The 230,686-nt window shown below is 37.0% G+C and carries 218 protein-coding genes, 2 tRNA genes and 1 pseudogene (2 of these 221 running past the window's edge); 111 read left to right on the top strand and 110 right to left on the bottom strand.

What is annotated here, in order from left to right; translation table 11 throughout:
• The 5 genes in view from asnB to LK994_RS05565 are tightly spaced (at most 41 nt apart) and all read left to right on the top strand, a layout consistent with a single transcriptional unit that may run on beyond the window.
• On the top strand, nucleotides 1-193 hold the 3' end of the coding sequence (gene asnB, locus LK994_RS05585; protein WP_229761907.1) for an asparagine synthase (glutamine-hydrolyzing). It extends 1,691 nt beyond the left edge of the window; only the last 193 of its 1,884 coding nucleotides appear in the window; the start codon falls outside the window, past its left edge; its stop codon occupies nucleotides 191-193.
• A gap of 29 nt (nucleotides 194-222) precedes the next feature.
• Complete coding sequence (locus LK994_RS05580) at nucleotides 223-1,362, top strand: cystathionine gamma-synthase (protein WP_229761906.1); 1,140 nt, start codon at nucleotides 223-225, stop codon at nucleotides 1,360-1,362.
• A gap of 41 nt (nucleotides 1,363-1,403) precedes the next feature.
• Nucleotides 1,404-2,183 (top strand): hypothetical protein, encoded by a 780-nt coding sequence (locus LK994_RS05575; protein ID WP_229761905.1) that lies wholly within the window; start codon nucleotides 1,404-1,406, stop codon nucleotides 2,181-2,183.
• Complete coding sequence (locus LK994_RS05570) at nucleotides 2,183-2,953, top strand: TIGR02757 family protein (RefSeq protein WP_229761904.1); 771 nt, start codon at nucleotides 2,183-2,185, stop codon at nucleotides 2,951-2,953. The genes LK994_RS05575 and LK994_RS05570 overlap by 1 nt, the downstream gene beginning before the upstream one ends.
• The gene (locus tag LK994_RS05565; RefSeq protein ID WP_229761903.1) at nucleotides 2,953-3,270 is read left to right on the top strand and encodes a hypothetical protein; all 318 of its coding nucleotides are present in this window, start codon (nucleotides 2,953-2,955) and stop codon (nucleotides 3,268-3,270) included. The genes LK994_RS05570 and LK994_RS05565 overlap by 1 nt, the downstream gene beginning before the upstream one ends.
• A gap of 3 nt (nucleotides 3,271-3,273) precedes the next feature.
• Here the strand turns inward: LK994_RS05565 and LK994_RS05560 are convergent, their stop codons facing one another.
• A complete protein-coding gene (locus LK994_RS05560; protein ID WP_229761902.1) occupies nucleotides 3,274-3,933 on the bottom strand; it encodes a sterol desaturase family protein in 660 nt (219 codons plus the stop codon).
• A gap of 106 nt (nucleotides 3,934-4,039) precedes the next feature.
• Here LK994_RS05560 and LK994_RS05555 point away from each other — a divergent pair, with 106 nt between their 5' ends.
• Nucleotides 4,040-4,297: a hypothetical protein gene (locus LK994_RS05555; protein ID WP_229761901.1), complete on the top strand. Its 258-nt coding sequence runs from the start codon at nucleotides 4,040-4,042 to the stop codon at nucleotides 4,295-4,297.
• Here the strand turns inward: LK994_RS05555 and LK994_RS05550 are convergent.
• Entirely contained in the window at nucleotides 4,287-4,991 is a 705-nt protein-coding gene (locus LK994_RS05550) for a DUF4197 domain-containing protein (RefSeq protein ID WP_229761900.1), read from the bottom strand. The genes LK994_RS05555 and LK994_RS05550 overlap by 11 nt on opposite strands.
• 124 nt (nucleotides 4,992-5,115) lie before the next feature.
• On the opposite strand from LK994_RS05550, the gene lysS reads away from it, so the two are divergent.
• The gene (lysS, locus tag LK994_RS05545) at nucleotides 5,116-6,642 is read left to right on the top strand and encodes a lysine--tRNA ligase (RefSeq protein ID WP_229761899.1); all 1,527 of its coding nucleotides are present in this window, start codon (nucleotides 5,116-5,118) and stop codon (nucleotides 6,640-6,642) included.
• A gap of 10 nt (nucleotides 6,643-6,652) precedes the next feature.
• On the opposite strand, the gene LK994_RS05540 is transcribed toward lysS, so the two are convergent.
• The 3 genes from LK994_RS05540 to LK994_RS05530 all read right to left on the bottom strand — a co-directional run bounded on the left by LK994_RS05540 (nucleotide 6,653) and on the right by LK994_RS05530 (nucleotide 10,999).
• Nucleotides 6,653-9,148, bottom strand: coding sequence for a DUF5916 domain-containing protein (locus LK994_RS05540; RefSeq protein ID WP_229761898.1), 2,496 nt, complete (start codon nucleotides 9,146-9,148; stop codon nucleotides 6,653-6,655).
• A 133-nt stretch (nucleotides 9,149-9,281) separates the two neighbouring features.
• Nucleotides 9,282-10,100, bottom strand: a complete 819-nt coding sequence (locus tag LK994_RS05535) for an SDR family oxidoreductase (protein WP_229761897.1) — start codon at nucleotides 10,098-10,100, stop codon at nucleotides 9,282-9,284.
• Between the two features lie 56 nt (nucleotides 10,101-10,156).
• Nucleotides 10,157-10,999: an oxidoreductase gene (locus LK994_RS05530; RefSeq protein WP_229761896.1), complete on the bottom strand. Its 843-nt coding sequence runs from the start codon at nucleotides 10,997-10,999 to the stop codon at nucleotides 10,157-10,159.
• A 142-nt stretch (nucleotides 11,000-11,141) separates the two neighbouring features.
• Here LK994_RS05530 and LK994_RS05525 point away from each other — a divergent pair, with 142 nt between their 5' ends.
• From LK994_RS05525 to LK994_RS05510, 4 genes are all read left to right on the top strand, one after another.
• Nucleotides 11,142-11,771 (top strand): TetR/AcrR family transcriptional regulator, encoded by a 630-nt coding sequence (locus LK994_RS05525; protein ID WP_229761895.1) that lies wholly within the window; start codon nucleotides 11,142-11,144, stop codon nucleotides 11,769-11,771.
• Complete coding sequence (locus tag LK994_RS05520; RefSeq protein WP_229761894.1) at nucleotides 11,761-13,077, top strand: TolC family protein; 1,317 nt, start codon at nucleotides 11,761-11,763, stop codon at nucleotides 13,075-13,077. Before LK994_RS05525 ends, LK994_RS05520 begins: the two co-directional genes overlap by 11 nt.
• Before the next feature lie 32 nt (nucleotides 13,078-13,109).
• Nucleotides 13,110-14,228 (top strand): HlyD family secretion protein, encoded by a 1,119-nt coding sequence (locus tag LK994_RS05515; protein WP_229761893.1) that lies wholly within the window; start codon nucleotides 13,110-13,112, stop codon nucleotides 14,226-14,228.
• A 217-nt stretch (nucleotides 14,229-14,445) separates the two neighbouring features.
• A complete protein-coding gene (locus LK994_RS05510) occupies nucleotides 14,446-16,026 on the top strand; it encodes a DHA2 family efflux MFS transporter permease subunit (RefSeq protein WP_229761892.1) in 1,581 nt (526 codons plus the stop codon).
• Between the two features lie 48 nt (nucleotides 16,027-16,074).
• Here the strand turns inward: LK994_RS05510 and LK994_RS05505 are convergent, their stop codons facing one another.
• The 8 genes from LK994_RS05505 to LK994_RS05470 all read right to left on the bottom strand — a co-directional run bounded on the left by LK994_RS05505 (nucleotide 16,075) and on the right by LK994_RS05470 (nucleotide 22,032).
• The gene (locus tag LK994_RS05505; RefSeq protein ID WP_229761891.1) at nucleotides 16,075-16,485 is read right to left on the bottom strand and encodes an OsmC family protein; all 411 of its coding nucleotides are present in this window, start codon (nucleotides 16,483-16,485) and stop codon (nucleotides 16,075-16,077) included.
• A 45-nt stretch (nucleotides 16,486-16,530) separates the two neighbouring features.
• Nucleotides 16,531-16,887, bottom strand: coding sequence for an arsenate reductase (locus LK994_RS05500; protein WP_229761890.1), 357 nt, complete (start codon nucleotides 16,885-16,887; stop codon nucleotides 16,531-16,533).
• Nucleotide 16,888: 1 nt separating this feature from the next.
• Nucleotides 16,889-17,878, bottom strand: coding sequence for an aldo/keto reductase (locus LK994_RS05495; RefSeq protein WP_229761889.1), 990 nt, complete (start codon nucleotides 17,876-17,878; stop codon nucleotides 16,889-16,891).
• A gap of 70 nt (nucleotides 17,879-17,948) precedes the next feature.
• Nucleotides 17,949-18,527, bottom strand: a complete 579-nt coding sequence (gene lptC, locus LK994_RS05490) for an LPS export ABC transporter periplasmic protein LptC (RefSeq protein WP_229761888.1) — start codon at nucleotides 18,525-18,527, stop codon at nucleotides 17,949-17,951.
• A 9-nt stretch (nucleotides 18,528-18,536) separates the two neighbouring features.
• Nucleotides 18,537-19,841: a hypothetical protein gene (locus tag LK994_RS05485; protein WP_229761887.1), complete on the bottom strand. Its 1,305-nt coding sequence runs from the start codon at nucleotides 19,839-19,841 to the stop codon at nucleotides 18,537-18,539.
• Nucleotides 19,834-20,565: a type III pantothenate kinase gene (locus tag LK994_RS05480; protein ID WP_229761886.1), complete on the bottom strand. Its 732-nt coding sequence runs from the start codon at nucleotides 20,563-20,565 to the stop codon at nucleotides 19,834-19,836. Before LK994_RS05480 ends, LK994_RS05485 begins: the two co-directional genes overlap by 8 nt.
• Nucleotides 20,566-20,627: 62 nt before the next feature.
• Nucleotides 20,628-21,263, bottom strand: coding sequence for an LON peptidase substrate-binding domain-containing protein (locus tag LK994_RS05475; protein ID WP_229761885.1), 636 nt, complete (start codon nucleotides 21,261-21,263; stop codon nucleotides 20,628-20,630).
• Nucleotides 21,264-21,267: 4 nt separating this feature from the next.
• Nucleotides 21,268-22,032, bottom strand: coding sequence for a glycosyltransferase family 2 protein (locus LK994_RS05470; protein ID WP_229761884.1), 765 nt, complete (start codon nucleotides 22,030-22,032; stop codon nucleotides 21,268-21,270).
• Nucleotides 22,033-22,204: 172 nt separating this feature from the next.
• Here LK994_RS05470 and LK994_RS05465 point away from each other — a divergent pair, with 172 nt between their 5' ends.
• Together LK994_RS05465 and meaB are read left to right on the top strand one after the other, a co-directional pair.
• Nucleotides 22,205-24,007, top strand: a complete 1,803-nt coding sequence (locus LK994_RS05465; protein WP_229761883.1) for an ABC transporter ATP-binding protein — start codon at nucleotides 22,205-22,207, stop codon at nucleotides 24,005-24,007.
• A gap of 6 nt (nucleotides 24,008-24,013) precedes the next feature.
• Complete coding sequence (gene meaB / locus LK994_RS05460) at nucleotides 24,014-24,910, top strand: methylmalonyl Co-A mutase-associated GTPase MeaB (RefSeq protein WP_229761882.1); 897 nt, start codon at nucleotides 24,014-24,016, stop codon at nucleotides 24,908-24,910.
• Between the two features lie 11 nt (nucleotides 24,911-24,921).
• On the opposite strand, the gene LK994_RS05455 is transcribed toward meaB, so the two are convergent.
• From LK994_RS05455 to LK994_RS05445, 3 genes are all read right to left on the bottom strand, one after another.
• Nucleotides 24,922-25,128 (bottom strand): hypothetical protein, encoded by a 207-nt coding sequence (locus LK994_RS05455; RefSeq protein WP_229761881.1) that lies wholly within the window; start codon nucleotides 25,126-25,128, stop codon nucleotides 24,922-24,924.
• Nucleotides 25,129-25,194: 66 nt separating this feature from the next.
• The gene (locus tag LK994_RS05450) at nucleotides 25,195-25,986 is read right to left on the bottom strand and encodes a glycosyltransferase family 25 protein (protein ID WP_229761880.1); all 792 of its coding nucleotides are present in this window, start codon (nucleotides 25,984-25,986) and stop codon (nucleotides 25,195-25,197) included.
• Nucleotides 25,970-26,716, bottom strand: coding sequence for an FkbM family methyltransferase (locus tag LK994_RS05445; RefSeq protein ID WP_229761879.1), 747 nt, complete (start codon nucleotides 26,714-26,716; stop codon nucleotides 25,970-25,972). Before LK994_RS05445 ends, LK994_RS05450 begins: the two co-directional genes overlap by 17 nt.
• Nucleotides 26,717-26,784: 68 nt before the next feature.
• On the opposite strand from LK994_RS05445, the gene LK994_RS05440 reads away from it, so the two are divergent.
• Complete coding sequence (locus LK994_RS05440) at nucleotides 26,785-27,492, top strand: class I SAM-dependent methyltransferase (RefSeq protein WP_229761878.1); 708 nt, start codon at nucleotides 26,785-26,787, stop codon at nucleotides 27,490-27,492.
• On the top strand, nucleotides 27,492-28,613 hold the full coding sequence (locus LK994_RS05435) for a glycosyltransferase family 4 protein (protein WP_229761877.1): 1,122 nt from the start codon (nucleotides 27,492-27,494) through the stop codon (nucleotides 28,611-28,613). The genes LK994_RS05440 and LK994_RS05435 overlap by 1 nt, the downstream gene beginning before the upstream one ends.
• Nucleotides 28,614-28,661: 48 nt before the next feature.
• Here the strand turns inward: LK994_RS05435 and typA are convergent, their stop codons facing one another.
• A complete protein-coding gene (gene typA / locus LK994_RS05430; protein ID WP_229761876.1) occupies nucleotides 28,662-30,473 on the bottom strand; it encodes a translational GTPase TypA in 1,812 nt (603 codons plus the stop codon).
• 226 nt (nucleotides 30,474-30,699) lie between these two features.
• Here typA and LK994_RS05425 point away from each other — a divergent pair, with 226 nt between their 5' ends.
• The 7 genes from LK994_RS05425 (at nucleotide 30,700) to LK994_RS05395 (ending at nucleotide 38,836) form a co-directional block, all read left to right on the top strand.
• On the top strand, nucleotides 30,700-31,155 hold the full coding sequence (locus LK994_RS05425; RefSeq protein ID WP_229761875.1) for a methylglyoxal synthase: 456 nt from the start codon (nucleotides 30,700-30,702) through the stop codon (nucleotides 31,153-31,155).
• Nucleotides 31,152-31,448, top strand: a complete 297-nt coding sequence (locus tag LK994_RS05420) for a hypothetical protein (RefSeq protein ID WP_229761874.1) — start codon at nucleotides 31,152-31,154, stop codon at nucleotides 31,446-31,448. The genes LK994_RS05425 and LK994_RS05420 overlap by 4 nt, the downstream gene beginning before the upstream one ends.
• 79 nt (nucleotides 31,449-31,527) lie before the next feature.
• The gene (gene uvrB, locus LK994_RS05415) at nucleotides 31,528-33,567 is read left to right on the top strand and encodes an excinuclease ABC subunit UvrB (RefSeq protein ID WP_317206745.1); all 2,040 of its coding nucleotides are present in this window, start codon (nucleotides 31,528-31,530) and stop codon (nucleotides 33,565-33,567) included.
• A 48-nt stretch (nucleotides 33,568-33,615) separates the two neighbouring features.
• Nucleotides 33,616-34,356, top strand: coding sequence for a ParA family protein (locus LK994_RS05410; protein ID WP_229761873.1), 741 nt, complete (start codon nucleotides 33,616-33,618; stop codon nucleotides 34,354-34,356).
• 116 nt (nucleotides 34,357-34,472) lie between these two features.
• Nucleotides 34,473-35,204, top strand: a complete 732-nt coding sequence (locus tag LK994_RS05405; protein ID WP_229761872.1) for an esterase family protein — start codon at nucleotides 34,473-34,475, stop codon at nucleotides 35,202-35,204.
• Between the two features lie 99 nt (nucleotides 35,205-35,303).
• Nucleotides 35,304-38,162 (top strand): DNA polymerase I, encoded by a 2,859-nt coding sequence (gene polA / locus LK994_RS05400; RefSeq protein WP_229761871.1) that lies wholly within the window; start codon nucleotides 35,304-35,306, stop codon nucleotides 38,160-38,162.
• Between the two features lie 26 nt (nucleotides 38,163-38,188).
• Nucleotides 38,189-38,836, top strand: a complete 648-nt coding sequence (locus LK994_RS05395) for a DsbA family protein (RefSeq protein ID WP_229761870.1) — start codon at nucleotides 38,189-38,191, stop codon at nucleotides 38,834-38,836.
• Nucleotides 38,837-38,871: 35 nt separating this feature from the next.
• Here the strand turns inward: LK994_RS05395 and LK994_RS05390 are convergent, their stop codons facing one another.
• The gene (locus LK994_RS05390; protein WP_229761869.1) at nucleotides 38,872-39,327 is read right to left on the bottom strand and encodes an iron chaperone; all 456 of its coding nucleotides are present in this window, start codon (nucleotides 39,325-39,327) and stop codon (nucleotides 38,872-38,874) included.
• Between the two features lie 59 nt (nucleotides 39,328-39,386).
• Between LK994_RS05390 and obgE the strand changes: the two genes are divergently transcribed.
• From obgE to LK994_RS05370, 4 genes are all read left to right on the top strand, one after another.
• A complete protein-coding gene (gene obgE / locus LK994_RS05385) occupies nucleotides 39,387-40,394 on the top strand; it encodes a GTPase ObgE (protein WP_229761868.1) in 1,008 nt (335 codons plus the stop codon).
• Nucleotides 40,395-40,460: 66 nt separating this feature from the next.
• Nucleotides 40,461-41,291, top strand: coding sequence for a hypothetical protein (locus tag LK994_RS05380; RefSeq protein WP_229761867.1), 831 nt, complete (start codon nucleotides 40,461-40,463; stop codon nucleotides 41,289-41,291).
• Nucleotides 41,292-41,645: 354 nt separating this feature from the next.
• The gene (locus tag LK994_RS05375) at nucleotides 41,646-42,188 is read left to right on the top strand and encodes a hypothetical protein (protein WP_229761866.1); all 543 of its coding nucleotides are present in this window, start codon (nucleotides 41,646-41,648) and stop codon (nucleotides 42,186-42,188) included.
• Between the two features lie 7 nt (nucleotides 42,189-42,195).
• Complete coding sequence (locus LK994_RS05370; protein WP_229761865.1) at nucleotides 42,196-43,098, top strand: diacylglycerol/lipid kinase family protein; 903 nt, start codon at nucleotides 42,196-42,198, stop codon at nucleotides 43,096-43,098.
• 16 nt (nucleotides 43,099-43,114) lie between these two features.
• Here LK994_RS05370 and LK994_RS05365 read toward each other — a convergent pair whose 3' ends face one another.
• Both LK994_RS05365 and LK994_RS05360 read right to left on the bottom strand, forming a co-directional pair.
• Nucleotides 43,115-45,334 (bottom strand): hypothetical protein, encoded by a 2,220-nt coding sequence (locus LK994_RS05365; protein WP_229761864.1) that lies wholly within the window; start codon nucleotides 45,332-45,334, stop codon nucleotides 43,115-43,117.
• Nucleotides 45,335-45,395: 61 nt separating this feature from the next.
• A complete protein-coding gene (locus LK994_RS05360) occupies nucleotides 45,396-46,463 on the bottom strand; it encodes a COX15/CtaA family protein (RefSeq protein WP_229761863.1) in 1,068 nt (355 codons plus the stop codon).
• 85 nt (nucleotides 46,464-46,548) lie between these two features.
• Here LK994_RS05360 and LK994_RS05355 point away from each other — a divergent pair, with 85 nt between their 5' ends.
• Both LK994_RS05355 and LK994_RS05350 read left to right on the top strand, forming a co-directional pair.
• The gene (locus LK994_RS05355) at nucleotides 46,549-47,145 is read left to right on the top strand and encodes a ribonuclease HII (RefSeq protein ID WP_229761862.1); all 597 of its coding nucleotides are present in this window, start codon (nucleotides 46,549-46,551) and stop codon (nucleotides 47,143-47,145) included.
• Nucleotides 47,146-47,226: 81 nt separating this feature from the next.
• Complete coding sequence (locus LK994_RS05350) at nucleotides 47,227-47,526, top strand: hypothetical protein (protein ID WP_229761861.1); 300 nt, start codon at nucleotides 47,227-47,229, stop codon at nucleotides 47,524-47,526.
• Between the two features lie 97 nt (nucleotides 47,527-47,623).
• On the opposite strand, the gene LK994_RS05345 is transcribed toward LK994_RS05350, so the two are convergent.
• Nucleotides 47,624-48,325: an L-threonylcarbamoyladenylate synthase gene (locus LK994_RS05345; protein ID WP_229761860.1), complete on the bottom strand. Its 702-nt coding sequence runs from the start codon at nucleotides 48,323-48,325 to the stop codon at nucleotides 47,624-47,626.
• A 100-nt stretch (nucleotides 48,326-48,425) separates the two neighbouring features.
• Here LK994_RS05345 and LK994_RS05340 point away from each other — a divergent pair, with 100 nt between their 5' ends.
• Together LK994_RS05340 and LK994_RS05335 are read left to right on the top strand one after the other, a co-directional pair.
• Nucleotides 48,426-49,349 (top strand): PfkB family carbohydrate kinase, encoded by a 924-nt coding sequence (locus LK994_RS05340; protein WP_229761859.1) that lies wholly within the window; start codon nucleotides 48,426-48,428, stop codon nucleotides 49,347-49,349.
• A 91-nt stretch (nucleotides 49,350-49,440) separates the two neighbouring features.
• The gene (locus LK994_RS05335) at nucleotides 49,441-50,190 is read left to right on the top strand and encodes a YdcF family protein (RefSeq protein WP_229761858.1); all 750 of its coding nucleotides are present in this window, start codon (nucleotides 49,441-49,443) and stop codon (nucleotides 50,188-50,190) included.
• A 72-nt stretch (nucleotides 50,191-50,262) separates the two neighbouring features.
• Here LK994_RS05335 and LK994_RS05330 read toward each other — a convergent pair whose 3' ends face one another.
• Nucleotides 50,263-50,502 (bottom strand): hypothetical protein, encoded by a 240-nt coding sequence (locus LK994_RS05330; protein WP_229761857.1) that lies wholly within the window; start codon nucleotides 50,500-50,502, stop codon nucleotides 50,263-50,265.
• A gap of 39 nt (nucleotides 50,503-50,541) precedes the next feature.
• Here LK994_RS05330 and LK994_RS05325 point away from each other — a divergent pair, with 39 nt between their 5' ends.
• Nucleotides 50,542-51,882, top strand: a complete 1,341-nt coding sequence (locus tag LK994_RS05325) for a M23 family metallopeptidase (protein WP_229761856.1) — start codon at nucleotides 50,542-50,544, stop codon at nucleotides 51,880-51,882.
• Between the two features lie 282 nt (nucleotides 51,883-52,164).
• Nucleotides 52,165-52,338 carry a hypothetical protein gene (locus LK994_RS05320; protein WP_229761855.1) on the top strand — a complete coding sequence of 58 codons (174 nt, stop codon included), beginning with the start codon at nucleotides 52,165-52,167 and terminating at the stop codon, nucleotides 52,336-52,338.
• 192 nt (nucleotides 52,339-52,530) lie between these two features.
• Here LK994_RS05320 and LK994_RS05315 read toward each other — a convergent pair whose 3' ends face one another.
• From LK994_RS05315 to LK994_RS05225, 20 genes are all read right to left on the bottom strand, one after another.
• Nucleotides 52,531-52,764 (bottom strand): hypothetical protein, encoded by a 234-nt coding sequence (locus LK994_RS05315; protein WP_229761854.1) that lies wholly within the window; start codon nucleotides 52,762-52,764, stop codon nucleotides 52,531-52,533.
• A 120-nt stretch (nucleotides 52,765-52,884) separates the two neighbouring features.
• A complete protein-coding gene (locus LK994_RS05310) occupies nucleotides 52,885-53,400 on the bottom strand; it encodes a DUF4468 domain-containing protein (RefSeq protein ID WP_229761853.1) in 516 nt (171 codons plus the stop codon).
• A 199-nt stretch (nucleotides 53,401-53,599) separates the two neighbouring features.
• Entirely contained in the window at nucleotides 53,600-54,817 is a 1,218-nt protein-coding gene (locus tag LK994_RS05305; RefSeq protein WP_229761852.1) for an ice-binding family protein, read from the bottom strand.
• Between the two features lie 260 nt (nucleotides 54,818-55,077).
• Nucleotides 55,078-55,263: a CsbD family protein gene (locus LK994_RS05300; RefSeq protein ID WP_229761851.1), complete on the bottom strand. Its 186-nt coding sequence runs from the start codon at nucleotides 55,261-55,263 to the stop codon at nucleotides 55,078-55,080.
• Between the two features lie 147 nt (nucleotides 55,264-55,410).
• Entirely contained in the window at nucleotides 55,411-56,472 is a 1,062-nt protein-coding gene (locus tag LK994_RS05295; protein WP_229761850.1) for an OmpA family protein, read from the bottom strand.
• Between the two features lie 44 nt (nucleotides 56,473-56,516).
• Nucleotides 56,517-56,702, bottom strand: a complete 186-nt coding sequence (locus LK994_RS14595; protein ID WP_394799437.1) for a Thivi_2564 family membrane protein — start codon at nucleotides 56,700-56,702, stop codon at nucleotides 56,517-56,519.
• A gap of 106 nt (nucleotides 56,703-56,808) precedes the next feature.
• Nucleotides 56,809-59,097 (bottom strand): translocation and assembly module lipoprotein TamL, encoded by a 2,289-nt coding sequence (gene tamL / locus LK994_RS05290; RefSeq protein WP_229761849.1) that lies wholly within the window; start codon nucleotides 59,095-59,097, stop codon nucleotides 56,809-56,811.
• Entirely contained in the window at nucleotides 59,094-64,340 is a 5,247-nt protein-coding gene (locus LK994_RS05285) for a translocation/assembly module TamB domain-containing protein (RefSeq protein ID WP_229761848.1), read from the bottom strand. The genes tamL and LK994_RS05285 overlap by 4 nt, the downstream gene beginning before the upstream one ends.
• 126 nt (nucleotides 64,341-64,466) lie before the next feature.
• The gene (locus tag LK994_RS05280) at nucleotides 64,467-65,345 is read right to left on the bottom strand and encodes an MlaD family protein (RefSeq protein ID WP_229761847.1); all 879 of its coding nucleotides are present in this window, start codon (nucleotides 65,343-65,345) and stop codon (nucleotides 64,467-64,469) included.
• 21 nt (nucleotides 65,346-65,366) lie between these two features.
• Nucleotides 65,367-66,146: an ABC transporter ATP-binding protein gene (locus LK994_RS05275; RefSeq protein ID WP_229761846.1), complete on the bottom strand. Its 780-nt coding sequence runs from the start codon at nucleotides 66,144-66,146 to the stop codon at nucleotides 65,367-65,369.
• A gap of 4 nt (nucleotides 66,147-66,150) precedes the next feature.
• Nucleotides 66,151-66,909 (bottom strand): MlaE family ABC transporter permease, encoded by a 759-nt coding sequence (locus LK994_RS05270; RefSeq protein ID WP_229761845.1) that lies wholly within the window; start codon nucleotides 66,907-66,909, stop codon nucleotides 66,151-66,153.
• 56 nt (nucleotides 66,910-66,965) lie between these two features.
• Nucleotides 66,966-67,547, bottom strand: a complete 582-nt coding sequence (locus LK994_RS05265; RefSeq protein WP_229761844.1) for a porin family protein — start codon at nucleotides 67,545-67,547, stop codon at nucleotides 66,966-66,968.
• Nucleotides 67,548-67,585: 38 nt separating this feature from the next.
• The gene (locus LK994_RS05260; protein ID WP_229761843.1) at nucleotides 67,586-67,951 is read right to left on the bottom strand and encodes a hypothetical protein; all 366 of its coding nucleotides are present in this window, start codon (nucleotides 67,949-67,951) and stop codon (nucleotides 67,586-67,588) included.
• 158 nt (nucleotides 67,952-68,109) lie between these two features.
• A complete protein-coding gene (locus LK994_RS05255; RefSeq protein ID WP_229761842.1) occupies nucleotides 68,110-68,544 on the bottom strand; it encodes a response regulator in 435 nt (144 codons plus the stop codon).
• Entirely contained in the window at nucleotides 68,534-71,029 is a 2,496-nt protein-coding gene (locus LK994_RS05250) for a PAS domain-containing hybrid sensor histidine kinase/response regulator (protein ID WP_229761841.1), read from the bottom strand. Before LK994_RS05250 ends, LK994_RS05255 begins: the two co-directional genes overlap by 11 nt.
• Before the next feature lie 24 nt (nucleotides 71,030-71,053).
• Nucleotides 71,054-71,614, bottom strand: coding sequence for a helix-turn-helix domain-containing protein (locus LK994_RS05245; protein WP_229761840.1), 561 nt, complete (start codon nucleotides 71,612-71,614; stop codon nucleotides 71,054-71,056).
• A 78-nt stretch (nucleotides 71,615-71,692) separates the two neighbouring features.
• Nucleotides 71,693-72,253, bottom strand: a complete 561-nt coding sequence (locus LK994_RS05240; RefSeq protein ID WP_229761839.1) for a helix-turn-helix domain-containing protein — start codon at nucleotides 72,251-72,253, stop codon at nucleotides 71,693-71,695.
• A gap of 150 nt (nucleotides 72,254-72,403) precedes the next feature.
• Nucleotides 72,404-74,443: an outer membrane beta-barrel protein gene (locus LK994_RS05235; protein WP_229761838.1), complete on the bottom strand. Its 2,040-nt coding sequence runs from the start codon at nucleotides 74,441-74,443 to the stop codon at nucleotides 72,404-72,406.
• Between the two features lie 10 nt (nucleotides 74,444-74,453).
• Complete coding sequence (locus LK994_RS05230) at nucleotides 74,454-76,775, bottom strand: Ig-like domain-containing protein (protein WP_229761837.1); 2,322 nt, start codon at nucleotides 76,773-76,775, stop codon at nucleotides 74,454-74,456.
• A 223-nt stretch (nucleotides 76,776-76,998) separates the two neighbouring features.
• The gene (locus LK994_RS05225) at nucleotides 76,999-77,868 is read right to left on the bottom strand and encodes a carbohydrate-binding protein (protein ID WP_229761836.1); all 870 of its coding nucleotides are present in this window, start codon (nucleotides 77,866-77,868) and stop codon (nucleotides 76,999-77,001) included.
• Nucleotides 77,869-78,280: 412 nt separating this feature from the next.
• Here LK994_RS05225 and LK994_RS14590 point away from each other — a divergent pair.
• The 10 genes and pseudogenes from LK994_RS14590 to LK994_RS05180 all read left to right on the top strand — a co-directional run.
• A pseudogene (locus tag LK994_RS14590) lies at nucleotides 78,281-78,508 on the top strand (Arm DNA-binding domain-containing protein); the annotation flags it as partial.
• Nucleotides 78,509-78,541: 33 nt separating this feature from the next.
• On the top strand, nucleotides 78,542-79,498 hold the full coding sequence (locus LK994_RS05220; RefSeq protein WP_229761835.1) for a tyrosine-type recombinase/integrase: 957 nt from the start codon (nucleotides 78,542-78,544) through the stop codon (nucleotides 79,496-79,498).
• A gap of 30 nt (nucleotides 79,499-79,528) precedes the next feature.
• Entirely contained in the window at nucleotides 79,529-81,214 is a 1,686-nt protein-coding gene (locus LK994_RS05215) for a hypothetical protein (protein ID WP_229761834.1), read from the top strand.
• A gap of 114 nt (nucleotides 81,215-81,328) precedes the next feature.
• Nucleotides 81,329-81,673: a helix-turn-helix domain-containing protein gene (locus LK994_RS05210; RefSeq protein ID WP_229761833.1), complete on the top strand. Its 345-nt coding sequence runs from the start codon at nucleotides 81,329-81,331 to the stop codon at nucleotides 81,671-81,673.
• Nucleotides 81,666-81,950: a hypothetical protein gene (locus LK994_RS05205; RefSeq protein ID WP_229761832.1), complete on the top strand. Its 285-nt coding sequence runs from the start codon at nucleotides 81,666-81,668 to the stop codon at nucleotides 81,948-81,950. The genes LK994_RS05210 and LK994_RS05205 overlap by 8 nt, the downstream gene beginning before the upstream one ends.
• 1 nt (nucleotide 81,951) lies before the next feature.
• Nucleotides 81,952-83,505, top strand: a complete 1,554-nt coding sequence (locus tag LK994_RS05200) for a DNA primase family protein (RefSeq protein ID WP_229761831.1) — start codon at nucleotides 81,952-81,954, stop codon at nucleotides 83,503-83,505.
• Nucleotides 83,506-83,554: 49 nt separating this feature from the next.
• Nucleotides 83,555-84,949: a DUF6965 family protein gene (locus LK994_RS05195; RefSeq protein WP_229761830.1), complete on the top strand. Its 1,395-nt coding sequence runs from the start codon at nucleotides 83,555-83,557 to the stop codon at nucleotides 84,947-84,949.
• 1 nt (nucleotide 84,950) lies between these two features.
• The gene (locus LK994_RS05190) at nucleotides 84,951-85,628 is read left to right on the top strand and encodes a hypothetical protein (protein ID WP_229761829.1); all 678 of its coding nucleotides are present in this window, start codon (nucleotides 84,951-84,953) and stop codon (nucleotides 85,626-85,628) included.
• 59 nt (nucleotides 85,629-85,687) lie between these two features.
• Nucleotides 85,688-86,491: an SOS response-associated peptidase gene (locus LK994_RS05185; RefSeq protein ID WP_229761828.1), complete on the top strand. Its 804-nt coding sequence runs from the start codon at nucleotides 85,688-85,690 to the stop codon at nucleotides 86,489-86,491.
• A complete protein-coding gene (locus LK994_RS05180; RefSeq protein ID WP_229761827.1) occupies nucleotides 86,488-86,817 on the top strand; it encodes a hypothetical protein in 330 nt (109 codons plus the stop codon). The genes LK994_RS05185 and LK994_RS05180 overlap by 4 nt, the downstream gene beginning before the upstream one ends.
• A gap of 114 nt (nucleotides 86,818-86,931) precedes the next feature.
• Here the strand turns inward: LK994_RS05180 and LK994_RS05175 are convergent.
• The 6 genes from LK994_RS05175 to LK994_RS05150 all read right to left on the bottom strand — a co-directional run bounded on the left by LK994_RS05175 (nucleotide 86,932) and on the right by LK994_RS05150 (nucleotide 94,710).
• Nucleotides 86,932-87,005 (bottom strand) — tRNA-Asn (locus LK994_RS05175).
• 113 nt (nucleotides 87,006-87,118) lie between these two features.
• Nucleotides 87,119-88,312 carry a GTPase HflX gene (gene hflX, locus LK994_RS05170; protein ID WP_229761826.1) on the bottom strand — a complete coding sequence of 398 codons (1,194 nt, stop codon included), beginning with the start codon at nucleotides 88,310-88,312 and terminating at the stop codon, nucleotides 87,119-87,121.
• 118 nt (nucleotides 88,313-88,430) lie between these two features.
• Nucleotides 88,431-89,795: a peptidylprolyl isomerase gene (locus LK994_RS05165; protein ID WP_229761825.1), complete on the bottom strand. Its 1,365-nt coding sequence runs from the start codon at nucleotides 89,793-89,795 to the stop codon at nucleotides 88,431-88,433.
• Nucleotides 89,796-89,961: 166 nt separating this feature from the next.
• Nucleotides 89,962-92,835 (bottom strand): translation initiation factor IF-2, encoded by a 2,874-nt coding sequence (infB, locus tag LK994_RS05160; protein ID WP_229761824.1) that lies wholly within the window; start codon nucleotides 92,833-92,835, stop codon nucleotides 89,962-89,964.
• 90 nt (nucleotides 92,836-92,925) lie between these two features.
• The gene (gene nusA / locus LK994_RS05155) at nucleotides 92,926-94,176 is read right to left on the bottom strand and encodes a transcription termination factor NusA (protein ID WP_229761823.1); all 1,251 of its coding nucleotides are present in this window, start codon (nucleotides 94,174-94,176) and stop codon (nucleotides 92,926-92,928) included.
• Nucleotides 94,177-94,233: 57 nt separating this feature from the next.
• Complete coding sequence (locus tag LK994_RS05150; RefSeq protein WP_229761822.1) at nucleotides 94,234-94,710, bottom strand: LSm family protein; 477 nt, start codon at nucleotides 94,708-94,710, stop codon at nucleotides 94,234-94,236.
• 350 nt (nucleotides 94,711-95,060) lie between these two features.
• Between LK994_RS05150 and LK994_RS05145 the strand changes: the two genes are divergently transcribed.
• From LK994_RS05145 to LK994_RS05125, 5 genes are all read left to right on the top strand, one after another.
• The gene (locus LK994_RS05145) at nucleotides 95,061-95,456 is read left to right on the top strand and encodes an OsmC family protein (RefSeq protein WP_229761821.1); all 396 of its coding nucleotides are present in this window, start codon (nucleotides 95,061-95,063) and stop codon (nucleotides 95,454-95,456) included.
• 217 nt (nucleotides 95,457-95,673) lie between these two features.
• On the top strand, nucleotides 95,674-96,249 hold the full coding sequence (locus tag LK994_RS05140) for a hypothetical protein (protein ID WP_229761820.1): 576 nt from the start codon (nucleotides 95,674-95,676) through the stop codon (nucleotides 96,247-96,249).
• An 18-nt stretch (nucleotides 96,250-96,267) separates the two neighbouring features.
• Nucleotides 96,268-96,717, top strand: a complete 450-nt coding sequence (locus tag LK994_RS05135; RefSeq protein ID WP_229761819.1) for an SRPBCC family protein — start codon at nucleotides 96,268-96,270, stop codon at nucleotides 96,715-96,717.
• A gap of 61 nt (nucleotides 96,718-96,778) precedes the next feature.
• A complete protein-coding gene (locus LK994_RS05130) occupies nucleotides 96,779-97,123 on the top strand; it encodes a hypothetical protein (RefSeq protein ID WP_229761818.1) in 345 nt (114 codons plus the stop codon).
• A gap of 116 nt (nucleotides 97,124-97,239) precedes the next feature.
• Nucleotides 97,240-97,488: a hypothetical protein gene (locus LK994_RS05125; RefSeq protein ID WP_229761817.1), complete on the top strand. Its 249-nt coding sequence runs from the start codon at nucleotides 97,240-97,242 to the stop codon at nucleotides 97,486-97,488.
• A gap of 25 nt (nucleotides 97,489-97,513) precedes the next feature.
• Here the strand turns inward: LK994_RS05125 and LK994_RS05120 are convergent, their stop codons facing one another.
• Nucleotides 97,514-98,131: an HAD family hydrolase gene (locus LK994_RS05120; RefSeq protein WP_229761816.1), complete on the bottom strand. Its 618-nt coding sequence runs from the start codon at nucleotides 98,129-98,131 to the stop codon at nucleotides 97,514-97,516.
• Between the two features lie 70 nt (nucleotides 98,132-98,201).
• On the opposite strand from LK994_RS05120, the gene LK994_RS05115 reads away from it, so the two are divergent.
• The 4 genes from LK994_RS05115 (at nucleotide 98,202) to LK994_RS05100 (ending at nucleotide 101,635) form a co-directional block, all read left to right on the top strand.
• A tRNA-Ile gene (locus LK994_RS05115) sits at nucleotides 98,202-98,275 on the top strand.
• A gap of 98 nt (nucleotides 98,276-98,373) precedes the next feature.
• On the top strand, nucleotides 98,374-99,090 hold the full coding sequence (locus LK994_RS05110; protein ID WP_229761815.1) for an outer membrane beta-barrel protein: 717 nt from the start codon (nucleotides 98,374-98,376) through the stop codon (nucleotides 99,088-99,090).
• A 98-nt stretch (nucleotides 99,091-99,188) separates the two neighbouring features.
• On the top strand, nucleotides 99,189-101,036 hold the full coding sequence (locus LK994_RS05105; RefSeq protein WP_229761814.1) for an amidophosphoribosyltransferase: 1,848 nt from the start codon (nucleotides 99,189-99,191) through the stop codon (nucleotides 101,034-101,036).
• 104 nt (nucleotides 101,037-101,140) lie between these two features.
• A complete protein-coding gene (locus LK994_RS05100; RefSeq protein WP_229761813.1) occupies nucleotides 101,141-101,635 on the top strand; it encodes a SixA phosphatase family protein in 495 nt (164 codons plus the stop codon).
• Here LK994_RS05100 and LK994_RS05095 read toward each other — a convergent pair.
• A complete protein-coding gene (locus LK994_RS05095) occupies nucleotides 101,630-102,730 on the bottom strand; it encodes a glycosyltransferase (RefSeq protein ID WP_229761812.1) in 1,101 nt (366 codons plus the stop codon). The two genes, LK994_RS05100 and LK994_RS05095, sit on opposite strands and share 6 nt — an antisense overlap.
• 216 nt (nucleotides 102,731-102,946) lie before the next feature.
• Between LK994_RS05095 and LK994_RS05090 the strand changes: the two genes are divergently transcribed.
• Nucleotides 102,947-103,195, top strand: a complete 249-nt coding sequence (locus LK994_RS05090; protein ID WP_229761811.1) for a hypothetical protein — start codon at nucleotides 102,947-102,949, stop codon at nucleotides 103,193-103,195.
• A 5-nt stretch (nucleotides 103,196-103,200) separates the two neighbouring features.
• Here the strand turns inward: LK994_RS05090 and msrB are convergent, their stop codons facing one another.
• Entirely contained in the window at nucleotides 103,201-103,644 is a 444-nt protein-coding gene (gene msrB, locus LK994_RS05085; RefSeq protein WP_229761810.1) for a peptide-methionine (R)-S-oxide reductase MsrB, read from the bottom strand.
• Between the two features lie 231 nt (nucleotides 103,645-103,875).
• Here msrB and LK994_RS05080 point away from each other — a divergent pair, with 231 nt between their 5' ends.
• Both LK994_RS05080 and LK994_RS05075 read left to right on the top strand, forming a co-directional pair.
• Nucleotides 103,876-104,451: an adenylate kinase gene (locus LK994_RS05080; protein ID WP_229761809.1), complete on the top strand. Its 576-nt coding sequence runs from the start codon at nucleotides 103,876-103,878 to the stop codon at nucleotides 104,449-104,451.
• A gap of 143 nt (nucleotides 104,452-104,594) precedes the next feature.
• Complete coding sequence (locus LK994_RS05075) at nucleotides 104,595-105,365, top strand: enoyl-CoA hydratase/isomerase family protein (RefSeq protein ID WP_229761808.1); 771 nt, start codon at nucleotides 104,595-104,597, stop codon at nucleotides 105,363-105,365.
• Between the two features lie 33 nt (nucleotides 105,366-105,398).
• On the opposite strand, the gene LK994_RS05070 is transcribed toward LK994_RS05075, so the two are convergent.
• The 6 genes from LK994_RS05070 to lptB form a co-directional block, all read right to left on the bottom strand.
• Nucleotides 105,399-106,034, bottom strand: coding sequence for a carbonic anhydrase (locus tag LK994_RS05070; RefSeq protein ID WP_229761807.1), 636 nt, complete (start codon nucleotides 106,032-106,034; stop codon nucleotides 105,399-105,401).
• Nucleotides 106,031-107,605, bottom strand: a complete 1,575-nt coding sequence (locus LK994_RS05065; protein WP_229761806.1) for a SulP family inorganic anion transporter — start codon at nucleotides 107,603-107,605, stop codon at nucleotides 106,031-106,033. Before LK994_RS05065 ends, LK994_RS05070 begins: the two co-directional genes overlap by 4 nt.
• Nucleotides 107,606-107,736: 131 nt before the next feature.
• Nucleotides 107,737-108,000, bottom strand: a complete 264-nt coding sequence (locus LK994_RS05060) for a hypothetical protein (protein ID WP_229761805.1) — start codon at nucleotides 107,998-108,000, stop codon at nucleotides 107,737-107,739.
• Between the two features lie 119 nt (nucleotides 108,001-108,119).
• The gene (gene fabG / locus LK994_RS05055; RefSeq protein ID WP_229761804.1) at nucleotides 108,120-108,875 is read right to left on the bottom strand and encodes a 3-oxoacyl-[acyl-carrier-protein] reductase; all 756 of its coding nucleotides are present in this window, start codon (nucleotides 108,873-108,875) and stop codon (nucleotides 108,120-108,122) included.
• A gap of 49 nt (nucleotides 108,876-108,924) precedes the next feature.
• Entirely contained in the window at nucleotides 108,925-110,439 is a 1,515-nt protein-coding gene (locus LK994_RS05050) for a GH3 auxin-responsive promoter family protein (protein ID WP_229761803.1), read from the bottom strand.
• A gap of 21 nt (nucleotides 110,440-110,460) precedes the next feature.
• Entirely contained in the window at nucleotides 110,461-111,222 is a 762-nt protein-coding gene (gene lptB / locus LK994_RS05045) for an LPS export ABC transporter ATP-binding protein (protein ID WP_229761802.1), read from the bottom strand.
• 118 nt (nucleotides 111,223-111,340) lie between these two features.
• Between lptB and metF the strand changes: the two genes are divergently transcribed.
• Complete coding sequence (metF, locus tag LK994_RS05040) at nucleotides 111,341-112,294, top strand: methylenetetrahydrofolate reductase [NAD(P)H] (protein ID WP_229761801.1); 954 nt, start codon at nucleotides 111,341-111,343, stop codon at nucleotides 112,292-112,294.
• 69 nt (nucleotides 112,295-112,363) lie between these two features.
• Here the strand turns inward: metF and LK994_RS05035 are convergent, their stop codons facing one another.
• Nucleotides 112,364-114,289: a peptidylprolyl isomerase gene (locus LK994_RS05035; protein ID WP_229761800.1), complete on the bottom strand. Its 1,926-nt coding sequence runs from the start codon at nucleotides 114,287-114,289 to the stop codon at nucleotides 112,364-112,366.
• A gap of 16 nt (nucleotides 114,290-114,305) precedes the next feature.
• A complete protein-coding gene (locus tag LK994_RS05030; RefSeq protein ID WP_229761799.1) occupies nucleotides 114,306-115,748 on the bottom strand; it encodes a TlpA family protein disulfide reductase in 1,443 nt (480 codons plus the stop codon).
• 130 nt (nucleotides 115,749-115,878) lie between these two features.
• Between LK994_RS05030 and rlmD the strand changes: the two genes are divergently transcribed.
• The 6 genes from rlmD (at nucleotide 115,879) to LK994_RS05000 (ending at nucleotide 122,266) form a co-directional block, all read left to right on the top strand.
• A complete protein-coding gene (rlmD, locus tag LK994_RS05025; protein WP_229761798.1) occupies nucleotides 115,879-117,279 on the top strand; it encodes a 23S rRNA (uracil(1939)-C(5))-methyltransferase RlmD in 1,401 nt (466 codons plus the stop codon).
• A gap of 21 nt (nucleotides 117,280-117,300) precedes the next feature.
• The gene (locus LK994_RS05020; protein WP_229761797.1) at nucleotides 117,301-117,921 is read left to right on the top strand and encodes a rhomboid family intramembrane serine protease; all 621 of its coding nucleotides are present in this window, start codon (nucleotides 117,301-117,303) and stop codon (nucleotides 117,919-117,921) included.
• A gap of 46 nt (nucleotides 117,922-117,967) precedes the next feature.
• A complete protein-coding gene (locus tag LK994_RS05015; protein WP_229761796.1) occupies nucleotides 117,968-118,900 on the top strand; it encodes a rhomboid family intramembrane serine protease in 933 nt (310 codons plus the stop codon).
• A gap of 50 nt (nucleotides 118,901-118,950) precedes the next feature.
• Entirely contained in the window at nucleotides 118,951-120,084 is a 1,134-nt protein-coding gene (locus LK994_RS05010; protein WP_229761795.1) for an endonuclease/exonuclease/phosphatase family protein, read from the top strand.
• A 75-nt stretch (nucleotides 120,085-120,159) separates the two neighbouring features.
• On the top strand, nucleotides 120,160-121,650 hold the full coding sequence (gene cysS, locus LK994_RS05005; protein WP_229761794.1) for a cysteine--tRNA ligase: 1,491 nt from the start codon (nucleotides 120,160-120,162) through the stop codon (nucleotides 121,648-121,650).
• Nucleotides 121,651-121,657: 7 nt separating this feature from the next.
• Nucleotides 121,658-122,266 carry a DNA-3-methyladenine glycosylase family protein gene (locus tag LK994_RS05000; protein WP_229761793.1) on the top strand — a complete coding sequence of 203 codons (609 nt, stop codon included), beginning with the start codon at nucleotides 121,658-121,660 and terminating at the stop codon, nucleotides 122,264-122,266.
• On the opposite strand, the gene LK994_RS04995 is transcribed toward LK994_RS05000, so the two are convergent.
• Nucleotides 122,256-122,729 carry a GAF domain-containing protein gene (locus LK994_RS04995; protein WP_229761792.1) on the bottom strand — a complete coding sequence of 158 codons (474 nt, stop codon included), beginning with the start codon at nucleotides 122,727-122,729 and terminating at the stop codon, nucleotides 122,256-122,258. The genes LK994_RS05000 and LK994_RS04995 overlap by 11 nt on opposite strands.
• Before the next feature lie 95 nt (nucleotides 122,730-122,824).
• On the opposite strand from LK994_RS04995, the gene LK994_RS04990 reads away from it, so the two are divergent.
• Complete coding sequence (locus LK994_RS04990; RefSeq protein WP_229761791.1) at nucleotides 122,825-123,604, top strand: amidohydrolase; 780 nt, start codon at nucleotides 122,825-122,827, stop codon at nucleotides 123,602-123,604.
• 81 nt (nucleotides 123,605-123,685) lie between these two features.
• Here LK994_RS04990 and LK994_RS04985 read toward each other — a convergent pair whose 3' ends face one another.
• The 4 genes from LK994_RS04985 to LK994_RS04970 form a co-directional block, all read right to left on the bottom strand.
• Nucleotides 123,686-125,176 (bottom strand): S41 family peptidase, encoded by a 1,491-nt coding sequence (locus LK994_RS04985; protein WP_229761790.1) that lies wholly within the window; start codon nucleotides 125,174-125,176, stop codon nucleotides 123,686-123,688.
• Between the two features lie 12 nt (nucleotides 125,177-125,188).
• Nucleotides 125,189-126,211, bottom strand: a complete 1,023-nt coding sequence (gene thiL / locus LK994_RS04980; RefSeq protein WP_229761789.1) for a thiamine-phosphate kinase — start codon at nucleotides 126,209-126,211, stop codon at nucleotides 125,189-125,191.
• A 62-nt stretch (nucleotides 126,212-126,273) separates the two neighbouring features.
• Nucleotides 126,274-126,624 carry a four helix bundle protein gene (locus LK994_RS04975; RefSeq protein WP_229761788.1) on the bottom strand — a complete coding sequence of 117 codons (351 nt, stop codon included), beginning with the start codon at nucleotides 126,622-126,624 and terminating at the stop codon, nucleotides 126,274-126,276.
• A 143-nt stretch (nucleotides 126,625-126,767) separates the two neighbouring features.
• Nucleotides 126,768-127,544, bottom strand: coding sequence for an inositol monophosphatase family protein (locus tag LK994_RS04970; RefSeq protein ID WP_229761787.1), 777 nt, complete (start codon nucleotides 127,542-127,544; stop codon nucleotides 126,768-126,770).
• A 119-nt stretch (nucleotides 127,545-127,663) separates the two neighbouring features.
• Between LK994_RS04970 and LK994_RS04965 the strand changes: the two genes are divergently transcribed.
• Nucleotides 127,664-129,094: an FAD-binding oxidoreductase gene (locus LK994_RS04965; protein ID WP_229761786.1), complete on the top strand. Its 1,431-nt coding sequence runs from the start codon at nucleotides 127,664-127,666 to the stop codon at nucleotides 129,092-129,094.
• A 283-nt stretch (nucleotides 129,095-129,377) separates the two neighbouring features.
• The gene (locus LK994_RS04960; protein WP_229761785.1) at nucleotides 129,378-130,259 is read left to right on the top strand and encodes a glycosyltransferase family 2 protein; all 882 of its coding nucleotides are present in this window, start codon (nucleotides 129,378-129,380) and stop codon (nucleotides 130,257-130,259) included.
• Nucleotides 130,260-130,318: 59 nt separating this feature from the next.
• Here the strand turns inward: LK994_RS04960 and recA are convergent, their stop codons facing one another.
• The gene (recA, locus tag LK994_RS04955; protein WP_229761784.1) at nucleotides 130,319-131,338 is read right to left on the bottom strand and encodes a recombinase RecA; all 1,020 of its coding nucleotides are present in this window, start codon (nucleotides 131,336-131,338) and stop codon (nucleotides 130,319-130,321) included.
• A gap of 299 nt (nucleotides 131,339-131,637) precedes the next feature.
• On the opposite strand from recA, the gene LK994_RS04950 reads away from it, so the two are divergent.
• Nucleotides 131,638-132,135 carry a hypothetical protein gene (locus LK994_RS04950; RefSeq protein ID WP_229761783.1) on the top strand — a complete coding sequence of 166 codons (498 nt, stop codon included), beginning with the start codon at nucleotides 131,638-131,640 and terminating at the stop codon, nucleotides 132,133-132,135.
• 18 nt (nucleotides 132,136-132,153) lie between these two features.
• On the opposite strand, the gene LK994_RS04945 is transcribed toward LK994_RS04950, so the two are convergent.
• Together LK994_RS04945 and LK994_RS04940 are read right to left on the bottom strand one after the other, a co-directional pair.
• Nucleotides 132,154-133,512: a PQQ-dependent sugar dehydrogenase gene (locus LK994_RS04945; RefSeq protein WP_229761782.1), complete on the bottom strand. Its 1,359-nt coding sequence runs from the start codon at nucleotides 133,510-133,512 to the stop codon at nucleotides 132,154-132,156.
• 76 nt (nucleotides 133,513-133,588) lie between these two features.
• Nucleotides 133,589-134,362: an SGNH/GDSL hydrolase family protein gene (locus tag LK994_RS04940; protein ID WP_229761781.1), complete on the bottom strand. Its 774-nt coding sequence runs from the start codon at nucleotides 134,360-134,362 to the stop codon at nucleotides 133,589-133,591.
• 70 nt (nucleotides 134,363-134,432) lie between these two features.
• Between LK994_RS04940 and LK994_RS04935 the strand changes: the two genes are divergently transcribed.
• Nucleotides 134,433-136,760 carry an ATP-dependent helicase gene (locus LK994_RS04935; protein ID WP_229761780.1) on the top strand — a complete coding sequence of 776 codons (2,328 nt, stop codon included), beginning with the start codon at nucleotides 134,433-134,435 and terminating at the stop codon, nucleotides 136,758-136,760.
• 155 nt (nucleotides 136,761-136,915) lie between these two features.
• On the opposite strand, the gene LK994_RS04930 is transcribed toward LK994_RS04935, so the two are convergent.
• Nucleotides 136,916-137,713 (bottom strand): hypothetical protein, encoded by a 798-nt coding sequence (locus LK994_RS04930; protein WP_229761779.1) that lies wholly within the window; start codon nucleotides 137,711-137,713, stop codon nucleotides 136,916-136,918.
• A 165-nt stretch (nucleotides 137,714-137,878) separates the two neighbouring features.
• Here LK994_RS04930 and LK994_RS04925 point away from each other — a divergent pair, with 165 nt between their 5' ends.
• From LK994_RS04925 to LK994_RS04905, 5 genes are all read left to right on the top strand, one after another.
• Complete coding sequence (locus tag LK994_RS04925) at nucleotides 137,879-138,478, top strand: NifU family protein (RefSeq protein WP_229761778.1); 600 nt, start codon at nucleotides 137,879-137,881, stop codon at nucleotides 138,476-138,478.
• An 87-nt stretch (nucleotides 138,479-138,565) separates the two neighbouring features.
• The gene (locus LK994_RS04920) at nucleotides 138,566-138,730 is read left to right on the top strand and encodes a DUF2891 domain-containing protein (protein WP_229761777.1); all 165 of its coding nucleotides are present in this window, start codon (nucleotides 138,566-138,568) and stop codon (nucleotides 138,728-138,730) included.
• A gap of 3 nt (nucleotides 138,731-138,733) precedes the next feature.
• Complete coding sequence (gene pnuC, locus LK994_RS04915; protein ID WP_229761776.1) at nucleotides 138,734-139,366, top strand: nicotinamide riboside transporter PnuC; 633 nt, start codon at nucleotides 138,734-138,736, stop codon at nucleotides 139,364-139,366.
• Nucleotides 139,367-139,377: 11 nt separating this feature from the next.
• Entirely contained in the window at nucleotides 139,378-139,929 is a 552-nt protein-coding gene (locus LK994_RS04910; protein ID WP_229761775.1) for a DNA-3-methyladenine glycosylase I, read from the top strand.
• Between the two features lie 2 nt (nucleotides 139,930-139,931).
• Nucleotides 139,932-140,486 carry an AAA family ATPase gene (locus tag LK994_RS04905; protein WP_229761774.1) on the top strand — a complete coding sequence of 185 codons (555 nt, stop codon included), beginning with the start codon at nucleotides 139,932-139,934 and terminating at the stop codon, nucleotides 140,484-140,486.
• Nucleotides 140,487-140,511: 25 nt separating this feature from the next.
• Here the strand turns inward: LK994_RS04905 and corA are convergent, their stop codons facing one another.
• The 5 genes from corA to gcvT all read right to left on the bottom strand — a co-directional run bounded on the left by corA (nucleotide 140,512) and on the right by gcvT (nucleotide 148,028).
• Complete coding sequence (gene corA / locus LK994_RS04900; protein ID WP_229761773.1) at nucleotides 140,512-141,603, bottom strand: magnesium/cobalt transporter CorA; 1,092 nt, start codon at nucleotides 141,601-141,603, stop codon at nucleotides 140,512-140,514.
• A gap of 91 nt (nucleotides 141,604-141,694) precedes the next feature.
• Complete coding sequence (locus tag LK994_RS04895; protein ID WP_229761772.1) at nucleotides 141,695-145,450, bottom strand: DEAD/DEAH box helicase; 3,756 nt, start codon at nucleotides 145,448-145,450, stop codon at nucleotides 141,695-141,697.
• A 250-nt stretch (nucleotides 145,451-145,700) separates the two neighbouring features.
• Complete coding sequence (locus LK994_RS04890) at nucleotides 145,701-146,432, bottom strand: 2-phosphosulfolactate phosphatase (RefSeq protein ID WP_229761771.1); 732 nt, start codon at nucleotides 146,430-146,432, stop codon at nucleotides 145,701-145,703.
• 22 nt (nucleotides 146,433-146,454) lie between these two features.
• Entirely contained in the window at nucleotides 146,455-146,928 is a 474-nt protein-coding gene (locus tag LK994_RS04885; RefSeq protein WP_229761770.1) for an SRPBCC family protein, read from the bottom strand.
• A 14-nt stretch (nucleotides 146,929-146,942) separates the two neighbouring features.
• Entirely contained in the window at nucleotides 146,943-148,028 is a 1,086-nt protein-coding gene (gene gcvT, locus LK994_RS04880) for a glycine cleavage system aminomethyltransferase GcvT (RefSeq protein WP_229761769.1), read from the bottom strand.
• Nucleotides 148,029-148,159: 131 nt separating this feature from the next.
• On the opposite strand from gcvT, the gene LK994_RS04875 reads away from it, so the two are divergent.
• Nucleotides 148,160-148,915, top strand: a complete 756-nt coding sequence (locus tag LK994_RS04875; protein WP_229761768.1) for a M90 family metallopeptidase — start codon at nucleotides 148,160-148,162, stop codon at nucleotides 148,913-148,915.
• Nucleotides 148,916-148,938: 23 nt separating this feature from the next.
• Here LK994_RS04875 and LK994_RS04870 read toward each other — a convergent pair whose 3' ends face one another.
• The 3 genes from LK994_RS04870 to LK994_RS04860 form a co-directional block, all read right to left on the bottom strand.
• On the bottom strand, nucleotides 148,939-149,784 hold the full coding sequence (locus tag LK994_RS04870; protein ID WP_229761767.1) for a transglutaminase-like domain-containing protein: 846 nt from the start codon (nucleotides 149,782-149,784) through the stop codon (nucleotides 148,939-148,941).
• A 157-nt stretch (nucleotides 149,785-149,941) separates the two neighbouring features.
• Nucleotides 149,942-152,131 (bottom strand): PspC domain-containing protein, encoded by a 2,190-nt coding sequence (locus tag LK994_RS04865; protein ID WP_229761766.1) that lies wholly within the window; start codon nucleotides 152,129-152,131, stop codon nucleotides 149,942-149,944.
• A 54-nt stretch (nucleotides 152,132-152,185) separates the two neighbouring features.
• A complete protein-coding gene (locus tag LK994_RS04860; protein ID WP_229761765.1) occupies nucleotides 152,186-152,551 on the bottom strand; it encodes a PadR family transcriptional regulator in 366 nt (121 codons plus the stop codon).
• 329 nt (nucleotides 152,552-152,880) lie between these two features.
• On the opposite strand from LK994_RS04860, the gene LK994_RS04855 reads away from it, so the two are divergent.
• Nucleotides 152,881-153,360: an SRPBCC family protein gene (locus LK994_RS04855; RefSeq protein ID WP_229761764.1), complete on the top strand. Its 480-nt coding sequence runs from the start codon at nucleotides 152,881-152,883 to the stop codon at nucleotides 153,358-153,360.
• 26 nt (nucleotides 153,361-153,386) lie between these two features.
• Here the strand turns inward: LK994_RS04855 and feoB are convergent, their stop codons facing one another.
• Nucleotides 153,387-155,504 carry a ferrous iron transport protein B gene (feoB, locus tag LK994_RS04850; RefSeq protein ID WP_229761763.1) on the bottom strand — a complete coding sequence of 706 codons (2,118 nt, stop codon included), beginning with the start codon at nucleotides 155,502-155,504 and terminating at the stop codon, nucleotides 153,387-153,389.
• A gap of 100 nt (nucleotides 155,505-155,604) precedes the next feature.
• Here feoB and LK994_RS04845 point away from each other — a divergent pair, with 100 nt between their 5' ends.
• Both LK994_RS04845 and LK994_RS04840 read left to right on the top strand, forming a co-directional pair.
• Nucleotides 155,605-156,036, top strand: a complete 432-nt coding sequence (locus tag LK994_RS04845) for an IPExxxVDY family protein (RefSeq protein ID WP_229761762.1) — start codon at nucleotides 155,605-155,607, stop codon at nucleotides 156,034-156,036.
• The gene (locus LK994_RS04840; RefSeq protein WP_317206751.1) at nucleotides 156,030-156,287 is read left to right on the top strand and encodes a 4a-hydroxytetrahydrobiopterin dehydratase; all 258 of its coding nucleotides are present in this window, start codon (nucleotides 156,030-156,032) and stop codon (nucleotides 156,285-156,287) included. Before LK994_RS04845 ends, LK994_RS04840 begins: the two co-directional genes overlap by 7 nt.
• Nucleotides 156,288-156,294: 7 nt before the next feature.
• Here the strand turns inward: LK994_RS04840 and LK994_RS04835 are convergent, their stop codons facing one another.
• From LK994_RS04835 to LK994_RS04825, 3 genes are all read right to left on the bottom strand, one after another.
• On the bottom strand, nucleotides 156,295-157,317 hold the full coding sequence (locus tag LK994_RS04835; protein ID WP_229761760.1) for a hypothetical protein: 1,023 nt from the start codon (nucleotides 157,315-157,317) through the stop codon (nucleotides 156,295-156,297).
• 202 nt (nucleotides 157,318-157,519) lie between these two features.
• Complete coding sequence (gene rho / locus LK994_RS04830) at nucleotides 157,520-159,142, bottom strand: transcription termination factor Rho (protein WP_262907882.1); 1,623 nt, start codon at nucleotides 159,140-159,142, stop codon at nucleotides 157,520-157,522.
• A 273-nt stretch (nucleotides 159,143-159,415) separates the two neighbouring features.
• A complete protein-coding gene (locus LK994_RS04825) occupies nucleotides 159,416-160,399 on the bottom strand; it encodes a 2-hydroxyacid dehydrogenase (protein ID WP_229761759.1) in 984 nt (327 codons plus the stop codon).
• A 99-nt stretch (nucleotides 160,400-160,498) separates the two neighbouring features.
• On the opposite strand from LK994_RS04825, the gene asnS reads away from it, so the two are divergent.
• The 6 genes from asnS (at nucleotide 160,499) to LK994_RS04795 (ending at nucleotide 168,576) form a co-directional block, all read left to right on the top strand.
• Nucleotides 160,499-161,941: an asparagine--tRNA ligase gene (gene asnS / locus LK994_RS04820; protein WP_229761758.1), complete on the top strand. Its 1,443-nt coding sequence runs from the start codon at nucleotides 160,499-160,501 to the stop codon at nucleotides 161,939-161,941.
• A gap of 187 nt (nucleotides 161,942-162,128) precedes the next feature.
• Nucleotides 162,129-164,447: a T9SS type B sorting domain-containing protein gene (locus LK994_RS04815; RefSeq protein WP_229761757.1), complete on the top strand. Its 2,319-nt coding sequence runs from the start codon at nucleotides 162,129-162,131 to the stop codon at nucleotides 164,445-164,447.
• Between the two features lie 38 nt (nucleotides 164,448-164,485).
• On the top strand, nucleotides 164,486-164,728 hold the full coding sequence (locus LK994_RS04810) for a DUF3820 family protein (RefSeq protein ID WP_229761756.1): 243 nt from the start codon (nucleotides 164,486-164,488) through the stop codon (nucleotides 164,726-164,728).
• 106 nt (nucleotides 164,729-164,834) lie between these two features.
• Nucleotides 164,835-167,267 carry a phosphoenolpyruvate synthase gene (gene ppsA / locus LK994_RS04805; protein ID WP_229761755.1) on the top strand — a complete coding sequence of 811 codons (2,433 nt, stop codon included), beginning with the start codon at nucleotides 164,835-164,837 and terminating at the stop codon, nucleotides 167,265-167,267.
• Complete coding sequence (locus LK994_RS04800; protein WP_229761754.1) at nucleotides 167,255-168,007, top strand: SDR family NAD(P)-dependent oxidoreductase; 753 nt, start codon at nucleotides 167,255-167,257, stop codon at nucleotides 168,005-168,007. Before ppsA ends, LK994_RS04800 begins: the two co-directional genes overlap by 13 nt.
• Nucleotides 168,008-168,075: 68 nt before the next feature.
• On the top strand, nucleotides 168,076-168,576 hold the full coding sequence (locus tag LK994_RS04795; RefSeq protein ID WP_229761753.1) for a cupin domain-containing protein: 501 nt from the start codon (nucleotides 168,076-168,078) through the stop codon (nucleotides 168,574-168,576).
• A gap of 9 nt (nucleotides 168,577-168,585) precedes the next feature.
• On the opposite strand, the gene LK994_RS04790 is transcribed toward LK994_RS04795, so the two are convergent.
• Nucleotides 168,586-169,299, bottom strand: coding sequence for a potassium channel family protein (locus tag LK994_RS04790; RefSeq protein ID WP_229761752.1), 714 nt, complete (start codon nucleotides 169,297-169,299; stop codon nucleotides 168,586-168,588).
• A 130-nt stretch (nucleotides 169,300-169,429) separates the two neighbouring features.
• Between LK994_RS04790 and LK994_RS04785 the strand changes: the two genes are divergently transcribed.
• From LK994_RS04785 to LK994_RS04775, 3 genes are all read left to right on the top strand, one after another.
• Nucleotides 169,430-170,359, top strand: a complete 930-nt coding sequence (locus LK994_RS04785; protein ID WP_229761751.1) for a 1-phosphofructokinase family hexose kinase — start codon at nucleotides 169,430-169,432, stop codon at nucleotides 170,357-170,359.
• Nucleotides 170,360-170,422: 63 nt separating this feature from the next.
• Entirely contained in the window at nucleotides 170,423-172,399 is a 1,977-nt protein-coding gene (gene pulA / locus LK994_RS04780; RefSeq protein WP_229761750.1) for a type I pullulanase, read from the top strand.
• A 55-nt stretch (nucleotides 172,400-172,454) separates the two neighbouring features.
• On the top strand, nucleotides 172,455-172,757 hold the full coding sequence (locus tag LK994_RS04775) for a hypothetical protein (RefSeq protein ID WP_229761749.1): 303 nt from the start codon (nucleotides 172,455-172,457) through the stop codon (nucleotides 172,755-172,757).
• A 3-nt stretch (nucleotides 172,758-172,760) separates the two neighbouring features.
• On the opposite strand, the gene LK994_RS04770 is transcribed toward LK994_RS04775, so the two are convergent.
• Nucleotides 172,761-173,273 carry a DUF4251 domain-containing protein gene (locus LK994_RS04770; RefSeq protein WP_229761748.1) on the bottom strand — a complete coding sequence of 171 codons (513 nt, stop codon included), beginning with the start codon at nucleotides 173,271-173,273 and terminating at the stop codon, nucleotides 172,761-172,763.
• Between the two features lie 164 nt (nucleotides 173,274-173,437).
• Between LK994_RS04770 and LK994_RS04765 the strand changes: the two genes are divergently transcribed.
• From LK994_RS04765 to ald, 3 genes are all read left to right on the top strand, one after another.
• A complete protein-coding gene (locus LK994_RS04765) occupies nucleotides 173,438-174,178 on the top strand; it encodes a hypothetical protein (protein WP_229761747.1) in 741 nt (246 codons plus the stop codon).
• A gap of 41 nt (nucleotides 174,179-174,219) precedes the next feature.
• Nucleotides 174,220-175,842, top strand: a complete 1,623-nt coding sequence (locus tag LK994_RS04760; protein WP_229761746.1) for a hypothetical protein — start codon at nucleotides 174,220-174,222, stop codon at nucleotides 175,840-175,842.
• 216 nt (nucleotides 175,843-176,058) lie between these two features.
• The gene (gene ald / locus LK994_RS04755) at nucleotides 176,059-177,174 is read left to right on the top strand and encodes an alanine dehydrogenase (RefSeq protein ID WP_229761745.1); all 1,116 of its coding nucleotides are present in this window, start codon (nucleotides 176,059-176,061) and stop codon (nucleotides 177,172-177,174) included.
• A 280-nt stretch (nucleotides 177,175-177,454) separates the two neighbouring features.
• Here ald and LK994_RS04750 read toward each other — a convergent pair whose 3' ends face one another.
• From LK994_RS04750 to LK994_RS04740, 3 genes are all read right to left on the bottom strand, one after another.
• On the bottom strand, nucleotides 177,455-177,805 hold the full coding sequence (locus tag LK994_RS04750) for a DUF2200 domain-containing protein (RefSeq protein WP_229761744.1): 351 nt from the start codon (nucleotides 177,803-177,805) through the stop codon (nucleotides 177,455-177,457).
• A gap of 2 nt (nucleotides 177,806-177,807) precedes the next feature.
• Nucleotides 177,808-178,386, bottom strand: a complete 579-nt coding sequence (gene nudK, locus LK994_RS04745) for a GDP-mannose pyrophosphatase NudK (protein ID WP_229761743.1) — start codon at nucleotides 178,384-178,386, stop codon at nucleotides 177,808-177,810.
• A 372-nt stretch (nucleotides 178,387-178,758) separates the two neighbouring features.
• The gene (locus LK994_RS04740) at nucleotides 178,759-179,112 is read right to left on the bottom strand and encodes a helix-turn-helix domain-containing protein (RefSeq protein ID WP_229761742.1); all 354 of its coding nucleotides are present in this window, start codon (nucleotides 179,110-179,112) and stop codon (nucleotides 178,759-178,761) included.
• Nucleotides 179,113-179,142: 30 nt separating this feature from the next.
• Between LK994_RS04740 and LK994_RS04735 the strand changes: the two genes are divergently transcribed.
• A complete protein-coding gene (locus tag LK994_RS04735) occupies nucleotides 179,143-179,337 on the top strand; it encodes a hypothetical protein (RefSeq protein WP_229761741.1) in 195 nt (64 codons plus the stop codon).
• A gap of 117 nt (nucleotides 179,338-179,454) precedes the next feature.
• Here the strand turns inward: LK994_RS04735 and LK994_RS04730 are convergent, their stop codons facing one another.
• From LK994_RS04730 to LK994_RS04700, 7 genes are all read right to left on the bottom strand, one after another.
• Nucleotides 179,455-181,788, bottom strand: a complete 2,334-nt coding sequence (locus LK994_RS04730; protein ID WP_229761740.1) for a hypothetical protein — start codon at nucleotides 181,786-181,788, stop codon at nucleotides 179,455-179,457.
• A 196-nt stretch (nucleotides 181,789-181,984) separates the two neighbouring features.
• Complete coding sequence (locus tag LK994_RS04725) at nucleotides 181,985-182,245, bottom strand: energy transducer TonB (RefSeq protein ID WP_229761739.1); 261 nt, start codon at nucleotides 182,243-182,245, stop codon at nucleotides 181,985-181,987.
• Nucleotides 182,246-182,248: 3 nt separating this feature from the next.
• The gene (locus LK994_RS04720) at nucleotides 182,249-182,710 is read right to left on the bottom strand and encodes a hypothetical protein (RefSeq protein ID WP_229761738.1); all 462 of its coding nucleotides are present in this window, start codon (nucleotides 182,708-182,710) and stop codon (nucleotides 182,249-182,251) included.
• A gap of 108 nt (nucleotides 182,711-182,818) precedes the next feature.
• On the bottom strand, nucleotides 182,819-183,493 hold the full coding sequence (locus tag LK994_RS04715) for a hypothetical protein (protein WP_229761737.1): 675 nt from the start codon (nucleotides 183,491-183,493) through the stop codon (nucleotides 182,819-182,821).
• A 48-nt stretch (nucleotides 183,494-183,541) separates the two neighbouring features.
• Nucleotides 183,542-184,066 carry a hypothetical protein gene (locus tag LK994_RS04710; RefSeq protein WP_229761736.1) on the bottom strand — a complete coding sequence of 175 codons (525 nt, stop codon included), beginning with the start codon at nucleotides 184,064-184,066 and terminating at the stop codon, nucleotides 183,542-183,544.
• A 240-nt stretch (nucleotides 184,067-184,306) separates the two neighbouring features.
• On the bottom strand, nucleotides 184,307-184,573 hold the full coding sequence (locus LK994_RS04705; protein ID WP_229761735.1) for a hypothetical protein: 267 nt from the start codon (nucleotides 184,571-184,573) through the stop codon (nucleotides 184,307-184,309).
• Between the two features lie 87 nt (nucleotides 184,574-184,660).
• Nucleotides 184,661-186,712: an alpha-ketoacid dehydrogenase subunit alpha/beta gene (locus LK994_RS04700; protein ID WP_229761734.1), complete on the bottom strand. Its 2,052-nt coding sequence runs from the start codon at nucleotides 186,710-186,712 to the stop codon at nucleotides 184,661-184,663.
• Nucleotides 186,713-187,098: 386 nt separating this feature from the next.
• Here LK994_RS04700 and LK994_RS14540 point away from each other — a divergent pair, with 386 nt between their 5' ends.
• Entirely contained in the window at nucleotides 187,099-187,230 is a 132-nt protein-coding gene (locus tag LK994_RS14540; protein ID WP_262907880.1) for a hypothetical protein, read from the top strand.
• A gap of 216 nt (nucleotides 187,231-187,446) precedes the next feature.
• On the opposite strand, the gene LK994_RS04695 is transcribed toward LK994_RS14540, so the two are convergent.
• Complete coding sequence (locus LK994_RS04695) at nucleotides 187,447-187,809, bottom strand: phage holin family protein (protein ID WP_229761733.1); 363 nt, start codon at nucleotides 187,807-187,809, stop codon at nucleotides 187,447-187,449.
• A 3-nt stretch (nucleotides 187,810-187,812) separates the two neighbouring features.
• Nucleotides 187,813-189,093 (bottom strand): M16 family metallopeptidase, encoded by a 1,281-nt coding sequence (locus tag LK994_RS04690; protein WP_229761732.1) that lies wholly within the window; start codon nucleotides 189,091-189,093, stop codon nucleotides 187,813-187,815.
• 228 nt (nucleotides 189,094-189,321) lie between these two features.
• Here LK994_RS04690 and LK994_RS04685 point away from each other — a divergent pair, with 228 nt between their 5' ends.
• The 7 genes from LK994_RS04685 (at nucleotide 189,322) to LK994_RS04655 (ending at nucleotide 196,323) form a co-directional block, all read left to right on the top strand.
• Nucleotides 189,322-190,551: a Glu/Leu/Phe/Val dehydrogenase dimerization domain-containing protein gene (locus tag LK994_RS04685; RefSeq protein ID WP_229761731.1), complete on the top strand. Its 1,230-nt coding sequence runs from the start codon at nucleotides 189,322-189,324 to the stop codon at nucleotides 190,549-190,551.
• 74 nt (nucleotides 190,552-190,625) lie between these two features.
• Complete coding sequence (locus LK994_RS04680) at nucleotides 190,626-191,783, top strand: homogentisate 1,2-dioxygenase (protein ID WP_229761730.1); 1,158 nt, start codon at nucleotides 190,626-190,628, stop codon at nucleotides 191,781-191,783.
• Nucleotides 191,784-191,814: 31 nt separating this feature from the next.
• Nucleotides 191,815-192,969: a 4-hydroxyphenylpyruvate dioxygenase gene (gene hppD, locus LK994_RS04675; protein WP_229761729.1), complete on the top strand. Its 1,155-nt coding sequence runs from the start codon at nucleotides 191,815-191,817 to the stop codon at nucleotides 192,967-192,969.
• A gap of 41 nt (nucleotides 192,970-193,010) precedes the next feature.
• A complete protein-coding gene (locus LK994_RS04670; protein ID WP_229761728.1) occupies nucleotides 193,011-193,430 on the top strand; it encodes a MarR family winged helix-turn-helix transcriptional regulator in 420 nt (139 codons plus the stop codon).
• A gap of 13 nt (nucleotides 193,431-193,443) precedes the next feature.
• A complete protein-coding gene (gene fahA, locus LK994_RS04665; protein WP_229761727.1) occupies nucleotides 193,444-194,661 on the top strand; it encodes a fumarylacetoacetase in 1,218 nt (405 codons plus the stop codon).
• A gap of 10 nt (nucleotides 194,662-194,671) precedes the next feature.
• Nucleotides 194,672-195,448, top strand: a complete 777-nt coding sequence (phhA, locus tag LK994_RS04660; protein WP_229761726.1) for a phenylalanine 4-monooxygenase — start codon at nucleotides 194,672-194,674, stop codon at nucleotides 195,446-195,448.
• A gap of 11 nt (nucleotides 195,449-195,459) precedes the next feature.
• Complete coding sequence (locus LK994_RS04655; RefSeq protein ID WP_229761725.1) at nucleotides 195,460-196,323, top strand: flavin reductase family protein; 864 nt, start codon at nucleotides 195,460-195,462, stop codon at nucleotides 196,321-196,323.
• Here LK994_RS04655 and LK994_RS04650 read toward each other — a convergent pair.
• The gene (locus LK994_RS04650; protein ID WP_229761724.1) at nucleotides 196,320-197,558 is read right to left on the bottom strand and encodes a M16 family metallopeptidase; all 1,239 of its coding nucleotides are present in this window, start codon (nucleotides 197,556-197,558) and stop codon (nucleotides 196,320-196,322) included. The genes LK994_RS04655 and LK994_RS04650 overlap by 4 nt on opposite strands.
• Before the next feature lie 61 nt (nucleotides 197,559-197,619).
• A complete protein-coding gene (locus LK994_RS04645) occupies nucleotides 197,620-198,819 on the bottom strand; it encodes an aspartyl protease family protein (protein WP_229761723.1) in 1,200 nt (399 codons plus the stop codon).
• A 66-nt stretch (nucleotides 198,820-198,885) separates the two neighbouring features.
• Between LK994_RS04645 and mqnC the strand changes: the two genes are divergently transcribed.
• On the top strand, nucleotides 198,886-200,010 hold the full coding sequence (mqnC, locus tag LK994_RS04640; RefSeq protein ID WP_229761722.1) for a cyclic dehypoxanthinyl futalosine synthase: 1,125 nt from the start codon (nucleotides 198,886-198,888) through the stop codon (nucleotides 200,008-200,010).
• Between the two features lie 95 nt (nucleotides 200,011-200,105).
• Here the strand turns inward: mqnC and LK994_RS04635 are convergent, their stop codons facing one another.
• Nucleotides 200,106-200,744, bottom strand: coding sequence for a YgjV family protein (locus LK994_RS04635; RefSeq protein WP_229761721.1), 639 nt, complete (start codon nucleotides 200,742-200,744; stop codon nucleotides 200,106-200,108).
• Nucleotides 200,745-200,870: 126 nt separating this feature from the next.
• Entirely contained in the window at nucleotides 200,871-203,030 is a 2,160-nt protein-coding gene (locus tag LK994_RS04630; RefSeq protein WP_229761720.1) for a S46 family peptidase, read from the bottom strand.
• 108 nt (nucleotides 203,031-203,138) lie between these two features.
• Here LK994_RS04630 and LK994_RS04625 point away from each other — a divergent pair, with 108 nt between their 5' ends.
• Nucleotides 203,139-204,704, top strand: a complete 1,566-nt coding sequence (locus LK994_RS04625) for a GH3 family domain-containing protein (protein ID WP_229761719.1) — start codon at nucleotides 203,139-203,141, stop codon at nucleotides 204,702-204,704.
• Here the strand turns inward: LK994_RS04625 and kdsB are convergent.
• Nucleotides 204,701-205,420, bottom strand: coding sequence for a 3-deoxy-manno-octulosonate cytidylyltransferase (gene kdsB, locus LK994_RS04620; RefSeq protein WP_229761718.1), 720 nt, complete (start codon nucleotides 205,418-205,420; stop codon nucleotides 204,701-204,703). The genes LK994_RS04625 and kdsB overlap by 4 nt on opposite strands.
• 121 nt (nucleotides 205,421-205,541) lie before the next feature.
• Here kdsB and LK994_RS04615 point away from each other — a divergent pair, with 121 nt between their 5' ends.
• The 4 genes from LK994_RS04615 (at nucleotide 205,542) to LK994_RS04600 (ending at nucleotide 210,470) form a co-directional block, all read left to right on the top strand.
• Nucleotides 205,542-206,990, top strand: coding sequence for a circularly permuted type 2 ATP-grasp protein (locus LK994_RS04615; protein ID WP_229761717.1), 1,449 nt, complete (start codon nucleotides 205,542-205,544; stop codon nucleotides 206,988-206,990).
• A gap of 151 nt (nucleotides 206,991-207,141) precedes the next feature.
• Entirely contained in the window at nucleotides 207,142-208,077 is a 936-nt protein-coding gene (locus LK994_RS04610; protein ID WP_229761716.1) for an alpha-E domain-containing protein, read from the top strand.
• A 119-nt stretch (nucleotides 208,078-208,196) separates the two neighbouring features.
• Nucleotides 208,197-209,177, top strand: coding sequence for a transglutaminase family protein (locus LK994_RS04605; protein ID WP_229761715.1), 981 nt, complete (start codon nucleotides 208,197-208,199; stop codon nucleotides 209,175-209,177).
• Nucleotides 209,178-209,315: 138 nt separating this feature from the next.
• The gene (locus tag LK994_RS04600) at nucleotides 209,316-210,470 is read left to right on the top strand and encodes a hypothetical protein (protein WP_229761714.1); all 1,155 of its coding nucleotides are present in this window, start codon (nucleotides 209,316-209,318) and stop codon (nucleotides 210,468-210,470) included.
• Between the two features lie 87 nt (nucleotides 210,471-210,557).
• Here LK994_RS04600 and LK994_RS04595 read toward each other — a convergent pair whose 3' ends face one another.
• Nucleotides 210,558-211,286, bottom strand: coding sequence for a YARHG domain-containing protein (locus LK994_RS04595; protein ID WP_229761713.1), 729 nt, complete (start codon nucleotides 211,284-211,286; stop codon nucleotides 210,558-210,560).
• Between the two features lie 28 nt (nucleotides 211,287-211,314).
• On the opposite strand from LK994_RS04595, the gene LK994_RS04590 reads away from it, so the two are divergent.
• Complete coding sequence (locus LK994_RS04590) at nucleotides 211,315-211,971, top strand: DUF2306 domain-containing protein (RefSeq protein WP_229761712.1); 657 nt, start codon at nucleotides 211,315-211,317, stop codon at nucleotides 211,969-211,971.
• Between the two features lie 50 nt (nucleotides 211,972-212,021).
• Here LK994_RS04590 and dnaN read toward each other — a convergent pair whose 3' ends face one another.
• Nucleotides 212,022-213,137 carry a DNA polymerase III subunit beta gene (gene dnaN, locus LK994_RS04585; RefSeq protein ID WP_229761711.1) on the bottom strand — a complete coding sequence of 372 codons (1,116 nt, stop codon included), beginning with the start codon at nucleotides 213,135-213,137 and terminating at the stop codon, nucleotides 212,022-212,024.
• Nucleotides 213,138-213,302: 165 nt separating this feature from the next.
• On the opposite strand from dnaN, the gene LK994_RS04580 reads away from it, so the two are divergent.
• Together LK994_RS04580 and LK994_RS04575 are read left to right on the top strand one after the other, a co-directional pair.
• Complete coding sequence (locus LK994_RS04580) at nucleotides 213,303-213,770, top strand: regulatory protein RecX (protein WP_229761710.1); 468 nt, start codon at nucleotides 213,303-213,305, stop codon at nucleotides 213,768-213,770.
• A gap of 69 nt (nucleotides 213,771-213,839) precedes the next feature.
• Nucleotides 213,840-216,305, top strand: coding sequence for a helix-turn-helix domain-containing protein (locus LK994_RS04575; RefSeq protein ID WP_229761709.1), 2,466 nt, complete (start codon nucleotides 213,840-213,842; stop codon nucleotides 216,303-216,305).
• Between the two features lie 4 nt (nucleotides 216,306-216,309).
• Here LK994_RS04575 and LK994_RS04570 read toward each other — a convergent pair whose 3' ends face one another.
• The 3 genes from LK994_RS04570 to ybeY form a co-directional block, all read right to left on the bottom strand.
• Complete coding sequence (locus LK994_RS04570) at nucleotides 216,310-216,819, bottom strand: cupin domain-containing protein (RefSeq protein WP_229761708.1); 510 nt, start codon at nucleotides 216,817-216,819, stop codon at nucleotides 216,310-216,312.
• 126 nt (nucleotides 216,820-216,945) lie between these two features.
• The gene (gene mnmG / locus LK994_RS04565; protein WP_229761707.1) at nucleotides 216,946-218,814 is read right to left on the bottom strand and encodes a tRNA uridine-5-carboxymethylaminomethyl(34) synthesis enzyme MnmG; all 1,869 of its coding nucleotides are present in this window, start codon (nucleotides 218,812-218,814) and stop codon (nucleotides 216,946-216,948) included.
• Between the two features lie 132 nt (nucleotides 218,815-218,946).
• Nucleotides 218,947-219,369: an rRNA maturation RNase YbeY gene (gene ybeY, locus LK994_RS04560; RefSeq protein WP_229761706.1), complete on the bottom strand. Its 423-nt coding sequence runs from the start codon at nucleotides 219,367-219,369 to the stop codon at nucleotides 218,947-218,949.
• 73 nt (nucleotides 219,370-219,442) lie between these two features.
• Between ybeY and LK994_RS04555 the strand changes: the two genes are divergently transcribed.
• Together LK994_RS04555 and nadD are read left to right on the top strand one after the other, a co-directional pair.
• Nucleotides 219,443-219,676: a FeoA family protein gene (locus tag LK994_RS04555; protein WP_229761705.1), complete on the top strand. Its 234-nt coding sequence runs from the start codon at nucleotides 219,443-219,445 to the stop codon at nucleotides 219,674-219,676.
• 13 nt (nucleotides 219,677-219,689) lie between these two features.
• On the top strand, nucleotides 219,690-220,265 hold the full coding sequence (nadD, locus tag LK994_RS04550) for a nicotinate (nicotinamide) nucleotide adenylyltransferase (RefSeq protein WP_262907878.1): 576 nt from the start codon (nucleotides 219,690-219,692) through the stop codon (nucleotides 220,263-220,265).
• Here the strand turns inward: nadD and LK994_RS04545 are convergent.
• Nucleotides 220,262-221,554 carry a chromate transporter gene (locus LK994_RS04545; RefSeq protein ID WP_262907877.1) on the bottom strand — a complete coding sequence of 431 codons (1,293 nt, stop codon included), beginning with the start codon at nucleotides 221,552-221,554 and terminating at the stop codon, nucleotides 220,262-220,264. The genes nadD and LK994_RS04545 overlap by 4 nt on opposite strands.
• 62 nt (nucleotides 221,555-221,616) lie before the next feature.
• On the opposite strand from LK994_RS04545, the gene LK994_RS04540 reads away from it, so the two are divergent.
• Nucleotides 221,617-222,624 carry a DUF3089 domain-containing protein gene (locus LK994_RS04540; RefSeq protein WP_229761702.1) on the top strand — a complete coding sequence of 336 codons (1,008 nt, stop codon included), beginning with the start codon at nucleotides 221,617-221,619 and terminating at the stop codon, nucleotides 222,622-222,624.
• Here LK994_RS04540 and LK994_RS04535 read toward each other — a convergent pair.
• From LK994_RS04535 to LK994_RS04515, 5 genes are all read right to left on the bottom strand, one after another.
• Nucleotides 222,621-223,694: an iron-containing alcohol dehydrogenase family protein gene (locus LK994_RS04535; protein ID WP_229761701.1), complete on the bottom strand. Its 1,074-nt coding sequence runs from the start codon at nucleotides 223,692-223,694 to the stop codon at nucleotides 222,621-222,623. The genes LK994_RS04540 and LK994_RS04535 overlap by 4 nt on opposite strands.
• A gap of 21 nt (nucleotides 223,695-223,715) precedes the next feature.
• Nucleotides 223,716-224,396 (bottom strand): monofunctional biosynthetic peptidoglycan transglycosylase, encoded by a 681-nt coding sequence (gene mtgA / locus LK994_RS04530; RefSeq protein ID WP_229761700.1) that lies wholly within the window; start codon nucleotides 224,394-224,396, stop codon nucleotides 223,716-223,718.
• Nucleotides 224,397-224,404: 8 nt separating this feature from the next.
• Complete coding sequence (locus LK994_RS04525) at nucleotides 224,405-225,040, bottom strand: LysE family translocator (RefSeq protein ID WP_229761699.1); 636 nt, start codon at nucleotides 225,038-225,040, stop codon at nucleotides 224,405-224,407.
• Between the two features lie 52 nt (nucleotides 225,041-225,092).
• A complete protein-coding gene (locus tag LK994_RS04520) occupies nucleotides 225,093-225,599 on the bottom strand; it encodes a DUF2480 family protein (protein WP_229761698.1) in 507 nt (168 codons plus the stop codon).
• A 117-nt stretch (nucleotides 225,600-225,716) separates the two neighbouring features.
• A complete protein-coding gene (locus tag LK994_RS04515) occupies nucleotides 225,717-227,855 on the bottom strand; it encodes a SurA N-terminal domain-containing protein (protein ID WP_229761697.1) in 2,139 nt (712 codons plus the stop codon).
• A gap of 574 nt (nucleotides 227,856-228,429) precedes the next feature.
• Here LK994_RS04515 and nadA point away from each other — a divergent pair.
• The 3 genes from nadA to LK994_RS04500 all read left to right on the top strand — a co-directional run.
• Nucleotides 228,430-229,434, top strand: a complete 1,005-nt coding sequence (nadA, locus tag LK994_RS04510) for a quinolinate synthase NadA (RefSeq protein WP_229761696.1) — start codon at nucleotides 228,430-228,432, stop codon at nucleotides 229,432-229,434.
• Nucleotides 229,435-229,448: 14 nt separating this feature from the next.
• Nucleotides 229,449-229,898 carry a DUF1569 domain-containing protein gene (locus tag LK994_RS04505; protein ID WP_229761695.1) on the top strand — a complete coding sequence of 150 codons (450 nt, stop codon included), beginning with the start codon at nucleotides 229,449-229,451 and terminating at the stop codon, nucleotides 229,896-229,898.
• Between the two features lie 64 nt (nucleotides 229,899-229,962).
• A protein-coding gene (locus tag LK994_RS04500; protein WP_229761694.1) for a polysaccharide deacetylase family protein crosses the window boundary here: on the top strand, nucleotides 229,963-230,686 show its 5' portion. Its footprint extends 116 nt past the window's final position; 724 of the gene's 840 nt are visible here — the first part of the coding sequence; it begins with the start codon at nucleotides 229,963-229,965; its stop codon lies beyond the right edge, outside the window.

Here is a 230,686-nt window from a genome sequence, read left to right as displayed (position 1 = left end):
AGGATATGAACCTCCCCAACAAGAATGGATGCATAACAAGAAGTTGATGGAGTATATACATGAGGCTAAAAAGAAACTCGTAGCTGAAAAAATTTTATCGCCTTCCGTACTCAACAATAAGATCGTTCCTATGGCAGCACATGATGCAGATAATTTTGACTGGAGATATTTGTGTGCTGCACAATTATTATAAAATGTATTTCTTTTTTTAAAATATTTACTATGAAATTAGCTACCAAGATCATTCATGCAGGCGCCGAGCCTGACCCAAGTACAGGGGCAATAATGACACCGATCTACCAAACATCTACCTACGTACAATCTGCTCCGGGGCAACATAAAGGATACGAATATGCCCGTAGCCAAAACCCTACCCGTAAGGCCTTGGAAGATGCATTGGCCATTATTGAAAATGGCAAATATGCACTGGCCTTTAGCAGCGGGGTTGCAGCCACTGACGCTGTCATTAAATTATTAAACCCGGGTGATGAAGTCATCGCAGCTAATGATATGTATGGTGGTAGCTATCGGTTATTCACGAAAGTGTGGGAACGGTACAATATAAAATTCGTTTATGTTGACACTTCTGATAGCAATAATATAAATAAAGCAATTTCTCCAAATACAAAATTGATATGGATTGAAACGCCTACCAATCCACTGATGAATATCACAGATATTGAAGCCGTAGCATCGATTGCAAAAAAAAATAATATTATTCTTTGTGTTGACAATACTTTTGCATCGCCTTACCTGCAAAATCCATTAACTCTTGGAGCTGATATTGTAATGCACTCTGCTACAAAATATTTAGGCGGCCATAGTGATGTTATACAGGGATGTTTGATGATGAACGATGCAACATTGAGAGAGAAATTATATTTCATCCAAAAAAGTTGTGGCGCTGTACCCGGGCCGCAGGATTGTTTTTTAGTATTAAGAGGCATAAAAACACTCCATGTCAGAATGCAAAGACATTGTGAGAATGGAGAAAAGATAGCACACTGGCTCCGGAAACATCCTAAAGTGGCAAGAGTTTATTGGCCGGGTTTTGAAGACAATGCAGGTTTTGCTGTTGCCAAAAAACAAATGAGAGGCTTTGGTGGAATGATAAGTTTTACGCTGAAAGATGAAAGTATTGATACAGCCAACAAAGTTTTATCAGGCACTAAAATATTTTCTCTGGCTGAAAGTTTAGGCGGAGTTGAATCGTTGATCAATCATCCAGCCAGTATGACACATGCTTCCATACCAAGAGAAGAAAGAATAAAAAATGGCTTAAGCGACGGTTTGATCAGATTGAGTGTAGGAATTGAAGATGTTGATGATTTAATAGAAGATCTGCAGCAGGCGATTGGATAATATGTAACCAATTAATCAATATAACAACATCAAGAAAAACAATGAAGAATTTTTTCTATCTGTGCCTGATCGTATTATTTGGGTCATGCAAAAGTCAGTTCCCTATTGCATACGATAGCAATAAAGCAAAAAACCCCGATTACAAAGCTTTTATAAGACCCAAAAATGGTGAACTGATTGCCGGAGACACTGTTACTACTAAAAATGAGAGAAAAATATTTAAGCCAACACTGTATGTCATCAACGGACAAGAATTTAAATCGAAAGATATTCGTGAATATCAGGATGCTTCAGGCTTATACACAAATATCGCAGGCGACCTTACTCGTGCACTAACAGGTCCAAGACTACATGTATTCAGGAAAGTTTCTACGTCACAAAGTTATGATGCAACAACAGGACGCTGGAGTACTCATTATAATACCAACTACTATATAAGAAAAGTTGGAAGCGACGACTATAGGTTAGTTGGCCTTAACAGCGTGGGTACCTTAGCAGAATGGGTGGAAGATAATAGTGATGCCTATGACCAAGCTATCATATCACAACAATATTCTAAGAAAATAAAAATGCACCGTTTGATTAGTTGGGGCGCTATTATCGGAGGTTGCATATTAATGGCCACCGACCCGGCAGTAAAAACTTCTAACCCAAATCCAAATGCAAAATTAACAACGGGTTATATTGGGGTAGCCCTTGTACCGGCAGGTTGGGTTAATCTGGGATTGAATGTATTCAGAAGAAGAGCAAAAGCCGGCAGAGCTTATGCCGCAGCAATCAATTTATACAATGCTGCTCCGGAAAAGAAAAAAAAGAGATAATGAATAACTCCCTCATAAAATTTTTAAATAGTAAGGTTGATTTATATAATCAACCTTCTTTTATTGGACAGGACCCCGTTTTAATTCCTCATCGATTTTCTGCTAAACAAGATATTGAGATCGCCGGTTTTTTTGCAGCAATATTTGCCTGGGGAAATCGAACTACCATCATTAATAAAAGCAATGAATTGCTGCAACTGATGGATAATGCTCCATATGAATTTTGTCTACACCATACCTCTACAGATCTTAAAAAATTAGAAAAATTTAAACACCGTACCTTTAATGCTACCGATGTATTGTACTTTGTTGAATTTTTCAAACAGCATTATAATCACAACAATTCTCTCGAATCTGCTTTTAGCAAAGGTGTAAAAAAGAAAGATATCACCATCGAAAACGGATTGGTCGAGTTTTATAATTATTTTTTCTCGTTAGATGATGTGCCTGACAGAACGAGAAAACACATTTCTTCCCCGGCAAAAAAATCAACCTGCAAAAGATTGAATATGTACCTGCGTTGGATGGTTCGTAATGACAATAAAGGAGTTGATCTGGGTATTTGGAATAATATTAAACCGGCTCAATTAATTTGCCCTTTAGATGTACACGTAATTAGAGTTGCTAAAAAGCTGGGGTTATTAACCAGAAAACAAAATGATTGGCAAGCAGCGCTGGAACTTACCGGCGAATTGCGTAAATTGGACAGAACTGATCCGGTAAAATACGACTTTGCTTTATTCGGACTGGGCGTAATAGAACATTATTAATGCAGCAGGAAATCATAAAAGGCATCAACAAAGACCTGGCGATAAGTTTGCCCGAACAACTCTCTTTTGAAGAATTACAAAGGTTGCTGGCAATGCATGTCAATCATCTTATAAAAACAAATTTCGAAAAACTGGTTTCTATACTTTATCGAATTGATGTAAGTGAACACAAACTAAAACAATTATTGAAAGAGAATAATGACGATGCAGGAAAAATAATTGCCAATGCAATTATTGAAAGGGAATTACAGAAAATAAAATCCCGTCAACAATTCAGCAGACGGGATAATAACATCAATGAAGACGAAAAGTGGTGACGATTATTTGTACATTAATTCCTGCACTTTTTCTTTATCATCTTTAATATTTTTCAGGTCGAACATAGTACCAAATACATGATCCCACAAAGTGCTGCTCACTCCAAAACCTTTTTGCTGTTGTTTGTAATGATGTAAGTGGTGATTGCGCCATAACCCTTTCATCCATTTGAAAGGAGGATTCCAGGCATGTATGGCATAATGCATACTTCCATATATCAAATAACCAAACATAAATCCCGGAAAAAAAGGAAATACATTTTTCCCTAACACCAAATACATTAATAAAAAAAGTACAGAAGAAATAATTAAACTTGGGGCTGCCGGCATAAATAATCTTTCCTTATCTCTTGGGTATTCATGATGATTACCATGCAGGATATAATTTATTTTCTTTCCTCTTTCGCTTTCTGCCACGTAATGAAAAACAAATCGATGCATTATATATTCAAAAAAACTCCAAAAGAACATGCCTCCCAAAAAAACCAACACCACTTTTATCCAATCAAAAGACAAACTATTGAATGAATAATATGGCAATAAAATTAATACAGGTAAATACATACCCCATATTACTAAAGGGTGAGTTTTGGTAAGGTATTCCAGGTAGTTATTTTTAAATAACTGCGCCTGACCTTTATTATGAATTTTTTGGAACTCCATTTGGTGTGTAATTGATATTAGCAAAAATAATCAAACTTTACAAAAAGTTATTATAACCTTTGTCAAAAAATCATTATTGTTTTAACGGTAACGCACAGCACAAACTATGATACCTGAAGAAATGTTGCCTCTTTCTATAAGGCAAAGTAAAATATTGACTACTAATAATTTGCAGCAATTATCTACAATCGATGATATCCCTGCGATAGATGCCGCTTTTACTGATGACCGGTTAAAACAGATCATTCAATACTACTCCATCAATCCCAACGATATGGAAACAGAAATTCATCATTATGCACATGAATTAATTGAAAACGGGAAAATTACAGAAGCCTGGCAAGTATTATTAACTACCATTTAGTTCCAAACACCTTCTTCAAAATATCTGTAGTTCTTGCTGCAAAGTTTGTGCGGATATTCAACTCTTCTTTAGCAACCAGATCAAACAGCGCATTTGTAGCCTTTTGCGTTACATAATTTGTCAGATCAGGGTTTACTTTTTTAAATGTAGTTGGAAAGCTATTGTATTTATTTACCAGGTCACCGTAATATTTCGTAGCATCCACTCTATCTAAAGACGCCTTTATTACCGGGGTAAATGCAGCAATTAATTGTGCTGTGGTTTTTTCCCTGAAAAAATGTGTGGCGCTGGTATCCCCATTTCTTACTAATCCAATCGCATCCTGTAAGGTCATATTCTTAATAGCGTCAACAAAGATGGGTTTTGCATACCCGGCCGCATCTTCTGCTCCACGGTTTATCGATAAAATCGCTTTGTCCACCAAACTGCCAAAGCCCAGATCTCTCAAAGTGTTCCCAATTTTTTGAGCATCGGGAGGCAATAAAACTTTATATACAGCATCGCCAAAAAAGCCATCCTGCTTATTCAATTGTAATACAGATTTGGTCAAACCTTGCGCCAACGCTTCTTTAATGCCTTGTCCGGCTTCATTTTCTGTTATGCCGCCTATTCCTGAGGCTGATGCTATTTGTTTTAGTTCTTCACAACTTGAAAAAATAGCTGCAAACGAGCATATCAATAATATCTTCTTCATTTTATCATGTTTTAATAATTAAATATAGGCAAGTTCCCTGCCAAAGTATAATTCTAATTACATAGATAGTAATTATGGGCAAATGGGTTGCATAAAGTATCTTTGCACACATTTTATTTAAAATATGAGTACACAGCATTTATCTGAGCAAGAAATTATCCGCAGAGAAAAATTAGAGGAACTGAAAAAATTAGGTATTGATGCATACCCAGCTGCCTTATACCCTGTTAATGCCACTTCGGTGTCTATAAAGGAAAATTATAAAGGAGAAGAAAATAAGGCAGACTTTGCAGATGTGTGTGTTGCCGGCCGTATAATGAGTGTTCGTGATATGGGCAAGGCTAATTTTGCTGTGATACAGGATGCAGTGGGTAAAATTCAATTTTATATCAAGCAAGATGATATTTGTCCGGGAGAAGATAAAACCCTTTACCAAACCGTTTGGAAAAAATTAGTGGACATTGGAGATATCGTTGGCATCAAAGGATATGTGTTCACCACAAAAACAGGCGAAACGTCAATACACGTCAGAGAATTTTCTATTCTTACAAAATCACTTCGTCCGTTGCCGATTGTAAAAGAAAAAGATGGCGAAGCATTTGACGAGGTAACTGACCCTGAATTCAGGTATCGTCAGCGCTATGCAGACCTGATAGTCAATCCGGGTGTGAAAGAAACTTTTATTAAACGTACTAAAATGGTCAATGCTATTCGTGAGTTTTTGAACGAACGGGGCGCATTGGAAGTAGATACTCCTGTTTTACAAAGCATTCCGGGAGGTGCGGCAGCAAGGCCTTTCACTACACATCACAATGCATTGGATGTGCCTATGTACATGCGTATTGCCAATGAATTGTATTTAAAAAGATTGATAGTAGGCGGTTTTGAATGGGTATATGAATTCAGTCGAAACTTCCGCAATGAAGGCATGGACCGCACACACAATCCTGAATTTACCGTACTGGAATTTTATGTAGCCTACAAAGATTATGAGTGGATGATGGACACTACAGAACTTATGCTCGAAAAAGCAGCCATTGCGACCAACGGCACATCCAAAGTATTAGTAGGAGACAAAGAAATTGATTTTAAAGCCCCATACAAAAGAATAACGATGTATGATGCTATTAAAGAACATACAGGTTTTGATATCAGTGAAATGGACGAAGCCGGTATTAGAGATGTGTGCAGACAATTACATATACATGCAGATGAAAAATGGGGTAAAGGAAAATTAATTGATGAAATATTTGGTTCTAAATGCGAAGGAAATTATATACAGCCTACATTCATTACAGACTACCCGGTAGAGATGAGTCCGCTTACAAAGAAACACCGTAGCAAAGCGGGACTGGTAGAACGTTTTGAACTAATGTGTAATGGCAAAGAAATTGCGAATGCATACAGTGAATTGAATGATCCGATCGAACAAAGAGAGCGTTTTGAAGACCAGGTAAAACTAATGGAACGTGGTGATGATGAGGCCATGTTTATCGATCATGATTTTTTACGTGCATTAGAATATGGTATGCCACCTACAAGTGGTATTGGATTTGGGATAGACAGAATTGCTATGTTGTTAACCAATCAGCATTCGATACAAGATGTATTATTCTTCCCGATGATGAGGCCTGAGAAAACAGGAGAATAGTTTAATTCTCCTACCCTTTCTTATTTTTTTGTAAAGAAAGATAATCAAGAAAATAAATAACTTTCAGGGAAAGGCTATTTAATTCATTGTTGTTATTATACCCCGGCCTGCCGATTGTTCTACCCAGATTGTGGAAATAATTTTTCTCGAATGTATTATAAAAATTTTCTGAAACATCTTTCCATACAATACTGAAGAAACTGCCCGGAGCAAACTGCCAGTTGTACACCATATCAATGCTCAAAAAATTATAATTCTGATTAACATTTTTAGTGAATGGCGTACTCGGTGTTTGTAAAATTCCATATTTGTCTAATTCATAGAATTGCAGAGGATCAACCTTACTCCAATAATGCCTCGCTCTCAATGTAAGCCACATTCTGTTATTAAAGCTGTATTTAACATTGAATATATTTTCAACGATATTCAGTTTTCTTCTTGAAAAGATCACCGTATCTAAAAGTGCAGAATTATTGGTATAGCCAGTGTAGGCCCAGCCCGGCTGATTATTATAATTCTCTATGTTTACTGTATAATCAACAGAAAACTTACTATTGAATCTTATCTTACCATACAATCCGCCATTAATACTTGTTCGTTGAAATACACTACCCGTACCTGTGAAGAAATTACCTCCCCATGATAGTTTTTTTGCTGCATTACTACTCCACCATCCACTTAGGCCAACTCTGCCCTTATTTTGGAATACTCTGCCATGAGATCTTGCCTCATAAAAATCATTGTAAGGAAGGCCAAAATCCAGTGTAGCGCCAAAAGTCCAAAGATTTTTTATTTGTGCATTGAAATTAATATTCCCTCCTGCATTCTGATACATCATTTCTCTTCTTCGTAAAAGATCGATCGGAGACACAAGCCTGCCATACCACACTTCCCAATTTAGTTTAAAGTAATTGTACCAGCCCTTTGGTTTATTCCAGTTATATGCCATCCATATACCCTGATCCATTGTATTGTTATTAGTAAAATAACCGAGATCACTTTTATCATATTTATCATTACTCAACTCTTGCCATACATTAAAATTGAACTTACCACTTGTTTTACCAAAATAAAGACCATGAGCATACCCTGTAATATCCTTACCCTCTTTACCAAAAAGATTGCTTATACTAATATTACCTCCAACATTCCAGGTATTTGTTTTATCATTAAAATTAAAAAGAGCTGAACTTACATTGGCGTCATAATCCGGGCCGCTACGCCATGTATTAGTATTCACAAAAGAAATGCTGCTATTATGTTTAAGTGTTTGATCTAAAACAAATACATTATAATTCGTCAATGGATCTGTCTCAAATTTTCTCCTGTTTTGTGTAACTGTATCTGCAATGGTTGCAAACTGTGTATTAGTAAGTGCATTCAACACGCCAATCCCCAGCCCTCTTTGTGTACGACCGCTTAATTTAGTTGCATTCAACAATTTGCTTTGTCCCGGATTTTTTACAACATTTTCATTTGCCCCCAAAGAAGTGTATGCGTCACCGTAATGTATTGGAAACGAATTACCAATTCTTCTGCTGTAAAAAAGATTCCCTTTATTAAACAACTCGGTCCCCTCTGTAAAAAATGACCTGTTTTCTGAAAACTTTTGTTCAAAAGGAGAAAGATTTAAAATACGATTATCTGTCACTACCTGCCCAAAATCCGGTATCAACGTCATATCCAAAGTGAACGCCTGATTGATCCCGTATTTTACATCCATTCCTCCGTTCAGTTGTGTCGTATTATTTTTTGTAAGCCCGTCTCTATTTACATAAGCAGAAAAATAAGGAGAGAATTGTAATCGTACCGGAGGTTTAATATTTTCCAGGTTTTTTAATAATCCTTCTTGTGATAAGAACCCATTTACTGTAGGATCAATAGGTTGCCAGAATAATTGCTGACCAGATTTTTGCCGGCGACGTACCACATTAAATCCCCAGTCCTGTTGTTGTTTTTTTCCAAAACGTATAGCTGAATATGGCAAAAACATTTCGAAGCTCCATCCGTCTTTTTGCAATTTTGCAGCACTCTTCCATACCGCATTCCAACTAAAATCCTCATTACCTCCTGACGACATTTTTGCATCCCATTGCTCGCCCAACGGAGTAATGAAATACTCAAAGCCATTCAACCTATCATAGTAAGTATCAAAAATAACTCCGACAAAATCATTGTTACCAAAACCGTCTCTTCCAGACAATTCAGCAGCTATGCTGTCTTTATTTCTTTCATGGCAATATCCACCAATATAGATCCCATCATTTTTATACAATAAATATATTTTAGTGGCATTGGCAGAATCTTCCTGCCTGAATGGTGTGGGACGTAATTCAATAAAATGAGTGGCTATTTGAGCATTGCTCCAATCTGTTTCATCTAATTCTGCATCGATTTTTATGGAATTAACTATACGAGTTATCTTCAACTCTCTCTTTACTGTCTGACCATAAACTCCGGCAGTCAGAATAGCACAAAACAATAAAGTGTATATTTTAGTAAGCATCAAATAAGTCGATTGAATTGGCAACGTCTTTTCCCGGCAGACCTTTACCCGACGAAGATAATTTTACTACAGCTTAAGTAATCGCCGTTCATCAAAAAACAGTGGATATTAGAAATTATTTAACAAGATACTGTTACACAAACAGATCTGTATACAACTGCCCTCCGGGAGTTACGCTATACTTACCGAGGTCTGTAATCCCTTCTTTTGCAAGTACTTCTTCATCAATAAAAGTATTCCCAGTACATATTGCAGATGGTTTTGATAAAATATAGTACGCAGCATCTGCAATGATATCTGGTGTACGACTCATTTTCATTAAGGCTTCTCCACCTAATAAATTCTGCACTGCGGCTGTAGCAATCGTAGTACGTGGCCACAATGCATTAGCTGCAATAGCATATTTTTTAAGTTCCGCTGCCAATCCCAACGCAATCATACTCATATTGTACTTACTTATCGTGTAGGCAAGATGGTTAGCAAACCATTTCATATCCATATTTATTGGAGGAGACAATGTAAGGATATGTGCATTCGTGCCTTTTTTTAACAATGGTATACAGGCTCTGCTTACCATAAAAGTTCCTCTTACATTAATATCATACATCAGATCATACCGCTTTGGATCCACTGTTTCAGTATTAGATAAATTAATAGCAGAGGCGTTATTAATAAGAATATCTAAACCACCGAAGGTTTCCTTTGTTTTGTCAACAACCTGCTGAATCTGGTCTTCAAAACGTATATCACATTGCACAGCCAATGCCTTCCCTCCTGCAGCTTCCATTTCTGCGGCAGCAGAAAAAATGGTGCCTCCCAATTTGGGATTTTCTTCTACACTTTTACTGGCAATTACAATATTAGCACCTTCGGCAGCAAGGCGTAAGCCAATAGCTTTGCCAATTCCACGAGAAGCTCCTGTAATTAAAACTGTTTTGTTTTTAAATGACATGGCAAGATGTTTTACCAAATCTAAACAATTTGACCGGACCAAAGGTCAGACTATTATTAGTTTTTATAATCCGCATCTGCAGACACCTTTTCCCAATCTGCCACTTCCTGTTTTATCCAATCTGCTTTTTTTCTTAAAGTCTCTACCGCAAGTTTACCTAACGCTAATCTTAGTGGAGGGTTTTCTGCAGCTACAATTTTCATGATTGAATGTGCCCCTGCTATCGGATCACCCGGTTGATTGCCACTGATACTTTGAATGTACTGCTTTAACCTTCCGGCGGTATCTGCATATGCTTCAATCGTTTTTTCGGCAAACTTCATAGATGCTCCCGCCCATTCTGTTCTGAAAGGACCAGGCTCTACCAAGGTAACTTTTATACCCAATGGCAATACTTCTTTATATAAAGCTTCGCTGAAACCTTCCAAAGCAAACTTACTGGCATTATAAATGCCCAGTCCGTGGTTGGCCGAAATTCCTGCTTGCGATGAGATCTGAACGATATGACCTGATCCTTGTTTACGCATCACAGGCAACACCGCCTGGGTAACCGCCAACGCACCAAAGAAATTTGTTTCCATTTGTGCCCTTGCCTCTTCCATGGATGTTTCTTCGATCGCTCCCATTAAACCGTATCCTGCATTATTAACCAGTACATCAATTTGTCCGAATTCATTTACTACCGCATGTATTGTTTCATTTACCTGCTGATGATCATTTACATCTAGTAAATAACCAAAGGTTTTCCCTTTTAACAGATCATTTATTCCGGCTAATTGTTCCTGCTTTCTTACAGTTCCAATAACAATATTTCCGGATTTTGCCACTTCTTCAGCCAGGTGACGGCCCAAGCCTGATGATACACCTGTAATGAACCAAACTTTATTCTGTGCTATCATAAAAAAGTATTTAAAGAATAATACAATATAAATAAACAAAATTTTACAACTGTTTATTTAAGCTGCAAGTTAAACAAAAAAATTAAACAAATGTTTGATTAATATTAAACGTTTGTTTAACTTTGTGTTTTAAACAACAACCATGGAATACAACGAAAAGCAATTACAAATCATTCAAACGGCAGAAAAGCTCTTTGCAGACAAGGGTTTTGATGGAACTTCTGTCAGAGATATTGCTGATGAAGCCAGTGTCAATGTAGCGATGATATCCTATTATTTTGGATCCAAAGAAAAATTACTGGAAGCACTGTTTACTCACCGAGCTATGGATTCAGCCAAAAAACTGGAAGACATTCTGCACAATAAAGAACTCTCAACATTAGAAAAAGTGAACGTACTCATTGATTATTATATCAATAAATTTCAAAACCAGCAATGTTTTCATAAGATCATGATGAGTGAACAGGTAACTAATAAAAGAGGCGTTACACATGAGCTGATCCATCATTTCAAAAAACAAAATCAACAGCTGGTAAAACAGCTCATACATGAAGGGCAAAAAACCGGTGAATTTGCAAAAAATATTGATGTTCCCATGCTGATGGCTGTATTGGTTGGCACTGTAACCCATATGATCGCCACCCAACGGTTTTATCGGGAAATCAATAATCTTCAGGATATGCCTGATGAACAATTTCAAAAATTGATAAAGAAAAAACTCAGCACTCAATTAAAATTCATTTTCAAAGCAACATTAACTCATGAAGCATAAATTAATAATACTCTCCATCAGTTTCCTGAGCCTGCAATCTTTGTCGGCACAGGAAACAAGAAATATCACCTTGCATGAAGCAGTTGATCTGGGTTTAAAAAACAGCAAGTTGTTAAAATTAAATGAGGCTAAAATCCGGGAAGCCGCCGCTAATGTAAAAGAAGCTGAAGAGCATCGATTACCCGAAGCAAGCGTAAGTGCATCTTATTTGTATTTACCAATCAAACCGGTCATTAATCTTAAAGGTGGTTCTGATACCAGTGGCGGGAGCGGCGGGCCAAATGTTAACCAGGCAATGTATGGTATGCTTAACGCATCGCTTCCATTATACACAGGAGGCAAATTAAAATACGGTATTCAATCAGCACAATATCTTGAGCAGGCTATTAAGTTAGATGCCGACAACGATCATGATGCGGTGGTATTTAATATTGTAAATGCCTGTATCAATCTATTTAAAGCGCACCAGGCTATTAGTTTGGTGAAGGAAAACCTGGAGCAATCTCAACAAAGAGTAAAAGATTTTACCAATCTTGAAAGAAATGGTTTGATCCCAAGAAATGATCTGCTAAAAGTTGAATTACAATCCTCGAATATTGAACTGACATTGTTGGATGCGGAAAGTAATTACAAAGTGGCGTGTGTAAACATGAACATCATGATGGGATTACCAGAGCAAACAATATTGATTCCTGACAAAACCGGATTGGAATTACCCACTACCATTAAAACCATTGATGAATATGAGCAGGATGCTATACAAAACCGTAAAGACATCAATGCTATCGCATTAAGAAAAAAAGCTGCAGACCTCGGAATTAAAATTGCTAAAAGTGACCGATACCCTTCTATTGCTTTAACCGCAGGATATGTTGCTGCAGATATTCCAAAGTTTTTAACCGTTTATAATGCTGTAAATGTCGGTGTTGGTGTTAAGTACAATATTGCATCACTATGGAAGAACAAAACAAAAATTCAACAGGCAGAAGCAAGAATAAAACAAGTAGAAGCCAACAAGGATATACTGAATGACAATATTCGTTTGCAGATCAATCAAACGTACCAAAACTACCTGGTAAGTGTAAAAAAGATCGAAGTGTACGAAAAATCAGTGTTGCAGGCTACCGAAAATTACCGCATCACCAAAAACAAATATGATAATGCATTGTCTACTACAACTGAATTGTTAGACGCAGATGTTGCATTGCTGCAAGCAAAATTAAGTGTAACCAATGCAAAAGCGGATTCGTTTTTGGCATACAACAGGTTATTGCAGGCCGCTGGAATTTTAAATGACGCAAAATAAATACTCAGAATAAAATCAATAAAAATATAATTATGGCACAGAATACTAATGAAACTAATGGGAATAACCAAAAGAACGGAGCTCCCAAAAAAAGCAACAAAACCTTTATCATAGTTTTGGCCTTGCTTGTAATTGGTGGCACCTGGTTTGGATTAACCAAATATCAGCACGCCAAACATCACGAAGAAACTGATGATGCTCAGATAGAAGCGAACATAAGCCCTGTAATTCCAAGAGTAGGTGGTTATGTAAAAGAAGTACGTGTAAAAGATAATCAGATCGTAAAAAAAGGGGATACTCTTTTAATTTTAGACGATAGAGATCTTGCCTTAAAACTACAACAGGCGGAAGCCGCATTAGCAACCGCACAAAGTAATTTAGGTGCAGCTCAAGCAACAACCAATGCGTCTAAATCAAATATTACCAGTGCACAAGCGGGTGTATACACTGTAGATGCGCAAATAGAAGCAGCCAAAGTAAATGTATGGCGTACTACACAGGACTATAACAGATATGCTAACCTGATAAAAGATCATTCTATTACTCAACAACAATTTGAACAGGCAGATGCTGCCAAACAAACTGCTGAACGTCAGTTACAGATATTGGTACAACAAAAGAACCAGGTATCGCAACAAACCAATGCAGTCGCTTCTCAAAGCAATGCCACCTCTTCTCAAATAAATGTAGCAGGAGCTGTTATTAAACAAAAAGAAGTAGAAGTTGCAGAAGCTAAATTAAATCTTTCGTATGCTGTAGTGGTTGCCCAGGAAAGTGGATTGGTATCAAAAGTAAATGTGCAGGAAGGGCAACTGGTACAACAAGGACAATCATTGTTCAGTATTGTATTGAGTAATGATGTGTGGGTAGTTGCAAATTTCAAAGAAACGCAATTCGAAAAAATGCGTATCGGTCAAAAGGTAACCGTACATGTTGATGCATTTCCGAGTCATCCTTTTGAAGCCACATTAACATCTTTTTCTCCTGCAACAGGCAGCCGCTTTGCTTTGCTACCTCCTGATAATGCCAGTGGAAATTTTGTAAAAGTAGTACAACGTTTACCTGTTAAAATAGAATTTAATAATCATACAGATTCTTTGGTAAAAGAATTAAGACCTGGTATGAATGTAGCGGTGGATGTGCATTTATAAACACCCCAGCCGCCCCCTAAAGAGGGAACCGGGAAGAATATAACACTTTGACGTTTTGATGAACATAGAAAAAATGTACAAGTCCCGAAATAAATTCGGGATGCCGATTTAACATCGGCAAATGCATGACGCCACTGAAGGGGAGTAAAGTGATGCAGTTTGGTACATAATTAAAAAAATTAAATATCCGCCACGGCGGAGATGGGGGCAATTCAATATGCAACAAATGGAATCATTGGTGGAGTATGGAGGAAGACGTGTGATCATAACGATCACGGCTATACTATGTGCTTTGCTTGAAATTGTAGATACCACTATTGTGAATGTGGCATTAAACGACATGCGTGGAACGCTGGGGGCTACACTTACAGAAGTTGGTTGGGTTATTACTGCTTATGCAATTGGTAACGTGATCATTGTTCCTATGACCAGTTGGTTATCTGTACAATTTGGACGAAGGAATTATTTCGCAGCTTCTATTATTCTTTTTACTGTCTGTTCATTTTTATGTGGTAATGCAACAGGCATCTGGGAGTTGGTGGCTTTCCGTTTTTTACAAGGTGTTGGTGGCGGAGCATTGTTAGTTACTTCACAAACAATTATCACCGAAAGCTATCCACCGGAGAAAAGAAGTATGGCCCAGGCCATCTACGGTTTAGGTGTTATTATTGGCCCTACGCTTGGCCCCCCTTTAGGTGGGTTTATTGTTGACCATGCCTCATGGCCTTATATTTTCTATATCAACATTCCTTTAGGCGTGGTAGCAACATTACTAACGCTACAGTATGTTCGCAGTCCTAAATATGGCGAAAAAAGTAAAGCAGCAGATATTGACTGGTTGGGCATTGGTTTACTAGCAATCACAGTGGGTTCTTTGCAATACGTACTAGAAAAAGGGCAGGATGACGATTGGTTTAACAGCAGTACGATCTTGTATCTGGCAGTTGCTGCAGCACTTGGATTATATTTTTTTATATGGAGAGAATTGAGATTTAAGAACCCGATAGTTGAGTTACGTGTGTTGAAAAACGGGAATCTGAGAGTTGGTACCATCCTTTCATTTATCATGGGATTTGGGTTATATGGCTCAACCTTTATCATACCATTATATACACAGTCTATTTTGGGTTGGACAGCACAGCAGGCTGGTATGTTGATGGTTCCGGCAGCGCTTACTACTGCAGTGATGATGCCGATCATTGGTAAACTATTGCAAAAAGGTGTGCCCCAACAATACCTGGTAGCTGCAGGTATGATCGCATTTTCGATATTTACTTTTTGGGGTTATTCTATTTTAACGCCTGATACAGATTCAAGTAATTTCTTTTGGATGCTGATCGTAAGAGGTGTTGGATTAGGTATGTTATTTATACCCATTACTGCTTTATCTCTGTCTACACTTAAGGGGCAGGAGATTGGACAAGGTGCAGCATTCACTGGTATGATGCGACAACTGGGAGGTTCTTTTGGTGTGGCATTGATTACTACATTCATGTCTCGTCAGAATATGGTTCATAGAAATGCGCTCATCAGTAATCTGGATGTAAATAGCCCTGCGGTACAACAAAGGATCCAGGGTATGCAGCATAATTTTATGAATAAAGGAATACCTTCAGAACAAGCGTTGAAAAGTAGTTACACTGCAATGGATCACATTGTAACTAAACAGGCGGCAGTACTTTCATACATGGATGTATTTCTTTACCTAGGTATTCTGTTTTTGATCTGTGTTCCGTTTGTGCTGGTAGTAAAAGGAAATAAAAAAGCGAAGATAGACCTGTCGGAGGCGATGCATTAAAAAAGGTTTAAAACGTTTGATGTTAAACGTTTTAAACCTTTTCAACTTTTATCCTAATACAGCTTCGTGAGTAATATTAGTATTCAATAATTTAGATATCGGACAATTTGTTTTTGCATCAGCTACTGCTGCTTCAAATTGTTCCTGATTGATACCGGGTATTTTAGCGGCTACCGTTAAATGAGAATTGGTAATGGTGCCTTCTTCCAAAGTAATGTCGCATTTTGTTTCGATTACATCAGGAGTAAAACCTGCAGCTCCCAAAACAAAACTCAATTTCATACTGAAACATCCGGCATGTGCGGCTGCTACTAATTCTTCGGGATTAGTACCTACGCCATCTGCAAAACGGGAATTGAAAGAATATTGTGTTTTGTTCAATGTGGTGCTTTGTGTGGTTAGATGACCATTGCCTTCTTTACCGGAGCCGTTCCAAACGGCAGTTGCGTTACGTTTCATTGTTTATTTTTTGACGGTTAATGTAAAATATCTCTTTAGTAAGATTTACAAAAATAGTTCATTGTATTTTATTACGTCAAATCCAACTATACTGATTTGGGTATTATTTTCAATTACCGGACGTTTTATAATACTTGTATTTGCTGCTATTAACTCTATTGCGGCTGCCTGTGTGGTGATTTTAGCCTGCTCCCCTGGCGTAAGTCCCCGCCATGTGCTGCTCTTTTTATTCAATATTGTTTCCCAGCCTACCTGCTTACACCATTGTTTCAGTTTTTCTTTTGTAATACCGGATTTTTTATAATCGTGAAACTTATATTCAACATTATGTTGTTTGAACCAATCCAATGTCTTTTTTATGGTATCGCAATTGGGAATGCCGTAGATAATAATCTGACTCATTTTAAAATTCGGGTAGTACCGGTTTTGTTTTCATAATTGTTTCTATTTTTTCCAATACGTCAGGCGTAAGCAAGGGTAATACATCTAATGCTTTTAAATTATCTAGCAGTTGCTGTTTTTTTGTTGCCCCTAAAATAGCAGTGCTTACATTCGGATTTTTAATACACCAGGCAATACTTAATGCTGCGGTACTAACTCCCATCTTAGCCGCCAGCTCACTCAGTTTTTTAACTTTTTTTAATTTATCATCTGCCACCCATCTATCCTTTAGCCAGTCAAAACCTTGTAAAGCAAACCGACTGTTTTTAGGTATGCCATCATTATACTTACCACTCAAAAGCCCTGATGCAAGCGGGCTCCAGATGGTAGTGCCTAAGCCTACGTTCTTGAATATCTGCAGAAATTCATTTTCTATTTTGTTCCGTTCAAATAAATTGTATTGCGACTGTTCCATTGTAGGACCGATCAGTCGGTAATGTTGTGCTGCGGTATGCGCTTCCATGATCTCAACGCCACTCCATTCACTGGTTCCCCAATACATTATTTTACCTTGTTGTATCAGGTGATTCATGGCCCAAACAGTTTCTTCAACAGGTGTGTTCTTGTCTGGCCTATGGCAGAAATACATATCTAAATAATCTACCTGTAAACGCTGCAGCGCCTCATCGCATGCTTCTATCAAATGTTTACGACTGCATCCCGTCTGATTGGGTTTATTTTCTTTTCCCCTCCAACCCCAAAAAGCTTTGCTACTAACGGTATAGCTTGTTCGATCCCATTTTTTCTTTTTCAACACTCTCCCCATCATTTTCTCACTTTCGCCTAAAGCGTATACCTCTGCATTATCAAAAAAATTAATGCCATTGTCGTAAGCAACACCCATTAATTCATCTGCTACCTTATCATTTATTTGTTTGCTGAAACTTACCCAACTGCCAAAAGATAATACACTTACCTGTAAGCCTGATTTCCCGAGACGACGATATTCCATAGTAAAATTTATTTAGGCAATGAAATTACATAAGATTCAAATGGCAATCCGACTATTTTGACATTTTTCCTTAATTAGGAAATTGAGAAGAAGGGACTTTTACAAATCCGGTGGATTGAACGATGTGCCACTCTGTAAAATCCTGACTGGCATCCATACCAATTCCGTTTATAAGATGGGTCCTGGTTCTGATCCTTACAGGTTTTTCTGTATAAAATTCTGTATTGGTTCTGGTTCTGTCCCAGTATAATTCATCGCAATACAGCGTATCGCCTTTTACATTAACAATCCTCACACTATCTTTTAAAAAAACAATATTCTGATTGTCTTTATACTTTGCATACCTGGCATCCAATTTACTTTCGATTACATCGGCTGCATTAAAAAAATCTACATGAATCGTTTTAGGGAACTCTATATATGATACCGTGTCCTGCACCCGGTACATCAATGGACCAACCAATACAGCTTTTCTATTGCCTGCAATAGAATAATTGATCCTTACGTCTTTTGCTACTTCTACCCCGGTTTTTTGATCACCGATATTTTTCTTTTTCAGTTTATCATTATTACAGGAATAAAAAAAAATACAGCTTGTTGCCAAAGCTGTAATAAATAATATTTTATATAATGACGATGGGCTTGTCATTGCGTATAATTAATCGTATTTAGCTCTTCTGAACCATAGATCACTCAGAGAAAAACCAAATGCCAAGCGAAAGAAATTTTCACGAAGATTAGATTTTTTATCTCCTCTGCTGCCTATTTCAGCAGAAACATTTAAAATTGAAGTTTGCGTTTCGTAGTAACTTCTGCGTAATTTAAGCGGAAACCCAGCTCCGAAAGTGAATGCATATTCCGGAATATTAGTTGTTAATTTCACATTGTCAGGACCATAATAAAACCCGGCTCTGTATTTTACAAAATTGAAATATTTTTTTAATGATGTTGCGTCTTTCGCAGGAAAATATTCTGCACCTGCTCTTATCTTCCAGTTATTATGAACGAAATCTTTTTCGTCATAAAAACGATAATCTTTCCACTGCGTCATTTCAAGATCTGCGCCAAACAACCAGTTAGGTTGTTGCAGCGTAAACCCAAAACCGTAACTCGCGGGATAGACCAAGTTCCCTTTAAGTGTATTTTCGTATACGCTATCAACTTTAGTTGAACTGCCGTCTGCATCAAATACTACTGTTTCTCTTAGCACATCTTTACTGGCTGATAAACTTTGTTTCAGATTACCATATCCGCCTAAACGAAGGAGTGTGTTTTTATTTATCTTGATTTTGTATTGGATGCCACCATTGAGAAGCAACCCTCCAAAATTTGTTTTCGTTGAAGAATTAGACTCATAATATCTTACAGTATCATTTAAGAATGTCAATTGTGTGCTATAATCTTTATTGCCAAACATATAGCCCACATTAAAACCAATGCTAAAGTTTTTTATAGTAAGACCTGCTCCTGCAGAAGCTTCATTGATTCCTCCTGATCCTTCATAAAAAGTAACCAGGCTATCAATTCCCGGAAGTCTTTCAAATTTTGCAATTTTATAATTGATCCTTGATGTAGGTTTAAGTCCAATGTTTACGCCTAAAAAAATATTCTTTTTATTGGCTCTTTTCATTTTGATTGGAAACCCAACCTGCATGTAAGAAAACAATGCATTGGTAGCAGTAAAATTTTGTGTTGGGCTGATACTTTTTAATTTTCTTGAATCTACTTCTGCACCTAGATCAAATATGGTACTCGATAAGCTAGAATAACTTGCCGGATTGGTGAAATTCAACATTTGTCCGTTTGCATAGCCTGCTGAAATGCCCCCCATTCCTCTTGTCAAAATATTATGATTTGGAACCATATCGCCTACGCCATACCTGGAATAAGGAGAGTTTTCCTGAGAAAAAGCTGAAAGCTGAAAGCTGAAAGCAAGTAAAAAAAGAGGGAAATATTTAGTCATTGTTAGTTTCGCTGAGTGCATACAGTCCTTTGTATATAAAATTAAAGTCTGCAAATATCTTGTTTTTAAGCCGTTGGGCAAAATACACTGCATCTCCGCCGGTTAAAACCACGTTAAAGTTGCCATACCTGGATGCGTAAAAGTCAATGAAACCGTCTATTTCAAAGCTAATTCCTGCCAATACACCACTTTGCAAATTAGTTTTGGTATCGTAGGCAATTACGGGGAAATTCCAGTCTTTTTCAATTAAAGGCAGTTTTGCAGTATGATCATGCATCGACTTAAAACGCATTTGTGTGCCCGGGGAAATGGCCCCTCCCAGAAACTGATTATACTGATTAATGAAGTTATACGTGATGCAACTACCCAATCCAATCACTAAATTATTCTTACCGGGATAAAAATGTGCTGCTGCCGCCACCAAAGCCAACCTGTCTGCCCCAATTGTTTCCGGTTTGCCAACGGGGGTGGTAAAATTTATTTTGGTAAGATGTGATACCTTATGAAATGAAGTTTTGGCCGATAACAAACTTTCAATCTCCGGATTATGATTAATGACTGATGATAAGATCGCTTTTTGAGGCTTATAGGTTTCGATCAGTTTCGCAATCGTTGCTGTATCATCATTGGGCAAAACAACTTCTTCCTTGAAAGAGTCATTTGTAAAAACTCCACATTTTAAACGAGAGTTTCCAAAATCAAAGCAAAGTGTTGTATAGTTCATGGTTTGTAATTTGTAGTTAATAGTTCGTAGTTAGTGAACAACTATTAACTAAGAATTGAAAACTAAAGTTCTAATCCTCCTAAATTTTTAAAATGCCCGTTTAGCTTTACTCTTTCTTTCAGCGTCTCCATTTCTGCCATTACAGGCAATACTTTTTTAAGATGACGTTTTAAATATTCCTGACGGTGAATCTCTTCCATCAAACCAAGTAACTCATACTCTTGCTCTAAAGACAAACCCATGTGATGAGCTACATCATAACTCTCGATCTCTGTATCAGGTTTTTTAAAGGTTTTTGTAACCTTCAATAATTCATGTAAATGCCTTATTCCTTCTATCACTTTCTGCATCAGTCTTCTGTTGCCGGTAAAACTATTGTCCGGGTAACTAACTATTGCTCCGCTGTATAATTTATCTGGTATCTCCTTTACTGTTTCTAAAACTCTGAAAACCTTGCTGCCTTTGGTTTTTATATCCATTTCTCCATTATCATACACCTTTGAAACTTCAACCAACTCAACCAAAGTGCCCAAATCTTTTACCTGGTTATTAATTACAGCAGGGATCCCAAATGGTTTTTTGTTGTCGATACAATATTGAATTAATTGCTTATACCTTGGTTCAAATATATGCAGGTTCAGTTCTTCGCCTGGATAAACAACAATTGCTAATGGAAATATGGGAATGAAGTTTGTCAAGAAATTATTGATTTTTTTGTTTGATAGTCATTTCTTTTAAAAACTTGTATTTTAAATACGTGTACCATGCTGTATTTTTTGCGATCAAAAATCCATACCAACCATCTAAAAAACCCAATTCGAAAATATAGTGCTTTACAAATGTAAAAAATGGCGATAAGTATAGTTTTATTATCCCGGCTTTTTTACCTTGGTTAAAATATTTTTCAGCATTCTGCTTCGCATACCGGATCGTTTTTTCAATGTGCTCATCGAAACTATTTGTTGTGTAGTGCAGGATGTTTCCTTTGAGAGTATGTTTCTTTGCTTCAACCGGAAAGATCAGGCTTTCATGCACAGCTGCATTATTCCATCGTACATATTTTCTATTAAAAAGTCTTATATGTTTATCGCCTGACCATTCTCCGAATTTTATCCATTTATTACAAAAGAAATTCTTGAACTTCACTTCATACAGATTCTTCTCTTCAGAAAAGTCTATCTGCAGAATGGCATTTTTTAGTTCTTTATCAATTACTTCATCGGCATCTATACCTAATATCCAATCATACCTGGCTGCGTCTATACCAATATTTTTAGTTTCCCCATAGCCTTTCCAATCAGTAGTAATTACATGAGCATTAAATTGTTTGCAGATATTGATTGTGTTATCAGTACTCCCATTATCTACTATCACAATATCGTCAGTAATACCTGCAAGACTTTGCAGGGTATTTGCAATAATGTGAGCCTCGTTTTTTGTAATAATTACAACCGATAATTTTACCATTTGTCTATAAATGCCATTGAAAGGCAAATCTAACAAAATATTTACAGCAACGAGGCTAAGCAGATTCTACCATTTATGTATTATATTCAATATTTACGGCATTGGGTCTACGCATGTAAATAATCGGCGTAACTTTGCACCGCTGTATTATTTGCTACAGCTATATGTAATTATGAAGAATTTTTTAAGAGTATTTAAGTACATACATATCCCAAAGGAAAAACTGGCGCTTTACATTTGTTTAACCTTGTTGGCAACAGTATTCTCGTTGTTGTCTATTGGCATGTTATCTCCGTTTTTAAATTTAATTTTTAATACAGATGTAAAAAATTCAACCATTCAATCAAATGCTATTGGCGACTTAAAAAACTATTTTCAGCAAATGATCGTGGCGCATGACAAGATTTATACGTTGGCTATCATGTGCGTAGTTATTGTAATAGCAACATTTCTTAAGAATTTATTTCTTTATCTGTCATTTTATGTGTCTACCCCTGTAAGAAACAATATCATATCAGGATTTAGAATACGCCTTTACAACAGAATAGTAAGTTTGCCTTTAGGATTTTTTTCCGAACAACGTAAGGGAGACCTGATGAGCCGTATGGTTTCCGATATTGGTGAAATATATAATTCTATCATTGGCTCATTAGAAGGGTTAATAAAAGACTCGTTCACTATCATTGGTTTTTTATGTTACATGATCTATCTAAGTCCTCAATTATCCCTCTTCTTACTTTTATTGCTCCCTGTAACTGTTTTTGTAATCGGTCGTATCAGTAAACGCTTAAAAAAAGAATCAACCAGTCTTGCTGAAACAACAGGAAGCAACCTGAGTCATGTAGAAGAGACTTTGGGTGGCATGAAAGTAATTAAAGCCTTTACTGCTGAAGAACAAATGATGGAGAAATTTAAGCATGGCAATAACAAACTGATTGACATTCTTAATAGCATGACAAGAAGAAGGGATCTGGCAAGTCCGCTTACCGAAGTATTAAGCGTAACCGTACTTTGCATTATTCTTTTTGTAGGAGGTAAATTGGTTTTTTCTCCCAGTAGCCAGTTGGCCAGTGGAGATCTGATCACATTCATTTTAAGTTTTGCCATGTTGATCAATCCTGCAAAAAATCTTGCCGGTACTATTGCCGGTATTCAAAGAGGAATGGGAGCCCTTGATCGTGTGGAAGAGATTTTAAATGCTCCTGTTACTATCGTAGAAAAACCTGATGCTATCAATTTAGAAACATTTGAACATAGTATAGAATTTAAAAATGTTAGTTTTTCTTACGGCGACAAAACTGTGCTTCATAATATTGATCTTATAATCCCCAAAGGAAAAACGATTGCATTGGTTGGATCTTCGGGGTCGGGAAAAAGTACATTGGTAGATCTCATCCCCCGTTTTCACAATGTAAGTTCAGGAGAAATTTTAGTGGATGGAAAAAATATCAATGAATACACATTAGAATCACTGCGTAAACAAATGAGTTTTGTTACTCAAGAGCCTATTTTATTTAATGATACTATTGCAAACAATATCGCTTTAGGAAAACTGGAAGCTCCGGAAGAAACGATCACACACGCTGCAAAAGTTGCTAATGCATATAATTTTATTGTTCAAAAAGAAAAAGGGTTTGAAACTAATATCGGCGACAGGGGCACAAAACTCAGTGGAGGCGAAAGACAAAGACTTACCATTGCCAGAGCTGTATTGCAAAATTCACCTATATTGATTTTGGATGAAGCCACATCTTCATTAGATACAGAAAGTGAAAGATTGGTACAGGAGGCGATCAATAATTTAATGAGAGACAGAACTTCTGTTGTAATAGCACATAGATTGAGTACGATCAGCAATGCCGATGAGATTATTGTATTACAAAACGGACGAATCATTGAAAGGGGCAATCATCAAACATTGATTGATCAGAATGGATTTTATAGTAAACTGGTTGAAATGCAGGAGATAAAATAATTTATAGTGAATCAATGGCAATCATATATTGATCTTTTACAAGCAGGTGATTTTAAAGCACTGGCCAGATGTATATCCCTGATTGAAAATGAAGCGGAGGGATATGAAGAATTGCTCCAACTTTTACCCAATAAAAACACTTCGGTAATAGGAATAACCGGTCCTCCGGGTGCAGGTAAAAGCACATTGGTTGATGGATTGATCAGCCGCATGATCACACAAAATAAAAAAGTGGCTGTTCTTTGCGTTGATCCATCTTCGCCTTTTAATTTAGGGGCATTGTTAGGCGACAGAATACGCATGAGCGAATGGTATACCAACCCAAATGTATACATCCGCTCATTAGCTACCAGAGGCTCTTTGGGCGGGTTACACCCCAAAATTATCGAGATCACTGACTTGTTGAAAGCAGCATTTTTTGATTACATTATCATAGAAACTGTTGGTGTAGGGCAAAGCGAAGTTGAAATAGCCGGACTGGCAGATACTACGATTGTTGTAGTTGTTCCTGAAGCCGGCGATGAAATACAAACTATGAAGTCAGGGTTGATGGAAATAGCTGATATGTTCGTGGTGAACAAAGCAGACAGGCCCGAAGCAGATACTTTTGTAAAAAATTTACGCTTAATGCTGGCCCCGGCGTTTCATAAAAAAACAATCCCTGTTCCTGTCATTAAAACGATCGCTTCTCAAAAAACAGGAATTGATGAATTGTTAGATGCGATTACATCCCATATTCAACATGCTACATTTAACAGTAAAAAAAGCTGGCTGATCACTGAAAAAGCATATCAGCTCATTCAGAAAAAAAGAATGAATGATGTTGATAAAAACGAATTAAAAGATAAAATTGAACAGGAAGGAAATAATTTTAATTTATACAGGTTTATTAAAAACTATTGAGCGGCTCCTCTTTACCCCCTATTACTTTTCCACCATTTGTAACCTATAAAAGCAACAATAATAAAAGGCATCATCATTAAATATAAAATCCCCTGATTGAGTCCCAAAGCTGGTTTTTCTCCTAACTGCTGGGCTGTTTTAGTACACAATGAGCACTGCGCTGCTGTTTTAAGCGCAAATAAACTAACGACAACCAAAACCGAGAGTGCTTTTTTCATGAAGAACTGCAAAGTTACAGAACTATTGCTATCTGATATAAAGCTTTAAAAGAAAAGTATTACGAATTAAGATTTTTCTGTAAACCGATCGGTTACTTCAGAAACTATACCCGTTTGGTGAAGAGATCCCTGGTCAAAAAACTTTGGTTGAGTGATAAAAGCATTCAAATCCCCTTTTAATATGGTGTAGGATAAAAGATCATCTGCCCGATAAACAATCGGCGTTTGAGCGTCCAGCAACTTTTTTGCAGCAGAAAGTGTAATGCAATAGGCATGTGTACATTCGTGAAACCCGGCAATATTAAGGTGTTTGCTATAAGGCTTAGGTAACATATTGCATACCATGGTATAAGTCCATTTCATTAACCCCATACTGCTAAGTATTTTATAAAATAACTGTTTTCGTTTTAAAACAGGTGTTACAGTCTCGTATTTCTGATAGCCTAAATACACCAGCTCCCAGTTTTGTGGCAATTCAGCAAATACTTCGGTTAACAAGGGAATATTGGAATGAATAGGGCAAACATCATCCTCAAAAATCAATACTCTTTGCCAATTATGTTTTATCATTTCTTCATACACCATTCTGTGTGATAAAGAGCAGGCTATTTCTCCAAGACTTAATGCTCTTTTCTGCCTTTGTAATTTTTTCCCTTTTACTTCATCATAAATTCCGGCAGACATTAGCTCTTCGATATCCAATTTCAATTTATCCGCTCCCCAGAAAAAATCAAAGGGCAGCCCTTTTAGCTGCTCTTGTACATACAAATGCCGCTCTGTAAATCTTGGCACAGATACAACAAATATTTTATCAAAATATTGTTGAAGATGTTGACTTATGTTAGTGTCGATTGTCAAAAGAAAGATTGGTGAAAATTATATTTTCGCCTTTAATATTAAATGAAAAATTAAATTGGCCGAATGCATGAAACACTGTTTTGGAACAACCTGGTTTTATAAAATCATGTAATTCTATAATAACCACTTTTGTTTTGGGTAACCATTCTTCAAATCCCTCTGAAAAAATTTCTTTCTCTGCTCCTTCAACATCCATTTTTACAATATCAATATGGTCCCATCCTGATTTTGCCATTAAAAACGGAATACTCACCGCTTCGATCGTATCTCCATCTGGAGAATTTTTTTCTTCAACAATAAAAGAATTATTACCTGCTGATCCGTTGGTTATTTTTAAATGAGTTTGTTTATTCCATACTCCTGCTTTTACGGCGGTGATATTTGTGTAGTGTGATATATTTTCACTCAAAACAGTAAAATTATCTGTGTCAGGCTCAATTGTAATGATATTGGCCTGAGGGAATTTTGTAGCAAAATAGCAAGCGGTAAGTCCGATATTGCCACCGCAGTCAATGATATTTTTGGGAGAAAAATCTACTGGGATATTATATGTCTCTTTTAAAATAACTTCTTCAAATGTGGCATAATCATAAGGATTATCTCTCATTTTAAAGGGATGCGACAAATTCTTTACCTTAGTGGCATCAAGTTTTTTTGTTTTCAGCTTAAAATAAACTAACACAGCAGCACTAAAACCAAGGTATTTTTTTAACGCAGGAAATTTAGACATATTATTGTTGAAAATTCTGTTTGTGTGAACGAAGCTACAATTTAAAACGTGTTTTTAAAAAATCATTTATGAGGAAAGAAATGCCACGACTTAAGGGGGTATCAATAAAGAAAAAATCGCCTGATTATATTCATTTGTATTTTTTGATGACTGATTTAAAAGAAGCAATAAACAATTTTACAAAAGGAAAGTTACTTGATCTGGGATGTGGAAACAAACCCTATAAAGAGTGGTATCAACCACTTACGACAGAATCCACAGGTTGTGATGCCACCCAAAGCACCGAGCAATTAGTTGACACTATTTGCCTGGCAACAGATCTGCCATATGAAACCAATACTTTTGATACAGTGATATCTACACAGGTTTTGGAACATGTGTACGATCATCACAGCATGATAAAAGAGGCATACCGGGTTTTAAAGCCACAGGGAAATATCATCTTAACTGTTCCATTCACCTGGGAATTACACGAAGAGCCCTACGATTTTTTCAGGATCAGTAAACATGGGTTAAAAGAATTATTTGAAGAAGCTGGTTTTGAAATTAACTACATAAAAGCCAACGGAGGCAAATGGGCAGCCATGTTTCAAATGATGCTCAACACTGTTTATTCTACCTTTAAATACAAAACAGTAAAATCAAAAATATTAAAACTACTTTTTATCGAACTTAAGCTCACCTGGCTTATTAACCATATTGCAATATGGGCTGATAAAAAATACAGAGACGATATTTGGACCATTAATTACATAGTCGTAGCAAAAAAAATATAATGAAATCTGTTTTATTTCTCTCACTAATGAATGGCAGTGCCTGGGGAGGCAGTGAGGAGATATGGTATAAAACAGCTTTGTGGATGGCAGACAATAATTATACTGTGGATGTATGCTGTTATGATTGGGATGAAAAAAAAAGTCGCTTGTCTGAACTGGAAAAAAGAGGTGGTACCGTCCACCTTCTCCCTTCAAAAAAAATATTGAAAAGTGTTTTTGGTAAATGGAAACTACAACAACGCCTAAAAAATATCCCTTTTGAAAAATATGATTTTGTTTTCATTAATCAGGGTAGCTGGAACGATGTAGTATATGGTCCGTTGAAGCACTTATATAAACGCCTCACTTCTTACGCTTTATGCAGTCATAATTATAACGTTAATGACACTTTATCAAAACATAAAACATCGATATACAGCCATTGGATCAATAACGCTTGTGTAAATATGGCGGCAACAGAAAAAGTGTTTGACACAATTAAACAAAATTTACATATTACCGTTCCTAAACAAAAAGTAATTTACAATCCGATCACATTTGCTGTTCCTCAATATATAACTCCGTATCCTGCCCTAAACAATCAGTACATATGGATAATGTTAGCCGAGTTAGATAATTACCGAAAAGCTCAGGACATACTAATTAAAACCTTGTCGACGGAAAAATGGATGCAAAGGAATTGGGTTTTACATCTATATGGAAAAGGCAAAGACGAAGCGTCCTTAAGACAATTGATAATCGATCTTGATCTGCAAAAAAAAATAATCTTAAAAGGTCATACCAATAATGTTCAGGAAGCACTCAGAAGTTGTCATTTTTTATTTCAGATAACAAGGGTAGACGCAATGCCGCTTTCTGTTGTTGAGGCAATGGCAATGGCTAGACCCTGTATTGTAAGTAACGTTGGCGAAATGCCTAAATGGGTACAAAATGGTATTACCGGATTTGTAAGTGAAGGAGCAACTATAGAAGATATTGATGCGACATTGGAAGAATGTTGGCTGCAACGGAACGACTGGAAAACATTAGGCGAAAATGCTTATACAGTTTTTACAGAAAAATATCCTCAGCCATATGAAGCAAAAATGGTTGAGCTATTAGAAAGTTATTATTCCAAATAAAAATCCCCTGTTAAATAACAGGGGATTTTTATTTTTTCTACACAGGTTTTATGCTGTTTCTGATTTCATTGATTTGGCTAATCTTGAACGTTCATTCTCATCCAATACCACTTTACGCATACGAATGCTTTTCGGTGTTACTTCAATACACTCATCTTGCTGAATATACTCCATACATTCTTCTAAGGTCATCATGATCTTTGGCGCTGCCTTACTTGCATCATCACTACCACTTGCACGGTGATTCGTTAATTTTTTAGGTTCCGTAGCATTTACGTTCAGATCTCCCGGCTTAATATGTTCAGCTATGATCTGACCAACATATACCTCTTCTCCCGGATCAACAAAGAATCTGCCTCTATCCTGTAATTTATCAATTGAATAACCGGTTGTTCTTTCTGTATTTTTTGATAATAGAACACCGTTATTACGGCCAGGTATCGTTCCTTTCCATGGACGGTATTCGATGAACCTGTGTGCCATAACCGCTTCACCTGCAGTACCTGTAAGCATAGTACTACGCAAACCGATCAACCCACGTGATGGGATTTCAAATTCCAAATGCTGCATTTCGCCTTTACTTTCCATAATGGTCATTTCACCCTTACGTTGAGTAACAAGATCAATTACTTTACCGCTGAATTCAGATGGAACATCTACCACCAAGTTTTCATACGGTTCGCATTTTTTATCATCAATATATTTAACCAACACTTGAGGATTGCCCACTGTCAACTCAAAACCTTCTCTACGCATGGTTTCTATCAAAATACCTAAATGCAAAATACCACGACCATACACTAAGAAGCTATCAGCACCATCGGTATCTTCTACACGTAATGCCAGATTTTTTTCGGTCTCTTTAAATAGTCTGTCTCTAAGATGACGTGATGTAACAAACTTACCTTCTCTACCAAAGAATGGAGAGTTGTTAATACTGAACATCATGCTCATGGTTGGTTCATCAACACTGATAACAGGTAAGGCTTCGGGGAATTCAGCATCGCAGATAGTATCTCCGATATTGAAAGTTTCCAATCCTACTACCGCACAAATATCTCCTGCAAAAACTTCTGTTGCTTTCTTTTTACCCAAAGCTTCAAAAGTATACAGTTCTTTTACTTTACTTTTTACCAATTTACCATCGGCCTGCACCATCACAATATTTTGTCCTTCTTTTACAGAACCACGGGCTACTTTACCCACCGCAATTCTTCCCAGGAAAGAAGAATAATCCAATGAAGTAATTTGCATTTGTGTAGTTCCTTCATTTGCTTTTGGCTCTGGTACATGTTCCAGGATAGCATCCATCAAAGGAAGGATATTCTCTGTAGGTGTAATGCTGGTGTTCATCCAACCTTGTTTGCTACTACCATAAATAGTAGGAAAGTTCAACTGTTCTTCAGTAGCATCCAGGTTAAAGAATAATTCAAAAACCGCATCATGCACCTCGTCAGGACGACAGTTTTCTTTATCTACTTTATTAATGACAACAATAGGATGCAAGCCTAATTGCAATGCTTTTTGTAATACAAAACGAGTTTGTGGCATCGGGCCTTCAAAAGCATCCACTAATAATAATACCCCATCTGCCATTTTCAATACTCTTTCTACCTCACCACCAAAGTCACTATGCCCGGGAGTATCTATCACATTGATCTTTACGTCTTTATAAGTTACAGATACGTTTTTACTGAAAATGGTGATTCCTCTTTCTCTTTCAAGATCGTTGTTATCCATTATCAAATCACCCGTTTCCTGATTTTCACGAAAGGTATTGGTACTGTGCAATATTTTGTCCACCAGGGTTGTTTTACCGTGATCTACGTGGGCAATGATTGCGATGTTTCTAATATTCATAAAACTGTATATATAGCCTTTGCGGCTTTTTTAAGTGTGCAAAGGTACATCAATTTTACGGGCTTTCCGCATTAAATATAAAGTAAATTAAGGGGGTGTGGGAGTACCCATTTTGCATGATTCAGTAGCCGATTTATTGCTAAAACAATCAAATACAAGGTAAACTTAACGTCAAAAACCAGCCTAATACAATAGAAATAACGTACTATTGTTAAAACGATTTTCAATGAAAGAATCCAGAACACTAGGCACCAGAAAAACGATTGCCATTGTTGCTCACGACAAAAAAAAGAAAGATGTAATCGAATGGGCCATGCATAACAAGACTGCATTGGCAAGACATGACCTGATCTCTACCGGTACTACCGGAAAGTTATTAGAAGAAAATTTAGATCGTCCTGTAAAAAAATTATTAAGTGGTCCGCTTGGAGGTGACCAGCAGATCGGGGCAATGATTGCCGAAGGTAAAATTGACATTCTTATATTTTTTTGGGACCCAATGGAAGCCCAGCCACACGATAGTGACGTAAAGGCCTTACTAAGATTAGGCGTAGCCTGGAATATCTTATTAGCCTGCGACAGAACTACTGCCGATTTTATTTTTACATCCCCGTTGATGAATACTGATTACAAGATAGATGTAACAGATTACAATAGCTATCTAAACAGAAAGGTAGAATGACAGCAAATAAGGAAAAGATATTTTTACCCAACCTCGGCCTCTGCATATTATTAGACCTGATTGGCATGTTGAGTTATCTGGTACCGGCGATGGCTGAATTTACAGATGTAGTGTGGGCACCTCTTTCCGGCTTTATCTTTTACAAATTATTTGGTGGCAGATTCGGCAAGATCGGTGGTGTATTAAATTTTTTAGAAGAAATTCTCCCCTTTACAGATATTATTCCAACTTTTACAATTGCCTGGTTCATCAGAAAAAATGAAATTGACAAAATAAAACTCCCGAACAAATAAAACGAAAAAGCGTTGTAATTTACAGTTGCATACTTGTCCCGATAATTCGTGACCTGCCAATTTGCACATTTAAATTATCATGCAGTTTAATCTTCAGTCACCATATTCACCAGCAGGCGATCAGCCGAATGCTATAAAGCAACTTACAGAAGGAATTCTGGATGGAGAACGATACCAAACATTGTTAGGTGTAACCGGCAGTGGTAAAACATTTACTATTGCCAATGTTATACAAAATATACAACGACCTACGCTTGTACTGACGCATAACAAAACACTGGTTGCTCAATTATATGGGGAGTTTAAACAATTTTTTCCGGATAATGCCGTAGGTTATTTTGTAAGCTACTACGATTACTATCAACCGGAGGCATATATGCCTACCAGTAATACATACATAGAAAAGGACCTTAGCATTAATGAGGAATTAGATAAATTAAGATTACAGGCAACAGCTCAATTATTAAGTGGCAGAAGAGATATCATTGTTGTTGCAAGTGTAAGCTGTATTTATGGTATGGGGAACCCGGTTGATTTTGAAAACGGGATCATCAGGATACAAACCGGGCAAGTTATTTCCAGACAAGCATTTTTGCATGCATTAGTAAACAGTTTATATAGCCGTACCGAAATTGAATTTACCAGAGGCACTTTCAGGGTAAAAGGTGATACAGTAGATATCAATCTTCCTTATGTAGATTTTGGGTATCGCATTACTTTTTTTGGCGATGAGATCGAAAGTATCGAAACGCTGGAACTGGCTTCTGGAAAGCGTATCGGACTGGTAGAGAATGCTGCCATCTTTCCTGCAAACCTATATCTTGCCCCAAAAGATATTTTGCAAAAAGTAATTTATGAGATACAGGATGAAACGGCAGCGCAAGCAGAATATTTCAAAAGAAGCGGGAAATTCATAGAAGCTCAACGTATTACGGAAAGAGTGAATTACGATTTAGAGATGATCCGTGAACTCGGTTATTGCAACGGTATAGAAAACTACTCCAGATTTTTTGACAGAAGAAACCCGGGTACAAGACCGTATTGCTTATTGGATTATTTTCCGAAAGATTTTATTTGTGTGATAGATGAAAGCCACCAAACCATTCCACAGGTAAGCGGTATGTATGGCGGCGACAGAAGCAGAAAACTTAATTTGGTTGATTACGGATTTCGTTTACCCAGTGCATTAGATAACCGTCCTTTGAATTTTCACGAATTTGAAAGTTTATTGAACCAAACCATTTTTGTTTCGGCTACGCCGGGAAATTTTGAACTGGAAAAAACCGGAGGCGTAGTAGTAGAGCAGGTTGTACGACCTACGGGCCTACTCGACCCTCCAATAGAAGTACGTCCATCTATTAATCAGATCGATGACCTACTAGATGAAATTGATAAACGTGTGGTAAAAGGCGACAGAGTATTGGTAACCACACTTACCAAACGTATGGCTGAGGAAATGGACAAATATCTTCATCGCATCAATATTAAAAGTAAATATATCCATAGTGAAGTTGATACATTAGAAAGAGTTGAAATTTTGCGTCAATTACGTTTGGGAGAAATTGATGTATTGGTAGGGGTAAATCTGTTAAGAGAAGGGTTAGATCTTCCGGAAGTATCGCTGGTAGCTATTTTAGATGCTGATAAAGAAGGATTCTTACGTAATGAGAAAAGTTTAACCCAAACTGCGGGCAGGGCTGCCCGTAATGTTGATGGCCTGGTTATTTTTTATGCAGATAAGATGACTGACAGCATGCAAAAAACCATTGATGAGACGACGAGAAGAAGAGAAAAACAGATCGCATATAATATCGAACACGGCATTACTCCAAAAACGATCATAAAAAGTAAAGAGCAGGTTTTTGCTCAGGGCTCGGTGCTGGATGTGAAAGGGTACGATCCGTCAAACCCTTATTCAATAGGCGCTGATGAGGAGTTAGTTAACATTGCTGCTGATGAACAGGTAATATATAACACCATTCCCCAACTTGAAAAGGCCATCAGCCAAACAAAAAAGGCGATGGAAAAAGCGGCTAAAGACCTTGATTTTATGGAAGCTGCTAAATTAAGAGATGAAATGTTCAGGATGCAGAAAGAGTTGGGAGAAATGAAAAAATAATTCAGTATCTTAGGAATCCTTTTCTAAAACACTAAATCTTAGCCGTTTATGACCACAATTGCTCTCTACAATCTTAAAGGCGGTGTTGGCAAAACTGCCAGTTGCGTAAACTTCGCTTATCTGGCGGCAGCCGATGGTTTTAAAACTTTATTGTGGGACATCGACCCACAAGGCTCCTCCTCTTTTTATTACAAAGCAAAACCTAAAGTGCACCCCGGCATCAAAAAATTAATCACTAAAGATGCTCATCTTGAAAACGGAATTCTTTCTACTGATTTTGAATTACTGGATGTCATACCTGCCGACAATTCTGCAAAAAGTTTTGATATCATGCTGGAAGAAATGAAGGGAAACAAGAACAGATTGAAGTCAGTATTAAAACAACTGGACAAAGAATATGATTTTGTATTTATTGATTGCCCTCCGGGATTTAGTGCTTTAAGTGAAAATATCTTCAATGCCGCTGATATTGTGTTAATGCCGGTTATTCCAACCACTTTATCTATCCGTACCTATCACATGGTAAAAGATTATTTCAAAGAAAAGGATTTAGATGGCAGTAAGATGATGTGCTTCTTTACCATGGCCGACCTGCGTAAAACTATGCACAATGAGATCATGGATGAATTATATAAAGACAAGCGATTCTTCCAAAACTATATTCCATATTTATCTGATGTAGAAAAAATGGGCATTCACAAAGCTCCTATTATGGAGTTTGCCAACAGTAGTTATGCGGCAAAATGTTACAGAGAACTGTGGACAGAGATCAAGGAAGGGGTGCTGTAGATTTTTTATGTAGAGAAATAAAAAGAATCATTATCTGATAAGAATCATTGAATACAATTGATTTTGCTCAGTTAACCATCATGAATACTTTGAGAACTTCGTAAAAAACCAGTAAGATGAAAAGAGAAATAACCGGTTGGTTCAGCCCTGCATTGCACAAGGATATGCCCATTGTTACCTATGGAGATTATGGCTTTGCGTTATTAATGATACCTACTGCAGGGGCAGACTATCTGGAATATGAACGTTTTCAAATGATCGACTCTTTATCGCACTGGATCAATGGCGGTAAAGTAAAAGTTTTTTCAATCGACAGTGTAAACAATGAAAGCTGGATGAATAAGGATATGCTGGGAGAACACAAAGCAATCCGTCACAACCAATGGAATGACTATGTCATTGATGAAGTAATTCCATTTATCAAAAGTAAAACATCCTGGGACACGCCTATCATTACCTGCGGAGCATCATTCGGCGCATTACACAGTATGAATTTGTTTTTAAAATATCCTGATTTCATCAATGGAGTAATTGCGATGAGTGGCGTGTATGACTTGGCTTACTATACCAATGGTTTTTGGGATGAACAGGTGTATTATAATTCTCCTATGCAATATGTTCCTAATATAACCGACCATTGGTATCTTGAAAAGATAAGAGAAAGTCGTCACATTCATATATTAAGTGGCAGAGGTAATCATGAAGACCCTAATGCTGCCGCTTCTTTTGCTGCCGAATTGTATGACAAAGGCATTCATTACGAACTGGATATCTGGGGACATGATATGCACCATGACTGGCCAACCTGGAGAGATATGTTACCGCATTATATCAACACCAGATTTTAGCCCCCGCTACCGCTTAAAGGAGGAAAACTATAGCGAAGATTACATTTTGCAGATTGCCGATTGCAAATTGCTGATTACCTTTTTTGCTATCTTTACCGCATGCAAAAAAAATTATTTCTGTTAGATGCATTTGCGCTTGTTTTTAGGGCCTACTATGCACTTATTCGTACACCACGTGTTACCAGCAAAGGCAAAAACACCAATGCACAATTTGGCTTTACCAATACATTAGTTGATCTGATTAAAAATCAAAAGCCTACACATATGGCTGTTTGTTTTGATACCAGCGCTGCCACCGAACGCCATACAGATTTTGCAGATTACAAAGCTAACAGACAAGAAACACCTGAAGATATTTCACTCGCCGTTCCTGATATCAAAAGGATCATAGAAGCATTAAACATTCCTGTAATTGCCATCGATGGTTACGAAGCCGATGATGTGATTGGCGCATTGGCAAAACAAGCAGAGAAGGCAGGCTACGAAGTTTTTATGGTTACCCCCGATAAAGATTATGGACAACTGGTAACAGAAAACATTAAAATTTACAAACCGCCTTACCAGGGCAATACACACGAAATACTTGGGCCAAAAGAGGTTTGTGAAAAATGGGATATTGAAAATGTTAGCCAGGTAATAGATATTTTAGGATTGATGGGTGATAGTGTTGATAATATCCCCGGCATTCCCGGTGTTGGCGAAAAAACGGCTGCTAAATTGTTGAAAGAGTATGGGACATTAGAAAATATTTTAGACAATGCTGCTAACATAAAAGGTAAACTCGGCGAAAAAGTTGCTGCCGGTAAAGAGCTGGCATTGATGAGTAAAAAGTTAGCTACCATCATCACCGATATTCCTGCAGCTGAATTTCATGAAGAAAATTTCAGGATAAAGGAAATGAATAAAGAGGCGCTGAAAGAAGTTTTCGGTGAACTGGAATTCAGAACATTAGGCAAAAGATTATTGGGTGAAGAAATTGGAATAGCTACGGCTGACAATGGGCAACAGGCAATAGAAAAAGCTAAAGCTGTGCCAGCTCAAATGGACCTGTTTGGAAACATAATTGAAGCACCTGCCCCAACACCATCTGCCAGTAATTCTTCTGAAAATGAATCAGAAGAAGATCACTTTGCTATAGAAAAAAATATCAACAATACTCCACACGAATATATTTTATTGAACGATGAAAATTCAATAAAACAATTCATAAAGCTGGCCGCTCAATCAACTGAAATTTGCTTTGACACCGAAACAACCGGCATAGATGCTAACGATGCAGAGTTGGTAGGATTAAGTTTTTCTCTTAAACCCGGCGAAGCATACTATGTTCCATGCCCTGCAAATCAGGCAGACTGCATTCAACTTTTAAACAACTTTCAACAACTGTTCAACAATACTGCAATAACATGGATAGGCCAAAATATCAAATATGATATGCTGCTATTGAAATGGTATGGCTTTGAATTGAAAGGAGACATTTTTGATACGATGCTGGCACATTACGTGATTGAACCTGATGGCAAAAGAAGTATGGATGCATTGAGTGAAAAATATTTAGGTTACGAAACCGTACACATCGACGAACTTATCGGAAAGAAAGGAAAGAATCAGGGTAATATGAGAGATGTGGAAGTTGAAAAGATAAAAGATTATGCCGCCGAGGATGCTGATATCACTTTACAATTAAAAAATATTTTTCTTCCCCAACTAAAAACAAAAGAAGTAGAAAAAGTTTTTTACCAGGTAGAGAACCCATTGGTGAAGGTTTTGACCGACATGGAGTTTGAGGGCATCCGAATTGATGAAAAATTTCTGAACGATTATAGCAAGGAACTCGAAAAAGAAGCGAAAGTTGCAGAAGAAAGCGTATACGCTCAGGCGGGAGTTCGTTTTAATTTGGCAAGCCCTAAACAATTAGGAGAAGTCTTATTTGATAAAATGCAAATTGATCCTAAAGCTAAAAAAACCAAAACCGGTCAATATGCAACAGGTGAAGATGTATTATTAAAATTGGCCAGCAAGAATAAAATTGTAGATGATATTTTAGCCTTCAGAGAATACACTAAATTAAAATCAACTTATGTAGATGCACTACCGTTGATGATCAATAAAAAAACCGGCAGGGTGCATACCAGTTACGCACAAGCTGTTGCTGTAACCGGCAGACTTAGCAGCAACAATCCTAATCTGCAAAATATTCCGGTACGAACTGAAAGAGGCAGAGAGATCAGAAAAGCATTTATACCAAGAGATGAAAATTTTGTTCTACTAAGTGCCGATTATTCTCAAATTGAATTACGCATCGTGGCGGCTATTAGTGGCGATGTAAATATGTGTGAAGCATTCAGAACCGGAAAAGATATTCATACCGCTACGGCTGCCAAAGTATTTAACGTAGATGAAAAAGAAGTGACCAAAGAAATGCGCTACAAAGCCAAAAGTGTAAACTTCGGCATCATCTATGGACAAGGCGCATTTGGCTTAGCAGAAAATTTAGGTATCACAAGAGCAGAAGCTAAAGAGATCATCGATAATTATAAAATGCAATTCCCCAACATCCAGAAATATATGGATGACACCATCAACTTCGCCAGGGAAACCGGCTATGTTGAAACTTTGATGGGACGTAAGCGTTGGTTGAAAGACATCAATTCTGCCAACTTTACCGTACGTGGTTTTGCAGAACGTAATGCTATCAACTCTCCTATTCAAGGCTCTGCAGCTGATATGATCAAGTTGGCCATGATAAAAATTCATGCAGCGTTCAAACAACGCAATTTTAAAAGCAAAATGCTATTGCAGGTACATGACGAATTAGTGTTTGATGCACATAAAGATGAAATAGAAATTATTAAGCCTGTTATTTTAGAATGTATGCAAACTGCATTAAAATTACCGAATGATGTTCCTACAGATGCCGAAGTAGGCGTCGGAGATAATTGGTTAGTTGCTCATTAAAAATGAAAGAATTAAAAAACGAAAAAATGAATCCAATATTAATTTATTGCTATGATGCCTACTGTGGCTGGTGCTATGGTTTTAGCCCGGTAATGGTTGAAATAGCCAAAGAATACAGAGATGCGTTTGATATAGAGGTACTCAGTGGCGGTATGATGATCGGTGAAAACATTGCCCCTATCGAAAAAATTGGGCCCTATATACAAGGTGCTTATAAACGTGTGGAGGAATTGACCGGTGTCAAATTCGGTGAAGATTTTTTATGGCATATTAACAACCCCGATAAAAGTGATTGGGTGATGAACTCAGAAAAACCGGCTATCGCATTATCCATCTTCAAGGAAATATTTCCTGAAAAACAAATTGCATTCGCCAGTGACTTGCAATATGCTTTAAATTATGAGGGAAGGGATCTGGATGATGACGAAGCTTATCGTCATCTACTTGAAAAATATGCATTAGATGCAGACACATTTTACAGCAAACTAAAAAGTAACGAATATAAAGAAAGAGCTTACTACGAATTTGCTTTGTGCAAACAATTAAGTGTAACCTCATTTCCGCAGGTACTGTTGCAGGTCAACGAATCAAAGTTTTTCTTACTAGCGCAAGGGTTTACGCCTTATGAAACATTGAAAGAAAGAATTGATGCTGCACTAAAAAACATTGAATGAAGTACGTTTTATCATACATGGAATAGTAGCTCCTATCACTTCCTCATTTTTTCTTCGTACAATTTCACCCAATCATGCACTGAGATCTTTGATACTAATTCACCTATTAACTCATAAGGAATTGTATCAGTTTTTTTAAACCGAATGCACCCTTTGCCCATATCCAATTTGCCGATATTTAAACGAGCGTATTCTTCGGCAAACCAATTGGCCAATTTTTCACTTCCGTAAATACCCAAATTATGTAGAGAAATATGATTTTTTTGTGACCCCAAATTAATAAATGGCAAGGGCAGTTTGGGATCACAGTGATACCCTTTTGGATAGGTGCTAAATGGCACTACATACCCTATCATCCCATAGCTCATCTCTTCTTTAAAACCTTTAGGTAAATTTTTTTTGATGATCGTTCTTAATTTTTTGATCACTGCCTGCCTTTCTGCCGGCAAGCCTTGTATATACTCATTTACCGTAGCCGCTTTAGATTGCATAATCTGTAAGTTTAAAATAAATTTACCAAAAAAATATATAAACTACCTTTGCAGCACTAATGGAAAAGAATTTTATAGATTATATCCGGATTTTTTGCCGGAGTGGACATGGAGGAGCTGGTAGTAAGCATTTTATGCGTACCAAGTATAATGCTATGGCAGGCCCTGATGGTGGCGATGGTGGACGTGGTGCTCACATCATTTTGCGAGGCAACTCACAATTATGGACATTACTGCATTTAAGATATTATAAAAATGTATTGGCAGAAGATGGAGAAGGAGGAAATAAAAACAATCAAACCGGCCGTTTTGGAAAAGATATTATCATAGAAGTTCCGTTAGGCACTATAGCAAGAGATGAAGAAACGGGATTAAAAGAAGTGGAGATCTTAGAAGATGGACAGGAAGTGATCTGGATAAAAGGTGGCCGTGGCGGATTGGGTAACTCCAATTTTAAGACAGCAACCAACCAGGCACCGGATTATGCTCAACCTGGCGAACCCGGTATTGAAGGATGGAAATTATTAGAATTAAAAGTGCTGGCGGATGTAGGACTTGTTGGATTCCCAAATGCAGGAAAATCTACCTTACTGTCATGCATAACTGCAGCCAAACCTAAAGTAGCGGATTATGCATTTACAACACTTACACCACAGTTAGGAATGGTTGAATACAGAGATGGTAAAAGTTTTTGTATTGCAGATCTGCCGGGTATCATAGAAGGCGCTGCTGAAGGAAAAGGCTTGGGGCATAGATTTTTACGCCATATTGAACGTAACTCTATCTTACTTTTCCTGATCCCTGCCGACAGTGACAATCATAGAAAAGAATTTGACATCCTCGTAAATGAATTGAAAGAATACAACCCGGAAATGCTTCAAAAAGATTTTGTCATTGCTGTCAGCAAAAGTGATATGCTGGATGATGAATTGAAAGCTGCTATAGAAAAAGAATTACCTGAAAAAATTCCTCATATATTTATTTCTTCAGTAGCCGGCAAAGGACTTTCAGAGCTTAAAGACCTGCTTTGGAAAACATTGAATAACTCCGAGAAAAAGGAAATATAAAAATACCCATCTATGGGTATTGCTTTTGTTGATTATTAGTTGTTAATTGCGTTCAAACCTACATGTATGAAACGTATAACCTTGCTGGTAATTGCCGGAGTATTGCTTACTTCGCTATGTTTGACTGCTCAAACAAAAAAGAATCTTAAAAAAACGCTGGAGCTTAAAATGCCTAAAACCGTTGATGATGATATGTGCGGAACAAGAGGAGCCTCTGTTGCCTGGCATCCGATGTTAAAAAAATACTATGCTTCGTTTGCCGGTAATAAAGAATACCCGTTTGGGGTTTTTGATGTAAAGGGCAAAAGACTCTCTGACGACGAGCAAAAAGCCATGGTAGATTTAAGAGGAATCTGGTACAACCCTACCTCTAAAAGTATTTCTGGAAATGGATACGATGATAATGGCTGGTTCACCTATTCGCTTGACAAGAAGGGTATTCCTGAAAATTTTGTCACTGATTTCGAAGGCCTTAATCAGCCAGATGCACAATCTGTTGGGGTTTTGCTCCCTGCTAAAAAAGCAGTAATGTTTTTATCAGGCAGAACCGTTTCTTTTTATTCAACCAGTTCCGCTACAAGTGACGAATCATTAACGATCCACTTTGGTAAAGTAAAAAAAGATATTGAAGAGGATGCAGATGCGGACCTGTATACAACTCCTGAGGACTACAACTACACATCTCTGATTTACACAGGTATTAAAAACTCAGAAATTGGTTTTTTGAACGTCACAGAAAAGCAAATTGAGCTGTATAACATCGCCGATGGCTCTCTTACGTCTGTATTAAAACTACCTGAAGATGCAACTGTAGAGTCTGCTTTTAATTTCGCTTATGCAAATGGTGTTTACTGGTTATTTAATATTGAAAAAAGAACCTGGATAGGATATAAATAGTTAATCCGTCTTCATTTATACATGTGACCTCTGCAGATTTTTCTACAGAGGTTTTTTTTGTGGGTAATGTATTCTTTTACTCAAAAATCGTTGCCTTTATAAAATTTCCATAAGAGTTTGATGGTAATATTTTTAAGTTACCTCCTGCCTACCCGGCGCTGTCGTTTTGTTTAAATTACCGCCATTGTCTTGAAAAAACATTTTTGATCAGGCATCAAATGGATAATGGAAATTGTTAACCGGGCAAGTCTGTTCTTAACAAAAAATCAGCAATAAATCAGTAACTAAAACGTTATTAACAAGTTCACATTCATCGTATTTTGTGGCAGCTAAAGAGTTAATTTTACCTACAGGATGAAAAGAACGTTACATTCAATTTCATTTATTATAGTTTCTGTTTTGCTTACGGCTTGCCCGTATTCATCTCCTTATCCTCTCGACGAATCTCCCCAGCAATCTATTGACGAATCATATTTAGGCAAATGGGCCACGATGGTTACAAAAATAATCGACGACAGACATTCAAAGATCGAACCTGTAAAAGTGATCCTTACAAAAAAAGATGATATGGAATATAATGTAGCCATTACCGGGTACATTGATGAATTTGTTAAATATAGGATTGTAACTGATGACACTATAAAGGGAACTGCATTTTTATCAACCGCTGTCAATAAACAATTCTTAAACATTGACATTGCCGGCAGAATATATCTGGCAGAAGTAAAAAAAGATGATGGCACATTTTCTATTTATCCATTGAGTGATTACTTTACCAACAAAATGATAAAAAGTACTCCAGCTCTCCGCAATGCACTTGAGTTTCATTATAAAACGAGATTAAATCCATCATATGATGAAGATTTTATGCTCAAAGATTTAAAAAGAGTAAATTAGCGCCCTGATGCAACGCAAAATAATTTACTTTATTAATCCTATCTCGGGAACGAAAAACAAAGGTCTTGTAATTGAAAAGATCAAGGAAAGAACTAAGCAACAGAATATTCCTTTCGAAATTTTACATACCAATGCTGCAGGCAATTATTTTTATCTTAAAGAAAAAATAGACACCGAAGAGATCACAGATATTGTTATTTGCGGCGGCGATGGCACAATAAATAAAATCGTTAACGCTTTATTAGATGTGGATGTAAAAGTAGGCATCATCCCAATGGGATCTGGCAACGGGCTTGCATTAGCTGCAAAGATCCCTAGGCAAATTGATAAAGCACTTGATGTGATCTTTACAGGTAAGGCTTCTTATATAGATTCCTTTTTTATCAACGATTCTTTCAGCTGTATGCTCTGCGGATTAGGATTTGATGCCCAGGTAGCGCATGATTTTGCCTCTCAGCAATCAAGGGGTTTATCTACTTATGTGAAACAAACGATCAATAACTTCCTGATTGCACAACCCTATTTATTTGAAATTACCAATGTAGGTAACTCATTTACAACCGAAGCGTATTTTATCAGCATTGCCAACAGCAATCAATTTGGCAACAATTTTACCATTGCGCCAAAAGCAAGTCTAAGCGATGGTTTACTTGATGTAGTTGTAGTAAAAAAAATGAGTAAGTTTCGTTTGTTATTGTCTATCCTGAAACATATCAGCAGAGGAGAGATCAGTGAATACAATGACAAAACTTTTCATGACAAAGATGTATTGTATTTTCAAACCGACAAACTCATCATCCGGAATTTAGATAGAGCTCCGTTACATATCGATGGAGACCCTGCAACAACAGCGGGTAAATTTTCTTTTGAGATCATACCGGATGCATTCAAGCTGATTCAGCCTGCATAAATTTCCGTATTACTATTTACTTTAAAATATTTTGCAATTCTTTCAACAATTGCTGATTGTAAGGTTTATTAAAAGACCTGATCACATCTTTCTTTTCAACTGCGGTCAAATGAAAATTAAGAGCGGCACCTTTATCCTCTTTATCTGGTACATACATAAAAGTAAGTCGATGTATAGCAGCATTTGCAGAATCTGCCAAATAACTATATTGATCTGCCTGGAAATAATCCTGCAGCTTATACCAGTTATGCTGTAGCATGGTGGCAGGCTTCACAATAATATCTGTAACCGAGCCTGTTTCAAAAGGCTGTTGCCAATTATCTTTCAACCTGTCTCGTATTTGTATAATCACTACCCCTCCTGTATTTTTATCGATCCACTCTTTAAAATTATCAATAAACCGCAGTGTAGTTTCTTGTCCGTAATTATCTCTTAGCCCTGCATCCATTGCATCAACTACCGGGTTTGTAGGCAACCACACATTGGGTAGTACATATGGAAATGTTGCATTCATCCTTAACGCAGTAGATATCCTCAAACTCAATGGATCTTGTTTTTTTAGCAGGGCGGCAAAGTCTACTGCATCCGGGCTGTAGCTTGTATCGGTTGCATAAAAGGAAGGTTTCATCATAAAGCTAAGTGGCTGTGTGGCGGCCATTAACTTACGGCCATCCCTCGTAATAACAGCATTGAAGATCATCAGTGGAATCTTAGCTTGCTTTTCATCCGCTGCATAATCACTCATTTGTTTACCCAATAGACCACCGGAATTTTCAATTAGCTTTTGTTCAAATGCATAACCCCTATCTTTTACATACCGATATGGACCGACAGAAAACCGTTGAACCGGAGAAAAAATATCACGACTGATCATTGAAGAAAAAACAGGGTTCAACAGATCCTGCGAAATGTTATCTGTATACGCCGGATCGTATAAATCAATATTCGCTCCATTAGTTTTATTTCGATACAATTCTCTGTAATAGCTTGCTGCCAGCATTCCCCCACTGGCTCCACTGATCATAAAGGTTTGTTTCATTAAAGATCCATTCAAACTGCTATCAATATGCTGTAAGGTATTCATCACAAAGGCTGCACTTCTCAATCCTCCGCCACTTACATTGATAAAAACCAAGACTGGTTTTTCAGTCGTTTGTTTTTGTTTCCAGTTTTCTAAAATAGCAAGCATATTGGCCTTATCCGCTGCAATCATATCCGGCGTACACAATTTTTGCAGTGATAGCTTATTATATGTCGGACGATCTTTAGTATTCAGATAATTAATTCCATAGGCTTTGTTTCGTGGATCAATCACTTCATTGGTATATAAAATATTTAGTCCTGCCAGCAAAACAATCACAAACAACACACTCCAACTTTGCAGAAAATAAGTAAGCGCTCCAATTACAGCTACCATTACTGCAAAAAATATTATGATACAAGATGCTGCAGGAGCCTGAAAAAATTTAATGTCTAAAAAAAATCCACAGACAATTAAAAAAATAAATGCCACAATTGTCCCTACTATTCCTGAAAAATGATGGCGTTTAAAAATAGTGTCTAAAAAAGTTTCGCTGTAATGCGACACATTTCTTGCCTTTCTTAATTTTAACCTTGTACTGAAATAGTACCCCACCTTCATCCCAAAGGCATCGCTTTGTTTGTCTTTATGCGGATCAAAATTTGCTTTAAAACTTTCAGGATTTGATATCACCGGAGTAATTGCTTTTAAAATCCGTCTGTCTGCTCCAAAAAACAAAGCAAACGAAACAGAGATCAATAAAAAGAATCCTCCCAAAAACCCAATGACCAGGCCCGTTATCTCACCGGCACTTAACAATTCTTTTGTTGAATTAAATTGAACCGACCTGATCAGATATAAGATCAAAAAAAGCAGCGGTAAAATAGCATTATTGATGCAGTATTTTAAAAAGGGTTTAGATGCGGTGGCTAAAAATTTAAACCGACGGGTATGAAGTATAAAAGTGGTGATATTCCAACTCATAAAAAAAACGCCCAATGCAATCCCCACTATAGCGGCACTTAACGCATTCACCTTTCCTAAATACTCAGGCACAAAAAAGAGTGCATCTGCTCCATAACTATGCATAAACCCGCTATTAACAGTACTTACCAGCAAAAACCAAAAAATCAATAATAGTTGATATTTTCTAAAATGTAAAATGAATAGCTGAATAGGAAAGGAATAAAAAATATCTTTCAGCAATGAACGCATAGCAAGGTTGTTTTCTAAATGTACTACAAATAAATATAAAAATCAATCCTGCAATATTCTTTTACAAAACTGAGGATCTCCTTCTGACAACAAACAATAAACATACGATCACCATCACTAATACCATGGCTGTAAACTGATGAGCAACTCCTAAAACGACCAAACGATTTGTATGCGTAGCATTTAACACAGTGAATATGCCCAACAACACCTGTAAAATAACCAATACCAAAAATGCTCCACGTAAACGACTAAACAATTTCTGTCCATGGATATTTACTGACTTAAACCACCAGGCTACGATCATTACAAAAAGCAGATACGCCAACCCACGATGAATAAAATGTATAGCAATTGGGTTGTATACAAAATTTTTTAACCCCGGCGTCTCATCATTTAAATGTTTCGGAATTAAATAGCCATTGATATCCGGCCAGGTTGGCGCAGTAACGGCCGCTCTCAAGCCTGCCATGAAACCACCGTACATTAATTGTAACACCAATACTACCAAAATAAGTATCAGCCATTTCTTTAAAACGGGATTAACCAGTTTTTGTTGTGGTGTAACCAATAAACTCAATGCAAACCACAATGTATAACAAAGTAATCCGAGTGCAGCAATAAAATGTGTTGTCAATTCAACATGACCAACAAAATATTTTTCCGGTACTAATCCGCTCTTTACCATAAACCAACCAATAGCTCCTTGTATACCACCCAAAAAGAAAAGTATCACCATCGGTAATATCATTTCTTTTTTGAACATCTTTTTTGCCAGAAAGTAAACAAACCCAATAAAAAAAACTACCCCCATCAATCTTGCCCACACACGATGAAACCACTCCCAAAAAAAAATAGATTTAAAATCTGATAAAGAAAAATTTTGATGTACATACTTGAATTGATCGGTCAAACGATATTTATCAAACTCTGCCTGCCACGCTACGTCATTCATTGGCGGAAGCGTTCCGGTAATCGGTTTCCACTCTGTGATAGAAAGGCCGGATTCTGTTAAACGGGTTATTCCTCCAAGAAGCACCTGCACCACTATCATACCCACTCCTATCAGCAGCCAAATAGCAACCGGCTTTGAAGAAGGTGAACTTTGTTGAATTGAATTATTATTCATAGCGGTTGCAAAGTTAGTACAGCAATTGTTGTTATTACCTTGTGAGTTGTTTTTTTATTCTTTTAACAGATATTTGTTAAACAGTATGCTGCTCCCTTTTTACCAAAACAAATTAATTGAGGCCGGTCTGGATGAAGCCGGTAGAGGTTGTTATGCCGGCCCTGTGTTTGCAGCCGCAGTTATTTTACCCAAAGATTTTCATCATCCATTATTAAATGACAGCAAGCAACTGAAGGAAAAGCAACGGGATCTGCTACGACCTGTTATTGAAAAAGAAAGCATTGCCTTCGCAGTAAGCCAGGTTAGTAACAGCGAAATAGACCTGATCAATATTCTGCAGGCATCTTACAAAGCAATGCATTTGAGCATCGATCAATTGTCGATAACTCCTGAATTATTATTAATTGACGGAAACCGGTTTAAGCCCTATAAAAAGATCAATCATCTCTGTATTGTTAAAGGTGATGGAAAATATACATCTATAGCGGCGGCGAGTATTTTAGCCAAGACTTATAGGGACGAATATATGCAGCAGCTGCACAAAAAATTTCCGCAATATGGTTGGGATAAAAATAAAGGTTATGGAACAGCTATTCACCGCAGGGCCATAGAAGCAAATGGCCTATGCAAATACCATCGTAAAACTTTCAACATTTTACCAAATCAACCAGAAATATTTTAATTCGTTTTAAACTTTTTATCTGTAGCCCCGTCTTTATACAGCGCCGGTCATAAAATCATTGTAAAACAAAACAGAAAAAAAATGAAAACGAAATTAATTATTGCAGCCATTGCTTTCTTAAGCATTTCTACCACCAGTGCCAATGCACAAAAAATGAAAAATCAACATCATCGAATTGCCCAAGGTGTACGCAGCGGTGAACTGACTAAAGTTGAAGCTAAAAAATTAAGAACCGATCAAAAGGAGATACACCAGGAAGTAAAAGTAGCAAAAGCTGATGGGGTAGTAACTCCTGCAGAACGCAAAGAGATCCGCAAAGATCAAAGACAAGCCAACAGAAAAATTTATCGTAAAAAACATAACGACAGAGTAAGAGGATAGTGGTATACAGGACACTGATCTGACTTATTGAACTTATGATCACTTATTTACCTGTGTAAATCAGTTCAATCTGTTTGATCGGTGTTTCACCAAAATTTTATTCTTCCCATACTCCTAATCCTTGCCTTACTACTGTCCATTCATCAGTAGTGCAATCTACAACTGTAGAAGGAATCATTCCTCCAATGCCTCCATCAATTACAAAGTCTACCAGGTGCTCAAATTTTTGATATATGATCTCGGGATCGGTATATTCCTCAACCATTTCGCCGGGCAATGAAGCGCTCAATATGGGGTTATTCAATTCTTGTAAGATATGATGACAAATAACGTTATCAGGCACACGAAGCCCGACAGTGCTTTTTTTACTTTGCAAAATCTTAGGAACTTGTTTGCTGGCAGGCAAAATAAATGTGTACGGACCTGGCAAATGATTTTTAAGCATTCTGTACAAAGGCGTATCAATGCTTTTGGTATAATCACTTAAATGGCTCAGATCATTGCATATAAAAGACAACTGTGCCTTTTGCGGATCAATATTTTTTATCTTACAAATTCGTTCTATTGCTTTTTGCTTACCAATATCGCAGCCTAATCCATAAATAGTATCAGTAGGATAAACAATCACCCCTCCGTCTTTCAGGCATTCAACCACTTGTTTGATCAATCTTGGTTGCGGATTTTCCGGATGTATTTGTATCAGCATAATAGAGTTACTACGTTTAACGCTTAAGTCATTTAAAGTTAAATAAGTTGGGTAATCCTGCTCAATTATTGAACCATCAATCATTAAACCCATAAATGACCTTATAAAAACCTGCTGCAACTTACCTAAAACACCCTATAATCCGTTACTTTTGCATCGATTTTAGCATAAATTATTAAAAAACAGATATAATATGTCAGTAATAACTGTAGGAACCATGGCTTTTGATGCCATTGAAACCCCTTTCGGAAAAGTAGATAAAATTGTAGGTGGCTCAGCTACTTATGTAGCCTATGCGGCAGGAAATTTCACTACTCCCATTCAGCAAATCTCTATTGTAGGAAATGATTTCCCACAAGAAGAAATGGATGAACTAAAACGCCGTGGTGTACAATTAGAAGGTGTGGAAATTGTTCCTGATAAAAAGTCTTTCTTCTGGAGCGGTAAATATCATATCGATATGAACAGTAGAGATACGTTGGTAACAGACCTGAATGTATTGGCAGATTTTAACCCTGTCGTTCCTGATAGTTATCAAGGCGCTGAATTTTTAATGTTGGGTAATCTTGATCCTAAAATTCAGTTAAGTGTGATCAATCAATTAAAAACACGCCCTAAATTGATTGTATTAGATACGATGAATTTCTGGATGGATATTGCTTTAGATGCATTGAAAGAAGTACTAAAAAAGATAGATGTATTACTGGTGAATGACGGTGAAGCAAGACAATTAAGCGGCGAAGTTTCATTGGTAAAAGCTGCTAAAGCGATCATGAAGATGGGGCCTAAATTTTTGATCATCAAAAAAGGAGAACACGGTGCATTATTATTTCATGAGAACCATGTTTTCTTCGCTCCTGCATTACCATTAGAAGAAGTATTTGATCCAACTGGTGCTGGTGATACCTTTGCTGGTGGCTTTATCGGTTACCTGGCTAAAACACAGGATATCAGTTTCGAAAATATGAAAACTGCTATCATCGTTGGTAGTGCTTTAGCAAGTTTCTGTGTAGAAAAATTTGGACCAAACAGATTAAAAGAAATTACCAAAGAAGATATTGATTCAAGACTAGCAGAGTTTGTACAATTGGTAAATTTTGACATAGACTTAGTATAAATAACCTTTTTGTTATATTATTTCATAACCGATAGTTATTACAGACTATCGGTTTTTTATTTACTTTTAAGTTTCTCAATCAACAAAAAAAATGCACCTAATCGCCTCTACCATTATAGGTTTTTTTATATCTCCTATCAACTGGATAATCCTGTTAACCATTTTGTCATTTTATTTAAAATCTGTCAAAGTAAAAAAGATTTGCCGGCTTACAGCTTTGGGATTGTTTTTGGTATTCAGTAATATCTGGTTACTTACTGCATATGCAAAATTTTGGCAGCCGGCCCCCAGAGATGTTAGTAAAGACAGTAGTTACAGTTGTGGTATCCTCTTAGGGGGCTTTGCAAGTCCGGATGAAAATGAGAAAGGCTACTTCAATGGGTCTTCCGATAGGTTTATTCAAACTGTAAAACTGTATAAGCTTGGGAAGATCAAACATATCTTTATCAACGGTGGTAATGGAAAAATTAATGTCAAAAATTTCAATGAAGGCGAATGGGTAAAAGGAGAGCTGAATGCAATGGGAATTCCAGACACCGCAATTTTATATGAAGACAAATCAGCTAATACAACAGAGAATGCCATCAACTCAAAAAAAATATTAGACTCTGCAAAACTGGCTCCCCCGTATTTATTGATAACCTCAGCCTTTCATGTACCAAGAGCTTCTTTATTGTTTAATAAAGCAGGTGTAAATACTGTGGCCTTTCCCTGCAGTTATGGAGCAGGTAGAGAAAATTACAGGGCATCAGGCATACTGCCTCAACCGGAAGTATTGATTAGGTGGGACTTTTACATTAAAGAAACCGTAGGTTATTTAATTTACAAAATAAAGGGATGATTTCGGCTTTGTTAAAACTGTAAATGATGCAAATTTTATAACACATTATATAACACTTATTCCGGAAAACTGTTACATCTTTGTGTTGTAATAAATAGCAACAGTTGAGATAAATAGCAGACTCAACAACGCTCTTTTAAGAACAGATAATAAAAACAACCAACTGATATCGCTATATATTATTCCTGCAATATCATCCAATATGATAATTTCATTATCCAAGAAATCGTTATGCAAAAGTGTAACGATTTTTTTGTGCCCCCTTATTAAACATACTTTCGCTTCGGCACAGGCATCAAAATCTATCAGCATAGCATCAACATTAATATTACTGTATCTTACAGATGATAAATGAAATTAAAACTAACGCTTAGTCTGATATTATTTTTGCAGTTGTTGCTGATCAAGGTATCAGCGCAGCAAACTTCAACAATCGATAATGTTGAACCCTGCATTACTACGGATCAATACGAACTGATTGAAAAGCGTTGTAATGATAATGCTGCATTATTTATTCCCACTACATTATATCGTCCATCAGCCATAGTGCTACTACAATGGCCACTGCAAGCTGCTGTTGGCTTTACCGATTGCAGCTATTATTTTATTGCCGCTCATGTTGATCATGATAATACCTCTGCCTTTAAAGATTACAACTGCGGCAACATTACTTATAATGGACATAGAGGGACCGATATAGCCATCAGCCCTTTCCCCTTTTTCAAAATGGATAATAATCAGATAGAAGTAATTGCTGCAGCGACGGGAACCATCATAGATAAACACGATGGAGAATACGATAGAAATTGTGTTGGAGCCGGTAGTAATTTGGTTGCCAATTATATTATTCTTCAACATGCAGATGGCTCACGTACATTATACTGGCACATGAAATCAGGAAAATTTACTGCCAAAGCGATCGGACAAAGCGTTGCTGCAGGAGAGTATTTAGGTATTGTAGGTAGTTCGGGCAGTTCGTCCGGACCGCATCTTCACTTTGAGGTTTGGTCGGGGAGCACCAATACTACTTATATAGATCCTTTTTCCGGCACATGCAATACCGTTAGTCTTACCAGCAAATGGCTCACACAAAAACCTTACACAGAACCGGCTGTTATAAAAGCCTCTGTACATACCACCGATTATATTGCCCCAACTTGTGGAATCACTGAAACGTTGAACGAAAGTAAAATATTTGTAACCCCTTTTCAGGGAACAGGACTATCGGCAGGCTTTGCAAAATTTTATGTATTCTTAAGAAATCAAACTAACGGTACTTCGGCCACGATGAGCATCCTTAATCCCGATGCAAGTACATATTTAACCTGGACGCAAAATTTTACCAGTACCAATAATTACAGTTATGTTCAGTATTCTAAAAAACTACCCACTACCTCCGGCGTATATACGTTTCAGGCAACTTATGGTGGCACCACCTGCTCACAAAGTTTTGAAATAAGATCTTGTGCTGACAATTATAATGCCTGGAGTGGCACCACCAATACAGACTGGGCTACTGCAAACAATTGGAGTTGCGGAACAGTGCCCACTAATACCACCAATGTGGTGATCTACTCGGGTGTACCCAACTATCCCATCATTAATTCATCGGCTGATTGCAGAAGCTTAACGGTATTTCCTTCTGCTACTGTACAGGTAAATACAGGTTTCGGACTAAAAGTTGCCCATTAATTAGATTTTTTACCCCAATTTTTAGCCATTTTCTCCTAAAAGGAAGATAATTCCCACCATTCATCCCAAATAATTACCATTCTTACAATCAGTAAAAAAAATTTTTTATTTTTTTACTTTTTCTAATTCATTCATTTTCAATCATTTTATATCTAAATCGGTATAAATTAATGAATATTACTACAACATAACTTACTACTTTGTTTTGCATAGTACTAAAATGTTTCTATCTTTGTGTTATCAAAGTAATCAAACTATTCAAAACAACTAAAACTTAAGAAAATGAACACTCAAACAATCAGCTTATTAAAAGCTACAAAAAATGCAAACACCAACAGTGTAAATGTAGAAAACCACACAACAGTTAATAACCAAAAAAAGACTTTTATTGCCGCTGAACTTTGGAACATCCAACGTCATGGCAGAACATTATTAGGAAGAAGAAGATGTGCATAGGAGGTATGAACCTGTGGTGTAAAATGGGCTATCGTCCACATACCACAGTCAACAGCGGCACCAGCTGTCACTCCTACTCCTCGGCCTCCTTCGTCGGCCTGTGGGGTATTCGTTCCATCCGGCATCCATTGGGCTATAGAATAACTATCAAGCAAATAGCCCGACAGTACCTATAGATGCCGTATAAATGTATTATTTAAAGGGAAAAGAAGCGTTTGCAAATCCCTGAGACAGGTCTTCTAAAACTTTAATTTCTTCTTGTGTGATATTGATCTCCTGGTAGGCAATGTTCTCATCAAAATCACTACCATAGCAACTCATAGAGTTGATGTGCTGGTTGTTGTTTGTGTAGGTATTCATTGTTATTGGATCTTTAGAAAATAATAACGCAAAAATTGGCGGCGATATTGTTTTGAGCGCTTTCATTTGTTTACAATCGTTACCCAAAGGTAAGATTGTTAGAGGATGAGGGGATTTAAAGGAATGTTATAATTGTACTTTATATAGACTTTTGGTCTTGAAAAAGAAAGATCTACCCTATAATCACTACCTGGTTGCCAATTCCACATTTAACTTACCCAACAAAGCATCTAAATTCTTCATTAAATACAATTTAGACAAGCCCCAGTTTTGCTCTGATCTTTCAGATGACTGCATTAAAATAACAAAGGGACTTTCAATGGCTGAGGTTACCGGTATACCACCGTTGATACAAAGATTGGAAATACTGAAACTGACATTATTGTCGGTTATTTTCATTGTCCAGATAAAATTATAATCGGTAAAATCAAAACCTGTGGTGCTGTCTTGCTTTTGCGGCACTTTATAACTTGAATAAAAAAATGCTTTTCCGGTAAGTATACCTGCTGCTTTATTATTCACTTTAATTACATCGTAACTATTATAAAATGAACGGGTAAACCACAACAGCGCTTTGTCAAACAAATCATTTTTATTTAACGAACTTTCATTGAATGGTCTGGTGTATGTCACCAACGTATCTTGTGCAAAGGTGCACTGTATGGTAAATAAAAAAATTGCTATTAGTATAAATGTTTTCATGATGATGTAAAGGTGGTTCGTTTAAGGAGAATAATTGTTATGCAATTCACTAAAATAATTGCATCATTCACACATTAGTTGACCAGTCTTATACAGACGGTTGCTATTCCTTTAACAACAATGGGTTCAGGCGTATAGTGCCCAAACCCATTATTGTATTTGTTCCCGTTAATGAACCAATATATCGATGGTGATATTTCTATCGTTGTTTATTTATTTTAACAATACGACTTCCGTTTTCATCCAGATACTTTACAAAATATACACCTGTTGTCATACTGGTCATATTTATTTCCACTCGGTTATCCTTTACCATTATTGTCTTAATTTTTCTTCCCGAAATATCAGTCATATTGATCACAGCATTTTTACCGATCGTTCCTTTAATGATCATTGTTAATGTATTGATCACCGGATTAGGATAAGCCACTACACTAAACTCAAGCGGTGCTTTCAGGATGGCCGTAACAATAGGCGAATAAGAATATTTACCTGACGCTTCTGTTAATTTCAGGCGATAATAGTTTATGCCGGTTAACGGATGTTCATCCCAAAAACTGTATGAGCTCGTTTGTGTTTCTGCCATCAGTCGATCTATTTGCACAAAGTTTTTTCCATCACTGCTTCTTTCTATTTCAAATACATCTCCTTTGTCGGCTGTTTCAGTGGCCCACTCTATCTGGTTACGAAAATTTGTATTAACAGCTTTTATACCAGCCAATTTAATTACTAACGGAGTCAACCCCGTGGTAATAAAATTACTATCCAAAATAATGTTCCCTCCAGATGACAATGCTCTTCCAAAAAGAGATGCACCTCCCGACAAATAAATATCGGTTCCAGCCAACACCGTTCCCATAAAAACTGAACTATCGCCTAAACTGAAAGAGCCCGACATTTGCCAGGATACATTCTCTAAAGAAGCCTCGTTAATAAGGATAATATTTGTGTATTTAGCAGTTGAAAAATTACCGCTGATCTTGAAAATAAATTTTGCATTTGGGTTATTCCCTGCATTTAAGATTAGATCTCCATCTAATTGAGCAGATGTTCCAACGCAATAAACACCTGGGGTAAGGATGGTATTGCTTCCAATAACGGCACCTATTGCATTGGTGCAGTTTGTCATGGTAAAATAATTGTTTGCGAATGCGATATCTGCTGCAGCTAATGCTGTTGTGGCATCTGCATTATGTGTTTGTCCTAACACTATCCCCGGAGGAAATCCGCTAATAGTGCCGGCATCTGTACCCATATTACCGGTCACAATTGTTGTTCCGGTATTCACAATATTTCCGGAAGCTGTCATCAATGCAAAACTATGTGCTGTGCCAAGCGGATTTGCTTGTGCGAAATTTATTTTGGGTGAAAAGGATAATACAATACAAGCAACTATAGTAAGTAAATTATTTTTCATGTTTTCGGTTTTAGCGTAACGGAATTATTACAACACAAAGGTTGCTTACTTGGCAATGATAAGTGTTACATAAGAATGAGAATATCTTATATCATTCACACATTACCTTATAGAACATTCGGATAGCTAAAAAGGAAAAGGCCGTTGAGAACAACAGCCTTTTCACAAATTAAAAAAACAAACCTAACCTAACCTTACATCTGTTCAAGTAACAGAACTCTTAATGATAGTCACTTTTTGCTCAATAACTATTTAAACTTCTAACTGCCTGCTATAAGGTTTGCCAGCTCTTCTTTTGTTTTGCCCAATTTTATCTGAAGTTTTCCCAGCATCTCATCTTTCTTTCCTTCTTCAAACATCAGATCATTGTCTGTAAGCTCAGCAAATTTTTGTTTAAGCTTACCCTTCTGCTCATTCCAGGTGCCTTTTATTTCTGTAGTATTCATTTTGTTTAGTTTTTAAGGGTGATGATTAACAATATAAAGTTGTGTGCTTTTTTGATAGGAACTGTTACATAGTTCCTGAAAATAATTGCATTTTTCACACTTTTCATTTCTTCAAAGAATTGAGTATTATCATCTATTAATTGATGATTATCTCAAATACAATTCAAGTTCAACTCTTCTGTTTTGTGCTCTCAACGTAGCGTTGGCATTAGAAGTTACTGGTCTTGTTTTACCATAGATAGAAGTTGTTATTCTGCTATCAGCCACACCCTTACCCAATAGATATGATTTCACTGCATCCACCCTGCTTTGAGAAAGTACATCCGGGGTTTTTTCATAAGAATCTGTATGACCTCCTATTCTCAAACTGTAATCAGGATACTCTTTCAAAATAGCTACCACTTCATCTAACATTGCATAAGATGATGCTTTTACAGATCCGCTTTTTGAATCAAAGTTTACTTTACGTATGGCAAAATTCATGCGTTTAACAACTTTTGCAGGACAACCATTATTAGATGCATCTCCTTTTACTGTAGGACATTTATCAAAAACATTCAACACACCATCGCCATCTGTATCTGCCGGGCAACCCGTTTCATCTACTTTTACTCCGGCAATCGTGTACGGACATTTATCATTAATATCTAATACTCCATCCATATCTGAATCAGCAGGACAACCTTTAAAATCTACTGTAACACCCGATTTGGTATCAGGGCATTTATCTTTGGTATCTTCTACACCATCGCCGTCTGTATCAGGACATCCCTGAAATCTGTCTAACCCTTTTGCATTGGGACATTTGTCCTTTTTATCTTCAATACCATCGCCATCACTATCCGGACAACCCATGAATCTTCCAATACCAGGCACATCAGGACATGCATCTTCAGAATCACTTACCCCATCTGCATCTTTATCCTGGCAACCATTTAATTCAGCTAAGCCGGGCAAGTCCGGACATTTATCCAAATAATCCGGCACTCCATCTTTATCAAGATCTAACGGGCAACCATACCCGTCAACAGTAACACCCGGAGGTGTGGTAAGACATTTGTCTCTTTTATTTTTCACGCCATCACCATCGCCATCTTTTTTCATAGAATATTTAGAAGGAGGCGTTGCCTGAGCCTGTGCGTATACAGGTAAAAAAATATTTGCTAAAAGCATTATTGCAAAAAGCTGAATTATTTGTAAATGTTTCATTGTATTTTAATTTATTGAATTACTGATATTGTTAATGGATATGATTATGTGTGTAGATTATTTAAAGAAGACAGAACACCAAAGGCTTTAAGTAACCATATAACAACAACGATCACCACTACAATATTGAGAATGTTTTTAATTTTTCGATCCATCGGCAAATAAGTATTTACCAACCAAAGAAGGACCCCGACAACAATCAAGACGATCAAAATAGTAAGAATAGGCATAAAAAATAGTTTAAGTGTGAAACTCAAAGATGGTCTATTTTACTGCCGATAGTGTTACACAATAGTTGAAATGATTTACATTATTCACACATTATGAGTAAGAAAACTAAAAAGGATAACCGATGGCTATATTCAATATTAAATTGCTTCTTCTCCAGTATTTATCACCAAATGAAATCTGATCAAATACCCAACGTTTGCCATCTGGCAAAAAAGGTTTCCGCAGTGGAACACCCAGGTCTAATCTTATTAAAAGCACATTGGCATCAAATCGAATACCTATGCCGGACGCCACAGCCAGTTCTTTATAAAAATCTTTTGTCAGCTGTGCCTTCGGGCCAAACAGCAGCGTATCTTTTGTCCATACATTTCCTATGTCGGCAAAAACTGCACCGGCAAAACTTCCAAATAAAGGAAAACGTATCTCACTATTCAATAACAATTTGTAATCACCGCCAATGGTTTGAAAAAAATGTATGTCATTTTTATCAGGCAAATAGGTACCGGGGCCTAATGTACGTGCAGGAAAGCCTCTGATAGAACTAGCTCCGCCAATAGTATATTGTTTAGAAAAAGGAAGTATTGCAGAATTATCATACGGTACACCAATTCCAATTTGAAAATGATTTACCCAATTTAGTTTCTCTTTTATGATTCTTTTATAAACAACCTCCGCATCTACCTTTACATATTGAGCAAAAGGTGTATTAAATATCTTTTTATCTCTTGCCTTTTTTGCACCCGTTATTAACCCGGTAATATTTCCGGAAAGATCTGCCCCTCCGGTAAAATAAAACTGATTTTTATCAGTTGGGTTCATTGTATTGTATGTAAAAGAATAGAGTGTACTAAGAATTACTTCTGAATATACACTTGATAAAATAGATGGGTTCTGTGCAGCAGCAGCACGAAAAGCATCCGTTACATGTATAGCATTCAAATAAGTGATCGCAATAGGTGATAAGGTATGTTCCTTATTGCTGCTTTGTTTCCAGGCAAATTCGTATTTGAGACGAAATATATTTTGCGTATAAAAACTTTGTTTAATAAATAATTCATACCCCAATGAAAAACTGGTACGTGGAGGATATAAATTACTTTCTTTCAAAGTAAAGAAGGGAAGTGCAAATCTCGGATAAGCGATCGACGCCTGTGCCCCTAACCGATAATTGCCACTGTTTTTTAAAGAGTCGGCCCTTGACACTTCAAAGCTACCATATACTTTTATGGCCAATTGCTCTGCTCCGTGAAAGGCATTTTTGTTCTTCCAATTCAAACTCGCCAGCGATCCGTAATATTTATTCTCTTTTGAAAACCCATCTATCTCCACCTGCAGAGATTTACTTTTTGCCGGAGTGAGGTAGTAATAGGCATTTAACAAATGCAGGCTACCTGTATCCTTTACAAGTTCAAACCGATTTTTTACAAATTTAAAAGCGCCCAAACTTATTAAACGATTCAACGAAGTGTTTTGATCTTTTCTGCTATAGGTATCCCCGGGTCTGTAAGTGATCATCCTTTTAAATAACAAAGGCTTAAACTTATGAACCGTATCTCGTATCAATAATCGATCATAATTAACCGTGCCGATCTTACTGGTATCGGGCGGAGGAAGTATTAACGTATAGTTTGGAAAGATCGTAATACGATTGATAGCAAAAGCATGTTTGGCAAGGGCAGGTGTTGTTTTTTTTACGTTCAAAAACAGATCCACTTCATGATTACCAATAGTACTATCAGCATAGGCCATGAGATAATCCGGATTAAAAAAATAATAGCCCTTTGTTTTTATCTCCAGATCTAACCTACTTCTTTCAGCTTCAATATCTTTCAGACTATAATATTTGCCGGGTTTTAAAACTGTATTTTTATTCGCTGTTTCTAATGTTCTTAATAATTCTGAGCTATCACTCACCCATACTATACTCTTTATTTTATATTGCGGCATTACATAAGCTGTATAAACAGCTCTTGTAAAATAACTTTTATTCACTGTATCTCCTTGTACTGTGCTATGAAAATAACCCAGGTTTTCTAAAGCTGCTGTCATATTTTCTGCGGTAACAGTTGCATTAACCCTGCTGCTTAGCACCGGCGCTTCTCCTAATTTTTTTCTAAGCCATGCTTTTAATCCCTTTTCTCTTTTTGGCCTGCCGATAAAATACCACCACCATACTTTATAAGGCTGGCCAAGAATAAATTTATTGGCTGTGGGTCTTACTGCAGGCTTTAATTTTTTTCTGAGTGAAGCAATAGAGTTTTTTACCCCTTCATCCTTTTTGACGTGTATCGTTGCGCCTCTATACAATTGTTCATCTTTGGGCAAATGCCTCCTTACGCTGCAACTACTTGCAGTAAACAGTATCAGCAAAAAATATAAAATATACTTACTCATCTAATTGGCGGACTTTTTTTTGTTCGTTTCTTTTTTTTATGAAACAGTTCTTTGAATTTGTCATATTCAAGAGTGATAACAAATGCTACTCCCGTTTCAACCACATACCCATCTACTGTTACTTCATATTGTTCTTTCTTGTATGCCTTTAGCATGTATTTCCCATCTCTGGACAATTTATAATTCAATGTCAGGTCAGGAAATGAGCTGGTATTTTGCTGTACGGTTTTTGCCCCTTCTCCTTTTCCTTCTATACCAAAATTCTTACCTGCAGTAACAGTCAACCTGTTATTCAAAAAGTTTTTGCTTACTGCCACATTCAAGTCTGTTTTTTGTTGTGCAGTGCCATTACTAAAATCCTGGTAACTATTTAAATTAAGATCAATATCTATTCCTTTAAAAAGATCTGCGGCTATTTGATTAAGGGCAGAAGATAAAAATTTGCTTACGCTTTGTCTTGCCACATCATCGATTGTTGCTCCATTGCCCTTAAAAAAATCTGAGCTTTGTTCTCCTACAAAGCGGCCAAGCAATAGCAACGAAAAAACTTCTTTATTTGTTGCAGCCGCATCTCCACGCATTTGAGTCAGCTTGTTTTCGATAGTGGTTCGCAAAGCATTACTGATCGGCACATTTAAACTTTCATCCGGCAATTGAATATCAAAACTGATGACAGGCTTTTTCATCTCTCCTTTCAAATACAGCACTACCCTAAAAGGAATTTTCTGGTTAAACATTGAAGCCAGTGATGCATCCATCTGTCCTACTTCATTTTCTAACAGATCTCCTGCTGCCGTATAAGCAATATATTCTGCCGTAATATCAACCTGTGCATCCATCGGTGAGCCTGAAAATGCTATGGTGCTTCCCTCCAGCAAGTTGAATTTTCTTTGTAAGAACTGATAGTTTAAAATATAATAACCGCTTTTCAATGCATAGTTTCCGGCCAATACAATATTACCTCCGGGATCTACACCTGCATTTAACTGGGCATCTCCTTGTACTTTTAATTCATCGCCACTTGAAGGATCTACTATAATGGTAAGTGCTGCATTTTTAGCAATTGTTATGTTCAGGTTGTAATTAAGAAATTCTGCAAAGCCTGATTTTTGTTCTGCTTGCGGACTGAACGCTATTTTTTCGGGTAAAGCAAAAGTGTCTCTGTCAATAAATCGTACCACTGATCTTGCTGCATTTTTATCCAGGTTCTGTTCCGGCAATACGATCGTTACATCGCTTTTATTAGTAAGAGAAACACTACCCTCAATATCAGGACTACTCATATTTCCTGACACTGTAACATTTGACGTGATAGCAGCAAAACCGTATATCTGATTATCGATGGCCTTGGGCGTATTGACAATTGTAAAATTTCTTGATTTTAGTGCCAGCGAAAAATCATAGTCAGTTAAAGATTGAGCAATGACCTTGCCATCTACTGTCATTGTATTACCTGTAGAATCTTTGATAGAAAAATTATTAAAATTAATATCGGGGTAATTAAGTGCTATTTTTTGTTGATCTATCGAATAGGCGGCACCGGTTTTGGCAATGGTAAATTTTGCAGAATCGAAATTTACTGCTCCATTCCATTTTGGTTCTTTAAAGCTCCCGGATAATTTAATATTTCCATTTAAACTACCTGAAGATCTTGTCAAGTTACCAATGGTAAATGCCTGCAAAGTAGGCATACTTAATCGACGAATATCCAGATCAGCATCAAATTGATCTGACTCATTATTCAAATAATAATTTCCTTTTGTGATCACATTATTTCCATTACCTGTCAATTCTAAAGTAGCTGCAACAGTATTTTCCGTTCTGTTGGTGGCAGAAAATTTTATATCACCTATCGGTTGCTGCATATACTGCAAACCATCCACCGTAAGATTGCCAGTGAATGCCGGAAGCTTTTTATCTAAGTCGCTCACATTTATTTTTCCGTTGATGATCCCACTTGCCAGCAGCGTGTCTCTGTTTGCTATTGAGGCAATATCTTTAATATCAAATTTTTCAATATTAATATCGATCGGGCTATTGATGATATTTTCCGGACTATTAGCTGAAATTTTTGAATGCCCATTTTCCAAAGAAAAATTATGAACCAATATCCCTTGTGGAGAATAACTGATCTTATTATCTGATGACACATTCCATTGCTGATAATTCAACAGCAGATCTTTTTGCAATGAAAACGTGTAGTTATCATTACTTGCAGTAATGGCTGCGCCAATTCCAAACTGGTCAATATTTTTTTTGTCTTTGGTTAGAGCAGAAATATTTAAGCTATCATTTATCAAATTCCCTTTTAGTGCAGTAGCATAAAAAGTATTTTTATTTACTCTTAACGTATCAAAAGTAGCTGCATAATCAATTTCGCTATTTAAAGAAGCAATATCAATTTTACCATTACTCACTGAATAGGTTTGATAAGAAAACCCCGGCACGAATGCATGTACTTTCAATGCGCTGTCTCCCCAATTAGAAGTATAACCGGCATCAAATACTATATCCTCGTAAGCCAATCCTGGTATCAGATCAGGCATCAATGGATGTTTTTTTATTTTGCCCTCAACGGTAATCTGTTGTGGAGGTAGTTGTTCAGGAAGAGTTGATACTATATTGTAGTGCTTATCTATATATTGTATAACAGATTGAGCAATCTGTTCATAGTCAAACTTCCCTTTCGCAAAAATATCAGCCAGGGGAGACCGAAATGCCACATCATTTTCACCATTCACAGCAACAGCTTTCGCAATGATCGAATCTAACAAATAGTGTTTATTATTAAGGAATAATTTAGAAGAGTCTATCAGTATATAGGCATTCAAATTCCTAGGGTCCAGATCTTCTGCAGTGATATGAGTTTTAAAAGAAGCATTGAGGGTGTCGTTATACAAATGCAATTGCTGCAACTGTATGGTATCTACTAAAAAAATCATATCCACATCAGATGGATACTTATTAGACAGATTGGCCGCTGCTGTAAATCTAACCTGCACATTTGAATCATTTACATTTCCGGCTGATGCTAATTTTCCTTTATTCAAATCAGCAACTACTGTAATGTTTTTGTAGTCATATTTTTTTACTTTCACCTGCCCAATCGTAAAGTCAAAATTGGAACGCATCGTTTTATAGTCGAGGCCTGTTCCTTTTGCCGAACCTGATAAAGTAATATTTCCGAGTACACTATCTTGTTTCAACAGTTTCCCCACTTCAAAATTCTGAGTAGTAAAATACATATCATAATTAGCGGCGGCAGTATTTTTAAAATTATGTACATACCCTTTCGCAGTAACTGTTCCGTAGGTTCCACTTATTACCAGGTCAGGTGTTACATTATTCATATCCCCCTTTAAGAGACCTTTGAATAAAATCGTCGATGGTAGTTGAATAGAAGAAGGAATAGTGTTTTGTGGAATGAATTTTTCAATGAAACTTTTTTCTACTTTACCCTCCTTGATGGAAATATCGTATTGAATTTTTTCAGGTTTATTAATGTTCTTAATATCAGCCTTTCCTTTTAATTTAAATAAAGTACTACTTATATCCAGATCGAAAATGCTCTTCGTCCTGTTCCCTTTTATGTGAGTATTCAAATTTATGTCGTTGGGTAGCTCGCCAACATATTCATTATAAGGAATAAATTTAAGTACGTCTTTTTTTAATAAATGAGAATTATAAACAGTTATATCGTATCCCATCTTTTCAGCATCGGCAATATTATATAAAATGGCTTTAGCATTTATTGAGCTGCCGGATAACCCTTTCAGCTGCAGATACGGGATGACCAATTGTTGTAAACTTCCTTTCACTTCAGAGTTAATATGTATAACATTATCATGAAATTTTTCTACCGGTAAATATTCTTTAACTGATGGCAGTATGGTGTACAGATCATTTATTGCAATAGTAGAATGAGATAACATCGCTGTTACCACACTGTTTTGGGTGTTAGATTGAAGTTTTGAAATATCGTCACAATAAAGCCGAAATGAATTTTGTAGTACACTCTGTGGGGTTTTAAGATAAAAGTCTGTAGCCACAATGCCTGTTTTGCCATACAGAAGTTGTCCATGAGCTGTATCAACAATCAGTCCGCTCTTTTCGACAAAAGCCAGTTGATGTATCATTGCCGCCATACTGTCTGGCGAATAAAAAATAGCTCCGGTACTTGCATGAATGTTTTTTGCCAATAAGTGTGATGGATCAAAACCTCCTTTTTGTATCGCTGATTGATTTTCATCAAATTGAAACTGATCATTAGATAACTGTAAAGACTTTAATGAAACGATCCAGTCATTGTTTTTACCTGAAACATTCACTAACTGATGCGGTATATTTACCGGAGCAATAAATTTTGCAGAAGAGCTGTCTACTATTACATCACCAAGCACTACTTTTTGCAACAGAAGATTGATATCCGTGCTACTGGTTGTAAGATGGTGTACGTCATTGCTGTAAAACATACCATCTGCTTCATCTTTAATAGACACCTGTATATTCTTTAGATCTGATTGATTAGCAGTAAGTCTGAAGTTATTATTTGATGTAGTAGAATATTGAGCAGGTTGTAAATTCTCCGGCTTGTACAACTTCATCGAAAAATCAACCCCGGACGTATTGAGGTTTTCGATCGCAAAAAACAATCGATCGGGTTGAAATGTATTAACTGTAGCATTCAGCTGTTTTACCGTTGTATTAAAATCATTCCCTGCATGTTCATCTTTAAATTTTAAATTAAAGTTCTCCAACGTAATCTCTTTTAAAATAATTTTTAAAGGAATCGAGTCTTTAGCTATCGGATTGATTGTGGTCGTGTCGCCTGAAAATGCTTTGACAAGAAACTGGAAATTATAATCAGTCTCATTTGCTCTTCGTGATATATTGGCGTTTATATTTTTTAGTTCAACTTTGTTGATATCTGTTTCACCCCAAAAAAGTTTAAGCATATTTAATTCAACAGATACTATTTCTCCCGCCAATAGCGTATCGTTGTCCTGATCTTCCAGGTATACATTTTTAAATATTATACTACGTGGTAAACTATAATCAACTGAACCAATAACAACTTTCGTTTTAATTTTATACCGGAGATAGGCTTGTATCTTTTCGTTGACAAGCTCTTTTGCATAATTGGTATGTAGAAATCCGACAAGTGCAATAAAAACAAAAAGCACAAAACTAAGTATGTACAGAAACATTTTTCTGACCCTTCTGAATATGTTTTTAGTGCTCATTTGATAATATCTGTTATATGCCGATCTACTTATACTACTCAACCGGACATATCGAAACAGTTAAAATAAATAACGATTCCCAATGGCTATAAGTGTATGTAGCATTTGATCTTTGAACAAAGCATTTTATTGCGCTATGCTATCTATTGGATTGATCATCTTGATCGTTAGTGTATCTTTTTTTATCAGATCATTTTTCTTTTTGGCTTCAATTGCCTTTTTGGCCTCAGCCGCTTTCTTTGCCTCTGCTTTTGCCTTTTTCTTAAAAAATCCTCTTAATAAAAAATTATGTTGTAACGCCTCCATGTTTTCATCAAGGCCTTTTGTGGCACCTTGTATGTTAGCCATAGTAGAGTCAAGTGTTTGATTAAAATTGCCATCATTCAATTTAGAAGTGAACTGTGCAAATTTGTTTGAACTGACCTGTAAATTTTTGATCGTACTTTTTATACTGTTAGATGTTTCTTCATCACTTATTAATTGCGACAATGCCCCATTGCCATTATTCATCTTAAAACTAAATGCAGCCAATTGCCCGGTAATAATTCCGGCATTATCTACACTCGTCTTTATACTGTTCATCACATCATCCATTTCTATTGCAGTTTTGGAAGCAATAAGATCATTATCCTTCACCTGGGGATTTGTTGGTGTGCCGGGAGAAATCGTTAACACTTTATCCCCCATCAATCCATCTGAACCAATGCTTGCTTTAGCATCGGTCTTAATAAACTGCTGAACTTCCTTCTTTAAGACGATATCAACTACTACTGTAGTATCAGTTGTTAATTCAATATTATCGATGGTCCCCACATTAATACCGGAGAAGCGAACATTATTACCTTCTTTTAAACCGCTGACGGTTTTGAATTTTGCCTTCAAACGAAAAGTAGAACCAAAAAGATTTTTTTGTTTACCAACAAAGTAGATCGTTACTACAAACAAGACCAATCCAATGAGTACAAACATTCCTAATTTCCAGGTAAAGCCCGATTCCTTATTCATATTTTTTATTTTATACTGTCATTAATTAAAGAACGAGCGAACCCATTCATCCTCACTTTTTTCCAATTCCTCATAAGTTCCTTCAGCATTGATCACACCATCTTTGAGAACCATTAACTTATCTGCTGTAAGTTTAGCACAAGCCATATCATGAGTAATGATGATAGAGGTTGTTTTATATTTTTTTTGAAGAGACAAAATAAGTTCGCTTATTTCCCTGGAAGTAATTGTATCCAAACCTGTTGTTGGTTCATCATATAATATTATCTCCGGATTTAAAATAAGTGTACGTGCCAATCCGATCCTTTTCCGCATACCCCCCGACAATTCGCTAGGCATTTTATCTATTGCTTCTTCGAGGCCTACATTTGCCAACGCAGCAATTATTGCCTTTTCAATTTCTTCTTCAGAAAGATCTTTGGAATGTCGCTTTAAAGGAAATCGAAGATTTTCTCTCACCGTCATAGAATCGTACAAAGCCGCATTTTGAAAAAGGAATCCAATCCTCACTCTTATTGCATTCAATTGATTATCGTCCAACAAACTGATATCAGCATTAAAAACCTTTATCAGGCCTTTGTCTGCTGCCACCAAACCAACTAAACATTTTATAGCAATTGACTTTCCTGACCCCGACTTACCCAATATCACCAGGTTCTCTCCTTTGTTTACCACAAGATTGAGCCCCTTTAAAACATCGTTGTCTTTGCCAAAAGATTTGTATAACCCTTCTATCTCTATGATAGGTGCTGCTATATTTTGCGTTGTTGTTTGTATTATATCTGTTACGGGCTGTTCCATATTGTTAGAAAAATAGATCTGTTATTTGTACTGCCAGCATATCAATAATGAATATTGATAAAGACGCCGCTACCACTGCGGAGTTAGCCGCTTTACCCACACTCTCTGTACCATTGGCAGCTGTGTATCCTTTATAGCAGCCTATCATGCCAATAAAAAATCCGAAGAAAAACGTTTTGACAGTGGCCGGAATAATATCTAAAAATTCCAACGCTTCAAACACTTGGGAAAAATACCTGAACAAACTAACATCGCTATGTATGTTAATACCTACATACCCGCCAATAATTCCAATACCATCGGCATAAACAACCAACAGTGGAATCATTAAAGTAGTAGCCATTACTCTTGTTACTACCAGATATTTATATGGATTGATCGCAGATACTTCCATTGCATCTATTTGCTCCGTTACTTTCATAGAACCCAGTTCGGCACCAATCCCTGATGCAACTTTTCCTGCACATATCAACGCAGTAATTACCGGAGCGATCTCTCTGATCAATGATAATGCCACCATGCTTGGCAACCACGATTCGGCGCCAAACTCAGCTAACGTAGGTCGTGATTGAAGCGTTAACACCAACCCCATTATAAAACCCGTAATAGTTACCAGGGGTAAGGATTTATACCCTATCACATAACATTGTTTCAAAAATTCTCTTATCTCAAACGGAGGCTTAAAGAACTCTTTGAAAAATCGGGCAATAAACTGTGTTACAATACCGGTATCAGTAAAAATATTTTTTAAATAAACAACCAAAATTTTATTCTTTTAAAAAATCGGAAGAGACGGCAAACACCATCTCTTCCGAAATATTATTTATGATTAAAAAGATAAAAAACACCTAACTGTAAACCTCTGTTAGTTGATTTTACAGCATTGTTTTCATTGATATCACTCAATCCAAGATTGTATCTGATATCTATACCAAGACCACTGGGAGGATGTACATAACCTGCGCCAAATCCAAGGCCAAAATCAACCATTTTTAAATTGTCTTTAACATCAGTATCCACATCATTTGTTTTAGATTTTGCACTTATTAAAAAACCAACTTGTGGTCCGGCTTGTAACCTGAAGCCATTGTCAAACATATACTGCAACATCAATGGCACATTAACGTAGTTCAAATTAAGTTTGGTAACTACTCCGCCTGTTGTGTATTTTGCGCCTTGGCTAGAGTACACTATTTCCGGTTGAAATGCTACCTGTTTGGCTAGATGTATATGCCCTATCAACCCCAAATGGATGCCCGGTTTGCTATCGTACTTTACTCCATTACTGTTATTGATATTATAAAGGTTGAATCCACCTTTGATACCAATGTTTACATGTTGTGCCTTGGCCTGAGTTGTCATTAAGATTGCAGCAATTGCTACGCTTGCGTAAAATTTCATAATTGTTTTTTGATTAATAATTAGGGTTAAAAAAATATTTATAGACAATAATTTATCCGGCTATCTTCAAAATATCGCTGCATTTGTTTTGTTTCAATTTTTATTTTATCAAAATCATGATTGGCCTTTAAAACATTGAAACATTCTATCTTGGCATCAGACGGACCAAACAGTAATACCTCATCATAATCTTTTATAACATCTCCTATACTTGTATAGTATTCAATTTGTTCATTCTGCTCATAATCATCCGATGCAAATCCTTCATTGGCTAATTCAATCGGCCTCAATTGGCCAGCGAATTTCGCTTTGATGTATTTTGATTCGAAAGTACCTGTAGAAAACTCTATCAGGTAGGCAATTGAATGATCCATCCAAATGCCCAATCTATTGATCGTTGACATTGTATTGCTATTAAAATTGTTAGAATTACAGTGGCAGGCAAAACTGATCATTGCCAGCAATAAAGGTGCACTTACTTGAGGATATAAGTGTTATACAATTACTTAAAAAAGTTACAACATTCACACTTTGTGAAGAAAACACAGCAAGAGGCAAATGATCACATTCGATCCATATACCACCTCAATTCTTTTTCCATTTTTTTATAGGTAAAAATTGATGTGATGATCTTTTGCAGGCGAATAAACGCTGTTTCACTTTTTACAACATAATCATAAGCTTTGTGGTGCATACAGTTAATGGCCACTTCAATTTTATCCTGAGAGGATAACATGATAACCGGTATATCCGGATTGATCGTTTTTATGGCATCTAATGCTGCTAATCCATCCATAGCCTTGGTATCGATGCCATCCAGATGATAATCTAAAATAATTACATCGGGAGCATTGGATAAACTTTGCACGCAAAGCTCTCCGGTAGCATAGGTTTCAATAATAAAATTGGCATGTTGCATAAACTCAATCTCCAATGATTTTAAAAACAAAGCATCATCATCTACTAAAAAAAGTTTGATCGGTTGTTTACTTTCCATTGGTTTGATTTTTAATTCTGTTAAACTCATGCTCCAACTCAACACAGGCCCGGCCGCAAACATCTTCTAATTGTGATACCATCGTTTCCATTTCATCTATACCTGACTGAATACCGGCGTATTCCTGAATTTTTTTTGCTATATTTTCAAAGTTTTCACCAATCCCCATTATTGAAAAAGAAGGGATCATTTTATGTACTGCAGAATGCAACATGGACCAGTCCTTATCAAGAAAACTTTGTTTGATCGTTTTGATCAAAGGCGGTGTTTGCTCTAAGTATAGCAAGATCATCTCCATCATCAATGACGGATTTGATTTTGTACGAAGATTTAAATATGACAGATCAATACACTTCTCTTTTTCGGCTTGAGTATTGTCTTTATCTTTTTCTGGAACCATGGAAGTATTTTTTTTAACTAACCCCACTATTTTGCTATATAATAATCTTTCGTCGACTGGTTTAGCTATGTAATCATTCATCCCAACAGCTTTGCATTTTGCCAGATCAACCGTAGTTACATCTGCCGTCAGTGCGATGATCGGAACAGCGGACTTCAGTGTTTTCCTTATATATTCTGTGGCCTCAAAACCATTCATTTCAGGCATTTGCAGATCCATTAAAATAACATCGTACGATTTGTCTTTCAATTTTTCAATCGCCATCTTCCCATTGGATGCGATGTCTCTTTCAAAACCAAAATCATCCAGCAATGTTTTCATGAGTAATTGATTCAATGCAATATCTTCAACAACCAGCACACTTATATTTTTGATTTCCGTATCTATTTCAAGAATATCGTTATCCGGTATTATATTTTCTTTTGTTTTTAAAAAACTCAACGTAAAGCTAAACGTAGACCCTTTATCAACTTCACTTTTTACATCAATATTGCCTCCCTGCGGCTCAACCAATTGTTTCACTATTGCCAGGCCTAACCCCGTACCTCCAAATATCCTTGACGTACCACTAGAGGCCTGCTGAAAATTTTCAAATATTGTTTCAATCTTACTTTCTACTATTCCTATCCCTGTATCCGAAACCGAAAACCCTATTGTAACTTTTTCAGCATCTTCGCTAAGCAATTTTACGCCTACTGTAATATTTCCTGCAGGTGTAAACTTAACAGCATTGCTTACCAGATTTAAAATGATCTGATGTAACCGCACCGGATCTCCAATCAACACTTCAGGGATATTCTCGTCATATATTTTAACCAGCTCTAAATTTTTTTCCTGAATTTTTGTCTCAAACAAGTGAAGCATAGCAGAAATAGATAACGATAACTTGAACGGCACCTGCTCAAAGACCATTTTGCCTGCATCTACTTTAGCCAGGTCGAGAATATCGTTGATCAATACGATCAATGCATCTCCACTCATTTTGATCGCCATTAAATATTCTTTTTGCTTTGCAGACAACTCTGTTTTCAGCATCACTTTTGTAAACCCAATGATTGCATTCATCGGCGTACGTATTTCATGGCTCATGTTAGACAAAAACTGTTGTTTTGCTTTTACCGCATCCTCTGCTTTCAACGTTGAACTTTCTGCTTTAAGTTTTGCTTCTTCTGCAATTAAAGTTGCTAACTCTGCAAAAACCCTGGCTTCAATCAGTTCCTTTTCAACTTTTTTCAAATCGGTGATATCTCTGGCTACCAATACTGCTCCAATTACTTTCCCATGATCATCTTTGTAAACCGAGCCACTTAACAATACATCTGTTAATACACCGTCGATAATTGTCAGCGGATAGTTCATTACATATCCGTCACCAAATACCTGTTCATACACTTCTTTTACTTTTTTTGTTTCAACAAAATAATCCGCAAAATATGTCCCTATAATGTTTTTTCGAGGTTTGCCCGTCGCCTTTATCATCGCCTCGTTTATATCAGTGATCAATCCTTTAGAATTGATTGTAACTAACGGGTCAAGACTGGCTTCAATTAAACTTCTTGAGTATTGTGATGTCATTATAGCAGAATTGCTGGTTGCTTCTAGTTTCTTATTCTTAATTTCTCTTTTCTTTTTTTCTTTATTTTGAAAATCAAGCTCTTTATCTGCTATCAATAACTCTGCTGCTCGTTTTTTCTTTTCTCCTGTCTGAAATATCAATTCAAGATTTGCAATTCCTAATTCAGCGGCTCTCTTCTTTTTTTCCTGTGTTTGAAATTCAAGTTCCTTATCTGCAATCACCAACTCTGCTGCTCGTTTTTTCTTTTCTCCCGTTTGAAAGATCAATTCTTTATTTGCTATACCCAACTCTGCTGCTCGTTTTTCCTTTTCGCCTCCTTGAAACTCCAACTCTTTATTGGCTATCCCTAACTCTGTTGCCCGTTTACCCTTTTCCTTATTTTGAAAAAGCAATTCCTTTCTGGCAGTAACCAACTCCTTTACCAGTTTATTTGTTTCAACTTTTCTAAGAACAAGCTCTTTCCGCAGCTGGGTTAACTCATCTCTATCAGATATTATTTTTTTCGCCATAGTCACTGCATTTTTTTATTGTTTTCAAATATCCTCAATCGGGCTTCTTCTTTTATTTTTTAATTGTTTAAAATGAGATGGGGACAGCCCTGTAACTTTTTTGAACTGGTTGGATAAATGTGCTACACTGCTGTAGTTCATTTTCCAGGCTATTTCAGTTATATTCAACTCATCATAAATAATTAATTCTTTAATTCTTTCCACTTTATTAGCGATAGTATATTGTTCAATGGTTGTTCCTTGAACTTCTGAAAACAGATTTGCCAGGTATGTGTAATCGTGATTTAATTTTTCACTCAAAAAATGGGAGAGGTTTGTTTTTATGACCTCATCAGACTGATGAACCATTTCAATAATCACATTTTTTATTTTTTCCACCAATACAGCTTTCTTATCGTCCATTAATTCTAGTCCGGAGACAAACAAAGCCGCTTTTAATTCCTCCCTTTTAGACAAAGAAATGTTTTCCATAATGTCTACTTCGCCGAGATCGACAATAACAAAATGCAAACCGAGTTTTTTCAACTCTTCCTTCACAACCATTTTGCAACGATTGCTTACCATATATTTAATGAATAACTTCAATAGTGTAACTTGTTAGGAACAAAGGTCTTCTCTTTGAAAGTGGAAACATTACATAACTTTAGAAATAAGTTACATAATTCACAGATTATCGAGTGGGCTTCTTTTTTTCTTTTTGAGAGATTTAAAATAGGAAGGCGTTAAGCCGGTTACCTTTTTAAACTGATGAGAGAGATGTGCTACACTGCTGTAATGCAGTTTCCAGGCAATTTCCGTAAGATTCAGTTCATCGTAAATGATCAACTCCTTTACTTTTTCTATTTTATGAATAATGATAAAATGCTCTATAGTAATAGCTTCTGTTTCTGAAAAGAGGTTGGATAAGTAAGTATAGTCGTAATTTAATTTTTCGCTTAAGTAATCAGAAAAATTTGTTCTGGGCAATTCGTCTGTATAATGGATCATTTCAATGATCACATTTTTTATTTTTTCTATCAATACAGCTTTCTTATCATCCATCAGGTCAAGGCCTGATCTATTCAATGCAACTTTTAATTGTTCTCTTTGCTCTGGTGTGATATTTTCCATTATCTCTACCTCCCCCAATTCCACTTTGGTGAAATGAAGTCCGAGCTTTTTCAATTGCTCTTTCACCATCATTTTGCACCGAACACTCACCATGTATTTAATAAAAAGCTTCAAGGTTGTTTATTATTAAAAGTACCAGCATTTTATTTCTGCCACATTTCACTAATACTTCCTTTAAAGATACAATTCTTGCGTATCACCTGGTAGTAAAAAAAATAGCCTGCCTGAAAGTCAGGCAGACTATAGCTATAGCTGATCTATGAGCTATTGCTTAGGGATAATATCGATAACTACTGTTCTGTTATAAAAACGTTCTTCCGGAAATTTATTTTCAAATGGCGACACTCTTTCATCTTCACCTAATCCGAATACTTCAAATTTAACATCGCTTCTTCCGGCCCTTGCAAGGCTGTTCTCAAGAATTCCTTTTACATCATTCGCTCTTGCCAATGATAAATTTCTATTATATATTTCGTCTCCGATGATATCAGTATACCCGTGTATCACTACCGTTGCGCCTGCAGAAATTTTAGGAGTAACCACATCGGTAAGGTATTTTTCATAAATAGAGATCGCTTTAGATTCATTGAATTCATAAATAACACTGTACCTAAGCGTTTCGCCGGTAGCCGCTGGAGTCCAAAGCACCAAATGTACCAATGTGTCTTTGGTAATTATTTTACCATCATTAGTAACTCCTTTCATCGTAATTCTATAATTGCCTTGTGGTGTATTACCTAAAATAGATTTGCCAGGTATGCTCACTTTTTCTTGTGTGTAAGGCCCGAAGCTTTGCCTTTTGCCATTTTCATCTTTAGCTTCTACAGACCATGAAGACAATGTTTTCTTTTTATCTTCATTCATAAATACAACATAACTGTTTTTCGGTGCAGTTACAATTTCTACAGGTTTCAATGGCGCACTTGGTCCACTTTGGAATTCCATTAATAATAGAGGCGAACTACTTTCAATAGAAACCCTGCGATCTCCTTCACGTAATAATATAAGCTCTGTGGTACGGCCTGGTTGTTCAGAAGGAATTTTAGGTTTGTAGTTTCCTTCAATAGCGATCCGATTTGCATTAATTCCAAAAATATTTACGAGATAATCTTTAATTGACATCGCCATAGCTTGGCCATCTTCGGGACCACTTTCAGAAGACCCTACCAACTTAATGGTTGCAGAAGGGGTTTTACCCATCCTGTCGCCAAGTATATTCAATACATTGTAATAAACGGTCATCTGTCTTTCTGAACGGCCTGATAAATTTTTAGGAACAAACTGATCCAGATTGTCTTCTTTGAAATTTTTCACCTGATCTTTCTTCAACAATTCGTATCGATCCGGTATAGCACTCGATCCAAGATCAAAGAACACATAATTGCGAATCGGAAATGTTTCTTTTATATTGTTAGTTTTTGTTGGATCATTTTCAGGTACGTACACTGTAAATTTCACCGATGGATCAAGTGTTTGAATCGTGTTCATAGGTCCGACTGTTTCCGGATTTCTGGAAATTTTCTTCCCCATTCCAAATTTTAATGCAGCTCCAACTCTTAAAGTGGTTACATTCCAGGTTTCTGTTGTACGTGGAGACTGACCAAAATAAGGCTGAAAAGAAACAAAAGGAGAAAGTACAAATTGTGTTTGCATTGTTTGAGATGAAATCGGAATATCATATCCTGCTCCTACCTGCATGGAGATAAGAGAATTTTTAATATTACTAAGATCTCCTTTCACATCGGCATTAGGCGCCTGCCCCGGATATGCCGGGTTAATGCCCAACTTATAGGTAAAAGATTTTTTTACATTGAATGCAAAACGAGGACCGGCATATAAATAAAAATTAGATTTCGCCGGCGCCAAACGCAAACTTGGTTCTATCGTTACATAACTCAGATCAGTTGACAGATCTGCCGGACAGTTGCAAGGAGTATTGACTGTTTTGAATGATCCTTTACGGCTATCATAGCCTGCCTGCAGCATCACTCCTAGCATTGATGCTGGGTTATGATACTCAATGAGTGGTGCAACATACAAGCCTACACCTGTTCCATTATGAAAAGCTACCGGAGGAGTAAAGTCTGCATTCAGTTCCTGTGTAGACCCACGATAGAAATTTATATTTGCACCCGCTGCTGCCCCAAACCACCATGAAGGCTTTGTGTATGTCGCTTCCTGGGCCTGAACGGGTGTTTGAAAGGCTGTTACGATTAAAGCACCAGCAATAAGGTTTTTAAAATTCAGCCTATTTCCAGAAAAAATTTTTCCTGCAGCTGTTTTATAATTATTATTTGATTTCATGTTATTTTATTTAAGGCTTAGTGATAATATTTGTACTGGTTAGAACTACTGACCCGTTTCTTGCAAGCATTCTTCCCACCGCTGTTGCATTCGAATTCATTGTTATAGATGTTAAAGCCAATACATTTCCTTTGAACGAAGTATTATCTCCGATGGTAGCAGAACTACCAGTTTGCCAGAAAATATTTTTTGCCTGAGCTCCTCCACTAAGAATAATATTTCCACCAGCTCCTCCAACAGTTGTAAAAGCTGCTGCTACCTGAAATATCCAAACAGCATTGGCATCTCCTTGTGCATCTAATGTCAGATCTCCATTTTGTACTAACAGAGTTGATGTTGATTTATAAATACCCGGTGCTAATGTTTTCCCTCCCTGATCGCCGGCTACTGTAACCGGTGCAGGAGAAGTTGCTCCTTCGGCAAAAAGATATGCGTTGGTTAAATCTATTTTAGCTTGTGATAACATAGCAGCAACACCCGGAGGCGCAACATCATCTGAGGCATAGATCGCCCCGTTTACAACTATAGCCGGAGGAAACCCTGTTATGGAAGAACGAACACCCGGACTTATACCTACATCCATGTTACGTATCTGACTAAATCCTGCATTGTTCATCACACCTACGCCGGCGATAATTCCAAAACGAGCTACCGAATTAAGATTTACAAATGGCGCTCCGGCCGATGGCTTAGTTGAAAAACTCCAGGTATAATTATTTGCCATAGCAACTCCTGACATATTCATTGCTCCTGTTGTAATGGTAGCAGTGTAAGTTGTATTTGATAAAAGATTACTGTTAGGAGTAAACGAAGCTGTTGAACCTGAATATGACACTGTCCCTGCTACAGATGCTGATCCTTGTTTCACAATAAATGTTGCACTGTTTATTGTTAACGGATTCATTGGCATACTGAAAGTTGCTGTTATAATTTTATTTAGTGTAACTCCGGTAGCATTGTTTGCCGGATCAGTAGAAATAACTGTAGGTGCTATTGTTACTCCAGTTGTAAAGGTCCATACATAATTATTTACAAGACCGGTACCAGATGTATTCTTAGCTCCAGTAGTAATAGTAGCGGTATAGGTTGTACCTGCAGAAAGATTTATCGAAGGTTTAAAAGAAGCTGTTGTACCTGAGTATGAAACAACTCCCGGAATCAACGTAGTCCCTTTCTTTAATGTAAAAGTTGTTGTGTTAATGGTCAATGGATCCATTGCTGTGTTGAAAGTAGCGGTAACAATTTTATTGACTACAACACCTGTTGCATTGTTTACCGGATCGGTAGAAATAACCGTAGGTGCACCAGTAGATATAGTTGTAAAGGTCCAGCTATAATTATTTGCCAACGGCGTACCTGATATATTCTTTGCTCCTGTAGTAATAGTAGCGGTATACACAGTATTTGCCGTTAAAGGATTGGTAGGCGTAAAGGACAGAGTTGTTCCTGTGTATGAAACTATTCCTGCCACTGATGTAGCGCCTTGCTTTAAACTAAAAGTTGAATTATTAATTGTAGAAGCATCCATCAACATACTAAATGATGCTGTAACAACTTTATTCAATGGTACTCCTGTAGCATTATTCACAGGATCGGTAGTAATCACTGTAGGCGCTGTAATTGTTCCGGTTGTGAATGACCATGTATAGTTATTTGTCAACGAAGTGCCAATAGTATTTTTAGCTCCGGTTGTAATCGTAGCCGTATATACTTTATCGGGACTCAGATCAACATCAGGATTAAAAAATACAGTTGATCCTGAATTTGAAAATGTTCCTGATATATTTATTGACCCTTGCTTTAAAGTAAAGGTTGAAGCATTGATCGTAGAAAAATTCATCGGCATGCTAAACGTTGCACTAACAATTTTATTCAGAAATACGCCGGTAGCATTGTCTTCCGGATCAGTAGAAATTACTGTAGGAGCCATCGTTGCGCCAGTACTGAAGGTCCAGATATGATCAACCTGTAAGGCATTTCCTTTCAGATCTTTAACTTCCGTTGTAATTTTTCCTGTATACGTAGTATTAGGCAAAAGAGAAGCAGATGGCCTGAAGTAAGCAGTAGTTCCACTATATGAAAGAGAACCCGACACTGCTGTAGGTCCCTCTACTGTAAATGACGTTTCGGTAATTGTTGCCGGATTGATCTCTTCATTGAATGTTGCAGAAATCAGCTCGTCTACAGGAACACCTATGGCGGCATTCGCAGGATTTGTAGATACTACAACCGGACAAAGTCCAACTGTTTCAACAAATGTATCTTTCTTACAGCCAACAATAAACGCAACTGATGCTATTGCAACCAATGTTAAATAATGTATTAGTTTCATGTTTTTTCTTTTACTGGGTGACTATATTGTCACTTCGCAAAGGTCCGTTCATTAATTACGGTAAGTATTACACAATTGTTTGAACATCTTACATGATTACCACATTTTGGATGCAGTAAAAAACATCTAGAAATAAGTAAAGCCCCGAATTCCTTCAGGGCTTTGCTTATTTTACCACTATAATAATTTTTTAAATACGGAAAAAAATCAAACCTTAGATCAATCAATATTTTTTTAGAATTGCTGTATAATTCTTTCCAAAATTATTATCCCAATATTCTGTTCCATTTACTTTGTATGAAACCGCATATTGTATTTGTTGTACGGATGGATCTACGGCTATAGACGAAGTCCATCTTTCTATACCGAATCTGTTTGGATTGACCAACGTTACGCCATTTCCTATTGCATAATATTGTGCAAATGCCAATGGAAGAGTTTTAACAGATTTCCAGCCATCGGTTGTATAAACCACATTCACATTTTTATTGTAAGCAATATTTCTAACATCAGTTACAATATTAAAAACTGATGCTCCGGTATTATTGGCGGTGTAATTATTAAAATATGACATCATTGTATCAACACTAACATTCAATCCTTCCTGTAAATACATTCCATCCGATCCGCTAACAGTATAATTTGCTCCTTTGTTATTGTCCCAATAGGTTTGTTGATTTACTTCGTACTTCATCGCAAACTCATTTCCTAAGGTGGCAGAAGTGATATAAGTAGAATAATCATATTCCGTTCCCCATATCTCAGTATTATAGGGTGTAGACGAAATATATTTTAATGGAATATCAAGCCAGACTCCATCTGCCATTTTATGATGTGCCGATACTTTTTTATTATAAGCAAGATTAGCTACCTCCGCATAAAAGCTTTTCCTTTTTGTATAAAAACCGGCATATACCCAGGCATTTACCGACCATGATTTATACAACTTTATTGGTTCCAGTGCTGAAGGCCTTGCAGCAACATTTTTTTGTGGTTGCACTGTTTCATTAGCAGTGTCATTTAAAACGTCATTTTTTGAACATGAAAATAAAACCATCGAAGACAAAAGGAGAGATACAAGTATTTTTTGCATAGTTATATTTTTTGCAAATATACATATTTAATGTGTATTAATTACACATTAAATTATTTCAGACAATACATATCGCTTATGTCTTTGCATAAGCTATGATTGAAAAGTCCTTTATATGAAGAAGTGGGGCCGTCTAGTTATGGAAAACAACAAAGCCCTGAATCACTTCAAGGCTTTATTACTTTTTTCTGCTCCCCCTTCAGGACTTGAACCTGAGACCCTCTGATTAACAGTCATAAATTTACCCCAAAATAAAGAAATAATAAACTACCAAAAAGAATAGTAACCCCCCGTAAATACAGCAATAATAAGCCTTTTAACAATATCTGTTTATTTATGGTTATTTCGTGTTAATTTGTATTTTTGTGTCGGAATTGTGTCGGAGTTACCACACAGTTAAAAATACAACGTTATGAATACTGCAACCGTTTCCGCATTTATAGACAAATACCACCCCCAAAAAGACGGCAATTGTTCCGTTACAATCAAGATTACAAGCCAAAGAAAAAAGAAGTATTACCCCACAGGAATAAGTATAAAAGCAACCGATTTTGAAAGGGTTATGACTGCAAAAAGACGGAATGAAGCAGACAAAGCGCTTTACAATAAAATTCATTCATTTGAAAGTAAAGCCATTGAAGCAGTTGAAGCCTTGCCGGTTTTTACTTTTGGAATGTTTGAAGATATTTATTTAGAAAATAGAGATGCGGCGGATAGCATAGCATTTGGATTTGATAAATACATAAAGGAATTAAAAGAGGAAAAAAGGATTGGTACGGCTGTAAGTTATGAAGTTGCTAAAAAAAGTATTGAAAGTTTTAAAAAGGGTTTGAAGTATGCAGATATTACAAAGCCCCTATTAATGCAATATGAAAATTGGATGTTGGAAAAAGAGAAAAGTAAAACTACTGTTGGAATTTATTTAAGAAGTTTAAGAGCAATATTTAATAGGGCAAGTATTGACAAAAGCCTTTACCCCTTTGGCGAAGGCAAGGGTAAATATTCAATACCTACAAGTAAGAACATTAAAAAAGCTTTAACCCTTCAGGAAATTGCTCAAATATTCCATTATGAAACTAAACCCGGAACTACTGAAGCAATGGCAAAAGATTACTGGATTTTCATTTACCTATGCAATGGGTTAAATGTAAAAGACCTTTGTTTATTAAAACGGAAAAATATTGAAGGCGACATATTGAAATATGAAAGGGCAAAGACTAAGCGAAACAAAAAAGACAGCGAAAAAATAGTAGTATCATTAAAGCCTGAAGCAAAGGCAGTAATACAAAGCTGGGGCGTTCCTTCAATCAACCCTGAAAGCTATGTTTTTCCTCACCTTCAAAAAGGAATGACAGCCGAAAGAGAAAGAAAGGTAATACAGCAACTTACCAAAACGATCAACAAGTACATGAAACTAATTGCGAAAGATCTTAAAATAAATAAAGAAGTAACTACCTATTTTGCCCGACATAGTTTTGCAACCGTTTTAAGAAATTCAGGGGTAAGCATGGAATTTATTAGCGAAGCTTTAGGACATAGCGACATGAAAACAACTAAAAGCTATCTTGCCGGATTTGAGGTTGAAAAAATACATGAAACTACAAATGCTTTAACTGCATTTGCAAAATAGTTTAGTAAATTTAGAAAAGCTTAAAAGACAATGATTGAAAAATTAACTATTGGCAAATTAAAGGAAACTGGATTTAATGAACGCCAAATTAAAAACTTCAAAACAAACCCACAATATGAAGCATACCACTACAACAAAAGCGGTTGTTTTTTTGCTTCAAATAAAGAGAAAAAAATTTATTCCGGTTCAGATGCCACCCTATTGATATTTGATAAGAGTGAAAATAATATTCCTTTCCCTTATTGGGATAAAGATTTAATACCAGTTTATTTTGAAAGAAAAAAACAATTATTCATTAAAGAATTAAAAAGAAGTACTGGAAATATTTTTATTGAGAAAGCCGCCAACGAAAATTTCAAAGCGAATGAAATTCAAATAACAAAAAACACAGTCAAAAGCTTAGAACTTACAGCTTCATTTAAAATCAATTCTGAAAGGGCGGTATTACTTAATATGTACCTGAATTGGCTTTATGACTTAGATAGCAATTTGAAGCCAAAGCCGATAAGGATTTATTACGCTATAAAGCTGGGTAACATTGTAAACAATTATGGTTCAGGTGAAATAGGTTTAAGGCAATACACAATGTTTTTTAAGAGTCTTAACGATTTTAGTTTTCAGACTGAAATTAAAAGTTTACCTCCTGAAAAAATACCCGAACAGTTGGAATTTCATTTGCGAAATTTTGAAAGAAACGGGGGCGAAAAAATGGACTGGCTTTCACATACAAGGGATTTATTGCCGATAAATATTACACCTCAACAAAAAGACAGTTTTTTAAGTTGGTGCGAAAAAGCTGAAGCAAAACAATCCAAAATATCTAATAATAATGAAAGTATAATAAGTTTAAAAAACTACCCCAAACTTAACAGCATAATAGATTACTTTAATAAATCAACACCTTATAGTGAATTACAAAAATATTGGAAAAAACAATATGACAGTGAAGCAAGAAAAGATGCGGTTTCATTAGAAGAGGCAAAAAAAGACATTAGCAGGATTATTGGTGTAATAAAAAGTAAATTCATTCGCCGTGAAATAAATTCTGATCAATTATTTATAAAGGAATTAATTGCTGAAAGAGAAGAGCAAGCCTTAAATATTCCAGGAACTGACCAAAGAGAATATTTTAAAACAACTTATAATATTAAGGTTTTAAGCGATGTTGAAAAATATTTCAATGTTATTTTAACAAGGTTAGGTGTGATCTTTAACCCTCATTTTCAGAAACCGGACATTGATAAACTGAATATCAAAAACCTATTTCAATTTTGGTATAAAGAGTTTTCAACAAAGGAACACCGAAGTATTAAAACACCTGAACAAGAAAAAGATTTAAGTAATTCAAATGATTCTGTAAATGTATTTTGCAATGCAATGCCAATAAGTGTACCAAAAGAGCACTTTGCAAAATTTACAGAAACAAATAGTAAGAATAATAAACCTTTCCTGACAAATGAACAACTAAATTCTTTTATTGAAAAGGCTTTTTATGGAAAAACTGATATTAAAAAACAAACCATTAATTACGGCAAAAGAGAAAGGCTTTTTATTGTTAAGCGTTTTTATGAATTTTATTTAATGTGTAGTACTGAATATGAAAATACAACACAATGCCAACCCAAATACATAAGATTACTTACAGATAATTTTATCAACTGGGAATTTGATAATATTAAAAACAACTTTGGAAACAAAGTAAAAAGAGAGTGGTAATTACTTTTGTTTTTACTTTCTTACTTTCTTTTTTACCACACTTACTGAACCCTTAAAAAAGCTTTAATATCCTGATAGTTTGCATTGCCTGTATAAAACAGCAGGCAATGTAAAATGGAAATTACTTTTGAAAATTTACCCAAAGCCCTTAGTTTACTTTCAAATGAAGTAAGCGAAATAAAAAGACTACTATTATCCAAGAGCAACGAAAGCGTGCCTGAAACTGACCAGCTTTTAACTGTTCAGGATGCTGCAAAATTCCTGACCCTTTCCGTTCCTACGGTGTACTCTCTTATTTCCAAAAACGCACTCCCTTGCATGAAGCGAAGTAAACGGGTTTACTTTTCAAAAATTGAATTAATTAATTATTTAAAACAAGGAAAGAAAAAAACGGTTTCTGAATTGGCAGTGGAAACCGATAATTTTTTGAGCAAAAAAAAGGAGGTTAGAAATGCGTAAACATTCAACTAACCCCCAGCATAAAAGACTAAGCAAAGATAACGAATTGCAGCAAGTTTATACTTACCTGCAAAAGAATTGTGCAACCGCTACAATGACAGCAACGGCATTGAATATTTACAGACCTAATCTTTGTAGGTACAAAATGAAATTGCAGAAAGCCGGGCAATTAGCCGAAGTAAAAAAAGGGTATTGTAAAATAACAAAACATCTTGCAAATTTCCTCACTACCAATCCCGATTTGTTTCCTATCACTTCACAATTAAACCTTTTCTAAAATGGAAGCTATAAAGATTAACCCAGCATTTAGCGATCTTAATAATTCAGCAACTTTATTAAACCACCTTCAGGTATTAGTAAAGAAAAATGAACCGACACCACACACGGAAATTTTAAACCAATTAGTTGAACAGTTTGAACCGTTGGACTTTGAAGCCTTAGCCTTTCCAGAAGTTGAGAAATTAAGAAAGCAACTTGAAACACTTAACCCTGAAAGTGAGCAAAAAAAAGAAGTAGTAAAGCAATTGGATAAATTAAAAATAAATGCAAAACACTACTTAGTATTATCGATTGAAAACACAATAGCAATTGCAGAAAGAAACCATTGGGGCTTATGTAAGAACATGGAATTTATTTACCTATACAATGGGGCTTACTGGACATACATTGAAAAAGAAGTTTTCCAAAAGTTTTTAGGTGAAGCAGCCGAAAAAATGAATGTAGCAAAATTCACAGCACGGTTTTATGAATTTCGTGAAAAGTTAATTAAACAATTTATTTCAACTGCGTACTTGCCAACACCCGAAACAACTAAAGAAGCGGTTTATATCAATTTGAAAAATGGAACTTTTGAAGTAACACACAAAGGAACTAAACTAAGGCAATTTGATCGGGGCGACTTTCTTACATATCAATTGCCATTTGATTACAACCCTGAAGCTAAAGCCCCCTTGTTTATATCTTACTTGAACAAAGTATTACCCGATATTGAAAGGCAAAAAGTACTTGCCGAATTTTTGGGCTTTGTATTTATTAAGAACGGCAACAATTCAGTAAAAGAGGAAAAGGCTTTAATACTTTACGGAACTGGAGCAAATGGCAAGTCTGTATTTTTTGAAATTGTAAATGCTTTGTTGGGGGTTGAAAACGTTTGCAGTTATTCTTTACAAAGCCTTACTGATGCAACCGGATATTTTAGAGCAATGATTGCAAACAAACTTGTAAACTATGCAAGTGAAATAAACGGTAATCTTGAAACTTCAATTTTCAAACAATTGGTTTCAGGTGAACCGGTTGAAGCCCGTTTGCCTTATGGCAAACCAATGCAGATAAAACAGTATGCAAAACTAATTTTCAACTGTAACGAATTACCGAAAGAAGTTGAACACACAAACGCTTATTTCAGACGGTTTTTAATTATTCCATTTGATGTTACAATACCTGAAGCGGAGCAAGATAAACAACTACATACAAAGATTATTGAAAGTGAACTTTCGGGAGTTTTCAACTGGGTGTTAGAAGGGCTTAACAGGCTATTATTACAAAAGAAATTTTCAGATTGCGAAGCAGCAAAAAAAGCGGTTGAACAATACAAAACCCTTTCAGATAGTGTAAAGCTTTTTATTGAGGAAAACAATTTCAAACCTAGCCCCAGCGACTACAAGGTTATAAAAGACCTTTATACAGCTTACCGTTCCTTTTGTATAGATGACGGGTTTAAGCCGGTAAACAAAACCAATTTTATTAAAAGGCTGCAAAGTTTTGGGGTAACGGTTGAGAAAAGGAATATTGGAAATGTAGCTTTTCTTACCCTTGAAAATGAAGCTTTTTAGAAAAAAATAAGTTTGTTTTAGACGTTCACCTTTTTCACTTTTTTCACCAATGACAAAAGAATACAGATATAAATTACAGAAAGGCAGCAAAAAAAGCCTTTGCCCTGAATGTAATAACAAAACCTTTGTACAATACATAGACACCAATACAAGCGACTTATTGCCGGAACAATACGGACGCTGCGACCGTGAAAGTAAATGTTCTTACCACCTCAACCCATACAAAGACGGTTATTCAAAAATGATATTTGAAAAGGAACGGGGCGAATATTCGGGCAACTGGAAACCACAGGCAAGAAAAATAAAGCACATTTCAAAGCCCCTTTCCTTTATACCGATTGAAGTATTTAAGAAAACATTAAAGCCTGAAGGTTATGAAATGAATGTTTTTATTCAAAACATTTTAAGCCGTGTTCCTTACCCATTTGAAATGGTTGAAGTTGAAAAGATAATTTCTCAATATTACTTAGGTACTGTTTGCAATGGTTACAGGGCTGGGGCAATTACTTTTCCTTTCATTGATAAAGGCGGAAACGTCCGGGCAATTCAAGTAAAGCAATTTGACGAAACAAACCACACCACCGGAACAGATTTTTTACATTCAATAATTGAGAAACACCAACAAAGGAAAAATGAAGCTTTGCCACTTTGGTTGAACGATTATAAAAACAATGAAAAAATTGTTTCGTGCTTGTTTGGTGAACACCTTTTAAATAAGCACTCACTAAACCCGATTGCTTTGGTTGAAGCCCCTAAAACAGCCGTTTATTGTTCTTTGTATTTTGGTTTACCTGAAAGCCCCGAAAATTTACTTTGGTTAGCAGTTTACAATTTGTCAAGTCTGAATTTAGATAAATGCAAAGCCCTACAAGGCAAAGATGTTTATTTGTTTCCTGATCTTTCCAAAGACGGCAAATCATTTGAACTTTGGAGCAATAAGGCAAAAGAACTTACTAACCTTTTACCGGGTACACGGTTTATTGTTTCCGATCTATTAGAAACATTTGCACCAACTGAACTAAAAGAAAAGGGGGCGGATATTGCAGACGTACTTATAAAAATGGATTGGCGAAAATTTAAACCCGGTAAAGTTGAAGCATTGCCCTCCATTGAACAGCCTAAACTTAAACCAATACCCAAAAGTGAAAAAGGTGAAAATAGTGAAGCCCCTAAACAAACTTATTTTTTTAATAAACAAGATGCTGAACCACTTAAAAAAGAAAGTTGGGGGTATGATATTGCAGCCCTTGAAAATTACTTTGCCGGAATAGTATTACCAAAGAAGCCTGTCAAATTTAAGCAGGGCGAAACAATTAAAAATATTTCTCTTTTCATTGAAACCCACTTTTTAACAATCAAAAGATATGAAGGCAATGAAACGTTTTTACCTTATCTCAACCGGTTACAGGAACTAAAACATTATCTAATTATAAATGCTAATTAACATGAAAATACAAAAACAAGGTTTACAAAAGTTGACGAAAAAAAATCCTATTGATATTTTATTCAGTAAGAATAAAATAAGCAAAGTTGATCTTGATATACTTAACAAAAATGAAAGGGTTGAATTTTATAAAATCCTAACCGATCGAATTAATAATTTTACTGGGGAGCAAAAAGATGAACTATTAGAAAAGATTGATGAGATTTTACCCACTACTACAAAAAACCAACTTTGGGAAAACAATCACTACTTAATTACCCTATCTATGACAAAGCTAATTGAGGAAACCGGTAAGATGCCTACAAAAAACCAACTTTCAACTGATACCGGATTAAGTAGGCAGACCATTCATAAACATTTGAAAGATTATGCGGATAACCCTCTTTATGCCGCACAATTAAAGCAATTCAAATTTATGGCTGACAGGGTTTTAGCAAAAGTTATAAAGATAGCAGTACAGGATGGAGGCAATGTAAAAGCTGCGAGACTTTACTTTGAGGTAATGGGTTATTTTGGAAATCAATCGGGAATTAATATAAATACTCAAAACAATTACATTCAGATTAACCAAACAAAACTTAGTCAAGAAACAATTAAACAGCTTACACCGGAACAGCTAAACCAAATTGAAGCAGTTTTACAAACAGTATCAAATAATATTCCTAAAACAAATGAGTAAAATTGAGTAAATTGAGTAAATTCAAATACTATTTTTAAAGGGTAAAAAAGTTTTTTAATATGTGTAATTACATGGGGCATAGGGTCACTAAACAACAGTACATAAGGTTAAAACAAATTGAAAAACAATTTGGCATTGCTGCAGCTTTAGAAGTTTTAAAGAGTGGGTTTGAATATGGGGATTGGGCTGTTATTGTTCCAAATGAAGATAAAACCAATTTCGATATTAAAATGATGCATTGGGAGTTTATACCTAACTACATTAATTCAATTGAGGATTTAAAACTTGTAAGGAAAGGGATTAATCCAAGGACAAAAGAAAGACAGGCAGCAATACCGTGGTTAAATGCTAAATCAGAAAACTTACTTATAAATTCATCGGGAAAAAAAGCAATGTGGGCAGATGCAGCCCGTAAAAAAAGATGTTTAGTCCTGGCTACTCATTTTTTTGAATGGAGGCACTATAAACCTCATGACTCAAAAAAGGAATTTACATACCCATACTTGATAGATTTTTACAATGAAGATGAGCCTATGTACATGGCGGGGATTTATAATACATGGACTGACAAAGTAACCGGGGAAACAATGGATACATTTGCTATAGTTACAACTGAGGCTAATGAGTTAATGTCTATTATTCATAATTCAAAAAAAAGACAGCCTACAATATTGACCGAAGATTTAGCCTATGAATGGTTAATGAATGATTTAACAGACGAAAGAATTTTAGAAATAGCTAAGTATCAGTTACCATCTGATTTTATGATTGCTCATACAATTGATCGGGATTTCAGAACAAACCCAGACCCCCTTCAACCTTTTGATTATTACGAATTACCTGATTTAGATTTAGCAACATGATGGAAAACGGAATCACAGGAAAATTGGATTTTTCAGTTGGCAGTAAAAGATTTAAACTGTCATTTGAACGCTATTACCTTAGTGAGCAAATAGAAAGAATAAGAGTATCGGGAAAAGAAAAAACAATGGAGTTACAAAGTAACCGACCCGAAATAAAACTAAACAATAAAAGAAAGGCTGTAAATTGGAAAATAATTTCTCAACTCAATCCTGAAATATACAAACACCCTCTATTTATTACAGAACTAACAATTGTATTAGAATATACCTTAGATGAAATTGATTTCCCAAAGCGACCTTACATTAACCCCAAAAATGCGAAGTAATATTTGAGGTTTGGCAATGTAAAAAAAGACCTTATTTATACCTTGTGTCGGAATTGTGTCGGAATGACTGCATGAAAAAAGGGCTTCATTTACTGAAACCCTTTACCCTATCTGCTCCCCCTTCAGGACTTGAACCTGAGACCCTCTGATTAACAGTCAGATGCTCTAACCAACTGAGCTAAGGAGGAATATGTTTTTTTCTCCCCCTTCAGGACTTGAACCTCAAGACCTTTAAAAGGGAGTGCAAAAATAAGGGGTTTTTAGTTTTTTATCGCAAAATTTTTAATGTTTTTAGCGATTTTTAATAAAAAAACTCCGCTTTATACGGGTACCTGATGCGGTACATCTCCCTTACCTTGTTTAAAATCGTTTGGCGGAGGTTATCAATGTTAGTTTTGGCCAGTGCCGATACAAATACACAATTATCTTTTGTCTCATTTTGCCAGCGTTGTTTCAGATCTGCCAATATCTCTTTTTTTACGCCTTCTTCCAACCATTCATCGAATACCTGGTCTTCATACTTATCCATTTTATTGAAAATAGTAACGGTTGGCTTTTCAGCGGCTCCTAACTCGGCGAGGGTTTTATTTACCACTGCCAATTGTTCTTCATATTGTGGATGAGAAATATCAACTACATGCAATAAAATATCAGCCTCTCTTACCTCATCCAATGTGCTTTTAAAACTTTCTACCAGATGATGCGGCAGCTTTCGGATAAACCCTACTGTATCACTCAATAAAAAAGGGGTTTGTTCAAACACTACTTTTCTGGTGGTAGTATCTAATGTTGCAAATAATTTATTTTCTGCAAACACTTCGCTCTTGCTTAACAGATTCATTATGGTTGATTTACCCACATTAGTATATCCCACTAATGACACTCGTATAAATTCACCTCTTTCTTTTCTTTGAGTAAAAGATTGTTTGTCAATTTCGAGTAGACGTTTACGTAATAAACTGATCTTATCTTTTACAATACGTCTATCCGTTTCTATCTCTGTTTCACCTGGCCCCCTTGTTCCTACGCCCCCCCCCTGTCTTTCCAGATGCTTCCACATACCTTTTAGTCGGGGTAAAATATATTGGTATTGCGCCAGTTCTACCTGCGTTTTGGCTTGCGCCGTTTTTGCCCTGCTGGCAAAGATGTCCAATATCAAATCACTGCGATCGATGGTTTTTACTCCCAACGCTTTCTCAATATGCTGGATCTGAGAGCCCGTCAGTTCATCATCAAAGATCACCAGTTCAACCTCTCTATTCATACTCACGTATTTCCTGATCTCTTCCAGTTTACCCTTTCCTACAAATGTTTTACTATCCGGATGTGCTAATTTTTGTGTGAACCTCTTTACTGCGATCACACCTGCTGTTTCAGCCAAAAAAGCCAACTCATCCAGGTATTCTGTCAACTGTTGCTCAGTCTGATCGGATGTAATAACACCAACCAGCACCGTTTTATCCTCCCGTTTTATCTGTTGTTTTTTTTCTATCAAAATATTTTATTTTATTTCTTCATTTCAGAAATGAAAGAATCATTTATTTACCTGTATTACTGCAAAAATAAAGCGTATAGCTTTTGGCTATACGCTTACAAGCAGATTTTATTTTGTATTAATTTACATTAACGGCAGAAGCTTTTACCCATTTTGATATTTCAGGGCAACTTTTATACTGTTCATCTACCTTAATATAATAACCTAATATTTTTTTGTTGAACCAATTATCCAGGGCTTCGCCTTTCTTGTCTTCCAATGCTCTTGCAGCCAGCTTACCATAATCATCTTTCAGATTTTCTCTGTGTGGTTCTGTTTTTGAGATCAGATAAACGATACGGATTCCTTTTTTCCCTCTTTCATCAGTGAACTCTGTTGGTTTTGAGTATTGCCCCGGAACCAGATTTTTAATTGCCGGTATCATATCCTTATCCAGTTGATCGATCGTTAAATAGGTACTGCCTTCAGCATTTTGTTTTCTACCTCCCGTAAACTTACTACTTTCATCATCACTGTATTTAGAAACCGCTTCGCCGAATTGAATTTTACCAGTCACCAATTTATCTCTTACACTATCTAATTTTTGAACGGCTGTTTTTAATTCTACCGCCGTTACTTGTGGTATTTTAAGGATATGCCTTACTACTGCATCATCTCCGGAACGGCTTACCAATTGTATAATATGATAACCGAAACGGGTTTTAAACGGAGCTGATATTTGCCCTTCTTTCAACGAAAACGCTTTTGCCATAAAAAGAGGGTCCCATTGCTTTTCACTCCTATTGATCTCATACTCGCCACATTTGTCTTTACTTCCCGGATCCTCAGAATACAATGCAGCTAACCTGCAAAAATCTTTTTTTCCGCTTTCTATTTGTTGCTTGAACTCTTTCAATTGTTCCACTGCGTATTCTTCTGCATCCCTGCTTGCTTTTGGATAAACAGCTATTTGTCCTATTTCCAATTCGCTTTCGTAAAACGCCAAACTGTCTTTAGGTAATTTATCGAAATAAATTTTTACTTCATTAGGAGTAATGCGTATGCCATCAACAATTTTATTACGCATAGCCGCTGCTAATTTTCTATCTCTAAACCCTTCTTTAAAATCTTCTTTTATCTGATAGATCGATTTGCCTGAGATTTTTTCTAGCTCTTCTTTAGAGCCATAAGCATTTATAAAATATCTTATTTGATTATCAATATCTGCTGCGACTTCTTCATCTGATACCGGGATGGAATCCTTTTCTGCCTGTAATACCAATGCTTTTACACCCATTGCCTGTTCAAGTGTTAAACACTCTGCATTATCAGGTACTTCCACTCCCTGACGTTTCATGTCTGAAATCGTATTGTCGATCTCACTTTTTAAAACAATTTTATTACCTACCACGGCAATAATTTTATCTGCCACTACTTTTTGCTGCTGTGCCTGAGAAACAAGGAATAAGGAATGAGAAATAAAGAATAAGAAAATGTGCTTCATTAGAAAAAAATATTTTTCAAAAGTAAAGAGCTATTTCTGCAATAGCTCTTTACTTTAGTTTATTTAACAAATGTTTTTGCCTGCGAAGGAGCTCAATAAAGCGTTACTGTACAAGAGTGCGACGCCACTACTGTTGAACAAAGTCACAATGCCCGGTTCAAAAAAATTACAACGTACGTTTAACTTCTACTTCTTCAAATGCTTCTACGATATCTCCAGGTTGTATATCATTATAGTTTCTGATGGTCAATCCGCACTCCATATTAGTGGTCACTTCTTTTGCATCATCTTTATAACGTTTCAAACTTGCTAATTCTCCGGTGTACTTAACAATACCATCTCTAATCAAACGGATGCGATTGTTTCTTGCGATCTTACCATCCAACACGATACAACCTGCAACGGTAGCCTTATCAAATTTGTATGTTTCTTTAATTTCGACGTTAGCCAGTATTTTTTCTTCAACACCCGGCTCAAGCATACCTTCCATCGCACTCTTAATTTCTTCAATTGCATTGTAGATAATTGAGTACAACTTGATCTGTATAGATTCGTTCTCTGCCAAACGTGCCGCTTGCATTGAAGGACGAACGTTGAATCCAATGATGATCGCATCCGATGCATTTGCCAAGGTAACATCACTTTCTGTAATAGCACCTACGGCTTTATGGATCACTTTCACCACAATTTCTTCGGTACTTAATTTTTGTAATGAATCACTCAACGCTTCTACCGAACCATCCACATCACCTTTAATGATAACGTTCAGTTCTTTAAAGTTTCCTAAAGCTAATCTACGTCCGATCTCATCCAACGTGATATGTTTCTTAGCTCTCATTCCTTGTTCTCTCAATATCTGTCCACGTGAGTATGCTTTTTCTCTTGCTTCACTTTCGTCGCTGTATACTTTGAAAGTTTCACCTGCCTGTGGCGCACCATTCAACCCTAATATTAATACCGGGGTAGATGGAGGAGCTATTTCACTGCGTTGGTTACGTTCGTTGTACATAGCTTTTGCCTTACCAAAGTATTGACCTGATACAATCATATCGCCTTGTCTCAATGTACCGTTTTGTACAAGAATAGTAGCCACATATCCACGGCCTTTATCCAGCGATGCTTCAATCACTGTTCCGTTAGCAGGCTTATCAGGATTAGCTTTTAATTCAAGTATATCAGCTTCCAACAAGATCTTTTCCATCAACAGATCGATGTTCAATCCTTGTTTTGCACTTATCTCCTGACTTTGATATTTACCACCCCAGCTTTCAACCAGGATATTCATACCAGCCAATTGTTCTTTAATTTTTTCAGGATTAGCACCGTCTCTATCTATTTTATTAATAGCAAAGATCATCGGTACGTTTGCTGCTTGTGCATGGGAGATAGCCTCTTTTGTTTGTGGCATCACCGCATCATCCGCTGCAACTACTATCACTGCAATATCCGTAACTTTTGCACCACGGGCCCTCATCGCCGTAAAGGCTTCGTGACCAGGTGTATCCAGGAAGGTGATATTTCGTCCATCCTTTAACGTTACTTCGTATGCTCCTATATGCTGAGTGATACCGCCGGCCTCACCTGCAATTACATTGGTGTTCCTGATATAATCCAGCAAAGATGTTTTACCATGATCTACGTGCCCCATGATAGTAACTATCGGCGCTCTTGGTTGTTGATTTTCTTCACTGTCATCTTCGTCTTCTTCTTCCATTTCAGCAACATCTTCAACTCCGATAAATTCTACTTCATAATTAAACTCACTTGCAACCAGTTCAATTACATCGGCTTCCAAACGCTGATTGATAGATACCATGATACCTAACGCCATACATTTGCTGATGATGTCTGCAAAACTTACATCCATCAAACCAGCCAATTCACTTACAGAAATAAATTCTGTTACCTGAAGTTTATTGCTACCTTCTCCGTCTGCACCTCTTTGTTCTGCCAGTTCATCTCTCTTTGCTTTACGGTATTTAGCTTTAAGGCTTTTGCCTCTGCCGCCACCGCCAGAAAGTTTAGCTTGTGTTTCCTTTATCTTATCCTGAATTTCTTTTGCATCAATTTCTCTGTCGCCACGTGGTGCAGGAGCTGCATTTCTATTATTGTTGAATCGGTTGCCACCTTGATGCTGGCCACCACCTTGTGGACGGTTACCACCACCCTGGAATGGAGGACGATTTCCCTGTCCTTGTTGAGGTTGACCCTGACCACCTTGAGGCGGAGGAGTTCCTCCTTTTTTCTCGATAGGAATTCTTTTGCGTTTGCGTTGAGCTTCCGATTCTCCTCTTTTCGGACGAGTATCATTATCAACCGGCAGTTCAATTTTTCCTAAAATTTTAGGACCGGTTAATTTGGCTGCCTGAATGTTTTCAATCACCGCAGGCGCATCCGGTTCCGGAGCTGCTGGTGGTGTTGGTGTAACAGGAGTTGGAGCAACTGCTTCGGCAGGCTTTATTTCTTCTTTTTTCTTGGTAGATTTTTTAGGCTCTTCTTCGGCAGGTTTCTCTTCTGCTTTTTTGGTAGATTTTTTAGGTCTTGTTGAAGAATCTATAGCATCCAGATCTATCTTATCAATAATTTTCGGACCATCAATTTCAGGAGCCGCTACCTTAGTAATTCCCGAAGGCTGTTCCTCTTCTTTAGGGGCTGCTACTGCAGGCTCTGCTGCTACCACCGGAGCTGCCGGCGCTACCGGTTCTTCAACCACTGCAGGTTGTGGAGTTGGCGGAGGCGGAGGAGTTGCTGCTTCTTTTTTCTTGAAAGAAAGATCCTCTTCGTCTCTTTTCTTTTTAGGTTCATTAGCTCCTGCTCCTTTTGGCAGATCTACCTGTTGAGCTTTTTGCTTGGCGGCTTTATCCTGTTGAAACTCTGCCTGTAACACACGGTACATATCTTCGGTGAGTTTGGCCGTGGGTTTCAGGTCATCATTATTGAATCCTTTGGACACAAGGAAGTCTACCAAGGTATCTTTACCTATGTTAAACTCCTTGGCCGCAGCCATCAATCTGGGTGTATTTGTTGCTAATTCTGACATTCTTTGTTTTTAGTTCTTAATTTTTAGTTCGCAGTTTGTAGTTTGTAGTTAAAGAGCTCCTAACTACGAACTATAAACTATAAACTAGTTTTATTCTTTCTCAAATTCTTCCGACAACACTCTTCTTACATCTGCTATAGTTTCTTTTTCAAGATCTGTTCTTCTCTCTAATTCTTCTGCTGTTAATGCTAATACTGATCTACCTGTATCACAACCAACTCTTTTCAGTTCGTCGATGATCCATGGTTCGATCTCATCTGTAAATTCATCCAGATCAATATCAAATTCATCTACTTCATCTTCAGCATCACGGAAAACATCAATTTCGTAGCCAGTCAATTCACAAGCCAGTTTAATGTTCACGCCTCTTCTGCCGATTGCCAGAGAAACCTGATCAGGTTTTAAATATACTGTTGCTCTTTTTGTTTCTTCGTTGATATCGATGCTGGTAATTTTAGCAGGAGTCAATGAACGTTGTATCAGTAACTGTACGTTGCTTGTCCAGTTGATCACATCAATGTTCTCATTTTTTAACTCTCTAACGATGCCATGTATACGACTACCTTTCATACCCACACAAGCTCCCACCGGATCGATCCTGTCATCAAAACTTTCTACTGCAATTTTCGCTCTTTCTCCTGGGTCTCTAACGATCTTTTTCACTACAATCAAACCATCAAATATTTCCGGCACTTCAATTTCCAATAATTTCTCTAAGAAAGCAGGACTTGTTCTTGAAACAATGATCACCGCCTGATTGTTTTTCAATTCTACCTTTTTAACCACACCTCTTACAGTTTCGCCTTTTTTAAAGTAGTCTGAAGGAATTTGTTCAGATTTAGGAAGGATCATTTCATTTCCTTCTTCATCTAACAATAACACTTCTTTTTTCCAAACCTGGTATACTTCACCACTAACGATCTCACCTATGCGATCATCGTATTTTTTGATCAATAAATTTTTCTTCAGGTCGTTGATACGGCTTGCCAACGTTTGTTTACCGGCAAGAATCGCTCTACGGCCAAATTCTTTCTGAATATCCACTTCTTCGTACAATTCTTCACCCACCTGGTAATCCGGTTCGATTTTAATAGCATCACTGTATTCAATCTCAGTCAATGTATTATAGATATCGCCATCATCAACGATCGTACGGCGACGGAAGATTTCCAAATCACCTTTCTGGTCATTTACAATTACGTCAAACTGTTCGTCGCTACCATACTTTTTACGGATCAGTGTCTTAAACACATCCTCCATTACTTTCATCAACGTAGGACGATCAATGTTTTCTGCCTCTTTAAATTCCTGAAAGGAATCAATCAAATTAATACGTGCCATAAACCTTTCCGGCCTCTCACTTTGTATCCCCGCCGGTAGGGGAGTTTTGTGGTTAAATTAAAATGCTATCACTATTTTAGTTTGCTTTATATCACTAAAAGCAATCTCTTTGGTAAGCGTTACCGCTTTTTTATTTTTTCCTGTTGTTTGTTCAATTACTACTTTCTCTTCATCTGCTTCTAACAATTTCCCTTCTTCCTTCACTTCATCATTCAATGTGATCTCTACTTTTCTGCCGATATTTTTTTTGTACTGTCTTAATAGCTTAAGTGGCTCTTCCGCACCCGGACTTGACACTTCCAATGAAAAATTCCCATCAGGATACCAGGCATTCTCCTCAATGATTTTATACATAGCCCGGTTGATCTTTACGCATTTTTCAATGCTTAAACCCGAATCTGCATCTAAAAAAACCTTGATATTGTTAGTAGGTTTTATTTTAACCGATACTAAAAACACATCCGTTGCCTCAATATGAGACAATACTTGTAATACTAATTTTTCTATTGCCGCTATGGTGGTGTCTTGAGTCATGAGTCCTGATAATAGAAGAAGGGAACGCTTCCGTTCCCTTCTTTTCTGTCTTTGTCCATTGCAAATATAGTAAAGATTGGTTAAATGGCAAAAACAAGTATTGGTCGAGTCTGGAGGCTTTAAGTGAGATAGTTGGCAAAATGGTTAGGTTCTGATTTTCAGATGAAAGAAGACTGCATTTTTAAAATTGCCGGGGGCAATATTAAAAATCAGGTTTAAAATAAGAATGATTTAATTATAACACGCTGACAATAAGCCAATTGGCATAAATCTGTTTATTTGCGGAATTCAAAACTAGCGTATATATTTGAGTTGGCTGTAACTGCTTCAGAGTTAAAATTATTACAGGAATGAAAATTTCAGCAAGCATAAAAAGTAAATTGAATCAGTTTGAAACAACTGTTCAAACAAACGACTCAATAAAAGAAATATCTATTCCTCCCAAAGCTTCGGGCTATGGCTCATCCATAAATGGCGGGGAACTCTTACTTCTTTCATTGGCAACTTGTTTTTGCAATGACATTTATCGTGAGGCTATTAAAAAAAATATCATTGTCTCCGATGTAGAAGTAATTGTAACTGGAGAGTTTGGCGCAGAGGGGGCCCCTGGTACAAATTTTAAATACAAAGCAAATGTGATTGCAGATGCAACAGCTGAGGAAATTAAAGCCCTCATTGAGCATACAGATAAAGTCGCGGAGATTCACAATACTCTAAGGAAGGGAATTAATTTAACTGTCAGTTAATTGCGAAGTGCTGCCAACAAAAGTATTGGCAAAAGCAGGACTGGACATTGTATCCCCAAGTAGCAATTCAGCACGGGCAACGCTGCGTTAGCGTATCTGTGATGCAGAGAATTAATCATAAAGTAGAGATACATGTACACTTGCGTATACTCCTATCTTTCAATTTTAGTTTTAACTTCAACAAAATATTTTGAAATTACACTGAGTAAAAGACTACATGGTTGACCTCACTAACATAAAAAACTTCACCATCAACAGACCCGAGGGGTGGACCTTATTCGGTAATGGCGCAGCGTTTGATCAACTCCCGGAAACACATCAGGCGCAAATTTTATTTCTAGATACAACTGCCAGCAAATATATCTGGGACTTCTCTTCCGACGCTCACCTCTTAACAGGTGGCGGGTGGGCCCCTTTTGAAAAAGGCAATTTTAAAACAGTAGAAGAGTTTAGTGATTTCAGGCGCAACGATGAGAGTAAACAACTGTTAAAAAAATGGCTGCATAATAGAGGCATCGCTTTTGATACATGGTTATTTGTTTTAGAAGATGGGAATGACCAGGCTATTTTAACCACCTGGAAAATGGTGATCAAATATTCCGCTGATCTTTTTATAATGTCTGATATGATGGTATTTGACAACACACTAAACTGGTGTTTATACTTCTTTCATGAAGACAAACTTTTTTTCGGAAAGGACAATGTATACGATGCTACCGAAGACCAACAACAAATGGAAGCATTGAACGAAAGAAAGAAAAAATTTCCGCAGTTCAAGCATCCTTTTTTATAATAATTATTGTCAACACAAATGGAAACAACTACCGACTGTGTAATAGTAACCAAAAGGAAATTACATGCTCCAATAGCAATCGTATATAAGGCATGGGCAGACCCGATACATCTTGCAAGCTGGTGGGGACCAAAAGGTTTCACCAATACATTCAATGAATTTGATCTTCGTGTGGGCGGGAAATGGAGTTTTATTATGCATGGTCCCGACAAAGGCAATTACCCCAACGAATGTGAGTTTACACAGATCGTTCCTATGGAACTGATATCATGGAAACGTCACTCAAAACCACTATTTAAAATTTTAACCACCTTTCACAAAATTTCTTCAAACAGCACCGAAGTAATATTCAGAATGATATTTGATACACCTGAAGAATGCAATAAATTAAAAGCCTTTGTGGTTGATAAAAATGAAGAAAATTTCGACAAGCTGGAAGATGAATTAAAGAAAATGATGGCTAGCTAATTTGACAGATATAAAAACAGCAAGTGAGTAAATATACACCAGGTCTGAAAAAAATATTACAATGCACAAACCAAGTATACTTCAAGAGTTATTATCGAAATTTCGATCTCTCTACACCAATAAAGCATTACCCAAATGGTTTATCCGATTGAATTTTTTGGGCTTGTCTGCAATCGTTGTATGGCCGCTGGTTTTCTTTGCATCCATCTTTATGTTTGATAACCCTAAAAACTTTGGACTCACTTTTCTTCTATTCTTATTAATAATCGCTTACCCTTTATTGTTCATTGGAAATATGATGCTAAGCATCCGGCTTTTTGCCACACAAAAAACAATTGCAGTATTATTGCCATTGATCTCGTTTGGTGGGTTTATATACTTTATATTTAAGGTTTTCAGCAACTAAACTTACCCTTCCAATTCTACCGATAGTATATGGCTGCTCACCGAAAATTAACCGCTTACTGAAAAATAGCCCTCATTTTAACACAACTATTACTATTTGGGTTTTACCTTTGCTTCATGAGTCTTTTTAGAGTAGTTATAGAACTTTTTGCATTCTATCTTTTATATAAATTGATATTTGATTTTATTATTCCTGTTGCTAAAACAACCAAACAGGTAAAGAAGCAATTTGGCGATATGCATAGTCAGATGCAGGAAAAAATGAATCAGTACAACAGAGAACAGCCATCACAAGCCTCTACTGTAAAAAGCAGTGCTCCTAAGCCTGATAAGGCTGATTATATTGAGTTTGAAGAGATGAAATAATTGGTTGCTGCTCTGCCCTGTTAAATTATAATCCTAAGTTTTCGATTTTTTCTGTAGGCAACAACAAGTGCGTTTGTATACCTAACTCTTTTGCTCCTTCTACATTTTGAATAGAATCTTCAATGAACAATGTTTCGGATGCCAGCATATTCCCATCTTTTAACACAAATTCATACGTTGATGCATATGGTTTACGCATTTGTATGATATGTGAATAGTAGGCCTTGGTAAAATAATCATCTAATAAAGGCTTATCTCCTATTTGTCTGGTAAACAATTGTTGTATTGCAGCCAGATGTATACTATTGGTATTACTGAGCAGGAACAAATTATACCGCTGTTTCAACTCCGTTAAATAAGCCAGGCTTTCTTCCCGGTAATCCAGCAACATTGCATTCCAGGCCAATTCCATTTCTTGCTTTGTTACTCCGGGCCGGCAATATTGTTGTATCGTTTGATAGAAATTATCGGCTGATATTTTTCCGGTTTCAAGGTCTTCGAAAAGCGTATTGGCTTTGAACTGCGTAAACAGGTCGTCAAAATGAGTGATACCGAGTTTTTGAAACTCCACAGAGGTTTTATTGTAATCTAAATTGAGCAGCACTCCGCCCAGATCGAAAATGATATTTTTTATTTGTGACATTATTTTTAAAAAATTGGGTGCAAAATATCTTATTTTACTTACTTTTGCCGTCCGTTATGTAAAAATAACAGGGCCTATAGCTCAGTTGGTTAGAGCACCTGACTCATAATCAGGTGGTCCCTGGTTCGAGCCCAGGTGGGCCCACAAACAAATAGCCCGATTCATTTCGGGCAATTTTTTACACGGGCATTTAACCTTTCATTAACCCTGATGCGGTTATTTTTGCCACTCAAGATTTAAGTATGAAAAAATTTATATTAGTTCTTTTTGTATTTGCAACTGCAACGGTATCTGCACAAAAGAAAAAAGACTGGAGTAAAGTTGAACTGGATAAAGCCGGTGATCATATTATGTTTCAGCTTAGCAGCGATCATTGGGGTGGAATACCGGATAGTATCAGCAGTCATATAAAAGGTTTATCCAGAGGAATGAATCTTTATATCATGATGAACAAACCTTTTAAAACTGATCCACGTTGGAGTGTGGCTTTTGGTATAGGCGTTGGTTCCAGCAGTATCTTATTTAAAAAAATGGGTGTAGATGTAAAAGCAGGTGGGGGCGTTCTTCCTTTTATCAATCAGGATTCTTTGAATCATTTCAAAAAATACAAATTAGTAACCGCATACCTGGAAGCTCCGGTTGAGATCCGTTACACATTTAACCCGGAGAACACAAAGAAAAGCTGGAAAATTGCCGTGGGGGTTAAAGTTGGTACAATGTTGAATGCACATACCAAAGGTAAATTTCTGCAAGACAAATACGGTAACACCATTAATTCTTATACCGCTAAAGAAAGCAGAAAGAATTTCTTCAATACTACCCGTTTGTGCGGAACAGCCCGTGTTGGTGTAGGTAATTTCTCTTTATTTGGATCTTATCAACTTAATTCATTCCTGAAAGATGGCGCAGGACCTGCAATAAAACCTTACCAGATAGGCCTTTGTTTGAGCGGCCTCTAACATTAAAAAATTAAATATGTAAAATCCCGATAGCTTCTATCGGGATTTTTGTTTGACACTGTTTTGGAATGTTATAACTTTGCACCTCACATCACCTCATGAGCGACGAAATAAAACACGAATGTGGCCTTGCTTTCATTCGACTTCGTAAACCTTTTAGTTACTATCAACAACAATATGGCACTGTATTGTATGGCCTTAATAAGCTGTACCTGCTAATGGAAAAGCAGCACAACCGTGGACAAGACGGAGCTGGTATTGCCACTGTAAAGTTGAATGTAGAACCCGGCTATCCATTTCTGCATCGTATCCGTAGTAGTGCCAGTCAGCCAATTGCTGATCTGTTTCAACAAATTGGTAAAGAAATTGATGAAATTGAAAAATTTCAGCCCGATATAAAAAACCATCCCGGTTTAATGAAAGGGCATGTGAATTTTTTGGGCGAGTTATTACTAGGCCATCTCCGATATGGTACACAGGGAAAAAATAATGTAGAATTTTGCCATCCATTTATAAAACGTCATACCATTCCAACAAGAAACCTGGCATTAGCCGGCAATTTCAACCTGGTTAATACAGAAGAATTGTTTGGATTGATCAATGTTGATCCGGGTGTTTTCCAACGTCAGAGTGATCTGGCGGCCATGATGGAAGTATTGCATCATTTTCTGGTGAAAGCGGATGAAGCTTTTCCCGGAAAATTAGATATTGTAAAAGTGTTGAAAAAAGCTGTTCCGCTTTTTGATGGCGGTTTTAATTTCAGCGGATTGATTGGTAACGGTAATGCCTTTGTAGTAAGAGATCCGCATGGTATCCGGCCTTCATATTACTATGTAAACGATGATGTGATTGTTGCTGCCAGCGAACGTGCAGCTATCAGAACAGCTTTTAATGTGGGAGAAAATGAAGTGCAGGAGTTAATGCCGGGACATGCTTTAATTGCTGACCCTGATGGCAATTACAGTATTCAGCAAATTGTTGAACCTAAAGAAAGAAGAGCTTGTAGTTTTGAAAGGATCTATTTTAGTCGTGGTAGTGACGAAAAAATATATAATGAAAGAAAGGCGCTGGGCCGATATTTAAGCGAGCCTGTGTTGAAAGCGATCGATTACGATCTGAGAAATACTATATTTTCTTTTATACCAAATACTGCAGAAACAGCTTTTTACGGATTGGTAAAAGGAGCTGATGATTATCTCAAAAAAATAAAAGTAGAACGTATTTTAAGCTGGGGGAAAGATTTTGATGAAGAGAAACTAACGGAAATGATCAGCCGAAAAGTGCGTTTTGAAAAAATAGCCATTAAGGATGTAAAGCTGCGTACTTTCATTACTGAAGACAGCAGCAGAAACGAGATGGTACAACACGTTTACGATATTACCTACGGCACAGTTCGGAAGAATATCGACACATTGGTGGTGATCGATGATTCAATCGTAAGAGGTACCACATTGAGAGAAAGTATTATTCGGATGCTGGCAAGGCTGGAACCTAAAAGAATTATTATTGTATCTTCTGCTCCGCAGATACGTTATCCTGACTGTTATGGAATTGATATGAGCAAACTGGGTGATTTTATTGCATTCAGAGCTGTTATTGAACTATTGCACGAAACAAAACAAGAAGGATTGCTGGAAGAATTACTGACCAAATGTAAAGAACTTCAACGCAATAATCAGTTACATACAGAGAATGTGGTACGCCAGGTGTACAAACCTTTTACCTTAGAAGAGATCTCTAATAAAATTGCTCAGTTGATCACACCAAAAGAAATAACCATTCCGGTAGATGTGATCTATCAGAAAATTGAAACATTGCATTTAGCATGTCCTACTAATACCGGCGATTGGTACTTTACCGGAAATTACCCCACTCCCGGAGGAAACCGTGTAGTGAACAAGGCGTTTATGAATTATATGGAAGGAAAAAATGTGAGAGGGTACTAAAGAAAGTACAAATTACGGATGTTGGTATGCGAATTGACATTTTTTCATTCATGGGTCATTTTTAAATTTTGAATTGCTGATTTTGAGTTTTACTTTTAACAGTAATGAAAACGCTCCTTCTCATACGTCATGCTAAAAGTGACCAAAGTTTTTTTGGCAATGACTTTGAGCGCCCCCTGAATGAACGGGGAAAAGCAGATGCGCCAATAATGGCACAACGTTTATTGGATAAACAAATCACTATCGATGCATTCGTAAGCAGTCCTGCAAAAAGAGCAAAAAAAACTGCAGAATTATTTTGTGCAGCATTTAAAAGAGAAGCTAACGAGATATTTTTTCTTTCTAAATTATACCATGCCGCCCCTGAAGTTTTTTATGAAGTAGCCTCCGAATTGGATGACAATCATCATACAGTTGCTGTTTTTTCTCATAACCCCGGCATTACCTATTTTGTAAACGAAGTGGTAAAAACTGAAAGAATGTATGATATGCCCACCTGCGCCATCTTTGCAATAAAGATCGACTCCGATAAATGGAGCGATTTTCACAAGGCAAAAAAAGAGTTCCTGTTTTTTGATTATCCAAAAAACAACTTATAAACTATCTGTAAAATTTTTTACAGCGTCTTTATAGTTGTTCATATCAAATATGTATTTGCTGTAAGAAAATTTATCTGATTGAGAAATAGCGTCTGTCAAAATAAACTCATTCTGCCGCAGGCAGAAAAATATTTTCCGCTCATATAAATAATCGGCTAAATACTCCTGCTCTGTTTGTCCGGGGGTGGGAACAAGAATTACTTTTTGTTGCAATTTTACCATATCCATTACCGTGGTATATCCTGATCTGCTTATTACTTTTTGAGATTGCTGTATGGCAATAGAAAGTTCTTTTGCAGATAAATGATTCTTTATTGTAACACTGTTGAATGCTGTTATAACCGGGCTATTGTCTGGCAGGCCTCTTACAAGCAGCACTGTACCCTTATAGTTTTGCAACTGGTGTAATAATAGTTTTTCGAAGATCGTCCTTTGTGGTTCAGGGCCGGAAATAACGATCAGCAGGTCATATTTTTTCTCAATCCCTTCCCGTTTTTCAAATCTTGAAAGCCCCCCTATGTACATTACATTTGATGGTATTGATACCGGATGCGAAAGTGCTCCTGCTAAATTATTGTTACCGGCAAAATCCGGCACCCAACACCTGGTATACTTTTTTATAAAATGATAATGAATTTTTTGAGCAACCCATTCGCTTAGCGTATTCCCGGTTTTAATTAATAATTGATGAGTGATATACACTGTCGGTACAGATGAATGGTATAATCCAAAACGATTGTCTGATATGACCGCATCAATATTATATTTTTTTACTACACCCTTCAGCCACCTGTTTTCAATATACATTGATTTTATAATATGTGGTACCTGTAGCAGCATTTTTAGCGGCATCCAGTATTTAGACCTGCTATACCTGATATTATAATCTACTAATGGCAAGAAATCTACTTCGGGAAATTCAGCTTTTAATAAAGCAACAACTTTATTATCGCCGGCAATAATGGGTTTGCACTTCAACAATATAAGTTCTTTAATGATTGGGATGCAACGGGTAGCATGGCCCAGGCCCCAGCCAAGTGGCGCAACCAGTATGTTGGGTTGTTTATTTAAATTGTTAAATTCTTCAGACCGCATTACAATATGCAATATTTATTTGTGAAAATAGTTTAATTTAGTAACCTGAAAGCATATGAAATTAATTTCCAAAATATCGTTACTATTTCTTTTGGTGTTAGCCATCACTGTTACTAGTTGTAACTCATCCAAAAAAAGCGGATGTGGTTGTCCTAGTAAAAAAGGATTGGTTGGTTACTAATATTGATATAGTATAACAATAAACGTCTTGCTCCAATGAATAACTTTAACCGGGATCTACTGGTTTTATTTAATCAAGAATTAATGAGTCCGCAGGCTATCGAGTTTGAGGTGGAGAAGTTACATGAATTATTAAAAAATGTGGAGCGTTTAAATAATTTGATCATTGCCCACGAAATAATAGATCTGAATAAATACAAGGTTACAAATAAGCATTCAATTGTTCGAAAAGCCTTTCTGAAAGAGGGTTTGAAGCCTTTTGTATTTTTAAACAACTTGAATTAGAAAGTTTACTCCTCCTTTTTCTCAAAATCCAGAATTACAGAATTGATACAATATCGCAAACCTGTTGGTGGAGGACCATCTTCAAAAACATGTCCCAAATGTGCTTTGCACCTGCCACACATTACCTCAGTTCGTTTCATCCCATACGTATTATCCGGAGCATAAATAATACTTCCTTTTGAGATCGGTTCAAAAAAACTTGGCCAGCCACAGCTGCTTTCAAATTTTCCATTACTATTAAATAAAGGATATCCGCAAGCGGCACAATAGTAAGTTCCTCCTTCTTTGGAATTCCAGTATTTGCCTGTAAAAGCCCTTTCAGTTCCTTTTTTTCTCGCTATCTCATATACATCTTCCGGCAAAACCTTTTTCCACTCTTCATTGCTTATTGCCAATTTTGAAGAATCGGTATTTGAGTAAAAGGGATTATCTTTTTTATTGGTATCCATATTTCTATTGTTTAGATCTTTTTTATTTTGAAAACAGCTTGCAATCGTTGCCACAAAAACTAATGAGATGCAAAATAATCTGTTTATCATTGACAATTGTGTTATAATTAAACAATTACAACTTACGAAAGGTCCGGGGTAAAAGTTTTTTGCATAAATGAGCGAATTGTTAAAGCATTTCTAAAATTCGTATATTATATTTGCCACTCAATTTACAATCAGCCGAAAATCATGTTCAATCTAATACTTTTTGGCCCTCCGGGCAGTGGAAAAGGAACGCAAAGTGAGAAATTAATCGCAAAATACGGATTAAAACACCTTAGCACAGGAGATCTGTTACGTTCAGAAATTGCTAATGCTACTCCTTTAGGACTGGAAGCCAAAAATTTCATGGACAAAGGGCAATTGGTTCCGGATGAAGTGGTAATTGGTATGATCAGTTCAGCGTTAGACAATAACCCACAGGCAAAAGGTTTTTTATTTGACGGTTTTCCAAGAACCGCAGCCCAGGCAGAAGCGTTGGATAAATTATTGGAATTAAAAAACACTTCAATAGCCGTAATGCTGGCTTTAGATGTTAGTGAAGAAGAATTAGTAAACCGTTTGCTTAAACGTGGCGAAACAAGTGGCCGCTCAGATGATACCAACGAAACTATTATCAGAGCAAGGATCACCGAATACCAAAACAAAACTACTGCTGTAGCCGATTATTATAAACAATTTGATAAAGTGGTATTGATAAAAGGCGAAGGTGGTATTGATGATATCTTTGACAGGTTATGTAAAGAGATCGACGCCCTGGCTTAACATTTTTTCTTATAAAGTAAAAGCATCTGTAACCCAACAGGTGCTTTTTTCATTTCATAAAATTAGGAAAAGAGTTCTTCTTTTTATACTGTTTTTTTAGAATAAGTATTGTTAGATTTGATACAGGAAATAATACTAGTCATATGAAACAGGAAACACAAAAGGGCCATGTACATACGGAGACTCATAAAGGAATTACTACCATAGAGTTTTCTCATCCAAAAGGCAATTCTCTCCCTAAAAAAACATTGGAAGAACTGGCAAAAGAAATTCATTTTGCCGGCAACCATAGTGAAACAAAAGTTATCATACTTAAAAGTGCCGGGGAAAAGGTTTTTTGTTCAGGCGCAAGTTTTGATGAATTAAGTGCCATTCATACAGAAGCGGAAGGACAGACTTTTTTTAATGGCTTTGCCGATGTCATTAATGCCATGCGTAAATGCCCGAAATTTATTATTGGAAGAATACAAGGAAAGTGTGTTGGCGGAGGTGTTGGTTTGATCAGTGCTGTTGATTACGCCATTGCTACTACCAATGCTGATATAAAATTAAGTGAATTGGCTATCGGCATTGGACCATTTGTAATTGGCCCTGCGGTAGAAAGAAAAATAGGGGTTGCTGCATTCTCTGCTTTAGCTATTGATGCTACCATGTGGCGTAATAGCGACTGGGCAAAAAGAAAAGGTTTGTTTGCTGAGTTACATGAAAATATAGAAAATATGGACGAGTCAATCAGTCGTTTAGCAAATACATTAGCTCATTCGTCTCCTTCAGCCATGGCTGAAATGAAAAAAATATTCTGGAGAGGCACAGAGCATTGGGATGAATTATTAAAACAAAGAGCAGAGATCAGTGGCAGACTGGTATTAAGTGAATTTGCAAAAAAAGCAATTGAAAAAAATAAACCTCAATAAAAAAACGGTCCGCAAATGCGGACCGTTTTTTTATTACAAATTGTCATACTCATACAGAGGATCTATCTTATCTCCGGGTTGTACTTCTAAAACTGGTTTAATAATACCATCTTTTAAACCATACACCCAGCCATGCAAATGAGGGCGGCGGTCATTCTTCCAGGCTCGTTGAATGATAGAAGTTTGTGCCAGATGCATTACCTGCTCCTTCACATTTAACTCTACCAAACGGTCTGTTTTATCATCTTCATTTTTAATGTCATTTAACTCCTGCATATATTGATGATACACATCTTTTATATTACGAAGCCACATGTTTAAAACCGGCTTAAAATCCTGGTTTGTCATTGCTGCTTTAATACCGCCGCAACCATAATGTCCACAAACGATCACATGTTTTACCTCTAAATGATTAACAGCATAATCCAGCACACTTAAGAGATTCACATCAGTATGCACCACCATATTCGCAATATTTCTATGCACAAATATTTCTCCGGGTTGTGTTCCCGTTATTTTATCTGCCGGCACACGGCTATCGCTGCAACCTATCCACAAAAATTCTGGCGTTTGCAAAGAAGATAAACGATTAAAAAAATCCGGATCTTCTTCTTTTTGTTCCTGTGCCCAGGCTTTATTTTCTAATAATAATTTTTCGTATGTTGTCATAATTCTTTGTTTATTAAAATTGGTTCATTGAATAATAAATGTACTTGTTTATACTGGCTCTTTTTTATTTCTACAACAATATTTTTAAGATGGGCATGTGTCATAAAGTTATTGATCTCTTCTATCACATCCTTATCTATAAAATCGGCTCTTGTTGCATCAATCAATACGAAAGCATTTTCCGTTACTTCTTCCAGCTTCTTTTTAATGATAGGTTTATTCAAAAAAGAAACATCCTTTCTTAATCTGAATAAAAATTTATTCTGATCATTCACTACTAAAACAGATGACCTGAAATTACTTCTTATCATATAAAACAAACCCACTGCAATACCTATAAGTATGCCCTTTAACAGATCTGTCATTAAAATAGCTGAGATGGTAATTACAAATGGCATGAATTGGTCCCAGCCTTTTTGGTAAAACTCCTTGAATAAAGAAACCTTTGCTAATTTATACCCGGTAAAAATAAGTATTGCTGCAAGCGCTGCCAAAGGAATCTTATTTAAAATAAAGGGGATAAAAAACACACAAAGCAACATAAATGCCCCATGTAAAATAGTTGAAAGTTTTGTTTTAGCTCCCGAGTTTACATTAGCTGAACTTCTTACTACAACTGATGTCAACGGTAATCCTCCTAATAAGCCGGACACAATATTGCCAACCCCTTGGGCTTTCAATTCTCTGTTTGGAGGAGACACTCTTTTCAAAGGATCAAGCTTGTCCACCGCCTCGATACCTAATAAGGTTTCAAGACTTGCAACTATCGCCAGTGTAACTGCAGTTACCCACACATCCGGATTGTTGAGATATTTAAGTTGAGGGAATGTAAAGAAGGATAAAAACTCTTTCATGCTGGATGCTTCGGGCAATGCCACCATATGTTTTGCTTCCAATGCATAATCAGGTTGATACAATTTAAAACATTCATTGATTATCGTTCCTGCCAATACAACAACCAGTGGGCCGGGAATTAATTGGAGCCACTTTTTTGATTTCACGAATTTTTGTTCCCAAAACATTAAGATCAATAGAGATACCCCGCCAATAACCAACGCTGATGGCGTTATATAATTGATCGCATTAAAAATGCCGGAGAAAGTATTTTCTTTATTTCCTTGATCAAAACTTTCGTCTCCGGCAAAATCTGCATCATAGCCTACCAGATGCGGAAATTGTTTTAGTATCAATATAAGGCCGATAGCTGCTAGCATTCCTTTAATTACAGAATTAGGAATATAATCTCCTATCACACCGGCTTTAATAAAGCCAAGTATAATTTGTAATACACCGGCTATTACTACCGCCAACAAAAAAGCCTCAAATACCTGCAACTTTAAAATAGCTGTAGCTACAATAACGGTTAAGCCGGCTGCCGGACCTGACACACTTAATTGAGACCCGCTTAAAGCGCCAACAATAATCCCACCGACAACACCAGCAATAATTCCTGAAAACAAAGGAGCCCCGGACCCTAACGCAATGCCCAAACACAAAGGCAATGCTACTAATAACACCACAATCGACGCTGAAAGGTCTGCAGCGCCGGTTTGAAAAAATTTCTTGATCATAAATTGATTTTATACTACAACGATGCAGGAGACGACAGGTCGACACCTCTGAAAAGCATACATACCATGACTACCATAGCACCATCAGGTGAATGAAATAACACTAATTGAATTGAAATAAAAAAGAGAGATTATGCCCGGTTGGGAGGAGGGGTTTGAACATCTGCCGGATAAGAGGCCGGAAGCATTTCATCAAAATGAAATAAAATTGTGTTGACTGTTGCAGATAATTGAGGAGTAAGATACCAATCAGAAGGAAGGCATTTGTGATCTTCATCGATAAACCTGAAATTTTTTGTTGCTCCTTTATCTGCGTGTAAAATTTCTTCTGTAATAACATTATCGATGAAAAAATACTTTACGACACTTCGTATTGGAAGTATCTGTATCAACATTACAAGTATTAAAAATACCGATATGATTTTTTTCATCCTCATGCAGACTGCAAATATAAAAGCAAAACCCCTTTTAACAGGGGCTTTAACAATGTTTAACAATTTTATGACACAACTATTTAGATATTTAATCCACCGCATGCACTGATCGTTTGTCCTGTAACATAACTACTTAGGTCTGATGCCAAGAACAAAGTAACATTAGCAATATCTTCTGCACTTGCAAATCTTCCTAATGGAATGCTTGCTTTATATTTATCTGCCGCATCACCTTCTTTTAAATAACTGGTCATATCTGTTTCAACAAAACCCGGCGCAATTGCATTGCAACGAATATTGCGGCTACCTAATTCTTTTGCCACACTTTTTGTAAACCCAATAACCCCGGCTTTACTGGCAGCATAACTGCTTTGTCCGGCATTACCCATTTCACCTATCACGCTACTCATATTGATAATACTTCCGCTTTTGGCTTTCATCATTGGTCTGATAACCTGCTTGGTCATATTGAAAACACTTTTCAAATTTACCGTCATTACTTCATCCCATTGTTCAGGTGTCATGCGAAGCAGTAAATTATCTTTTGAGATACCGGCATTATTCACACAAATATCTATCGCCCCAAATTCTTTTAAAACATCATTTACAAAAGTTTCACTGGCAGCAAAATCTCCTGCATTGGTTTTATATCCTTTGGCCTTAACGCCAAGGCCTGTCAATTTTTCTTCTAATGATCTTGCTCTTTCTGCACTTCCATCACTTACATAAGTGAACGCTACATTGCAGCCATTTTCTGCAAATTTTATTGCAATCGCTTCGCCAATACCACGGGCAGCTCCGGTAATAATGGCTGTTTTACCTTCCAAAAGTTTCATTTGTCTGTTTTTGTTTTAACGATCAAAAGTAATTAATCCTCTTTATACTTTATTGCCGGTTTTTCACAGCAAGTATTTCTTCTAAAAAAATTCTTTCGTTGCTCAATCTGGGCACTTTATGCTGACCACCAACTTTTCCCTTCGAACGCAGCCATTCTGTAAATGTACCCTTGGGCAGAGAATGCACCAAAGGTAATCGAAGAGCAATATCTTTATATCGTTTAGCCTCATAATCGCTGTTTATTTCTTTTAACGCATTATCCAGTTCATAAATGAACGCTGTTTTATCAGACGGTTCTTTATCAAACTCTATCAGCCACTCATGCCCTCCATTATTTTTATCAGAGAAATAAACTGGAGCAGCTGTATAATCATTGATGACAGCGCCGGTTTTTTCTGCAGCAATCGCAATAGCACGATCGCTATTATCAACTATCAACTCTTCTCCAAATGCGTTGATATAGTGCTTCAGCCTTCCTGTTACTTTTATTTTATAAGGATTGATAGAAGTAAACTGTACCGTATCTCCTATCAAATATCTCCATAACCCGCCATTGTTGCTGATGATCAGTGCATAATTTTTTCCGACAACAATATCATCCAATCCCATTGTTTGAGGATTAGGCTTTCCGTATTCCTCCACTGGCATGAACTCGTAAAAAATACCATGTTCTGTAAACAATAACAAGCCGTCATCATCGGGTTTCTCCTGGCCTGCAATAAAGCCTTCGCTGGCATTATATATTTCCAGATAGTTTATTTTTTCTCCGATAATTTTATCAAACTGCTCTTTATAGGGAACAAATGAGACGCCTCCGTTGATATATAACTCCAGATTTGGCCACACTTCTTTAATGGTAGATTTTCCTTTGATCTCTAATATACGTTTGAGTAGCAATAAGGTCCAGGTGGGCACGCCGGCCAGTGAGGTCACATTTTCTTCTGCAGTAATTTGTGCCAGCTTTTCAATTTTGTTTTCCCATTCATCCAGTAAGGCCACACTTAGCTCAGGCGTACGTAACCATTGCCCCCAAAAGGGTGAGTTCTGCATCAATATAGCACTCAGGTCGCCATATTGTATATCTTCATTTACCTTACTGATCTGATGACTACCTCCAACAACCAATCCTTTTCCGGTTAATAGATCGCTTGAGGGGAAATTTTTATAGTAATTACTCAATACATCTTTGCTTGCCTGAAAATGATTATCAGTTAAGCTCTCGTCGCTTACGGGAATGAATTTACTTTTATCAGAAGTAGTACCGCTACTTTTGGCAAACCAGTACACAGGCGTATTCCACAAAATATTTTCCTCTCCGTTCATCATACGTTGTATATAAGGTTTTATATCATCGTATTCATGAATAGGAACTCTCTTTTTAAAATCCCGGATGGTAAATAATTTGCTGAAAGAATATTTTTTGCCGATCTCTGTATATTGTGCGGATGTTACCAAATGCTGCAATACCTCACGCTGAGCTGCCACCGGATGATTGCTCCAGTTCTCGATACGCCATAAACGCATCCTTGCTAGTCGGGATATGGCAGAGGATAGGAATTTCATTTGTATGACAAGATAAAAAAATTACTGAGCAGCTTTTTCATGTAAATAATCTTTTCGTTTCAGTTCAAAATTTCTACCCAGATATAATCTTCGTACATGCTCATCTGCCGCCAACTCTTCTGCTGTACCATCTGTAAAAATTTTACCATCAATTAAAAGATATGCCCTGTCACAAATAGAAAGGGTTTCATTTACATTATGATCGGTAATTAAGATACCGATATTTTTATATTTAAGTTTGGCAATAATTTCCTGAATATCTTCTACAGCAATAGGATCAACACCGGCAAAAGGTTCATCTAGTAAAATAAATTTAGGGTCAACCGCTAACGCTCTTGCGATCTCTGTTCTACGGCGTTCGCCCCCACTTAAAGTATCTCCGTTATTTTTTCTTACCTGTTGCAACCTGAATTCATCTAATAATGATTCCAGCTTTTCTTTCTGTTGGTGTTTGTTGAGGTCGGTCATTTCTAATACTGCAGCTATATTGTCTTCTACACTTAATTTCCTGAATACACTTGCCTCCTGCGGCAAATACCCGATACCCATTTGCGCCCTTTTATACATAGGTAATTTGGTGATATTGAGCTCATCTAAAAAAACCTCGCCGCTATCGGGTCTTACCAGCCCTACTACCTGATAAAACGAAGTGGTTTTTCCGGCACCATTTGGCCCCAGTAACCCTACAATTTCTCCTTGTTTTACCGAAAAAGAGACATTATTCACTACAGTACGACTGCCGTAAACTTTTACTAAATTTTTTGTTTGTATTGTAAGACTCAATGATTGAATATTTTAAACAAATGTAGCACAAAGAAATTATAGCAATATACAACAACAATATAAACCACAGATTTGTATTTAGCTGCTATTGCCTACTTTTGCAGATATTTTAGTGTATATGAAAGTTACAGATCACATAGCCCAGGCAAAAGACACATTGGTCTCTTTTGAGATCTTACCTCCATTAAAGGGTAAGACGATCACTTCTATTTATGATCACTTAAATCCTTTAATGGAATTTAAGCCATCGTTTATAAATGTCACCTACCATCGCAGCGAAACCATGTTTAAGAAAAAAATGGATGGCACATTTGAAAAAGTAGAAGTAAGAAAACGCCCCGGGACGGTTGCAATTTGTGCGGCCATTAAAAATCATTATAATGTAGATGCTGTTCCGCATCTTATTTGCGGAGGGTTCAGCAAAAGAGAAACAGAAGATGCCCTGATAGACCTGAATTTTTTAGGTATTGATAATGTGTTGGCTTTAAGAGGCGATGCCGCCAAAAATGAAAGTCATTTTGAACCGGAAGCAGATGGACATGCTTATGCTATCGACCTGATCAAACAGGTACAGAATTTAAAGAACGGCATATACCTGGAAGAAGATATTAAAAACGGGGGTAAGCCTGATTTTTGTATTGGCACAGCAGGATATCCGGAAAAACATTTTGAAGCCCCTAATTTAGAAACAGACTTAATAAGACTGAAAGAAAAAGTAGATGCAGGTGCCGATTATATTATGACTCAAATGTTCTTTAACAATCAAAAGTTTTTTGATTTTGTAAAAGAGTGCAGGGCTATTGGTATTGATGTTCCAATCATTCCAGGACTGAAACCTATTACCAACAAAAAACAATTGAGCATGTTACCAAAGGTGTTCCATGTAGATATTCCTACAGACTTATCCAATGCTATCATGAAAGCTAAAACGGATGAGGATGTAGAACAAATAGGAACGGAATGGTTAACGCAGCAATCTAAAGAATTGAAAACTTTTGGTGTACCAGTATTGCATTATTATACTTTGGGCAAACCCAAAGTAATTTACAATGTGGTAAAACAAATAAGATAACAGCATAACTTCTTAATAAAAAAGCGTCCTGTTGCAACAGGACGCTTTTTTATTTCAACAAATGAATTTTTATTTTAATAAAGTTTTAAAGACGGACTCATTTATTTTAATAGGATATTTCTTTTTAAGCGATTCAATCCAATGTTCTTCCAGATAGTTTTGATAATCGTTTATAACCAGCCCTCTTGCTTCTTCGAAATTACGTTGCTGATTAGCCGGATATAATTTTATAACCTGCACAAAACTTGCTGTTCCGTCTGTAACACTAACAATAGGCTTTGTGACCAAGCCCTCAGTTAGTACTTTAGTAACAGGTATTTGTGTAAGTTCATATCTTCCGGAGTCAGCCTGAATAGTTGCATTGCTTTCTTCCGCAATCGTTTTCCAACTCTTTCCTTTTTTTACCTCTACGGCGGCTATTTCTGCAACTTCAGAGTCACTGCAGTTATAGATCACCACGTCCGCACTTGCCTCCCAAAGATATTTTGACTGATGAGCTGTATAATATTTTTTTAATCCCACGCTATCATTTGCAGCCTTACTCCACACGTTCCGTTCCATTACCTCAAACAACATATTACCTTCTTTAAACTCCTGCATCTGGTATTTAAAATCTACACTGTATTTTTCCAGGTTTTCTCTATAATACTCAAAGGCTTTCGCATTGACATATTTTTCGAACAGACCTTTAGCGGAGTCATCTGTTGATGTATTATTTTGTGCATACTCTTTTACATAGCCCAACCAATCTGCTCCTTTAATAGTTTTATCCGAAAAAGAAAAGACTGGAAGTTTGTCGATACTTGTTTTTACCAACTCTTTATTTTTAAGGACACTGTCAGCTAATCCAAACAGATCTTTATCTTTTACTGCCTCATTTCTTTTATAATTTATTTTTACCAAAACATCTTTCAAGAATTTTGCTTTAGCAATATTTATTCTTGTATCCTGCTGCACCTTCTGTTTCAGATCGTACATAGCCGCCTCATCACTCTTATCAAATATTGAAGGTGTATGCTTAAGTCTTTTTACAATATGATAGCCATAAGAGGTCAATATTGGTTTCGATAAATCACCATCATTTTTTAATGCAAAAACAGCTTTTTCAAAATTCAACGAATATTTGCCTGTTGAAAATTCCGGTAATTCACCTCCGGCATTAAGGGTAACTTTATCTTCACTGAATTTTTTCACCATTCCAATAAATTCGGCACCGCCTTCTAATAACTTATAAACAGAGTCAGCTTTTTGCTTTACATGCTCTCTTTGTTCTGCTGTTGCATCAGGAGGAAAAAGTAAAAGTATCTGAGCAACCTTCCATTTACCGGAGTTTTTTCTTTCATCAATGTTTTTAAAAAGATGCCAGGCTTTTTTTGTCCGGTATGGATTACTGATCTCATTTGGCTTTAATCCATAAACAATATTCTCATACTCATAAGGAACAGAAAATGCTGTAACATATCCAAGGTCAGAAGCCGTCAGTATCATTTTATATTGAGCGCTCAATTCTGCGGCTATACCGGCATAATCTTCTCTCCCTTTACTTAATTCATCATGAGCCTGCTCAATCAATTTGATTGCTTTTAATGAATCCGCCGTAGTCATAGACGTATTTACAGGCACATAAAAATGCATCACATGAATTTCTTTTTGACTACGGTTAAATGCTTCATTAACCAGGTCTTCAACTCCTTTATCATCGTTCATATACCCTTCTTCCACCTGAGTACGAAACCCGTCAATATCCGATTGCAGTTGTTGTAACGTATCCAATCTTAATTCCTTTGCCGCTTTTACTTTCAACTTAAACTTAGCATATAGATCGAGATACTCTCTATATGATCTTTCTTTTTCGCTATCGGGTGTTTTATTTTTATTATATGCTCTTAAAAACTCATCTTTACTTACAGCTTCTGCGCCATAAGTAAAAAGTGTTTGAGAAAAAATTTGTGAAGCAGACAATAGCATTATGCATAGAAAAGACATTTTCTTCATAAACAATTGTATTTTATTAGTTAGTTTTTTGAGTAGCTAATTTTGCTTCCAGCAAATCATTGATTTGATCCCAGGTGAGCTTTTTTCCAATGATCCTCTTTTCTTTATCCAGCAAATATAAGGTAGGTGTCGTTGTAACGTCAAATAGTTGATGATAACCCCATTGTCCGGCAGCCTCTTCCGCATCTTTCATTTCCTTGGTTTGATATACGTTTATCCAGTCTCCTATTTTATGCTCTTCTATATATTTGATCCAGGCTGATTTTACATCATCTTTAGAATCTGCTGAAAGCACAGCATACATTTTTACATTATGCTGCTTCCAGTTGGCTCGATATATTGAGTCTACCCTTGGTATCTCCTCTTTACAATGCCCACAGTTGGGATCCCAAAAAACTACAACGGTAAAATCTGCCTCAACAGTATGTAAAGGAGTCAACTTTCCTGATGTATCAATCATTTGAAGATTGGCTGCCTGCTCTCCGATCAAATTGGCCATCAACATATAAGCCCGTCTGCTAATCGTTTCATGTTGCTTTTCATTTAACCATGGTGTTAACCCTTTACTATGATACTTATTAAACAAATGCACAAATACTGCATCCTGACCCATATATTTTGGAGAAATATACTCATCAGTTAACCAGTTCAATAGAAATTTGTACATCTCCGGACAACTACGTGCCAGTAAAAGTTGATAATCTGCTTCTTTGATGATACTATCCGGCACCTGGGCCACTATCTCACGATAATACCTTTCAAATCTTGGTAAAAAGAATGGAGTACGCAGCACCCGTTCATCCATAAAAGTGATACCATCCCAATAATGTGTTTTGTAATAGTGATAATTCTGCAATGAATCTTCGTGTGTGACCGGCTTATAGTTTAGCACCTTAGGATCTCTCATTCCCTGCAAAATGACGGTCATCATCGAATTCGGATGATTTTTTATGATCCCTTCTCTATACTCGTTTAATTGTTTGTTGTAGTCCAGGTATTTTTGCTCATGCATAACCGAATCAGCCTTGGTGGTAGATTTATTATATGCGTCTTTTTCTTTATTTAATAAAGAGATCTTTGCTGTTGCGAATTTTTGGTGTTGTTGAAACAGCAGATTCTCTTTTGACCCAACTACTACCGTCTTATTCAACAGATCGGTAGTATCAGCAGTAATGGTGATTATTTGTTCTTTATCTATAAAAAAATCAACCGATTTATTTTGCTTTGGAAATACGATAGAATAGATCCCTCCGGGCAATTTTCGCTTTCCCTGAAACACAGCCACCCCATTACTGTTTATAGCTGCCGAATCTTCTACATTCAGGCTTTTACCCCAATGATAGGTTAAATAAGCTATCCCTTTCTTGTAGTTGGGGGTTTTTAGCGTTACTTTAAAACTTTGTGCATTTGCTGAACTAAAATAAACAGATGCCAATAAAATAGCAAGTAATTTTTTCATTTTCTTAAATAGAGTAAGACAAAAGTATTTAAAATGGATGGTTATTGTATGCTTTCGGCAAGATGGAGCCGCTAACAATTACATTTCATTAACATATTTTTTAGAGTAGATATAGATTACTTTTGCTGCTGTGAAAAGAAAAAAATATTTACTGGAAAAAATTGAAGTTACCGGGTACGCTGCAGAAGGAAAATCTCTTGCTAAACAAGATGGCAAGGTTATTTTCATTGAAGGGGCTGTTCCGGGAGACATTGCCGATGTTTTTGTTTCCAAAAACAAAAAGGACTGGGCCGAAGGAAAAGCTACTCACATTCATCATTATTCGAAAGAAAGGGTGGAACCTTTTTGCCAGCATTTTGGAATTTGTGGTGGTTGCAAATGGCAAATGTTGCCTTATCAAAAGCAACTGGAATATAAACAGCAGGAGGTTGCCCAGAATTTCAGACGAATCGGTAAAGTTGAATTACCTGAAATGTTGCCGATCGTTGGTGCCGATAGCACCCAGCACTACCGCAATAAACTGGAATTCACTTTCAGCAACAAAAGATATCTGACAGAAAAGGAAATTAAAGGTGATGGTATTTTACCTCAGGAAAATGCACTTGGTTTTCATGTACCCAGAATTTTTGATAAGATCATCGATATACAGGAATGTTATTTAATGGATGATGTAAATAACACTATCCGTAACAGTGTAAGAGATTTTGCCAAAGAAAATAATTACACTTATTACGATATCAGGCAACATACCGGCTGGCTTCGCAATATTATTATCAGGTTATGCTCCACCGGCGAACTGATGGTAAATATTTGTTTGGGTTATGAAGATGAAATAGAAACAAAAAAATTACTGGATCACCTTTTACTGAAAGTTCCATCTATTACAACTTTGTTGTATACCATCAACACCAAATGGAATGATAGTATTTACGACCTAACGCCACAGGTGTATTTCGGGAAGGGGTATGCCGCAGAAAAACTTGAAGAGTTCACTTTTAAAATAGGACCAAAATCTTTTTTTCAAACAAATACAAAACAGGCTGAAAAACTATATACCATCACAAGAGATTTCGCTGGATTAACGGGTTCAGAAACAGTATACGATCTCTATTGCGGCACAGGCAGTATCGGTATTTTTGTAAGTAAATATGCAAAGAAAGTAATTGGCGTAGAAGTAATTGCTGAAGCAATTGAAGATGCTAAAGAAAATGCGGCCCTAAATAACATTACCCATGCAGATTTTTTTGCCGGTGATGTGATAAAGATCTGTGACGATACTTTTTTTGCTAAACATGGTAGGCCTGATGTGATCATAACCGACCCCCCACGGGCAGGTATGCACGAAAAACTTACCGCCAAACTGCTGGAGATTGCAGCCCCAAAAATTGTGTATGTAAGCTGCAATACAGCCACACAGGCAAGGGATATCGGCCTGTTAAGTGAAAAATACACAGTAGAAAAAATTCAACCGGTAGATATGTTTCCGCATACACACCATATTGAGTGTGTGGTGCTGCTTACTTTAAAATAAATCTTATTATAAACAACACTTATGGCTTATCGTAGTCCAGGCAATTCATTTCAAAAGACAACACCTATTGTCTTGAATTTAATTATTATTAATGTACTGGTTTTTCTATTGCAATTATTTCTCGATGGTGATGATTACAGAATAACAGAAAACCTGGTATTGTTTCCTTACAACTCGGGCTTATTCAAGCCTTACCAACTGGTAACCTGTATGTTTGCCCACGGCAGTATCATGCATATTCTTTTTAATATGTTTACCCTGTATACTTTTGGCGTTTGGCTCGAAAGAGTTTGGGGACCAAAAAAATTCCTGATCTTTTACCTGGTATGCGGATTGGCTGCCGGCATTGCACAAATGCTTTTGGTAAAAGATGCTCCGTCTCTTGGAGCATCAGGTGCTATTATGGGTGTATTTGCTGCATTTGCCTACCTGTTTCCCAATACAGAATTGATGATGTTTTTTATTCCGGTTCCAATCAAAGCAAAGTATATGGTTTTTATAATGGCCGGCATTGATTTGTTTGGAGGATTTCATCCTGGTGGTACTGATAATATCGGCCACTTTGCGCATTTAGGTGGTTTGGTTATGGGTTTTATTTTAGTGTTGATCTGGAACAAAACAAACCGAAAAACGTTTTACTAAATTCTTAACAGCTATTATCATAGTGTATTTGTAGATTTGTATATACATGGGAGAATCAGATAGATATTCAGATTATAAAAAACCAAGAACCAGACTAACGCTTGGACAGGATGGGAATGCATTGGTTGGTGCATTAACCCTTAACATTATTTTTTTTCTGCTATTACTTACCATTAAGGTTATTTATTTTGTTTTTGAATCTCCTGAATTAGTTTTTCAAACACAGGTATTACAATATTTTGAAATGCCGGCACAGCTCACCAAATTGAGCGGAAGACCCTGGACCATTTTAACATACATGTTCAGCCATACACAAATAATGCATATCTTAAGTAATATGCTTTGGCTGTGGGCATTTGGTTTTATTTTACAGGAATTGACAGGAAACAGAAAGTTAATTCCGATCTATATTTATGGCGGACTTGCAGGAGCCATTGTTTTTGTTTTGTCGAATTATTTATTACCTCCTTTGAGACCGCTTATTAACGAATCTTCACTTTTGGGAGGTAATGCTGCTGTAATGGCCGTAGCTGTAGCAACTACAACACTTGTTCCCGGCTATCGTTTTTTCAGAAATTTGAATGGCGGCATTCCTATCTGGGTGTTAACATTAGTATATGTTTTGATAGACTTTGCCGGAGTTGCCAGCATGAGCGCCGCATACAGTTTGTCTCATTTAGGTGGAGGCCTTGCCGGGTTTTTATTCATCTATTTTATGCGTAAAGGAAAGGACGGAAGCACCTGGATGAATAATTTATATAACTGGTTCATGAATTTATTCAATCCGAATAAAAATGAGATGTCGGCAAAAGAAAAAATATTTTACAATTCTCAAGGACGAACTCCGTATAAAAAAACAGCCAATCTTACCCAACAAAGAGTAGACGAAATTCTGGACAAGATCAATCAAAAAGGATATCATTTTCTTACCGATGAAGAAAAGAATATTTTAAAAAGAGCTGCTGAAGAAGATATATAGTGTACATCGCCTGTTGAAATATTTTCAGCAGTAAACTTTATCTTTACAATATGTCTAAAAGTCTTTTCCGCAGACTAACCAAAAGTTTTTTTATTGTCACCAATATTATTGTGGCGTTATTCTTTATGGCAGGCTGTTATTCTAAATGGCTGAACGCAGATCGTTGGTGGGTTTTTGGATTTTTAAATGTAGCGGCATTTTACTTTTTTGCTTTGTTGGTCTTATTCATTCTTTTCTGGTTATTTGTGAAACCGAGATGGATCATCATCTCTGTAGTCACTATCGCAATATCCTGGCAATTTGTTACAAATATTATTCCTTTTCGCTTACCGGTAAGTTTTTCCAAACAAAAAGAAAAAGGTGCGATACGCATTATGAGTTGGAATGTGGCACAATTCGATGTGCTTAATTTTAAAAAAACGCACAAGGTATTTTATCAAATGACCGACCTGATCAACGAAAACATGCCCGATATTGCCTGCTTTCAGGAAGTGGTTTGTAGTGATAGTACCGGTAAAAGTTTTTTACAATTAGATACTATACTCGGAAGACTGGGATTTCCATATCACCATTACGCTTATGATAATACAGAGAACTGGTTTGGTTTAAACATGCATTTTGGCACATTAATACTATCCAGATATCCTATCATCAAAAAGAAACTCATTTCACACAATCCCTACAATTATAATTCTACCTTTCAATATTCGGATATCGTAAAAGGAAACGACACTTTCCGTATTTTTAATATACACCTGCAATCTTTACGCTTTTCTAAAGAAAACTTCCGCTACATAGATGAATCTTTACAGGAGCAAGCCAAGAATATCGAAAAATCAAGAACCATCATCAGTAAAATGAAAAATGGTTTTATCAATAGAAAAAAACAAGCCGACTGGATACGTGAAGAAATGGACAAAAGCCCTTATCCAATGATAGTATGCGGCGATTTTAATGATGTTCCCAACTCATACGCTTATGAAACTATTGGGAAAAACCTCCAAAATGCCTTCGTAGAAAAAGGAAGTGGCATTGGCAGAACCTTTAGTGGTATAGCTCCCAACCTGCGTATTGATAATATTTTTGTTGATGAAAAATTTGACGTGCTGCAGTTTACTCGTATTGCCAGAAAACTGAGTGACCATTTCCCTATTATAGCTGATATTGCGGTAGAAAAAGAGTAAACACATATTTACTTTATCTCCATTGTTTCGCCTGCAATTTGTAATTTGCAACCAATTATTTGTAACAAAAAGTTTATGCCGCTAAAAATATATAACTCGTATACTCGTCAGAAAGAAGAATTTGTTTCTATAACCCCCGGGCATGTAGGTATGTATGTATGTGGCCCTACCGTAAGTGGCGAAAGTCATTTAGGCCATGCAAGACCATATATCACTTTTGATGTTGTATATCGTTACCTCACATATAAAGGCAATAAGGTTAGATATGTTCGCAACATTACAGATGCCGGGCATTTTGAAGAAGAGGGCAGAGAAGCTGAAGATAAAGTAGGCAAAAAAGCAATCTTAGAAAAATTGGAACCAATGGAGTTGGTGCAAAAATATACCAACCTGTTTCATTGGGCTATGAAGGAATTTAACTGTATTGAACCAAGCATAGAACCAACTGCAACCGGGCATATTGTTGAGCAATTGAACATGATCGAAGAAATTATTAAAGCCGGGTATGCGTACGAAGTAAATGGATCTGTATATTTTGATGTGAAAAAATATGCCGCTACACATGATTACGGAAAACTAAGCGGAAGGGTTATAGAAGATCTGCTCGAAACTACCAGAGAGTTGGACGGACAGGAAGAAAAAAGAGATCGTGCCGATTTTGCTCTATGGAAAAATGCAGCACCTGAACATATCATGCGCTGGAAAAGCCCATGGGGAGATGGTTTCCCGGGATGGCATATTGAATGTTCTGCAATGGCCACTAAATATTTAGGTGCAGAGTTTGATATACACGGAGGTGGAATGGATCTGCAATTCCCCCATCATGAAAGTGAAATTGCACAAAGCACTATCTGCAACCATCATACCCCGGCCAAATACTGGATGCATAATAACATGATTACCATCAATGGTAAGAAGATGGGAAAAAGTTATAATAACGTGATCAAACTAACAGAATTATTTAGTGGCAATCATCCATTGTTAACCCAGGCTTTCAGTCCGATGACAGTGAGGTTCTTTATTTTACAAAGTCATTACCGCAGCACACTAGACTTCAGTAGTACTGCATTGGAGGGAAGCGAAAAGGCTTTCAAACGACTATGGGAAGCATACGAGGTATTAAATAAATTGCCAATAACCGGCAATGCAGAAGCTGCCGACAAAGAACTGGATGCTAAGATCATTGTATCTGTAAATGAGTTACAGGAATTTATGGACGACGATATGAATACAGCAAAAGTTATTGCGAATCTATTTGATCTGGCTCCTGTTATCAATTCTCTGAAAGATGGACATATTGCTGCTGATGCTATTTCCGCATCAACATTAACACTGCTTAAAAATTCTTTCGCAACCTATTTAGAAGATATCCTGGGATTGCATAATCCTGCATCTGATAATAATGAAAAACTGGATGGCATTATGCAATTGTTGGTTGATATCAGAAAAGAAGCTAAAGCAAAAAAGGATTATGCTACTTCTGATAAAATAAGAATTCAATTAGGCAGTTTAGGTATTGATCTGAAAGATGATAAAAGCGGTGAAACAAGTTGGACAATAAAATAATCATTTTATGCAACATATCATCCATCTTAGCAAAGACAAAAAATTAAAAAAAATAATCGACTTACAAAAGCCGCATGTTGTTGCAAAGAAAAAGAATGTGTACCTGGAATTGTGTGCATCCATCATCAGCCAGCAACTAAGTACTAAAGTAGCTGCCGTTATTTGTAAAAGATTTTTAGATCTGTATGGAGGGAAAAAACCAACGCCACAGCAGGTTATTGACACCCCCTTTGATACTCTTCGTGGCATTGGTTTGAGTAACGCAAAAACCAATTATGTAAAAAATGTTTGCCAGTTTTTTATTGATGAAAAAATAACTGACGCCCGATTATATAAGATGGGCAATGAAGAATTGATACAATATCTATCTCGAATCAAAGGCGTTGGGCAGTGGACCGTAGAAATGATCTTAATGTTTACTTTAGGAAGAGAAGATGTTTTTGCCCTGGACGATCTGGGTATTCAACAAAGCATTGCCAAATTATATAAACTGGATACAATCGACAAAAAAGCTTTCAGAGAAAAGATGATACAGGTTTCTGCCAAATGGAGTCCTTACAGAACCTACGCCTGCAGGTATTTATGGGGGTGGAAGGATAACACTCCTAAAATCTAATCTCTGCTACGACCTTTTCCAAATACATTTTATCTACCTCATCAAACTGATCCAATAACTCACTATCAACATCTAATACGCCAACTACTTTGTTATTTCTGACGATTGGCACAACAATTTCTGATCGGGATAAACTGCTGCAGGCTATATGTCCGGGAAATTTTTCTACATCAGGCACTATCAATGTTTCTGCTTTTTGCCAGCTGGTGCCGCAAACGCCTTTACCATAACGTATACGGGTACATGCAATCGGACCCTGAAATGGCCCCAGCACCAGCTCATCATCTTTCACTAAATAAAACCCAATCCACAGCCATTTAAACTGCTCTTTCAATGCCGCAGTTATATTGGCTAAGTTAGCAACCAGGTCAGGCTCTCCTTCTATCAAAGCCTTTATTTGTGGCAAAATAGACTGATACGCTTCTTCTTTATTTCCGTTTATGATTGACAATTCTTCTGACATTTTGCAAATTTACATTGTTAACAATTGCTGACCTTTAAATATCTCCCATCCTATTGCTCATTGAATTATTGTAAATTTACTTATAATTTAAAGCAATGTCTTCATTAGCTGTTACTACCATACAAACAAATTTATATTGGCAAGACAAAGTGTCTAACCTGCAAATGTTGGAACAAAAGATCAATTCAATTTCTGACAAAACCAATATTGTTGTTTTACCTGAAATGTTTACCACCGGGTTCAGCATGCAACCGGAATTATTTGCAGAAACGATGGAAGGCTCAACAATAGAATGGATGAAGATGGTCAGTCGAAAAAAAAACAGCATTCTTACCGGGAGTTTAATTATAAAAGAAGGAGAACAATTTTTTAACCGCCTGATATGGATGCTCCCCAACGGACAATACGGACAGTATGATAAACGGCATTTATTTGCCTTCGGAAAAGAAGACAACCATTATACAGCAGGAAATAAAAGATTGATCGCTTCTGTGAACGGCTGGAAAATAAATTTACAGGTTTGTTATGATCTGCGTTTCCCCGTATGGGGCCGCCAGCAATCCGAAGCCGAATATGATGTGTTGATATATGTTGCTAATTGGCCTAATATAAGGAGCCATGCCTGGAAAAGTTTATTAATAGCAAGGGCCATTGAAAACCAATGTTATGTTATTGGTGTGAACAGAGTTGGTAATGACGGCAATGATATTTATCATAGTGGCGACAGCATGATAATTGATCCATTAGGAGAAACAATATACCACAAAGCTGATGAAGAAGATATTTTTACGGCTCTCTTACAAAAAGAAAAACTTGAGCAGGTAAGAAATAAATTCCCTTTTGGAAAAGATGCAGACAGTTTTAAGTTGTTATAGTAAATATCTTTACTGATTAAAAAAATTATTGCCTATTGCCTATTGCCTATTGCCTATTGCCTATTGCCTATTGCCTATTGCCTATTGCCTGTTCCTAATCAGCTCTTTCACCACTTCCATTTTCTTATCAACCCCTTTAATGATTGCCTCTCTGCTGGTTGGTATATAAATATCTGGCGGTATTCCCGTTCCTTTTTGTGAAACATGATTGAATTGCACTAGTTTAAACAATGGCAATCGTACCCGAAGTTTTGTGTTAGGTAGTTTTATATCCGGAATCATTACACCACTATTACCATACCATCCTCCACCTGTTTCTTCTCCTACGAGTTTTATATTGTCTTGCCCTTTTAATGCACTGCACACAAGTGTCGAAGCCGAAAACGTAGGGCCGTTTATCAGCACATATGCATTCCCGTTAAAATGATTTTTTCTTTTAGGAGCAAACCACTTTCTTTCGTAGTAGCCAAAATGATATTTCCCGTCACGATGTTTCTTTGTTAAAAAAAACATACCAATGTTCGAAATAAGGCCATGTTTTATATACCTTGTATAAGGACTAAGGTATTTCGAAGGCATGTATACAGTATCAGCGACTTTAAACGCTGTTTTTCTTAAATAACTGGTTAGCAGAATATACATCCCAATATCGCCGCCGCCATTGTTCCTCAAATCCAGTACAAAGTTTCTGATCTTTTCTTTCCTCATTTTTTTAAAAGAACGTTTCATAAAAGACCGAAGATGTCTCCCTCCTCCTGTACTAAAAGTATTCAACGTCATGATGGCTGTATTGATTGAAGTGTCAATGATCATTGACCGATCACTTTCTCTTCGCTCTTTTCGAACTACCCACCTCGGTGTTTTTGCTAAAGCATTTCTTTTTATTTTTTTTGAACTATCTGCTACCACAAAATACATGGGCAATAGAACCGATCTTTCATTCCCCACACTATCAATATAGCCTACCCGATAATTTTTAAATATTCCGAAAATATTTCTATGGTAATAGGGAAAGTTGCTGCTAAGTCTCACATAGTTTGCGCTATTTGCATAACCATCCACCGGAAAATATTGAAACATCTGCTGTATAAGTTCATGATTACGCACTCCGTTGATTGAAGTAACCAATGTTCCTCTTTTTAAGATCGAATCTTTTTTGTTCAGGTTCACCGTTAATGCCATGGTGTCTCCCCAAACTTTAAGATGCAGAGGAAAAGAGGGAATCTGTTTATCCTTGATGTATTTATACCAACCTTTGCTCATTCCAAAACTAGTATGCCCACATCTTAATTTTTGTGTAAGCGGAGCAATCACATTCCAACCAAATTGAAGCTCTGTCATAGAATCCTTAATATTTTGATAAAGGCTATCAAAATAAAAGTTCATGCTATCCTTAGGCGTATACCAGTAAATGGCAGGATGTTTTTTTTCGAGTATGTTTCTAAGCAGGCTATAATCCTGCTGTAATTCCTGAGGAGAAAACTTTTTATTGGGATTGTAATTTTTGCTTACAGAACAGCTTGCAAAAAAAACTACTAGCGGTAAAAAAAGATAACAAACTTTTCTGCTCATGTATTTAATCAACTATTTTGCATGATTCCACCCTTGTGCAACCAGGTTGTGAGTATTGCCACTCCTGGTAATGATCTTTGTGCCTTCTGATGCATCTGTCATATATCCTATCACACTGATCTGTTCATTCAATACCAGTTTTTCGTATTCACTTTGTGGAATGGTAAATAATAATTCATAATCTTCTCCACCGCTCAACGCACAGGCAGTGGGATCCAACTCCAGCTTGTATGCAAAATTTCTTGAATCATCGTGAATAGGTATTTTATCTTCATAGATAACACACCCCAATTCACTTTGCTTGCAAATGTGCAATGCTTCGCTACTCAGGCCATCACTCACATCTATCATTGATGTAGGTGTAATTTCTTTTTCAACAAAAAATTCTATAATATCTTTTCTTGCTTCGGGTTTCAATAATCTGCCTACTATATAAGCCTGGTTCTCCAGGTCTGGTTGTGACCCTGTTTCCGCAAATATTCTTTTTTCTCTTTCTAAAATTGTCAACCCCAAAAATGAGCCGCCTAAAAATCCACTCACACAAAGCAGGTCGCCTTTTTGAGCAGTACTTCTTTTTACAAATTTATCCGGTGCTACTTCACCGATTGCCGTAACAGAGATCACAAATCCTTTTTGCGAAGAGGTTGTATCTCCGCCAATCAGATCAACTCCATATTTTTCACAGGCGGCATATACTCCTTCATAAAATTCATTTAATGCCTCTACACTAAACCGATTGCTAAAAGCAATACTTAGTGTAATGTGCGTAGGGGTTGCATTCATGGCATAGATATCACTGATGTTTACCACTACACTTTTATATCCCAAATGTTTTAATGGTGTGTACATCAGATCAAAGTGAATACCCTCTACCAACATATCGGTACTAATAACCGTCTGCTTTCCAAAATGATCAATTACGGCAGCATCATCTCCCACACTCAAAATCGTAGATGCGTTTGTTGTCTCATTGTTTTGAGTAAGATGATCAATTAAACCAAATTCTCCGAGGGATGATATTTCTGTTCTGCTCATGTTAACTACAATTTACGATTTGAGATTTTCGATCTACGATTTTGTTTAATTCGGAACCTTCTTTATTTGCTTTTAGTCGTCTTTATTGATGCCACGATAATTTTTAGTATTTCTTCTCCTTCTTTATAAATATTTACAAAATCGCTTCTCTTGCTTTTATTAAATTCTACCAGTAACTCCAGCCACAACAAACTTTCATCCTGCTCTTCTTCAACAATTTTTAATTTATTAATAAAATCTGAAGTAGATTTTGCTCTGCTCACTGCTCTGTAATTTGCAGCTACTGAACCGCTGGACCTTATCAACTGATTTGAGTAATTCTTATTTATGTCGTTTTTTGGTAAAGAGTTTATCAAATGTCCACAATCTATTGCAAATTGTTTCGTTCGTCTCTTCATTATTTCCTTATCCATACTATCAAATAATCTTTTTAGTGATTCTTGATCTATGGTTTTATCAAATTCAAAGGTTTTTTATTATAAAAATTCATGCTGACTTGTTAATCCCAGATGCTTCCGATAAAAGAAATCGTAAATCCGACATCTCAAATCGTATATCAAATACTTCCTCCATTTATCACCGCCAACAACTCATCATGTACTTTACCATTAGAAGCAACAATCTTTTTCTGATAAGGAGAATAGGGGTTGCCTTCCATATCTGTTACTTTTCCTCCGGCTTCTTTCACCATTAAAAATCCGGCAGCACTGTCCCATGCATTCAAGCTATGTTCAAAGAAAGCGTCGAATCTGCCCGCAGCCACCCAACACAGATCTATTGCGGCACTTCCTAATCGACGAACGGGTACTCCTTTCCTGATGAACTTCTCAAACACCTCTAACGGACCGTTCGGCATATCTAAGTATGAATATGGAAATCCTGTAACCATGCAGCATTTCACTAATTCTGTTTTATTGCTAACCGATATCTTTTTATCATTCAGTGATGCCCCAAAACCTTTTTGGGCAAAATAAAATTCATTCATCAATGGATTATATACAGCTCCCATCACCACTTTGCCATTATGCTCCAATCCTATGCTTACACAGCAAATAGGTATCCCATTTGCAAAATTCACCGTACCATCAATAGGATCTATGATCCATTTGTATTCGCTATCCATCTTGATCTCTCCTGCTTCTTCGCTTAAAATAAAATGACTGGGGTAATCTTCCTTAATTACATCTATAATTGCTTTTTCTGCTGCATGATCTGCTTCAGTAACCAGATTATTCATTCCTTCTTTATTCGAAACCTTAAATTCTCCGTTAAAAAATCTTTGTAATTCTCTGGCACCAGCTTCTGTTGCTTTTAATAGTGTAGATTTTATCATGGCGCAAAGATACAGAAACGAAAAATGTGATAAATAAAGACCAGTATGTATTAAAGATAATTTTTACATTTTACCATTTTCTTATGGCTAGCCGTAGTATATTTAGTATTATAATTTTTATGTCAAAAAAATATCATCGTAAAGATTTTCTGAAACTGGCATTACTTACTAATGCTGCCATCTACGCAAAACCAATACAGTCTTTTGCTGAAAATTTTTTGCCCAAGGATATATTGCTTTCGGATAAAAATGTCGATTATTTTAAAAAAGGAGATCCGCAATATGAAATATTAAGAAGTGGGTTCAACAAAAGAATCGACAAGTACCCTGCTATCATTGCACTATGCAAAAATACACAAGGAGTTGTAGAAGCGATGGCGTATGCGGTAAAAGCCAATTTAGCGGTTACGGTAAAAAGTGGCGGCCACTGCATGGAAGGATTTAGTTGTAACAATGGCGGTATGGTGATCAATCTCTCTCTTTTAAGCACTGTTGAATGGGTCAACAATGAAACCATTAAAGTAGGGCCGGGTTGCACTCTTTCAAAATTATACGATAGTATTTTACCAAAAGGAAAAATCATTCCCGGAGGATCCTGTGGTGGCGTGGGTATAGGTGGATTAACCCTGGGCGGCGGGTATGGCTTGTTGAGTCGTCAGTTTGGATTAGCCTGTGATAGCTTGGTGGGTGTTACAATGGTAGATGGAAAGGGTGTTGTACGATATTCTTCCAACGACAAAGAGTTATTGTGGGCCTGCAGGGGTGGTGGTAATGGTAATTTTGGTGTGATCACTGAAATGACATTCAGGGTACATAAAGCTCCGGCTACCTTACAGAGTATGCGTTTTAAAGCATTCAACGTAAATGCAGAAAGGGCCAACAAAATTCTGGAAACCTGGTTTACCCTTAGCGCTAAACTACCTAAATCCTGTTTCTCCGCTTATGTGTTAAATGGCAAGACTGTATATATCTTATTAACCAATACAGAGAAATACAGCGGAGACGCTTTGAATTTTATACAATCAATTACTACTATAACCGATAAGGTTACAAGAAATTTACCTCAACCTATTGCTAAAGCCTTGAAAGTTTTCTATGGACAAAAGGGACCCGTTGCTTTTAAAAATGCTTCGGCGGGTTTGTATAAAGATTTTACCGAGATCAAAAATTTTATTCCAAAAGTATTGGCGAAAGTAATTGCCACTCCTCGTATGATCTACCAGGTAAATACCTTGGGAGGAAATATTCAATTGCCTGAACTAGCAACTACTGCTGCATTTCCGCACAGAGCCAGCACTTATTTTTCAGAATTGCAAACGTATTGGGAAGATCCGAAAAAGGCAGCTCAATTAATGGAGAGCTTTGAAACCGTACAAAAAATATTTCAGGATAATGGCATTACTACGCAGTACCGCAACTATCCCGACATTAATTTCAAGCACTGGGATAAATTATATTATGGCGATAATTATCGCAGATTACAAACTATAAAAAATATATACGATCCTCAAAATATTATCAGAAGTGAACAAAGCATACAACCAGCATAGAAGTGTATCAGTTTGAAAATATAACATAATGTAGAATTACTAAAATTGAGTTTACAGTACTATCCTCAACAGATTAGGAACTAATCAGGGAACTTACCGACAAAGGGTCTGTAATCCTTTGTCGACGGCTTTTTTGGTTGCTTTTTTTCCGCAAATAAAGTAACAAGAGCTTTTTTGAATCTGTTAGGACATTTTCGTAGATCTTAAACTGATACAACATCTTATACAATTCTATTTTGAATACTGCTATAAAAATTCGTATTTCGTGTGTAAATAATACTACTTGCAATTATCCATCATCATAGTAAATTATAATGTAAAGCTATTGCTGGCGCAATGCCTCGATGCTGTATTAAAAGCATGCGCCAATATAAACGCAGAGATATTTGTAGTAGATAATAATTCTACTGATGGCAGTAAAGATTTTTTTACCGGTAAATTCCCATCAGTACAATTTATCTGGAACAATTCGAATGTCGGCTTTGCTAAAGCAAATAATATTGCTTTAAAAAGAGCCACCGGCGAATACATCTTATTTTTAAACCCTGATACCATTATCCCGGAAGATAGTCTGCATAAATGCATTGCTTTCAGCAAAACAAAACCAACACTTGGTGGACTCGGCGTACATATGGTTGATGGTAATGGAAATTTTTTAAAAGAAAGTAAAAGAGCTTTCCCTTCACCGCTTACTTCATTTTTTAAGTTAATGGGATTAGCTAATTTATTCCCGCATTCAAAAATATTTGCAAAATATCATCTGGGTTATTTAGATGAACACAGTAACCATGAAGTAGATGTATTGTGTGGCGCATTCATGTTTCATCCTAAAAAAGTACTGGATAAAGTGGGCAGTTTTGATGAGCAGTTTTTTATGTATGGCGAAGATGTAGACCTTAGCTATCGCATTCAAAAGGCTGGATACAAAAATTATTATTTTGCTGAAACATCTATCATTCACTTTAAAGGTGAGAGTACAAAAAGAGGCGACCTAAATTATGTAAAACATTTTTACGGCGCCATGAGCATTTTTGTAAAAAAACATTACGGCGGCGGAAAGTACAGGCTGTTCAGTATTTTTATTCACGTGGCAATTTGGCTAAGAGCTGTGCCAACGGCAATAAATAGTTTCTTTAAAAAGTTATCCTTCTCAAAAAGCAAATAAAAAAGCCACTCCTCCCGAAGTGGCTCTATATAGTAGTTACTAACCCAACTATAATTTTTTTATACCGCAGCCATCTCTGCAATTTTGGCTCTTATCTTTCCTTCTATTTCTTTTGCCATTTCAGGATTGTCTAACAATAATTGTTTTACTGAATCTCTACCCTGACCTAACTTGTTGGCATCATAACTAAACCAGCTACCACTTTTTTGTACAATACCTAATTCAACACCCATATCAATTATTTCTCCGGTTTTAGAAATACCTTCTCCAAAAATGATATCGAACTCTGCATTACGGAAAGGTGGTGCTACTTTATTTTTTACCACTTTCACTTTTACTCTGTTTCCGATTGCTTCGTCGCCGTCTTTGATCTGTGCCATTCTACGAATATCCAATCTTACAGAAGCATAGAATTTTAATGCATTACCACCGGTGGTTGTTTCGGGGTTGCCAAACATTACACCAATTTTTTCTCTCAACTGATTAATGAATATGCAACAACAATTTGTTTTTGAAATAGTAGCTGTCAGCTTACGCAATGCCTGGCTCATCAGTCTTGCCTGTAAGCCCATTTTGCTATCTCCCATTTCACCTTCCAGTTCGCTTTTTGGAACCAATGCCGCTACTGAATCTATTACTACCACATCCAATGCGCCTGATAAAATCAATCTATCGGCAATTTCCAAAGCCTGTTCTCCATAATCCGGCTGAGAGATCAATAGATTATCAATATCTACTCCCAGTTTTTGTGCATATGCACTATCAAAAGCATGCTCTGCATCTATAAATGCACACATACCACCTTTCTTTTGTGCTTCAGCAATTACATGTGTTGCAATAGTTGTTTTACCACTACTTTCCGGACCATAAATTTCTACTACCCTTCCTTTTGGCAAACCGCCTATGCCCAATGCCACATCTAATCCCAATGATCCTGTTGATATTACTTCCTGTTCTAAATGGGGTTTATCTCCCATCATCATTACCGATCCTTTACCAAAGTCTTTATCAATTTTATCAATTGTTAACTTCAGTGCTTTGAATTTTTCTGATTTCTCTAAATTTTCTGTGTTTGCCATGTCTTTGTTTTTTAAAGTGATGTATCTGGTTTTGCGTTGTAAATTTAAACTCGACTTCAAAGATAATAGTTTTTTTTATACACACTAATTTTTTTAGTATTTTTTTAGTAAAATTTTTAGTTTTTGATAAATTATTGATTTTCTGCTTGAAATAACTGGCAAAAAGCCGCAAGTGCAATCTTTGCAGACATACAAAATAAAAAGTTATTCATGTTTCTATATTAAATAATTGTTACCCCCTTTAGGAGCGTTGTATTTTCCGAAAAAACATTCTACCTTATGGCTATAAATTGATGCTTATGAAATGGGTTTTAGTCAACAACCACCATTCCCCCTTACAGGAATATCACCTGATGGACGAAGAAACCTGCAGAGTAGTCATTAAGTACAATCCCCGACAACATTCAGCACGTATTACCTGTGGTATTCATCAACGGCTTTTCTTTATTGAAACTACCGGTTCATTAAAACAAAAAACGGTCTTTACCAATGAATACGGCCTGGAAATAGGAAGTCTTACACCTGATAGTTTTACAGGAGGTAACGGATTGGTTACAATAAATGAAAAGAAATACAATTATTCGTTGAATAATAATCCGTTGGCAGAATTGATCATATATGATAAAGACATGTCTGAACCGCTGGTGAGTTGCGGATTGGAAACATCTAATAGCATTACAAAAATTGCATTATCAAATAATACTGACAGCTCTGATAACAGTTGCCTTTTGCTAGGCTTATGCTGGTATTTATTTTTACCCGTTGTAAAAGAAAATGTAGCAGAGTATGCTGCCTAAATGTTACAGGCATTTACATTATTGAATTGTAAGATCTCCGATTATTCTGAATTTTTTATTGGGCCTTATTTCCAGTGTGGCACCAGAAGAAATTATTTGAGTAGTCCCTGTGTCCAACACACATTCCCCGTTTGCAAGAGGATCAATGGTAATTTTTGACCCTGCCGGTAAGCTTAAAGGAGGTATTTTATTATTACTCCAGTTGGCGGCGTTTGTCCAGCTTCCGCTTCCGGTAAAAACGTAATTAACAGCACCGCTTGCGGTTATCCTGTATACGCTGTTTGCAAATAACGATACTGCATACAATTCGCCGTTTTCTGTTTCACCAAAATCTACAATACCGTTTGGGAGCAACACTTGTTTTGTTGTTGTTGCTGTACGGGTAAGTGAATTATACTTTATCAAATAAAAAGTATCAGAAAAAAAATCGGCTGCTACATAGTAGCCATAAAGATCCAGGTATGTTGCACCTCTGTATACGGTACCTCCCGTAACGGCCGCACTGGGGTCTTGCGTAGGATAGGTATACACAGGAAAAGTATAATTGGAAATATTACCACAACCCGATGTATTGTAAACACTATTCCCTTCATAACAACGCCAGCCATAGTTTATCCCTCTTATGGAGTCTGCCGGACGATAATCAATTTCTTCAAATGAACCTTGCCCTACATCGCCTATCCACATATCATACGTTAATCTGTCAAAACTCCATCTGAACGGGTTTCTTAATCCATAAGCAACCACTTCATTTGCAAAAGGGTTTTCTGCATTTGCAGTAGTATCATAGTAAGGGGCAATGTTGGTAGTATCAACTTTAAAACGCAAAATTTTTCCTAGCAAAACGGATGTATTCTGTGCATTGTTAGGTTGATCGCCTCCTCCACCGCCATCACCCGTAGATAGATACAAAGAACCATCTTTACCAAAATGAAGTTCTCCGCCATTGTGGTTTTGATTAACAGGATGTGGGATCGTTTTTAAAATAACTTTAGAAGCAGCATTAGCAATATTTGGGTTATTGCTTACCCTATATCGTGCCAACTCAAGATCGCCAATACTATTGGTATAATAAACATAGAAGAATCCATTATGCTCGTAATCAGGATGAAAAGCCATGCTTAACAACCCTCGTTCATCATTGCTTGTGATATTTGTTACCGTAACAAAAACCCCAATAGAATCATAATCCTTTGTGTATACTTGTATTTTTCCTGCTTTTTGTACAATGTAGATCTTGCCGCTACCATCGCTTGCATTTACCAATTGCATGGGGCTGCTTAGATTCTTTATTACCTGCGTAAGAGATAAAATGGGTTGGGCTACTGCTGAAAAGGCAATGCACAAGAGAAGAGATAGTATTGATGCCGGTTTCATTTTATCGCAGTTACTTTTTTACTTCTTATTGAAGCTATTATTCCAGCAGCTAAAATGATACCAACTAACCAATCGGTCAGTTTTTTAATGCATTCTTTATTATAGGCGCCAACCAAACAGCCCATTTAGCATACTCTTTTCCAGAAGGATGCAATCCGTCATCAGCAATTAAACTTCTATCTGTAGATGCCATTCTTGTAGATGTAGTCACATCAAGATAAGCAACCCCTTTAGCCAGGGAGATCTCTTTATTGATGGCATTGAATGCATCTATTTCCATTGCAATTTTCATTTTATCAGCCCTTTCTGCATAAGGTGTTACGCTGTAATCCGGGATAGATAACACTATTACATGTTTGCTATTGTTATTGGCAAATTGTATGGCTTTATTGAGTAAGGTGGTAAACTCTCTTTGATATTGGCTCTGACTAAGCCCCTGGTACTGATTGTTTACTCCTATCAATAAAGTAACTATATCATAGGTGCTTTTTAAAGGAGGGCTGGTGTTGATCCTGCTCAAAAGATTGGAGGTAGTCCATCCCGTTTGTGCTATTATTTCCGGAGCATACAATTGTATGCTGTCATTAAATAATAATTGCGTTGCTTGAACCGGATACCGTTCTGCTACCTGCACAGCTTGTCCGATCGTATACGAATCTCCTAAAGCTAAATAAGAGAAGATCGTATCCTTTTTAGCAGGCGTTGTTATCGTAGTATCGTTGGTAATATCCATAGGGGGCGCTACAACATTTTGCTTCTCACAGGAGAAAAAAACATTCATTAACAGCAAAGATAATATGCGGAGCATAAATACATTAACGAAAATAACATGTAAAAGGTTTGGTTGCATGGCGCTGATATTTTGCAAAATATTTCTTCACAGTCTTCAACCTCCGTTGCTCTATTCGTAACTTCGCCCCATGTTGAGTTATTTAGATGAATTGAATGAACCGCAAAAAGAAGCGGTATTACATAAAGACGGCCCTATCATCATCATTGCCGGCGCCGGTAGCGGAAAAACAAAGGTACTGACCACTCGTATTGCTCATCTGATGGGGTATCATGGAATAGATGCATTTAATATTCTGGCACTTACATTTACCAACAAAGCGGCAAAAGAAATGAAGGAAAGGGTAGAAAGAGTATTGGGTAACAGCGAAGCAAGAAACTTATACATTGGTACTTTTCACAGCGTATTTGCAAGAATATTAAGAGCTGAAGCCAATAAGCTTGGATATCCAAACAATTTTACCATCTATGATACAGATGATGCCAAAAGTGTAATAAAAACTGTTATCAACGAATTAGAACTTGACGACAAGCAATACAAACCGAATACAGTTTACAACAGGATATCTTCAGCTAAAAACAGTTTGATCAGTCCCGAAGAGTATGCCAAAGACTATTCCATTCAACAAGAGGATGCCAGGGCCAACCGACCTGCTACCGCACGTATTTACGATGCCTATGCAAAACGTTGTTTTAAGAATGGTGCCATGGATTTTGATGACTTGTTGATGAAAATGTACGTGTTACTGAAGAATTTTCCTGAAGCATTGAGTAAATATCAACGCAAGTTCAAGTATATTATGGTAGATGAGTACCAGGATACCAACACTTCCCAGTATGAGATAATGAAATTATTGGGAGCCATGCATGAAAATGTTTGTGTAGTGGGTGATGATGCTCAGAGTATTTACAGTTTCAGAGGTGCTACCATCGAAAACATTTTACAGTTTGAAAGAGATTATGATAATGTAAAAGTGGTCAAGCTGGAACAAAATTACCGCAGCACCAAAAGCATATTGAATGTAGCCAATGAAATTATCGGCAATAATAAAAATCAATTACCTAAAAAATTATGGACCGATAAAACAGATGGCGATAAAATTAAATTGGTACGCACCGCCACCGATAATGAAGAAGGGAAATTTGTAGCAGATACGATACAGGAAGAAAAATTACGCAATCATTTTTTTAATAATGAGTTCGCTATCTTATATCGTACCAATGCTCAAAGCCGGGCTTATGAAGAAAGCCTTCGGAGGATGAATATCCCTTACCGTATTTATGGCGGCTTATCTTTTTACCAACGCAAAGAGGTAAAAGATCTGATCGCTTACCTAAGAATAGTTGTAAACCCAAATGATGAAGAAGCTTTAAAACGTATCATCAATTATCCTACAAGAGGTATTGGTAAAACAACGATCGAACGGGCTGTACTGGCAGCCAATACAAATGGAGTAACGCTTTGGGAAGTGCTGGAAAAAGCTGCTATGTATGGATATAAAGCAGGGACACTGGAGGCCATTAACGACTTTGTTACAATGATCAAAATGTTTCAGAGCGAATTAGAGAAAAAGAATGCATACGACCTGGCTTTTTTAGTAGGTAAGAATTCCGGTGTGGTGAAAGAATTGTTTAACGACAAAACTACAGAAGGGTTAGCAAGATATGAGAATACGCAGGAGTTGTTAAACTCTATTAAAGAGTTCACTGAAACTCCAATGAATGAAGAAGACGGCGAAGTGGGAGATAAAAGTCTTGGTTCGTATTTGCAACAAATCACTTTACTAACGGACACAGATAACGATAAAGACGATGCCGATAGTGTAAAACTAATGACCATACATGCGGCAAAAGGGTTGGAGTTTAGCTGTGTGTTTGTTGGTGGATTGGAAGAAACGCTATTCCCAAGCGGTATGAGCATTAATACAAGAGAAGAACTGGAAGAAGAACGCCGGTTATTTTATGTAGCTATCACAAGGGCTAAGAAAAAATTATGGCTAACCTACGCCAATGCCCGTTATCGTTTTGGCCAGCTGCAACAAAATGAGCCCAGCCGTTTTATTGACGAAATGCCAGAGGAATACGTTGACAGAAGCTTTGCCGGCGGGGGTATCAGAAACCAATCATCTAATGGAGCAAGGCAGTGGGGCAACGCCACAGCTAATAATTATTGGGCAGCAAAAAAACCGGAAACACAAAGAACAGAAGACAAAAGCAAACCTGCTTATCTTGTTCCTACACGTCCACAAACAAAAGAACATACGCCTTCGGCAGATTTTACCGCCAGTGATACCAGTAATTTACAAGCAGGCCAAAAAGTAGAACATCAGAAATTTGGTTTTGGAGAAGTGTTGAAAATGGAAGGTGCTGCACATAATCCAATTGCAACAGTGAAGTTTGAATTGAATGGAGAAAAGAAGATCATGTTAAATTATGCAAAATTGAGGATTGTGGACTAGGGTTATTTCACAGAGAAATCTCATATATACAAAAGGGTTCAATTATTTTTGAACCCTTTTGTATATATAGCCTTTTAAAAAATTCAGCTTCGATCAATGATCATACTCTCTCTGTGAATCTCCGTCTTTTCTCTGCCCCCTTTTGTGATAATATATTATAGCGGTTTGCAATAATTCAACATCAACTCTATATTACCAAAAACCAACTCTTTACCATCTGCTTTATAGATCGGTAAATACCAACTATAGGTGCCCGCTACAACCTGCATTCCGGTTTTATAAATAGTAATGGTACAAGGCAACTCTTCCGTTTTTTCTTTTTGATAAACGGTGATCTCTCCTGTAAGGGTTGTTTCGTTTACCTTATTTTTTATTTTAAGATACTTGATAAGTATTGCCGGGGGTTTTACTTCGCCTGGTTTTGCCTGTCTTCTGTATACCATCCATTCTCCCATTAAATTTGCCGGATCATATTCGGTAACAGTTTTAAAAGTATCAATAGCGACTGCCAGGTTTCCTACTTTTTCAAACCAAAAATTATCTACCTTTTTAAATGTATGAATGAATTTTTCCTGATCATCCAATACTATTTCTGATTCTCCCACCGCTTTAATGGTGTATACATCTGCGGCAGCAAGTAAGGTATTGTCAACATCTATATCAGCATCCCCTTTAACATTTGGTTTGTTTCCTTCTCTTGTATCAACTTTATCCCCTTCGGTAAAATTCAGGTAAATGGTATCTTTTATGGATGCAGTTTTCCCTTTTAAAGTCTTTCGGGCCACTTCCTGCCATTTTCCCTGAAACTGCTCTAAAGTATAATCAGCTTTTTGGTCTCCCGGCTTTTGACCCCTCATTAAAGGAGTTGCTCCTTTTCGGATAACCTTTTGTGCATCAGCGTTAAATAGAGTAAACAACGGTACTGCTATGAGTGGTATATATTTTATTTTCATGATTGTAAGTTTTAGTACAAAATACGGCTTATAGTCGAAAAAACTAAGGATTTGGTTGTATAAATGCCGGTTAAAGAAATGTGAAAAGCAGTACCGGGGGTGTTTTCGTTTTTCGTAAACGTAATTCTCCTAATTGTTGTTAATTTTGCAATACAAACGTGAGTTATGATAAAAACAGGCAATACAATCATCAGCATTTATACAGAAATGACCCCAAACCCCGAAACAATGAAGTTTGTTGCAAACAAACTATTGTACCCGGGCAAGAGCATTGATTTTGCAGATGAAGCAAGTTCAGCACCATCGCCGTTGGCGCAGGAGTTATTTACATTCCCTTTCATCAGATCGGTTTTTATAGCAAGTAATTTTATTACACTTACTAAAACCAATGAAAGTGATAATTGGGATGATGTAATCCCTACCATTAAACAGTTTTTGAAAGAATACTTGGAAGATGGTAAACCTGTAGTAAACGAAGAAGCGGTTGCAGCAATGAAAACTGAAAGCAGTAATGAAGTTTCTGCAGATGATGATGATGTAGTAAAACGTATTAAAGAATTGTTGGAAAATTATGTAAAACCTGCAGTTGAAATGGATGGCGGTGCTATTCAGTTTAAAAGCTATGAAGCAGGCAGAGTAAATTTAATGTTACAAGGAAGTTGCAGTGGCTGCCCTTCTTCAATGATCACATTAAAAGCAGGTATTGAAGGTATGATGAAAAGAATGATACCTGAAGTAACAGAAGTTGTTGCAGAAGCAGAATAAGACTCTCTAATCCGCCGTGGCGGAGAATTAGAAAATACATACTTAAAACATCTCCGACAGAGATGTTTTTTTGTTTAATTTAGACAGATGAAAAATTCACTATTTGCTGTTTTGTGTTTACTCTTTTTTTCTGCAGCAGCACAAAAAAACAAATTCTATACAGCAAATGCCGATAGCACGAATTTTTCTCTGACACCTGAAGGCGGCGAACATTGGTTGGCAAGCTTTGCCGTTTATGCACTTTCAAATTAATTCATGACAATTACCGAGATATACCATCAGCTTATTGAAGGCATAAAAAATACAACCTGGGTAGAATTTCTGGCAGTTGTATTCGGCATAATCAGTGTCATATTTTCCAGAAGTGAAAATATCCTGGTTTATCCAACGGGCCTTGTTAACACGATCTTATACACTTACATGTGTTATGCCTGGTGGAATTTAAAAGGTGAGGCCAGCCTCAATTTATATTATACAGTAATGAGTATTTATGGTTGGTGGATGTGGAGTCGGCATAAAAAAAATTCTACCGAAAAGGAAATTCATATTACTGCATCCGATAAAAAAGAATGGTTGATCACCATTTTATTTTTTGCCGTTTGTTGGGCAGTGTTGTTTATTGTGTTGAAAAAATATACCGCTAGTAATGTGCCTATCGCCGATTCTTTTGCATCGGCATCTGCGTATACAGCCATGTGGTTGATGGCAAAAAAGAAAATAGAGAACTGGACATGGTGGACCATTACCAATACTGCTTCTATTCCTTTGTATTTTTACAAACATGCCGTATTTACAAGTTTTCAATACATTATATTTTTAATACTGGGAGTGATGGGATATATTGCCTGGAAAAAGAAAATAAAAGAGAATAGTTTATCTAATATGTAAAAAATAAATCGATGAGTTACTGCGATGCGATGAAATATATGAAAGCAGAAGACCTTGCTGTTCATAAAAAATATCATGACACACAATACGGTTTTCCAATTGAAGACGATAATGAGTTATTCTGCCGATTGATATTGGAGATCAATCAGGCGGGCTTAAGCTGGAGCACTATTTTGAAAAAAGAAGCAACTTTCAGAAAAGCATATCATCAATTCAACATTAAAAAAGTAGCTGCATATAAAGAAAAGGATATCGAACGCTTATTGAATGACGCCGGCATCATCCGTAATAAATTAAAAGTAAATGCAGCAATAGAAAATGCTAAAACCATTTTAGTATTGCAAAAGGAATTTGGATCATTTAAGAACTGGTTGGCGCATCATCACCCAAAATCAAAAGCAGAGTGGACCTTGCTATTTAAAAAAACTTTTCGTTTTACCGGAGGTGAAATTGTAAATGAATTTTTAATGAGTGCTGGTTATTTACCAGGAGCACATGATGAAAGTTGCCCAATACACAAGAAAGTATTGAAAGCAAAACCACATTGGAATAAGAAAAAATAATCATGATCAAAAAGATAGTTGTTATCGGCCCGGAGAGTACAGGTAAAAGTACATTGTGTGAGCAACTTGCAGCACATTACAAAACTGTGTGGGTAAGGGAATATGCAAGGGAATACTTGTTGGCTAATGGCACCAATTATACTTTTGAAAATTTACTAGATATCGCTAAGGGACAGGTTGCCGGAGAAGAAAGTGCAATGAGCAACGAGCAAGAGGCAATGGGCAATGGGCAATGGACAATGAACCATCAACTACTCTTCATCGATACAGATATGTATGTGATGAAAGTATGGTGTGAATTTGTTTTTGGAAAATGTCATAACTGGATACTTGATCAGATCACCGAAAGAAAATATGACCTCTACCTGCTTTGTAATGTAGATCTGCCATGGGTAAAAGATGAACTGAGAGAGTACCCTGATCTGGAAAGCAGAGAAAAACTGTATCATTTTTATAAAGACCTGATGGTAAATCAGGAAACGCCCTGGGTTGATATCAGTGGTAATTATGAAGAAAGATTGCAAAAAGCAATAAATGCAGTTGATACCATTTTGTGAGGAAGAGCTTTGAATCTGTGTTCTCCTAAAACCATCCTCTTCTTCTGAATGCCCTTATCATCACTATCGGAATAAAAAGCATCAAGGCTACAGAAATAAAGAATCCCCATTTGTTGTGCAATAAAGGTATCTGTTCAAAGTTCATCCCGAAAATACCTCCTATCACAGTAGCTGGTGCCAGCAAACACGTAACCACCGCCATCACTTTCATCACTTCATTCATCTTTAAATTTACATTATTCAGGTACAGATCATGTAAGTTCATCATCATATCACGATAGTTTTCACACAGATCATTTGCCTGAACTATATGATCATATACATCTTTAAAATATTTTTCTGTTCTTTCTTCTATCAATTCATTCTCACTTCTCAAAATACCATTCACCAGTTCTCTTACCGGGGCAATGCTTCTTTTAAGTACGATCATTTCTTTGCGTAAAATATTTATTTTGGCCAAACTCCTGGTATCTGCATTGCGTAAAATATCTTCTTCCAGTAATTCTATTTTCTCTCCAAACTTTTCCATCACTACAAAGTAATTATCTACGATCAGATCTATTAAAGAGTAAAATAAAAAATCAGCTTTATTCGCTCTTACTTTACTAAGATTGATCTTTAGTTTTTCTCTTAGCGGATTAAACACATCCCTCTGTGCATCTTCCTGAAAACTGATTACAAAATTTTTTCCTAATACAATACTGATCTGCTCACTTTCTATGGAAGAATCCTTTTCATTAAAATAAAGCATGTTCAACACACAAAATACCAGCCCTTCCATGTCATCCATTTTAGGCCTTTGCCCAATACTCAGAATATCTTCTATGATCAAATAATGTATGCCGTAATGATTGCAGATAGACTCTACATCCACTTTCCGCAATCCATCTACATTGATCCAAGTAACTTTTGGAGAGTCGATAAATGAAAAACAATCTGAAACTTTATCTAATTCCCTTACAGCAATATCATGTGCATCAAAATCGTACACAAAAATTTTGATCGCTTCCGGCTCTTCCCTGGATGGTACAACGGTAGGATTTACCTGTAATACTTTTTTAGTACGCAGTAACTCCAATGGATTTAGTAAATACGAAAGATATTTGTTACTTGGCATTTGTAAATAGAAGATAAATATAATATTAAGTTAAGCGTAAAAAATGAAAAGAAGGCCAATTTGTTTCCACTCATTCAACCGCTATTATATTTTAGCTGAACAGATATTCTACATCCGCCTTACTTAGCGCCTTCACAAAGCTGGTATCATCCGCAATTAACTCGCTAGCCAACTTACGCTTACGTTCCTGCAGTTGCAAAATTTTATCTTCGATCGTATCGATACAGATCATGCGATAAGCGAAAATATTTTTTGTTTGCCCGATACGATGCGTACGATCGATCGCCTGTTGCTCAACCGCCGGATTCCACCATGGGTCTACAATATATACGTAATCAGCGGCAGTAAGGTTAAGCCCAACACCACCAGCTTTTAATGAGATGAGGAATACCCTGCACTCATCATTATTCTGGAAATTCTCAATGGCTTTTTGTCTGTCGGTACTGCTGGTGCTACCATCAAAATATTCGAACGGTATATTTTGCTCTTTCAGTTTTTCTTTTATCAATGCAAGCATTCCTAAAAACTGAGAGAAGATTAAAGCTTTATGTTCTCCTATATTTTCAGATATCTCTCTGGCCAATTCATCTAATTTAATAGAATGGTTTGGATACTTTTCTTCTTCATTTAATATAGCCGGACTATCACATATCTGTCTCAACTTCATTAAGCCTTGTAAAATAGTGAGCTGTGATTTATCAATCCCTTGTTCATCAATTGTTCCCAATATCTTATCTCTATAACTATTTCGATAAGCATCATAAATTTTACGTTGCTCTTTCTCCATTTCACAGAATAAAATAGTTTCTGTTTTATCCGGCAAGTCTTTAGCCACTTGCTCTTTGGTACGTCTTAAAATAAATGGATATAATAATTTACGCAGATGTTCTTTCTGGTCTTTTTCTCCAAACTTATCAATAGGTGTAGCAAATTCATTTCTGAAAAACTCCATGGTTCCTAATAAACCCGGGTTAAGGAAATTCATCTGGGCAAAAATATCAAAAGTATTATTTTGTAGCGGCGTACCACTCATACACAACCTGTTCTTAGATACGATCAAACATGCAGCCTTGGTTACTTTAGATGCCGGGTTTTTAATTGCCTGACTTTCATCCAGTACCACATAATCATATAAAATTTTCATCAGCACCTGTATGTCACTGCGAAGCGTTCCGTAAGTAGTGATCACTACATTTACTTTTTGCAATTCTTCCACACTCCTTGTACGCATGCTGCCATGATGGATCTTGTATGTAAGCGAAGGGGTAAATTTCTTTATCTCGTTTTCCCAGTTGTAAATAAGTGTTGTAGGACAAACCACAATTGCTCTCAGATCTCCTTCCTGGGTTTTATAATGCTGCAACATGGTCAATGCCTGCACTGTTTTACCCAACCCCATGTCATCTGCTAAAATACCACCCCAACCCACGTCATTCAAATAATTAAGCCACTGGTATCCGGAAATCTGATACGGTCTTAATATCGGCTCTAAATTAGCAGGAGCAGGTATTTCAGGAATATTTTTAAACTCTCTTAAGCGTTCAAATTTTTCATCCAGTGCAAAACTCAATTCATTGGCAATCCGGTTATCATACAATTCGTCGATAACACTCATGTGGTATTTAGATAAACGCAGTTTATCATTTTTACCATCACCAACTTTAAATAATAAAGAATACCGTTGTAGCCACTCATCAGGTAATATCCCTAAAGTACCATCTCCCAATTGAACAAAAGATTGCTTGGCCGTCAACGCCTTTTTAATATCGTTTATACCTACACGTTGTCCTTCAAAATCTATTTCAACTTTCGCATCAAACCAATCCAACCCACTGCTTACATGAATATGTGTAGATGGACGGGCTGTATTGAATCTGAAATTTTTCAATGCCTCAAAACCAAATACAGGAACTTTCATTTCCTTCATCGCATCCACAAAAAGGAAGAACCAGTTATTGCGGAGAATATCTACTCCCTTTAATATTAAACCATTCCCATCCTGTGGCTGTATGAACTGAGAATGTAATGAAGATAACTTTTCAATGAATTGTTGCTCCGCTTCTTTATTTCTATGTACAATTAATATTTTATCGCCATCGGGAATAGTGATCGTTTCTTTATCATTCGCTCTTGTTTCAAATCCTTTGTAAGTAAATATCGGCTGAAACACCAGGTAGTCGCCCTTTTCCTGCAACATCAGCTTTATCTCAGGTTCTCCGCTTTTAATTTCTTTTACTAAAGATTTATCAAACTCTACCTTGTAATCTTTTGTCAATGGCATTATCAGCTTTTGCATCTGCGTTGCCCAGTTTTCTTTGCTGAGCTTCAGATTGCCATTTTTTAAAAACTTCTCTGCCTGCAAAACATCTTCTGCTTTTTGCCACAAATAAAAAGTATGATTATATAAAAACAGGATGCTGTTATTACATTCGTTATCGGTTATAGGTTGCGTTGCGCCGTTGATATTAAAGCGGCCCTGCAATTCAAAGTGTCCATTCTTAGCTGCAATTTTAAATTGCGGTGCAATGAATTTTTCATCAACAGCAGCCTCTACCAAATTTTCTGTAGTAAATGATTTCTTCTCTGGTAGGTAAAAAATAAATGGATTTCCGGCTTGCTCTTCAAATATTTTTTTCAATTTCGGATGCAGGTATTCTGCGATCAGCGATTTTGTTTCTTCCGGCAATTCATCTCCTTCAGTATGAATTATGTTTTCCCAAATACCACTGAAAGGCGAATTCCTGTTAAGGTATTTATTGATCTCAGAAGATTGCAGTTTGCGGATTTGTTGTAACAACATTTTATCCTCTTCGCTGTAAGATTCTGTATCTACATATTTTGTGAGATCAAGTTTTTCAACTTTCCCAACATAACTCTTTCCTTCATCATTCGTATCTCCCTGTATCGCATCTACGGTAAAATTTGGATAGACAGTAGCGTTGAAATTAAATACCAATCCAAGTTTTTTTGTAGCAACATTAACCTTGGGAGCCTCTGCCACAGCGGCTTCTGCTTTGCTCTGCATGTAAGCAGGTTTTTCTACAGGTGTCGGAGCTGTAACTCTTTTAATGGAAGTATCTAACACTTTTAAAAAGGGTTTCCCCTCTTTATAAATAAATTCAAACTTATTAGTAAGATCATCATCCAAGCTATACCCGTATATCTGCAGTAGTTTGTTTTTTTCTTTATCCCAATTGCGAATAGTATCAAAATAATAAGATCCGTAAGTATTCAACAACTGCAAAAACAAAACAGTTTTATGAATACACAATGGATGATCTTCTTCTGTGCATTTACAGGAAGTGTCAAAATTTCTTTCGTCATTTTTTTGAATCACTAAAGGAAAAACATCTCCATTCAATGTTAATTCTCCTTCTACTCTTTCATTAGCAGCTGATAATATTTTAACCTTGGTGGTTTCCAATATTTTTTCTGCTTCATCAAAAACTGCTACAGATGCCAGCAACCGCATTACTTTTACGTCGATGAATTTCATCTTGGCAACAGTATGGCGCTGGTTGTATTCAATGCGGTTCCCATTGAGCATATTTTTATCAATCAACTCCTGTAACTGCAAAAGAGCTGCTGCTTCATGCCTGCAGATATCGCCTAAATTATACGGACAGGTACACCTGATCGATAAAGATTTTGAATCGGTATATTTTTGAATATTTACTTTGTAATAAGTATTGTAGGTGTCGTCTTTAACACGAAAAGTTACTGCATTCAGCAACTCATCATGATCTGCCATTTCAACATATCCGGAGCCGAGAATCTTTTTACCTCTGCGAATTACTTCATCAGAGCCGGTATTATAAACGTATTTAATAAGGTGCGATAGAGCCAAGCGATGTACAATTTAAGCGTTACGATCTACGATTTATTGCCAATGTTCATCAATTTGTCAATTCCGACAAAGGCAATTTGCAAAAGTAACGTAAAATAACTGAGGGTTGAACAGAAAATGGAAACTTTGTGGAAAAAGTGATACCCCCTCCGCCCCTAAAGGGGGAACTGTTAAGAGAATGCGGATTACATCATTCTTTTACATTTAAAAAGGCTAAACAAAAGTAATAATCTAACGAAGGAAAGCCCCTTTAGGGGGCGGAGGGTGTTACCAGCTTTCCGTCTTCATACACCACCAACACATCGGCTGAATCCGGGGTTAAACAAAAACGGATATCTTCTATCAAACCAAACCTGTCTACCAGGCGATGATAGTGGGTAAGATTTGGAGCAAAGCCTATCAGGTCATTTTTATTTTGTTCGTAGAGAATATTTGCCATTAAAGAACTGTCGCAGTGAATGGTAAAGTTTTCTTTAATTCTGCTGATAACTGCCCCGGCAAATAAAGTATCTTCAATGTTGAAGCGATCTTTCCACCCGGCACAACCAAGCAAAACATTCTTATTTTTTCTCAGCAAATAATTACATACTGATGATAAATTAGGAAAAGAGCCTGTGATAATGGTATCAGCCTGTTTATCCAAAGCCATGTGTAATAGCTTGGTGCCATTGGTTGTTGTCAATACCAATGTTTTTCCTCCGATAAAATCAGGCGTATATTCTAATGGAGAGTTTCCGTGTTGCAGTCCTTCGGCTATTTGCCCATCTCTTTCACCGGCAGCAATACCACCTATTTTTTTACTGATGTCGATAGCTTTGGCCACTTCATCTACTGGTATTATACATTTTGCCCCATTACGCAATGCAGATGCGATGGTGGAGGTAGCCCTGAATACATCAATGATCACCACTATGCTATTACTCACATCGTATTGACTTAATAAAGCTGGTGAAAGACAGGTGTGTAATGTTGGTTTTTGCAAATTGTACTTTTTTGTAAAAATATTAATTTAATATGGCTTTCCACTTTTGAGTTTCGGCATATTCTTTAATGATATTATTGCGATTTATCAACAGCGTTTTTAAATAGTCGGTAAGATATAATTGGTTAAACAATTTGCCTATTTTACCATATGGGCTCTCAAATTCAAGTATATCAATCATTATAGTGCCATTATCGATGGCTTTAAAATGATGTTCGTGCTTATAGTTTTTAAAATCTCCCTTTATCATCTCATCACAAAAAAATTCATTGGAAGTCATTTTCGTTATTTGTGAAGTAAACAATCTTATTTTTAAAAGATGTTTTGCCCTCCAGGTAACGGTCTCTCCTTCATTGATCAACCCATTGGTAGTTCCGCCAACAGCTTCTTCGTGTGTGCCTGCTGTAGAAATTTTATGCAAATTGATGCTTCTGCTCAAATCAAATACTCTTTCTATAGGTGCGGCGATAAATGTTGTAAGATGAATGGTAGACATACAATTTTGCTGCTTTACACAAAAGGAACTTTTACCACTTTTGCCTTTAACAAAGTATTACGGATAGGAATATAGATCTCACTGTCAATGGCAGCATACTTAACATCTACATATCCCAACCCTATTGGCTTTCCGAGGGTAGGAGACTGTGTACCAGAGGTCACTTTTCCTATGGTATTTCCTTCAAAGTCTTTTATCATGTGATCATGACGGGCAATACCTCTCTCCAACAATTCAAAGCCAACGAGCTTTTTTGTAACACCTGCTGCTTTTTGTTTTTCAAAAAACGCTTTATTGGTAAACTCTTTATTGAATTTGGTGATCCATCCCAGGTCCGCTTCTAACGGTGATGTGGTATCATCGATATCATTGCCATATAAACAAAACCCTTTTTCTAAACGAAGAGTATCTCTTGCTCCTAAACCGATGGGCTTAATTCCATCTGCCGCCCCTGCTGCAAAAATGGCATCCCAAATTTTAGCTGCGTCATCTCCTTTATCTTCAAAATAAATTTCTACGCCTCCTGCTCCTGTATATCCTGTGGCGCTTATCAATACATTTTCTACTCCGGCAAATGTTCCTTTCGTAAATGTGTAATACGTTAAATTAAGGATATCCTTATCTGTTAGTGATTGCAAAATTTTACAGGCATTGGGACCTTGCACTGCCAGCAAACAAGTCTTGTCGCTGATATTATGCATTTCTACATTCCTATCATTATGCTTAGTGATCCAGTTCCAATCCTTTTCAATATTACTGGCATTTACCACCAACATATATGCCTTATTTTCTTCCAAACAATACACTAAAAGATCATCTACAATACCTCCTACATCATTAGGCAAACAACTATATTGAATTTTTCCGGCTGTTAATTTAGCCGCATCATTACTGGTTACTCTTTGGATCAGATCCAATGCATTTTCTCCTTTTAAAACAAATTCTCCCATATGGCTCACATCAAATACGCCGGCATTGTTCCGTACGGCAGCATGTTCATCATTAATGCCCGAATAACTGATAGGCATATTATATCCGGCAAACTCGGCCATTTTAGCGCCAAGGGCTATATGTTTTTCTGTAAAGGGAGTGTTTTTCATTATGTGTTTTTAAACGATGGAGGTGCAAAAGTAAATTAAAAATCACTGGTTTCTTTCCGGTCAGTAAAGTTAGTTTGTGAAAACAATCATTTCCGCACAACTGATTCAAAACCGATTGATTAAATTACAAGATGATTCCTTTTTTGCTTTTTATCGCCATTATTATAGGGACAATCTATTTTTTTCAACCAAAAAAGAAAATAGACCTCAACACTATTTCAATAAATACCGATGACCTTGAAAAGCAGGTGTTATTTTTTTCAAGATTATCAGTAGAAGAAAAAACTCGTTTTATAGAAGAAGTTAAATATTTTTTAGCCTCTGTAAAAATTACAGGTGTTGATACGGGTATAACAGAAACTGATAAACTGCTGGTTGCTTCAAGTGCTGTCATTCCTGTATTTCATTTTAAAGGTTGGCGATATTATAATTTACAGGAAGTGTTATTATACTCCGATGCAATTGATATGAATTTTTCCAGTACCGGACAAGGGCGTGACATTTTAGGCATGGTAGGCACAGGATACCTGGAAGGAAAAATGTTACTTTCCAAACCGGCTCTTGAATTGGGTTTTGATAACAGAACAGATAAGAATAACACTGCTATTCATGAGTTTGTACATTTGATCGACAAGATGGATGGAGAAACGGATGGGGTCCCGAAATTATTGATGAATCAACAATATGTAATACCATGGCTGGATATGATCCACCAGGAAATGAAAAAAATTGCTGCCAATCGCTCAGATATTAATGTATATGCTTACACCAATCAAACAGAATTTTTTGCTGTAGTAGCTGAATATTTTTTTGAACGACCAGACCTGTTGCAGCAAAAGCATCCGGATCTGTACAAAATGTTGTTGATGATGTTTAAGCAGGCTTAATATATATTGCCTGCATACAACTATCACATATATTTTTCATTCGGATCCGAATTATGTATATAATAAGGTTTATAGGCCGGATCTAAGGATTCGCATTTTACAATAATTGAAGTGCAGGTTGTCTCTCCGAAAATTGTTGCCACTGAGGCATCGGCAGCATCTCTTCCATTAGATATTTTTATTATCCCGTTTGCAGGAACCAATTTGGTAGGATCGAAAAACACCCATTGTCCACCAATATAAGCTTCGAAGCAGGCATGAAAATCCGGCGGAAACAAATTATATGCATATGCTGTAAAATAGCGTGCAGGAATAGAAATTGCCCTGCATAAAGCTATGGCCAGATGAGCGAAATCTCTGCATACACCCACACGTTCTGTTAGTGTATCATGTGCAGAGGTTCCAGAGTTGGTGGACCCTCCTATATATTCAACATTGTTATATATCCATTCGTTGATAGCCAGCACTTTTTCATATTCATTTTCCAGATGATCAAATTCTTTTCGGGCCAATCTTTCTAATTTGTCTGACTGGCAATACCGGCTTGGATAGAGGTATTGTATTACATCCAGATCTAAATCCATAACAGAAACTGCAGGCGATAATTGTTGAGGATCTATTTTATTATAGTGAAGGTCTACAATAGCACTATAGGTTATTTTGAAATTTATCTTATCATTTACGCAGAGTTGTGTAAACCTCGACTCCCTATTAGCCGAAGAAAATTCTTTACACTGATAAACCGGGTCAATGGTTAATGTTTCTTCAATAACCGTTTGATGGGAGGTTCGGGCTGCATGCAGGTTGAAAATAAAAGTGGTTGGAACCGGCACTATATATTCTAACTCACTAAACACCTGAAATTTCATACTTCTTTTATTTTCTATTATTAGATCCGATTCGTTTGTAATTTACAAACTTAACCTCAAAGTATTTTTTATACCTTTTACCAATAAAAAAAGAACCCCGTCATTTACGACAGGATTCCTTTTTGGTTTCAACTTCAACATAACTATTGAAACAACTTTACATCATTGAATTCATTATAGGTAGCCCGATAGGAGACGTGTATGCACTTGGGCTTTCTTTTAATATCTTTTCTTTCTCTTTTAATTGTTTTTGTTCTAAGGCTCGGTTCACAGAATCTTTTTCTCTTTCTTGTTTCGCCTCTAACGAATCAAAGCGTCTTTGTTTTATTTCATCTTTATCATCTGTGATAATATTCACTCCATTCGCATCAATCTTTATATGATTGTTACCATCTCTTATTTCTACCCCATGCTCATCAATTTTCAATTTATGATTCCCGTGCCGTCCTTCTTTAACAGAGTTGCCATCCAACGTATATAAGCCATCAGCTTTCATGATATACTCTACATTAGTTGTCCAGCCTCTTTCTTCATTTCCCCAATAATCATCCCAGCTACCTTCGCTATCGATACCAATGCTGATCTTTTCAGGCTCTGATTCCCAGATATTCTGATTGATCTTTATCTTTTTTCCAACCGGCACATATACATTGATCACTACATGTTGATTACGAAACTTTGATTTTGTTGTAATTGCAATACCTGAAGGCATTTGTACAATTGAATCTTTCTGAACAGGTACATAGTCAATCAGTGAAGCCAGGCTATCCGCATTCTGACGACTATAGCCATTGGCCAGTTTAATGATCGTTAGTTGAAAACTATCATTAGGTGATTTTAAGATCCTGAAGTGAACATTATTCACAAACACGGTGTCTTCATCAGTTACACCGGCAAAAGGCGAAATTTTCAACCATCTGTTCTTTTTGTTTTGTAGTATTAAATCATCAGGGCCAACGAATTCCAAACCACTTACCGAAGGATTCGACAATGCTATTTCATGTTCGGCTATATCATTACTTGTTCTAAAATCTTTGCTTACCAATGCCAGTAAAAAGATAAAGCAAACCCATCCTACGATCCAAAGACTGATAAAAGAAAAACGTATTATTTTACGATTGCCTTTTGCTTTAGCTAATCTGCGTATGATCCATGTAATTACACCAATAACCGGTACAGCCACAAAGAATAGTAATGTACCCCATGCCAATACACTTTGCCATCCATCTCTCAGTAAAAAATCTTTTAATGGAAATACTCCAATTGCGGCTATCGCAAAAGCAAATAACGCAGCCACCAATGCAAACCCAACACATCCTATTACAAAATAGGCAAACGCTTTTACTAAAAATACGATCACATCTCCTAATGAACGACTACTCCTTCTTGCTACGCTTCCCATTTCTGAGCCAACGGTTTTTCCTTTTTCTTCAGCAAATTTTGCTGCTTCGGTTCCAAATTTTTCGGCACGTCCCTGTACTCCTTTCATTTCTTCCATCACAGAATTTTTGATAGAATTCAGATCCACCTTTTCTCCTTTCATCTCTAATTTTTCGGCAGTTGTTACAGCTTCGGGTAAAACCAACCATAAAATAATGTATACGATCAATGCACCCGGGCTAAAGCTGAATCTTAAAAAATCGGGAAAATTTAAAAAACCAAAATGCCCCCATTTGAAAACAAAAGATAAAAATGGCAGTAGAAATAATACACGAGGGATCCATGCACTAACACCAAAGTAGTTTCCGATACCACTACCTACACCTGCTATTATCTTATCATCGGAGTCTCTGTATAGTTTTTTCCTTGTGCCTCCAATTTCTGCGGTAGCTGTACTTGGCACCGCTACCCACATAATAAAGTAAGCCAATATTCCTGTACCAAAAGCAAGACTTATCACCACAAAAATTATTCTTACCAAGATAGGATCAAGACCGAAATAATTTGCCAGCCCTGAACATACACCACCTATTACTTTATCATTTTCATTTCTATATAAGCGTTTAGGCGTAGCTGTTGCATTACCTGCATTTGGATTAGATTGTTCAGAAGGACCGGCAGATGCAGAAGAAGTATTCTCTTCAACTGTTTCAAAATCTTCCGGTCTGCCCATACTTTTAATGATCGCATTTACATCGTCATCAGTAATACAGGTAGCTCCTTTTTTAAGACGTTCCTGAAAAAGTTCGCCAATACGGCTTTCTATATCATTAATGATCTCTTCCTTGCCTTCCTCATTAGCAAAATAACGACCGAGACTTTCGGTATATTTTTTAAGTATATCAAACGCAGATACTTCTATAGGAACTACTTGTCCGTGGAAGTTTATGTTTATTACTTGTTTCATGATTATTAAATTTGTGTTTCGTTAGTTGGTTGCCTCCCAAAAAAACTGAATGTTTTAATCGGGGTTGTTGAAGTTGTTATTAAAATGGGTTTGTTCAGCATCCGAAAGCGCTTTCACCGCATTTGCCAATTCATTCCAGGTTGCTTCAAGCTCTTTATAAAATGTGGCTCCTTTTTCGGTTAATGAAAAATATTTACGTGGGGGACCACTATTACTTTCTACCCAACGGTAGGTTAAGAACTCTGCGTTTTTTAATCTGGTAAGGAGCGGATATAGGGTACCTTCAAATATATTGAGGTTGGCTGCTTTCATCTTATCAATAATATCTGAGGGATAAGCTTCTCCCTGTTTTATTACCGAAAGAATACAAAACTCCAAAACTCCCTTACGCATCTGGCTTGCTGTGTTATCAATATTCATAGCTATATATTTTAAAGCCTTTTTCTGATTGTGAATACCTGATAGTTGATATCTGATTTCCTATCGGGTTTCTGTACAGTTAATCAGCTTGACAATACAAATATACAAACATTTTAGTACTATGCAACACATAATACCATTTATTTTCTAGTAGTGGATGATGAATATTTGACATTTTTGGCTGTAATCCTTTACAGCACTGGTTTATATTTAATTTTTGATATATGAAGAAATAAAAATAGTTTTGACAAAAGGCAAATTTTTAGGGACAAACGGCATAAGATAGAGGAGGCAAAAACTATTTTCAGCATCACAACGTATATTTAAACATGGAAAAGGCCTATCAATACTCATTTGAAACAATCTGGCAAGTAAAAGCGCCACTTCAAAAAGTGTGGAAAGCTATTTATGAACAGGAAAAATGGCCTGATTGGTGGCGAGGAGTTATTAGTGTAGAAACTCTTCAGGAAGGAGATGAAACAGATCTGGGTAAAAAAGTAAGATATACCTGGAGAAGTATTTTACCGTATACATTAACGTTTGACATGGAATCCTGCAATATCCAGGAGCCCTTTATTTTAGAGGGAATAGCTTATGGTGAATTGGAAGGAGAAGGGAAATGGCGTTTCCTGGAAGAAAATGGTGTTACTACTCTCCAATATAACTGGGATGTAAACACTACAAAAAAATGGATGAATAATTTAAGACCCGTTTTAAAACCTTTATTCAAATGGAATCATGATGTGGTAATGAAACGTGGAGCAAGAGGATTAGCCAAAAAGTTAAACGCAGAATTGGTGAGGTATTAACCAGTTTAATTAGTCTAATAAACTCATCATTTAAAAATAATATATACCAACCAACTCAGCAGGTAAGCCAAGCCTGTCATATACACTAACTGAATCGCAGGCCATTTCCAACTACGAGTTTCTCTTTTTACAACAGCAAGTGTGCTCATACATTGCATAGCTAAGGCATAAAACACCAATAGGGATAATCCGGTTGCAAGATCATATACTTTAGTTCCATCCGCTCTTACCGCCGCCTGCATTTTTTGTCTTAGGGTACTGTTATTTTCATCAGCATTATCTCCCACACTATACAGTGTAGCCATCGTACCAACAAAAACTTCTCTTGCCGCAAAGGATGTAATTATCGCAATTCCAATTTTCCAATCATAGCCTAACGGACGAATACTCGGTTCTATTGATTTTCCGAGAATACCTGCAAATGAATTTTGCAACAACTCTGTTTTTCTGTGCTTGTTTATTTCGTCAGCTTTTTGCGGATCGGACACTACCATTCGGTCGTACTTAGCCGTTACTTTAGCCATTCTTTCTTTCGGACCATAGGTACTCAATGTCCACAACAGTAAACTGATTACCATAATTATTTTACCTGCATCAAAAACAAAGATCTTTGCTTTTTCGATCATGGTCGTTAATGCATTTTTCCATCTGGGTGCTCTGTACACAGGTAATTCTAAAATAAAAAAGCTTTTCTCTTTTATGTTAATGAAAAATTTCATGATGTATGACACGATGAGTGCCATAACAACACCGAGTAAATAAAGTCCCATCATCACCAACCCTTGCAGGCTTAAAAAACCAAAATATAATTTTGAAGGAATGACCAATGCGATCAAAATAGTATACACTGGCAGCCTGGCACTGCAACTCATAAATGGCGTAACCATTATCGTTAGTAACCGCTCTTTTCTATTCTCAATATTTCTTGCACTCATGATAGCCGGCACTGCACAGGCAAAACCACTGATCATCGGCATAACACTTTTTCCGTTCAGGCCCACTTTACGCATCAGTTTATCAGTTAAAAAACTGATCCTTGCCATATAGCCGGTATCCTCCAATAAAGTTATCAAGGCAAACAATATCATTATCTGAGGCACAAAAACCAATATACCACTCAACCCTGCCACCACTCCGTTAATCAACAGATCACTCCACCAAACCTGCGGCAATACTGTTGTTAAAAATCCACTTAGTTTACCAAAGATCCATTCTATGGCATCCATCGGGTATTGTGCAATCCAAAATACGCTTTGGAACAAGAGAAACAACACCACTATTAAAATAAGATAGCCCAATCTTTTGTGCAGAAAAATATCATCCAGTTTTTCGGTTAACAACGCCTTCTTTAAAGGGTCTGCTTCTACCACAGTTTGTTGCATGATATGTTTAATGCGGCCATAGCGCTGCATTATTTCTTCTGCCTGTGTTTTAGTTGGATTGAATTTATTTTTTTCTTCAACTGCTTCAATACTATTTTGTAATGCAGTATCGAGAATAAAGTTTTCGTGATTGATCAGATAGTGTAGGGCTGTATAAGCACTTAATCCTGGCACTAATTTCTTTACATCATCTATGGCGTCTTCTGCCAATGCATAACTATTGATAAAGTCTTTTGCCGGCACCCCAATATTTAAAGCCGTTTGTTCAATGATCTTTTTCAGTTGAGGAACCCCTTTGTTCTTTCTTGGATTGATCATTACAACCGGCACTCCCAACTCTCTTTCCAGTCCATTAATATCGATCTGCGTTCCTTTACTGTTTGCCAGATCCATCATGGACAAGGCCACCACTACAGGAATTTTTAAATCAATGATCTGGGAACAGAACAATAAATTTCTTTTAAGGTTGCTGGCATCGGCCACCAATACCACCATATCTGGCTTAATATCTGAATCTTGTTGTAACAGTACTTTGTAAGCCACCCACTCATCTGCCCGTTTTGGGTAAAGGCTATAGGTTCCGGGCAGATCAATAATGGTAGCAGACAGGTTTTCGCCAATGGCACACTTTCCGGTCTTTTTATCTACCGTTACTCCCGGAAAATTACCTACCTGCTGATTTAAGCCGGTAAGCACATTAAATAGCGAACTTTTCCCGCTGTTGGGGTTACCTACTAATGCTATGTTGATATGCTTTGTCAAAATTTATGCTGCAAAATTAAATGTAATTAGTGGTTTGTTCTTACGAATTAAGAAAGAAGGAGTTATTACCTTTACACCTGACACAATTTCATCTTTATTAATGAGACTTAAAATAGATAATGAGGCACTAGCAGAAGAATTTTTCGAGGAATCTGTTTTATTGGGTATTGTTGCGCCGGTTAAAGATTATTTGTTGTGCTGGAACCTGAACCAGATACTGGGCTTTAACTTTAGAATAAACACCGATCTGGAGATACAACTCACCAAAAGAAAGCGCACCTATTTTTTTTCTGTGTATGAATATATGGTTCCATCCATTGCCTTGACACACTATTTGTATAATAATCAGTTTGACGGAGAATATTTATTGCCGGAATTCAAACACCTGGACTTTTTATGGTTGATAAAAGGCGATTTTTATGCAGGTGAATTATCTCCACTGATACAATCTATCAAATCTTTACCAGGTGTACAATTGGTGGTAGAAATGACCAATGAGCAGATCAAAAACAAACAGCATCTTATATTATAATCAGCACACTAAATCGTTTACTTATGTGGGAAGAAAAAAATAATACGCTGTACAAAAAGTTTATGTTCAGAAATTTTTCTGAAGCATTTGCTTTCATGACCAGGGTAGCCATTGAAGCAGAAAAAGCCAATCATCATCCACTCTGGACAAACGTTTACAATAAAGTGGAGATATGGCTAAATACACATGATGCCGGAGATATTGTTACAGATAAAGACAGGGCTTTGGCAAAAGCTATTGACGGTTTGTAACCTAAAGTTATTTCTTTCGTCTCAACAATATTGCGGCATTGGTTTGCAGATCGGCGCTGAACCTCACTTCATACGTTGCATCACCATCGTTTACTACCAATAGGCCTGTATTAGGAGGAATACTTCCCAGGTTCTCCGCATACATTACTAATTGTAAAGAATCCGAACCTGCTGCTTTATCTATGTAAATTGTTTTTCGGTTGGGCTTGGTTGTTAGTGCTGCTTTTTCGAAAATAACTTTTCCATTTAACAACACACTTACCACATCTCCATCTACTTCGCCATTGTCATATAAAGTAAGCGTAAGGCTGTCTGCTGTAAAAAACACTTCCTGTGTATTCACTATCTTTCTTTTAGCCACATCAGCCGCAGCTGCAGGAATAACAACAACAGGAGATGGCACCACTACAGGTTTTTTAACCGCTATTGTATCTTGTTTGACCGTTTTTTTTGCAACAACTTTTGGTTTTTCTACTTTTACTACAGCCGCCACAATCGGTTCCGGCTTTTTCTCCTGCGGAACAAAGGAAAGCGTATTGGTAGCATTTAATGAATCAAGTTTTTTAAATAATTCTGCCGACTTATAATCTGACTTGCGTTGTAAACGGACAGTGCCCGAAAACGGCAGATACTTTATTGTTCTGTTTGTGCTCCACTTACCCGACAACACCATTATTGTATCCTCAACACTCAATGACACTGCAGTTAATTGATGAACCCCTTTTGGAGGCCTGGCACTGTAAGTATCAAAGAAAAGCCCTGCGTCTTCAATAAATAGCTGATCTCCCTTTTTCCTGATCTTTAATTTTTTAATCCCCAATTCTTTTTTCCCATCTATTTCAAATATAGTAGAGGAGTAACCAGAAAGTTTTCCGTTTTCTTCGCTCAAAGCCAATTCGTAGGGATGGTATCTTTTGGTTGTATCATTATACAATGCTCCTACCCATAACCCTGTTATGTCCTGCGAAAAGACTTTACCAAAGGGTGATAACAGTAAAATAAAAAGGACGGCAGCAGAATATTTTTTCATGTTTTTATTTGTAGTATTACTGAGAACAAATCTACCCACAAATATCCTGATGGTAAAAAATATTGCATTGTTTATCTTTCGGCATTGTTAAAATAATACTTTGGTCTAGCCTTCGGCCTTATCTGCATAGATAACCATTACAGAAGGGAATATAAAAAGCCATCCTAAAAAGGATGGCTTTAAAAAATATTTATTAATAGGATTATCCGTTCATTGAAGTAAGAAACTCAATATTATCTTTAGTGCCTTTCATGTTTTTCAATAAAGTATTGATCGCTTCCTCTGTATTCATATCCGCCATATGCTTACGCAATACCCACATACGTTGGAAGGTGTCTTTATCCAATAACAAATCATCCCTACGGGTAGATGAGGCAACGATATCAATTGCAGGATAGATACGACGATTAGATAATTTTCTATCTAACTGTAATTCCATATTACCCGTTCCTTTAAATTCTTCAAAGATCACCTCATCCATTTTACTACCGGTATCAACCAATGCTGTTGCAATAATGGTAAGCGATCCACCATTTTCTATTTTACGAGCCGCCCCAAAAAATTGTTTTGGTTTTTGCATCGCATTTGCTTCCACACCACCTGATAATACTTTACCACTTGATGGAGCAACCGTATTATGTGCTCTTGCCAAACGAGTGATACTATCTAACAGGATCACCACATCATGCCCGCACTCAACTAAGCGTTTTGCTTTTTGCAATGCGATGGTACTTACTTTAACATGCTTTTCAGCAGGTTCATCAAAAGTACTTGCAATCACTTCAGCTTTTACGCTACGTTCCATATCAGTTACCTCTTCCGGTCTTTCATCTACCAATACGATCATCAAATAACATTCGGGATGGTTTTCTGCGATTGCATTTGCCAGTTCTTTCAACAGCATTGTTTTACCTGTCTTAGGCTGTGCAACGATCAATCCACGTTGTCCTTTACCAATAGGAGTAAACAGATCCATTATCCTTGTGCTGTAGTTGCTGGCACTTGTAGATAAATTTAATTTTTCGAAAGGAAATAACGGAGTCAGGTAATCGAAAGGAACCCTGTCTCTTACTTCATCCGGGCTTTTACCGTTAATGGTTTCAACCTTTAATAAAGCGAAGTATTTTTCACCTTCTTTAGGAGGACGAACACTTCCGTAAACGGTATCGCCGGTTTTTAAACCAAATAATTTTATTTGAGAAGGAGATACATAAATATCATCCGGAGAAGATAAATAATTGTAATCGCTACTGCGTAAAAAACCATATCCATCAGGCATCATTTCCAACACCCCTTCACCTAAAATAATACCATCAAATTCAATATTGAAAACTGATTGGTCTCTTCTTTGTTGCGGTTGTTTGGGCGTGTATTGACGACCATTGTCATCGATTGGCAATGCTTCCGGTTGTTGGATATCTTCTTCCTGTAAAAGTGAAGCAATGGCAGGAGGTATGGTACTGTTTTCGCTGGTAATAGGCTGTAATTCTTCTTCGTCCTCTTCTTCCTGCTTCGGTTCTTCTTTTTTGATTGGCTTTTTTACAGGTTCTGCTTTTCTGGCCAACTTTGGTTCAGGTTTAGGTTTTTCCTGCATAACCTCTGCATCTTCGGTACTATTAGCTGTCGACGTTTTTACAATACGTTTCCGTTTTGGTTTATCGTCGTCTTCGTTTTTAACGGCTGCATTCATAATTGCTTGTTTATCCAGGATCTTATAGATAAGCTCCTGTTTGTCTAATTTTTTTGCGTTTGGAATTTTTTGTTGCTCCGCTATATCGAGCAACTCGGGAACAACCATGTCGTTCAGTTGTAAAATATCGTACATAAAGTTGAAAATGATTTCTTCAAAAATCCGCTCTTAAAATCTGAAATGTAAATTTGGAATTATTATTGATGGAATGTGACTATCTGATGGCAGTGAATGAAATGGAAAACCGTTATCAGTATTATTCCAATGCAATATTACAACGTTTTTGTATAAAAAAACAATTTTTTATTTTTTCCTTTTGTCGGACTATTCCCTTTAGTATACTGGAGAAAAGCCAATCGCTTCGGCTTTTATGAGGTTTTTGCACAGTTATGCCAGGCCCGATATAACTTATACTACAATATTTTTTAATGTTTTACCCTCTACAAATCCATCTACATTACTCAAGGTTGTTTCTGCGATCTGGGTTAATGCTTCCTCTGTAAAAAAGCCCTGGTGTGAGGTGATCAGTACATTAGGGAAACTGAGCAATCGCATGATGATATCATCCTGAATGACATTTTCTGACAGATCCTTAAAGAATAATGTCTCTTCCTGTTCATAAACATCTAATCCCAAATAACCTATTTTACCATTTTTAAGCGCTTCAATGGTATCGGCTGTTTCTATTAAAGCCCCTCTGCTAGTATTAATGAGCATTACACCATGTTTCATCATAGCAATTGTTTGGGCATTGATAATATGCCTTGTTTGCTCTGTTAGCGGGCAATGCAATGAAATGATATCAGCCTGATCCAAGATATCCATCAAAGGCAGGTATTCTACCCCTTTAGCTTCTAATTCTTTATTGGCCATAATATCAAAGGCAAGTACTTTACAGCCGAAGCCTGTCATGATATCACAAAAAGCCTGTCCGATCTTTCCGGTGCCGATCACCCCTACCTTTTTCCCATACAGATCAAAGCCAAGCAATCTCTCAAGAGAAAAGTTCGTTTCCCTTACCCTGTTATATGCCTTATGTGTTTTACGATTCAATGTCAAAATCAGTGCTGCAGCATGTTCTGCTACCGCATGTGGAGAATATGCCGGAACCCTCACAACAGTGATATTGTTTTCTTTTGCCGCCTGCAGATCTACATTATTAAACCCTGCACAACGCAAAGCGATCAATTGCACACCCGATCTTTTCAGTTCGCTGATAACGACCGCATTAAGGGTATCATTTACAAATACGCAAACAGCCTGACAGCCAGCCGTTAAATTGACCGTGTGTTCATTTAACGGAGATTCAAAATAAACAATGGTATGACCGACATTATGCCTGTCAAAGAATTGTTTGTCATAAGCTTTAGCCGAAAAGAATGCAATTTTCATATTTGTAAAGGTATTGTTACTGTGCTATTTTCGAAGATATAAAAACTTCCAAACTCATAAAGCAGGATAAATTATCTTTGCTCTCCAAAATACAGGACTATGTTCAATAAGAGGATTAAAATTAAGGAGCTTTTATCAAGCGATAAAACCAATTACCAGGCAACAGTAATGGGTTGGGTACGCACATTCCGTAACAACCAGTTTATAGCATTGAATGATGGGAGCACTAATAATAATATACAGGTAGTAGCAGAGTTAGGAAAATTTGACGATGCCGTTTTAAAACGCCTGACCACAGGCGCTTGTATCAAAGCCACCGGCCAAGTGATCGCATCTTTAGGGAAAGGACAAAAAGTAGAATTGAAAGCAACAGAAATAGAAATTTTAGGTGACAGTGATGCAGAAAAATTTCCTTTACAACCTAAAAAACACAGCCTTGAATTTTTGAGAGAGATCGCTCATTTGCGTTTCAGAACAAATACATTCAGTGCTGTTTTTCGTGTACGCCATGCGTTAGCATTTGCTATTCATAAATTTTTCAACGATAAAGGATTTGTTTATTTGCATACGCCGATCATCACTGCAAGTGACGCAGAAGGTGCCGGTGAAATGTTCAGAGTAACCACTTTACCTATTGATGGCACTGCTCCAAAAAATGAAGATGGGTCGATAAATTTTAAAGAAGATTTTTTTGGCAAGAGCACCAACCTTACTGTTAGCGGGCAACTGGAAGGCGAACTGGCAGCAATGGCATTTAGTGATATCTATACATTCGGACCAACATTCAGAGCTGAAAATAGTAATACTACCAGGCATTTGGCGGAATTCTGGATGATAGAACCTGAAGTTGCATTTAACGATCTTGAAGATAATATGAACCTTGCTGAAGAGTTTATCAAGTACGTGATAAAGCATGCAATGGAAAATAATAAAGAAGATCTGGAGTTTTTAGGACAGCGTTTGGAAGAAGAAGAAAAACAAAAACCACAGGCAGACAGAAGCGAAATGAGCTTGTTAGATAAATTGAATTTTGTAGTAAATAATGATTTTGAAAGACTAACTTATACAGAAGCCATTGATATTTTAAGGGAAAGCAATCACAATAAGAAAAAGAAATTTCAATACCTAATCGATGGATGGGGTGTTGATCTGCAAAGTGAACATGAAAGGTATTTGGTAGAAAAACATTTTAAAAAACCGGTGATCCTTACTGATTATCCAAAAGACATCAAAGCTTTTTACATGCGTCAGAATGACGATGGAAAAACAGTAGCGGCTATGGATATATTAGCTCCGGGCATTGGCGAAATTGTAGGCGGTTCACAAAGAGAAGAAAGGCTGGACCTATTATTACAACGGATGAAGGAAATGCATATTCCCGCTGAAGAAATGAGCTTCTATCTCGATACCCGTAGGTTTGGTAGTTGTCCGCATGCCGGCTTCGGACTTGGATTTGAGCGTTTGGTACAATTTGTTACCGGTATGGGAAATATCAGAGATGTTATTCCTTTCCCAAGGTATCCGAAAAGTGCAGAATTTTAATTTCTTTACTACCCATATAAAGTGGTTAAAAAAATTAAAGAGCGATCATAGAATTTATGATCGCTCTTTTTATTTACTGCTTTCTCTGGTAGAAACTGTATTTACTTTGTTAAAGGCTGCTTAAATGCGCTCAAACCGCTCTTATAAAACATAATTGGTATATTTTTACAGACCTAATAATGTGTTGTTGAAAAATTTATATAAACGCTTATTCCTTATTTGTGCTGCTATGATCGTGGTTATATGGGCTGATGCACAGTGCGGTAGTACTATAAACACTTTTCCCTATACACAAGATCTTGAATCGAATGATGGTGGTTGGGTTACGGGTGGCGTCAATAGTGACTGGGGATATGGCATTCCCCGAAAACCGATCATCAATACCGCTTATTCAGGAACCAAATGCTGGATAATCGGCGATCCTACGGCAAGCAATTACAATGGAAGTCAATCTTCCTGGCTGCAAAGTCCTTGTTTTGATCTTTCTTCCATGCAATACCCGGTAATATCATTTGCATTTTGGGGAGAATCAGAAAGAAATTTTGATGGCACCGGCTTTCAGTATTCTTTAGACAAAGGAGCCACATGGCTAAATGCAGGATCAGCCAATACTGCTACGGATTGCCTGAATCAAAACTGGTTTAATACAAGCACAGTAAGGTATTTGCCATTAATGCAATCCGGCACTGGTTGGTCGGGAAGTACAGGTGGATGGGTCATTGCCAAAAAAGCGCTTCCTGCCACCGGTAGAAAAAACAATGTGATCTTTCGCTTTGTGTTCGGATCCGGTTCTATCAATAATAATTTTGACGGAGTAGCAATAGACGATTTTTCTATAAGCGAAGCTCCTCCCAACAGTGCCGATTTTACCTATGCCTGTTCGGCTAATGGTGCGGTAAAATTTACAAACACCTCTGCTTTATGTCCGAAGAGTTTTATTTGGGATTTTGGCGATCCTGCATCGGGAGCAAATAATACATCTTCATTGTCTAATCCTGAACATACTTTTTCGGCTGCCGGCACTTATACCATAACCTTTACCGTTAGTAGTCCGGACAATGCTCCTTCTACCATCTCCAAAACGATCAGTGTATTAGGGGTATCAACAACTATCACCAAACCAATAAATTGCTTTGGTGATAGTAACGGAGAAATACAGGCAATAGCCAGTGGTAACCCCGGGCCATTTACTTATACCTGGAACACCACACCGCCACAATCCGGTAATATTATCGCCAATCTTTCTTCAGGAACTTATACCGTAACCGTAAATGCTGCCAATGTTTGCACTACAGCCGCTACCGTGATCTTAGATGAACCCGATGCATTGCAACATACTGTCAATCTTATACCACCGGGTTGTGTTGCACCAACAGGTACAGCAACTATTACCGAAACCGGAGGAACAGCTCCTTACACTTATTCATGGTTTCCTTTTGGCGGAACGAATGCAAAAGCTACCGGATTAACACAAGGAAAATATACTGTAACGGTTACGGACAGCCGATCATGTACTGATGTATTTGATATTGATGTTGTAAATGTTTTCCCTCCAACTGTAAACATAAGTAACATCACAGATGTAAAATGCAATGGTGGTAATAATGGCGCTGCAACAGCAACCATCACCGGAGGATTAGACCCTATAACATACAGCTGGAATACAAACCCGGTTCAAACTGATCTTACAGCCATTAACCTTAAAGCCGGTGATTATCTTTTTACAGTAAAAGACGCCAACAATTGTACTGTAGCTACACCTGTTACTATAAACGAACCTGCTCCTATTACCGCAGTGGCGCAAACAACCAATACCACCTGTGGTTTAAAAAATGGTTCGATTACTATTACACCTTCAGGCAATGTCAGCGACTATCAATATTTATGGACACCGGATATCAGTACAAACAACAATGCATTTAGCATTTCGTCGGGAAGATATTCGGTTCAGTTAGTAAATGCTAATGGTTGCAGCAAAGACATCAACAATATTATTGTCCCAAACATTGGTAGTTCGAGTAAAATATTTTTAGGAAAAGACACTACTATTTGCAGCGGCGAAACAACCATTTTATCTCCTGGCACTTTTGATACTTATTTATGGCAAAATAATTCTACCAATGCAACTTTCTCCGTTGCTCAATCAGGAAAATATTGGGTACGTGTAACTAACGCTGATGGCTGTGTATCTTCTGATACTATCAATGTGAAATATGTAGATGACTGTATTGATATTTATTTCCCAAATTCCTTTTCACCAAATGGAGATGGATTGAATGACCAATTTGGTCCGGTTGGAAATTTTAATGCCGTGAGTAATTATACCCTGACCGTTTACAACCGCTGGGGGCAACAGGTTTTCTTCAGTGCCGACCCTAGAAAAAAATGGAGCGGAGAAAACAACGGGCAAATATCCGCTACTGCTAATTATATTTGGTTCTCCACATATACATTCAGGGGACAAGGAACAAAATTTAAAAAAGGTTCCGTTATTATTGTAAGATAAACAACAAGTCAACAATCACCATACATCAAATTCAATTTATGTCCGAAGAGCTGCAACCCAATGGCGAACTCCTTCTGCAACTGGTTTCAATGAAAATGCCATTCGGAAAATATAAAGACAGGTTGCTTTGCGACCTTCCCGTTTCTTACCTGGAATGGTTTCAGCGAAACGGATTCCCGACAGGAAAACTAGGCATGTTATTACAAACTATTTACGAAATAAAACTGAACGGACTAGAAGACCTTTTGAGGCCTTTAAAAAACAATCAACAAAAAATGTGATCTCGTCAAACCCTTTCGGAACACGGCAACAATCATATTTTTTAGTGATGCCCATCATCTTTTTTACAGGTATTTGAAGGTAGATTAGCTATCTAAACAGCTTGCCATGAATACCAGTAACTCCTCCCAAATAAAGTACATAAAACGATTTAACGAGATCAGCATTGCTGACACTCCGATCGTGGGTGGGAAAAATTCTTCCCTGGGTGAAATGTTCTCAAAACTTTCTTCAACCGGCATACCGGTACCCGATGGATTTGCCACTACAGCAGATGCTTTTGAAGAGTTTCTTACACAGAATGCCTTGCACTTTCCGCTGAAAAACCTGATGCTGCAGTTAGATAAAAAAAATTATACAAACCTGAAAGAGATCGGCGCTAAAGCGAGAAAATTATTATCAGAAGCGTTGCTTCCTGAAAATCTGCAGCAGGCAATTATCCTATATTATAAAGAGTTATGCAAAGGCCCTTATTTTGAAGTGGCGGTAAGAAGCAGTGCCACCGCTGAAGACCTGCCACAAGCAAGTTTTGCAGGACAACACGAATCTTATCTAAACATCAAAGGCGAGGCGGCATTACTGAAAGCTGTTAAAAAATGTTTCGCTTCCTTATATACCGACAGAGCCATCAAATATCGTGAAGACAATGGCTTTGCTCATGAAAAAGTTGCGTTGTCTGTTGGTGTACAAAAAATGGTCCGTTCTGATAAAGCATCTTCCGGTGTTGTATTCACCCTCGAACCAGAATCAGGTTTCAGAGATATCATTCATATCAGTGGCGTATGGGGATTAGGAGAAAATATTGTACAAGGTGCTGTTACGCCTGATGAATTTTTTGTTTTCAAGCCTACGCTGATTCAGGGGAAAAATGCGATCATTCAAAAAAATTTAGGAGAAAAAGCGAAGACAATGATATACAGTGATGATGAAAATAATCCGATCATCAACACCCATACCACAAAAGTTAAACAGGAAACATTTGTATTAACTGATGAAGAAATAACAAAGATCGCCAATTGGGCCCTGATCATAGAAGAACACTATCAAAAATCAATGGACATAGAATGGGCAAAAGATGGAATTACCAATGAGTTGTTCATCATCCAGGCAAGACCCGAAACTGTTCACTCTCAAAAAAATCCTTTACTCGTAAAAGAATACAAGTTATTAAACAAGGGAGTGTTGCTTTCTAAAGGCGATGCCGTTGGGTCAAAATTAGCAACCGGTATTGCAAGAATATTACAATCACCGAAAGATGCTGATAAATTAAAACCGGGAGAAATTGTAGTGACCGATCTGACCAGTCCTGATTGGGACCCGATACTAAAAAACGCCGGCGCTATTATTACAAATAAAGGAGGAAGAACAAGCCATGCTTCTATCGTTGCCAGGGAGATCGGTGTTCCTGCCATTGTTGGCAGTGGTGATGCAACCTCTACGATCACAGATGGAGAAATGATCACCGTTTCCTGTTGTGAAGGAAAGACCGGATTTATTTACAAAGGAAAAGCTGATGTTAAAATAACAGAAATCGATTTTTCAAATATCAGAAAACCAGAAACCACTGAAGTGATGTTGATCGCAGGTGATCCCGACAAAGCATTCCAGTTATCCTTTTATCCAAATGATGGCGTTGGTTTAATGCGTATTGAATTTATCATTACCCACGCCATACAAATTCATCCGATGGCGCTGGTAAAATTCAATGAGCTAAAAGATACTGCGGCGAAACAAAAGATCGAAGAACTGACTCATCATTATCCTGATAAAGAAAAATATTTTGTCGATAAACTATCGCAAGGTGTGGCCACTATTGCAGCTGCGTTTTACCCAAAAGATGTTATTGTAAGAATGAGTGATTTCAAAACAAATGAATACGCTAATCTTATCGGCGGAAAAGATTTTGAGCCAGAGGAAGAAAATCCGATGATCGGTTTCAGAGGAGCATCCAGATATTACAATGATCTATACAAGGAAGGTTTCCGTTTGGAATGTGAAGCCATTCGTAAGGTAAGAGATGAAATGGGTTTAGTGAATGTAAAAGTGATGATCCCGTTCTGCAGAACATTGGAAGAAGGTAATAAAGTGATTGCCGTAATGAAAAGATACGGATTAGAACAAGGCGTTAATAATCTAGAAATATATGTAATGGCAGAGATACCCAGCAATGTAGTGCTGGCAGATAAATTTGCACAGATCTTCGATGGTTTCTCTATTGGTTCAAATGACCTTACACAACTAACATTGGGAATTGACAGAGACTCTGCAATCATCAGCAATTTGTTCAGCGAACAAAATGAAGCAGCAAAAGAAATGATCGCTACCATGATCCACAAAGCAAAAGAAGCCGGTGTAAAGATCGGATTATGTGGTCAGGCTCCCAGCGATTTTCCTGAGTTTGCACAATTTTTAGTACACCAGGGAATTGACAGTATTTCTTTTAATGCAGATGCATTATTGAAAGGCATCGAAAACATCAACAAAGCTGAAGAGGCTGAAATCATTAACAATTACAAAAACGAAACAGTATGGAACGATTAAGAAATAAGATTGCCATTGTTACCGGTGCTGCCGGTGGCATGGGGGCAGCAGAAGCACATTTATTTGCACAGCATGGAGCCAGGGTAATTGCAACTGATATACAATGTGCAAAATTAAAAGCATGGGTAACCGAAGCAAAGAAAGATGGATTGCTGATAGAAGATATCAAGCATGATGTAACCAGCGAAGCAGATTGGAATAAAGTAGTGGACATGACCCTGGCCATTTACGGACGCATAGATATCCTGATAAATAATGCCGGTATATTCCCTGGTTTTTTTGATTGTGAACAAACATCAAAAGAATTGTGGGATAAAGTAATAGCCATCAATTTAACAGGCCCTTTTTTAGGATGTAAAGCATGTATTCCTCAAATGAAAAAAACAGGCGGAGGCTCCATCGTAAATATCGGTTCTATCGCAGGACTGGTTGGCGGAAATGGTGTTGCATACAGTGCTTCAAAAGGCGGACTAAGTTTATTGACAAAAGATCTTGCAGTAACATTTGCCAAGGATAAGATACGGGTGAATAACATTTGCCCCGGCGGTGTGTTAACTCCTATGACAGAAGACTTATTGAAGCAACCCGGAATGGAAGAAATGATCAAAAACTTGTCGCCGCAGGGACGTGTTGCAGACCCGATAGAAATTGCATGGGGCGCTTTATTTTTAGCTTCTGATGAATCTTCTTTTTTAACGGGGGCAGATATCCCTATTGATGGCGGGGCGGTAGCAAGATAAAGAGGTATATCATTTCACAGCTTCCCTATATTTGCATAAGAGATGACGCTATTTTCATCTGATCTTTTATGCTTACCGCAGAAGAATATATACAACATTATCAATTATATCCACACCCCGAAGGGGGTTGGTATAAAGAAGTGTATAGAAGTCATGAGGCTATTGCACAAAATGCATTACCTGAAAGATTCACCGGCAGCAGGGCCTTTGCCACAGCCATCTATTTCTTATTAGAGCAGGGAAACTTTTCCACCTTTCACAAAATAAAAAGTGATGAATGCTGGCATTTTTATGCAGGTGATCCGTTACTGATATATGTGATACAACAAAACGGCACACTGGATATTATACACTTAGGAAACGATATCAGTAAAGGGCAGGTCTTTCAATATGTAGTACCGGCCAATTGCTGGTTTGCCAGCAGACCAGCACCTGGCAGCAGATATTGTTTTGTCGGCTGTACCGTTTCTCCAGGTTTTGATTTTGCTGATTTTGATATGACTGATTTCAAAACACTGTCTGCCCAATATCCCCAACATAAAAATATTATCAAAGAATTGTGCAGATAAGCAACCTGTTCATTCCGGATTTTTTGTGTGATCGAAATACCCTTTACTTTCTACTTTGTTAGAAAAAAAATTAAGGAACATCACCACCACAATAAAGAATATCATCACCTGAAAGCATACCAATAGTTTCCCCATTCCTGTTATAGGATAATACTCTCCAAAGCCAACAGTAGATGAAGTGACAAAACTGAAGTAAATAGAATCGAACCAGTGTTCAAAAGGTTTGTTCAAATAATTTCCGTTTGCATATAGTGCCGCAAAACTAAATACGATCTGCAGGTAATTTAGAAACATCAATAACATCGACCGTCTGTAAGAACGAGGCCGGGTGAATATATCCGAAGCAAAAACCAATGTGGCCAGGTACAGGATCGTTTCTACAAGAAACCATATCATTAAGCCACGCATTAAAATATTATGCTCCAGGTGCAGGTATAACATCGCCACAGGAAAAATTACTTTTATCAACACAAACCCATCCACAGAAAGCTCCTGATAACCTACCCCTTTCTTCCCAAAAAAATGTTTAATATAGATACCTAAAAAAACAAATTGAGATGCTGCTAAAAATAAGCGAAGCATTTTCTCTACCCCCACATCATCCTGATGTTCGTTGTGCCAAATCGCTTTGATATTTTTAACTCTTTTTTGAAGCCCTCCTTTTGAAGGCACACAATCAACCTCTGGTCTTGCCAGAAAAATTTTTTTGATCAGTTGTTTCATTGGTAAGTATGCTTACTCTAAAGTACTTAAGGTTTGGCAGACAATCAAATGAGAGAAATCAGCATTTAGTATGATTTATGATCACCATTTTTTTTGACGCCAGATGAAAAATTATGTCGTAATTTTCAGTATGCCATCTATTGTTACAATCACGTTTAATCCTGCTATTGATAAAAGCACATCAGTAACCGCCATGGTTTCAGAAAAAAAACTTACTTGCACACCTCCGTTATTTGAACCGGGTGGAGGGGGCATCAATGTAGCCAGGGCCATAAAAAAATTAGGCGGCGAAGCCACCGCATTATACCTGGCAGGCGGATACACCGGAAAATTTTTTACACAACTGCTCGATAAAGAAAATATTACTTCGGAAGTAACAGAGATATCAGCACATACCAGGGAAAATTTAATTGTATTGGATAGTACGGCCAATCAGCAATATCGCTTTGGTATGCCTGGCCCGGCTGTTGAACCGGATGAATGGAAAAAATTATTGACCACGCTGGAGCAAATGAATGAAGTGCAATATATTGTTGCCAGTGGCAGTTTACCACAAGGCGTACCTATAGATGTTTTTGCTCAGATAGCAGTTATTGCCAAACAAAAAAAAGCGCATTACATTGTTGATACTAACGGTGAAGCATTGAAACTGGCCGTGGCCAAAGGTGTATACCTGATAAAACCTAATCTTGGAGAGTTAAGTGCATTGGTAGGTGAAGATGAATTACAGCCTGATATGATCGCTGTTGCTGCAAGAAAAGTTATTGCAAAAGGGCAATGTAAATATGTGATGGTTTCGATGGGTGCTGCTGGTGCCATGCTTGTAACGAATGATATGGCAACCACTATTTCCACTCCTCCGGTAAAGCGCCGCAGTACAGTAGGTGCTGGAGATAGTATGGTGGCGGGTATTGTGTTCAGTTTATCTAAAGGGAATGAAATAACAGCAGCGGCTCATTACGGCGTGGCCTGCGGAACGGCCGCAACCATGAATCCGGGCACAGAGTTATGCAAGGCGGCAGATGCGGATAGATTATATAAATTGATCTATACAGGATAGGATTTTTTTATTTTGATTTTTTCATTATTAAAAACAGTCAATTGTTTTTTTCAACTCATTTATATGAAACATCTTTTTCTACTGCTGGCACTCATTGCCAACGTTCATTACAGTAACGCACAAATGAAAAACGAATCATTTCCAACATATACGGGTAAAGATCTTGGACTGACATACACTCCGGTGCAATCCAAATTTCGTATCTGGGCACCAACAGCCGATCGTGTGCAATTAAAATTGTATCGGCAGGCGCAGGGCGGTAAGGCCATACAAAGCATCTATCTTACAAAAGCACAAATGGGCACATGGACCACAGTACTTACCGGTGATCATTTAGGCACTTATTACACTTTCAGTATTGAATACGATGGTAAATGGTTAGACGAAGTTCCGGACCCTTATGCCAAAGCTGTTGGCATCAATGGTAAAAGAGCCATGGTGGTTGACCTAAAAAAAACAAACCCTATCGGTTGGCAAAGAGATCGATCGCCTGTTTTAAAAAGCGCTACAGATGCTGTTATATATGAGTTGCATGTACGTGATGCAAGCATTGCTGCCAACTCAGGCATTAAACACAAAGGAAAATTTATTGGTCTTGCTGAAACCGGTACAAAAAATGAGGAGGGCTTATCTACGGGGCTGGACCATTTAACTGCGTTGGGTGTAACACATGTTCATCTGTTGCCTTGTTTTGATTTTTATTCTGATGAAGATGCAAAGAATTACAAAGAAAATTATAACTGGGGATACAATCCTCAAAACTATAATGTTCCTGAAGGAATGTACGCTACTGATGCTACTGATGGCAATGTACGCATCAGAGAATTCAAGCAACTCATCAAAGCATTTCACCAAAAAGGATTGGGTGTGGTGATGGATGTGGTGTATAATCACACAGGACAAACAGATCATTCTAATTTTAACCAGTTGGTGCCGGGATATTATTATCGTCATACCGGCACAGGAAAATTCAGCGATGCCACTGCTTGTGGAAATGAAACAGCCAGTGAAAAATCAATGATGCAAAAATTTATGATCGAGTCTGTAGTGTATTGGGCAAAAGAATATCATGTAGATGGGTTTCGTTTTGACCTGATGGGAGTACATGATATTGAAACAATGAATTTAATATCTGCAGCATTGCACAAGATCAATCCGGGTATATTATTGTATGGCGAAGGTTGGACCGCAGGCTCTTCTCCGCTGCCTGATAGTCTTCGTGCATTAAAGAAAAATGTTTCTTCACTTAATGGCATTGCTGTATTCAGCGATGATATACGGGATGGAATAAAAGGCAGCTGGTCCGACCATACCGAAAAAGGTTTTGTAAGTAGTAAGGCTGGAACAGAAGCAAGTATACAATTTGGTATTGCTGCCAGTTGTAAACATCCGCAGATCGATTACAGCAAAGTAAATTATTCCAGCGCACCATACGCCAAGGCCCCTGGTGATATTATCAGTTATGCCGAATGTCACGACAATCACACTTTATGGGATAAGCTTGCCATCAGTGCACCTGACGCATCAGTTGATGAAAGAAAAGAAATGCATAAGCTGGCACTCTCTATTGTATTAACCTCTCAGGGTATTTCTTTTTTACATGCAGGTACAGAATTTTTACGTAGCAAAAAAGGTGTAGAAAATTCTTACAACTCACCCGATAGCATCAACGAAATTGACTGGTCGCTCAAAACAAAAAACAAAGATGTATTTACTTATGTGCAACAGTTGATACAAATGCGAAAAGCTCACCCTGCATTTCGTATGCAGACAACAGAACAACTGCAAAAAAATCTGACCTTCTTAGAAACAGATAATAAACCCGGTATAGTAGGCTATCAATTAGATGGAGCCGACGTTAATGATAGCTGGAGAAATATACAGGTATGGTTCAACGGAGGCAATACAAAAAGGATCATCCCGGTTACCAATGGCTCAGGCTGGAAAACAGCCATCATTAACAATCAGTTCGTTACAGAAACCAGGACTGATATACTTACCCTATTGCCGCATAGTTGTTCAGTGATATATAAGGATTAAATATCATTAACAATTTTTGGTAAGAAAATTGACCTATTGCTTCAAAAAAAATGCAATGCATGTAAAATTCCTTATCCCTGTTTTTGTTCTCTTGTCTTTTATTCTTTTCAGCTGCAGCAAAAGGCATATACCCGAAACGGCTGAAAAGCCGGTTGAAAAAAAGCCGCTGATCATAATAACAAAACCCACCCCTGTACCTAAAGTAATTACTGTTAATGATGCATTGGCAAAACAGGCTCCTGATGGCAGATTATTTTACGATCTGCAAGGCCGTCGTTACTGGCGCAATTACGATGATGGCAAATATTATCTTTTCAGTAAAATGATGTCGGGCAACAAAGCGTTTAAGCCACATTAAATCTTATTCTTTTACAACACCAACATTTCCTGTAAAACTAATGGGAGACCTGTTTAATAAAGTTACATTCAGGTCAGCACTCCCATTACTGAACAACGTAAAATTCATCGTTTGCACCGCACTTCGATCAATTGGTTTGATGATAATATTCCACTCGCCTTCTTTTACCAATCGCTTATCAACAGTAAAATTGGTGGAGATAAAATCCAGCGGACTCTCATTCGACAATATATCTGCACCGGCATAAGCCCTGCCGTAATAAGGCAGGTATACATTGAATTTTCCTTTGCTGTAAATAACTTCGTAATTACCAAATATTTGTCTGGAGTTACCAAACTGAGGTATCATACGTATTGGTGTAAACTTCCAGTTACTGCTGTCAATTGCTTTAATGATCGCTTCGTTATTGTTATTTATAATGGTTTGCTTTGAGGAACTACAGGCCGTAAACATGATCACAATAACCGAAAGCACCATTACTGCACCGGCTTTCCATCTCTTCAGTGTCTTTTTCATACGATCAATTTTATTACAAATTTATTGCACAATAAATAAGCCACACTGTTAAAATGATCGATTGTTTCTTTTTGGTTATCACAAAAACTATTTGTTGTTTCATTTGCATAATCGTTAACTTTTCTATTACTTTATAGATACATTGATCGTTAGAAAACTGTTTTATGAGGGCATTTTTGCTTTTTTCTCTCCTGTTTTGTTCTTATTCACTTTCTGCCCAGTATTATGGTGGGTTTCAGGATGGCTATGCCCTTGCATTCTCTGCACAGGAAAATCCTACAGGAAATATTTATACCGGTGGTAGCAATGATGGACTTTATACTTCGCTCAGCACCGCACAAAATCAAACATCAGCTATTTATACGGGAGGTATCAATGATGGTTTTCATGCAATAACCATTACCCAACAAAATTCTGTGCCGGGTATTTATACCGGAGGTATTAATGATGGCTTTGCTGTCGTAAATGTTTCTGCTCAAAACAGTATTCCCGGAATTTATACAGGAGGCGTTGGAGATGGCTTTGCTTTAACCGTTCAGAATTTACAAAATGCTACTCCCAATATTTTTACCGGGGGAATAAATGATGGCCATGACATGATCTTATCTCCCGGGCAAAATCAAACAATAAATATTTATGTTGGTGGTACAGAAGATGGATGGTCAACAGCATCGCATTCTACGTACGCTATCGTGTATGAGTTTACCGGTGTTGGAAATTGGGATGTTCCGTCTAACTGGAAGAACAATGTTGTTCCTCCTTCGCCGTTGCCAACCAATTATGAGATCATCATTAATCCAACGGGAGGTAGTTGTATTTTAAATGTACAGCAGATACTTAGTCCGGGCTCTAAACTTACAGTGGTCAGTGGTAAAACTTTTGTTATACCCGGAAACATTCAATAGAAAAAATATGAACTAATTACAAAAACACTAAAAAACAAAATATGAAAAAGGTAATTTATTTATTGGCCAGCCTCCTGTTCTCAACAGGTATTTGCATTGCCAATAATGTGCAGATAACCAATATGTCGATCGTTAATGGAGGCCCCGGTGCCATACAAGTAAAGTTTGACCTTACCTGGGATAACAGTTGGCGTACCAATGTAGGGCCGGCCAATTATGATGGCGTGTGGGTATTCTTTAAATATAAAAATCTGGCTGGCGACTGGGTGCATATGAATCTTACCGGAAGCAACAATGTGGCGCCTGCAGGTTTTGATATTTTTCAGAATTCTGGTTTCACTAAAGTAGGCGCTATGATCTATCGTGAAGACACTAATTTAGGAACGGGTAGTGCATCTGCACTAAATGTAAAGCTAGGCGTCATCAGTTCACTTCCGTACGATATTGATGTAAAAGGCTTTGCAATAGAGATGGTATATGTACCTGCTCCAACTTCAAGACCTTTTTTTGGTGATGGTAATGGTATTACAGAGTCTGTAAATGCACTTCATTATACCGATAACACAGCAACAACCACCTCTGTTGTTCCGATGCTATGTGATGTAAATGGTTTTGATGACGCAGAATTAGATGCCGATGGTATTTATATCTACAGCAACGACACCATTCAAACCACCAACCCTCTTGGTGCGCTGGACCCTTTCCCTACTATGAAAGCGCTTTGGTGCATGAAGTATGAAATCAACCAGGCGAGCTATCGTGATTTCCTTAATACTCTAGACTCTCAGCAACAGGCAAGCAGGGTAGCAATACCTATTACAAATCCTACAGGCAGTTCTGCTTTATCAGGTGGTATTTCCAGAAATTATATTGAGATAGCTACCCCTGGTGCAATTAATACCCCGGCTGTTTTTGGGTGTGATGCCAATGGAAATAATATTTATAATGAAGCAGGTGATGGCGAATGGATAGCCTGCAACTTTTTAGCCTGGGTTGATGTGGCAGCCTATCTCGACTGGAGCGGCCTGGCTCCTATGAGTGAGTTGCAGTATGAGCGGATATGCCGGGGTAGTTCGTCGGCTGGTGGCAATGCGGCAGCACTGGGTGAGTATGCTTGGGGATCTGATAAGATCTTTGCTTCCAATTATTCACTTACCAATCCGGCAACAGCCTCCGAAATTGCTTCCAACGCATCTGTAACATTGGGTAATGCTGCATATACAAGCACCGCTTCGGGTGGACCTTTAAGAAGCGGCATCTTTGCAACTGCTACCTCTAATCGGGTAATTAGTGGTGCAACCTATTACGGTGTGATGGAAATGAGCGGTAATATGCCTGAATACTGTATCTCATTGGGTAGCCAGGCAGGCAGATCCTGTCGCTATGTTCCCAATGGTAACGGAACAATTTCTGCTCTCGGTAATGCACAACTTTCGGTAGGCGGTGCAGGATTTTGGCCGGGCATGGAAGGTAACCTGAATTTAGCTGCAACTACTACATGTAGTGGTACCTGTGAGGTAACCAGTTCAGGTGGTATTAGATTTCGTGGAGGGTCTATTGGTGATGCTGTTTCCGCTCTTGCAATATCAGACCGAAGTGCCGTTTTTACACCAACTGCCCGTGCTTCTAACAGAGGCGGCAGAGGTGTGTTGTATATAAGATAATGTTGTATTTCACTATTGAAGCCCTTTGAGATTTCGAAGGGCTTTTTTGTTACTACTTTTTTATCAGGCTGTAATGAGTTTATTGGAGTGCTGTTGAAAAAGGTGTGATTTTGTTATTTTCTTTTTTGTATCAAACAAAAAAATAAATGAGCTGGTTAATACGCTACCTTATCACACAAAAAAACCGCATCTTTAATACACTAAAAATTTAACGATATGCAAGTAGGCGTTCCAAAAGAAATAAAAAATAATGAAGACCGTGTTGCTATGACTCCATCAGGTGTTGTACACCTGGTACGTTCGGGCCACGAAGTGTTCATACAAAAAGATGCAGGTATGGGTTCCGGATTTACTGATGAAGAATATATCACCGCCGGTGCAAGCATTGTTACTACAGCAGCAGAAGCCTGGTCGAAAGATATGGTGATGAAAGTAAAAGAACCCATCGCATCGGAATATCAATATTTCCGTAAGGGATTAATATTATTTACTTACCTGCACTTAGCTCCTGAACATGAGCTAACACAGGAGCTTATACGAAAAGAAGTGGTAGGTATTGCGTATGAAACCGTTCAATTAAAAAATGGTTCTCTTCCCTTACTTACTCCCATGAGTGAGGTTGCCGGAAGGATGGCCACACAAATTGGTGCACAATTCTTAGAAAAACCACATGGTGGTAAAGGGATCATACTAGGTGGCACCCCCGGTGTTAAAAGAGGTAAGGTAACTATCATTGGTGGCGGAGTGGCGGGTGTGAATGCAGCTAAAATTGCAACAGGCATCGGTGCTGAGGTAACCATCTTAGACCTGAGTCATCAACGACTGGGACAATTGGATGATATTTTCGGCAGCATGATCACTACATTAATGTCTAACCCTCATAACATTGCACGTACTGTAAAAGAATCTGACCTGGTGATCGGCGCTGTATTGATACCGGGAGCCAAAGCGCCTAAATTAATTACTGAAGAGATGATCAAATCAATGGAGCCCGGTTCTGTGGTTGTTGATATTGCTATTGACCAGGGTGGTATCATTGAAACCACCGACCGTATCACTACACATGATGATCCTGTTTATGTAAAACATGGTGTATTACATTATGCAGTGGCGAATATGCCGGGTGCTGTTCCCCGTACTTCTACATTGGCGCTTACGAATGTAACGGTGCCGTATGCTGTAGAGATCGCAAACAAGGGATATAAAAATGCCTGTTTGGAAAATGAAGCATTGTTAAAAGGTATCAATACGCTCAATGGATATGTAACGTATAAGGCTGTTGCGGATGCACAGGGATTGGAGTATAGGGATGCACTTTCTTTGTTGAAATAAATTTATTCTTTGGAGACTCTTCGATTTGTTATTTTCTTTTTTGCTTGTCCAAAAAAGAAACAAAAAAAGACCCCGACAAACGATTACATCCCGTTTGTCGGTTGCAGCTATGTGCATCATTTGTACTACTGTGGCTTCGACATTAGTTCTTTTCTCTTAGAATTGAAGAGTACACTCTTTCAGGAAAATATTTGTAATGAAAAGTGATATTCAATAATTGGAATACCCTCCGGTCTTATAAAGCCTTGACTTTTTTGTATCAAGACAAAAAGTAAATACGCTACTCCCTCAATATCTTCTCCATCTTTTTTCCTTTTGCCAATTCATCTATCAACTTATCCAGGTATCTCATCTTTTGAATGATTTCATCTTCAATTTCTTCTACACGGTAACCGCATATTACCCCTGTAATTTTAGAGGCATTGGGATTGAATGTTGGCGCTTCTGCAAAAAAAGTTTCAAAATCACTTTTCTTGTCTATTTGTTTTTGTAGTGTTTTTTTATTGTAACCGGTCAGCCAAAAAATTATGGTGTCTACTTCTTCTTTTGTACGTCCTTTTCTTTCTGCCTTTTGTATGTACAGCGGATACACTGTGGAAAATAAGAGTTTATAGATTCTTTCTTTATCCATGTTTATAAAATATTATGTAGTTTAATGTACTGCAGCAATATGATTGTTTTTGCATCTTTTATTTCTCCGTTATCCATCATTGTCACCGCTTGTTCAATGGGTATTTCCAGCACTTCAATATCTTCCTGCTCATGTGCAATCCCGCCGCCTTCATGCACTTTCATCGATCGGGAATATTCAGCTACAAAAAAGTGCAGAATCTCTGTGACTGATCCCGGAGACATATAGGCTTCAAATATTTTACGCACATCTGTAATTCTATACCCTGTCTCTTCTTCTGTTTCCCGTCGGATACAATCTTCTGGATTGTCTTTATCGAGTAATCCGGCACAGGCTTCTATCAGCATACCGCTTTCATTGCCATTGATAAAAGTGGGCAAACGAAATTGCCGGGTAAGGATCACCGTGTGTTGCTCTTTATTGTAGAGTAGTATCGCTGCTCCATTACCTCTATCATAAGCTTCCCTGTTTTGTGTTTCGACAGTACCGTTCTTTTTAGCATATTCAAAAGTTATTTTTCTTAAGGTGTACCAGTTGTCGGATAATATTTCTGTCTGCAGGATCTTTACTTGTGGCGTCATTTGAAAATTTTATTTGTACCAACAAAGTAAAGGAAATTAGTTAGTGTTTTAAATTCGGGTACAAGCGGATGCTCGGGAAAGTACTTATCTGCAATTATAAATGTTGTCAGTCTGTACTGAGTTTATCGAAGTGTTGTCGAAGGTGGGCTGATTTGTTATTTTTCTTTTTTGCCCCGAAATAATCGGGATTTACAACTTGTCTAAAAAAGAAACAAAAAAAGACCCCGACAAACGAGATTACGGCCCGTTTGTCGGTTGGTTCTTTGATTTGGCTTTTGTACTACTGTGACTTCGACATTGGTAATTCTACTCTTAGGATTGTTACAGTTTACTTTTTCGGGTTGAATTATTAAGGATTGGAAAGTGCTTTAGTTACGAATTTTCTTCAGTTTGTTTGGCAATGATGTTATCAAATTCCTTTAATTGTTTTAAAGGAATGGTGGCAAGGGTTTGTTTGAGGTTGTAAGATATGTTGGTTTGTTTGAGATTATTTAGTGGATGAGTGGTGGAATTGGTCTGGCCTGAGGGTTTCCATTGAAGGAGGTCGTTTGGTTCGCAGTGGAGGATGGTGCAAATGATCTCGATGTGATCTAAACGGAAAACACGGGTGGTGCCATTGAGGATTTTTCCGGCAGACATTCTTGAGATGCCGGCTTTTACTAAGGTGCTGTATGGTCTATCTATTCCTCTTGCTTTAAATATGGGGGCCAGGTTGAGTGTTAGCATAACAACTATGATTATAATGATGATTACGTTGTGAGTATTAAAAACTTAGTCGCTAAAAGTGAGGTGGCGGTTGCTTGTAATGAAAAATATTTTTGGAGTAATGAAATGGACGGGGATAGAAGTGATGTTGTCATTGATAGTAATGAAAATGATGATGTGAGTAGTGAGGTTGATGATGATCAAAGTGAAAAGGAAGGTGATCAAAGTGAAAACTACTTTGATTAAAGTGAAATGGCTTGTTCGGGATAATAGTTAGCAATTTAAATTCGGGCACAAGCGGATGCTTGCGCCAAGAGATTTTATTTTCGTTGCATGCTTGGTCTAATAGAATAAAAAATACAATTACTGTTTGCCCATTACATTTAAATTAAACCCCGACTTAATAGTTATTGTTGCCCCGGGAGTTATGTTTATGGTTTTACAAAATGCATTTGAACTTATTGTAGGATAGTTTGGTACTCCAAAATTGATATTTACAACAGTTGTTGAATCAGGTATTATACCACAAGCCCAATTCGACGGATTTTCCCATGCAGTATCTGCTACACCGATCCATGCATTGGTATCCGGACAAAGCACAGGTTGACTAATAAGGAACAATGCATTCAGTTCCGGAACAACCACATGTGATGGGGTGGCAATTGTTGCGCCGCTATTTAGTTCAAGTGTTTGTTGGTATTGTTGCTGCCATTGAGGTGACACTGTTACTGTTGGCGAACTTAATCTTTTGTAAGTATTATTTGTTCCAAAAAGCCGGTGCAGGTCAAATGCCATCTCCTCCATACCGGGGTTTACTAATACTACTCCATGTTCGAATGAACGTGCCATTGCATCGGGAACTTCATGGACACTTAAAGAACGAAATCGTATCGGATCTGTTCCTTTAAAATTAAAACTAATGGTGCAGTTGTTAGAAGAAGAATCGAGCCCACGCCAGTAAAATTCTTTTGCTGTATACCCTTTGTTTGAATAATAAGTAGTTGCATCAGCTCCTGTTTGATAGGATAATGACAAGGTAGCATTGTTGATGATATTTATCATTTGATTACCTCCTGATCTTACATCAAATAACACAGTCAGATCTTTATGCTGTGTAAGATTCACCGACATAGACAAGGTATGGTTTACATTGTTATTAGGCGTTAATACCAATTCATTTCCTTCTATTGCCATTGTTCCATTTTTAAAATTCAATTTCTGCAGCATATGACTCCAGTCGTTTACAGAATCTCCTAAAAGATTGGTGGTAGTAGACGCTACATGAATAGGCGGAGATGTTGGTTTGCCCAACCAATGTTCTACATCTTCTGTGCCTTTGAATAACTCTGCCCATGTAAGTTTAACTACATTGGTATCTGTAGTAGCATTGGTAAATATCTTATCTTTTAGTGCAGCGCATGAGCCGAGGCAGGTAGCATAACCATTGCCCATACGTGTTAACTGTACCCATTTTGCTGCGTTGCTTACATTGGCAAAACTATCATCTTGTATCCTTAAAGTTTCTTCTATAATACGAGGAGAGTCTGCATTGTTAAGCCAGTATATATCTTCATTCAACGCATTGGTTATCCTTCTCCACGGATCATCCGGCTGTACAAGCCCTTCATTGTTCAACCCATTAAAACCATTTATATAATTGATATTATTATTGCCGGTAAGAAAGAGAAAATTATTGCCAAACAAATTCCTTGCATTGGATAAAAAAGTATTGGTGCCGGTAATATATTCACCTGGTGCATCCACGATTCCATCCCAATTATAATCAACACTATCGGGAGGATCTGTAAAAGGACCAGAAGCATAATCTACTCCAGAAAAGTTATTCAGAGGACCGCCGGGTCCGAATCTTGCATACAGATCATCCTGCAAAACCTGCGATGCTGTTTTACCATTTGCATCTTGCGGACAAGTTGGAGACATATTGATATACCAAACGGGTGGAGAGTTCCAGGTATAATCAACAAGTATAGGGGCTACTTCAGCAAAACCACTTGTGAAAGCGGTGGGTAAAGGGCTGTCTCTGTAGGCTCGGGTAACCGTTAGTTTATTTCCATTTACCGCGGTTACCCATACATACTCATAATGATTCCAGTTTTTATTACCTATAGCATCTGTTTCAACGATCAATGCAGGACAACCATCGGGCCAAGCAGGCATATAATTACCAATTGTAAAACCTTTTATTGATTGAACTGTAATCAGGGTATCGGTTAACGTTATGTTGGATGTAAGCATGGTATAAGGCTTTACTATCCAATGGCCGGGAAAGGAAACAGGAAGTCCGCAGATCCTGTCAATTGAAGAAGGCCAAGGCTCGTACAAACGAGGTATACCGCCATTGGCTTGCCTTACTTGTAAAAACAACCTGTCGGGATAATCATGTGCCATTTGATTTGCCCAGCCGATATTTAACGTGTCGTAAAAAATATTCAGATCAATAAGGTCGGGAATATGTCTGCCGGCTTTTGTAATCGTTTTTACAAAGTCTGCGTAAGAAGTTTCTGTATTATGATTGCCTCGGAAATTACTTGTAAGGGGATATTCTCCCTTAAAAACAGTTTTGTTTGATAGATCTGATGTTTGTCCTTTTACAAAACCGGTTGATACAACTATATTGATCAGTATACAAATGATGATACGTTGCAGGATCAAGATATAGTTTGCAGTTAATAACAATGGTAAAACAATTAATAAATATAAGGTATAAAAGAATACTCAGATAGCAATAGTCTAGAGAAGTTTAATAGGTATTGAGTGTTATATCTATTCCTTGGTTGTGCTTTAAATTCGGCACAAGCGGATGCTTGTACCAAGAGATTTTAATTTTGTTGCATGCTTGGACCAATGAGGGGAAGAAAGTCTACTTAATTTGTTATTTAGAAATATTGACTCCCTCAATATCAAAGTTCACAATAATTTCCTTAATGCTTTCTACTGCCCGACCATTTTGATTTGCAGGTATCCACGGTGGCATTCTTTTTATTGCAGTTATCACAGCATTAGAAGAATGAGTTGAATCAATAACCAAAATTTCGGTTTGATCATTTGCATCCAATAAGCAATTTATCTTGTCTCCATACTTTTCAAAAAAGCTGTTAAATATTTCAAGATTCTGTAAATTTTTAAAAGTCATAATTTATAAAAAGTATTTATTATACAATTTTTCAAGAAAATCTCTTTCAGGTTTATTATGCCTCCAGCTAAAGCCGCGACTTTTGAATAACTGTAATTTATCATAATTAATGCGATATATTTTTGAAAAATTACCTGTATTATTTTCTGAAGAAGTAGCTAATATTGTTTCATCATGTTTATGATAAAAATCCCACCAATCTTTAGAGTTTTCAAATTTTGCCGACAACATTTGAGCATATATTTTATTTCTTTCATAGACATGAGATCTATTAATTCCGATTCTAACTTCTCTTTTATACTTGTGATTGTGAAATACTTTTAGAGCGTTTGCTGTTATACCAACTACCCGCCAACGATGTTCGTCCATTCTAAAAAGTTGTGTTAGCATTCCAGATTTTATCTTTAATGGAGATTTCATTTTACAAATGCTGTTATAATCATGAAACATTTCCTCTATAGTCATATCTAAATATTTTTAGTAGAATAGTTAGTGCTTTAAATTCGGGCACAAGCTGATGCTTGCGCCAAGAAATTTTAAGTTTGAGAAGCTTGGGCCAATAAGGAGGAAATTTTATTTTTCTAACTTTTGCATTCTTTGCCATTCGTAATAAGATAACTCAGTCCCTAATTCGATAACTTTGTTTGTTCTCTCCATAAAGTCAAGATTGTCAAAATTGTCTATTTTTTGTTTACTATTGAGTAAATGAGCATCGAGAATTTTTAGTAGCTCACCTATTGCAATAAGTAGCGGTTTATGTTCATTTTTATTCGGATTTAGAAGAAGAACCAATTTGGTTCTGTTGAAAGTAATTTTTTCATGCATTGGCTTTTTCTTGCCTTCAACTGATTGTTTATCCTGAAATTCTATATTTATCATTTTGCATTGAGTTGTGAATTCTGTGATGCAATTTCGCAGTTCATTAATCCACTCTTGTCTATTTTTTGATTTGAGTGTTACTCTTAATTGAGCTATTTGTTGTTTTCGATTTATTATGACGTTTGCTAATATTGTCAGAAGGCCAACAACCAATGCAATAAGCCAAGGACCATTTTTTTCAATCCATGGCTTTCGTTTATCCTGCTTATCTTGATCTTGCAGAACTAATTCGAGCTTATGAGTTTTAATTTCTGATTGCACTGCATCAATTTTTGAATTGAGGGTATTCAAAAGGCTATCAGTATTTTTTTGAGCAAATAATGAATTTACAATCAAAAAAAATGAGATTATTAAGAGTATTCTTTTCATAAAAAATTGCTGCTAACAGTTAAGCATTTCTGCTTGTTAAGCACATAGTTAGTTCGAAAATAGTTTTCGTATTTTATCTGTAACGTCGGTCAGTATTTTATTGTTTTTCTGAAACATATCGTCTCTGTAAAAAATGAATTTATTTGTCCTCTGGACCAAAGTCTGATCTAAATTTGGCTGAAAAAATATCAAGGACATTTCCTGATTAATATCTAAGATGTTCTCTAAAATTAATTCAAACAAGTCATGGTCATTTTTTTCGAAATAAAGCTTTAATTCAATCACCGATGTCTTTAGTGAGTTTATTGAAGGCCAAATATATTTGTCGATTTCTTCTGCTGAGAGTTTATTTTGAACAATAGCCCAAATATGAATTTGTTTCCACATAAGCTCCACTGCTGCATAATTACGAAAGAAGTTTGTCAGCGCTGATATTCTATTTTGTTGATATACCGAGTGGTTTATTTCTGCTTTTTTTGACCTATCGTCAAAAATTCGTTTAATTAAGTAGCCAATAGCTAATAAAAGCAAAGTCACTTGGCTCCAATAAGTAGTAAGTATTTCTTTCCACATTGAATGTTGGCTGTTTTTAGTTGCGCCAAAAATATAAATATATGATATTATGTACTGGAGTTAAAAAATATATTTACTTAAAAAACTGCCTTTTAGTATTATACATTTTGTATTGTTTATAGCATCAATAAAAACTTTGGTGCGTTATCATACTATATAATAAAAGTTGAAAAACGTTTTATTGCTCATCGGCTGCCCGATAGAGCGGATACCCCACAGTGCCGCCAACAGCCCCGCTAACTAAAACTGAAAATAAATAAACGAGCTGCTGCTTTCCTGGCTTAGTATCAATAGCATCAACAACACCGACCATACAATGCCCAATAACCACCAGGGCATTTTTTCTACTCTAGTTCCACCTAAAATATTCTCAATCGTTCTACTTTCCTTCGCCTCTGTAGGTGTTCCTTTGCTGTTGTAGCTTTTCTTACTTCTTCCAAATATAAACCATTCCCCATTCAGACCGCCCCCGTCTGGTCTCCTGACCAACGGGAACCAGTAGCCCATTCTTCATTTATAAAATACTATTAGTTATACTTGCGCTGTTGGTCGGAGACCAGACAGCGGCGTATTCGAATTGTTAGTGTTGGCTTATCAATAATTCAACAACCGCTCCACCGTTTCTTCCAACCTGCTATACGCCATAAAATTCTTTTCCAATTCTATATTAAAAGGGATGGGTGTGTCGAGAGAGGCGCAACGCATCACGGGTGCGTCGAGGTGAGCAAAACAATTTTCGGAGATCCATGCGGCTATTTCTCCACCGATGCCACCGATGAGGGTGTCTTCGTGGAGGATGAGTACTTTGCCGGTTTTACATACTGCTTTTTTAATGGCATCGTAATCGAGCGGTAATAAAGTGCGGAGGTCGAGTATCTCTATGCTGGTGTTGGGGCGCCTGGCAGAATAATCCATTGCCCAATGCACACCGGCGCCATAGGTGATGATGGTGAGGTCGTCGCCTTCGTCTACTGTACGGGCTTTGCCAATTTCGGTTTCGTAATAATCGGTGGGTACCTGGCCACTAACGCTGCGGTACAACGCTTTGTGCTCAAAGTACAACACGGGGTTGGGATCGTTGATAGCGGCTATCAATAATCCTTTGGCATCTTCGGGGGTGCTGGGGTACACCACTTTTAACCCGGGTGTATGCACAAACCATGCTTCGTTGCTCTGGCTGTGAAAAGGCCCTGCGCCTACGCCGCCGCCTGTTGGCATGCGGATGACCACATCGGCATTTTGTCCCCAGCGGTAATATATTTTTGCAAGATTATTGATGATCTGGTTGAAGCCTACCGTTACAAAATCTGCAAACTGCATTTCCATGACGGCTTTATAGCCTTCCAGGCTTAAGCCGAGTGCGGCTCCTACAATGGCGCTTTCGCAGATGGGTGTGTTGCGTACTCTTTCTTTGCCAAACTGCTGCAAAAAACCTTCTGTGATCTTAAAGGCACCGCCGTATTCTGCAATATCCTGCCCCATAAGAATGAGGTTGGGGTGGAGTTGCATGGATTGTTTTAATGCGTCGGATATTGCATCGACAAAACGTTTTTCATTTACGATTTTGTTTAGGTCGTGACTTTCTGCAATTGAAGTTGGGTGTTGCGGTTCTGCAAACCGCCCCACTTTCTTATTCTTTATTGCTGATTCCTTATTGCTGATTTCAACCGGAGCATAAATATCATTGAGCTCTTCTTCGGTATCGGGAGTGATGGGTGCCGACAGTTCGCCGAGCCTTATCTCTTCATCAATGTATTCTTTTAACTCATTGCGTATATCGGTTGCCGATTGTTGTGTTAAGAGACCTTGCCCTATTAAATAGTTTTCGTAATTGTTGATAGGGTCTTTCTTTTCCCAAAGAGTGAACAACTCCTGCGGTATGTATTTGGTGCCGCTGGCTTCTTCGTGCCCACGCATACGAAAGGTCATGCACTCTATTAAATATGGTTTTTGATTTTTGATGCAGTACTCTCTTACACCTTTGATGGTGTCGTACACTTCTAAAATATTATTGCCATCAATGCGGATGCCTTCCATACCATAACCCTTGGCTTTGTCGGCCAGACTGAAACAACGGAATTGTTCATCTACAGGTGTGCTTAATCCGTAACCGTTATTTTCTATAATAAATATTACGGGGAGATCCCACACAGCTGCTACATTCAATGCTTCGTGAAAATCGCCTTCACTGGTGCCGCCCTCGCCGGTGAAGGCTACGGATACTTTGTTCTGATGTTTTAATTTATATGCCAGCGCTACACCATCTGCTATGGCTAACTGTGGACCGAGATGTGATATCATTCCACACACACAATGTTCTTTACTGCCAAAGTGAAAACTTCTTTCTCTGCCTTTGCTATAGCCGTCTTTGTGGCCCTGCCATTGTTTGAATAATTTATGGAGCGGCATTTTTCTTCCGGTGAATACCCCGAGGTTTCTATGCATGGGGAAGATCCATTCGTCTTGCTGCAATGCTGCTGTTACGCCAACGGCGATGGCTTCCTGCCCGATGCCGCTGAACCATTTGGATATCTTTCCTTGTCTTAACAGCACGAGCATTTTTTCTTCGATCATTCTGGGGAGAAGAAGATCTTGATACAAACTAATAAGTTCCTGATCGGAAAGATTTTTTTTATCGAAAAGCATGGCAATTGATTTCTACTATAAAGTTAGGCTTCATTTACTTTTTTGTCTTGAAACAAAAAAGTAACAAAAAAATTCAAGCCTGCATTTTAAAAGCTAAAATTTGAGCTGAATGTCTAAAATGAAATTAGTTCAATCTTTTGAATAAAACTGAACAATTGTGCGACTTACCAGCTAAGAATATTACCGGACATCGGTAACATTAATTTCATTTCTTAACGACATTCAGCTCAAATTTCTTAACGCTTTTAAAATGAGGGCGGAGAGAATACAGGTTGAACGGGTTTTTGTAATATTTTACATTTTTGGCTGTATTCGTTGCTACCTTGCCCCCTGGGGATTATTACTTTTTTGTATCAATACAAAAAAGTAAACAGATAGTTCTTTTAATGGCATACTATTCGCCTCCACACCTGGCAGGGGTGCGTAACTGCAACGGCGCTACTTTTGCTTCTTTCAAAAAATTTGCTTCGCATTTTTTGAATACGCCTGCGGCGCACCGAACCAAAAGAGGCGCCTAACGCAGTTACTGGTGAAAACTCTAAAGAATGGAGTGTTTAGATTAAAGGTATTGTTTGAAGTTAAGAGTAGAATTACTGGTGCTGAAGCTACAGTAGTACAAAAGATGCACATAGCTATATGGCAGGAACGGGCTGTATTCGTTCCTGCCTTGATTTTTTTTGTTACTTTTTTGTATCAAGACAAAAAAGTAAATAAAAGACTAATGAAAATTAAGATCATTCATCCCCCTTACCAACGGTTATCTTCACTCTTCCATTTACCAATCCATTAAAGAATGATAACAGTACACTGAATAACATCGCATGCCAGAAGCTATCTATTTTAAAGCCATCAACCAGGTGTGCGCCTAATAAAATAACACAGGCATTGATAACAAACAGAAATAAGCCAAGGGTGAGGATCGTTGCAGGTAATGTGAGCAGGATCAATAAGGGTTTTACCACGGCATCTAACACAGACAACACTAATGCCACTACAAATGCAGTGAACATATTTTTTGTTTCTACTCCGGGAAGTATGTACGCCAATACGAATACATTCACCGAACAAACTATTATTTTAAGCAACCACTTTTGCATACTTTAAATTACAACTATTTCGTAAAAGTTTTCAGGATGTAAGTATTTATTTGCCAACGCTCTTATCTCTTCTGCCGAAAGCGTTTTGATGACCCTGATGGATTCATAAAAATATTGTTCGTCTAACCCATTCAAGATTAAGTTCTTCCAGCGGGCAATGATCTGGAAAGGGCCATCGAGGTCTCCTAATAATGTGCCGATCAAATAATTTCTTACCAATAACAATTCTTCTTCATCTATCAACTCTTCTCTCAATATCTTCATTTCTTTATACACTTCTGCAATGGTTGCTTCGCAAACATCTTTACCTGCTTCGGTACTGATCACCCAGGCACTTTGTTGTATATTGTTTTGCAGGAAGCTGTGTATACCATAGGTGTAGCCTTTATCTTCCCTGATATTAGCCATTAACCTCGACCCGAAGAAACCGCCAAGCACTGTATTCAGTAACATCGCTTTCATAAAATCGGGGTGATGCCTGTTAGGAAAAGGCTGTGCAATTCTGATAGCCCCCTGCAATCCTTCAGGATCATTTTGAATGCGGTATTTTTTTTCACTTGCCGGAGTCATCGGCAGGTTACTTGAAAAAGATGTGGGAGATGTAACTGTAAGATCTCCGAAATTATTATTCAGCTGTGCTTCTATATCTGCCGGTAATTTTCCTGCAACAAATAATATCAATTCTCCATTGACATAATATTGTTTAAAAAATTCTTTTAGCTTATCGGCGGTGATGGCTTCGTAATCTTCGGCCACTAAATATTTTCCATAAGGATGCTCTTTGCCAAACAAAGATTCATCCATCAATCTGCTGGCAACAAAATCACATTTCTTTAAACGCACGGACAATTGCTGCAAAGAGTTTTGTTTGAATATTGCCAGTTCATTGTCTGAAAAAACAGAATCAGTCACCATTTCTTTCATCACCGGCAATAACTCCGGCAAATGTTTGGTAAGTGTATGCAAGGTCAATACGGCACTGTCGCTATAACATTCTCTGTTACAATGTGCGCCGTAAAATTCAAATTGTTCGTTGATCTGAAAAGCTGTTTTGGTAGACGTACCGTTCTTCAACAAGGCATTGGTGGCAGCAGCAATACCATTCTGTTTTTCAAACGCATTGCCTGCAAAAAACACCATTTGAAATAACAATACTTCTTGTGCACCTCCATCTATCGCATACACCTGTACCCCATTCTTTAATGTATATTTTGTATAAGGTTTCAGTTTCAGGTCAAATTCTATGGCATCTTTTATCGGTGGTGCTATCGTTCTATTGAGCATTTTGTAGACTTAACTTTTATAGTACAGAAAATTGATTCGTAATGACGAACTGTAAAAATAAATTATTCTCTACCAAAAAAGGCAATTCGCTAAAATTATGATTACTAAAGGCTTTTGCTTTGCATGCTGACATCAGCAATATTTAACATATCAGCGCTAAAATAGCCTCCTGAATGCTTGCAAATTGTGTAATAAAGAAGTAAATTACTTATTATAACAACTAATTTAATGCCGGAGTTCTTGCGGAAATTTGAAGAAAAACCAACCGAGATCATCTTCGAGTGGAACGATTCAAAAACAGATGCTCAGGGTTGGTTGGTAATTAATTCGCTACGTGGTGGTGCAGCGGGTGGGGGAACCCGTATGCGGAAAGGACTTACAAAAAATGAAGTGATCTCCCTGGCCAAAACAATGGAGATAAAATTTTCCGTTTCCGGACCGGCCATTGGTGGTGCAAAATCCGGTATCAATTTCGATCCTGCTGATCCTCGTAAAAAAGAAGTATTGGAACGATGGTTCAAAGTGGTGGCACCGCTATTAAAAAGTTATTACGGTACCGGCGGCGATATGAATGTGGATGAAATTGACGAGGTCATTCCCATTACAGAAGAATATGGTATCTGGCATCCGCAGGAAGGTATTGTGAACGGACATTACAGATCCAGGGAACGTGATAAGATCAATAAGATAGGACAGTTACGCATTGGCGTTTCCAAGCTGATAGAAGATGAAGAATTTACTCCTTCTAAAAAAGATGGTTACCTGGTGGCCGATATGATAACGGGTTATGGCGTGGCCGAATCTGTGAGACATTATTACCGCTTATTCAAACAGGAATTCATGGATGGCAAAAAAGCCATCATTCAGGGTTTTGGAAATGTGGGAGCATCCGCTGCTTATTATCTTTCTCAGCAAGGTGTGCTGATCACCGGCATCATTGATATTACCGGTGCATTGATCAATGAAAAAGGAATGGATTACAACACCATTAAACATTTATTCTTAACCAGAAAAAACAATAAACTGTATCACCCCGATCTGATTTCGTTTGAACAGGCAAATATTGAGTTCTGGAAAACCAAAGCAGATATTTTTATTCCTGCAGCAGGCTCAAGATTTATCACAGAGCATCACCTGGATGATATGATGCAATCGGGAGTGGAAGTGATTGCTTCGGGAGCAAATGTTCCTTTCAATGATACAGAGATCTTTTATGGTAAGATATTGAATAAGGCAGATGAAAGCCTGGCTGTTATTCCGGATTTTATTGCCAGCTGCGGTATGGCAAGAGTATTTGCTTACCTGATGCATAAAAATGTAACGATCTCCGACGAAGCGATCTTTAAGGATGTGTCAAAAACAATTTACAATGCACTGGAAAAAATTTATGAAAAAGATAAGCGAAACAGATTCATTACACGAAATGCACTGGAGATCGCTATTGAAGAATTGAGTTAGGATAGGAATATGGACAGGACAGACTTGTACAGATGAAAACAGATATCTATTTTTTAAATAAAAAATGATGAACTATGCCAATCTATCACCATCTCGGAAAGATCCCTCCTAAAAGGCACACCATATTTACATCTGAAAACGATCGCTATTATTACGAACAGTTATTCGGTACAGAAGGGTTTCATGGTCATTCATCTTTATTATATCATGTACACCGGCCTACGCAGGTGAAAGAAATATTAGGCTCTACAAATGTTGCACCCAAAATTGCTATTGAAAAAAATATCAAAGCGCTGCTGTTGCAGGGATTTAGCGTTACTCCTGAAAATGATTACCTGGATAGCCGTAAACCGATGCTGGTAAATAGTGATTGCACTATTGGTCTTGCTGCTCCCAAACAATCGCTGACCAATTATTTTTATAAGAATGCTGATGCGGATGAAATGCTGTTCATACATAAAGGTTCGGGTACACTCAGAACTTTTATGGGTAATATCCCTTTTGAGTATGGTGATTACCTGGTTATCCCGAGAGGAATGATCTATCAGATCGAATTTAATTCTGCAGACAACCGTTTGTTGTACCTCGAGTCACATGCACCCATCTACACACCCAAGCGATATAAAAACGCATCAGGACAATTATTGGAAAATGCTCCTTACTGCGAACGTGATCTTAAACTTCCGCAAACAATAGAAACGCATGATGAAAAGGGTGACTTCTTGCTAAAAATAAAAAAACAAGATACGCTGCATGATTTTATTTATGCCACACATCCATTTGATGTGGTTGGTTGGGATGGTTATAATTTTCCTTTCGGTTTCAGCATTCACAACTTTGAACCGATAACGGGCAAGGTGCATCAGCCTCCGCCGGTGCATCAAACTTTTGAGACCACCGCTTTGGTGGTTTGCTCTTTCTGTCCTCGTTTGTATGATTATCATCCGCAGGCCATTCCTGCTCCATATAATCACAGCAATATAGATAGTGATGAGATACTGTATTATGTAGACGGCGATTTTATGAGCCGAAATGATATACAGCAAGGATATATCACTGTGCACCCTAAAGGCATTCCTCACGGACCAGCACCGGGTGCAATGGAACGCAGCATCGGACAAAAAGCAACAAAAGAGCTGGCGGTTATGATTGATACATTCAAACCATTAGTGATCACTGAGGAAGCAATGAAAATTGATGATGGTAAATATTATAAAAGCTGGGTAGAATAAAAACATTTTTAATTGAATAAATATTTCTGTTATGAAAACAGCCACAATAAAACAAGCACCTGAAAAAATTTTTGATAATGCTCCGGATTTTTTACCGCTGTTAGGCACCGATTATGTAGAGCTTTATGTTGGCAACGCCAAACAGTCGGCACATTTTTATAAAACAGCTTTTGGCTTTCAATCGCTGGCATACGCCGGATTGGAAACGGGAATAAAAGACAGGGCATCTTATGTACTGGCACAGGGTAAGATACGATTGGTGTTGACAAGTCCGTTGAACTCTGATTCTCCTATTAATGAACACCTGATAAAACATGGCGATGGTGTAAAAGTTATTGCTTTGTGGGTAGATGATGCCCGAAAAGCTTTTGAAGAAACAACCAAACGTGGGGCTCGGCCTTTTATGCAGCCCATTGTTGAAAAGGATGAGTTTGGAGAAGTGGTTCGTTCGGGCATATATACCTATGGCGATACCGCACATGTTTTTGTAGAAAGAAAAAAATATAATGGCCTGTTTCTTCCGGGCTACCAGGTATGGAAAACAGAATATAATCCGGGAACGATCGGATTAAAATATATTGATCATATGGTGGGCAATGTTGGCTGGGGAGAAATGAACAAATGGGTGAAATGGTATGAAGAGGTAATGGGATTTGTAAATTTTCTTTCGTTTGACGACAAACAAATTCACACCGAATATTCTGCATTGATGAGTAAGGTAATGAGTAATGGTAATGGCAGAATTAAATTTCCTATTAATGAACCGGCAGAAGGAAAAAAGAGATCGCAAATAGAAGAGTACTTAGATTTTTATGAAGGCCCCGGCGTACAGCATATTGCTGTTGCTACTGATGATATCATTTCTACCGTTACACAATTAAGAGAAACGGGTGTTGAATTTTTGAGTGCACCTCCACATAATTATTACGAAGAAATACCCGGACGCCTGGGTAAACATATGAGTGATATGAAAGAAGATATTGGTGTGTTGGAAAAATTGGGTATCCTGGTAGATGCAGATGAAGAAGGGTATTTATTACAGGTATTTACCAAACCGGTACAAGACAGGCCAACCATGTTTTTTGAGGTAATACAACGAATGGGGGCAAAGGGTTTTGGTGCCGGCAATTTTAAAGCGTTGTTCGAATCAATTGAAAGAGAACAGGCAATACGTGGTACGCTTTGACGGATGATGGAGAAATTATTAATCAGCAATAGCAAAGACTTATGAGTTTTTATTACGGATTCATATTTGAATCGACCGCAAAAAAAATTAAAGTGGCATTGCAACAGCAGTTCAATGAACATAAAATAGCTATTACGGTGGATCAATGGGTGGTTTTATTGGAGCTGCATGATTATGGAGTGCTGAACCAGGTTACGCTCTCTAAGCTTTGCAGTAAAGATGCGCCTACCACCACACATATTATTAAACTGTTGTTGAAAAAAGAATTGATCATCCGTGAATTATCTGAAGATGATAAGCGATGTTATAATATTTCTTTAAGTAAAAAAGGAAGAGCACTTATACAAAAATTATTACCAATCGTAATTGAATTTCGACGGAAGGGCTGGCATGAATTGGATAAGAAAGATGAACAGCATTTAGTTAGAATAGCTAATAAAATTTCTCAAAACCTGTATTAAATTTTTAATAGAAATGACGCTGGAACAAACGATAAAAGATCATCCGCATTTTACGATACATAATTTACCGTATGGAGTTTATTCTACGCAAGTAAAATCCAAACGGGTTGGTGTAGCAATAGGCGATCATATTCTTGATCTATCTGCTTTATTTGATTGGGGTATTTTTCAGCCGGAAATAAATGATAATGTTTTTGCAAAAGAGCAATTGAATGATTTCATTGCTTTGGGTAGTACAGTGTGGGCTGAAACGAGAAAGAAACTTAAAGAACTTGTTACAAACAAACTTTCTTTCATTGAGGAGAATGAAGCGATGCTGCTGGATAAACAATCTGAAGCAACCATGTATGTTCCGGTGCATGTAGGAGATTACACAGATTTTTATTCATCTGAAGAACATGCATCAAATGTTGGCAAAATGTTTCGTCCTGCGGCAGATCCTTTATTGCCTAACTGGAAACATATGCCTATCGCTTATCATGGCAGAAGTTCCTCCATCATCACCACTAATACTCCTGTAAAAAGGCCACACGGACAAATATTAAAAGGCGATGAAGTGATCTATGCTCCTTCGCAAACACTGGACATTGAAATTGAATTAGGTTTTATCATCGGAAAAGAAAATACATTGGGAGTACCTGTAAACATAAAAGAAGCAACTGAATATATTTTTGGTTGTGTTTTATTAAACGATTTTTCGGCACGTGATATACAGCGTTGGGAATATCAGCCACTTGGTCCCTTCTTAGGAAAAAATTTTGCGACTGCTATTTCTCCCTGGATCATTACTTATGACGCTTTAAAAGAATTTTTAACCGAGGCGCCGGTTCAAAAACCTGCTGTGCTTGCTTACCTAGATCAAACCGATAGAAAGAATTTTGACATCGACATTCATTTTAATATCAAAACCAAAAATCATCAAGCTAACATTGCTGTTACCAATGCTAAATTTTTATATTGGACAGCAGAACAACAGATTGCTCATCATACAGTGAATGGGTGCAACCTTCGTATTGGTGACTTATTGGGAACAGGAACCATCTCGGGCAAAGAGAAAAAAAGTTTTGGCAGCTTATTGGAAATAACCTGGAATGGAAAAGAAAAAATAATGATCGGCAACGAAGAACGGACCTTTTTAGAAAATGGTGACACGGCTATATTAACCGCATTTTGCCAAAGAGAAGAAAAGCGAATAGGCTTTGGTGAATTATCAAATTTGATAACAGGATAAATTAACAGATATGTATAACCTGCAACAAGATTACAGTAAATACACTCAAGAAGATCTATTGGTCTGGAAATTACTTTTTCAGCGCCAGAAAGTGCTGTTGCAAAACATGGCATCAAAAGAATTTTTTAAAGGTTTGGATGAAATGAATTTCAGTGAAGACAAGATCGCTGATTTCAATTATGTAAACCAGGTATTAGCAAAAACAACGGGCTGGCAGATAGAAGTCGTTCCCGGATTAATTCCCGATAAAGATTTTTTTGAATTACTGGCTGATAAAAAATTCCCTTCTTCTACCTGGTTGAGGAAATTAGAAAACCTGGATTACCTGGAAGAGCCCGATATGTTTCATGATTGCTTTGCACACATGCCGCTGTTGACTGAACAATTTTTTGTAGATTATTTACAGGCTTTATCAAAAATTGCATTGAAACATATCGATGATGCATTAGCCATAGAATTGATTGGCAGGATATATTGGTTTACTGTTGAGTTTGGACTAATTAAAGAAAAGGAAGGTATTCGTATTTATGGCGCAGGAATTTTATCTTCAAGTGGTGAAAGTATATTTTGTTTAAGTGATAAGGCCAATCGACAACCATTTGATATAAAAACGATCATGGGAAAACATTATTATAAAGATCATTTTCAGGACAGGTATTATGTGATCAATTCTTATAAAGACCTGTTTGATGCTATTCCCGAAATTGATAAACTGATTGAAAATGCAGTGGCGAGAATTCCGCATGAAAAAAATATTTATGCAACGCCTTTAGATTTTAATCTATAAAAAAATTCCGCATGAGAACTATTAACCCGAAAGAATTAAGCACAAGAGCGATCTCCAATTTTTTAACCTCTGCAGTGGTGCCCCGGCCTATTGCATTGGTAAGCACTATTGATGAAAGTGGCACGCCTAATTTAAGCCCGTTCTCTTTTTTTAATGCTTTCAGTAATGTTCCTCCTATCCTTGTTTTTTCTCCTGCAAAAAGTTCATTGACAGGAAATATAAAAGACACTTACCAAAATGTAAAAACCATTCCCGAATGTGTGATACATATTGCTAATTATGCAATGGCAGAACAGTTATCGGTTACCAGTGGATTATATCCTTCGGGAGTAAATGAATTTTTGAAAGGTGGTTTCACAGAAGAAAAATCTTTATTAGTACGACCACCTCGTGTAAAAGAAGCGCCTATCGCTTTTGAATGTGTGGTAAAACAAATCATAGAATTGGGAAATGAAGGAGGTGCCGGAAACCTGGTCATCTGTGAAATTGTGATGATACATCACCAGGAAGAACTGGCGGATGAAAATGGTAATATCATTATTGAAAAATTAGACCCGATCGCAAGATTAGGGTATAATTATTATTCAAGAATATTTGCAGAAGATATTTTTGAAACCCCCAAGCCGCTGAACGCATTCGGTGTTGGGGTAGATGCCATTCCTCAATGGATAAAAGATGCCGGATTGCTTACCGGTAATGAATTGGGGAAATTAGCAAGCCTCTCTACCGTCCCGGAAAAAACCGAGATCGAAAATGAACCCGCTCTTGAAGAGATCGTTAAAAATTTCAAAAGCGGCAGCATTCATTTGATCAAGGAATTACTCGACGAAAATAAAATGAGAGAAGCCTGGCTGGTATTATTGAATATACATTAATTGACAGCGTAATAGTAAAGCGTATTACAATTGTTCTCATCAAAGATCACTTTTGTTTCTGCTACTAATTCTTCTGCTGTTACAGATTGATATTTTTCTAATTCTGTATTGATCAGATTTGCATCGCCTAATAATTCATACATGGCTAAACTGGTAGCACGGCTCATCACACTCATATCTTCAAAACACATCATGCTTTCTGTTTTGTTTTTCACCTTCTGTAATTCTTTATCGGTGATCCCTTCTTTTTGCAGTTTAACTAATTCCTCATTGATAGCAGCTTCTGCATCTTTCATGTTCACCCCTTTTACCAGTTTACCTTCTATGGTGATCAGACCGGCATCTGTAGTACCGTGGTGATAACACTCTATATTACTGAAGAGTTGTTTTTCTTTTACCAATGCCTGGTACAATCTTGATGAACCTCCTCCGCTTAATATTTCTGTGATCAGGTCAACGATATAATATCTTTTATCTAACCTTGGATAAATATGCCAGCATTTATACATTGCATCCAATGGCACATTGGCTTTCACTTCCTGCACTCTTGGTGCAGTTTGTTTTGGTTCCTGCGGTAAATTTCTTACATATTTTTCTCCGGAAGGAATGGACCCAAACCATTTTTCTGATAGCTCTTTTACTTTTTCTACTGTTGTATTTCCTGCAACTACTAAAATTGCATTAGAAGGGTTATAGTGTTTGGCAAAGAAAGATTTCACATCTTCCAGTGTCGCATCTTCAATATGTTTCAATTCTTTACCGATGGTCATCCATCGGTATGGATGTGTTGTAAAAGCCAGCGCCATCATTTTGTTCCAGGCATCACCATAAGGTTTGTTGATATAGTTTTCTTTAAACTCTTCGCAAACAACCTTGCGTTGTACCTCTAAGCTTTTTTCGCTGAAAGCAAGACTCAGCATTCTGTCGCTCTCTAACCAAAATGCTGTTTCAATATTTTCTGCAGGCAACTGACAATAATAATTGGTAAGATCAGTGGTAGTGAAGGCGTTATTTTCTCCACCGGCAACCTGCAAGGGTTCGTCATATTCCGGGATGTTTACACTTCCTCCAAACATTAAATGTTCAAATAAATGTGCAAACCCTGTTTTTTCGGGGTGCTCATCTTTGGCACCCACATCGTAAATAACATTAACTACTACCATCGGGGTGCTTTTATCCTCGTGCACAACTACCTTTAAGCCATTCGCAAGCGTAAATCTTTCAAACTGAATCATGCGGCAAAGTTATAGGATGATCGGGTTGTTTTTGGGAATTTTTTATTTTTTATCTATGGGGTTATCGTATGGTGATAGGCTTGATGTAGGCTACTTTTACCTGGTTGTTCCTGCTGAGAATAATTTTTATTTTTTCATTTTCTTTTTGAAGCATGGTCTTGTATTCCTGAATATTATTGCTGAGATTATTCTCTACACCAATAATAATATCTCCCTTTTTGATCCCGGCCTTAGATGCAGGAGATTTTTCAATCACATCATCCACCACGATCAGGTCATCAACATAATATATAGCCATTCCGGTATAAGCATAATCGAAAGGATCATTAAAATAATTATTCGGTATAATATGAATTTCTTTCTTAGGATAATTCAATATCAGGTTAAACCTACGTAACAGATCATTGCCTATCAAGCCACCTATATAGGGATAGGATGTTACGTTATAGGCATCATCATAAATATATGTGGGAACTCTTTTGAATTTATAATGCCCGATTTGCAGTTGCTTTATAAGCGTTAATTGCATCTGCAGTCTGCCTCCCATTCCCTCTGCCTGAGTGGTAACCGGTTTTCTTCTGGATAATAAGATACCGCTGTCTTTAGCAAAATTCTGGCTCATTAAAAAACATAGTCCACCTCCGGTATCAAAATAAAAGTTGAAGTTTTTTTTACGGGCATCTTTAATATTAAGCGATACGATCGGTAATGTAGTAAAAGCTGGTTTAAGCAGATCTCCACCTTTGGGATACTCTATTTCTCCGGGGGTATACACTTCCAGTTCTTTATCATTGAAATTTATTTTAACAATATACCTGCTGAAAAAACTATAGCCAATGATGCCATCAATTTTTTCTCCGTATACTTCTGTCAGTATCTCATAATCATTTACATGAAAGTTCAGTTTATCTAATGTAAGTCCGGGGAGATGTAATTTCTGGTTATAAGCAAACGACACTTTGTGTGTGCCTCCCATTCCAGTAATGGTAGTATCGGAAGCCCTTAATTTTAATCCGATAGAAGCGCAGGTGGTAGAGTCCAGCGATATTCCCCCACTACCCGTATCTAATATGAAATTAAGGCTGTCTTTCCCGTTATTAAGTATTCCCTTTATAGCAATTACTCCTCCACTAAACTGTCGGAATGGGAAACGGGTAACAAGCTCGGCCTTAGGCGGCTTGTTCAATATTTCCTGAGCTACCGGAAATAAGGGCAGTTGCAGGCAAACAGCAATCAATAATATGCTGAAATATCTTTTCATTTAAGCAGATAGATAAATATACAACCTAATGGGTGTATTTTTGTTATAATTTATACAAACGGAATTATGGAATTAAACAACTTATATCAACGGGCTTTGAACTTTGAGTTCTTATCAGTAGAAGAAGGTGTATACCTTTTTGAAAATGCCCCTTTAACGGAATTAATGTATGTGGCGGATGAATTAAGAAAAAAACAAGTACCGCATGGTAAAGTAACCTGGATCATCGACAGGAATATGAATACAACCAATGTTTGTATCGCTAATTGTAAGTTTTGTAATTTTTATCGTATCCCCGGTCATCCAGAAGCATACATAACAGATATAGAAACATACAAAAAGAAAATAGATGAAACTATCCGTTATGGAGGAGAACAATTGTTATTACAAGGCGGCCACCATCCTGATCTTGGATTGAGTTTTTATGTAAATCTTTTTAAAGAAATAAAATCTCTTTACCCGAATATAAAATTACATACACTCGGGCCGCCGGAAGTAGCACATATTACCAAGCTGGAAAAAAGCACACATAGAGAAGTATTAAAAGCGTTGAAAGAAGCCGGGCTTGACAGCTTACCCGGACCTGGTGCAGAAATTCTGGTTGATAGGGTCCGTCGTTTGATCAGCAAAGGAAAATGTGGTAGCCAGGAATGGTTGGATGTAATGCATGAGGCACATGAATTAGATATCACAACATCGGCAACAATGATGTTTGGCCATGTTGAAACTATTACTGAACGTTTTGAACACCTTGTAAAAATAAGAGAAGTGCAAAGCAGAAAACCTGAACATGCAAAAGGTTTTATTGCGTTCATTCCATGGACCTTCCAGGATGTAGATACATTGCTTGCTAAAATACGTGGCGTACATAATTTAACCACTCCCGAAGAATATATCCGCATGATTGCTTTAAGCAGGATCATGTTACCGAACGTTAAAAATATCCAGGCAAGCTGGTTAACTGTTGGTAAAAAAACAGCACAACTTTGTTTAAATGCAGGTGCCAATGATTTTGGTAGTATCATGATCGAGGAGAATGTTGTGAGTGCTGCAGGTGCCCCACATCGCTTTACCAGCAAGGGTATCCAGGAGGCAATCAGAGAAGCTGGATTTGAACCGCAGCTAAGAAATCAACAATATGGTTTCAGAGAAATGCCGGCAATGATGGAAGAGCAGGTGATCGGTTATTAGTTTGTTGCACAAATTTTTTATTGCAGGCTATTTTGCTGGCAATCGATTAATTCTGAAGTTGGCAACATTTTATATAAAAAAAATGGACTGAGTGATCAGTCCAATTTTTTTACATAGCATTCTGTGTTGCCATAAATTGTTTCTTTTGTAAAGCCCATCACTTTAATAAAATCGAGATGCTGCTTGTTATGTATTTTAGTATAAACAATTCTTTTAACTCCCTTCGACAATAGATAAGGTTTTCCTTTTTCAAAAATAAAACGGCCTACTTTATAGTCTCGGTATTTTTGCAAGGTGTAATTAATGATCACTTCTGCATCGCCGTTTTCGTGTACCGTTGCGCTGAAAATATTTGAGATCACCAGGTCTCTTATCACCACAAAATTTAATTTTCCTTTCATCATCTCCGGTGTTACTCCCGGAAAATAAGCTTCAATATCTTTATTATAAAATTGTAAAAATTTCACGATCAATTTTTCCTGTCCTTCAAATTCCAGCAGGTCAAAATTTTCTTTTTTTCTATACACTTTTATCAGGTACACCACATTAATTACCAGCAAAATTGTATTTGTCAACAACACAGGAATGGCACCGATAATAACAGCATAGATCATGAATACCAAACAACCTAATGCGTTGTACCAACGGAATTTTAAATCATTGTTGACTATTAATGCAATTCCTAATAATAAAGAGGCTAAATAGCCGAAGTATGGTGCAAGCGTTTGAAGCATAAGTTTAGTTCACATAGAGTTCACTAAGGAGTTACAAAGATACATAGAGCCTATTATATTATCACATTGTTTAATAAAAAGGGGCAAACGAAATCGTTTGCCCCGTAACATATTTATTTAACAGTATTAGTTTCTAACCAATGTCAATTCGTTGATCAGGTTTTTTGCTCCGCCTAATTTATCAATACACCATAGCACATATCTTATATCTACACAAATAGTACGGTTAAGATCTTTATCAAACGCAATTTTATGACTCAAGGCTTCGTAGTTACCATCAAAAGCCAGGCCGATCAAATTCCCATTTCCATCTATAACCGGGCTACCACTATTGCCTCCGGTAATATCGTTGGTGGTGATAAAATTGATCACCAGGTCTTTTCTTCCTTTATCAATATACTGACCATAATCTTTTTTCTTCATCAATTCAATTTGTTTGGCAGGTAAATCAAACTCATAATCTCCGGCCACATATTTTTCCAGAATACCTTTTCCTGTACACACATAATCATAGTGTACTGCGTCACGAGGGTTATAACTTTTTACATTTCCGTAGCTCACTCTCATACTGAAGTTGGCATCAGGATACATTTTTTTTGCTGCAACTGGATTTTTTTCCATCACTCCTTTTAGATAACTTCTGCCCAACTCTGCATTTTTTATTATGAAAGCGGTGTATAACGGAGCATATTTATCATTGTAATTTTTTACAAATGCCGCAGCATACATAAATGCCGGATCAGCTTGCAATGTTGCTACATCCGGACTTGCCGCAAAAGCATTCCATTTATCATCGTTCAGTATGATCGTTTTGTCGAATACATCTTTTGCCCATTTCTTATATGTCGCCTCTTCGTTCAGGTCTCCATAATTTTCTTTTAGCTTTTCATAAAATCCGGCAGGGTGCTGACTTTTATCGATGTCGTTGTAAAACATCATACAGGTTGCTGCCAATATTTTTTCATCGCTCGGACGATCAGCATCAACTAAATAAGTTTTCCTTGCAGCTGTGGCTGCATCGGCTGCTTTCTTTATTTCACTTGCATCAGACTTGGTTAATGCAGATTCAAGCGCAATTAATGAAGAAGCATATGCCGCCAATGCCGACCCCATGATACCTTCGTTTATATATTGTCTGTGTTTACTATATGGAGTCCATGCTTCGTAATTTTTTTCGTACTCAGTAAAAATATTTTCATACTCCGGCTTTCCTTTAGCCCATTTAGCAAACCCGTTTTCAAATGCTTGTTTTTCTTCGTAAGTATGAAATTTTTTCAGCTGTTTTGTTTCGCCATCAAAAAACTTCCAGTAGTTGGCAACAGTTGCGTAGGTGTCTGCCAATTTTAATTTCACCGCCGGATCTTTGATCATTTGCTCATGCATTAATTTTAAACGCACATCACGTAAGTTCACCAAAGAAGGGTTTTCAATGTCATTCTTAAGTTTTATACCATAGCTTGTTTCATACCTGTTGGTACCTCCCGGATAACCATAGATCATTGCAAAATCGCCGTCTTTTATTCCTTTAATACTTACCGGTAAAAAATGCTTTGGTTTTAATGGCACATTATTTAAGCTATAATCCGCAGGTTTGCCGCTTTTGTCTGCGTATACCCTGAAGATGGAAAAATCGCCGGTATGTCTTGGCCATTCCCAGTTATCAGTATCACCTCCAAACTTACCAACACTTTCAGGTGGAGCACCTACCAGGCGAATATCTCTGTATGTTTTGTATACATACATGATATATTGGTTTCCTTTAAACATGCTATACACTTTGCCTGCCAATCCGTTCTCTTTATCCAACACTTTATCTGTAATTGATTTAAAAACATCCGGAAGTTTAGCTACCCGATCATTCCAGCTAAGGCCTTTAACGCCTGCCTCTACTTCTTTGGTAACATCAACGATCCTGTCAAGAAACTGCACTGTAAGCTGACTTTGTATTTCCTGATCTTTATTATATGCATAAAATCCGTCTCGTAAATAGTTGTGCTCTACACTGCTTGCATTGGTAATTGCTTCATATCCGCAATGGTGATTGGTGAAGATCAACCCTTGATTGCTCACCAATTCTCCCGTGCAACCTCTGCCGAAAATAAGAATTGCATCCTTTAGCGACGACTTATTGATCGAATACAGCTGCTCTTTGGTAAGTTTCAATCCCTTCTTTACCATGTTATCATACACCTGCTGACCTAACAACATAGGTAGCCACATGCCTTCATCGGCACTTGCCCTTAATAAGCTGGTTATCAAAACCAACGTAACAATCATCTTTTTCATATACTATATTTTAATTTTTCAAGATATCAAACGTATTGATTTTTCTTTAAAGTCTGCTAAAATAAGGATTGGCTTTACATTTCATTTACCATTCATAAAATACTACCTTTGTACTACTTAAGAGACTCAACCTTACGAATGGGCTATTTTGATATTAAACTTCCTAAAAGCATTGCCAGGGCACTCAATCTGCCTATAAGCGATCCGAGACGACAGCAGTTAAAAGTGCTGAAGAAGTTGTTGCGTAAAGCCAGGTTCACCCAATTCGGACAGGAATACAAATTTGATGAAATATTGTTGAGTCGCCATTTGGGGAAAAAATTTCAACAATTAGTTCCTTGTTACGATTACAGTAAGCTTTATGCAGACTGGTGGCATAAAGCCAAAGATGGCGTTCCTGATGTTTGCTGGCCGGGTGTAATAAAATATTTTGCCTTAAGTAGCGGTACCAGCGAAGCTGCCAGTAAGTTTATTCCGATTACCAAAGAACTGATACGCAGTAATACCATTACCAGCTTCAAACAATTACTCAGTTTAGCAAAATACGAAGATGTACCCAAAAGTGCAATAGGAAAAGGATGGATGATCCTGGGAGGCAGCACACAACTTCAAAAAGGGCCAACTTATTTTGCCGGAGACCTGAGTGGTATTCAACAAAAGAATATTCCTTTCTGGTTTCAGGGATTAGGTTTATACAAACCCGGTAAGAAAATTGCCAAAGAAAAAGACTGGAGCAAAAAAATCGAAGAGATAGTAGAGAATGCGCCAAGTTGGGATATTGGTTTTATTGTAGGCGTTCCTGCATGGTTACAGATATGCATGGAAAAGATCATCGAGCGTTACCAGTTAGATAATATTCATGACATGTGGCCTAATCTTGCATTTTATGTGCATGGTGGGGTAGCCTTAGAACCATATAAAAAGGGATTTGAAAAACTGTTGGGCAAGCCTATCACCTACATCGAAACTTATTTGGCAAGTGAAGGTTTTTTAGCTTACCAAAACAGGCAGGATGCAGTAGGAATGCACCTTGCATTAAACAATAACATCTTCTTCGAATTTGTTCCTTTTGATGATAATAACTTTGATGCTGATGGAAACATGGTGGATAACCCTGAAGCATACATGATTCATGAGATAGAGGAAAATAAAGATTATTCTATTTTGATCAGTACCAATGCCGGCACATGGCGTTATGCCATAGGCGATACAGTTAGACTGGTTGATAAAGAAAAAAGTGAGATCATTATTACAGGAAGGACCAAACATTTCTTGAGCCTGGTTGGAGAGCATTTAAGTGTAGACAATATGAATAAAGCCATCGAAATGGTGAGTGAAGAACTGAATATTTCTATTCCTGAATTTACTGTTGCCGGTGTTCCTCATGGTTTATTTTTTGCCCATCAGTGGTACATAGCTTCCAACGATGTCATAGATACAGAAGATCTGCGCAGACGTATAGACGAAAAGATAAAAGAACTGAATGACGATTATGAAGTGGAAAGACGTCATGCTTTAAAAGATGTTTACGTTACCGTTCTGCCAGAACAAACCTTTATGGATTTCATGAAATCTAAAGGCAAGATGGGAGGCCAACACAAATTTCCTCGTGTATTAAAAGGTAAGATGCTGGAAGACTGGAAAAAATTCTTACAAAGCCAGATGGTAAGCTAATTAAGCAATTTCGTCGCCCTTTCCAGATCCTCAGGCGTATCGATCTCAACTCCCATATATTCTGTTACGATCATTTTCAGCGGAATACCTTTTTCCAGATAACGAAGGCATTCAATTTTTTCGGCGGCTTCCAAAGGTGTTATCTCCCAGTTGGTAAAATTTAGCAGGGCTTGTTTTCTGAAGCCATATACACCTATATGCTCATAATAAACCGGTGTAACCGTTTTATCTCTATGATAAGGTATCACACTACGGCTGAACATCAATGAGTTCATATTTTTATCTACCGCTACTTTTACATAATTAGGGTCTTCAATAAATTTTTGCTCTTTCAACACCTGCATCAACGATGCCACCTGAACACTGTTATCATCAAAAACCTGTAATAATTTTTCTAATGGCTCCTTTTGTACAAAAGGTTCATCTCCCTGCACATTTACCACAATATCAACATTCATATCAGCCACAGCCTCCGCTATTCTATCGCTGCCACTCTCATGTTCTTTTTTACTCATTATGGCTTTACCTCCGTTGATAGTGATCTCATTATAAATAATATCACTGTCCGTTACTACTACTACATCGTCGAAAAGCCCCGTCGCTACAGTATTATCGTAAGTATGTTGTATTACCGTTTTGCTCCCTAAACGTTGCATTAGTTTGGCGGGAAACCTGGTGGCCGCATACCTAGCCGGTATCATCGCTATTTTTTTCATCAGCAGAAATATTTATATGTAAAGTTAGCCAAGATGTTCAAATACAAGTTTGATTTATTATATTTGGATATATATTACTTTTCGACGATTGCCTGCCATTTAATTTCCAAAACAGTTGATTATGCAAACAAGTGAACTGCTGCAATCTTATTTGGTAGACACCAATACATGGGACGAAATGTACAAGAACGCTACCGTAAGAGAGCAGTACAAAAAGGCCGTCGATTTTTTACAGCAACTTTCTGTGGAGGAATTAAACAAAAAGGAAGAACTGGCCAAACGTTTGTTCATGAGCCAGGGTATTACTTTTACCGTATACAGCAGTGGCGAGGGAATTGAAAAGATATTCCCATTTGACATCATTCCCCGTATCATCACCGCCGCTGAATGGGATTATATCGAAAAAGGTATTAAACAACGCCTTAAAGCACTCAATCTTTTTTTAAAAGATATTTATAGCACACAATTCATTATTAAAGATGGGGTTGTGCCGGCTGAGATGATCTATAGCTGTCCGCACTACCTCAGAGAAATGCATAATTTCCCTGTGCCTTATGATATTTATGTACATATTTCAGGAATCGATCTTATCAGAAACAGTGATGGGAGTTTTTATATTTTAGAAGATAACCTGCGTACCCCTAGTGGCGTTAGTTATATGCTGGAAAACAGGGAGATCACCAAACGTCTTTTCCCTGACCTGCTACCACAGAATAACGTAAGGAGTGTTACGGAGTATCCTAACATATTGCACAGAAACCTTGTTTCACTTTCTCCAAGACAAATTTATAACCCCACAATTGTATTGCTCACTCCGGGTATATACAACTCTGCCTATTTTGAACATACCACATTAGCAAGATTAATGGGTGTTGAATTGGTGGAAGGAAAAGATCTGGTGGTAGATAATCATAAAGTGTTTATGAAAACCACCTCGGGATTGCAGCAAGTGGATGTTATTTATCGCCGTGTTGATGACGAATACCTTGATCCGTTAGCTTTTGATGCCAACAGTTTATTGGGTGTGGCAGGATTAATGAGCGCCTACCGAAAAGGTAATGTAGCTATTGTAAATGCTGTAGGTAATGGCGTTGCAGATGATAAAGCTATTTATACATATGTTCCTTCAATGATCAGGTATTACCTGAACGAGGAACCTATATTAAAAAATGTCCCTACCTATCATTTAGAAAGAGCTGATGAAAGAGAGCTTGTATTTAATGATATCACTAACATGGTTATTAAAAAAACCAATGCAAGCGGAGGATATGGAATGCTGATGGGTAGCGCCGCTAGCGAAAAAGAAATTGTTGAATACAAAGCAGAAGTGCTAAAAAATCCGAGAGAATTTATTGCACAACCAATTATAAGTTTATCAACAGTTCCTTGTTACATGAACGGAAAACTGCAACCTCGTAGAGTAGATCTCCGACCGTATGCATTGTGTGGGCCAGATGGAATTGAAATTGTTCCGGGAGGATTAACAAGGGTAGCACTTAAAGAAGGTTCTATGATCGTGAATTCTTCCCAGGGTGGAGGCAGTAAAGACACATGGGTGTTGGCAACATAATACCCCCTCGCCCCCTAAAGGGGGAACTACGAAGTGGATAATGCTTTGCTATCACATACTAAAAAAGATTATTTAAAAATATTATTAACTACAAATTAAAAGATCCTCGCAGTTCCCCCTTTAGGGGGCGGAGGGGGTGAATATATTTATTATGCTAAGTAGAGTTGCCGATAGTTTGTACTGGATGAGCCGCTATATGGAGCGTACAGACGGAATTTTAAGAACGTTGAAAATTAATTATGCATCCAGCCAGGATGATATACAGGAATTTAGCTGGAAACCTGTATTACAAATATTTACTTTTCTATCAGAAGAAGAGGCCAATGCAATGGCATATGATTCGAGAGGTGTATTAGAATATATGGTAGTGGGTAAAGACAACCCTAACTCTGTATTAAATATTGTTACCCAGGCCAGAGAAAATGGTCGAAGCGTACAAGACCATATCACTAAAGAAATGTGGCAATGCCTTAATGACTTTTATCATGCAGTTAGAGATGAGAAAATGGCGCAGCTTTTACAAAAAGACGATCCGATAACAATATTGGATAATTTACTCCGCTACGGATTATTATACTGCGGAACAACTGACGTTACCATGGCAAGAGGTGAGGGAAATTCTTTTATAAATATTGGAAAATACCTGGAACGTGCTATACAAAGTGCTGATATCTTAGATGTGAAATTTAGTGACGTATATTACGATGTAAATAAAACAACCGACACTACTTATTGGAAATATCTGTTAATGTCGATCTCTGGTTATGAGTTATATCTCAAAACGTACCGTGGCGGATTTGAAGCAAAAAATGTGGTAGAACAGGTAGTGCTAAACGACAAATTTCCTCGTTCACTCGTTTATTCAATCAACAGAGTACATCGTTATTTTGAAAGATTAAAGAGTGAAAGAAATGCATCTGATTTTAATCAGATAGATTTTATGATCGGCAAGTTCAAAAGTAAAGTACAGTTCAGCACCTCTAATTCAATTTTTCAGGAAGGGCTACACAATTTTTTGAATGAATCAAAAACCGGTTTATATGATATCGGTACAGCATTAGGAAAAAGCTATTTTGGATATTCATAGTCTAGAACTCTGATGACACTGATCAAACTGATATTCACATATTTCTCTTACATAGAAAGATAACCGCATTCTAATACTTTTTTGCTAAATACGCTAAACTACTAAACGCTATAAAATATATGCCCCGTTTCATTATTCATCATGTAACAAAATATACATATCCGGAACCGGTTCGTGATAGTGCCAATCAAATAATTTTATTTCCGATAAGAGATGAATATCAGGATGTATTAAGTCACCAGTTGATCATTACCGGCGAACCGGCTGTAGAAAAATACAGAGATTATTATGGTAATGAGATCGGTACTTTTATGAATATAGAGTTGCATAAAGAATTAAGAATAGATTCTACCAAAACTATTGTTACAAAAGAAAGAGCATTACCTAATAATTCTGAACCAATAGATGAACAGTGGAATCATTTACATCAGATCAGAAACGTTGTTCCGTTCATTGATTTTTTAATCCCCGAATTTTTTGCTGCTATTGAGGACGTTAAAAAAATTGCCGATGTTGAAAAATTCAAAAAGAGCAATGTTTTTGACGCGGCGCAGGAACTGAACAAATATGTGTATCAAAATTTTCAATACATAAAAGGTATCACCAACACACAAACCACTTTAGATGAAGTATGGAATTTAAAAGCAGGCGTATGTCAGGATTTTGCACATATTCTTTCTGTAATGCTTCGTTTAATTAATATTCCGGCTCGGTATGTAAGTGGATATGTTTGTCCAAAAGATAAAGATTTGCGTGGTGAAGGAGCCACCCACGCATGGGTAGAGGCGTATATCCCATTCTATGGCTGGATAGGACTTGATCCGACCAATAACTGTGTGGTAAATGACCTGCATGTTCGTTTAGCTATTGGCAGAAACTTTTCTGACTGTTCTCCTGTTAAGGGCACATATAAAGGTTCTGCCAAACAATCTTTAGAGGTAGGCGTTTCCGTTAGTTATGAAGATGGGGCTATTTCGAAAGAAATAAATGCCGTATTGGAACCTCAATATATTACACCAGTAACTGATGCCGACGGTACAAATAATTCTTTCAGAAGGTATACAGATATGATGATACAACAGCAACAACAACAGCAATAATTAATAATAAAAAACCGATCTCCTGTTTTCCGTTATGATGCGGTAGGAATATAATGACGAGAATAAGCATCATAGCTGACACCGGTCATTTCTACCACCCTCTTATATATTTATTTTGTAATATTAAATAAATATATCATGAAAAGAGTTTACCAAAAATCAATGATCATTTTGCTTTATTTTATCGGTATTTTTTTAACCGCATTTTCTCAATCAGACAACACGGCATTTGGTGATAGTGCCCTGATGAGGCTGGTTGGCGGATGGGGTAATTCTGCTTTTGGCTATCACTCGTTATACTCAACTACAGATGGTTATAATAATGTAGCTGTGGGGGAAAACAGTCTTTATTCAAATATTAACGGATACAAAAATATTGCAATAGGCAATAATACCTTATCCGAAAATACAAGCGGATATGAAAATACTGCTGTTGGGCACCGATCTCTTGAATCAAACAAAATTGGCTATGGAAATGTGGCTGTAGGTCATGGCGCTCTGCAAAATAATAATTACGGATTTTACAATACAGCAGTCGGAATTGTTTCGCAAACAAGTATGACTACAGGCAATGGTAATGTGTCATTAGGAACAGCTTCGCTTTTTTCAAATATGGAAGGTGTTTATAATACTGCTATTGGAAATGCTGCTTTATTCAGCAATAAAGGAAATATGAATACTGCTGTTGGAACAGGGGCATTTTTTTCAAATACAGATGGCAATGCCAACACAACTATTGGGTGCAATGCCCTGTACAGTAATATTACCGGAAATGGCAATGTTGCTATTGGAGATTCTGCAGGATATTTTAATCTAGGCAACAACAATATTTTTATAGGATCAATGGCGGGTTTTAATGATGTAAGTAGTAATAAATTATACATTGGCAGTGGTATATCTAAAACCATTATCTATGGCGACATTTCCACTGGGCAAATTTTAATCGGAAACACAAATCCGGCCGGATATAGCTTTAAAGGAAATAGAAAACTGAATGTAATAGGCGGTATAATTGCTGATAGTATAAGAGTTGCGCTGGTCAACACCTGGGCGGATCATGTATTCTACAATAATTATCAATTACGTAGTATTGAAGAATTGAAAGCGTTTATTCTCCAGAATAAACATCTACCAAATATTCCAACAGAAAGTGAAGTAAAGCTAACGGGCATCCACCTATCAGAAATGATAGCTAAACTACTTGAAAAAATAGAAGAGTTAAGCTTATATCTTATCGAACAACAAGAAGACATCAATACATTGAAAAGAGAATTTGAGCAGATAAAAAAATAAAACTTTATGGATATATATTGTATGTAGTTAACAAAAAATCCATTCATAATTTTTATGAATGGATTTTTTTATTCTGTTTATACAAATCTATCTTCCGTATTCGTCTCCATACTCATCAGAATATTTTTCATATTTTTTTATCAGTTCTACATTCTTTTTTTCTACGTCAGTCAACATATCTTTTACATCAACGGTATTGGGCACATACCAGTCCTGGGTTTCAAGTGTTTCCCGGATATTTTTCTTTTTAAAACAATATCCGTGTCTGGCAAAAATTTCATTCCGCATTACCTCCAGCTCCCATTTGGTAAGATTATTTACATCAGATTCTTTCAGTTCTCTTTGAGATGCCTGCGGATATATACCTACATCTTTAGAATAAACGAAAACCTTTCTATTTAATGTAAAGTTTTTTGCTCCACTGTTTTTATTTTCTACAAAAGGTTTCCAATCACCAACAAGAATATTTTTGTTTTTTTCATCAAACGATAAATTAAACATTCCATCATTTTTGTCATCGCCAGGTTCTTTAGCTTCCACTTTAATTATACCCGAATCTTTTTTTACTGTACCTACAAATGGTCTGTCATTTCCTCCAACAACTGTTCTGCCTGCTACGCTGTCTCCCGTAACTTTTGTAATAAGAAGTGTAATTCTGTTTTTACCAAAAGGACCAACATAGGAACCTATAAGATCTGGTGATATTGAAATTGTACTGGAATCAATTTTTGCGATCTTGTCGCTTTTTGCAGATTTGTTTTTGCAGCCTACAAACAATGTTATAACAATAAGTAGGCAAAGTTTAGGTAGTTTCATATAGCTTTGTTTTGTCTAATATAACACATTGAAGCCGACTTTCAAAAACATATTAGCCATCGTTTTAATGGCAGTGCTGGCATTCTTTAGTTTTTTAATGCTGAGGATCATTTTGCCATACCACACCCTCAAAACCGATATCGGTTTTTTACAATTAAAGCAGGCGTATATTCATATTGATGTGTGGCGAATCGCTTTCTTTACTCATGTTTTTACCAGCATGTTAGTGCTGTTTGCTGGTTTTTCTCAGTTCTCCAAACCGTTATTAAAAAGAAATCAGTTGCTCCACCGAAGGCTTGGGTATCTATATGTGATTAATATCATGTTTATAACAGGGCCGGCCGGACTCATTATGAGTTTTTATGCCAATGGTGGGATCAGTAGCATCATTGGCTTTATTTTACTATCCGTTTTATGGATAGGCAGCACTGGCATTGCATTATACCATGCTATAAAGAAAGACTTTGTTGCTCACAGGGCCTATATGATCCGGAGCTACGCCCTCACACTTTCCGCTTTGACATTAAGGGCCTGGAAAGTTTTATTTGCCGAGTTTACCAACATTGGCCCTATGGATCGATATAGGATCATTGCCTGGTTAGGTTGGGGATTAAATTTAATTATTGCAGAAATAATTATTTACAATCAAATTAAAAGAAGGAAACTCAAAGTATCCGTGACATAAAAAAATCTCCACTTTCATGGAGATTAGAAAAAATATTTTGAAAAGAAATATTAACTGTTCAACATCAACGGCATTACCAACATTAATAACTCTTCATTTGGATCCATTTCAGTTGGTTTAATGATACCTGCTTTTGTCGGAGTGCTTAATTCCATATTTATCTCTTCTGTATCTGCAGCTCCCAGCATTTCAATTAAGAATTTTGCATTGAATGCTATTTGCAGATCTTCGCCATCATATTGACAAGACATACGTTCATTTCCTTCGTTGCTAAAATCTACATCCTGTGCAGCCAGCTGCAATTCACTGCCACTGATGTTTAACGCAACCTGATTAGTGCTTTTATTACTAAATACACTTACCCGGCGTAATGCACTTTGAAAATCACTTTTATTAATGGTTAATTTATATGGGTTGTCAAGGGGTATTACCACTTTATAATCAGGAAAACGAGCATCTATCAGTCTACACACTAATTCAGTGCCGCCATGTTTTACAAACAAATGATTGCTGTTATACGATACCGTTAGTTCATCATCATTATCAGGTAAAGCCGCTTTCAATAAATTCAAGGGCTTTTTAGGTGCAATAAAAGTATCTGTTTTAGGACAACTTACATCTGTTCTTCTGTAACGAACCAATCTGTGTGCATCTGTTGCAACACAAGTCAATCCTTTTTTATCCAATTCAAAAAATACGCCTGTCATTGCTGGTCTCAGATCATCGTTGCTAACTGCAAATAGACTTTTATTGATCGCTGTTACCAATGCAGAAGAACTAATGGTGAAAGAATTGGCATCATCCGCTGCCGGTTCCTTTGGAAAATTATCCGGATTTTCTCCCATCACTTTGTATTTACCATTGTCACTGGTAATTTCAATTCCATAATTTTTATCAATAGTAAAAGTCAGCGGTTGCTCTGCTATATTCTTTAAAGAGTCCATTAAAATTTTTGCAGGAATACAAACTTTTCCACTGTCTTTGGCTTCAATATCCAAATGCACTTTCATCACTGTTTCCAAATCTGTGGCAACAACCGTCAATTTATTTTTTTCAATTTCAAATAGAAAATCTTCCAAAATAGGTAATACCGTATTTGTATTAATAACACCGTTGATCTGTTGCAGTTGCTTTAACAATGCCGAAGAGGAAACAATAAACTTCATAATATAGTTGTATTAAAAATCAAAGATAAAATTTTGCATTTAACCGGCTCAAGATACAGAAATATTTGTTTGTCTTAATGACGAATTGTTCAGATAATTTGATTTATCAAAATTTAGCCACAAAATTCGGCTGTCATTGTAACAACCCTGCTATTTTTGTAAACTATGTTTGAACAAAAACTCACACCTAAGCAGGCTTTTCCAAAAATAAAGCAGTTCTGCGCTTATCAGGAGCGATGTCACTCGGAGGTAAAAGAAAAGTTATATGGGTACGGGTTGTTTAAAGATGATGTAGAGGAGCTGATCGGAAGATTGATCGAAGAAAATTACCTGAATGAGGAACGTTTTGCCATTCATTTTGCCGGAGGCAAATTCAGAACCAAAAACTGGGGGAAAGTAAAGATCAAATACGAGCTAAAACACAAAGGGGTAAGCGATTATTGCATAAAAAAGGCGTTGAAGCAAATAGATGAGCAGGATTATATGGATACTCTTTATTCTCTTGCCGAAAAAAAAGCCATCTCATTAAAGAAGGAAAAAAATATTTTTATCAAAAAAAGAAAAATGCAGGATTATCTGTTACAGAAAGGTTTCGAATCGGACCTTATCAGAGAAATTATCCAAAAAAAATAAATAATGCATGCAACCTATTTTCAGTATATCTCTGTCTATCTTTAATTAAATACATAATTCGTTTTGCCTGTGTCTAGTTTACAACATATTGATCGTAACGAAATTTTTGAACTTGCGTACAGGTTTGTTACCGAAACCAGTGAGAATATTTTTCTTACCGGTAAAGCCGGCACAGGCAAAACCACTTTTCTTAAATATTTAAAAGAAAACTGTACAAAAAATATTGTAGTAGCTGCCCCAACCGGCGTTGCCGCTATTAACGCCGGAGGCGTTACTTTGCATAGCCTTTTTCAACTACCTTTTCAACCATTCTTACCTACTTCGGGTAATAAGTCTGAATTACTTTCAAAGATCAGGTACAACAAACAACGCCAACAATTGCTTCGTAAAATGGAGCTATTGGTTATTGACGAAATAAGCATGGTTCGTTGTGATGTAATGGATGCGCTTGATACCATTTTAAAAAGTATTCGTAGAAATTATGATACCCCTTTTGGTGGCGTACAACTTTTATGCATCGGGGATCTGTATCAACTTCCTCCCGTTGCTCAAAATCACGAGTGGAGCATTTTGCAGGAATATTATAGTTCGCCATTCTTCTTCGACAGCCTTGCTGTTAAAGAGCAAATGCCTCTATTGATTGAGCTGGATAAGATCTATCGTCAGAAAGAAGACTCTTTTGTACGCCTGTTAAATAAGGTGCGTAATAATGATATGACAGCTGATGATTTTGAAGATCTGCACATGAGATATGATCCAACATTCAGACCCTCCCGTGAAGAAAAATATATTACACTTACCTCTCACAACAAACAGGCAGATGAGATCAATCAAATGCAACTATACAGATTGTTTGGAGATACATTCACTTATACCGCAACCGTTGATGATGAATTTCCTGAGCATATATATCCTGCAGAATATGAATTGATCCTGAAAGAAGGAGCCCAGGTAATGTTCTTAAAAAATGATCTGATTCAAAAAAGATATTTCAACGGAAAGATCGGCGTAGTTAAATCTTTAGAGAAAGAAAGAATTATTGTAGAAGTAGATGGTTTTGATATTGATGTTGCCAAAGAAACATGGGAGAATACAAGATATACCTTAAACCGAACAGACGGAAAATTAGAACAGGAAACCATTGGAACATTTTCTCAATACCCCTTAAGATTAGCATGGGCCATTACTATTCATAAAAGCCAGGGACTCACATTTGATAAAGTAATGATCGATGCAGGTGCAGCATTTAGCAGCGGCCAGGTATATGTTGCATTAAGCCGGTGTACCAGCCTGGAAGGCATTGTGTTATTATCTAAGATCCCTGTAACCGCCATACAAAGCAATGGTCATGTAAAAAAAGGCCAGCAAACTCTTACCCACAAAGGTTCTTTAGCAGAACGATTTGCCGGCGCAAGGCAATTATATACTTTACAATTGTTAGAAGAAATTTTTTCATTTGCCGATATAGATACCACTATTGGTCAACTGCATTTCCAGGTCAAACAACATATAGATAAATTAAATCCTGAGGCCGCCGTATGGATACAAACATTGCAGGAAAAATTTTTAACCGACAAAAGTGTGGGGTTAAAATTTATCAGCCTTGTTGCTTCATTAATGAAAGATGAAGGAATTATTGAAAACAACCAGGTGCTGCAACAAAGAATCTCTGATGCAGCTAATCATTTCATTCCAAAGTTTTCTTCTTTACAACAGCAGATTCAAAACCAACCGTTAGTAACCGAGCACAAAGAAGCTGTGACAGAAATCAATGAACATTTAGTTTTAGCAGCTCAATCTATATATGCTACCAATTATTTTTTACAATATTGCAGACAACCTTTTTCTGTCACTTCATTTTTGCAACATAAATTAAAATTTGCACAGAGCCGATTTAACATCAATTGTTATGCTAGCGCCAAAAAAGAAACTGTTTCGAATTCAGATATTCCAAATGTTGAATTATACAATACGCTGAAACGCTGGCGGGATATGGTCGTGGAAGAATCAGGTCAACCTATTTATATGGTAGCAAAGCAGGATTCGCTAAGAGAGATTGCGCTCTATCTTCCACTAACAAAAAAGGACCTGATGCAAATAAGTGGTTTCGGTAAAGCAAAAGTTGAAACTTATGGTGCAGATATTATTGAGGCCGTTGAAAGTTATTGTCATCGGCATGGTTTGGAAACCAATATGTTTTCAAAAGCAATAGACCCCAAAAAAGAAAAGAAAGAAAAAAGTACTGAGCCAAAAATTGATACAAAGACTGTTTCTTTTGACCTATATAAAGAAGGAAAAACTGTTGATGAAATTGCAACAATTCGAAATCTTACAAAAAACACAATTGAAGGTCACTTAACTAATTTCATCAGTACTGGAGAAATTGATATTAATGAACTTGTCAATAAAGAAAAGCAACAGCAAATAAAAAATGCAATAAAATTATTTGGCGCTCAAAGTCACAAAACTTTGGTAGAAAATTTACCGGGTATAAGTTATGGCGAAATAAAGATGGTGTTGGCAGTAGAAAAATAAAATACTATCTGCCAAAGTCATCCTGTACTCTTACAATATCATCTTCATCGCTTGGGTTTAACGCATCTGTATGTCTCCATATTTCTGCCACTATTCCCCATTCTCCCAAACCAATAAGGCGGTGGCGTTCTCCTTGTTTTAGTTGTATGATATCTCCGATCTGTAAATAAGTTGTTTCTTTTTCAGTATCATCATCACTTGTTGCTACAGCCGCTTTGCCACCAATGAGTTTCCATATCTCGGCTCGACGATGATGATATTGCCAGCTCAATTTTTTATGTGGTGCTACTACCAGTATTTTAGGACTTAATTTTCCTGAAATAGATAGCTCTTCTTTAGTAAGATGAGAGAAATATAATTGTATAAATTTTTCTGCTTCCGACTCTTCAATTACAAAAAATCCTCCCCATGGTCTGGTGGTGTCTGTTTTATCAATAGAAATATTTAAGCTATTGAGGTATTTTTCTATCTCTGCAAAAACCAATTCTTTGCTGGTGTGCTCTGTAAACTTCATTGGCATTATTTTTATAAAAGTAAGAAAAACAATTATATGAAAATTATCTGCAGATTACCTCTCATCATTTTGAGATCTACAAAAAACATTTCACATACTTACTGAAGTTATTTTGGAGTAAAAAATTTATCTCCCCATAAAAACCATCAATATCTGTACATCGCTGGGATTTACGCCGGATATACGGGAGGCCTGGCCGAGTGTATGTGGGCGTATTTTCTTGAATTTCTGTTTGGCTTCTGTACCTAGAGAAACTAGTTTTTCATAATCAAAATTATCTGGAATGATCAGATCTTCTAGTAAACTCATTTTAGTTACCAACTCCTTTTCTTTCTCAATATATGTGTCGTACTTGAGTTGTATTTCTGCCTGCTCCAACGTTTCTGTACTGAATCCATTCAATACTGCAGCCAGTTTCGGCACGGCTTTTACCATTGCCAACAAACTAAGGTTAGGCCTTAATAATATTTGAGATGCCTTTTGTCTTTTATCTAACGGTGACGAATAAACGCTTTCTAATAACCCGTTTATTTCTTCCGGCTCTAAGCTAATTTGTTGCAACAAATCTTTTATTTGCTGCACACTTTCCCTTTTTCTGATCACCTTATCCATTCGATCCTGATCGGCAAGACCTAAACGATAGCTGATCTCGGTCAAACGGAGGTCTGCGTTATCCTGACGTAGCAAAGTTCTGAACTCAGCACGGCTGGTAAACATTCTGTATGGCTCATCGGTTCCTTTGTTGATAAGGTCGTCTATTAAAACGCCAATGTATGCTTCGCTTCTTTTTAAAACAACCGGCTCAAGATTTCTGGATTTTTGATGAGCATTGATCCCTGCCATTAATCCCTGACAAGCCGCTTCCTCATAGCCGGTGGTCCCGTTTATCTGTCCGGCAAAAAACAGGTTTTCTAATAGCTTAGTCTCAAGACTGAATTTCAATTGGGTTGGTGGAAAATAATCGTACTCTATAGCATAGCCAGGACGAAACATTTTACAGTTCTCAAACCCTGGAACCTTCTTAAGTGCTTGAAACTGAACCTCTTCTGGTAAAGAGGATGAAAATCCATTTACATATACCTCTATTGTATTAAAACCTTCGGGCTCTACAAAAAGTTGATGCCTATCTCTCTCAGCAAACCTGTTTATCTTGTCTTCGATACTTGGACAATACCTTGGACCCGTTCCTTGTATTCTTCCCTGAAACATCGGGCTCTTTTCAAAGCCAGTTTTAAGGATATCATGTACCTCCGGACTAGTGTAAGTAACCCAGCAACTCTTCTGCTGATCCGATGTGATTCGTGGAACATCCTTGTAACTAAATCCAATTATATCATCATCTCCCCTTTGTTCCTCCATTTTTGAGTAGTCCAAGCTTCTTCCATCCAGTCTTGGTGGTGTTCCGGTTTTCAATCTGTCGCTTTCGAAACCAAGACTCACTAATTGCTCAGTGATACCGGTAGCTGCTTTCTCTGCCATCCTTCCTCCCCCCAATTGCTTCTCTCCAATATGTATAATACCATTCAGGAAGGTACCATTGGTCAAAACAACCGACTTGGCTTTGATATCATGTCCCAAACCGGTAGAAACACCATACACTTTGCCATCTTTCACCAATAATCCATTCACCATATCCTGATAAAAGTCAACATTTGGAGTGTTTTCCAGCACTTCTCTCCATTTTGTGGCAAAAACCATCCTATCGCTTTGTACCCGAGGGCTCCACATTGCAGGCCCTTTACTTCTGTTCAACATCCTAAACTGGATCATACTGGCATCACTTACTATACCGCTATATCCTCCCATGGCATCTATCTCTCTCACAATTTGACCTTTAGCTATACCACCCATTGCCGGGTTGCAACTCATTTGACCAATTGTTTGCATATTCATGGTGATCAACAGTACCTTACTACCCATATTGGCGGCAGCGGCAGCGGCTTCACAACCGGCATGGCCGGCGCCTACTACTATTATATCGTAATCTGGAAACATGGGTGCAAAGATACGAAATTGAAAAATGTCGTTTTAAAATTAAGCTAGATGCTTATTGGGTTACGTTATATGTTCCACGTGTAACATTCTACTATACCAAAGTGAAAGAAGCCCAATGTTCCACGTGTAACACTAAGCAAAATAAAGATCCAGGTACTTACCTTCTACCTTTCTCATTAATGCTTCTTCTTTGGACGATTTATCCTTGTAGCCACAAAGATGCAATGCACCATGGAAGATAACCCGATGTAATTCCTCTTTGATCGTTGTACCTAACTGAAGGGCATTATCCCTAACTCTATCAACACTAATATAGATCTCCCCTTCAATAGGCCTGTTGAGTTCGGATAATGAGAAGGTGATTATATCTGTATAATAGTTATGCTTTAAGTAGGCCTTATTTATCTCCAATAGATAATCGTCTGAGCAAAAAATATATAATAGAGAACCGAGCTTCTTTTTCTCTTTGGAGAAAACGGTAGGAATAAATTGTTTAAGCTTGGTCCTGTCTTTCAACACCGACTCATTTTTAATAAAAAAGAATTGCACTTTCATACGTATAATTTCTGAATTCGAAATTATCAATCAAAGTTGAATAAATACCTTTGCAGTAAATAAATCTGCTAGAATGGATAGGCGACTTTCGGAAATTGAAGTAGGAAAAACTGTACTCATTAAATATTTTGAAAAAGATGATATTTTCTTAAAATTGATGGAAATGGGATGTGTACCCGGAGAGACAATCATTATAGATCAAATAGCTCCACTCGGAGACCCTATATCCATTATGGTAGCAGGTTATAATCTAAGTTTGCGACTAAATGAAGCCGAAAACATATGGGTTGAAGAATTAAACAATTGATTATCAATATTTTATGAAAATTGGACTATATTTTGGCTCATTTAACCCAGTGCATATGGGTCATTTAATAATCGCCAATCATATCGTCAATGAAGGATTTGCAGATCAAGTTTGGATGATCGTATCTCCGCAAAACCCCTTTAAAAAATCGAATACCTTACTGAATGAATACCATCGGTTACATTTTATTCAATCATCAGTTGAAGGTGAATCAAAATTAAAAGCTTCCAGTGTAGAATTTAAATTACCAAGGCCTTCTTACACCATCGATACACTTACGTACTTACAAGAAAAACATCCGGAACATGAATTCTCTATTATCATGGGAAGTGACAGTTTCAGCAATTTGTCTAAGTGGAAAAATTTTGAGCTGATCATAAAAAATCATCTTATATATATATATATAAGACCTGGTTTTGATGTTGTTAATACCATAGGCGCAAGAATAGAAATCATAGATGCACCATTGCTAGAAATTTCGAGTACACGTATCCGTGAGTTAATTAAAGAAGGCAAATCAATACGCTACCTGGTTCCTGATCAGGTGAATGAAGAAATATTAAATAATGGCTATTATAAATCAATTTAGAAAAGCCAGCCGATAGCCACACAAACCACAACAATTATTGGGGCCGGAAGTTTGGTAAAATAAAGCGTAAGGAATGTTCCGAGAATAACCCCAATATTCATCATACTGATAAGTCTGAAGGACATGATGGATGTATCTTTCAGTAAATATAAGGATGCAGCCCACATCAATCCGACGACAACTGCATTGATTCCCTCAAGCGCCCTGTTGACCACAACAAATTTCTTCAAATATTGCCACACAGGAAAAAAGAAAAGCACCAGCAAAGCGCTGGGTAAAAATATTGCGACCGACCCAATCACACAACCCAACAGTTGCCGGTCAGATCCTTCATTTTTTAGTGCAATCCCACCGGTGTAGGAAGCTATCGAAAAAACGGGGCCGGGTATAGCCCTCACGATTCCTGCACCTGTAAGTAACTCCTGCTTATCAATTCGAATAATATTTTGCTGAGGGTCTGCAAATTTGGGATCGGTTGGCCTTGCCACATATTGATCCAACATCATTGGTATCAATACGTCGCCTCCACCAAACACAAGGCTTCCGAAGCGATAAAAATTCTCGAAAAGATTATACGCCTTTCTATCATGCCAATCCTGCTTACGTGCTGTTTCACTCAAGAAACCAGCCAAAACAAATATCAAAACAAACAACCAGATATTCGTCCATCGTATGTGTCTGGGTTTAACTTTCTCTTTTTCAGGAAATCGTTTATTACTAAAATTTGTTGCAATACCGCCAAGCACAATCAACAAAGGAAAGACCCAGGGTGCTTTGAATAAAAAATAGGTAAAGCACATCGACAACAACATTATTATCAGTGTAATAAGATTGTTTACAGAAATTTTAAAAGCTTTAAAAGCCGCATATATCAAAAACCCAATAGCCATAGGCTGCACAAACTGAAAAATACTTGTGTGTAAATTATCTGAACCAATTTTTGCTACCAGAAAAGAAAGCGCCCCCATAAGGAAACATGCAGGAAAGATCCAGATAATAAGTGTCATCACAGCTAAAGGAAGCCTCCCTCGTTTGTAACCAATCAGTGTAAGTGTTTGTGTGGACGAGGCTCCGGGTAGCAGTTGACAAAAGGAAACATATTCCATCAGTTCTTCGCTGGTAACATCCCTTCGCTTATCAACAAAAGTTTTCATCATCATACCAAAATGCCCTTGTGGCCCTCCAAAAGCAGTAATACTATGAAGGAGGACAGCTTTTAAAAATGGTATATGCCTTAATAAGTTCAGTGTTTTACAGTTAGTTTTACAGTAGCAATTATAAAGGTACAAATTATATGATTTTCTTTAAGAAACCAAGCTTGCGTAACTCTGTTCGATGTCTCGTTTATTGTATGGCGTTATTGATAGTTTCTTCCTGCAGTAAAAAAAATTATTCGAACAGACCAGAATACAAATTCAGTTCGATTGATGGCAAACCAGATTACAGTAATCTTAGCTATTGGGCTGCCCATCCATGGAAGTGGGATCCCTCAGATAGTATATCCGCTTCGTTACAAAAAAATTATAGTAAAGACTCTGCCGTAGATGTGTTTTTTATTTACCCTACAACACTGGTAGATTATTCAGATACAAGTTGGAATGCATCTATTGATAATGCTGAAATAAACTCAAAAACAGATTATTCAACAATCTTATATCAGGCCAGCGTTTTTAGTGAAAAATGTAGAGTGTTTTCTCCAAGATACAGGCAGGCTCACTTAAAGGCGTTTTTTTCTGATGATACGGCTATGGTAAATAAAGCGTTTGCGTTTGCGTATGAAGATATTAAAAATGCTTTCGATTTTTATATGAAAACCTGGAATAACGGAAGACCAATTATCATCGCATCGCATAGCCAAGGTACAGTTCATGCAGCTAAATTATTAAAAGAATATTTTGAAGGAAAAGAGCTGCAGAAAAATTTGGTATGTGCCTATTTGATCGGCATGCCCATTCATGAAAAATATTTTGAAAGTCTTAACCCTTGCCACGACTCTCTTTCAACAGGTTGCTTTGTAAGTTGGCGAACATTTAAAAATGGATATATAGAACCCAAATATATAGCCAAAGAAAAACTTAAATCTATTGTTGTAAATCCACTTACCTGGAACAGTTCTGAAGAATTTGCTCCACGAAAAATGAACGGTGGAGGGATCTTAAAAAATTACAATAAAATTGTTCCGGGTGTTGTAAATGCTCAAATACACCAAAATATTTTATGGTGTAGTAAACCAAGATTTTTTGGTAATATTTTCTTTACCAAAAAAAATTATCATATTGGTGATATCAATTTATTTTATAACAATATCAGGCAGAATATACAAACAAGAATTCTTTCCTTTCAAAAGCAACACAATTAAAGTTGTTCATACAAAGCTCTTAGCTTTCCTCTGGTAATGATTGATTCCCAGTTTTTTCCTAATGCATTCTCCCATAAAGGCTTCATCCCTAGTGATACATCGATCATTTTATTAAAATCGTCTTCTGATAAATTGGCACAAATATTTTTTGGAATATCTATGTTGTTCTTTTCAACCATATACTTAAACTCCTTTACACCCTCCGGATAATATTCTTCCAGTTTATCAAAAACGATACAATTACCTATACCATGTTTTGTGCCTAATAAAAAACTCAGACCGTAACTAACCGCATGAGCAACCCCAACTTGCGAATAAGCAATACTCATACCACCTGCGTAAGAGGCCATCATTAATTTATCGTCGCTATCTGCATCCCAGCCATTTTTATTTACATACACTTCTCTGCACAGATCAAGTGCTTTTTCTCCATAGCTTTTACTAAATTCATTTAAATAAGTTCCGGTAAGACTTTCGATACAATGTATATAACAATCCATACCGGTATAAAATCTTTGATTGGCTGGTGCATTGGCACACAGCTCCGGATCTAACACAATCTGATCGAAGGGAGTAAAATCAGAATTCATACCTAGTTTTCTGGTTGGTCCGGTAAGAACTGTAGTTCTGCTAACCTCTGCACCTGTTCCACTTAGAGTGGGTATCCCTACTTTATATACACCCGCCTGTTTTACTAAATCCCAACCCTGATAATCAGCGCTACTTCCCGGATTGGTCATCATTAATGAAACAGCTTTAGCAAGATCCATAGCAGAACCTCCACCAATTCCAATAATACCGCTCACTGTTCCAAACTCATCTTTTAATTGTCTGGCCAAAGAATCAACATAAGTTGTTTTAGGTTCATAGGTAACATCCACAAAAATTATTTTATCCTTTCCCTTTGCAGGAACACGATTTACCAGTTCTTTATTTTCAAAAAAATGATCTACCAAAAAAATCATTGGAGCTGTTCCCTTTCTATTAGGCTCCAATATTTCATCCAGTTGATTAAAGGCTCCACGTCCGTAAACGACATAGCCAACCATTTTAAAATTTCTAAAATTCATGAGGTGAAAATTTTTACAAACTTATTTAATTAACTCCTGAATATCGGGATCTCCTTCCAAATTATTCATTTGTCGTATGATATCATCATATCTATTAGATACATATCTGCTCAAAGGTTTAACAGTGTACTTTTTAGGATTGGGTAAAGAAGCGGCTATCATCGCGGCCTCTCCTCTGGTTAAATATTTTGCATCTTTATTAAAATATTTTTTTGCGGCAGCCTGAACCCCAAAAACTCCTCTTCCCATTTCAGCCACATTCAAATAGGTCTCCAAAATACGTTGCTTGCTCCATATTTTTTCAATCATAAAAGTAAAATAAAGTTCAAGTCCTTTTCTAAAATAACTTCTTCCCTGCCATAGAAAAACATTTTTTGCAACCTGTTGACTTATTGTGCTTGCTCCCCTGGTCTTATTCGGATGAACCTTATTATATTTCATTGCTAATTTGATTGCCTTCAGATCAAACCCGTCATGATCGGGAAAAAGCTGGTCTTCACTGGCCATAACAGCCAGTTTCATATTGGGGCCCATCTCATCAAAATCAATATAATCTCTACTCAAGCCATTTCCCTGAAACACACTACCAAGTTGTGTGAGTGTTACAGGAGGATTGATCCATTTACAAAAAAGTATGTAAACAAATTGCAAAATAAACAACCAAAGAAAAGTCTTTTTTAAAATACTCCAGAATTTTTGCATAGAGATCGTTAGGCTTTAACTGCTGAGTAAATAACACCAATCAATAACACTACACCAAAAACAACTAACAGTAAACCGGATAGTTTATTGATCAATGAAATATTTTTATCAGTTAATTTATTACGCAGTTTTCCTGCCATGGTAACTTTCAAAATATCTGCACTCATATTCAATGCAAGACAGGTGGTAAATATGATAATCCGTTCTTTAACGGTATTTGAAATAGCAATAGTGGTGGCAGTAGTGAGCCAGAAAGCAATTACAGCAGGGTTTAATGTATTGATCAAAAAGCCAGAGGCAAATAATTTAGCATGAGTACTTTTGGTGATTTTAATAGCAGCCTCCTCTTCGCTACGTAATTTTAATTTCTTAAAAAAAAGGTAGAACACCCCCATCCCTATCAAAAACATACTACCAACAAAACCTATACTTTTTTTAAAATGAAGTAATTCAACCACAATCTCAGAGAAGGCATTACTTAAGATGACCCATAACAAATCACTTAACCAAACGCCTCCTACAAAACTAAAACCACCGTCTCTTCCATTATTAATACTTTGTTTGATGATGGTAAAAATTACCGGGCCAACAGAGAACACTAACAACAAACTGATCGCAAGGCCTTTTAATAATGCATCTAACATGTATAAAATTTATAGAATAATGAAGATAAAAAATAATGGTGAAGATACCCCATTACTTCTTTTTAAATATAGGCACGGTGCTACAAGGCTCTCCATACATGATACTTTTTACAACCGGCCGCAGTAATTTGGTAGCTTCCAGATAAGCTTGTTCTCCGATCGGTAATTCTCCACAACCTTTTATTACCACACGTTTATCTGTAAACTCACTTACATTGATTGTCCCAATTCTTTGAAATAAAATTTGTCTTTTTACCTCTTCCGCTGTGCCGTAAATGATTTCTGTGGCAACCGGCTGTAAATAAGTAGCCACCAACATATAAGCCCACATAGGAATTACCGCATCGGCACTACATGTTACAGCTACGATTTTATCGGCAAATACTGAAACGTCTAAACTCTTTAATGCCTCCCGAAAATCTTTTTCCTTTAGAATTAATCCCATAAATAAATAGTCCTTAAGATCAAAGACTGCTATTTCTTCTTTTGGATAATATTCTTCCAGATCAAGGGTAACCAAACCGCTTTCGCTTACCTTATTTACAAATACTTCTTCCATAATGCAAAATTACTATTTATACCAATGGTTTAGCCAGACATAATTTTCGAGAACAGAAATAAAAAAGCCGAACCAAACGGTCCGGCTTAATAGTGATTATATCACTTTTTGCTATAATTAGTTAAACTTACTTCTATCGTCTTTAATATCTGCTGTTTTCTTTAAACCTTCGTACCAGCCATAAGAAACTTGTTGACGAATTGATTGTACTCTACTTTTCGCTTGTTCAGCTGCCACTTCAGGCGCATCTGCAGGTTTTACGCCAGTACTATTTACCTTAATAACATACACACCATTGATACCAGCAATCGGGGCAGAAACTTTTGTTTGGTTTTCTTTATTAAATGAAGCTCCAATTAATTTAGGTTCCTGGCCAATGCCATTTATGATCTGTGCTCCAAAAGTTAATGTAGAGTCAGCTCCGGCTACAGCTATCTCTTTACCGTAAGCTGCAGCTGCAGCTTCTAATGTTGGAGTAGCGCCTATTTTTTTAATGATCTCTTCAGATTTTTTGATATTTCTAACCAGGCTTTCCACCATTGGTCTTGCCAGTTTTGCATCTGGTAAACCTTCTGGTTGCACTTTTGTAACAACCGCAACAATAAACTGATCGTTGATACTGAATGGCTCACTTACTTCACCTTCCTTAGCTTCAAAAGCCCATTTTATTAATTGTCTGGCTTCTTGTAAACCGCCTAATTGATAATCGTTTTCTTTAACCAAGGCCGATCCGTCTATTTTCTTCAATCCGTTCTTTGCAACATATGCATCTAAAGCTTTACTATTTCTTGCTTCACCAGAAAGTTTAGTGGCCTGAGCACTTGCTGCATTTACTGTTTCGTCGCTTGGAGAAATTTCTTTAGCCATATAAGCAATCTTATAAGAAATGGTTGGATTTTTCTTTTCCAATATTTCTATATAATGCCATCCGAAATTAGTTTTAACTGTCTTTTTGGTTTCGCCTTTTTCATTCAATAAAAACTCACCAAATTCTGGAGCAAACTGTTCTTTATTTTGAACGGTAGCCAGATCAAAAGTCATTACACCTTTATCTTTATGAGCAGCCTGGTCGGTAGAGAACTGAGCTTCCAACGCATCAAAACTAGCACCGGCTTTAATTGCATCAGCAATACTGTCAATGCGTTTTTTTGCTATGCTATCACTCAAAATTTCAGCACCAGTTTGTCTATCTGTAGTAGCAATTAATATGTGTCTGCATTTGATTGAGTCTGGCATTGATTTAACACCCACCATCTTCGCTAACACAAAATTGCTTCCATCTAGATAAGGGCCAAAAACTCCACCAACCGGCAATGCAGCTATAGAATCTTTTTGAGACATGGTCAATTTTGCTTTTGAAAGATAAGCGTCGTTATATTTAATTGCACTCATATTTCTGCCAACAAATGCTTTTGCATTTGTATCAGCAATAAATAAAGGTTTTAAAGTTTCTAAAGCAGCTACATTAGCAGCAGAATCAGCAGCACTGGGGTTTGCATCAAATGCAACATACGAAATTGATCTGCCAGCCTCTTGTTTATATAGTTTAGGATACTTCTTTACATAGTTCATAATATCCTCGTCCGTAACCTTTACAGCGCTATCGCTTATAACATTATATGGAATTGATACATAAGATATAGTAGCAAAAGTTTTATTTTCTGCTGCTTCTTTTTCTTTCATCCAGGTTGGATAGTAGGCCGACGCACTAATTAATGAGGTATATTTATTTAATAAGGTTTGAAATTTCATTGGCTCTACTATTTCCTGTTCAACAGCAACCATTTGTTCTCCTTTGTATTTTTTTGCCTGCTGCCACCATTGTTGAACTTTGGCAATATCATATTGTCCGGTTGTTTTATCAGTAAAAGCTTGTTTTAAAGCTTGTGGAGCTTCGTCGCTGAACATAATAGCACTCATTTCTTTAGAAGAAAAAACAAGTCCTAATTTTTCAAACTCGTCTCTTAATATTTTTTGGCCAACCATTTGGTCCCAAACGTTCTGACGAATCTGATATACCATATTACCGGTAACCCTGCCACCATACTGCTGATCTTCCAATTGTTTAACTTTAGTATTAAACTCGTCATAGGTAATAGCTTCACCATTGATCTTTCCAATAGCCGAAGAGTTAGATCCAAACATACGGCCTGTGCCTTGTTTAGCATCCATCAATATAAAACCAATTAAACTAAGGGCAATAACTCCAATTACTATGGCAGCGCCTTTATCACGGATATTCTGAATAATTTGCATAAACTATACTATATATATTAAAATGGAGGGCAAAAATAGGATAAATTAAGATATTATAATCTAAAATTTAATGATAGATATTTTATTACAAGTTAGGATAGATAAGCATTTTACAAAAAAAGAGGGACCAAAAACGGGATTATATTCATTTAACTAAATAAATCTATTCACACAAGGGTGTTTATAACATCTAAAACCTGTGCATAAATCAACTTTTAACAATTTCATTTGGTGGGTACTTGGGGTAAAATCAATGGGTAAGATATTCAATCATTGAAACTGTGTTAGTTAAAGGTAGTTTATCAGGTATCCACCTAACATCGAACTTAATCTATAGATCAAAAATATTATACCCACGATTTCTTACTAACCTATGTTAAGAAAATACACATACATTCACTAAAACTCTTATCACTCTACAAAAACATAAAAAATAACAATGTTAATTACTTGTGGATGATAGTTAATAAACTGATTAATTTAATTTTACAAAAAATCTAAAAAATTAGTTTCCACAAATTAACACCCCTAATAGTAGTAAGTTTATTTAAATAAAATAGTATTAATACATATTATGATAGATATTAACACCGTAAAATCAAAAATTGAATCCGTTGGATTTTTAGATGTTGACATTGATGTTTCAATTGATATATTTGCTGAAATAGAAAAATTAAAGAAAGAAAAAAATGCAATCGTACTGGCGCATTATTATCAGGAACCGGATATTCAGGATGTGGCCGATTTTATCGGAGATAGTCTTGGGTTGGCACAACAGGCTGAAAAGACACAAGCAGACATTATTGTTTTTGCCGGTGTGCACTTTATGGCAGAGACAGCTAAAATTCTAAATCCTGGAAAAAAAGTATTACTGCCGGATCTGAAGGCCGGCTGTTCATTAAGCGATAGTGCACCGCCTGAGTTGTTTAAAAAGTTTAAAGAAAAATATCCTGATCATTTGGTTATTACTTATATCAATTGTTCTGCAGGAATGAAAGCTTTGAGTGATATTATCTGCACCAGCAGTAATGCAGAAAAAATAATTGAGAGTTTACCTAAAGAGCAGAAAATAATTTTTGCGCCGGACAAAAATTTAGGAGCTTACCTGAATAAAAAAACCGGAAGAAATATGGTGCTTTGGAACGGCGCCTGTATGGTACATGAAATTTTTAGTTTGGAAAAAATTACCAAATTAAAAATAAGACATCCAAAAGCTAAGATAATTGCTCATCCTGAATGTGAAGAAGCTGTATTGACAGTAGCTGATTATATAGGTAGTACTACAGGTTTGTTAAAATACTCTCAGCAAAGTGATGCCACAGAATTTATTGTGGTAACAGAGACAGGGATACTGCATCAAATGCAGAAAAATAGTCCACATAAGACTTTTATACCGGCACCACCCAATAATAGCTGTGCTTGTAACGATTGTCCGCACATGAAATTAAATACACTTGAAAAACTGTATTTATGTATGAAGTACGAACTGCCTGAAATAATAATGGACGAACAATTACGTCTGGCCGCAAAAAAGCCTATAGATAGAATGCTGGAAATAAGTAAACAATATGGTTTGTAACTAAAATACTTTTTATGAAAAATCTGTTTGACGCAGAAACGTACAATGGAATTATTGATCGTATAAATAAGTTAACTCCTCAAACACAGAGAAAATGGGGAAAGATGGATGTAGCACAAATGTTGGCACATTGTATAGAAGCATTTAAAGTACCGGTTTCTGAAAAAGAATTACCCAGAATGTTTATAGGAAGATTGATAGGATGGATGATGAAAAGTAAGTTATACGATGAGTCGCCGTGGAAAAGAAACTTGCCCACAGCACCAGATTTTATTATTAAAAATAAACGTGACTTTGATATTGAAAAGAAGGATTTATTATCAATAATGGAAATATTTTATAAAAAAAACGCTGCGGGTATTGGAGATAGGGTACATCCTTTTTTCGGAAAATTTACTGCGGAGCAATGGGGAAAGAGTATGTATAAACACCTGAATCATCATTTGGAACAATTTGGAGTGTAATAATGTGATCATAGTATTATATGATTTGATAGACATTTATCAATAACTTTAATCAAAACAATAATTGAAAATAGAAGAGATCAAAACATATAAAGATTACGCAATTGGCGAAAGTTTTTTTAATAGATCAAGGGGTTTATTAAGAAAAGCTGTTTTGTATGCCAAAGCTTTTAATAGTGATATTAATAAAACAAACGATTGGGTAAGGTTTCCATATTATCATCATGTTTTTGATGATGAAAAAAAAGGCTTTGAAAGACAGTTAAAATATCTTAAAAATTATGGAGAATTTATTTCTATTGACAAAGCCTGTGAATTAATAAACGGAAGGGAGCCAATTGATGGTAGATTTTTTTGTGTAAGTTTTGATGATGGTTTTTATAACTGCTATTCAAATATGATGGAAATTACTTCCCATCTTGATATCCCGGTGATTATATATTTACCAACAAATAGCATAGGGTTAGATATAAATAATGAAGCAGATATTGAAGAGTTGAAAAAAAACAACCTAAAGAATCCAAAAATCATATCATTCTTAAATTGGGATAATTGTAAAGAAATGCTTTCTCAAAAAATTTCTTTTGGATCTCATACCTGCAACCATGCTAATTTATCAAAATTAAACTATCAAGAGATAGAGAAAGAATTACGAGAGTCGAAATTGATGATCGAATCCAAATTAAATATTAATTGCGATCATTTTGCTTGTCCATGGGGTAGAACCGGTATTGATTTTAACCCCGAAATAACCACAGAAATTGCTAAAAAAACAGGATATACTTCAT

The sequence above is a fragment of the Ferruginibacter lapsinanis genome (genome assembly GCF_020783315.1).
Classification (GTDB): Bacteria; Bacteroidota; Bacteroidia; order Chitinophagales; family Chitinophagaceae; genus Ferruginibacter; species Ferruginibacter lapsinanis.
Note: the sequence above shows the minus strand (reverse complement) of the source record. Positions and strands in the feature narration are given on the sequence as shown.

Excerpts from the sequence above, each read along its gene's own strand:
- LK994_RS05580 (WP_229761906.1), top strand. The coding sequence starts at position 223 with ATGAAATTAGCTACCAAGATCATTCATGCAGGCGCCGAGCCTGACCCA.
- LK994_RS05575 (WP_229761905.1), top strand. The coding sequence starts at position 1,404 with ATGAAGAATTTTTTCTATCTGTGCCTGATCGTATTATTTGGGTCATGC.
- LK994_RS05570 (WP_229761904.1), top strand. The coding sequence starts at position 2,183 with ATGAATAACTCCCTCATAAAATTTTTAAATAGTAAGGTTGATTTATAT.
- LK994_RS05565 (WP_229761903.1), top strand. The coding sequence starts at position 2,953 with ATGCAGCAGGAAATCATAAAAGGCATCAACAAAGACCTGGCGATAAGT.
- LK994_RS05560 (WP_229761902.1), bottom strand. The coding sequence starts at position 3,933 with ATGGAGTTCCAAAAAATTCATAATAAAGGTCAGGCGCAGTTATTTAAA.
- LK994_RS05555 (WP_229761901.1), top strand. The coding sequence starts at position 4,040 with ATGATACCTGAAGAAATGTTGCCTCTTTCTATAAGGCAAAGTAAAATA.
- LK994_RS05550 (WP_229761900.1), bottom strand. The coding sequence starts at position 4,991 with ATGAAGAAGATATTATTGATATGCTCGTTTGCAGCTATTTTTTCAAGT.
- lysS (WP_229761899.1), top strand. The coding sequence starts at position 5,116 with ATGAGTACACAGCATTTATCTGAGCAAGAAATTATCCGCAGAGAAAAA.
- LK994_RS05540 (WP_229761898.1), bottom strand. The coding sequence starts at position 9,148 with ATGCTTACTAAAATATACACTTTATTGTTTTGTGCTATTCTGACTGCC.
- LK994_RS05535 (WP_229761897.1), bottom strand. The coding sequence starts at position 10,100 with ATGTCATTTAAAAACAAAACAGTTTTAATTACAGGAGCTTCTCGTGGA.
- LK994_RS05530 (WP_229761896.1), bottom strand. The coding sequence starts at position 10,999 with ATGATAGCACAGAATAAAGTTTGGTTCATTACAGGTGTATCATCAGGC.
- LK994_RS05525 (WP_229761895.1), top strand. The coding sequence starts at position 11,142 with ATGGAATACAACGAAAAGCAATTACAAATCATTCAAACGGCAGAAAAG.
- LK994_RS05520 (WP_229761894.1), top strand. The coding sequence starts at position 11,761 with ATGAAGCATAAATTAATAATACTCTCCATCAGTTTCCTGAGCCTGCAA.
- LK994_RS05515 (WP_229761893.1), top strand. The coding sequence starts at position 13,110 with ATGGCACAGAATACTAATGAAACTAATGGGAATAACCAAAAGAACGGA.
- LK994_RS05510 (WP_229761892.1), top strand. The coding sequence starts at position 14,446 with ATGCAACAAATGGAATCATTGGTGGAGTATGGAGGAAGACGTGTGATC.
- LK994_RS05505 (WP_229761891.1), bottom strand. The coding sequence starts at position 16,485 with ATGAAACGTAACGCAACTGCCGTTTGGAACGGCTCCGGTAAAGAAGGC.
- LK994_RS05500 (WP_229761890.1), bottom strand. The coding sequence starts at position 16,887 with ATGAGTCAGATTATTATCTACGGCATTCCCAATTGCGATACCATAAAA.
- LK994_RS05495 (WP_229761889.1), bottom strand. The coding sequence starts at position 17,878 with ATGGAATATCGTCGTCTCGGGAAATCAGGCTTACAGGTAAGTGTATTA.
- lptC (WP_229761888.1), bottom strand. The coding sequence starts at position 18,527 with ATGACAAGCCCATCGTCATTATATAAAATATTATTTATTACAGCTTTG.
- LK994_RS05485 (WP_229761887.1), bottom strand. The coding sequence starts at position 19,841 with ATGACTAAATATTTCCCTCTTTTTTTACTTGCTTTCAGCTTTCAGCTT.
- LK994_RS05480 (WP_229761886.1), bottom strand. The coding sequence starts at position 20,565 with ATGAACTATACAACACTTTGCTTTGATTTTGGAAACTCTCGTTTAAAA.
- LK994_RS05470 (WP_229761884.1), bottom strand. The coding sequence starts at position 22,032 with ATGGTAAAATTATCGGTTGTAATTATTACAAAAAACGAGGCTCACATT.
- LK994_RS05465 (WP_229761883.1), top strand. The coding sequence starts at position 22,205 with ATGAAGAATTTTTTAAGAGTATTTAAGTACATACATATCCCAAAGGAA.
- LK994_RS05455 (WP_229761881.1), bottom strand. The coding sequence starts at position 25,128 with ATGAAAAAAGCACTCTCGGTTTTGGTTGTCGTTAGTTTATTTGCGCTT.
- LK994_RS05445 (WP_229761879.1), bottom strand. The coding sequence starts at position 26,716 with ATGTCTAAATTTCCTGCGTTAAAAAAATACCTTGGTTTTAGTGCTGCT.
- LK994_RS05440 (WP_229761878.1), top strand. The coding sequence starts at position 26,785 with ATGAGGAAAGAAATGCCACGACTTAAGGGGGTATCAATAAAGAAAAAA.
- LK994_RS05435 (WP_229761877.1), top strand. The coding sequence starts at position 27,492 with ATGAAATCTGTTTTATTTCTCTCACTAATGAATGGCAGTGCCTGGGGA.
- typA (WP_229761876.1), bottom strand. The coding sequence starts at position 30,473 with ATGAATATTAGAAACATCGCAATCATTGCCCACGTAGATCACGGTAAA.
- LK994_RS05425 (WP_229761875.1), top strand. The coding sequence starts at position 30,700 with ATGAAAGAATCCAGAACACTAGGCACCAGAAAAACGATTGCCATTGTT.
- LK994_RS05420 (WP_229761874.1), top strand. The coding sequence starts at position 31,152 with ATGACAGCAAATAAGGAAAAGATATTTTTACCCAACCTCGGCCTCTGC.
- uvrB (WP_317206745.1), top strand. The coding sequence starts at position 31,528 with ATGCAGTTTAATCTTCAGTCACCATATTCACCAGCAGGCGATCAGCCG.
- LK994_RS05410 (WP_229761873.1), top strand. The coding sequence starts at position 33,616 with ATGACCACAATTGCTCTCTACAATCTTAAAGGCGGTGTTGGCAAAACT.
- LK994_RS05405 (WP_229761872.1), top strand. The coding sequence starts at position 34,473 with ATGAAAAGAGAAATAACCGGTTGGTTCAGCCCTGCATTGCACAAGGAT.
- polA (WP_229761871.1), top strand. The coding sequence starts at position 35,304 with ATGCAAAAAAAATTATTTCTGTTAGATGCATTTGCGCTTGTTTTTAGG.
- LK994_RS05395 (WP_229761870.1), top strand. The coding sequence starts at position 38,189 with ATGAATCCAATATTAATTTATTGCTATGATGCCTACTGTGGCTGGTGC.
- LK994_RS05390 (WP_229761869.1), bottom strand. The coding sequence starts at position 39,327 with ATGCAATCTAAAGCGGCTACGGTAAATGAGTATATACAAGGCTTGCCG.
- obgE (WP_229761868.1), top strand. The coding sequence starts at position 39,387 with ATGGAAAAGAATTTTATAGATTATATCCGGATTTTTTGCCGGAGTGGA.
- LK994_RS05380 (WP_229761867.1), top strand. The coding sequence starts at position 40,461 with ATGAAACGTATAACCTTGCTGGTAATTGCCGGAGTATTGCTTACTTCG.
- LK994_RS05375 (WP_229761866.1), top strand. The coding sequence starts at position 41,646 with ATGAAAAGAACGTTACATTCAATTTCATTTATTATAGTTTCTGTTTTG.
- LK994_RS05370 (WP_229761865.1), top strand. The coding sequence starts at position 42,196 with ATGCAACGCAAAATAATTTACTTTATTAATCCTATCTCGGGAACGAAA.
- LK994_RS05365 (WP_229761864.1), bottom strand. The coding sequence starts at position 45,334 with ATGCGTTCATTGCTGAAAGATATTTTTTATTCCTTTCCTATTCAGCTA.
- LK994_RS05360 (WP_229761863.1), bottom strand. The coding sequence starts at position 46,463 with ATGAATAATAATTCAATTCAACAAAGTTCACCTTCTTCAAAGCCGGTT.
- LK994_RS05355 (WP_229761862.1), top strand. The coding sequence starts at position 46,549 with ATGCTGCTCCCTTTTTACCAAAACAAATTAATTGAGGCCGGTCTGGAT.
- LK994_RS05350 (WP_229761861.1), top strand. The coding sequence starts at position 47,227 with ATGAAAACGAAATTAATTATTGCAGCCATTGCTTTCTTAAGCATTTCT.
- LK994_RS05345 (WP_229761860.1), bottom strand. The coding sequence starts at position 48,325 with ATGGGTTTAATGATTGATGGTTCAATAATTGAGCAGGATTACCCAACT.
- LK994_RS05340 (WP_229761859.1), top strand. The coding sequence starts at position 48,426 with ATGTCAGTAATAACTGTAGGAACCATGGCTTTTGATGCCATTGAAACC.
- LK994_RS05335 (WP_229761858.1), top strand. The coding sequence starts at position 49,441 with ATGCACCTAATCGCCTCTACCATTATAGGTTTTTTTATATCTCCTATC.
- LK994_RS05330 (WP_229761857.1), bottom strand. The coding sequence starts at position 50,502 with ATGCTGATAGATTTTGATGCCTGTGCCGAAGCGAAAGTATGTTTAATA.
- LK994_RS05325 (WP_229761856.1), top strand. The coding sequence starts at position 50,542 with ATGAAATTAAAACTAACGCTTAGTCTGATATTATTTTTGCAGTTGTTG.
- LK994_RS05320 (WP_229761855.1), top strand. The coding sequence starts at position 52,165 with ATGAACACTCAAACAATCAGCTTATTAAAAGCTACAAAAAATGCAAAC.
- LK994_RS05315 (WP_229761854.1), bottom strand. The coding sequence starts at position 52,764 with ATGAAAGCGCTCAAAACAATATCGCCGCCAATTTTTGCGTTATTATTT.
- LK994_RS05310 (WP_229761853.1), bottom strand. The coding sequence starts at position 53,400 with ATGAAAACATTTATACTAATAGCAATTTTTTTATTTACCATACAGTGC.
- LK994_RS05305 (WP_229761852.1), bottom strand. The coding sequence starts at position 54,817 with ATGAAAAATAATTTACTTACTATAGTTGCTTGTATTGTATTATCCTTT.
- LK994_RS05300 (WP_229761851.1), bottom strand. The coding sequence starts at position 55,263 with ATGAATACTACAGAAATAAAAGGCACCTGGAATGAGCAGAAGGGTAAG.
- LK994_RS05295 (WP_229761850.1), bottom strand. The coding sequence starts at position 56,472 with ATGAAACATTTACAAATAATTCAGCTTTTTGCAATAATGCTTTTAGCA.
- LK994_RS14595 (WP_394799437.1), bottom strand. The coding sequence starts at position 56,702 with ATGCCTATTCTTACTATTTTGATCGTCTTGATTGTTGTCGGGGTCCTT.
- tamL (WP_229761849.1), bottom strand. The coding sequence starts at position 59,097 with ATGAGTAAGTATATTTTATATTTTTTGCTGATACTGTTTACTGCAAGT.
- LK994_RS05285 (WP_229761848.1), bottom strand. The coding sequence starts at position 64,340 with ATGAGCACTAAAAACATATTCAGAAGGGTCAGAAAAATGTTTCTGTAC.
- LK994_RS05280 (WP_229761847.1), bottom strand. The coding sequence starts at position 65,345 with ATGAATAAGGAATCGGGCTTTACCTGGAAATTAGGAATGTTTGTACTC.
- LK994_RS05275 (WP_229761846.1), bottom strand. The coding sequence starts at position 66,146 with ATGGAACAGCCCGTAACAGATATAATACAAACAACAACGCAAAATATA.
- LK994_RS05265 (WP_229761844.1), bottom strand. The coding sequence starts at position 67,547 with ATGAAATTTTACGCAAGCGTAGCAATTGCTGCAATCTTAATGACAACT.
- LK994_RS05260 (WP_229761843.1), bottom strand. The coding sequence starts at position 67,951 with ATGTCAACGATCAATAGATTGGGCATTTGGATGGATCATTCAATTGCC.
- LK994_RS05255 (WP_229761842.1), bottom strand. The coding sequence starts at position 68,544 with ATGGAAAGTAAACAACCGATCAAACTTTTTTTAGTAGATGATGATGCT.
- LK994_RS05250 (WP_229761841.1), bottom strand. The coding sequence starts at position 71,029 with ATGGCGAAAAAAATAATATCTGATAGAGATGAGTTAACCCAGCTGCGG.
- LK994_RS05235 (WP_229761838.1), bottom strand. The coding sequence starts at position 74,443 with ATGAAATCAAATAATAATTATAAAACAGCTGCAGGAAAAATTTTTTCT.
- LK994_RS05230 (WP_229761837.1), bottom strand. The coding sequence starts at position 76,775 with ATGAAACTAATACATTATTTAACATTGGTTGCAATAGCATCAGTTGCG.
- LK994_RS05225 (WP_229761836.1), bottom strand. The coding sequence starts at position 77,868 with ATGCAAAAAATACTTGTATCTCTCCTTTTGTCTTCGATGGTTTTATTT.
- LK994_RS05220 (WP_229761835.1), top strand. The coding sequence starts at position 78,542 with ATGTTTGAAGATATTTATTTAGAAAATAGAGATGCGGCGGATAGCATA.
- LK994_RS05215 (WP_229761834.1), top strand. The coding sequence starts at position 79,529 with ATGATTGAAAAATTAACTATTGGCAAATTAAAGGAAACTGGATTTAAT.
- LK994_RS05210 (WP_229761833.1), top strand. The coding sequence starts at position 81,329 with ATGGAAATTACTTTTGAAAATTTACCCAAAGCCCTTAGTTTACTTTCA.
- LK994_RS05205 (WP_229761832.1), top strand. The coding sequence starts at position 81,666 with ATGCGTAAACATTCAACTAACCCCCAGCATAAAAGACTAAGCAAAGAT.
- LK994_RS05200 (WP_229761831.1), top strand. The coding sequence starts at position 81,952 with ATGGAAGCTATAAAGATTAACCCAGCATTTAGCGATCTTAATAATTCA.
- LK994_RS05195 (WP_229761830.1), top strand. The coding sequence starts at position 83,555 with ATGACAAAAGAATACAGATATAAATTACAGAAAGGCAGCAAAAAAAGC.
- LK994_RS05190 (WP_229761829.1), top strand. The coding sequence starts at position 84,951 with ATGAAAATACAAAAACAAGGTTTACAAAAGTTGACGAAAAAAAATCCT.
- LK994_RS05185 (WP_229761828.1), top strand. The coding sequence starts at position 85,688 with ATGTGTAATTACATGGGGCATAGGGTCACTAAACAACAGTACATAAGG.
- LK994_RS05180 (WP_229761827.1), top strand. The coding sequence starts at position 86,488 with ATGATGGAAAACGGAATCACAGGAAAATTGGATTTTTCAGTTGGCAGT.
- LK994_RS05165 (WP_229761825.1), bottom strand. The coding sequence starts at position 89,795 with ATGAAGCACATTTTCTTATTCTTTATTTCTCATTCCTTATTCCTTGTT.
- infB (WP_229761824.1), bottom strand. The coding sequence starts at position 92,835 with ATGTCAGAATTAGCAACAAATACACCCAGATTGATGGCTGCGGCCAAG.
- nusA (WP_229761823.1), bottom strand. The coding sequence starts at position 94,176 with ATGGCACGTATTAATTTGATTGATTCCTTTCAGGAATTTAAAGAGGCA.
- LK994_RS05150 (WP_229761822.1), bottom strand. The coding sequence starts at position 94,710 with ATGACTCAAGACACCACCATAGCGGCAATAGAAAAATTAGTATTACAA.
- LK994_RS05145 (WP_229761821.1), top strand. The coding sequence starts at position 95,061 with ATGAAAATTTCAGCAAGCATAAAAAGTAAATTGAATCAGTTTGAAACA.
- LK994_RS05140 (WP_229761820.1), top strand. The coding sequence starts at position 95,674 with ATGGTTGACCTCACTAACATAAAAAACTTCACCATCAACAGACCCGAG.
- LK994_RS05135 (WP_229761819.1), top strand. The coding sequence starts at position 96,268 with ATGGAAACAACTACCGACTGTGTAATAGTAACCAAAAGGAAATTACAT.
- LK994_RS05130 (WP_229761818.1), top strand. The coding sequence starts at position 96,779 with ATGCACAAACCAAGTATACTTCAAGAGTTATTATCGAAATTTCGATCT.
- LK994_RS05125 (WP_229761817.1), top strand. The coding sequence starts at position 97,240 with ATGAGTCTTTTTAGAGTAGTTATAGAACTTTTTGCATTCTATCTTTTA.
- LK994_RS05120 (WP_229761816.1), bottom strand. The coding sequence starts at position 98,131 with ATGTCACAAATAAAAAATATCATTTTCGATCTGGGCGGAGTGCTGCTC.
- LK994_RS05110 (WP_229761815.1), top strand. The coding sequence starts at position 98,374 with ATGAAAAAATTTATATTAGTTCTTTTTGTATTTGCAACTGCAACGGTA.
- LK994_RS05105 (WP_229761814.1), top strand. The coding sequence starts at position 99,189 with ATGAGCGACGAAATAAAACACGAATGTGGCCTTGCTTTCATTCGACTT.
- LK994_RS05100 (WP_229761813.1), top strand. The coding sequence starts at position 101,141 with ATGAAAACGCTCCTTCTCATACGTCATGCTAAAAGTGACCAAAGTTTT.
- LK994_RS05095 (WP_229761812.1), bottom strand. The coding sequence starts at position 102,730 with ATGCGGTCTGAAGAATTTAACAATTTAAATAAACAACCCAACATACTG.
- LK994_RS05090 (WP_229761811.1), top strand. The coding sequence starts at position 102,947 with ATGAATAACTTTAACCGGGATCTACTGGTTTTATTTAATCAAGAATTA.
- msrB (WP_229761810.1), bottom strand. The coding sequence starts at position 103,644 with ATGGATACCAATAAAAAAGATAATCCCTTTTACTCAAATACCGATTCT.
- LK994_RS05080 (WP_229761809.1), top strand. The coding sequence starts at position 103,876 with ATGTTCAATCTAATACTTTTTGGCCCTCCGGGCAGTGGAAAAGGAACG.
- LK994_RS05075 (WP_229761808.1), top strand. The coding sequence starts at position 104,595 with ATGAAACAGGAAACACAAAAGGGCCATGTACATACGGAGACTCATAAA.
- LK994_RS05070 (WP_229761807.1), bottom strand. The coding sequence starts at position 106,034 with ATGACAACATACGAAAAATTATTATTAGAAAATAAAGCCTGGGCACAG.
- LK994_RS05065 (WP_229761806.1), bottom strand. The coding sequence starts at position 107,605 with ATGATCAAGAAATTTTTTCAAACCGGCGCTGCAGACCTTTCAGCGTCG.
- LK994_RS05060 (WP_229761805.1), bottom strand. The coding sequence starts at position 108,000 with ATGTTGATACAGATACTTCCAATACGAAGTGTCGTAAAGTATTTTTTC.
- fabG (WP_229761804.1), bottom strand. The coding sequence starts at position 108,875 with ATGAAACTTTTGGAAGGTAAAACAGCCATTATTACCGGAGCTGCCCGT.
- LK994_RS05050 (WP_229761803.1), bottom strand. The coding sequence starts at position 110,439 with ATGAAATTCCTATCCTCTGCCATATCCCGACTAGCAAGGATGCGTTTA.
- metF (WP_229761801.1), top strand. The coding sequence starts at position 111,341 with ATGAAAGTTACAGATCACATAGCCCAGGCAAAAGACACATTGGTCTCT.
- LK994_RS05035 (WP_229761800.1), bottom strand. The coding sequence starts at position 114,289 with ATGAAGAAAATGTCTTTTCTATGCATAATGCTATTGTCTGCTTCACAA.
- LK994_RS05030 (WP_229761799.1), bottom strand. The coding sequence starts at position 115,748 with ATGAAAAAATTACTTGCTATTTTATTGGCATCTGTTTATTTTAGTTCA.
- LK994_RS05020 (WP_229761797.1), top strand. The coding sequence starts at position 117,301 with ATGGCTTATCGTAGTCCAGGCAATTCATTTCAAAAGACAACACCTATT.
- LK994_RS05015 (WP_229761796.1), top strand. The coding sequence starts at position 117,968 with ATGGGAGAATCAGATAGATATTCAGATTATAAAAAACCAAGAACCAGA.
- LK994_RS05010 (WP_229761795.1), top strand. The coding sequence starts at position 118,951 with ATGTCTAAAAGTCTTTTCCGCAGACTAACCAAAAGTTTTTTTATTGTC.
- cysS (WP_229761794.1), top strand. The coding sequence starts at position 120,160 with ATGCCGCTAAAAATATATAACTCGTATACTCGTCAGAAAGAAGAATTT.
- LK994_RS05000 (WP_229761793.1), top strand. The coding sequence starts at position 121,658 with ATGCAACATATCATCCATCTTAGCAAAGACAAAAAATTAAAAAAAATA.
- LK994_RS04995 (WP_229761792.1), bottom strand. The coding sequence starts at position 122,729 with ATGTCAGAAGAATTGTCAATCATAAACGGAAATAAAGAAGAAGCGTAT.
- LK994_RS04990 (WP_229761791.1), top strand. The coding sequence starts at position 122,825 with ATGTCTTCATTAGCTGTTACTACCATACAAACAAATTTATATTGGCAA.
- LK994_RS04985 (WP_229761790.1), bottom strand. The coding sequence starts at position 125,176 with ATGAGCAGAAAAGTTTGTTATCTTTTTTTACCGCTAGTAGTTTTTTTT.
- thiL (WP_229761789.1), bottom strand. The coding sequence starts at position 126,211 with ATGAGCAGAACAGAAATATCATCCCTCGGAGAATTTGGTTTAATTGAT.
- LK994_RS04975 (WP_229761788.1), bottom strand. The coding sequence starts at position 126,624 with ATGGATAAGGAAATAATGAAGAGACGAACGAAACAATTTGCAATAGAT.
- LK994_RS04970 (WP_229761787.1), bottom strand. The coding sequence starts at position 127,544 with ATGATAAAATCTACACTATTAAAAGCAACAGAAGCTGGTGCCAGAGAA.
- LK994_RS04965 (WP_229761786.1), top strand. The coding sequence starts at position 127,664 with ATGTCAAAAAAATATCATCGTAAAGATTTTCTGAAACTGGCATTACTT.
- recA (WP_229761784.1), bottom strand. The coding sequence starts at position 131,338 with ATGGCAAACACAGAAAATTTAGAGAAATCAGAAAAATTCAAAGCACTG.
- LK994_RS04950 (WP_229761783.1), top strand. The coding sequence starts at position 131,638 with ATGAAATGGGTTTTAGTCAACAACCACCATTCCCCCTTACAGGAATAT.
- LK994_RS04945 (WP_229761782.1), bottom strand. The coding sequence starts at position 133,512 with ATGAAACCGGCATCAATACTATCTCTTCTCTTGTGCATTGCCTTTTCA.
- LK994_RS04940 (WP_229761781.1), bottom strand. The coding sequence starts at position 134,362 with ATGCAACCAAACCTTTTACATGTTATTTTCGTTAATGTATTTATGCTC.
- LK994_RS04935 (WP_229761780.1), top strand. The coding sequence starts at position 134,433 with ATGTTGAGTTATTTAGATGAATTGAATGAACCGCAAAAAGAAGCGGTA.
- LK994_RS04930 (WP_229761779.1), bottom strand. The coding sequence starts at position 137,713 with ATGAAAATAAAATATATACCACTCATAGCAGTACCGTTGTTTACTCTA.
- LK994_RS04925 (WP_229761778.1), top strand. The coding sequence starts at position 137,879 with ATGATAAAAACAGGCAATACAATCATCAGCATTTATACAGAAATGACC.
- LK994_RS04920 (WP_229761777.1), top strand. The coding sequence starts at position 138,566 with ATGAAAAATTCACTATTTGCTGTTTTGTGTTTACTCTTTTTTTCTGCA.
- pnuC (WP_229761776.1), top strand. The coding sequence starts at position 138,734 with ATGACAATTACCGAGATATACCATCAGCTTATTGAAGGCATAAAAAAT.
- LK994_RS04910 (WP_229761775.1), top strand. The coding sequence starts at position 139,378 with ATGAGTTACTGCGATGCGATGAAATATATGAAAGCAGAAGACCTTGCT.
- LK994_RS04905 (WP_229761774.1), top strand. The coding sequence starts at position 139,932 with ATGATCAAAAAGATAGTTGTTATCGGCCCGGAGAGTACAGGTAAAAGT.
- corA (WP_229761773.1), bottom strand. The coding sequence starts at position 141,603 with ATGCCAAGTAACAAATATCTTTCGTATTTACTAAATCCATTGGAGTTA.
- LK994_RS04885 (WP_229761770.1), bottom strand. The coding sequence starts at position 146,928 with ATGTCTACCATTCATCTTACAACATTTATCGCCGCACCTATAGAAAGA.
- gcvT (WP_229761769.1), bottom strand. The coding sequence starts at position 148,028 with ATGAAAAACACTCCCTTTACAGAAAAACATATAGCCCTTGGCGCTAAA.
- LK994_RS04875 (WP_229761768.1), top strand. The coding sequence starts at position 148,160 with ATGATTCCTTTTTTGCTTTTTATCGCCATTATTATAGGGACAATCTAT.
- LK994_RS04870 (WP_229761767.1), bottom strand. The coding sequence starts at position 149,784 with ATGAAATTTCAGGTGTTTAGTGAGTTAGAATATATAGTGCCGGTTCCA.
- LK994_RS04865 (WP_229761766.1), bottom strand. The coding sequence starts at position 152,131 with ATGAAACAAGTAATAAACATAAACTTCCACGGACAAGTAGTTCCTATA.
- LK994_RS04860 (WP_229761765.1), bottom strand. The coding sequence starts at position 152,551 with ATGAATATTGATAACACAGCAAGCCAGATGCGTAAGGGAGTTTTGGAG.
- LK994_RS04855 (WP_229761764.1), top strand. The coding sequence starts at position 152,881 with ATGGAAAAGGCCTATCAATACTCATTTGAAACAATCTGGCAAGTAAAA.
- LK994_RS04845 (WP_229761762.1), top strand. The coding sequence starts at position 155,605 with ATGAGACTTAAAATAGATAATGAGGCACTAGCAGAAGAATTTTTCGAG.
- LK994_RS04835 (WP_229761760.1), bottom strand. The coding sequence starts at position 157,317 with ATGAAAAAATATTCTGCTGCCGTCCTTTTTATTTTACTGTTATCACCC.
- rho (WP_262907882.1), bottom strand. The coding sequence starts at position 159,142 with ATGTACGATATTTTACAACTGAACGACATGGTTGTTCCCGAGTTGCTC.
- LK994_RS04825 (WP_229761759.1), bottom strand. The coding sequence starts at position 160,399 with ATGAAAATTGCATTCTTTTCGGCTAAAGCTTATGACAAACAATTCTTT.
- asnS (WP_229761758.1), top strand. The coding sequence starts at position 160,499 with ATGTTCAATAAGAGGATTAAAATTAAGGAGCTTTTATCAAGCGATAAA.
- LK994_RS04810 (WP_229761756.1), top strand. The coding sequence starts at position 164,486 with ATGTCCGAAGAGCTGCAACCCAATGGCGAACTCCTTCTGCAACTGGTT.
- ppsA (WP_229761755.1), top strand. The coding sequence starts at position 164,835 with ATGAATACCAGTAACTCCTCCCAAATAAAGTACATAAAACGATTTAAC.
- LK994_RS04800 (WP_229761754.1), top strand. The coding sequence starts at position 167,255 with ATGGAACGATTAAGAAATAAGATTGCCATTGTTACCGGTGCTGCCGGT.
- LK994_RS04795 (WP_229761753.1), top strand. The coding sequence starts at position 168,076 with ATGCTTACCGCAGAAGAATATATACAACATTATCAATTATATCCACAC.
- LK994_RS04790 (WP_229761752.1), bottom strand. The coding sequence starts at position 169,299 with ATGAAACAACTGATCAAAAAAATTTTTCTGGCAAGACCAGAGGTTGAT.
- LK994_RS04785 (WP_229761751.1), top strand. The coding sequence starts at position 169,430 with ATGCCATCTATTGTTACAATCACGTTTAATCCTGCTATTGATAAAAGC.
- pulA (WP_229761750.1), top strand. The coding sequence starts at position 170,423 with ATGAAACATCTTTTTCTACTGCTGGCACTCATTGCCAACGTTCATTAC.
- LK994_RS04775 (WP_229761749.1), top strand. The coding sequence starts at position 172,455 with ATGCATGTAAAATTCCTTATCCCTGTTTTTGTTCTCTTGTCTTTTATT.
- LK994_RS04770 (WP_229761748.1), bottom strand. The coding sequence starts at position 173,273 with ATGAAAAAGACACTGAAGAGATGGAAAGCCGGTGCAGTAATGGTGCTT.
- LK994_RS04765 (WP_229761747.1), top strand. The coding sequence starts at position 173,438 with ATGAGGGCATTTTTGCTTTTTTCTCTCCTGTTTTGTTCTTATTCACTT.
- LK994_RS04760 (WP_229761746.1), top strand. The coding sequence starts at position 174,220 with ATGAAAAAGGTAATTTATTTATTGGCCAGCCTCCTGTTCTCAACAGGT.
- ald (WP_229761745.1), top strand. The coding sequence starts at position 176,059 with ATGCAAGTAGGCGTTCCAAAAGAAATAAAAAATAATGAAGACCGTGTT.
- LK994_RS04750 (WP_229761744.1), bottom strand. The coding sequence starts at position 177,805 with ATGGATAAAGAAAGAATCTATAAACTCTTATTTTCCACAGTGTATCCG.
- nudK (WP_229761743.1), bottom strand. The coding sequence starts at position 178,386 with ATGACGCCACAAGTAAAGATCCTGCAGACAGAAATATTATCCGACAAC.
- LK994_RS04740 (WP_229761742.1), bottom strand. The coding sequence starts at position 179,112 with ATGCTAACACTCAACCTGGCCCCCATATTTAAAGCAAGAGGAATAGAT.
- LK994_RS04725 (WP_229761739.1), bottom strand. The coding sequence starts at position 182,245 with ATGACTTTTAAAAATTTACAGAATCTTGAAATATTTAACAGCTTTTTT.
- LK994_RS04720 (WP_229761738.1), bottom strand. The coding sequence starts at position 182,710 with ATGACTATAGAGGAAATGTTTCATGATTATAACAGCATTTGTAAAATG.
- LK994_RS04715 (WP_229761737.1), bottom strand. The coding sequence starts at position 183,493 with ATGAAAAGAATACTCTTAATAATCTCATTTTTTTTGATTGTAAATTCA.
- LK994_RS04710 (WP_229761736.1), bottom strand. The coding sequence starts at position 184,066 with ATGTGGAAAGAAATACTTACTACTTATTGGAGCCAAGTGACTTTGCTT.
- LK994_RS04705 (WP_229761735.1), bottom strand. The coding sequence starts at position 184,573 with ATGGGCTACTGGTTCCCGTTGGTCAGGAGACCAGACGGGGGCGGTCTG.
- LK994_RS04700 (WP_229761734.1), bottom strand. The coding sequence starts at position 186,712 with ATGCTTTTCGATAAAAAAAATCTTTCCGATCAGGAACTTATTAGTTTG.
- LK994_RS14540 (WP_262907880.1), top strand. The coding sequence starts at position 187,099 with ATGGCATACTATTCGCCTCCACACCTGGCAGGGGTGCGTAACTGCAAC.
- LK994_RS04695 (WP_229761733.1), bottom strand. The coding sequence starts at position 187,809 with ATGCAAAAGTGGTTGCTTAAAATAATAGTTTGTTCGGTGAATGTATTC.
- LK994_RS04690 (WP_229761732.1), bottom strand. The coding sequence starts at position 189,093 with ATGCTCAATAGAACGATAGCACCACCGATAAAAGATGCCATAGAATTT.
- LK994_RS04685 (WP_229761731.1), top strand. The coding sequence starts at position 189,322 with ATGCCGGAGTTCTTGCGGAAATTTGAAGAAAAACCAACCGAGATCATC.
- LK994_RS04680 (WP_229761730.1), top strand. The coding sequence starts at position 190,626 with ATGCCAATCTATCACCATCTCGGAAAGATCCCTCCTAAAAGGCACACC.
- hppD (WP_229761729.1), top strand. The coding sequence starts at position 191,815 with ATGAAAACAGCCACAATAAAACAAGCACCTGAAAAAATTTTTGATAAT.
- LK994_RS04670 (WP_229761728.1), top strand. The coding sequence starts at position 193,011 with ATGAGTTTTTATTACGGATTCATATTTGAATCGACCGCAAAAAAAATT.
- fahA (WP_229761727.1), top strand. The coding sequence starts at position 193,444 with ATGACGCTGGAACAAACGATAAAAGATCATCCGCATTTTACGATACAT.
- phhA (WP_229761726.1), top strand. The coding sequence starts at position 194,672 with ATGTATAACCTGCAACAAGATTACAGTAAATACACTCAAGAAGATCTA.
- LK994_RS04655 (WP_229761725.1), top strand. The coding sequence starts at position 195,460 with ATGAGAACTATTAACCCGAAAGAATTAAGCACAAGAGCGATCTCCAAT.
- LK994_RS04650 (WP_229761724.1), bottom strand. The coding sequence starts at position 197,558 with ATGATTCAGTTTGAAAGATTTACGCTTGCGAATGGCTTAAAGGTAGTT.
- LK994_RS04645 (WP_229761723.1), bottom strand. The coding sequence starts at position 198,819 with ATGAAAAGATATTTCAGCATATTATTGATTGCTGTTTGCCTGCAACTG.
- mqnC (WP_229761722.1), top strand. The coding sequence starts at position 198,886 with ATGGAATTAAACAACTTATATCAACGGGCTTTGAACTTTGAGTTCTTA.
- LK994_RS04635 (WP_229761721.1), bottom strand. The coding sequence starts at position 200,744 with ATGCTTCAAACGCTTGCACCATACTTCGGCTATTTAGCCTCTTTATTA.
- LK994_RS04630 (WP_229761720.1), bottom strand. The coding sequence starts at position 203,030 with ATGAAAAAGATGATTGTTACGTTGGTTTTGATAACCAGCTTATTAAGG.
- kdsB (WP_229761718.1), bottom strand. The coding sequence starts at position 205,420 with ATGAAAAAAATAGCGATGATACCGGCTAGGTATGCGGCCACCAGGTTT.
- LK994_RS04615 (WP_229761717.1), top strand. The coding sequence starts at position 205,542 with ATGCAAACAAGTGAACTGCTGCAATCTTATTTGGTAGACACCAATACA.
- LK994_RS04610 (WP_229761716.1), top strand. The coding sequence starts at position 207,142 with ATGCTAAGTAGAGTTGCCGATAGTTTGTACTGGATGAGCCGCTATATG.
- LK994_RS04605 (WP_229761715.1), top strand. The coding sequence starts at position 208,197 with ATGCCCCGTTTCATTATTCATCATGTAACAAAATATACATATCCGGAA.
- LK994_RS04600 (WP_229761714.1), top strand. The coding sequence starts at position 209,316 with ATGAAAAGAGTTTACCAAAAATCAATGATCATTTTGCTTTATTTTATC.
- LK994_RS04595 (WP_229761713.1), bottom strand. The coding sequence starts at position 211,286 with ATGAAACTACCTAAACTTTGCCTACTTATTGTTATAACATTGTTTGTA.
- dnaN (WP_229761711.1), bottom strand. The coding sequence starts at position 213,137 with ATGAAGTTTATTGTTTCCTCTTCGGCATTGTTAAAGCAACTGCAACAG.
- LK994_RS04580 (WP_229761710.1), top strand. The coding sequence starts at position 213,303 with ATGTTTGAACAAAAACTCACACCTAAGCAGGCTTTTCCAAAAATAAAG.
- LK994_RS04570 (WP_229761708.1), bottom strand. The coding sequence starts at position 216,819 with ATGAAGTTTACAGAGCACACCAGCAAAGAATTGGTTTTTGCAGAGATA.
- mnmG (WP_229761707.1), bottom strand. The coding sequence starts at position 218,814 with ATGTTTCCAGATTACGATATAATAGTAGTAGGCGCCGGCCATGCCGGT.
- ybeY (WP_229761706.1), bottom strand. The coding sequence starts at position 219,369 with ATGAAAGTGCAATTCTTTTTTATTAAAAATGAGTCGGTGTTGAAAGAC.
- LK994_RS04555 (WP_229761705.1), top strand. The coding sequence starts at position 219,443 with ATGGATAGGCGACTTTCGGAAATTGAAGTAGGAAAAACTGTACTCATT.
- nadD (WP_262907878.1), top strand. The coding sequence starts at position 219,690 with ATGAAAATTGGACTATATTTTGGCTCATTTAACCCAGTGCATATGGGT.
- LK994_RS04540 (WP_229761702.1), top strand. The coding sequence starts at position 221,617 with ATGGCGTTATTGATAGTTTCTTCCTGCAGTAAAAAAAATTATTCGAAC.
- LK994_RS04535 (WP_229761701.1), bottom strand. The coding sequence starts at position 223,694 with ATGAATTTTAGAAATTTTAAAATGGTTGGCTATGTCGTTTACGGACGT.
- mtgA (WP_229761700.1), bottom strand. The coding sequence starts at position 224,396 with ATGCAAAAATTCTGGAGTATTTTAAAAAAGACTTTTCTTTGGTTGTTT.
- LK994_RS04525 (WP_229761699.1), bottom strand. The coding sequence starts at position 225,040 with ATGTTAGATGCATTATTAAAAGGCCTTGCGATCAGTTTGTTGTTAGTG.
- LK994_RS04520 (WP_229761698.1), bottom strand. The coding sequence starts at position 225,599 with ATGGAAGAAGTATTTGTAAATAAGGTAAGCGAAAGCGGTTTGGTTACC.
- LK994_RS04515 (WP_229761697.1), bottom strand. The coding sequence starts at position 227,855 with ATGCAAATTATTCAGAATATCCGTGATAAAGGCGCTGCCATAGTAATT.
- nadA (WP_229761696.1), top strand. The coding sequence starts at position 228,430 with ATGATAGATATTAACACCGTAAAATCAAAAATTGAATCCGTTGGATTT.
- LK994_RS04505 (WP_229761695.1), top strand. The coding sequence starts at position 229,449 with ATGAAAAATCTGTTTGACGCAGAAACGTACAATGGAATTATTGATCGT.